This window comes from Pseudomonas viridiflava, assembly GCF_001642795.1.
GTDB classification, from domain to species: domain Bacteria; phylum Pseudomonadota; class Gammaproteobacteria; order Pseudomonadales; family Pseudomonadaceae; genus Aquipseudomonas; species Aquipseudomonas viridiflava.
Genome location: NZ_LKEH01000018.1, coordinates 1 through 224,837 on the forward strand (window position 1 = coordinate 1; position 224,837 = coordinate 224,837).

Annotated in this window: 216 protein-coding genes, 3 pseudogenes and 1 riboswitch (1 of these 220 running past the window's edge); of the genes and pseudogenes, 121 read left to right on the forward strand and 98 right to left on the reverse strand. The window is 59.3% G+C overall.

The annotated features are described in order from the left end of the window. Nucleotides 1-228: 228 nt before the first annotated feature. The 4 genes from AO065_RS03725 to AO065_RS03740 form a co-directional block, all read right to left on the reverse strand. Nucleotides 229-2,061: an ABC transporter ATP-binding protein gene (locus tag AO065_RS03725; RefSeq protein ID WP_004887511.1), complete on the reverse strand. Its 1,833-nt coding sequence runs from the start codon at nt 2,059-2,061 to the stop codon at nt 229-231. Between the two features lie 100 nt (nt 2,062-2,161). Beyond that, nucleotides 2,162-2,725, reverse strand: a complete 564-nt coding sequence (locus tag AO065_RS03730) for a peptidylprolyl isomerase A (protein ID WP_004887512.1) — start codon at nt 2,723-2,725, stop codon at nt 2,162-2,164. 137 nt (nt 2,726-2,862) lie between these two features. Further along, nucleotides 2,863-3,651, reverse strand: coding sequence for an alpha/beta fold hydrolase (locus AO065_RS03735; RefSeq protein ID WP_004887515.1), 789 nt, complete (start codon nt 3,649-3,651; stop codon nt 2,863-2,865). Between the two features lie 14 nt (nt 3,652-3,665). Continuing rightward, nucleotides 3,666-4,589: a LysR family transcriptional regulator gene (locus AO065_RS03740; protein WP_004887517.1), complete on the reverse strand. Its 924-nt coding sequence runs from the start codon at nt 4,587-4,589 to the stop codon at nt 3,666-3,668. 67 nt (nt 4,590-4,656) lie between these two features. Here AO065_RS03740 and AO065_RS03745 point away from each other — a divergent pair, with 67 nt between their 5' ends. Together AO065_RS03745 and AO065_RS03750 are read left to right on the forward strand one after the other, a co-directional pair. Then, a complete protein-coding gene (locus AO065_RS03745; RefSeq protein ID WP_032652377.1) occupies nt 4,657-4,971 on the forward strand; it encodes a hypothetical protein in 315 nt (104 codons plus the stop codon). Nucleotides 4,972-5,111: 140 nt separating this feature from the next. Then, a complete protein-coding gene (locus tag AO065_RS03750) occupies nt 5,112-5,711 on the forward strand; it encodes an FMN-dependent NADH-azoreductase (protein WP_004887521.1) in 600 nt (199 codons plus the stop codon). 27 nt (nt 5,712-5,738) lie between these two features. Here the strand turns inward: AO065_RS03750 and AO065_RS03755 are convergent, their stop codons facing one another. Continuing rightward, on the reverse strand, nt 5,739-6,473 hold the full coding sequence (locus AO065_RS03755; protein ID WP_004887523.1) for an SDR family NAD(P)-dependent oxidoreductase: 735 nt from the start codon (nt 6,471-6,473) through the stop codon (nt 5,739-5,741). Between the two features lie 112 nt (nt 6,474-6,585). Here AO065_RS03755 and AO065_RS03760 point away from each other — a divergent pair, with 112 nt between their 5' ends. Continuing rightward, nucleotides 6,586-7,158: a DUF1349 domain-containing protein gene (locus AO065_RS03760; protein WP_004887525.1), complete on the forward strand. Its 573-nt coding sequence runs from the start codon at nt 6,586-6,588 to the stop codon at nt 7,156-7,158. A 27-nt stretch (nt 7,159-7,185) separates the two neighbouring features. On the opposite strand, the gene AO065_RS03765 is transcribed toward AO065_RS03760, so the two are convergent. After that, on the reverse strand, nt 7,186-7,500 hold the full coding sequence (locus AO065_RS03765) for a hypothetical protein (protein WP_004887527.1): 315 nt from the start codon (nt 7,498-7,500) through the stop codon (nt 7,186-7,188). Between the two features lie 13 nt (nt 7,501-7,513). Further along, nucleotides 7,514-7,753 carry a hypothetical protein gene (locus tag AO065_RS03770; RefSeq protein WP_004887529.1) on the reverse strand — a complete coding sequence of 80 codons (240 nt, stop codon included), beginning with the start codon at nt 7,751-7,753 and terminating at the stop codon, nt 7,514-7,516. A 402-nt stretch (nt 7,754-8,155) separates the two neighbouring features. Here AO065_RS03770 and AO065_RS03775 point away from each other — a divergent pair, with 402 nt between their 5' ends. After that, on the forward strand, nt 8,156-8,575 hold the full coding sequence (locus AO065_RS03775; RefSeq protein WP_004887530.1) for a DUF6088 family protein: 420 nt from the start codon (nt 8,156-8,158) through the stop codon (nt 8,573-8,575). Then, nucleotides 8,544-9,614 (forward strand): nucleotidyl transferase AbiEii/AbiGii toxin family protein, encoded by a 1,071-nt coding sequence (locus AO065_RS03780; RefSeq protein WP_032652386.1) that lies wholly within the window; start codon nt 8,544-8,546, stop codon nt 9,612-9,614. Before AO065_RS03775 ends, AO065_RS03780 begins: the two co-directional genes overlap by 32 nt. Before the next feature lie 82 nt (nt 9,615-9,696). Here the strand turns inward: AO065_RS03780 and AO065_RS03785 are convergent, their stop codons facing one another. Both AO065_RS03785 and AO065_RS03790 read right to left on the reverse strand, forming a co-directional pair. Beyond that, nucleotides 9,697-10,320, reverse strand: a complete 624-nt coding sequence (locus AO065_RS03785) for a 3'-5' exonuclease (RefSeq protein ID WP_004887534.1) — start codon at nt 10,318-10,320, stop codon at nt 9,697-9,699. A 195-nt stretch (nt 10,321-10,515) separates the two neighbouring features. After that, entirely contained in the window at nt 10,516-11,775 is a 1,260-nt protein-coding gene (locus AO065_RS03790; protein ID WP_032652393.1) for a mechanosensitive ion channel family protein, read from the reverse strand. A gap of 163 nt (nt 11,776-11,938) precedes the next feature. Between AO065_RS03790 and AO065_RS03795 the strand changes: the two genes are divergently transcribed. Next, complete coding sequence (locus AO065_RS03795; RefSeq protein ID WP_004887538.1) at nt 11,939-13,057, forward strand: XAC2610-related protein; 1,119 nt, start codon at nt 11,939-11,941, stop codon at nt 13,055-13,057. 4 nt (nt 13,058-13,061) lie between these two features. Here the strand turns inward: AO065_RS03795 and AO065_RS03800 are convergent, their stop codons facing one another. Continuing rightward, nucleotides 13,062-13,955 carry a LysR family transcriptional regulator gene (locus AO065_RS03800; RefSeq protein ID WP_004887539.1) on the reverse strand — a complete coding sequence of 298 codons (894 nt, stop codon included), beginning with the start codon at nt 13,953-13,955 and terminating at the stop codon, nt 13,062-13,064. A 137-nt stretch (nt 13,956-14,092) separates the two neighbouring features. On the opposite strand from AO065_RS03800, the gene AO065_RS03805 reads away from it, so the two are divergent. Both AO065_RS03805 and AO065_RS03810 read left to right on the forward strand, forming a co-directional pair. Then, nucleotides 14,093-15,292, forward strand: coding sequence for an MFS transporter (locus AO065_RS03805; RefSeq protein WP_032652404.1), 1,200 nt, complete (start codon nt 14,093-14,095; stop codon nt 15,290-15,292). 45 nt (nt 15,293-15,337) lie between these two features. Continuing rightward, nucleotides 15,338-16,366, forward strand: coding sequence for an alpha/beta hydrolase (locus AO065_RS03810; RefSeq protein WP_004887542.1), 1,029 nt, complete (start codon nt 15,338-15,340; stop codon nt 16,364-16,366). A gap of 50 nt (nt 16,367-16,416) precedes the next feature. Here AO065_RS03810 and AO065_RS03815 read toward each other — a convergent pair whose 3' ends face one another. Beyond that, nucleotides 16,417-16,905 (reverse strand): cyclophilin-like fold protein, encoded by a 489-nt coding sequence (locus AO065_RS03815; protein ID WP_004887545.1) that lies wholly within the window; start codon nt 16,903-16,905, stop codon nt 16,417-16,419. A 246-nt stretch (nt 16,906-17,151) separates the two neighbouring features. Here AO065_RS03815 and AO065_RS03820 point away from each other — a divergent pair, with 246 nt between their 5' ends. Next, nucleotides 17,152-18,030, forward strand: coding sequence for a carboxylate/amino acid/amine transporter (locus tag AO065_RS03820; RefSeq protein ID WP_032652405.1), 879 nt, complete (start codon nt 17,152-17,154; stop codon nt 18,028-18,030). A gap of 6 nt (nt 18,031-18,036) precedes the next feature. Here AO065_RS03820 and AO065_RS03825 read toward each other — a convergent pair whose 3' ends face one another. The 7 genes from AO065_RS03825 to AO065_RS03855 are packed head-to-tail and all read right to left on the reverse strand — an operon-like array spanning nt 18,037 to nt 24,360. Beyond that, nucleotides 18,037-19,404, reverse strand: a complete 1,368-nt coding sequence (locus AO065_RS03825) for an ATP-binding protein (protein ID WP_004887548.1) — start codon at nt 19,402-19,404, stop codon at nt 18,037-18,039. After that, the gene (locus AO065_RS03830; protein ID WP_004887550.1) at nt 19,401-20,063 is read right to left on the reverse strand and encodes a response regulator; all 663 of its coding nucleotides are present in this window, start codon (nt 20,061-20,063) and stop codon (nt 19,401-19,403) included. Before AO065_RS03830 ends, AO065_RS03825 begins: the two co-directional genes overlap by 4 nt. A 10-nt stretch (nt 20,064-20,073) precedes the next feature. After that, nucleotides 20,074-20,721, reverse strand: a complete 648-nt coding sequence (locus AO065_RS03835; protein ID WP_004887552.1) for a tetratricopeptide repeat protein — start codon at nt 20,719-20,721, stop codon at nt 20,074-20,076. After that, entirely contained in the window at nt 20,718-21,527 is an 810-nt protein-coding gene (locus AO065_RS03840; protein ID WP_004887553.1) for an SDR family oxidoreductase, read from the reverse strand. The genes AO065_RS03835 and AO065_RS03840 overlap by 4 nt, the downstream gene beginning before the upstream one ends. Beyond that, nucleotides 21,514-22,203 (reverse strand): iron-containing redox enzyme family protein, encoded by a 690-nt coding sequence (locus AO065_RS03845; protein ID WP_004887556.1) that lies wholly within the window; start codon nt 22,201-22,203, stop codon nt 21,514-21,516. Before AO065_RS03845 ends, AO065_RS03840 begins: the two co-directional genes overlap by 14 nt. After that, nucleotides 22,200-23,693 carry an AMP-binding protein gene (locus AO065_RS03850; RefSeq protein ID WP_004887557.1) on the reverse strand — a complete coding sequence of 498 codons (1,494 nt, stop codon included), beginning with the start codon at nt 23,691-23,693 and terminating at the stop codon, nt 22,200-22,202. Before AO065_RS03850 ends, AO065_RS03845 begins: the two co-directional genes overlap by 4 nt. Then, entirely contained in the window at nt 23,683-24,360 is a 678-nt protein-coding gene (locus tag AO065_RS03855; RefSeq protein WP_004887558.1) for a thermostable hemolysin, read from the reverse strand. The genes AO065_RS03850 and AO065_RS03855 overlap by 11 nt, the downstream gene beginning before the upstream one ends. Nucleotides 24,361-24,622: 262 nt before the next feature. On the opposite strand from AO065_RS03855, the gene AO065_RS03860 reads away from it, so the two are divergent. After that, nucleotides 24,623-25,960 (forward strand): DEAD/DEAH box helicase, encoded by a 1,338-nt coding sequence (locus tag AO065_RS03860; protein WP_004887560.1) that lies wholly within the window; start codon nt 24,623-24,625, stop codon nt 25,958-25,960. A 298-nt stretch (nt 25,961-26,258) separates the two neighbouring features. Next, nucleotides 26,259-26,633, forward strand: coding sequence for a hypothetical protein (locus AO065_RS03865; RefSeq protein ID WP_004887561.1), 375 nt, complete (start codon nt 26,259-26,261; stop codon nt 26,631-26,633). Between the two features lie 60 nt (nt 26,634-26,693). Here AO065_RS03865 and AO065_RS03870 read toward each other — a convergent pair whose 3' ends face one another. The 4 genes from AO065_RS03870 to AO065_RS03885 form a co-directional block, all read right to left on the reverse strand. Further along, entirely contained in the window at nt 26,694-27,566 is an 873-nt protein-coding gene (locus AO065_RS03870) for a DUF6279 family lipoprotein (protein ID WP_004887562.1), read from the reverse strand. An 83-nt stretch (nt 27,567-27,649) separates the two neighbouring features. Further along, nucleotides 27,650-28,378, reverse strand: coding sequence for a TorF family putative porin (locus tag AO065_RS03875; protein WP_004887564.1), 729 nt, complete (start codon nt 28,376-28,378; stop codon nt 27,650-27,652). 147 nt (nt 28,379-28,525) lie between these two features. After that, nucleotides 28,526-29,038 (reverse strand): hypothetical protein, encoded by a 513-nt coding sequence (locus tag AO065_RS03880; RefSeq protein WP_004887565.1) that lies wholly within the window; start codon nt 29,036-29,038, stop codon nt 28,526-28,528. 169 nt (nt 29,039-29,207) lie between these two features. Beyond that, nucleotides 29,208-29,396 (reverse strand): hypothetical protein, encoded by a 189-nt coding sequence (locus AO065_RS03885; protein ID WP_025994762.1) that lies wholly within the window; start codon nt 29,394-29,396, stop codon nt 29,208-29,210. Nucleotides 29,397-29,736: 340 nt separating this feature from the next. On the opposite strand from AO065_RS03885, the gene AO065_RS03890 reads away from it, so the two are divergent. Then, a complete protein-coding gene (locus tag AO065_RS03890) occupies nt 29,737-30,573 on the forward strand; it encodes a CvfB family protein (protein WP_004887568.1) in 837 nt (278 codons plus the stop codon). A 42-nt stretch (nt 30,574-30,615) separates the two neighbouring features. On the opposite strand, the gene AO065_RS03895 is transcribed toward AO065_RS03890, so the two are convergent. Next, nucleotides 30,616-31,248, reverse strand: a complete 633-nt coding sequence (locus AO065_RS03895) for a DsbA family oxidoreductase (RefSeq protein ID WP_004887571.1) — start codon at nt 31,246-31,248, stop codon at nt 30,616-30,618. Nucleotides 31,249-31,401: 153 nt separating this feature from the next. Between AO065_RS03895 and AO065_RS03900 the strand changes: the two genes are divergently transcribed. After that, nucleotides 31,402-31,803, forward strand: coding sequence for a DUF2177 family protein (locus AO065_RS03900; RefSeq protein ID WP_032652408.1), 402 nt, complete (start codon nt 31,402-31,404; stop codon nt 31,801-31,803). Between the two features lie 408 nt (nt 31,804-32,211). On the opposite strand, the gene AO065_RS03905 is transcribed toward AO065_RS03900, so the two are convergent. Further along, the gene (locus tag AO065_RS03905) at nt 32,212-32,592 is read right to left on the reverse strand and encodes a hypothetical protein (protein WP_004888248.1); all 381 of its coding nucleotides are present in this window, start codon (nt 32,590-32,592) and stop codon (nt 32,212-32,214) included. A gap of 245 nt (nt 32,593-32,837) precedes the next feature. Between AO065_RS03905 and AO065_RS03910 the strand changes: the two genes are divergently transcribed. From AO065_RS03910 to def, 3 genes are all read left to right on the forward strand, one after another. Next, nucleotides 32,838-33,029, forward strand: coding sequence for a CsbD family protein (locus AO065_RS03910; protein WP_004888250.1), 192 nt, complete (start codon nt 32,838-32,840; stop codon nt 33,027-33,029). A gap of 226 nt (nt 33,030-33,255) precedes the next feature. After that, entirely contained in the window at nt 33,256-34,245 is a 990-nt protein-coding gene (locus AO065_RS03915; RefSeq protein ID WP_004888252.1) for a YihY/virulence factor BrkB family protein, read from the forward strand. 27 nt (nt 34,246-34,272) lie between these two features. After that, nucleotides 34,273-34,812, forward strand: coding sequence for a peptide deformylase (gene def, locus AO065_RS03920; RefSeq protein WP_004888257.1), 540 nt, complete (start codon nt 34,273-34,275; stop codon nt 34,810-34,812). 9 nt (nt 34,813-34,821) lie between these two features. On the opposite strand, the gene AO065_RS03925 is transcribed toward def, so the two are convergent. Next, on the reverse strand, nt 34,822-35,232 hold the full coding sequence (locus AO065_RS03925; RefSeq protein WP_032652566.1) for a GNAT family N-acetyltransferase: 411 nt from the start codon (nt 35,230-35,232) through the stop codon (nt 34,822-34,824). 155 nt (nt 35,233-35,387) lie between these two features. On the opposite strand from AO065_RS03925, the gene AO065_RS03930 reads away from it, so the two are divergent. The 9 genes from AO065_RS03930 to AO065_RS03970 all read left to right on the forward strand — a co-directional run bounded on the left by AO065_RS03930 (nt 35,388) and on the right by AO065_RS03970 (nt 43,661). Then, on the forward strand, nt 35,388-36,401 hold the full coding sequence (locus tag AO065_RS03930) for an ABC transporter substrate-binding protein (RefSeq protein WP_004888259.1): 1,014 nt from the start codon (nt 35,388-35,390) through the stop codon (nt 36,399-36,401). 7 nt (nt 36,402-36,408) lie between these two features. Beyond that, nucleotides 36,409-36,936 carry a GNAT family N-acetyltransferase gene (locus AO065_RS03935; protein ID WP_004888260.1) on the forward strand — a complete coding sequence of 176 codons (528 nt, stop codon included), beginning with the start codon at nt 36,409-36,411 and terminating at the stop codon, nt 36,934-36,936. A 99-nt stretch (nt 36,937-37,035) separates the two neighbouring features. Next, nucleotides 37,036-37,536: a hypothetical protein gene (locus tag AO065_RS03940; protein ID WP_004888261.1), complete on the forward strand. Its 501-nt coding sequence runs from the start codon at nt 37,036-37,038 to the stop codon at nt 37,534-37,536. Nucleotides 37,537-37,567: 31 nt separating this feature from the next. Then, nucleotides 37,568-38,005 (forward strand): nucleoside deaminase, encoded by a 438-nt coding sequence (locus tag AO065_RS03945; protein WP_004888262.1) that lies wholly within the window; start codon nt 37,568-37,570, stop codon nt 38,003-38,005. A gap of 513 nt (nt 38,006-38,518) precedes the next feature. Further along, complete coding sequence (locus AO065_RS03950) at nt 38,519-39,340, forward strand: alpha/beta fold hydrolase (protein ID WP_004888263.1); 822 nt, start codon at nt 38,519-38,521, stop codon at nt 39,338-39,340. Next, nucleotides 39,330-40,505: a PAS domain-containing sensor histidine kinase gene (locus AO065_RS03955; RefSeq protein WP_004888266.1), complete on the forward strand. Its 1,176-nt coding sequence runs from the start codon at nt 39,330-39,332 to the stop codon at nt 40,503-40,505. Before AO065_RS03950 ends, AO065_RS03955 begins: the two co-directional genes overlap by 11 nt. 229 nt (nt 40,506-40,734) lie before the next feature. Beyond that, complete coding sequence (locus AO065_RS03960) at nt 40,735-41,946, forward strand: GAF domain-containing sensor histidine kinase (protein WP_004888268.1); 1,212 nt, start codon at nt 40,735-40,737, stop codon at nt 41,944-41,946. 173 nt (nt 41,947-42,119) lie between these two features. Next, nucleotides 42,120-42,440 (forward strand): hypothetical protein, encoded by a 321-nt coding sequence (locus AO065_RS03965; protein ID WP_004888270.1) that lies wholly within the window; start codon nt 42,120-42,122, stop codon nt 42,438-42,440. Between the two features lie 54 nt (nt 42,441-42,494). Next, nucleotides 42,495-43,661 carry a PQQ-dependent sugar dehydrogenase gene (locus AO065_RS03970; protein WP_004888271.1) on the forward strand — a complete coding sequence of 389 codons (1,167 nt, stop codon included), beginning with the start codon at nt 42,495-42,497 and terminating at the stop codon, nt 43,659-43,661. 96 nt (nt 43,662-43,757) lie between these two features. Here AO065_RS03970 and AO065_RS03975 read toward each other — a convergent pair whose 3' ends face one another. Then, the gene (locus tag AO065_RS03975; protein WP_004888273.1) at nt 43,758-44,066 is read right to left on the reverse strand and encodes a PepSY domain-containing protein; all 309 of its coding nucleotides are present in this window, start codon (nt 44,064-44,066) and stop codon (nt 43,758-43,760) included. A 286-nt stretch (nt 44,067-44,352) separates the two neighbouring features. Between AO065_RS03975 and AO065_RS03980 the strand changes: the two genes are divergently transcribed. The 6 genes and pseudogenes from AO065_RS03980 (at nt 44,353) to AO065_RS04000 (ending at nt 51,713) form a co-directional block, all read left to right on the forward strand. Continuing rightward, nucleotides 44,353-46,524, forward strand: coding sequence for a TonB-dependent siderophore receptor (locus tag AO065_RS03980; RefSeq protein ID WP_004888274.1), 2,172 nt, complete (start codon nt 44,353-44,355; stop codon nt 46,522-46,524). Between the two features lie 622 nt (nt 46,525-47,146). Continuing rightward, nucleotides 47,147-48,463, forward strand: coding sequence for an MFS transporter (locus tag AO065_RS03985; RefSeq protein WP_004887372.1), 1,317 nt, complete (start codon nt 47,147-47,149; stop codon nt 48,461-48,463). Nucleotides 48,464-48,872: 409 nt separating this feature from the next. Beyond that, nucleotides 48,873-49,126 (forward strand): annotated as a pseudogene (locus AO065_RS26450) (helix-turn-helix domain-containing protein). A gap of 199 nt (nt 49,127-49,325) precedes the next feature. Beyond that, nucleotides 49,326-50,045, forward strand: a complete 720-nt coding sequence (locus AO065_RS03990; protein ID WP_004887367.1) for a hypothetical protein — start codon at nt 49,326-49,328, stop codon at nt 50,043-50,045. Between the two features lie 68 nt (nt 50,046-50,113). Continuing rightward, nucleotides 50,114-51,007 carry a hypothetical protein gene (locus AO065_RS03995; RefSeq protein ID WP_063921059.1) on the forward strand — a complete coding sequence of 298 codons (894 nt, stop codon included), beginning with the start codon at nt 50,114-50,116 and terminating at the stop codon, nt 51,005-51,007. A gap of 271 nt (nt 51,008-51,278) precedes the next feature. Then, the gene (locus AO065_RS04000) at nt 51,279-51,713 is read left to right on the forward strand and encodes a hypothetical protein (protein WP_004887363.1); all 435 of its coding nucleotides are present in this window, start codon (nt 51,279-51,281) and stop codon (nt 51,711-51,713) included. Nucleotides 51,714-52,640: 927 nt separating this feature from the next. Here AO065_RS04000 and AO065_RS04010 read toward each other — a convergent pair. Continuing rightward, nucleotides 52,641-53,717, reverse strand: a complete 1,077-nt coding sequence (locus tag AO065_RS04010) for a diguanylate cyclase (RefSeq protein WP_004887359.1) — start codon at nt 53,715-53,717, stop codon at nt 52,641-52,643. A gap of 253 nt (nt 53,718-53,970) precedes the next feature. Continuing rightward, nucleotides 53,971-55,185 carry an MFS transporter gene (locus AO065_RS04015; protein ID WP_004887358.1) on the reverse strand — a complete coding sequence of 405 codons (1,215 nt, stop codon included), beginning with the start codon at nt 55,183-55,185 and terminating at the stop codon, nt 53,971-53,973. Between the two features lie 109 nt (nt 55,186-55,294). Here AO065_RS04015 and AO065_RS04020 point away from each other — a divergent pair, with 109 nt between their 5' ends. Continuing rightward, nucleotides 55,295-56,203 (forward strand): LysR family transcriptional regulator, encoded by a 909-nt coding sequence (locus AO065_RS04020; RefSeq protein ID WP_004887356.1) that lies wholly within the window; start codon nt 55,295-55,297, stop codon nt 56,201-56,203. Between the two features lie 12 nt (nt 56,204-56,215). On the opposite strand, the gene AO065_RS04025 is transcribed toward AO065_RS04020, so the two are convergent. Then, nucleotides 56,216-56,806 (reverse strand): DcrB/PsbP domain-containing protein, encoded by a 591-nt coding sequence (locus AO065_RS04025; RefSeq protein WP_004887354.1) that lies wholly within the window; start codon nt 56,804-56,806, stop codon nt 56,216-56,218. Between the two features lie 431 nt (nt 56,807-57,237). After that, nucleotides 57,238-57,609: a topoisomerase DNA-binding C4 zinc finger domain-containing protein gene (locus AO065_RS04030; protein WP_004887352.1), complete on the reverse strand. Its 372-nt coding sequence runs from the start codon at nt 57,607-57,609 to the stop codon at nt 57,238-57,240. Nucleotides 57,610-57,814: 205 nt separating this feature from the next. On the opposite strand from AO065_RS04030, the pseudogene AO065_RS27745 reads away from it, so the two are divergent. Together AO065_RS27745 and AO065_RS04035 are read left to right on the forward strand one after the other, a co-directional pair. Next, nucleotides 57,815-58,096, forward strand: a pseudogene (locus tag AO065_RS27745) (PAS domain-containing protein); the annotation flags it as partial. A gap of 183 nt (nt 58,097-58,279) precedes the next feature. Continuing rightward, complete coding sequence (locus AO065_RS04035) at nt 58,280-59,380, forward strand: methyl-accepting chemotaxis protein (protein WP_476655278.1); 1,101 nt, start codon at nt 58,280-58,282, stop codon at nt 59,378-59,380. A 1,060-nt stretch (nt 59,381-60,440) separates the two neighbouring features. On the opposite strand, the gene AO065_RS04045 is transcribed toward AO065_RS04035, so the two are convergent. Both AO065_RS04045 and AO065_RS04050 read right to left on the reverse strand, forming a co-directional pair. Beyond that, a complete protein-coding gene (locus AO065_RS04045; RefSeq protein WP_004887347.1) occupies nt 60,441-61,163 on the reverse strand; it encodes a DUF4225 domain-containing protein in 723 nt (240 codons plus the stop codon). Continuing rightward, nucleotides 61,160-61,645 (reverse strand): Hcp family type VI secretion system effector, encoded by a 486-nt coding sequence (locus AO065_RS04050; RefSeq protein ID WP_004887344.1) that lies wholly within the window; start codon nt 61,643-61,645, stop codon nt 61,160-61,162. Before AO065_RS04050 ends, AO065_RS04045 begins: the two co-directional genes overlap by 4 nt. Nucleotides 61,646-61,934: 289 nt before the next feature. Here AO065_RS04050 and AO065_RS04055 point away from each other — a divergent pair, with 289 nt between their 5' ends. Continuing rightward, nucleotides 61,935-62,651: a hypothetical protein gene (locus AO065_RS04055; RefSeq protein WP_004887342.1), complete on the forward strand. Its 717-nt coding sequence runs from the start codon at nt 61,935-61,937 to the stop codon at nt 62,649-62,651. A 110-nt stretch (nt 62,652-62,761) separates the two neighbouring features. Here AO065_RS04055 and AO065_RS04060 read toward each other — a convergent pair whose 3' ends face one another. Beyond that, nucleotides 62,762-63,337, reverse strand: coding sequence for a BRO-N domain-containing protein (locus AO065_RS04060; protein ID WP_004887340.1), 576 nt, complete (start codon nt 63,335-63,337; stop codon nt 62,762-62,764). Nucleotides 63,338-63,764: 427 nt separating this feature from the next. Between AO065_RS04060 and AO065_RS27390 the strand changes: the two are divergent. From AO065_RS27390 to AO065_RS04070, 3 genes and pseudogenes are all read left to right on the forward strand, one after another. Next, nucleotides 63,765-63,905 (forward strand): annotated as a pseudogene (locus AO065_RS27390) (McrB family protein); the annotation flags it as partial. A 104-nt stretch (nt 63,906-64,009) separates the two neighbouring features. Beyond that, a complete protein-coding gene (locus AO065_RS04065; RefSeq protein ID WP_004887338.1) occupies nt 64,010-65,146 on the forward strand; it encodes a protein NO VEIN domain-containing protein in 1,137 nt (378 codons plus the stop codon). 664 nt (nt 65,147-65,810) lie between these two features. After that, the gene (locus AO065_RS04070) at nt 65,811-67,730 is read left to right on the forward strand and encodes a hypothetical protein (protein WP_004887336.1); all 1,920 of its coding nucleotides are present in this window, start codon (nt 65,811-65,813) and stop codon (nt 67,728-67,730) included. 302 nt (nt 67,731-68,032) lie between these two features. Here the strand turns inward: AO065_RS04070 and AO065_RS04075 are convergent, their stop codons facing one another. Together AO065_RS04075 and AO065_RS04080 are read right to left on the reverse strand one after the other, a co-directional pair. Continuing rightward, entirely contained in the window at nt 68,033-68,974 is a 942-nt protein-coding gene (locus tag AO065_RS04075) for a 3-hydroxyacyl-CoA dehydrogenase family protein (RefSeq protein WP_004887333.1), read from the reverse strand. Nucleotides 68,975-69,278: 304 nt separating this feature from the next. Then, on the reverse strand, nt 69,279-69,662 hold the full coding sequence (locus tag AO065_RS04080; protein WP_004887331.1) for a winged helix-turn-helix transcriptional regulator: 384 nt from the start codon (nt 69,660-69,662) through the stop codon (nt 69,279-69,281). 103 nt (nt 69,663-69,765) lie between these two features. On the opposite strand from AO065_RS04080, the gene AO065_RS04085 reads away from it, so the two are divergent. Both AO065_RS04085 and AO065_RS04090 read left to right on the forward strand, forming a co-directional pair. Next, nucleotides 69,766-70,884 (forward strand): NADH:flavin oxidoreductase, encoded by a 1,119-nt coding sequence (locus AO065_RS04085; RefSeq protein ID WP_032652325.1) that lies wholly within the window; start codon nt 69,766-69,768, stop codon nt 70,882-70,884. Nucleotides 70,885-71,104: 220 nt separating this feature from the next. Further along, nucleotides 71,105-72,085 carry a ketopantoate reductase family protein gene (locus tag AO065_RS04090; RefSeq protein ID WP_032652334.1) on the forward strand — a complete coding sequence of 327 codons (981 nt, stop codon included), beginning with the start codon at nt 71,105-71,107 and terminating at the stop codon, nt 72,083-72,085. Between the two features lie 147 nt (nt 72,086-72,232). Here AO065_RS04090 and AO065_RS04095 read toward each other — a convergent pair whose 3' ends face one another. From AO065_RS04095 to AO065_RS04105, 4 genes are all read right to left on the reverse strand, one after another. After that, nucleotides 72,233-73,480: a ribonucleotide-diphosphate reductase subunit beta gene (locus tag AO065_RS04095; protein WP_004887325.1), complete on the reverse strand. Its 1,248-nt coding sequence runs from the start codon at nt 73,478-73,480 to the stop codon at nt 72,233-72,235. Between the two features lie 633 nt (nt 73,481-74,113). Then, the gene (locus AO065_RS04100) at nt 74,114-74,719 is read right to left on the reverse strand and encodes a Fic/DOC family protein (protein ID WP_004887323.1); all 606 of its coding nucleotides are present in this window, start codon (nt 74,717-74,719) and stop codon (nt 74,114-74,116) included. Continuing rightward, a complete protein-coding gene (locus tag AO065_RS26990; protein WP_086004541.1) occupies nt 74,719-74,889 on the reverse strand; it encodes a YhfG family protein in 171 nt (56 codons plus the stop codon). The genes AO065_RS04100 and AO065_RS26990 overlap by 1 nt, the downstream gene beginning before the upstream one ends. 255 nt (nt 74,890-75,144) lie before the next feature. Then, a complete protein-coding gene (locus AO065_RS04105; protein ID WP_004887321.1) occupies nt 75,145-78,057 on the reverse strand; it encodes a ribonucleoside-diphosphate reductase subunit alpha in 2,913 nt (970 codons plus the stop codon). 688 nt (nt 78,058-78,745) lie between these two features. Between AO065_RS04105 and AO065_RS04110 the strand changes: the two genes are divergently transcribed. The 3 genes from AO065_RS04110 to fhuF all read left to right on the forward strand — a co-directional run bounded on the left by AO065_RS04110 (nt 78,746) and on the right by fhuF (nt 82,207). Next, nucleotides 78,746-79,483 (forward strand): response regulator, encoded by a 738-nt coding sequence (locus AO065_RS04110; RefSeq protein ID WP_004887319.1) that lies wholly within the window; start codon nt 78,746-78,748, stop codon nt 79,481-79,483. A gap of 6 nt (nt 79,484-79,489) precedes the next feature. Further along, the gene (locus AO065_RS04115; protein WP_004887317.1) at nt 79,490-81,100 is read left to right on the forward strand and encodes an ATP-binding protein; all 1,611 of its coding nucleotides are present in this window, start codon (nt 79,490-79,492) and stop codon (nt 81,098-81,100) included. A 429-nt stretch (nt 81,101-81,529) separates the two neighbouring features. Further along, nucleotides 81,530-82,207 carry a siderophore-iron reductase FhuF gene (gene fhuF, locus AO065_RS04120; protein ID WP_050562207.1) on the forward strand — a complete coding sequence of 226 codons (678 nt, stop codon included), beginning with the start codon at nt 81,530-81,532 and terminating at the stop codon, nt 82,205-82,207. 31 nt (nt 82,208-82,238) lie between these two features. On the opposite strand, the gene AO065_RS04125 is transcribed toward fhuF, so the two are convergent. Both AO065_RS04125 and AO065_RS04130 read right to left on the reverse strand, forming a co-directional pair. Beyond that, on the reverse strand, nt 82,239-82,964 hold the full coding sequence (locus tag AO065_RS04125; RefSeq protein ID WP_198430953.1) for a 4'-phosphopantetheinyl transferase family protein: 726 nt from the start codon (nt 82,962-82,964) through the stop codon (nt 82,239-82,241). A 262-nt stretch (nt 82,965-83,226) separates the two neighbouring features. Further along, the gene (locus AO065_RS04130) at nt 83,227-84,015 is read right to left on the reverse strand and encodes a dienelactone hydrolase family protein (RefSeq protein WP_004887304.1); all 789 of its coding nucleotides are present in this window, start codon (nt 84,013-84,015) and stop codon (nt 83,227-83,229) included. Between the two features lie 160 nt (nt 84,016-84,175). On the opposite strand from AO065_RS04130, the gene AO065_RS04135 reads away from it, so the two are divergent. The 4 genes from AO065_RS04135 to AO065_RS04155 all read left to right on the forward strand — a co-directional run bounded on the left by AO065_RS04135 (nt 84,176) and on the right by AO065_RS04155 (nt 88,747). Beyond that, nucleotides 84,176-84,520, forward strand: a complete 345-nt coding sequence (locus AO065_RS04135) for a hypothetical protein (protein WP_004887302.1) — start codon at nt 84,176-84,178, stop codon at nt 84,518-84,520. Nucleotides 84,521-84,553: 33 nt separating this feature from the next. Continuing rightward, nucleotides 84,554-85,231: a response regulator gene (locus tag AO065_RS04140; protein WP_004887300.1), complete on the forward strand. Its 678-nt coding sequence runs from the start codon at nt 84,554-84,556 to the stop codon at nt 85,229-85,231. Beyond that, nucleotides 85,228-86,574 (forward strand): ATP-binding protein, encoded by a 1,347-nt coding sequence (locus tag AO065_RS04145; protein ID WP_004887298.1) that lies wholly within the window; start codon nt 85,228-85,230, stop codon nt 86,572-86,574. Before AO065_RS04140 ends, AO065_RS04145 begins: the two co-directional genes overlap by 4 nt. Before the next feature lie 820 nt (nt 86,575-87,394). Continuing rightward, nucleotides 87,395-88,747 carry a dicarboxylate/amino acid:cation symporter gene (locus AO065_RS04155; RefSeq protein ID WP_004884198.1) on the forward strand — a complete coding sequence of 451 codons (1,353 nt, stop codon included), beginning with the start codon at nt 87,395-87,397 and terminating at the stop codon, nt 88,745-88,747. A gap of 66 nt (nt 88,748-88,813) precedes the next feature. Here the strand turns inward: AO065_RS04155 and AO065_RS04160 are convergent, their stop codons facing one another. Both AO065_RS04160 and AO065_RS04165 read right to left on the reverse strand, forming a co-directional pair. Continuing rightward, a complete protein-coding gene (locus AO065_RS04160) occupies nt 88,814-89,308 on the reverse strand; it encodes a SprT family zinc-dependent metalloprotease (protein WP_004884196.1) in 495 nt (164 codons plus the stop codon). Between the two features lie 121 nt (nt 89,309-89,429). Further along, entirely contained in the window at nt 89,430-90,029 is a 600-nt protein-coding gene (locus tag AO065_RS04165; RefSeq protein WP_004884193.1) for a Yip1 family protein, read from the reverse strand. Between the two features lie 219 nt (nt 90,030-90,248). On the opposite strand from AO065_RS04165, the gene ttcA reads away from it, so the two are divergent. Further along, nucleotides 90,249-91,073, forward strand: coding sequence for a tRNA 2-thiocytidine(32) synthetase TtcA (gene ttcA, locus AO065_RS04170; RefSeq protein ID WP_004884191.1), 825 nt, complete (start codon nt 90,249-90,251; stop codon nt 91,071-91,073). Nucleotides 91,074-91,079: 6 nt separating this feature from the next. On the opposite strand, the gene AO065_RS04175 is transcribed toward ttcA, so the two are convergent. From AO065_RS04175 to arsC, 4 genes are read right to left on the reverse strand one after another with little or no spacing between them, the layout of a single operon-like run. After that, on the reverse strand, nt 91,080-91,751 hold the full coding sequence (locus AO065_RS04175) for a DNA-3-methyladenine glycosylase I (protein WP_004884189.1): 672 nt from the start codon (nt 91,749-91,751) through the stop codon (nt 91,080-91,082). Between the two features lie 38 nt (nt 91,752-91,789). Next, nucleotides 91,790-92,206, reverse strand: coding sequence for a DUF2069 domain-containing protein (locus AO065_RS04180; protein ID WP_004884187.1), 417 nt, complete (start codon nt 92,204-92,206; stop codon nt 91,790-91,792). Further along, the gene (wrbA, locus tag AO065_RS04185; protein ID WP_004884184.1) at nt 92,199-92,804 is read right to left on the reverse strand and encodes an NAD(P)H:quinone oxidoreductase; all 606 of its coding nucleotides are present in this window, start codon (nt 92,802-92,804) and stop codon (nt 92,199-92,201) included. Before wrbA ends, AO065_RS04180 begins: the two co-directional genes overlap by 8 nt. Next, nucleotides 92,801-93,154, reverse strand: a complete 354-nt coding sequence (arsC, locus tag AO065_RS04190; RefSeq protein WP_004884183.1) for an arsenate reductase (glutaredoxin) — start codon at nt 93,152-93,154, stop codon at nt 92,801-92,803. The genes wrbA and arsC overlap by 4 nt, the downstream gene beginning before the upstream one ends. A 131-nt stretch (nt 93,155-93,285) precedes the next feature. On the opposite strand from arsC, the gene AO065_RS04195 reads away from it, so the two are divergent. Further along, a complete protein-coding gene (locus AO065_RS04195) occupies nt 93,286-93,753 on the forward strand; it encodes a TlpA disulfide reductase family protein (RefSeq protein WP_004884179.1) in 468 nt (155 codons plus the stop codon). A gap of 412 nt (nt 93,754-94,165) precedes the next feature. Here AO065_RS04195 and AO065_RS04200 read toward each other — a convergent pair whose 3' ends face one another. The 4 genes from AO065_RS04200 to AO065_RS04215 all read right to left on the reverse strand — a co-directional run bounded on the left by AO065_RS04200 (nt 94,166) and on the right by AO065_RS04215 (nt 99,157). Further along, nucleotides 94,166-94,573: an META domain-containing protein gene (locus AO065_RS04200; RefSeq protein WP_004884178.1), complete on the reverse strand. Its 408-nt coding sequence runs from the start codon at nt 94,571-94,573 to the stop codon at nt 94,166-94,168. Then, nucleotides 94,570-95,007, reverse strand: a complete 438-nt coding sequence (locus AO065_RS04205; RefSeq protein WP_004884177.1) for a hypothetical protein — start codon at nt 95,005-95,007, stop codon at nt 94,570-94,572. The genes AO065_RS04200 and AO065_RS04205 overlap by 4 nt, the downstream gene beginning before the upstream one ends. Nucleotides 95,008-95,052: 45 nt before the next feature. Further along, on the reverse strand, nt 95,053-96,042 hold the full coding sequence (locus tag AO065_RS04210) for a 2-hydroxyacid dehydrogenase (RefSeq protein ID WP_004884176.1): 990 nt from the start codon (nt 96,040-96,042) through the stop codon (nt 95,053-95,055). Nucleotides 96,043-96,403: 361 nt separating this feature from the next. Further along, nucleotides 96,404-99,157 carry a response regulator gene (locus AO065_RS04215; RefSeq protein ID WP_054540876.1) on the reverse strand — a complete coding sequence of 918 codons (2,754 nt, stop codon included), beginning with the start codon at nt 99,155-99,157 and terminating at the stop codon, nt 96,404-96,406. 247 nt (nt 99,158-99,404) lie between these two features. Here AO065_RS04215 and cysM point away from each other — a divergent pair, with 247 nt between their 5' ends. The 5 genes from cysM (at nt 99,405) to AO065_RS04240 (ending at nt 105,541) form a co-directional block, all read left to right on the forward strand. After that, nucleotides 99,405-100,307 carry a cysteine synthase CysM gene (cysM, locus tag AO065_RS04220; RefSeq protein ID WP_004884175.1) on the forward strand — a complete coding sequence of 301 codons (903 nt, stop codon included), beginning with the start codon at nt 99,405-99,407 and terminating at the stop codon, nt 100,305-100,307. After that, a complete protein-coding gene (rlmD, locus tag AO065_RS04225) occupies nt 100,307-101,662 on the forward strand; it encodes a 23S rRNA (uracil(1939)-C(5))-methyltransferase RlmD (RefSeq protein ID WP_032651656.1) in 1,356 nt (451 codons plus the stop codon). The genes cysM and rlmD overlap by 1 nt, the downstream gene beginning before the upstream one ends. A 157-nt stretch (nt 101,663-101,819) precedes the next feature. Beyond that, nucleotides 101,820-104,063, forward strand: a complete 2,244-nt coding sequence (relA, locus tag AO065_RS04230) for a GTP diphosphokinase (RefSeq protein ID WP_004884173.1) — start codon at nt 101,820-101,822, stop codon at nt 104,061-104,063. Nucleotides 104,064-104,138: 75 nt separating this feature from the next. Next, entirely contained in the window at nt 104,139-104,972 is an 834-nt protein-coding gene (gene mazG, locus AO065_RS04235; RefSeq protein ID WP_004884172.1) for a nucleoside triphosphate pyrophosphohydrolase, read from the forward strand. Nucleotides 104,973-104,998: 26 nt separating this feature from the next. Next, nucleotides 104,999-105,541 (forward strand): DUF2058 domain-containing protein, encoded by a 543-nt coding sequence (locus tag AO065_RS04240; RefSeq protein WP_004884171.1) that lies wholly within the window; start codon nt 104,999-105,001, stop codon nt 105,539-105,541. 68 nt (nt 105,542-105,609) lie between these two features. Here the strand turns inward: AO065_RS04240 and AO065_RS04245 are convergent, their stop codons facing one another. Further along, a complete protein-coding gene (locus AO065_RS04245) occupies nt 105,610-105,789 on the reverse strand; it encodes a hypothetical protein (RefSeq protein WP_004884170.1) in 180 nt (59 codons plus the stop codon). Between the two features lie 650 nt (nt 105,790-106,439). Between AO065_RS04245 and AO065_RS04250 the strand changes: the two genes are divergently transcribed. Continuing rightward, on the forward strand, nt 106,440-107,588 hold the full coding sequence (locus tag AO065_RS04250) for an IS4 family transposase (RefSeq protein ID WP_004884169.1): 1,149 nt from the start codon (nt 106,440-106,442) through the stop codon (nt 107,586-107,588). A gap of 352 nt (nt 107,589-107,940) precedes the next feature. Here AO065_RS04250 and AO065_RS04255 read toward each other — a convergent pair whose 3' ends face one another. The 3 genes from AO065_RS04255 to purM are packed head-to-tail and all read right to left on the reverse strand — an operon-like array spanning nt 107,941 to nt 110,371. Then, the gene (locus AO065_RS04255; protein WP_004884168.1) at nt 107,941-108,654 is read right to left on the reverse strand and encodes a DUF3108 domain-containing protein; all 714 of its coding nucleotides are present in this window, start codon (nt 108,652-108,654) and stop codon (nt 107,941-107,943) included. A gap of 8 nt (nt 108,655-108,662) precedes the next feature. Further along, entirely contained in the window at nt 108,663-109,313 is a 651-nt protein-coding gene (gene purN, locus AO065_RS04260) for a phosphoribosylglycinamide formyltransferase (RefSeq protein WP_004884167.1), read from the reverse strand. Further along, nucleotides 109,313-110,371, reverse strand: coding sequence for a phosphoribosylformylglycinamidine cyclo-ligase (gene purM / locus AO065_RS04265; protein ID WP_004884166.1), 1,059 nt, complete (start codon nt 110,369-110,371; stop codon nt 109,313-109,315). The genes purN and purM overlap by 1 nt, the downstream gene beginning before the upstream one ends. A 356-nt stretch (nt 110,372-110,727) precedes the next feature. On the opposite strand from purM, the gene AO065_RS04270 reads away from it, so the two are divergent. From AO065_RS04270 to AO065_RS04295, 6 genes are all read left to right on the forward strand, one after another. After that, on the forward strand, nt 110,728-111,801 hold the full coding sequence (locus AO065_RS04270) for a DUF2066 domain-containing protein (RefSeq protein WP_004884165.1): 1,074 nt from the start codon (nt 110,728-110,730) through the stop codon (nt 111,799-111,801). 39 nt (nt 111,802-111,840) lie between these two features. Next, a complete protein-coding gene (locus AO065_RS04275; protein ID WP_025993804.1) occupies nt 111,841-112,914 on the forward strand; it encodes an AI-2E family transporter in 1,074 nt (357 codons plus the stop codon). Nucleotides 112,915-113,130: 216 nt separating this feature from the next. Next, nucleotides 113,131-113,835, forward strand: coding sequence for a DnaA regulatory inactivator Hda (gene hda, locus AO065_RS04280; RefSeq protein WP_004884162.1), 705 nt, complete (start codon nt 113,131-113,133; stop codon nt 113,833-113,835). Beyond that, entirely contained in the window at nt 113,829-114,593 is a 765-nt protein-coding gene (locus tag AO065_RS04285; protein WP_004884161.1) for an NAD-dependent deacylase, read from the forward strand. The genes hda and AO065_RS04285 overlap by 7 nt, the downstream gene beginning before the upstream one ends. A 75-nt stretch (nt 114,594-114,668) precedes the next feature. Beyond that, complete coding sequence (locus AO065_RS04290) at nt 114,669-115,391, forward strand: C40 family peptidase (RefSeq protein WP_004884159.1); 723 nt, start codon at nt 114,669-114,671, stop codon at nt 115,389-115,391. A 94-nt stretch (nt 115,392-115,485) separates the two neighbouring features. Then, nucleotides 115,486-116,028, forward strand: a complete 543-nt coding sequence (locus AO065_RS04295; RefSeq protein ID WP_004884158.1) for a C40 family peptidase — start codon at nt 115,486-115,488, stop codon at nt 116,026-116,028. 274 nt (nt 116,029-116,302) lie between these two features. Here the strand turns inward: AO065_RS04295 and AO065_RS04300 are convergent, their stop codons facing one another. Beyond that, the gene (locus tag AO065_RS04300; RefSeq protein ID WP_004884153.1) at nt 116,303-117,631 is read right to left on the reverse strand and encodes a PQQ-dependent sugar dehydrogenase; all 1,329 of its coding nucleotides are present in this window, start codon (nt 117,629-117,631) and stop codon (nt 116,303-116,305) included. Nucleotides 117,632-117,792: 161 nt separating this feature from the next. Next, a riboswitch (cobalamin riboswitch) is annotated at nt 117,793-118,008 on the forward strand. Nucleotides 118,009-118,100: 92 nt separating this feature from the next. On the opposite strand from AO065_RS04300, the gene cobO reads away from it, so the two are divergent. From cobO to AO065_RS04365, 13 genes are all read left to right on the forward strand, one after another. Further along, the gene (gene cobO, locus AO065_RS04305) at nt 118,101-118,712 is read left to right on the forward strand and encodes a cob(I)yrinic acid a,c-diamide adenosyltransferase (protein WP_004884152.1); all 612 of its coding nucleotides are present in this window, start codon (nt 118,101-118,103) and stop codon (nt 118,710-118,712) included. A 25-nt stretch (nt 118,713-118,737) separates the two neighbouring features. Beyond that, on the forward strand, nt 118,738-120,033 hold the full coding sequence (locus AO065_RS04310; RefSeq protein ID WP_004884151.1) for a cobyrinic acid a,c-diamide synthase CobB: 1,296 nt from the start codon (nt 118,738-118,740) through the stop codon (nt 120,031-120,033). Then, nucleotides 120,030-120,680, forward strand: coding sequence for a 5,6-dimethylbenzimidazole synthase (bluB, locus tag AO065_RS04315; protein ID WP_004884150.1), 651 nt, complete (start codon nt 120,030-120,032; stop codon nt 120,678-120,680). The genes AO065_RS04310 and bluB overlap by 4 nt, the downstream gene beginning before the upstream one ends. Next, the gene (cbiB, locus tag AO065_RS04320; protein ID WP_004884149.1) at nt 120,677-121,585 is read left to right on the forward strand and encodes an adenosylcobinamide-phosphate synthase CbiB; all 909 of its coding nucleotides are present in this window, start codon (nt 120,677-120,679) and stop codon (nt 121,583-121,585) included. The genes bluB and cbiB overlap by 4 nt, the downstream gene beginning before the upstream one ends. Beyond that, nucleotides 121,578-122,579 carry a threonine-phosphate decarboxylase CobD gene (gene cobD, locus AO065_RS04325; RefSeq protein ID WP_004884148.1) on the forward strand — a complete coding sequence of 334 codons (1,002 nt, stop codon included), beginning with the start codon at nt 121,578-121,580 and terminating at the stop codon, nt 122,577-122,579. The genes cbiB and cobD overlap by 8 nt, the downstream gene beginning before the upstream one ends. Then, nucleotides 122,579-124,039 (forward strand): cobyric acid synthase, encoded by a 1,461-nt coding sequence (locus AO065_RS04330; RefSeq protein ID WP_004884147.1) that lies wholly within the window; start codon nt 122,579-122,581, stop codon nt 124,037-124,039. The genes cobD and AO065_RS04330 overlap by 1 nt, the downstream gene beginning before the upstream one ends. 1 nt (nt 124,040) lies before the next feature. Further along, a complete protein-coding gene (cobU, locus tag AO065_RS04335) occupies nt 124,041-124,562 on the forward strand; it encodes a bifunctional adenosylcobinamide kinase/adenosylcobinamide-phosphate guanylyltransferase (RefSeq protein WP_004884146.1) in 522 nt (173 codons plus the stop codon). Continuing rightward, nucleotides 124,559-125,611, forward strand: a complete 1,053-nt coding sequence (cobT, locus tag AO065_RS04340) for a nicotinate-nucleotide--dimethylbenzimidazole phosphoribosyltransferase (RefSeq protein ID WP_004884145.1) — start codon at nt 124,559-124,561, stop codon at nt 125,609-125,611. Before cobU ends, cobT begins: the two co-directional genes overlap by 4 nt. After that, nucleotides 125,608-126,180 carry an alpha-ribazole phosphatase family protein gene (gene cobC / locus AO065_RS04345; RefSeq protein ID WP_004884144.1) on the forward strand — a complete coding sequence of 191 codons (573 nt, stop codon included), beginning with the start codon at nt 125,608-125,610 and terminating at the stop codon, nt 126,178-126,180. Before cobT ends, cobC begins: the two co-directional genes overlap by 4 nt. Nucleotide 126,181: 1 nt before the next feature. Beyond that, nucleotides 126,182-126,913 (forward strand): adenosylcobinamide-GDP ribazoletransferase, encoded by a 732-nt coding sequence (locus tag AO065_RS04350; protein ID WP_004884143.1) that lies wholly within the window; start codon nt 126,182-126,184, stop codon nt 126,911-126,913. 104 nt (nt 126,914-127,017) lie between these two features. Continuing rightward, the gene (locus tag AO065_RS04355) at nt 127,018-128,226 is read left to right on the forward strand and encodes an MFS transporter (RefSeq protein WP_004884142.1); all 1,209 of its coding nucleotides are present in this window, start codon (nt 127,018-127,020) and stop codon (nt 128,224-128,226) included. After that, nucleotides 128,223-128,345, forward strand: coding sequence for a hypothetical protein (locus AO065_RS27580; RefSeq protein ID WP_004884141.1), 123 nt, complete (start codon nt 128,223-128,225; stop codon nt 128,343-128,345). Before AO065_RS04355 ends, AO065_RS27580 begins: the two co-directional genes overlap by 4 nt. 61 nt (nt 128,346-128,406) lie before the next feature. Continuing rightward, nucleotides 128,407-128,958, forward strand: a complete 552-nt coding sequence (locus tag AO065_RS04365) for a glutathione peroxidase (RefSeq protein ID WP_004884140.1) — start codon at nt 128,407-128,409, stop codon at nt 128,956-128,958. A gap of 237 nt (nt 128,959-129,195) precedes the next feature. Here AO065_RS04365 and AO065_RS04370 read toward each other — a convergent pair whose 3' ends face one another. The 4 genes from AO065_RS04370 to AO065_RS04390 form a co-directional block, all read right to left on the reverse strand. Beyond that, nucleotides 129,196-130,470, reverse strand: coding sequence for an OmpP1/FadL family transporter (locus AO065_RS04370; protein ID WP_004884139.1), 1,275 nt, complete (start codon nt 130,468-130,470; stop codon nt 129,196-129,198). 159 nt (nt 130,471-130,629) lie between these two features. Continuing rightward, nucleotides 130,630-131,109, reverse strand: coding sequence for a hypothetical protein (locus AO065_RS04375; RefSeq protein WP_004884138.1), 480 nt, complete (start codon nt 131,107-131,109; stop codon nt 130,630-130,632). Between the two features lie 277 nt (nt 131,110-131,386). Then, nucleotides 131,387-131,611 carry a hypothetical protein gene (locus AO065_RS04380; protein WP_004884137.1) on the reverse strand — a complete coding sequence of 75 codons (225 nt, stop codon included), beginning with the start codon at nt 131,609-131,611 and terminating at the stop codon, nt 131,387-131,389. 481 nt (nt 131,612-132,092) lie between these two features. Beyond that, entirely contained in the window at nt 132,093-132,398 is a 306-nt protein-coding gene (locus AO065_RS04390) for a hypothetical protein (protein WP_004884135.1), read from the reverse strand. A gap of 783 nt (nt 132,399-133,181) precedes the next feature. Here AO065_RS04390 and AO065_RS04395 point away from each other — a divergent pair. Further along, on the forward strand, nt 133,182-134,546 hold the full coding sequence (locus AO065_RS04395) for a DNA recombination protein RmuC (RefSeq protein ID WP_163009228.1): 1,365 nt from the start codon (nt 133,182-133,184) through the stop codon (nt 134,544-134,546). 175 nt (nt 134,547-134,721) lie between these two features. Next, complete coding sequence (locus AO065_RS27585; protein ID WP_004884133.1) at nt 134,722-134,844, forward strand: PA1414 family protein; 123 nt, start codon at nt 134,722-134,724, stop codon at nt 134,842-134,844. 83 nt (nt 134,845-134,927) lie between these two features. Here the strand turns inward: AO065_RS27585 and AO065_RS04400 are convergent, their stop codons facing one another. Further along, a complete protein-coding gene (locus tag AO065_RS04400; RefSeq protein WP_004884132.1) occupies nt 134,928-135,248 on the reverse strand; it encodes an acyl carrier protein in 321 nt (106 codons plus the stop codon). A 207-nt stretch (nt 135,249-135,455) separates the two neighbouring features. Here AO065_RS04400 and AO065_RS04405 point away from each other — a divergent pair, with 207 nt between their 5' ends. Both AO065_RS04405 and AO065_RS04410 read left to right on the forward strand, forming a co-directional pair. After that, entirely contained in the window at nt 135,456-136,058 is a 603-nt protein-coding gene (locus tag AO065_RS04405) for a tRNA-uridine aminocarboxypropyltransferase (protein WP_004884131.1), read from the forward strand. A gap of 114 nt (nt 136,059-136,172) precedes the next feature. Continuing rightward, the gene (locus tag AO065_RS04410) at nt 136,173-137,132 is read left to right on the forward strand and encodes a DMT family transporter (RefSeq protein WP_004884130.1); all 960 of its coding nucleotides are present in this window, start codon (nt 136,173-136,175) and stop codon (nt 137,130-137,132) included. Nucleotides 137,133-137,138: 6 nt separating this feature from the next. On the opposite strand, the gene AO065_RS04415 is transcribed toward AO065_RS04410, so the two are convergent. Together AO065_RS04415 and AO065_RS04420 are read right to left on the reverse strand one after the other, a co-directional pair. Further along, entirely contained in the window at nt 137,139-137,753 is a 615-nt protein-coding gene (locus tag AO065_RS04415; RefSeq protein WP_004884129.1) for an NAD(P)H-dependent oxidoreductase, read from the reverse strand. Then, the gene (locus tag AO065_RS04420) at nt 137,746-139,140 is read right to left on the reverse strand and encodes a class II fumarate hydratase (RefSeq protein ID WP_004884128.1); all 1,395 of its coding nucleotides are present in this window, start codon (nt 139,138-139,140) and stop codon (nt 137,746-137,748) included. The genes AO065_RS04415 and AO065_RS04420 overlap by 8 nt, the downstream gene beginning before the upstream one ends. 169 nt (nt 139,141-139,309) lie before the next feature. On the opposite strand from AO065_RS04420, the gene AO065_RS04425 reads away from it, so the two are divergent. The 7 genes from AO065_RS04425 to AO065_RS04455 all read left to right on the forward strand — a co-directional run bounded on the left by AO065_RS04425 (nt 139,310) and on the right by AO065_RS04455 (nt 147,121). Next, nucleotides 139,310-139,837 (forward strand): DUF2059 domain-containing protein, encoded by a 528-nt coding sequence (locus AO065_RS04425; RefSeq protein ID WP_004884127.1) that lies wholly within the window; start codon nt 139,310-139,312, stop codon nt 139,835-139,837. A 12-nt stretch (nt 139,838-139,849) separates the two neighbouring features. Further along, nucleotides 139,850-140,143: a BolA family protein gene (locus tag AO065_RS04430; RefSeq protein WP_004884126.1), complete on the forward strand. Its 294-nt coding sequence runs from the start codon at nt 139,850-139,852 to the stop codon at nt 140,141-140,143. 171 nt (nt 140,144-140,314) lie between these two features. Beyond that, nucleotides 140,315-141,265: an oxygen-dependent tRNA uridine(34) hydroxylase TrhO gene (gene trhO, locus AO065_RS04435; RefSeq protein WP_004884125.1), complete on the forward strand. Its 951-nt coding sequence runs from the start codon at nt 140,315-140,317 to the stop codon at nt 141,263-141,265. A gap of 3 nt (nt 141,266-141,268) precedes the next feature. Next, nucleotides 141,269-141,901 (forward strand): DsbA family protein, encoded by a 633-nt coding sequence (locus AO065_RS04440; protein WP_004884124.1) that lies wholly within the window; start codon nt 141,269-141,271, stop codon nt 141,899-141,901. Between the two features lie 34 nt (nt 141,902-141,935). Then, nucleotides 141,936-143,720: an ABC transporter ATP-binding protein gene (locus tag AO065_RS04445; RefSeq protein WP_162234360.1), complete on the forward strand. Its 1,785-nt coding sequence runs from the start codon at nt 141,936-141,938 to the stop codon at nt 143,718-143,720. Nucleotides 143,721-143,842: 122 nt separating this feature from the next. After that, nucleotides 143,843-146,305 (forward strand): EAL domain-containing protein, encoded by a 2,463-nt coding sequence (locus tag AO065_RS04450; RefSeq protein ID WP_004884121.1) that lies wholly within the window; start codon nt 143,843-143,845, stop codon nt 146,303-146,305. Between the two features lie 30 nt (nt 146,306-146,335). After that, nucleotides 146,336-147,121 carry an iron-containing redox enzyme family protein gene (locus AO065_RS04455; RefSeq protein ID WP_004884120.1) on the forward strand — a complete coding sequence of 262 codons (786 nt, stop codon included), beginning with the start codon at nt 146,336-146,338 and terminating at the stop codon, nt 147,119-147,121. Nucleotides 147,122-147,155: 34 nt separating this feature from the next. Here AO065_RS04455 and AO065_RS04460 read toward each other — a convergent pair whose 3' ends face one another. The 5 genes from AO065_RS04460 to AO065_RS04480 form a co-directional block, all read right to left on the reverse strand. Continuing rightward, on the reverse strand, nt 147,156-148,082 hold the full coding sequence (locus AO065_RS04460) for a GGDEF domain-containing protein (protein WP_004884119.1): 927 nt from the start codon (nt 148,080-148,082) through the stop codon (nt 147,156-147,158). 298 nt (nt 148,083-148,380) lie between these two features. Further along, a complete protein-coding gene (locus AO065_RS04465; protein WP_004884118.1) occupies nt 148,381-149,121 on the reverse strand; it encodes a YciK family oxidoreductase in 741 nt (246 codons plus the stop codon). A 27-nt stretch (nt 149,122-149,148) separates the two neighbouring features. Beyond that, nucleotides 149,149-149,820, reverse strand: a complete 672-nt coding sequence (mupP, locus tag AO065_RS04470) for an N-acetylmuramic acid 6-phosphate phosphatase MupP (RefSeq protein ID WP_004884117.1) — start codon at nt 149,818-149,820, stop codon at nt 149,149-149,151. Between the two features lie 3 nt (nt 149,821-149,823). Beyond that, complete coding sequence (ubiG, locus tag AO065_RS04475; RefSeq protein WP_004884116.1) at nt 149,824-150,522, reverse strand: bifunctional 2-polyprenyl-6-hydroxyphenol methylase/3-demethylubiquinol 3-O-methyltransferase UbiG; 699 nt, start codon at nt 150,520-150,522, stop codon at nt 149,824-149,826. Nucleotides 150,523-150,604: 82 nt separating this feature from the next. Next, nucleotides 150,605-151,957 (reverse strand): TRZ/ATZ family hydrolase, encoded by a 1,353-nt coding sequence (locus AO065_RS04480; protein WP_004884115.1) that lies wholly within the window; start codon nt 151,955-151,957, stop codon nt 150,605-150,607. Between the two features lie 118 nt (nt 151,958-152,075). Between AO065_RS04480 and mtnA the strand changes: the two genes are divergently transcribed. The 14 genes from mtnA (at nt 152,076) to AO065_RS04550 (ending at nt 170,290) form a co-directional block, all read left to right on the forward strand. After that, nucleotides 152,076-153,152 (forward strand): S-methyl-5-thioribose-1-phosphate isomerase, encoded by a 1,077-nt coding sequence (mtnA, locus tag AO065_RS04485; RefSeq protein ID WP_004884114.1) that lies wholly within the window; start codon nt 152,076-152,078, stop codon nt 153,150-153,152. Between the two features lie 304 nt (nt 153,153-153,456). Then, nucleotides 153,457-156,243 carry a DNA gyrase subunit A gene (gene gyrA, locus AO065_RS04490; RefSeq protein ID WP_004884113.1) on the forward strand — a complete coding sequence of 929 codons (2,787 nt, stop codon included), beginning with the start codon at nt 153,457-153,459 and terminating at the stop codon, nt 156,241-156,243. Nucleotides 156,244-156,453: 210 nt separating this feature from the next. Next, a complete protein-coding gene (gene serC / locus AO065_RS04495) occupies nt 156,454-157,539 on the forward strand; it encodes a 3-phosphoserine/phosphohydroxythreonine transaminase (protein ID WP_004884112.1) in 1,086 nt (361 codons plus the stop codon). After that, nucleotides 157,539-158,633: a prephenate dehydratase gene (gene pheA, locus AO065_RS04500; protein WP_004884111.1), complete on the forward strand. Its 1,095-nt coding sequence runs from the start codon at nt 157,539-157,541 to the stop codon at nt 158,631-158,633. Before serC ends, pheA begins: the two co-directional genes overlap by 1 nt. Before the next feature lie 87 nt (nt 158,634-158,720). Next, a complete protein-coding gene (locus tag AO065_RS04505) occupies nt 158,721-160,313 on the forward strand; it encodes a prephenate dehydrogenase/arogenate dehydrogenase family protein (protein ID WP_420803555.1) in 1,593 nt (530 codons plus the stop codon). Beyond that, nucleotides 160,310-160,999 carry a (d)CMP kinase gene (cmk, locus tag AO065_RS04510; RefSeq protein WP_004884109.1) on the forward strand — a complete coding sequence of 230 codons (690 nt, stop codon included), beginning with the start codon at nt 160,310-160,312 and terminating at the stop codon, nt 160,997-160,999. The genes AO065_RS04505 and cmk overlap by 4 nt, the downstream gene beginning before the upstream one ends. 122 nt (nt 161,000-161,121) lie before the next feature. Next, nucleotides 161,122-162,807 (forward strand): 30S ribosomal protein S1, encoded by a 1,686-nt coding sequence (rpsA, locus tag AO065_RS04515; protein WP_004884108.1) that lies wholly within the window; start codon nt 161,122-161,124, stop codon nt 162,805-162,807. Nucleotides 162,808-163,103: 296 nt separating this feature from the next. Then, a complete protein-coding gene (gene ihfB, locus AO065_RS04520; RefSeq protein ID WP_003369729.1) occupies nt 163,104-163,400 on the forward strand; it encodes an integration host factor subunit beta in 297 nt (98 codons plus the stop codon). Between the two features lie 23 nt (nt 163,401-163,423). After that, on the forward strand, nt 163,424-163,675 hold the full coding sequence (locus AO065_RS04525) for a lipopolysaccharide assembly protein LapA domain-containing protein (RefSeq protein ID WP_004884107.1): 252 nt from the start codon (nt 163,424-163,426) through the stop codon (nt 163,673-163,675). Nucleotides 163,676-164,073: 398 nt separating this feature from the next. After that, entirely contained in the window at nt 164,074-165,504 is a 1,431-nt protein-coding gene (locus AO065_RS04530) for an MBL fold metallo-hydrolase RNA specificity domain-containing protein (RefSeq protein ID WP_032651633.1), read from the forward strand. Between the two features lie 214 nt (nt 165,505-165,718). Continuing rightward, nucleotides 165,719-166,696, forward strand: a complete 978-nt coding sequence (locus AO065_RS04535) for a UDP-glucose 4-epimerase family protein (RefSeq protein WP_004884105.1) — start codon at nt 165,719-165,721, stop codon at nt 166,694-166,696. Beyond that, nucleotides 166,689-167,705 (forward strand): MraY family glycosyltransferase, encoded by a 1,017-nt coding sequence (locus AO065_RS04540; RefSeq protein ID WP_004884104.1) that lies wholly within the window; start codon nt 166,689-166,691, stop codon nt 167,703-167,705. The genes AO065_RS04535 and AO065_RS04540 overlap by 8 nt, the downstream gene beginning before the upstream one ends. A 98-nt stretch (nt 167,706-167,803) precedes the next feature. Next, on the forward strand, nt 167,804-169,798 hold the full coding sequence (locus AO065_RS04545; protein WP_004884103.1) for a polysaccharide biosynthesis protein: 1,995 nt from the start codon (nt 167,804-167,806) through the stop codon (nt 169,796-169,798). Nucleotides 169,799-169,957: 159 nt separating this feature from the next. Next, nucleotides 169,958-170,290, forward strand: coding sequence for a ComEA family DNA-binding protein (locus AO065_RS04550; RefSeq protein ID WP_004884102.1), 333 nt, complete (start codon nt 169,958-169,960; stop codon nt 170,288-170,290). A 52-nt stretch (nt 170,291-170,342) separates the two neighbouring features. Here the strand turns inward: AO065_RS04550 and AO065_RS04555 are convergent, their stop codons facing one another. Then, complete coding sequence (locus AO065_RS04555) at nt 170,343-170,963, reverse strand: TetR/AcrR family transcriptional regulator (protein ID WP_004884101.1); 621 nt, start codon at nt 170,961-170,963, stop codon at nt 170,343-170,345. A gap of 316 nt (nt 170,964-171,279) precedes the next feature. Here AO065_RS04555 and AO065_RS04560 point away from each other — a divergent pair, with 316 nt between their 5' ends. Beyond that, complete coding sequence (locus AO065_RS04560; protein WP_004884100.1) at nt 171,280-172,557, forward strand: serine/threonine transporter; 1,278 nt, start codon at nt 171,280-171,282, stop codon at nt 172,555-172,557. A gap of 243 nt (nt 172,558-172,800) precedes the next feature. Here AO065_RS04560 and AO065_RS04565 read toward each other — a convergent pair whose 3' ends face one another. From AO065_RS04565 to AO065_RS04575, 3 genes are all read right to left on the reverse strand, one after another. Beyond that, nucleotides 172,801-173,007, reverse strand: coding sequence for a hypothetical protein (locus AO065_RS04565; protein WP_004884099.1), 207 nt, complete (start codon nt 173,005-173,007; stop codon nt 172,801-172,803). A gap of 115 nt (nt 173,008-173,122) precedes the next feature. Continuing rightward, complete coding sequence (locus tag AO065_RS04570) at nt 173,123-173,605, reverse strand: GreA/GreB family elongation factor (protein ID WP_004884098.1); 483 nt, start codon at nt 173,603-173,605, stop codon at nt 173,123-173,125. 3 nt (nt 173,606-173,608) lie between these two features. Beyond that, nucleotides 173,609-173,995: a hypothetical protein gene (locus AO065_RS04575; protein ID WP_004884097.1), complete on the reverse strand. Its 387-nt coding sequence runs from the start codon at nt 173,993-173,995 to the stop codon at nt 173,609-173,611. 163 nt (nt 173,996-174,158) lie between these two features. Here AO065_RS04575 and earP point away from each other — a divergent pair, with 163 nt between their 5' ends. Further along, the gene (gene earP, locus AO065_RS04580) at nt 174,159-175,292 is read left to right on the forward strand and encodes an elongation factor P maturation arginine rhamnosyltransferase EarP (RefSeq protein ID WP_004884096.1); all 1,134 of its coding nucleotides are present in this window, start codon (nt 174,159-174,161) and stop codon (nt 175,290-175,292) included. Between the two features lie 99 nt (nt 175,293-175,391). After that, entirely contained in the window at nt 175,392-175,961 is a 570-nt protein-coding gene (locus AO065_RS04585; protein ID WP_003373297.1) for an elongation factor P, read from the forward strand. A 78-nt stretch (nt 175,962-176,039) separates the two neighbouring features. Here the strand turns inward: AO065_RS04585 and AO065_RS04590 are convergent, their stop codons facing one another. The 3 genes from AO065_RS04590 to AO065_RS04605 form a co-directional block, all read right to left on the reverse strand. Next, a complete protein-coding gene (locus tag AO065_RS04590) occupies nt 176,040-177,059 on the reverse strand; it encodes an alpha/beta hydrolase (RefSeq protein ID WP_004884095.1) in 1,020 nt (339 codons plus the stop codon). 25 nt (nt 177,060-177,084) lie between these two features. After that, nucleotides 177,085-177,504 carry an organic hydroperoxide resistance protein gene (locus AO065_RS04595; protein ID WP_004884094.1) on the reverse strand — a complete coding sequence of 140 codons (420 nt, stop codon included), beginning with the start codon at nt 177,502-177,504 and terminating at the stop codon, nt 177,085-177,087. A gap of 611 nt (nt 177,505-178,115) precedes the next feature. Then, on the reverse strand, nt 178,116-178,589 hold the full coding sequence (locus AO065_RS04605; RefSeq protein WP_004884213.1) for a MarR family winged helix-turn-helix transcriptional regulator: 474 nt from the start codon (nt 178,587-178,589) through the stop codon (nt 178,116-178,118). Between the two features lie 202 nt (nt 178,590-178,791). Between AO065_RS04605 and AO065_RS04610 the strand changes: the two genes are divergently transcribed. Continuing rightward, complete coding sequence (locus AO065_RS04610; protein WP_004884215.1) at nt 178,792-179,538, forward strand: sulfite exporter TauE/SafE family protein; 747 nt, start codon at nt 178,792-178,794, stop codon at nt 179,536-179,538. Here AO065_RS04610 and AO065_RS04615 read toward each other — a convergent pair. The 3 genes from AO065_RS04615 to AO065_RS04625 all read right to left on the reverse strand — a co-directional run bounded on the left by AO065_RS04615 (nt 179,528) and on the right by AO065_RS04625 (nt 182,629). After that, nucleotides 179,528-180,382, reverse strand: coding sequence for a LysR substrate-binding domain-containing protein (locus AO065_RS04615; protein WP_004884217.1), 855 nt, complete (start codon nt 180,380-180,382; stop codon nt 179,528-179,530). The two genes, AO065_RS04610 and AO065_RS04615, sit on opposite strands and share 11 nt — an antisense overlap. Before the next feature lie 88 nt (nt 180,383-180,470). Next, a complete protein-coding gene (locus AO065_RS04620) occupies nt 180,471-181,502 on the reverse strand; it encodes a glycosyltransferase family 4 protein (protein WP_004884219.1) in 1,032 nt (343 codons plus the stop codon). Continuing rightward, nucleotides 181,499-182,629, reverse strand: a complete 1,131-nt coding sequence (locus AO065_RS04625; RefSeq protein WP_004884221.1) for a hypothetical protein — start codon at nt 182,627-182,629, stop codon at nt 181,499-181,501. Before AO065_RS04625 ends, AO065_RS04620 begins: the two co-directional genes overlap by 4 nt. A 451-nt stretch (nt 182,630-183,080) precedes the next feature. On the opposite strand from AO065_RS04625, the gene AO065_RS04630 reads away from it, so the two are divergent. Both AO065_RS04630 and AO065_RS04635 read left to right on the forward strand, forming a co-directional pair. Next, the gene (locus AO065_RS04630; RefSeq protein WP_004884222.1) at nt 183,081-183,314 is read left to right on the forward strand and encodes a DUF1127 domain-containing protein; all 234 of its coding nucleotides are present in this window, start codon (nt 183,081-183,083) and stop codon (nt 183,312-183,314) included. Between the two features lie 54 nt (nt 183,315-183,368). Beyond that, complete coding sequence (locus AO065_RS04635) at nt 183,369-184,574, forward strand: winged helix-turn-helix domain-containing protein (RefSeq protein WP_004884225.1); 1,206 nt, start codon at nt 183,369-183,371, stop codon at nt 184,572-184,574. Nucleotides 184,575-184,581: 7 nt separating this feature from the next. Here AO065_RS04635 and AO065_RS04640 read toward each other — a convergent pair whose 3' ends face one another. Then, a complete protein-coding gene (locus AO065_RS04640; RefSeq protein WP_004884227.1) occupies nt 184,582-185,928 on the reverse strand; it encodes a class II 3-deoxy-7-phosphoheptulonate synthase in 1,347 nt (448 codons plus the stop codon). A 161-nt stretch (nt 185,929-186,089) separates the two neighbouring features. Between AO065_RS04640 and AO065_RS04645 the strand changes: the two genes are divergently transcribed. Both AO065_RS04645 and AO065_RS04650 read left to right on the forward strand, forming a co-directional pair. After that, entirely contained in the window at nt 186,090-186,851 is a 762-nt protein-coding gene (locus AO065_RS04645; RefSeq protein ID WP_004884228.1) for a spermidine synthase, read from the forward strand. Nucleotides 186,852-187,291: 440 nt separating this feature from the next. After that, the gene (locus tag AO065_RS04650; protein WP_004884230.1) at nt 187,292-188,962 is read left to right on the forward strand and encodes a DEAD/DEAH box helicase; all 1,671 of its coding nucleotides are present in this window, start codon (nt 187,292-187,294) and stop codon (nt 188,960-188,962) included. A gap of 77 nt (nt 188,963-189,039) precedes the next feature. Here AO065_RS04650 and AO065_RS04655 read toward each other — a convergent pair whose 3' ends face one another. Next, nucleotides 189,040-189,807 carry a DODA-type extradiol aromatic ring-opening family dioxygenase gene (locus tag AO065_RS04655; protein ID WP_004884234.1) on the reverse strand — a complete coding sequence of 256 codons (768 nt, stop codon included), beginning with the start codon at nt 189,805-189,807 and terminating at the stop codon, nt 189,040-189,042. Between the two features lie 101 nt (nt 189,808-189,908). Here AO065_RS04655 and AO065_RS04660 point away from each other — a divergent pair, with 101 nt between their 5' ends. Continuing rightward, nucleotides 189,909-190,580: a thiopurine S-methyltransferase gene (locus AO065_RS04660; protein ID WP_004884236.1), complete on the forward strand. Its 672-nt coding sequence runs from the start codon at nt 189,909-189,911 to the stop codon at nt 190,578-190,580. Between the two features lie 121 nt (nt 190,581-190,701). On the opposite strand, the gene htpX is transcribed toward AO065_RS04660, so the two are convergent. Both htpX and AO065_RS04670 read right to left on the reverse strand, forming a co-directional pair. Then, nucleotides 190,702-191,589 carry a protease HtpX gene (htpX, locus tag AO065_RS04665; RefSeq protein ID WP_004884238.1) on the reverse strand — a complete coding sequence of 296 codons (888 nt, stop codon included), beginning with the start codon at nt 191,587-191,589 and terminating at the stop codon, nt 190,702-190,704. A gap of 266 nt (nt 191,590-191,855) precedes the next feature. After that, entirely contained in the window at nt 191,856-193,067 is a 1,212-nt protein-coding gene (locus AO065_RS04670) for a pyridoxal phosphate-dependent aminotransferase (protein WP_004884240.1), read from the reverse strand. 191 nt (nt 193,068-193,258) lie between these two features. Between AO065_RS04670 and msrB the strand changes: the two genes are divergently transcribed. Further along, nucleotides 193,259-193,654, forward strand: coding sequence for a peptide-methionine (R)-S-oxide reductase MsrB (gene msrB / locus AO065_RS04675; RefSeq protein WP_004884242.1), 396 nt, complete (start codon nt 193,259-193,261; stop codon nt 193,652-193,654). A 128-nt stretch (nt 193,655-193,782) separates the two neighbouring features. Continuing rightward, nucleotides 193,783-194,268 carry a glutathione peroxidase gene (locus AO065_RS04680; RefSeq protein ID WP_004884244.1) on the forward strand — a complete coding sequence of 162 codons (486 nt, stop codon included), beginning with the start codon at nt 193,783-193,785 and terminating at the stop codon, nt 194,266-194,268. Here AO065_RS04680 and AO065_RS04685 read toward each other — a convergent pair. Then, entirely contained in the window at nt 194,265-196,628 is a 2,364-nt protein-coding gene (locus AO065_RS04685; protein ID WP_004884246.1) for a hybrid sensor histidine kinase/response regulator, read from the reverse strand. The two genes, AO065_RS04680 and AO065_RS04685, sit on opposite strands and share 4 nt — an antisense overlap. Before the next feature lie 89 nt (nt 196,629-196,717). On the opposite strand from AO065_RS04685, the gene AO065_RS04690 reads away from it, so the two are divergent. Beyond that, nucleotides 196,718-197,608, forward strand: a complete 891-nt coding sequence (locus AO065_RS04690; protein ID WP_004884248.1) for an ATP-binding protein — start codon at nt 196,718-196,720, stop codon at nt 197,606-197,608. Next, a complete protein-coding gene (locus AO065_RS04695) occupies nt 197,605-198,087 on the forward strand; it encodes a GAF domain-containing protein (protein ID WP_004884250.1) in 483 nt (160 codons plus the stop codon). The genes AO065_RS04690 and AO065_RS04695 overlap by 4 nt, the downstream gene beginning before the upstream one ends. A 251-nt stretch (nt 198,088-198,338) precedes the next feature. Here AO065_RS04695 and AO065_RS04700 read toward each other — a convergent pair whose 3' ends face one another. The 3 genes from AO065_RS04700 to AO065_RS04720 all read right to left on the reverse strand — a co-directional run bounded on the left by AO065_RS04700 (nt 198,339) and on the right by AO065_RS04720 (nt 201,042). After that, on the reverse strand, nt 198,339-199,097 hold the full coding sequence (locus tag AO065_RS04700) for a hypothetical protein (RefSeq protein ID WP_080597961.1): 759 nt from the start codon (nt 199,095-199,097) through the stop codon (nt 198,339-198,341). 582 nt (nt 199,098-199,679) lie between these two features. Continuing rightward, entirely contained in the window at nt 199,680-200,105 is a 426-nt protein-coding gene (locus AO065_RS04715) for a cupin domain-containing protein (RefSeq protein WP_004884254.1), read from the reverse strand. Nucleotides 200,106-200,319: 214 nt separating this feature from the next. Continuing rightward, nucleotides 200,320-201,042: a pirin family protein gene (locus tag AO065_RS04720; RefSeq protein ID WP_004884256.1), complete on the reverse strand. Its 723-nt coding sequence runs from the start codon at nt 201,040-201,042 to the stop codon at nt 200,320-200,322. Between the two features lie 253 nt (nt 201,043-201,295). On the opposite strand from AO065_RS04720, the gene AO065_RS04725 reads away from it, so the two are divergent. Together AO065_RS04725 and AO065_RS04730 are read left to right on the forward strand one after the other, a co-directional pair. After that, nucleotides 201,296-202,246, forward strand: coding sequence for a GlxA family transcriptional regulator (locus tag AO065_RS04725; protein ID WP_032651663.1), 951 nt, complete (start codon nt 201,296-201,298; stop codon nt 202,244-202,246). 123 nt (nt 202,247-202,369) lie between these two features. Then, nucleotides 202,370-203,878, forward strand: a complete 1,509-nt coding sequence (locus AO065_RS04730) for an ATP-binding protein (RefSeq protein WP_004884260.1) — start codon at nt 202,370-202,372, stop codon at nt 203,876-203,878. Here AO065_RS04730 and AO065_RS04735 read toward each other — a convergent pair. The 3 genes from AO065_RS04735 to AO065_RS04745 all read right to left on the reverse strand — a co-directional run bounded on the left by AO065_RS04735 (nt 203,858) and on the right by AO065_RS04745 (nt 208,717). Then, a complete protein-coding gene (locus AO065_RS04735; protein WP_004884262.1) occupies nt 203,858-206,629 on the reverse strand; it encodes an ATP-binding protein in 2,772 nt (923 codons plus the stop codon). The two genes, AO065_RS04730 and AO065_RS04735, sit on opposite strands and share 21 nt — an antisense overlap. A gap of 62 nt (nt 206,630-206,691) precedes the next feature. Beyond that, on the reverse strand, nt 206,692-207,129 hold the full coding sequence (locus AO065_RS04740; protein ID WP_004884264.1) for a helix-turn-helix domain-containing protein: 438 nt from the start codon (nt 207,127-207,129) through the stop codon (nt 206,692-206,694). Nucleotides 207,130-207,289: 160 nt separating this feature from the next. Next, a complete protein-coding gene (locus AO065_RS04745; protein ID WP_004884266.1) occupies nt 207,290-208,717 on the reverse strand; it encodes a mechanosensitive ion channel family protein in 1,428 nt (475 codons plus the stop codon). Nucleotides 208,718-208,834: 117 nt separating this feature from the next. On the opposite strand from AO065_RS04745, the gene AO065_RS04750 reads away from it, so the two are divergent. Then, nucleotides 208,835-209,743: a LysR family transcriptional regulator gene (locus AO065_RS04750; protein WP_004884267.1), complete on the forward strand. Its 909-nt coding sequence runs from the start codon at nt 208,835-208,837 to the stop codon at nt 209,741-209,743. Between the two features lie 129 nt (nt 209,744-209,872). Here the strand turns inward: AO065_RS04750 and AO065_RS04755 are convergent, their stop codons facing one another. The 4 genes from AO065_RS04755 to AO065_RS04770 all read right to left on the reverse strand — a co-directional run bounded on the left by AO065_RS04755 (nt 209,873) and on the right by AO065_RS04770 (nt 214,449). Further along, entirely contained in the window at nt 209,873-211,048 is a 1,176-nt protein-coding gene (locus AO065_RS04755) for an acyl-CoA dehydrogenase family protein (protein WP_004884268.1), read from the reverse strand. A 40-nt stretch (nt 211,049-211,088) separates the two neighbouring features. Continuing rightward, complete coding sequence (locus AO065_RS04760; protein ID WP_004884269.1) at nt 211,089-212,078, reverse strand: ABC transporter substrate-binding protein; 990 nt, start codon at nt 212,076-212,078, stop codon at nt 211,089-211,091. Between the two features lie 182 nt (nt 212,079-212,260). Then, nucleotides 212,261-213,844: a rhodanese-related sulfurtransferase gene (locus tag AO065_RS04765; RefSeq protein ID WP_004884270.1), complete on the reverse strand. Its 1,584-nt coding sequence runs from the start codon at nt 213,842-213,844 to the stop codon at nt 212,261-212,263. Beyond that, entirely contained in the window at nt 213,844-214,449 is a 606-nt protein-coding gene (locus AO065_RS04770) for a cysteine dioxygenase family protein (RefSeq protein ID WP_004884271.1), read from the reverse strand. The genes AO065_RS04765 and AO065_RS04770 overlap by 1 nt, the downstream gene beginning before the upstream one ends. 206 nt (nt 214,450-214,655) lie before the next feature. Between AO065_RS04770 and AO065_RS04775 the strand changes: the two genes are divergently transcribed. Then, nucleotides 214,656-215,561 carry a LysR family transcriptional regulator gene (locus tag AO065_RS04775; protein ID WP_004884273.1) on the forward strand — a complete coding sequence of 302 codons (906 nt, stop codon included), beginning with the start codon at nt 214,656-214,658 and terminating at the stop codon, nt 215,559-215,561. 63 nt (nt 215,562-215,624) lie between these two features. Here AO065_RS04775 and AO065_RS04780 read toward each other — a convergent pair whose 3' ends face one another. Next, on the reverse strand, nt 215,625-216,713 hold the full coding sequence (locus tag AO065_RS04780; RefSeq protein ID WP_004884276.1) for an LLM class flavin-dependent oxidoreductase: 1,089 nt from the start codon (nt 216,711-216,713) through the stop codon (nt 215,625-215,627). Nucleotides 216,714-216,972: 259 nt separating this feature from the next. Between AO065_RS04780 and AO065_RS04785 the strand changes: the two genes are divergently transcribed. Genes AO065_RS04785 through AO065_RS04795 form a run of 3 tightly spaced genes read left to right on the forward strand, consistent with a single transcriptional unit; the run spans nt 216,973 to nt 219,017 of the window. Next, entirely contained in the window at nt 216,973-217,827 is an 855-nt protein-coding gene (locus AO065_RS04785; protein WP_004884277.1) for an ABC transporter permease, read from the forward strand. A 2-nt stretch (nt 217,828-217,829) separates the two neighbouring features. After that, complete coding sequence (locus AO065_RS04790; RefSeq protein ID WP_004884280.1) at nt 217,830-218,663, forward strand: ABC transporter ATP-binding protein; 834 nt, start codon at nt 217,830-217,832, stop codon at nt 218,661-218,663. Nucleotides 218,664-218,714: 51 nt separating this feature from the next. After that, the gene (locus tag AO065_RS04795) at nt 218,715-219,017 is read left to right on the forward strand and encodes an Rdx family protein (protein ID WP_004884283.1); all 303 of its coding nucleotides are present in this window, start codon (nt 218,715-218,717) and stop codon (nt 219,015-219,017) included. On the opposite strand, the gene AO065_RS04800 is transcribed toward AO065_RS04795, so the two are convergent. Then, nucleotides 219,011-219,886, reverse strand: coding sequence for a DMT family transporter (locus AO065_RS04800; RefSeq protein ID WP_004884284.1), 876 nt, complete (start codon nt 219,884-219,886; stop codon nt 219,011-219,013). The genes AO065_RS04795 and AO065_RS04800 overlap by 7 nt on opposite strands. A 133-nt stretch (nt 219,887-220,019) precedes the next feature. Here AO065_RS04800 and AO065_RS04805 point away from each other — a divergent pair, with 133 nt between their 5' ends. Continuing rightward, nucleotides 220,020-220,847, forward strand: a complete 828-nt coding sequence (locus AO065_RS04805) for a UDP-2,3-diacylglucosamine diphosphatase (protein WP_004884286.1) — start codon at nt 220,020-220,022, stop codon at nt 220,845-220,847. A 6-nt stretch (nt 220,848-220,853) separates the two neighbouring features. On the opposite strand, the gene AO065_RS04810 is transcribed toward AO065_RS04805, so the two are convergent. Together AO065_RS04810 and AO065_RS04815 are read right to left on the reverse strand one after the other, a co-directional pair. Continuing rightward, on the reverse strand, nt 220,854-221,165 hold the full coding sequence (locus AO065_RS04810; protein WP_004884288.1) for an Mpo1-like protein: 312 nt from the start codon (nt 221,163-221,165) through the stop codon (nt 220,854-220,856). Nucleotides 221,166-221,297: 132 nt separating this feature from the next. Continuing rightward, nucleotides 221,298-222,752: a TrkH family potassium uptake protein gene (locus tag AO065_RS04815; protein ID WP_004884289.1), complete on the reverse strand. Its 1,455-nt coding sequence runs from the start codon at nt 222,750-222,752 to the stop codon at nt 221,298-221,300. A 174-nt stretch (nt 222,753-222,926) separates the two neighbouring features. On the opposite strand from AO065_RS04815, the gene AO065_RS04820 reads away from it, so the two are divergent. Beyond that, on the forward strand, nt 222,927-223,487 hold the full coding sequence (locus AO065_RS04820) for a nitroreductase family protein (RefSeq protein ID WP_004884291.1): 561 nt from the start codon (nt 222,927-222,929) through the stop codon (nt 223,485-223,487). 6 nt (nt 223,488-223,493) lie between these two features. Here the strand turns inward: AO065_RS04820 and AO065_RS04825 are convergent, their stop codons facing one another. Beyond that, nucleotides 223,494-224,837, reverse strand: partial view of a sensor histidine kinase gene (locus AO065_RS04825; protein WP_004884293.1) — the 3' portion only. 12 nt of this gene lie beyond the right edge of the window; the window shows 1,344 of its 1,356 coding nt (coding positions 13-1,356); its start codon lies off the right edge, out of view; the stop codon is at nt 223,494-223,496.

Below are 224,837 nucleotides of genomic sequence, written 5' to 3' on the forward strand. Positions count from 1 at the left end.
TGGCGTCCGTTCAGTCACTGACAGGTCGCTTCAGAAAAAGCATCGCCGGCAAGCCGCCTCCCACAGTCCGTTGTCGCAGCAAGACTCGGGTATAACTCGGAGCATAAGCATGGGCATGATCGGCGTGCTTGAGATCACGCTGATCGTTCCTACGCTCCGCGTGGGAATGCCTCTCAGGACGCTCCGCGNGTCCTCAGTCTGTGCATCCCGCGTCACATTCGGTGCAGATCAATCCACCCCCACAAATCCACCCGTCTGGTGCTGCCACAGGCGTGCATAGAGCCCGCCATGGGCCAGCAGTTCGGCGTGGGTGCCTGTTTCTGCGATCTGGCCTTTTTCCAGCACCACCAGCCGGTCCATGCGTGCGATGGTCGAGAGGCGATGGGCGATGGCGATGACGGTCTTGCCTTCCATCAGGGTTTCCAGGCTTTCCTGAATCGCCGCTTCGACTTCCGAATCCAGCGCCGAGGTGGCTTCGTCCATGATCAGAATCGGCGCGTCCTTGAGCAGCACGCGAGTGATCGCGATGCGCTGGCGCTGACCACCTGAAAGCTTGACCCCACGCTCGCCCACATGAGCGTCAAAACCGGTGCGGCCTTCGGAGTCCGACAGCAGCGGGATGAACTCGTCGGCACGCGCCTTGCGGATGGCTTCCCACAACTGCTCATCCGTCGCACCCGGATTGCCATACAGCAGGTTGTCGCGGATCGAGCGGTGCAGAAGCGACGTATCCTGGGTGATCATGCCGATCTGTGCACGCAGGCTTTCCTGAGTGACATCGGCCACGTCCTGTCCGTCGATCAGGATTTTGCCGCCCTGCACGTCGTACATGCGCAGCAACAGGTTCACCAGCGTTGACTTGCCCGCGCCGGAAGGCCCGATCAGGCCAATCTTCTCACCCGGTCTGATGTCCAGATTCAGGTTATGGATGATCCCGTTGCCATTGCCGTAGTGGAAATCGACGCCATCGAATTTCACGCCGCCATTGGCAATCTTCAGTGGCTGCGCGGTTGGCTTGTCGTTGATCGAGACCGGTTGCGAGATGCTTTCCAGGCCATCCTGCACGGTGCCGATGTTCTCGAAGATGCCGTTGACCACCCACATGATCCAGCCGGACATGTTGACGATACGAATCACCAGGCCGGTGGCCAGCGCGATAGCCCCCACCGAAATCATCGACTGGGTCCACAGCCACAGCGCAAGGCCTGTGGTGGTGACTATCAGAATGCCGTTCATCGTGGTGATGGTGGTGTCCATCGAGGTCACGACGCGACCGGCCAACTGACTTTTCACCGTGTGATCGCGCATGGCCTCGCGAGCGTACTGCTGCTCGAAATTGGTGTGGGCGAACAGCTTGAGGGTGGTGATGTTGGTGTAACCGTCGACGATCCGGCCCATGAGCTTGGAGCGTGCGTCCGACGAGTCCACCGAGCGCTGTTTGACCCTGGGTACGAAGTACATCAGCGCCAGAATGAACGCGAGAATCCAGCTGCCCAGCGGGATCATCAGCCGCCAGTCGGCTTCGGCGAACAGCACCATCGCGCTGATCGCGTAGATCAACACGTGCCAGAGCGCATCCACCGATTGCACCGCCGAGTCACGCAGCGAGTTGCCGGTCTGCATGATGCGCTGGGCGATACGTCCGGCGAAATCGTTCTGGAAGAAGTTAACGCTCTGCTTGAGCACGTAGCTGTGGTTCTGCCAGCGAATCAGGTTGGTCATGCCGGGGCTGATGGTCTGGTGCACCAGCAGGTCGTGCAGGCCGACGAAGATCGGGCGCAGCAGCAGGGTCACCACCACCATCCAGATCAGTTCCGGGCCGTGAAGACTGAAGAAGTCCTTCGGCTCGGTGGTCTGGGCCAGGTCGATGATGCGGCTGAGGTAACTGAACAGCGCCACTTCGATCAACGCGCCGATCAGACCCACCACCAGCAGGGCCGTGAACGTCGGCCAGACCTGACGCAGGTAGTAGATGTAAAACGCGAAAACGGTATTGGGCGGGGCAGCGGTGGGGGCGTCTTTGAAGATATCGATCAGCTTTTCAAAACGACGATAAAGCATTGGCTATCACACCCACTTGGCGTGGGTTCTCCCTTGATAAATAAAAGCGCTCCCTTCCAGACCGCGTGCAGCCCAAGGCTTCACGCGGTGCAGATTCCTGTCAGTCGACGCGCTTGGCGGACTTGATCAGGATCGGGTCGTTTGGCACGTTCTGCATGCCTTTCTGGTTGCCGGTCTGGACGTTGACGATCTGATCGACCACGTCCATGCCTTTGACGACCTTGCCGAACACCGCGTAGCCGTAGTCACGCGTGCCGTTGTCGAGCATGGCATTGTCATTGGTGTTGATGAAGAACTGACTGGTGGCCGAGTTCACATCCGAGGTCCGCGCCATGGCAATGGTGCCACGCACGTTATGCAGCCCGTTCTGGGCTTCGTTCTTGATCGGGTCCTTGGTCGGCTTCTGGACCATCTGCGCGGTGAAGCCGCCGCCCTGAACCATGAAGCCTGGAATTACCCGGTGGAAGATGGTGTTGCTGTAGAAGCCGCTGTCGACGTAGCCCAGGAAGTTCTGGGTGCTGATCGGTGCCTTGGCGTCTGCAAGTTCAATCTCGATGTCGCCGAAACTGGTGTTGAGCACAACGTGAGTCGGCTTGTCCGGCGCTGCCATCAGGTTGGCAGCGAACAGTACGGAGCAGGCGGCAAGAGCGATTTTTTTCAACATAGAGCAACAGGTCCTTCATTCAATGGAGATATCGACTGTGGCTGGCAAGGTAACCACGTTTGGCTTTTTTTGCCCAGCGTGATCGACCCGGAGTGATCGAAAGGATCGTCCGCGTGCGATGACCTGCGTGTGGTTTCTCAGACCTTGCTGGCACCGATGAATTCCAGCAGCGTGCGATTGAACTGTTCGGGCTGGTCCAGCGGAGTGGCGTGGCGCGAATCCCTGATGACCACGAGTCGGGCGTTCGCAATGCGCTTGACGTAGGCTTCCTTGAGCGACACCGGAGTGTAGTCGTGATCGGCGGCAATGATCAGGGTCGGGCAGGTGATGCGCTCCAGCTTGTGCTCCACGCCCCAGCCGACAATGGCATCGAAGCTGGCGAGATAGGCGCGTTTGTCGTTACGGCCCCAGCGTTCGGCCATCTTGCGTCGTAGCTCCGCCTGTTCCGGTTTGGGGAACAACAGCTTGCCCAGTGCCTTGCCCATCGCCTCCATGCTGACCAGACGCGACAGCGTCCAGCGCCGCGCCCATTGCCAGACATCCCCGGGGCTTCTGATCTTGACCTGCGGCGCGCTGTTGACGATACACAGGCTCTTGAGCAGATGCGGATGATCGACTGCCAGCTGGAAACCGATCATCCCACCCATCGACAGCCCGACCACATGCACCGGACCCAGCCGCAGGTGTTCGATCAACGCTTCCACGTCGTCGCTCATGCCCTGGATGCTGTAGCGTTCCTGAGGCTTGTCCGAACGACCATGGCCGCGCATGTCCATGACGATGACGCGGTACTGCGCGGCCAGTGTCGGGATCTGGTATTCCCAGTCCTGACAACTCGAGCCCAGACCGTGCAACAGCAGGACCGGGTCGCCCTGACCGTACTCTTCGTAGTGCAGTGAACAGTCGTCATGCTCGAAGAATGCCATGTGCCTACTCCGTGTCAGGCTTGCAAGGGTGCCGCAAATGCCGCGGTCAGCGGCGCCGTGTCGAACGTGCGAATCAGGTCGATCAGAATCTGTGTCGCCGGGCCCAGCGGTTTGTCTTTGCTGGAGTAAAGATAGAACGAAGGGTTGCGACTGCCACCCCGATCCAGCGGCAATACCTTGAGCACTCCATCCTTGAGCTCGCGTTCGATCAGATGGCGCGGCAGCCAGGCAAAGCCCAGACCACTGCTGACGAAGGTTGCCGCCGTGGCGAGGCTGCTGACCGTCCAGCGCTGTTCCGCGCCCAGCCAGCCGACATCGCGGGGTTGCTGACGGCCCGAGTCACGAATCACCACCTGCAGCTGGCTTTCCAGATCCTGAAACGTCAGCTCGCGGTTGGCCTGATGCAAGGCATGCTCGGGGTGGGCGACGGCGACGAACTCGACGGTGCTCATTTCTGCGCCCAGATAGCCGGGAATGCTCAGACCACTGATGGCCAGGTCTGCCACGCCTTCGAGCAGCACTTCCTCGACACCTGACAGCACTTCTTCACGCAACCGAACCCGGCAGCCTCGGCTTTGCGGGATGAACGCGGTCAGCGCGCGCACCAGCCGTGCCGAAGGGTAGGCGGCGTCGATCACCAAGCGCACCTCGGCCTCCCAGCCCTGTTCCATGTGATGGGCAAGGTCTTCCAGTTGGCTGGCCTGTTTGACCAACTGACGTGAGCGCCGCAACAGCACGCCGCCCGCTTCGGTCAGCACGGCCTTGCGGCCATCGATACGCAGCAGAGGAACGCCCAGTTGATCCTGCATGCGGGCCACGGTGTAGCTGACTGACGATTGCGAGCGATGCAGGGCTTCGGCGGCCTGGGCAAAACCGCCATGATCGACCACTGCCTGCAGGGTGCGCCATTGATCGAGGGTCACGCGGGGCGCTTTCATGCTGTAATTCCTCTTCTCTTTGTTGTCCGTTGTTCTACTCTGACAACCCCGTTCCGGAGACTGCCCAATGAAACGAGTGTGTTGTGTGTTGCTGGCCCTGCTGCCACTGACGGCCCTTGCCTATCCCATTGAAGTGGAAAAGCAGTACCAGGGTGTAAAGATCGATTACGTTACCCATGACGTCGACCAGGACATTGGTTCCATCTCGGTGAGCAACTTCGGCGATGTAGACGCCAAGTGCGCAGTCGTATTCGTCAACGGTCCCGAGGCACCCCGTACGCGACGCGTTCAGGTTGGCGCAGGCAAGCGCGTGGAGGTGACAGCCAAGTTCACGCGCAGCATTATCAAGCTGCGCATCAAGCTCGATTGCCAGCCCGCGTGAGCAGGGTGAGAGTAGAGCGCCGCCGTGCATAAAACAAATTTATAGATGGGTTGAAGCAGTTTTTTGCGCTTTTTCATCGATAAGGTCACCTTTAACCTCGGCTCCGTCGAATACCTATCTTGTTCAATGGAGCTTCAGCCATGTCCCGCCTACTTGTCATCGAAAGCAGCGCCCGCCAGCAGGATTCGGTTTCGCGTCAGTTGACGCAGCAGTTCCTCAGCCAGTGGCAGTCTGCGCACCCGAATGATCAAGTCACGGTCCGCGACCTGGCCGTCAATCCCGTGCCGCATCTGGATGCCACGCTGCTGGGCGGCTGGATGAAGCCCGCCGATCAGCGCAGCGAGACCGAACAGGCCGCGCTGGAACGCTCCAATACCCTGACCGATGAATTGATTGCCGCCGACGTGCTGGTGCTGGGCGCGCCGATGTACAACTTCGCGATCCCCAGCACGCTCAAGGCCTGGTTCGATCATGTGCTGCGCGCCGGTGTGACCTTCAAATACACCGAAACCGGCCCGCAGGGTCTGCTGACCGGCAAGCGCGCTTTCGTCCTCACTGCTCGCGGCGGCATCTACACCGGCAGCAGCCTGGACCATCAGGAACCCTACGTACGCCAGGTGCTGGCGTTCGTGGGTATTCATGACGTCACCTTCATTCATGCCGAGGGTCTGAACATGGGTGGTGACTTTGTGGAGAAAGGGATGAACCAGGCGCTCGCGAAACTGGCTCAGGTGGCGTGATCAGTCATCAGGCTTAGAAAGGCGGGATCAGACGTGCTGCCCGCCATTGACGTGAATCTCCGCGCCGTTCACGTAGGACGCACCACTGGTGCAGAGGAAGTAGATCAGGGACGCGACTTCCTCGGGTTTGCCCAGTCGGTGCATGGGCACCAGACGTTCGACGATTTCGGCCGTACCCGGTGACAGGATCGACGTGTCGATCTCGCCCGGTGCTATCGCGTTGACTCGCACCCCATGCGGCCCGAAGTCATACGCCATCTCTCTCGTCAGGGCCGAGAGCGCGGCTTTGGAGGTCGAATACGCCACGCCCGCAAAGGGATGCACTTTGGAACCCGCGATCGAGGTGACGTTGATAATGCTGCCCTTGGCGGCCTTGAGTTCGTCGAACAGGCCGCGTGCCAGCAGCGCCGTGGAGAACAGGTTGACGTTGAAGACCTTGATCCAGGTGCTGTAATCGGACTCCAGCACACCCATGCGCGCGCCTTCAGGACCTTTTGGCGAAACCCCCGCATTGTTGACCAGCGCATCCAGGCGACCACCCAGCTTTTCCTTGATAGCCGCCATGTTCGCAACGACGCTGTCGATGTCTTCCAGGTCAAGGTGGATATGATTGAGCAGGCCTTCCGCCCACGGGCATTCAGCGACCCAGTTTTGTCGGGAGGCCGTAAACACTTGCCATCCCGCTGCGTTGAAATGCTTGACCGTGGCATGGCCGATACCGCGGCTGGCGCCAGTCAGCAGGAGTGTTTTCTTCTCGCTCATGAACGCGTTCCGCTTCTTGAAGGGTGATGCATCGTCTTTTTAGGCATGCCCGTCTGTCAAGGCTGCTGTTGAACTGTCACATTCCTTATCTCACTTCAGAAAGGAGCCAGTCATGTTCGAGAAGGGGCATTGGTACAACGAGCCGGCACAGTGGCAGGTACGCGATGAAAGACTGAGCGTAACCACTGATCCTGCCACCGACTTCTGGCGGGAAACCCACTACGGCTTTTGTCGCGACAGCGGCCATTTCCTTGGCGTACCCGTCATCGGCGCGTTCACCGCTCAAGTCCACGTGCAGGGCAACTTCAAGACGCTATACGACCAGGCCGGGCTGATGGTCCGAATCGACGAGCGCAACTGGATGAAAACCGGCGTCGAAGTCAGCGACGGCGCGCTCATGCTGGGCAGCGTACTGACCCGTGGCCAGTCGGACTGGGCCACCGGTTCATTCGAAGAATCAGCATCCGGCCTGTGGCTGCGTGTGACGGTGGCCGAAGGCGTGATGCGGATTCAGCACTCCGTGGATGGCGTGCGCTGGCCATTGCTGCGACTGGCACCGTTTCCCGTGGGCGAGTGTCTGGTAGGGCCAATGTGCTGCAGCCCGGAACGAGGCGGGCTGGAAGTGGTGTTTTCCGGGTTTGAAGTGGGGCCTGCGCTGGGGAAGGGGTTGCATGATTTGACGTGAGAGAGCGGTAACTCAACGGCCTGAAGCTCAGGATTTGATCGACCGATACCACTCTGCATAAGGTGTGTTATCCACCTTATGCCTGTTGTAATCCGGTGCGCCATCTTCCCACCAGACCGGTCCGCGTTCCCCCAGCGCCACCTTGGCCGTATCAACATTTGCTCTGGCCTGCTTGAGCTGGGCAGAGTCCTGAGTGACCTTCGCTGATTTCACTGTCCGACGCGCATCCATCAGTTCGTTCACCAAGCGCTGACGTTCCTCTTCGGTAAGTGAGGGATTCGAGCAGCGCCACAGTTGTCCTTTGACGACAAAGTAGCGTCCGTCCGGTGTGGTCGGGTTCATGCGCCAGGTCCGTTCATTGAGCAGGTTGTCGGCTGACACGGATTTGCTTCAGCCCCAGCAGCTCGGCCTTTGCCAGAACCTCATCCGGCGTCGCGTCGGCGTTGGGCATCATCAGGCTGTTTTCGGCGTCGCCGAAGTGCAGCTCAAGAAGGTGGAGCGCCGCTTCGTGGGCCTGGAGTTCAGGCTGGTCGAGTTCCAGCGAGTGGGTGCGGGGTTCGTCTTTGAACTGGTAGTCGATAAGGTAAGCAGGCATGACAGAGGCCTCAGGATTAGAGCGGGTGGCTGATAATCCTGACTTGCAGGTGGGGTTGTAGTTCAGTGCGTTGCTACCCTGCCACTCGTATGACCAACTGCCTGCGACCGCCTGTTCTCCGCCCCCGCCCAGCTTCATAGGGATATTCGGGCGTGGGGGGTAGAGCACAGGCTCGAATGCAGGGTAGGGCCTTGCGGTGCTGACCTGCGGTGTGATCCAGGTACCGGCATGGTCGAGGCGGGGAACCGACGAAAAGCGTCTACGCCTTTCCTTGGTTTGCAGTGAAGTCTCGCGCGTGGATGCGCAGGTTTTGTCGTGTAGACGACTTGCTGGTACTGGTCAATTCTTCGATTGCTGACTATAGTGACCTCAAGGTAAACAGGTTGTCTTGGGAGGTGATCTATGAAGCTCGAAGACCGCATGAGCCGCTCAATCAAGCAGCGTGCAAGCTTAGTCGTGTTGCGCTCAGAGTTTTCCAATATGGGCAGCGATTCGCAGGTTGGCCGTGTGCTGGCCCGGTTTGTGGCGAACGGTTTGCTGGTGCGCGTTAGTAAGGGCGCATTCGCGAAAGCCCGTATCAACCAGTATACGGGGAAGCCAACGCCCGCCGGCACGTTGGAAATGATTGCTGCTGAGCTGTTCAAGAAACTTAACATTTCGATTACACCCAGCACCCTTGTTGCCGAATACAATAGCGGCAAGTCGACCCAGATTCCGATGGGGACAGTGGTCAATACCGGCAGGCGACGTATCTCTCGTAAAGTGACTGTAGGGAACAACACTTTAGTCTATGAAAACTCTCTCAGAACAGCAGCGGGTTAGCATTGTAGATGCGTCTACGGCAGGCATTCTGAAAAGCATGCCAGCCGCTGTCGCAGAGAAAGATCAGCACATCACTGATGCTCTTCATGCGCTTTCGCAGATCCAGATCACCCACAGCGCCAATCAGGTGAACCGGAAAAAGGGTGATTCCAAGCCACAAACAGTCGATGTCGCAACGCGAATGGTGTTTGCGGGCGGTACCTGTCTGTCGAAGGCCTACGGTCTTATCGAAAGGATGTCCGAGGACATTGACATAAAGGTAGTGCTGGAATCACCGCCAGAAGGCTATGCGTTCCCGAATACACTAGGTGAACGTGGCCGTTTGAAGACTCTGCACAAGGCGGTGGAGAATGCTCTGACGGGGCTTGGGTTCCAGTATGTTGTTCGTGAAGATAAGGATAATCCAATCCGCAAGGACGGTAGTCGCTACTACTGTCTGTTGGTGTCTTACAAAGCACATTTTCAAGATACGGCGGGAACCCTGCGCCCGCAGCTAAAGATTGAGCTCATTTGCCGCCCACCTATGATCCCTTCGGAGGTACAAAATTTGGGATACATGCTGGAGCAGCTTGTGGGGAGTGCAAAACCTTTTCTGTTCTCCATGAGCTGCATCACCGTGGCAGAGACCCTCGCGGAAAAAGTACTCTCGTTGCTGCGTCGCTGCGCTTGGAACTGGGGTGGTCGCCAGAGAGGAGATTTCGATACGGCGCTGGTTCGTCATGTTTACGATGTTTGGCGTATCGCAACAAACCATCCCGAAACATTAGAGCGTGCGGCACGAGTATTTTACTCATCAGTGAACAAGGATGTGCTTGAGTTCGGTGGACAGCACCCTGAGTTTGCTGAGGATCCGTTCGCAGTTCTGCGACGCACCCTTGAGGTCGCCGAGACTCATGAGGGATTGAAGGCTAATTTTGAACAACGGCTCAAGCCCTTGCTGTACGCGTCTGAACGGCCTGAATACGGAACCTGCTTCTCAACATTTGCCGATGTTGCGCGGTATTTGCTGGATCACGGCGCGGCAGACGGCGGTGCGTAACGACGTAGCACCATTGTGAGAGACCTACAGGGGCGGGCTGGATAGGTAGGTCGGCGTTGGGCAGTGATGGTTCAGGAGGCGCCTAACGCCCCAGCATATGGATTGCCACGTTTGAAAGGTTGCGGGCGTCATCGATGCCACGGTGGTAGGTACCTTCCCATTCGAGCCCGAGCATCTCTACCGCAGGCTGCAGGCCAAGTGCTTTGCAGTTGAAGACCTTCCAATGCCATTTCTTTAGGTTGGTGTGCAGCATTCCGTCCAGCATCGGCGCGCAGTTCAGGCGTAGGGCATCCTTCTGAAGCTGCTTGTAGTCGTAATCGCCCCACGAACACCAAGCTGAGTTCGGATAGGCTTCTAGAAATGCATCCAGCATCCCGGCAACGTTGACATAGCCAAGGGCACCATCCACGTCACTCTGCTTAATCGTTGTCAGCCTGCGGCAAAAGTCGGTCAATACCGGATGCAAGCTGGGACGGATAAAGCTCTGAAATTGATCAACCAACTGTAGCGATGACAGGTCAACCACCGCCAGGCCGATCTCAATGGTTTCCATATCCTCCCGTGGCACGATCAGATGACGGGGAGGCTCTCCCGGCTTGGCGTCTTCATCACAAGTAGCCTCAAGATCGATGCACAGTAGGTACTGGTAAGGGTGCAGCAGCTCCCTTAGGGCCCCTAAATGCTGGGGCTTACGAACAGGTTCCATGGTCAGCTCTGATCTTTCGATGGGTGAATAATACAAGCCTGGCGTTGAGACTTACAGGCAGCCCGGATGCTTGGTTGCTTGGACGCTTACGCTCAAAATGGTAAACGAAGTATTTTACGCAGGCTCTGTCGTGCGGCCTGACTCGTTCAGTACGTTGCCATCCTGCCACTCGTTTGCCCAACTACCTGCGACCGCCTATTCTCCGCCGCCACCCAACGCCACCCGCATGTCCGCCCCACTAGGCTGCTGATACAAACTCAACCCGAAATCTGGCATCACCGCGATCAAGTAATCAAAGATATCCCCCTGAATCCGCTCGTAATCCACCCACACCGTTGTGCGTGTGAAGCAGTAGATCTCCAGCGGAATACCCTGTGATGTGGCTTCCAGTTGCCGGACCATGCAGGTCATGCCGGGGTTAATCTCGGCGTGGCTTTTCAGATAGGCGAGGGCGTAGGCGCGGAAGGTGCCGATGTTGGTCATGCGGCGGCGGTTGGATGAGAGTTCGGCGACGTTGCCTTGGGCCTGGTTCCAGGCGCGCAGCTCGGCCTGTTTGCGGCCGATGTAGTCGGTCAGCAGGTGGACCTGCATCAGGCGTTGTTCTTCATCGTCGCGCACGAAGCGCACGGCGCTGGCGTCGATGAACAGGCTGCGTTTGATGCGTCGGCCTCCGGACTGCTGCATGCCGCGCCAGTTGCGGAAGGACTCGGACATCAGACGCCAGGTCGGGATGGAGACGATGGTCTTGTCGAAGTTCTGCACCTTGACCGTGTGCAGGGTGATGTCGACCACGTCGCCATCGGCACCGACCTGCGGCATCTCGATCCAGTCGCCGACGCGCAGCATGTCGTTGCTGGTCAGTTGCACGCTGGCCACGAAGGACAACAGGGTGTCCTTATAGACCAACAGAATGACCGCCGACATGGCGCCCAGACCGGACAGCAGCAACAGTGGCGAGCGGTCGATCAGGGTGGCGACGATGATGATGGCGGCGAAGATGTAGAGGATCATTTTCGCCAGTTGCACGTAGCCCTTGATGGAGCGCGTGCGGGCGTGCTCGGTGCGGGCGTAGATGTCCAGCAGGGCGTTGAGCAGTGTGCCGATGGTCAGGGTCATGAACAGGACGGTGAAGGCCAGGGCGATATTGGCGATCACGCCTTTGCCGGTTGCGCTCAGGCCGGGGACAAGGCTCAGGCCGAACTGGATGACCACCGACGGCACGATCTGCGCCAGTCGATGGAAAACCTTGTTGTGGCGGAAGTCGTTGAGCCAGTGCAGAGCAGGCTGTCGGCCCAGCATCTTCATCGCGTAGAGAATCAGAAATCGCGCCACTCGGCCGAGTACCAGCGCGGTGGTCAGCAGCAGGAACAGCGCCAGACCGGTGCGCACCCAGGGATGCTGATCGAGCATGCCCCAGAGTTCCTGGGTTCTGAGCCAGAGCGATTCAATGTCCATACACTTTCAGATCCCGTGAACGAAGAGGGGCCGCGATTAAAGCATTAACGGAGGTCGGGCGGGCAGGGGGCGGCAAATGAAGAAACATCACCCCCGCGATATGACGCTAACCATCAAAAAAATCTCAAGTAGACTCGCGGCATTATCAAACAGGATGCACCTCATGCTGATATCGAAACCTCAACACGCCGGTTCATCGCGTGCGCTGTGGGCGTTGGCGATGTTGTCCGGGCTGATGCTGGCGACGCTGGCCAGCGCTGCCGAGACGCAGAAGACTTATGGCGAGATGGACGCGGCGGCGTTCGACAAGGCTGCCCGCAAGACCTACGCCTTGCAGGACTTTTCCGACCAGTACCGCGCCACGGTGGAGGTTGCGGCCACCGACGAGACCTTTCGGCCCGGTGTGATCAACGTCTACGGTAAGGACAGCGACAAGCCGCTGATCCGCGTGCAGTCCGACGAGCTGGTGCTCGACACCGATGCGAAGACCGACAAGGTGAAAGCCAACGTGCAAGAGCTGCCGTATGGCGAGCAGAGTGTGTTGATCTACAAGGATTTCAACTTCGACGGCATCAAGGATCTTGCGTTGATGGACGGCCAGAACAGCTGCTATCACGGGCCGTCGTTTCAGGTGTTCCTCGGCACGGCGAATGGTTTCAAGCACAGTGACTCGTTCACCCAACTGGCGCAGGAGAACTGCGGCATGTTCGGGATCGATGAGAAGAAACGCGAAATCAGCACCATGACCAAGAGCGGCTGCTGCTGGCACCAGATGGCGACGTACAGCGTACGCAATGGCGAGCCCGTCCTGGAAACAGAGACCGTCATCGATCACAGCGGAAATAGAGGGTTTCTCCCCGAAGAAACGGTGGGTGTTAACAAGAACGGCAAGATGACCTACACGACCCGTATCGTGTGGGAAGATGATGATCAGCGCGAGGTACTGCTCGCGTTCAAGCTCGCGCCTTCGGGCAAGCGCATTGTGTTGTTTCGCCCTTCAGCGTCGGAACCTGTTGCTTACGCTGCCATCGATGCGAAGGACGAGGTCGGACTGGTTTATCCGCAGGCTGAAGGCGAGCGCTTCGATTACGATGCCGCCGGTCATACATTGAGCTTCGTACGCGGCGACACAACCTATCGGATTCTGGCTGATGCGAAGGGGGCACCCCTGAGCATGCAGGTAGTGATTCGCGGCAAGGCCACCGAACTGAAACTTCTGCCTGAACCTGCGCAGGGCTCGCTCGACAAGGTGGCGCAAGCCTTGAAGGACGCTGGCGAGTAACCCTTCAGCCCCGATACCTGATCGCCTCCACAAACGCCGTGAATGCGGGGGATGCCTGGCGGCGATTGGGGTAGTACAGGTGAAAACCTTCGAAGTACGGACTCCAGTCGGCCAGCACTTCCTTGAGGCGTCCGCTGGCCAGATGCGGTTTGGCGAGAAAGTCTGGCACATAGGCCAGACCGACGCCGTCCAGCACGGCGTTCATGACGTGGATCATGCTGTTGGAGGTGAACTGGCCGTTGACCCGCGTGTTCAGCTTGCGACCGTCCTTTTCGAATTCCCACGCATAACAGTTGCCATTCGGTGAGTGGCGGATGTTGATGCACGTGTGTTGCGTCAGGTCCTGAGGGAGCAGCGGCGCGGCGTGTTTTTCGAAATATTCGGGTGTACCGACAACGGACAGACGCCAGTCCGGGCCGAGGCGCACGGCGATCATGTCCTTGCTGATCGATTCGCCCAGACGTATCCCCGCATCGAAGCGCTCGCTGACGATGTTGGTGAAGCCGTAATCGATGCAGACCTCGACCTGGATGTCCGGGTATTGCTCCAGAAAATCCGCCAGCATTGGCCGAATGATGTTTTCGGCAGCGTCGTCGGAGCAGGTCACCCGGATCGTGCCGGCCGGCTTGTCGCGCATCTCACCCAGCACTGCCACTTCCGTTGCGATCTGGTCCAGCAGCGGCCCGATGGTGTTCATCAGTTTTTCGCCCGCTTCGGTCGGCGCTACGTTGCGCGTGGTACGCGCCAGCAAGCGGACGCCCATCCTCTCTTCAAGCCCACGAATGGTGTGACTCAAGGCTGACGCCGTGACGCCAAGCTTTATGGCGGCCTTGGTAAAACTCTGATCCCGCGCGACGGCGAGGAAGGCTTGCAGGTCATTCAGTCTGGGTGTGCTCATTGCTGAGTTTCTCTCACAATCGCATGGAAATTGCGGCGTCTAATCATCCTAATCCCTTTGCCCTAACCTGTGCTTCACATTTTTACAGTCGTCAGGCTCAGCGTCGTGACGGCATCGTTCAGGCAGGTCAGGGGTACATGAAAACATTTGAATCAACGATAGAGCACATAGCGACTGCGGCCCATCCGCCCGCGTGGGGCGCGGTTTTTTCGATGGCGCTGTGCGTGGTCGTGCTGATTGCCTCGGAGTTCATGCCGGTCAGCCTGCTGACGCCCATCGCGCAGGACTTGGGCATCAGCCAAGGGCAGGCGGGCCAGGCCATTTCCATATCCGGTTTCTTCGCGGTGCTGACCAGCCTGCTCAATACGCCGCTGACCGGGCGTTTCGATCGCAAAAAGGTGCTGCTGGGTTTCAGTTTCCTGCTGCTGTTATCGGGCATGACGGTGACGTTTGCGCCCAACGGCGTGGTGTTCATGACCGGGCGTGCCCTGTTGGGTGTTGCCATCGGCGGCTTCTGGTCGATGTCGACCGCCACGGTCATGCGCCTGGTGCCGAAGGATTCGGTGGCCAAGGGGCTGGCGCTGATCAATGGTGGTAATGCGCTGGCCGCAACCGTCGCCGCGCCGCTGGGCAGTTTTCTTGGGCAGTACATCGGCTGGCGTGGCGCGTTCTTTCTGGTGATCCCGCTCGCAGTGCTGGCCTTCGCGTGGCAATGGTTGAGCCTCCCGGCGATGAGCAGCCCGCAGAACACCCGGGCGACCAATCCGTTCAAGCTGCTGCGCAATTCGCAGGTGGCCATCGGCATGCTCGCGATCATGTTGCTGTTCATGGGCCAGTTCGCGGTCTTTACCTACCTGCGGCCGTTTCTGGAAAACATCACCGGCGTGAGCGTGACCACGTTGTCGCTGATGTTGCTGCTGCTGGGCCTCTGCGGTCTGGCCGGGACCTGGATGATCGGAGGACTGCTGCAAAAACGCATTTATGCCTACCTGATCGCAATCCCGCTGGCGATGGCCGTGCTGGCTGCTGTGTTGATTGCGCTGGGGCATTTGCTTGTAGCCGTTGCCGTCGTGCTCGGTGTCTGGGGATTGGTGGCCACGCCTGCGCCGGTGGCCTGGGGCCTGTGGCTCAGCCGCACGCTGCCCGACGACGCCGAAGCCGGCGGCGGGCTAATGGTCGCGACCATTCAGATGGCGATCACTGTGGGTGCCGGCTTGGGCGGTGAGTTGTTCGACCACTTGGGCTGGTGGAGCCCCTTTGTGTTTGGCGCCGTGGTGTTGCTCGGTTCGGCAGTCTTTGCCCATGCCGCGATGCGCCACGCTCGATTCAGTGAATGAAGCAATAAAAAACCTTTGTTGATCACTCGATTCAGGAAGACCGCGATGAAGAGATTTCTATTAATGCTTGGGCTTTTAGTGGGCTCATATTCGGCAGTGGGAGCAGACATGTCCAACGGTGCAGACAACTTCTACAAGAGCGACAAGCTCATTCAGCAGAAGGTCACGTTCAACAACCAGTACAAAATGAGAGTGGCCGGGAACCTGTTCATTCCCAAAGGCTGGGACCCCGACAACAAGGCCCCGGCGATTATCGTCGGCCACCCGATGGGCGCGGTGAAAGAGCAGAGTTCCAATCTGTATGCACAGAAGCTGGCCGAGCAGGGTTTTGTGACGCTGTCTCTGGACCTGTCCTTCTGGGGCGAAAGTGAAGGCCGGCCACGCAACGCCGTATCACCGGACATCTATGCCGAAGACTTCAGCGCGGCAGTGGACTTCCTCGGCACCCAAACCTTCGTCGACAAGAATCGCATCGGCGTTCTGGGCATCTGCGGCAGCGGCAGTTTCGTGATCAGCGCGGCCAAGATAGACCCGCGCATGAAAGCCATCGCCACTGTCAGCATGTATGACATGGGCGCTGCCAACCGTAACGGGCTCAAGCACTCGCAGACGCTGGAGCAGAGAAAGAAAATCATTGCCGAAGCGGCGGCTCAGCGCGACGTGGAATTTGCCGGCGGTGAGACCAGGTACACCAGCGGTACGGTGCACGAGATCACTGAAAAATCGCACCCGATCGAACGCGAGTTCTACGATTTCTATCGCACGCCGCGTGGCCAGTACACCCCCGAAGGCCAGTCGCCCAAGCTGACCACACACCCGACGCTGACCAGCAACGTCAAGTTCATGAACTTCTACCCGTTCAATGACATTGCCTCGATCTCGCCGCGTCCGATGCTGTTCATCGCAGGCTCCGAAGCGCACTCGCTCGAATTCAGCGAAGAAGCGTACAAGCTGGCCGGTGAACCCAAGCAACTGTTGATTGTGCCGGGTGCCGGTCACGTCGATCTGTACGATCGGGTCAAGCTGATCCCGTTCGACAAACTGACCGAGTTTTTCAAGAAGAATCTGAAGTAACAGGCTCGATGCACAGAAAAAGCCCTGCCGAGAAGCAGGGCTTTTTGCGTTCAGTCCTTGATCAGTTCGAACCTGACGTTCAACGGCCCCGGCTGGCGGATCAGGTCCAGATCCGATTCGAGCGTGCCAAGCTTGATCAGCCCTGGCGAATACTTGAAGCCTTTGTGGAAGATCGCGATGTTGCCCCAGGGCGCGTAATAGGCGAAGTCCTTTGCGGCAGGCGTGTAGCCAGACGGTGCGCCATCGGTGGTCAGCTTGCGTGACAGCGTGCTGATCTTCTCGGTCGAGGCGTAGTCCTCAAGCGCCAGATCGAGGGGTAGGAGGGCAACGAAGTCTCTTGTCGTTTGATTGTCTTCAAGCTTGAACGTCAGTGTCTTGCCATTGGCGAGCATTGCAATGCGCATGGGCTGTTCTCGGGTCGCGTTCTGGTTCGTTTCAGCAAGGGCCGAATGCGGCATCAGCGCAGGCAGCGCACTGATACACAACAGGGCAGTCAGCAGTTTTTCATAGCAGCGAGTACGCAGTATTTTTCGGGGCATGGGGTGCAGGCCTGTAACGACTGAAGCGTGAATAACGGGTGGCGCCAAGCATAGGTCACTCGTCGTCGTTCATTACCCGTCTGGCCTTGCATGTGGATATGAGCGTTGCTCAGTAATCGGCCCACGCCCGGCCCTGATCGTTATATAAAAGTCTTACTGCAACTAACGGACTGTGCTGCCGTTCTCCGCTGTGGACAGCCCCGTCCGCAACCGGCTATGGTCGCGCCCTTCAAAAAAGGGGCGAGCATGGGCTATCTACTTTTCGTGACGCTGATCCAGGCGTTTTCCTTCAGCCTGATCGGTGTCTATCTGGCAGGCCATGTCGACAGTTATTTCGCGGTGCTGATCCGCGTCGTGCTGGCGGGGCTGGTATTCATTCCGCTGACCCGCTGGCGTCAGGTCGAACCGGCGTTCATGCGCGGCATGCTGCTCATCGGTGCGCTGCAGTTCGGCATCACGTACGTCTGCCTGTACCTGAGCTTCAAGGTGCTGACGGTGCCGGAAGTGTTGCTGTTCACCATCCTCACGCCGCTGCACGTGACGCTGATCGAAGACGCCTTGAATCGACGATTCAACCCATGGGCCTTGCTGGCCGCGCTGGTTGCTGTGCTGGGTGCTGGCGTCATCCGTTACGACGGCCTGGACGGCAACTTCCTCGGCGGTTTCCTGCTGCTGCAACTGGCCAACTTCACCTACGCCGCCGGACAGGTGCTGTACCGGCGTTTAGTAGCGCGCTACCCCAGCGACCTGCCGCACTATCGCCGCTTCGGCTACTTCTACCTCGGCGCGCTGGCCGTTGTATTGCCTGCGTTCCTGGCGTTCGGCAACCCACAACGTTTGCCCGAAGACCCGACCCAATGGAGCGTGCTGCTGTTCTTGGGCCTGTGTTCGACTGCGCTGGGCATGTACTGGTGGAACAAGGGCGCCTGCATGGTTTCCGGTGCGACGCTGGCGGTGTTCAACGTCTTGCACGTGCCGGTCGGTCTGCTGATCAACCTGCTGATCTGGAACCAGCACGAGCCGTTGAGTCGGTTGTTGATTGGTGGCGTGCTGATTCTTGTGTCGCTGTGGATCAGTCGGTTGGGGTCGCGGCGCGAGTCACTGGCCGTTTCCAGCGGTAAATGAGGCGTCTCAACCCAGCGGCGCTCTCAGACTGGCTCTGAGCCCGCCACCCGTCCGGTTCTGCAGGTTGACGCCGCCATCCAGCAACAGCGCAACCTTCTGCACGATGGCCAGCCCAAGCCCCACGCCCTGATCGCTGCTACGGCTGTAGAAGGGTTCGAACAAGCGCTCACGTTCCTGCTCATCAATGCCGGGACCCTGATCGTCGACCGTCAATTCAAAGTGATGGGCTGTAAACGACAAGCCCACCGTAATCTGCCCGCCTGCGGGCGAGAAGTTGACGGCATTGGTGATGAGGTTGTGCAGAGCGATGTCTAGGGCGGAGAAATCCACGTTCACCTCGCGCGCGGCTTCGCTGCAGTCGAAAGACAATTCCAGACCCTTGTTCAGCACCCACGGGGTCAACTGAACCAGGCTGTCGCGCACCGCACTCACCAGTTCAACGGGAGATCTGCCTGCCCTTGAAGACTCAGGCTCCAGCCGCGCGATGGTCAGCAACTGATTGACCAGCCGCGTGGTGCGATCAACGCCGATGATCAGATAGCCCAGCGATTCTTTGCGCTGTTCTTCGTTGTGCGCTTCCAGCACATTCTGCGCATGCACCCTGAGCACCGCGAGCGGCGTACGCATCTCGTGAGCAGCGTCGGCGATGAAGCGGCGCTCGCGTTTGAGCAGCTCCTGAATTTGCCCCAGCATCCGGTTCAACGCCGCTTGCATGGGCTCCAGTTCACTCGGCAACGGTGCCAGATCAAGGGGTTGCAGCGACCCGGCATGGCGACCTCTGAGCGTACGGGCAAAGTTGGCCAATGGCCGAAGGCCCCAGCCGATGGCAAGCCAGATGGCAAGCACCAGCAGCAGGCTGCCGATCAGATTGGGCAGCACGGTGTGGCGGACGATCCGGTTGACCAGGTCCGAGCGCACGTCGTCACGCTCGCCCACCCAGATGCGCAGACCGTTGTGTGTGTCATTGAGCACGAAGGCTCGCCAGTGGTGCTGGTTCAGGTCGGGAAAGTCGCTGAAACCGGCCCTGTCCGGTGGATGGGTAAAGGTCGGAGCGCTGGCGGTGCGCACCAGTGAGCGGCCGTCTTTGTCCCAGACCTGAAAGGCGATCTTGCTTTCGTAAGGATGGCCATCGACGCGCGGCTCGGCCTGGGCCAGCGCCAGATTGAAGGCTTCGTAGAGCTGGGCGTGCTCCTTGCGCTCAAGCGGCATGCGCATGATGCCTTCCAGCAAGCGTGCGTTTTGCGCCAGTTGCGCGTCGTAGATCTCGGCGATTTCGTGATTGCTGTCATGCACGTTGAACAGCGTCAGGACCAGCAGACCGGCCAGCAGCAGGCCGATGATGAGCGTCAGGGTACGGCGGCGGATCGACTTCAAGAACGTTCCTCCACCAGATAACCGACGCCACGGATTGTGCGGATCAGGTCGCTGGAGAATTTCTTGCGCAGGTGATGGATATGCACTTCAAGGGTGTTGCTCTCGGCCCCTTCGTTCCAGCCGTAAAGCAGCTGCATCAACCGCTCGCGGGTCATGACCCGGCCCGGTGGCGACAGCAGTTCGTACAGCAACTGGTATTCCTTGGGCGTGAGGGCCACCGGTTCGTGGTGATAGCTGACCTGCTGGGTGCCGGGGTCCAGGCTGATGCCAGCATGCTCGATCAGTACCTTGGCGCGTCCGGCACTGCGACGCAGCAGGGCACGCAGGCGGGCCTTGAGTTCCGAGACGTCGAAAGGCTTGACCAGGTAATCGTCAGCGCCGGTGTCCAGCCCTGTGATGCGGTCTTCGGTGGAATCGCGTGCGGTCAGGATCATCACTGGCACAGCAGAGCCGCTGTGACGCAGCCGCCGCAACACCTCGAAACCGTCCAGCCTCGGCAAGCCGAGGTCGAGAATCGCCAGATCAAACGTTTCACTGAGCAGTGCATGCAGCGCGCTGCTGCCGTCACGAATCCAGTCGACGGTATAACCTTCACGGCTCAATGCCTGATGGATACCTTCGCCCAGGGCGGCGTCGTCTTCGATAAGCAGCAGGCGCATGGTCGCTCCGTCAGTCGAGCTTCTTGTTTACATCGACCAACAGGGTCTGGATGTCTTTTCTGCGTGACGCGTCTGCCAGCTCACGTCCGGGGCGGGGTGGCGCTTTCAAAGCTTTGTTCAAGGCATCGCGGGCTTCGGCGTACTTGCCCTGACGGTACTGGTGATCGCCCCAGAAGTAGAGCGGGTCGATGCCGTCCGGGTTGATTTTCAGCGCCTTCTGCAACAATTCGCCGGCCTTGTCCGAATCACCGAAAGCCAGCGGCCAGCCCGGCACGCGATCGTAAAGCACAGCGAGGCTGGTGTAGGCCGAGCCCTGCAGGGCGGTAGGATCAATGCTCAGCGCCTTTTCCAGATCGGCCTTGGCCAGCTTGGCTTTTTCCAGTGCACCCAGCCCCGGACCCTGGGCGCTGGCCCAGCTGCTATTGACGATACCGGACCAGATCCAGGCCTCGGCTGCGGTCGGGCGATCCTTGACGAAGGCGGTGGACTGGGTCGCCAGCTTCTCGAACGCCGCGACACGTTGATCCTTGGGCAGGTCGTACTGAATACGCCGCCAGTCCTGCTGAATGGTGTCAAGGCGTTTCTGGTCAGGTGCATCGAGTGCTGCCCACACGGGCAGGCTGATCAGGCCGACGAAGGCCAACACGATTCTTTTCATAAAGTCTGTTTCTCTTCCGGGTGAGTACTGCTCAGACGACGAATCAAGGGTAGGTGTTTACGCAGGCCGCGGTCGACCAACATGGGCAAAAGGCTGTTGAGACGCACAAAAAAACGCTCCGGCCAGCCCAGGTACAAGTCTCGCCGGTCACCGGCAATGGCATGCACCACCGCTTTCGCCACGTACGCCGGATCATCGACACCGGATTTCAGCGCCTCGTTCAATGCCTGCGCGGCCGGGCTGTTCATCGTGGTACGCGTAGCTCTTGGCGCAACGTACAGCACGCTGACACCTGTGTCTGCCAGCTCGCGGCGCAGCGCTTCTGAGAACCCGCGCAGGGCGAACTTGCTCGCACAATAGGTGGCATAACCGGCGTGGCCGATGGAACCGTAGGTCGAGCCGACATTCACCACCATGGCCTGCCCGGCGCTCCTGAGCAGCGGCAACATCGCGCGGGTCAGCAGAATCGGTGCGTGCAGGTTGATCATCAGCATAGCGTTGATGTCGTCGGTCGAAAGCTGCTCCAGCATCGCAAAGTGATTGGCGCCTGCTGCGTTGATCAGCAGGTTGACGCCCGTCGTCGCCTGCGCCCTTGCCACCACCTGTTTGCGGCCTTCTTCGCTGCACAGATCGGCTTCGACCCAGTGCAGGTTGTCGGGGTACGCGGCAAGGAGCGAGCGCAACGGCTGACCGTTGCGCGATACCGCCAGCACCTGTGCGCCATGGCTGCACAGCGCCTCGGCAATCGCCAGGCCAATTCCGCCACTGGCCCCGGTCAGCACGACGCGGGTTTCAGACAGTTGCATGAGTGCTTTCCTTGTGGTCGTGCGCCAGAACGCCTGGCAGCTCGCGAAACATATCGGTGTAAAGGCGATAGACGATCTTTGAGGTGTGGATTACGGCGGCTTGATCCTGTGGATCGTCGAGGCGGTCCATCAGCGTGCGGAAGGTTTCCATATGGCCGACGTCCAGACTGCCATGAGAGCTCAGGTAGCTGAACGCAGCGGCGGGCAGTTCCAGATGTTCGCGGATGCTGTCGGCGGCATGGGTGGCCAGCGCGATGCTGGTGCCTTCCAGTACGTTGACCATGCCGAACAGGCCGACCGGATTGCCGCGTGCGATCAGGTCGTAAAGATAGGCGACCATCAGCTCAATGGGCGTGGCGGGCGCTCCGTCACGTACCGCTTCTGCATCGCCACCACAGGCGCGCAGGTCGTCGAGGATCCAGCGTTCGTGGCCGTATTCATCCTCGATGTACTCGCACACCGCTGCACGCAGCCATTCCAGTCGGGAAGGCAGTCGGGCACCGCAGGCCATCATCAGCGGCACGGTGTGGCGCACGTGGTAGTAGGCCTGGGACAGAAAGGCCCGGTAGCTCTCCAGGCTGACCTGGCCCTTCAATGCCTGGCGGATGACCGGCAGGTTGAACAGCGTTTCGCGCTCCTGCTGCGTGGCGTCCTGCAGGGTCTGGAAGAAACTCATGATGAAATACCTTCGGCTGGGTTCGACGAAATGAACAGGGAGCGGTAGTGATCGAGAATGGCGTCGCGGCGTGGTCGGCCATTGGCGGTAGCTAGCCCGTTGGCCGGGCTGAACGGTTGCGGGAGGCGGGTCCATTCGCTCACGCGGGCGTAATCGGGCAAGCGTTGATTGGCCTGGGCGACGGCCTCGGCAAGTTGAAGGTCGGTCATCTCGGGGCGTTGCGGCCAGAGCAGTGCATGGTTGTGCGCCATGGCCTCGCCGTAGACGAACGCCTGGGCAATGTGCCCGCTCTGGGTGAGTTCGGCCTCGACCCATTCCGGGTTGACGTTGCGCCCGAAGCTGGTGACGAACTGGTGCTTCTTTCGGCCTTTGAGGTACAGATAGCCCTCGGCATCGAACTCGCCCAGATCGCCCGTCGGCCACCAGACGTCGGCGGGCGGCGTTTCGCCCAGATAACCCAGCATTGGAACGTTGCCGATCAGCACCTCGCCATCATCAGCCAGGCGAACATGAACATGAGGCAGTGGCTTGCCCACGCTGCCGACACGCTGCGCGTCGGGCCGGTTCAGCGCCACCACCGATGCGCACTCCGACAAGCCGTAACCTTCATAGACCGGAATGTTTGCTGCCTGGGCGCGAATCAGCAGTTCCTGACTGACGCGTGCGCCGCCCACTGCCACGAAGCGCAGCATTGAGGCGTCGAACGCAGCCATTTCGCAGGCGGTGACCAGCAACAGCAGCAGTTGCGGGACCAGAATCATGCTGTCGGCGCGTTGCTGATTCAGGCAGGTCAGCAGACGCCGGGGGTCGACGCCGCTGGCGCCTTGGATGCCGAGGGTCTGCTGGCTCGGCAGACTGAGGCTGCCCCCTGCGTACAGCGCCGCATAGCAGCCAATGTTTTCCAGCAGAATCGCCAGCGGCAGCAGGGTCAGGTAGTTCTCCGGTTGCAGCGGGCGACTGGCTTCGTACAACTCGCGGGCAACGGTCAGCACGCTGTCAGCACTCAGGCACACGCCTTTGGGCGTCCCTGTCGTGCCTGAGGTGAACGTGAGCTTGGCTGTGCCCGACGGCATGAGGGAGTGCGTGGTGAATGTGCGACGCCAGAACAGCAAACCGTTTTCCGCGCTGACTTCGTAGTGCGCAGCCTGAAGATGTGCGTGATACGCAGGCTCGGCGATGACCAGATCCGCCAGGCTTTGCTCCAGACAGTGCAATTGCTGGCTGACGCTGAAGAACGGCGGCAGGGTTACGCAACCCAAACCTTCCAACAGAATCGCCAGATCCCACAGCAATGCGTCGGGGCTGTTGTCCAGCATCAGCGCCACCACCCGGGTGTCTGCCTGTCGCAACTGTTGTCGACGCTGGTCGATCTCGACGATCAGCGCCGCGTAACTCACCTCCACACCGTCGCCCTTGAGCGCGATCCGGTGAGGCTGCTCGTAGGCAAAACTCTCCAGTCGCTGCCAGAACTGTTCACGTTCATGCGACATGGCAATGTTCCTCCAGCGCCAATGGCAAGCCAAAGCGTTCGAACACCCCCGTGTTGCTCAAGTGGCGGAAGCCTGCGCCGATGTCGCCCACATGGACGTTGGGCTGAGTCTGGTAGTAATTGCCCCACGCGTGTCGGTCGTCACCCAGACGCAGCGGATCGGCCGGGCCGAGTGTGACCGGGCACAGGCCCAGCCGGTTGAAGCTGTTGACCAGCGCGTTGTTGCCGGTGAACGTCACCCATTCCAGCCCGCACATGGCCAGCAGCCAAGTGACGGTGATGATGCTGAGCCGAGCGCTGCCCAGGTTGCTGGCCGCCAGATTGCCGACCTCGACAATGGCCTGTCGCTCGACCGGACGGCCAGCGGCCCTGTGCACCTGATGCTCGATAGGCTCGTCCAGATACCGCTCCAGAAACAGTGCCCCGGCTGTCGCCAGTCTGGCACCTGCGACGGCGCAGAGCGCTCCGCTTCCATCGCTGAGCCCGAACAGCTCTGGCATGAACTGCTTCACGTCCGCGCCGTGGGCTTTCTGGAAACGGGCCTGAATGAATGCTTCGAACCCGTTGCGCCGAGGGGCGTCGACCGGCGCGTGGCAAAGGGTCAGTGGTGCAGCGTCAGGACTGCCGAAGCTCAGCGGCAGGCAGATGTTCCAGTCGATATCAGGCATTGATGAGGTCCCAGTCAGCGAGTGAGGGGGAGTATCCGAGTGGTTTCTTAACGGAATCTGAAGGTCGCGGGGGAAACTGTGACCCGCGTCCCGAAATCGCCGGAATGCCTTGTGCCGCCAGCGTTTGTTCAGGTTCGACGCCAACGTCTGATGCCCTCGTCGCCAAACAAAATCAGCCGTTGGTGGTAAAGAAACTCGGCCCCGGCGCTCGAAACCGTTACGCTATGCAGCTGTATTTTTGTTTTTCGTCGAGGTAACACCCGTGTTTTCCGAATTCGCCCTGCACGAACGCCTGCTTAAAGCTGTGGCCGAGCTTAAATTTGTCGAGCCTACGCCTGTGCAGGCAGCGGCCATTCCGCTGGCACTGCAAGGGCGCGACCTGCGGGTGACTGCGCAAACCGGTAGCGGCAAGACAGCGGCTTTCGTCCTGCCGATCCTCAATCGCCTGATCGGCCCGGCCAAGGTTCGCGTGGACATCCGCGCCGTGATCCTGCTGCCGACCCGCGAGCTGGCCCAGCAGACCTTGAAGGAAGTTGAACGCTTCTCGCAGTTCACCTTCGTCAAGGCGGGTCTGGTCACGGGTGGTGAAGACTTCAAGGCTCAGGCCGCGATGCTGCGCAAGGTGCCGGACATTCTGATCGGCACGCCGGGCCGTCTGCTGGAACAACTCAACGCGGGCAACCTGGACCTCAAGCACGTTGAAGTGCTGGTGCTGGACGAAGCCGACCGCATGCTGGACATGGGCTTCTCCGAAGACGTCGAGCGTCTGGCCGGTGAATGTGCCGGTCGCGAGCAGACCATGCTGTTCTCCGCCACCACCGGTGGTGCGGGCCTGCGCGAGATGATTGGCAAGGTTCTGAAGGATCCGCAGCATCTGCAATTGAACAACGTCAGCGAACTGGCTTCCGGCACACGTCACCAGATCGTCATGGCTGACCATAACGTGCACAAAGAGCAGGTTCTGAACTGGTTGCTGACCAACGAGACCTATCAGAAGGCAATCATCTTCACCAACACCAAGGCCATGGCTGACCGTCTCTACGGGCGTCTGGTCGCGTTGGAATACAAGGCGTTCGTGCTGCATGGCGACAAGGACCAGAAAGACCGCAAGGCGGCGATCGACCGTCTGAAACAGGGCGGTGCCAAGGTTATGGTCGCAACTGACGTTGCGGCCCGTGGCCTGGACGTTGAAGGCCTGGACATGGTCATCAACTTCGACATGCCACGCAGCGGCGACGACTACGTGCACCGTGTGGGCCGTACCGGTCGTGCCGGCAGCGAAGGCCTGGCGATCTCGCTGATCTGCCATGGCGACTGGAACCTGATGTCGAGCATCGAGCGCTACCTCAAGCAGAGCTTCGAGCGCCGCGTCATCAAGGAAGTCAAAGGCACCTACGGCGGACCGAAGAAGGTCAAGGCGTCGGGCAAGGCTGTTGGCGTGAAGAAGAAAAAGACCGACGCCAAGGGCGACAAGAAAAAAGTCGCCGCCAAAGGCCCGACCAAGCGCAAGACCGCCAACCGTCCCAAGTCCGATCTGGTCAGCCAGGACGGCATGGCACCCCTGAAAAAACGCACCACCCCGGCGCCTGCGGCTGAGTAAGTCCTGAGCGGGTCCCGGCTTGCACACCCGTAAGAGCTGCGTGAGCGATCAGTCAAAGGCTTCAGCCCTCACACTGATCGTTCCTCACGCTCCGCGTGGGAATGCCTCTCAGGACGCTCCGCGTCCAGGCGTACACCCCCGCAAGACCTGCGTGAGCTGATCAGTTCTTGCGCATTCCCTCCTGCCACCCGGCACCCTCGGCTGAACGGCTGCACACCCCGCAGGTCACAACGTTGAGACAGGCGCTTGTGACCGGATGTCACGAGCCGTTCATCCATGCAGGACGGAGGGTTTTACAATGAATTACAACTGGGACCTTATCGAACGTCTGCTTCATGACGTGCAGAACAGCGGCGGTTCGTTTGACTCGCAGGAATACACCACGGCTAAAGCCTCGGAAGGCGAGGCGGTCGCTGACGCTGGAAGCCTTCAGGCCGAAGCCGCACAGCTCAAGGAGCTGTTGACCAACCGTGGCTTTATTCAGTCGCGCCCGCCAGAAGAAGATAATGGGCGTTCGAAGCTCATCCTCACCCCGCGTGGTTCAAGCCTGCTGGCACTGATCGACAGCAGTATCCCCGGCAACGACCATCCGCGTGAGGTCCTGGATAGACAAGAGGACGGGCTGGACCCGGCCACATTCGATGAAGTGGCATCCAAGGCTCAGGTTGCCTGATCCCCGTTGACTGTACGCGCTGCCAGCGTGCAGCGCGTCTTTGCTCCTCGCCCACTACGACTATTGGGCTGCACCCGCCGCTTTCAGGCAGTTCAGATCGGTGAAATCCTTGCGCATGTCGGCGATCCTACTCAGAAGGCGGTCTCGTTGCTCCTGAGTGCTTTGCGCGGTGATGTCGACAATCAGCGAGATCGCCGCCTTCTCGGTCTGGTCGTATGCCTTGCGGTATTCCGGGGTCCAGAACGTCTCACGATCCTGCAACAACGCGGCTATGCGCTGCGGGAAGTCGCTGGACTGGCGCTGCTGCACGGTGGTCAGAAACAGGTTCTGCCAGCGTGTGCGGTTCTCGATCCACGCCTTGTTCTGTTCACCCAATGAAGCGGACCACACCTGAATGCGGTCCTTCTGAGGCTGGTTGAGTTTGCCGATCCACGGTGTCAGGCGCTTTTCCATGCGGTCGGCACGTTCGGCGATCTGGCGTTCCAGAGGCTGATCCAGGTATTTGTTCTCGCGCTTGCGCTGGTCCTTGGCGAAGGCGTTCTGCATTTCCTCGACCTGCTTGTCATCGAAGCGGCTCAGCAGCTCGACGGCCGACGGTGTGATCTCGCGAGAAATCTTGGCGATGGCGTCCTTGGCCTCACGGGTGCGTGCTTCCAGACCCCCGTAGGTGACCTGATCGTTTTTCACCATCTCTTCCAGCTTGTCCAGCCAGGTCAGGTACTCCGGCAGCTGGGTGCTGCAATGCCAGCTCAGGTGCTGCTTGAGGCGCACGTTGAGCCAGTCTTTCTGAGCGGAGTTCATGTCCAGATAGTCGCTGAGCGTCCACGGAATGATCACATCGAGATTGCGATACGCCAGACCTACCTGATTGCACCCGGCAAGCAGCGACACGGCCATCAACATCGTAATGAAGGCTTTGAACAGAGACTGCATGAACGCTCCTCGGGGGCACTGACCTGCATGGATGCTGTGCAGTAGAGGAGTGTAGCGCCAAGGGGTTCAACCGGGATGCGGTATCAGAAAAACGAACGCACGGCCTTGAGGGTGAAGGTGCCGTCGCAACGCGCATTGTGGCCGCTGTACACGCTGCAATCGCCGCCGCTGAGGCTCGACCCGCTGTAGATCAGGTTCATGTCGATGCCCAGCCAGGGACGCGAGAGATTCAGGGACCAGTCATTGAAGCCGCTGATCTGTCCGCCGTCGTCAGAGGTCTGCGGCGTGTCGAACTGATGGTTGGCGTACTGCATGCGAACGCCGATGCCGAGCCGCTCGATGGCACCCAGATCGATGAACACTGTGCTGTCACGCGAGCCCACGTCGTTGCTGAAGGCGGCGCCCACCCGACTGTCGAGCATCCGCAATCCGGCATAGAACTCGTGGCTGTCGATCTGGCTGGTGTCCGGGTAGCTGTAGCGAATCATGCCCAGCTCGTAGCCCAGCGTATTGTCGAAGGGTTTCTTGAAGCCCATGTAGGAATCGACTTCCAGCGCGCTGTCGGGCGTGAACCCCATGTTGGGTGCCCACTGGCCGAAGTAGAAACCGCTGTCGTGACTCAGGTCCATGCCGCCATGAAACGAGCCTGAACCGCCACTGGGCGTAACCAGGCCCTGCGCCATGCTGCGCGTGGGGGTCGTAGCCAGTTTCAGGTCGAAATCACCCAGATCCCGCTCCAGAACCTGGGCAGAAATGGACTGACTGATGAACAGGGCGCTGAAGGTCAACGCATGTAAGCGATGGCTGAGCATGGCTCACTCCTTAGTGTGTCGAGGAGTGTGGTCAGGAATGGCGTATCGAGAAATGGCCCGGAAGCCCGACACAAGCCGCGTGCTAGAGCCTCGCAAGGATACCGTCGAAATCGTGGCGCAGTGCGCCGTTCGTCGATTCGTCGTGTGTCAGTTGGACGCAGTCGCCTGTGCAGAGGGAATGACCAGCCCGCGAATCACCACCAGTGCCTGTTCGAAAGACGGGTAGCCGCTCTTGGCAACATCCAGTTCCGCGTACTCGTTGCGGTAGTGCTCGGAGCGTTTCGGATCGCTGATGCTCAGTTGCTGGGAGAGCAAGGCGATGGCCAGCGGGTGCTTGTGTGCGGCGGCAGTCTGCAGCAGATCGATGATCTGTTTGTGGTCGGCCTGCTGGCGTATCAACAGAACGGCCTGATAGAACTCCGCTTCGCCCGACGCGTCATCCAGCGCGGCACGGCGCAGCATGGCTTCGGCCAGTTCGTAGTTTTCACGGTTGTCTTCGCTGATCAGCAGCTTGGCCTGCAGCATGTCGTTCTGATACAGCAGATGACCGGCCCGGCAGGGGCTGTCGGTGAGCTGACTGTCATTGGGACCGTTCTCGCAGTGATGCGATGCGCAGCCACCCAGGTACAAAAGAGCGCCGAAAAGCATCCAGTTCTTCATTCGAGCATTCCGCAAATGAGACAACTACCCGAGCAGGATCCAGCTCGTGGTCATAGTGATATCAGACAAGAGAGTAGCAGCGTGACAGGAGGAATATCCAGCGAAGGATAGTCAATCTAGCGCCCTGAAGGTCAAGGCGCATAGAGATCGACGAGCAAGGCGGGGGGTGTTACTTCTTGCCGAGGTTGATCTGCTTGGACGGTGTGAAAGTCTGGCCACTCACGCCTTTGGCGATTTGCTGGATTTCGCCGCCGGACTTCAGGAAAGCCGCAATCTGTGCGTTGATCGAGTCGCTCGTTTCAACGGCTGGTGCGGGCTTGGCTTTCGAGTGGGATGCTTTGATACGCATGGCTGCCATTTACCTTCATAAACGTAATACGGCCAGCCATCGTACAGGAAACCCTCGGTCATTGCTTGGCGAATCTGGCAGCCAAAAAGAAGGGATACTCGCGTCAGAACAACTGTTTTCTGTTTATAGAGCCGCCAAGCGACTGTTTTCCCTGATGAAGTTCATAACTTTGTTTGCTGGCTACCCGATATCATGTGCGCCAGATCGGTGCATCCAACTGACGAGTGGAGAGCCACGTTCCCGTCCGGAATCTCATTTACCTGCCCGCAGTGTCGGCGCCCTGCCTCGTAGCGCGAACGTCGGCGTAAAGTCGGGTAGAATGCGCCCCACGTAATGAGGGTATCTGCACATGGCTTTAATCGGGCGCTACAACAGCTTGCAAGTGGTCAAGCACACTAACTTCGGTCTGTACCTGGACGGTGCGCAGGATGGCGAAATCCTTCTGCCCAATCGATACATCCCAAAGGATGTGCCCAGCGAAGATGAAGACTGGCTCAACGTTTTCATCTACCTGGACAGCGAAGACAAGCTGATCGCCACCACTGAAAAGCCCAAGGTTCAGGTGGGCGAGTTCGCCAGCCTCAAGGTGGTCGAAGTCAACAGCATCGGTGTGTTTCTGGACTGGGGCCTGCCAAAGGACCTGCTGCTGCCGTACTCGGAAGAGAAGCGCACGCTGCAGGCTGGCGACTATTGCGTGGTGCACGTCTACCTCGACAAGCACACCCGTCGCATCACCGCCACGGCACGCCTGGATCGCTATCTGGACAAGACGCCTGCCAACTACAGCGTCGGTCAGGAAGTCGACTTGCTGGTGGCCGAAGCCACTGACATGGGCTTCAAGGCGATTATCAACAACAAGCACTGGGGCCTGATTCACAAGAACGAAGTGTTCAAGTTCATGCGCGCCGGCAAGCAGGAAAAGGGTTTCATCAAGGAAATCCGTGCAGACGGCAATATAAGCCTGAGCCTGCAACCGGTGGGTGCCGAAGCGGCGAGCAGTCTGAACTCGAAGATCCTGGCCAAGCTGCGTGACAACAACGGCACCTTGCCGGTCAGCGACAAGAGCGACCCGCAGGTCATCAGCGGTCTGTTCGGCGTCAGCAAAGGCAACTTCAAGAAAGCCATCGGTGCCTTGTACAAGCAGGGTCAGATCGTGATCCACGCCGATCGTATCGATCTGGTCTGACAGTGATCAGGGGCTGACCGCACTGCCTTGATGCAGCGCAGGTCAGGCCCGGTCGGACAGCCGGTCGATTTCCTGCTTCAAGCGATTGAACGGCAGCGTGCCGTTGAACACCCTGGCCTGCTCAAGGGTTTCTTCACTGCGCCGCAGCAATACGACCGGAACCGCCCTCAACCCAAGTTTCTGCGCCAGCGCCTGATCATCGAGCACGATTTTTTCGTACTCGCTGGCGATGAGTGCGTCTTCCAGAGCCTGCCTGTCCAGACCGAGCGTGTGGCCCAACTCCAGCAGTGTCGGCGTCTCGCCAATATCCAGCCCGTCCTCGAAAAACGCCTTGAACGCACCTTTGTGGAAATCGGCAAACCGTCCCGCCGTTCTGGCGAATGCTGCAGCCTGAAGCACCTTGCGGCTGCGGGGTTGAACCGTGGGCATCTTCATCACGACTTGGCGTTTGTCGGCCATGGGCAGCACAGAGCGTGACCAAGTTGCACGCAGGTAGTCGGCATCGGGGTCAAGCATGGCGATCGGATCTGGGCGCAGTTCGAAGGCGTGCCAGTTGAATTCAAGCCGCTCGCCAAAGCTGTGCTGAAGCTGTTCAAGCACCGACAGTTGCAGATAACAGAAGGGACAGACGTAGTCGCTCCATACATCGATTTTAAAAGGACCCGCAGTGTTCATTCGCCAAACTCCATAACGCTAATTAACACTGACTCCCGTAACCCCGTAAAAGTCCTGCCATTCGGAGGATCATTTTTCGACTTGCACAGGTCATACCCTCATACGAGGGCTTTCTGCCGTCGCATTCATCAAGGACGCCCCATGAAAATGCCTTTGAAAACGATCGTCACGGCCTACGTCGGCACGCTGTTGGCGTTTCTGGTGCTGGATGGAATCTGGCTGGGGGTGCTGATGGGCCCTACGTACCGCGAGTGGCTGGGACCATTGATGCTGCAAACCCCGGTGATCGGGCCTGCGGTGGCGTTCTATCTGCTGTATGGCGCGGGTGTGGTGATCTTCGGCGTGATGCCTGCGCTCAAGGAGCAGCGTATGGGGCGGGCAACGCTGTACAGCGGTCTGCTGGGACTGATTGCCTATGGCACCTACGACCTGACCAACTGGGCCACGCTGCAGGGCTGGCCAGCGCAGCTGGCGCTGGTGGATCTGGCGTGGGGCACCGTGGTGTCGGCAGTGGCGGGTACTGCGGGGTATCTGGCGGCGCGTCGGTTTGGCTGACAAGCCGCGCCGACTGCATCGCCGGCGAGCCGCCTCTTATCAAACAACCTGTAACCCGCTGAAGAAACAAATTTTTTGTGGGAGGCGCCACCACGTCTTCGACGTAGCGCTGTCGCGCAGCAAACTCAGTGGGAGCGGACTTGTCCGCNTACATCCGACGAATATTCATCGCCTGAAATACAGCATTCGCGGACAAGTCCGCTCCCACAAAATCGCGTTTCTTCAGTAAGTTACAGGTAGTTTGATAAGAGGCGGCTTGCCGGCGATGAACGATGACGCGATTTTCCTGATATACCGCGTCATCGTTCATCGCGGGCAAGCCCCCTCCCACAGCCCGATGTTTGCTGCGCGACAGCGCTACGTCGAAGACGTGGTGGCGCCTCCCACAGTCCAGCGCTCGCGGCGTGATCAGTCCTGCAAAAAGCCCGCAAAGCTCAGGTTGCTGCCCTTGGGGCGCATGTCCTTGAGCCAGGAATCCTTGTCGGCACTCAGTTCCAGGCTGACGGTGGGCTTGCGCTTGTCGGCGTTGCGCACTTCAAGGCCTTCGATGTGGTCACGCATGAACACAGTGGTCACTTTCAAGTGCAGCAGCTGATCCGTTTCAGGCGTGTACATCAGCAAGTGCAGCCACTCGTATTGGCCAACCTGCAGACGCGGGACGGGCAGGTCGAACCACCAGATATTGCGCTTGTGGTCGAGCACGGCGAAATGGGTGTTGTTGACGCCGAGCACAGCGCCGCCCAGATCCTGGTTCCTGCGTGCGATGGCCAGCTTTTTATCGAGTTTCATAACGTTCCTGTGAATCGGTTTGTTCAGCGCGCCGGACCGTGCCTGGCAACTGTGCGGCGCATTCTCGCACAAACTCTGCCTCGCGCTCGCGGCGAACAGCAGAAATGCAGGTAAACGGGGCGGCAGACGAACGGCCCTCGATGCACTGAAAATACTTGAAACTCTTGGCGAAAACCGCCGGTCAATCCTTATGTCGAGTACGACATCCGATTCCAATGCGGTCTTCAGACCCAGGAGATACACCCATGAGCAGCACTGGCGATAAAATCAAAGGCATGGCCAATGAAGCAGCTGGTAACGTCAAGCAGGCTGTTGGCAAGGCGACTGACAACACCAAGCTGAGGGCTGAAGGCAAGGCGCAGGAAATCAAGGGCGAAGGCCAGCAGGCCAAGGGCGAAGCCAAGGATGCCATCAAGAAGGGCGTCGACAAGGCGTAAGCCGATCTCTTCCGGCTCGCAGTCCGGGAGGAATACGATGCAGATAACGGTCATCCCAGGATGACCGTTATGCATTCTGCTCTGCGCAACTGAAACCTTTTACGACCCGTCAAGTCAATGTGACATCGGTCGCTGCGCATGGTTGTCATTGAATTGGCAGATAATTGCAGCGATGTGCGGTCTTGACGATGTAAGGTGTTCCAGTAAGGGAGCCAGAGGAAACGCCATGATTTTCCCCCATTTGCGCCAACTGTCGGTTGGCAAAGTGCTGGTACGCACCGTCAACGAGTTTCTCGACGACGAGATGTCCACTTACGCGTCGGCACTGGCCTACCAGATGCTGTTTTCTCTGTTCCCGTTCCTGCTTTTCCTGATCGCGCTGATCGGCTTCCTGCATTTGCCGGACTTCTTTTCATGGCTGCGCCTGCAGTCGGAGCTGGTCTTGCCGCCGCAGGCACTGGAGCAGGTCAACCCGGTGATCGACCAACTTCAGCAATCGAAGGGTGGTCTGCTGTCCATCGGTATCTTCATCGCGCTCTGGACCGCTTCGGCGGGCGTGCGTCTGATGATGAGCGCCATGAACGCTGCCTACGATGTGGTCGAGGGGCGCCCGATCTGGAAGCGCTTCCCGCTGTCGATCTTCTACACCGTCGGCATCGCCGGGATGCTGCTCGCCGCGGCTGCGTTCATGGTGCTGGGTCCGCAGGTGATGAACTGGATTGCCGCGCAGATCGGCATGGAAGAGTTCATCGTGACGCTGTGGACCATCCTGCGCTGGCCGGCCATCATTTTGCTGCTGATGGTCGCCGTGGCGCTGATTTATTACGTGATGCCTGACGTCAAACAGGAATTCCGCTTCATCACCCCAGGCTCGGTGCTGGCGGTGGTGGTATGGATCGTCGCTTCGCTGGCGTTCGGTTTCTACGTCAAGACCTTTGCTGACTACAACGCCATGTACGGCAGCATTGGTGCGATCATCGTGCTGTTGCTGTATTTCTACATCTCCGCTGCGGTGCTGCTACTGGGTGCGGAAATGAATGCGGTCATCGAGCACATGTCTGCCGAAGGCAAGGAAGAGGGCGAGAAGGAAGCGGGCGACGGTGGTGGCGAGGGTGTTGGCAAACAGCACGTTTCCGGCCTGGGTCGCGATCATTCCGTGCCGCTGCCCAAGGCAGACGAACCTGATTCGGACAATCGCATGTCCACGCAGCGATAGGGCTGAATCCTTGAAAGGACTGACTTCGTGATTCACAAGATCCTGAAAATGGGCGACGAGCGCCTGCTTCGCATCGCCCCACCCGTGCCGCAGACGATGTTCGGCAGTGACGAACTCAAGACCCTCATCGCCGACATGTTCGAAACCATGGAAAGCGTCGGCGGCGTGGGCCTTGCTGCCCCGCAGATCGGCGTTGACCTGCAGCTGGTGATCTTCGGCTTCGAGCGCAGCGAGCGTTACCCACAGGCCGAGGCGGTTCCGCAGACGATCCTGATCAACCCGGTCATTACCCCGCTGTACCCGGCCGTGGAAGAGGGCTGGGAAGGCTGCCTGTCGGTGCCGGGCCTGCGTGGCATGGTCAATCGCTTTCAGAGCATCCGCTACGAAGGCTTCGACCCGGACGGACAACCGATCCAGCGCGACGCTTTCGGTTTTCACGCACGCGTCGTGCAGCATGAATGCGACCACCTGATCGGCCGTCTTTATCCTTCGCGCATCACCGACTTCAGCAAGTTCGGCTTCATGGATGTGATGTTCCCCGACATGGACCCCAACGCCGACGAGTGACCGTTGCCGTCATGCGTTGCGGCACAGGGCGACCAGCGCCTTGCTGCGGCTGTAACGCATGAAACGCTCTCCCAGCGACTGCGGCAAGCGCTGCGCCTCCTCGAATCCCATTGGCTGATAAAACCCCTGCAAATCCGGATGACAGAACAGCCAGACCGGTCCTGTCAGCGGTTGTACTGCGGCCTCGATCAAACGCTTCGCCACGCTTTGTCCGCGTTCTTCCGGCGCCACAAAGAGGCTTGTCAGCCAATGTCCGTTCTCGACCGGCGTGAGGCACAGTGCGCCGATGATCTCCTGCCGTTTCGCCACCCAGGCCTGACCCTTGCTGGCGGCGCGCATCGAGGACTGATGCTGGCGATAGAACTTGCCCAGCAACGGCCGACACTCATCGGGCAAGGGCATGAAATGGGTTTCAGGCATGAGTAACCGCTCACAGGTGCGCAATCAAAGGGGCGAATCATACAGCTCGGCGGGTAACCTTCCCGCATGCTTGCGCAGACGGCTACAACTAATCGTACCCGGCCGGTGTCGATAGCTTTCAGACATCCAGTTCACACCCGCACCTTGAGGTGATCATGAAATCCATAACAAAACTTCTGGGCGGCTCGCTGCTGGCATTGGGGCTGCTCGGACAGCCTGTGCTGGCGGCCGACAAGGCAGAGCCGATCAAATTCGGCGCGCTGACTTGGGAAAGTGGCAGCCTGATCACCGAGGTGCTGCGCACCGTGGTCGAGAAGGGTTACGGCTACTCGACCGACACGCTGCCCGGCAGTACCGTCAGCCTGGAAACCGCACTGGCCAAAAACGACATTCAGGTCATCGCCGAAGAGTGGACCGGCCGCAGCCCGGTGTGGGTCAAGGCCGAAGCGGACGGCAAGGTGTTCGGGCTGGGCGACATCGTCAAAGGCGCGACCGAAGGCTGGTGGGTGCCTGAGTACGTCATCAAGGGCGAGCCTGCCAAGGGCATCAAACCGCTGGCCCCCGAGCTGAAAACCGTTCAGGACCTGGCCCGCTACAAGGACGTGTTCAAGGACCCTGAGTCGCCGGACAAGGGACGCTTCCTCAACAGCCCAAGCGGCTGGACCTCGGAAATCGTCAACACTCAGAAGCTCAAGGCGTACAAGCTGGATGACAGCTTCGTCAACTTCCGTACCGGCTCCGGGGCCGCACTGGACGCCGAGATCGGCTCGTCCATTCGCCGTGGCAAACCCGTGCTGTTCTACTACTGGTCACCTACGCCATTGCTGGGCAAGTACAAGCTGATCAAGCTGGAAGAGCCGCCGTTCAACGCCGACGCCTGGAAAACCCTGACCGATGCCAGTAACGCCAATCCCCAGGGCTCCGCATCGCTGGCGGCCAAGCTGTCCATCGGCGTGTCAGCACCATTCAACGAGAAACACCCGGAGCTGGTGACGTTCTTCAAGAAGGTGGATCTGCCCATTGATCTGCTCAACAAGACCTTGGCAGACATGAGCGAAAAACGCACCGATCCGAAGGTCGCCGCTCAGGCATTTCTCAAGCAGCACCCTGAAGTCTGGAAGGCGTGGCTGCCCGATGATGTGGCTGCCAAGGTCAGCAGTGCGCTGTAACTGAGCGATGAACACGACGCAGACCGACCGACTGGTGTTGCGCGACTTCGAGGTCGCCGACGTGCCTGCGCTGGCAGGGATACTCGGCGACCCGCAGGTCATGCGCTATTCCGTACGCGGTTTGCTCAGTGAGCGGGCCACGGGCGAATTCGTGCGTAACTGTATGCACGCTTACAGTGCCGATGGCTTTGCTCCGCAGGCTGTCATCGAGGTCGAGACGAACCGGTTGATCGGATTCTGCGGTTTGAACGCCGAGCAGGTCGATAATGTGATGGAGGTAGAGATCGGCTACCGACTCGCGCCGTCACATTGGGGCCGAGGACTGGCCAGCGAGGCAGCGCTTGCGACCTTGCGACACGGATTCGAAACCCTGCAGCTTGCCTCGGTCATTGCGATCGTTCAGCCGCAGAACACTGCGTCGGTCAGGGTTTTGCAGAAAACCGGTTTCAGCGACTACATCCACAGCCAGTACCACCGACTGGGCGTGCGCGTTTACCGCCTCACACTGGCGCAGTGGCGGGCGAGACATTGCTGAGAGCGCCACAGGTGTGCGGTATGCGACGTCGGTTGTGGCAAGGGCGATATGAGCTGTTAACGTCCCACACTGCACTGATTCACGCGTGGGGAGGGACGAATGACTGAGAGCCGGCAGGGATTGCAGGTTGCGCTCAGGACCGGTCTGGCATTACTGGCCTGTCTGTTGCTTGACGTTTCAAGGCAGGTGGCTGCCGATGAGGTTGACGATACCGCTCTGACCTTCGTGCAGGAGCGAAAGCTGGGGGACGGTCTGGCGTGGCTGGGTTATCAGGTCGCATCGCGAACGACGGCCTTTGCCAGCATCGTTGAAGCGGTCGGCAAGACGGAGGCGCAGGAACTTGTGCAGCGCGAGCTGCAGCGCCTGCAGCCGGACTACCAGGCTGAATGGGACCGCCATCTGGCGACCGCGTATGCGCATTCCTTTTCGGCAGAAGAGTTGCGTTCGCTCAGTCAGGGCGATGGCTCGTCATCGGTGGTGAACAAATTCAGGGCCAGAAACACGCAGGTCAGCGCCGAAATGAAAGCCAGCTCATCGGCATTGTTGGAGCGTTACGTCAGCAGGGCACTGGGCAATGCCCAGAATATTTTGAAACAGTGACACTCAACGAAAGCGAGGCAACATCATGGATATGGATCCGTTCATGCAGGCTGCAATAGACGAGGCCATGCAAAGTCTCGAAGAGGGCGGTATTCCTATCGGCTCGGTGATTGTCCACGACGGCAAGATCATTGGTCGCGGCCATAACCGCAGGGTGCAGGACAACAGCGCCATCAAGCATGGCGAAATGGACGCTCTGGAAAATGCCGGACGCCAGCCCGCCAGCGTCTACCGCGAGGCTGTGCTGTACACCACACTTTCACCCTGCGCCATGTGCAGCGGCGCGATTCTGCTGTACGGCATTCGCAAGGTGATCGTCGGCGAAAACCGCACGTTCATGGGCGAAGAAGAACTGCTCCGTTCGCGCGGCGTGGAAATCGAAGTACTCAACGACGAGACCTGCGAACACATGATGCACCGCTTCATCGGCCACAGACCTGAACTGTGGAACGAGGATATCGGCGAGTAAGAAGCTGATGCCCGCGTAACCAAACCTGGAAGTCCCTGCAGAGCTTGGCGTCAGATTCTAGAGCGGACGCGGAGCGTCCTGGGAGGCATTCCCACGCAGAGCGTAGGAACGATCATTGGTTTCAAGCACACCGATTGTGCCCATCGCTCTGCGCTCATCGTTATACACAAATCGACCTGAATGAATGCGGTATCCGAAAGTGGGAGCGGACTTGTCCGCGAATACCATGTTTCAGACGCTGCATCTTCATCGGCGGCACCTGCTTTCGCGGACAAACGGAACGCCGCCCGGTCCGCTCCCACGACCGTTTTCGCCCCTCGACGAATCACGCAGATGAAGCAAAGTGAGCAAACTGCTCCGCTCTGGCCCCGACTTTCTCAGCGCTGTCTTTTCCATCGTTCATCATAAATTCGGTTTGTGCCACTAGATTGCCTGTAACGATGATAATCTCGTCATATCGTATTGGCTGTATGCGCGCCGTGAAGGATGCGCGGCCGTTTTCTGGAGCCCGTTATGTCGGTCCAACAGCGTAACAATGTCAAAGTCATGGGCGAAGGACCGACCACATTGATTTTTGCCCACGGTTTTGGTTGTGATCAGAACATGTGGCGCTTCATGTCGCCTCATTTTGCGGAGCACTACAGGGTCGTGCTCTTCGATCTGGTCGGCAGCGGACAGTCGGACACCTCTGCCTACTACGCGCACAAATACGCAACGCTCAAGGGTTACGCCACGGATCTGCTGGAACTGGTCGATGAATTCGGCGGTTCCGGTCCGATCATTCACGTTGGCCATTCGGTCAGTTGCATGGTCGCCGTGCTTGCCGAGCTCCAGTCGCCTGGCCGTTTTGCGGGCCACGTGATGATCGGCCCGTCTCCGCATTATCTGAACGACGGCGATTACGTCGGCGGCTTCACGCGCACTGATGTGGATTCGCTGTTGGAAACCCTGGAAAGCAATTACCTGGGCTGGTCCAGCACCATGGCACCCACATTGATGGGGGCGTCCGACCGACCGGAGCTGGGCGAAGAACTGGCCAACAGTTTCTGTCGAACCAACGCCGACATCGCCAAGCAGTTTGCCCGCGTGACGTTTCTTTCCGACCATCGCGCCGATGTCGCTCTGTTCAACGCCAAAACGCTCATCCTGCAAAGCAGCGACGATCTGGTCGTGCCGGTTCAGGTCGGCGAATACCTGCATCGCGTGATCGCGGACAGCACCCTGCACATGATCCACAACGTGGGGCATTACCCGCACATGAGCGCGCCGCAGGCGTGTATCGATGCCATGAACCTGTTCCTCGATTCCTTTGGAAGCGCCCCGCATGGTCATTGAAGAAACAGGCCTGCCTGCAACCGAAGCGCTTTACGAACACGCGCCTTGCGGACTTTTGATCACGCAACCCGACGGCACGATCGAGCGGGTCAACCAGACGTTCTGTCTGTGGCTGGGCCTTGAGCGCGAGGCAGTGCTGGGTCGTCGTTTTCAGGACCTGCTGAATATGGCCGGCAGGGTCTTTCTGCAGACCCACTGGGCGCCTCTGCTGCAAACGCAGGGCTCGATTGCCGAAGTCAAAGTCGAGATCACTCACGCCGACGGTCGTTCCATTCCCATGATGCTCAACGCGGTACGCCGCGAGTATCCGGCGGGTGTGTTGCATGAACTGGCGGTGTTTCTCGCTGAGGAACGCAACAAGTACGAACGCGAACTGCTGGCGGCGCGCAAGATGGCCGAGGAGCTGTTGCAGCATCAGATGTCGGTTCAGAGCGAGCTGACCTCGGCCCGCAATCGTCTGCGCCTGGCCCACGCTGAGGCGGAAATTCGCGCGATTTTTGCCGAACAGATGGTGGGTATCGTCAGCCATGATCTGCGCAACCCGCTGGCGGCCATCAAGATGGCGGCCGGCTTGCTGGAGCGCAGTCTGCTGGAGCCTCGCCAGCAGCGTTTCCTCGGCCAGATCCATCATTCCACCGACCGCGCCGAGCGCATGATTGTCGATCTGCTGGACTTCACGCAGGCCCGCGTGGGCCAGGGCATCAATCTCTCGATGCAGCCGATCGATCTGCACGCCACGGTGGCCAGGGGCGTCGAGGAATTGCGACTCACCTTTACCGCAAATACGCTGATCCATCGCATGGAAGGAGAGGGCGCTTGCGTCGCTGACCCGGACCGCCTCCTGCAACTGGTCGGTAACCTGGTCAGCAACGCGGTCACCTATGGCACGCCGGGCAGCGAGATCGTCATCACTTCGGCATTCGAGGCGAACGTGATCAAGGTATCGGTGCACAACCGTGGCGAGCCTATTCCCATGGATAAGGTCGAGAGCCTTTACGAGCCTGCCGTGCGCCTGGTCAGCGACAGCGATGAAACCCGAACCGTCGGACTGGGCCTGTTTATTGTCCGCGAGATTGTGCGGGCGCATCTGGGCGATGTCAGTGTTCGGTCATCCGTTGAAGAGGGCACCACCTTCACGGCGACACTTCCACGTCCCGCAGCTTGAATTTTGTTGTGTGGAGAATATTGCCTACCTCGCTAAAATCCATTCAAATGGATGGATAGCAATATTCATATGAGTTGAATATTTTCATGTGCAGCGCGTCCCGTCTGGAAGAACGGTACAGGCGCGGAACTAAACGTTAAGGTTGCGCAGACAGTGATATACAAAACGGTCTGCGCGTCTAAAATGTTTCGTCATGCACAGCACATCAAAGCTTCGTTACAGGTCTGACATGCGGCAATCCATTGCAAATGATGTAGCCACAATCGGTCGGATCAGCGCTGTTCCCGCCATTCTGCAAGTCGTGACCGAATCGACCGGTCTCGGGTTTGCAGCCGTTGCGCGCGTCACACAAACGTCCTGGACCGCCTGCGCCGTTCTGGACAACCTTGACTTCGGTCTGGAGGCGGGCGGCGAGCTTGAATTGACGAGCACCATCTGCCATGAAATCAGTTCTTCACACCAGCCTGTAGTGATTGATCACGTGGCAGAAGACGCGAAGTTCTGCGCCCACCACACACCGCGCCTGTACAACTTCGAAAGCTACATCTCTGTCCCGATCTTTCTTGCCGACGGCTCGTTCTTCGGCACCATCTGCGCGCTGGACCCCAAGCCCGCCACTCTGACCGGCACACCAATACTGGCCATGATGGAGTCATTCGCCCGGCTGCTGGCGTTGCAGATTGAAGCCGAGGACAACATGCAGCAGGTGCAGGCCGATCTGCTGGCCGAGCGTGAAGTCTCGGAGTTGCGCGAACAGTTTATCGCCGTGCTCGGGCATGACCTGCGCAATCCGCTGTTCGCCATCAACGCCAGTGCCGAGTTGCTGCTGCGCCGCCCGCTGGACGACAAGGCGCAGCAGATCGTCCATCACATCCTGACTTCCGGCAAGCGAGCCTCGCAACTGGTGGACGATGTGCTCGACTTTGCAAGGGGGCGTCTGGGGCACGGCATTCCGCTGAGTATTCATGATGCGCAGGGCCTGGATGCCACACTTGAACATGTGGTTTCCGAGATTCAACGTGTGCACCCCAAAAGACTGATTCGTTCCCGCATCGGCCTGCTGGAACACATCCGCTGCGACCACGAGCGGATTGCGCAGCTGCTGTCCAATCTGGTGTCCAACGCGATCAGCCACGGCGATGCGCAAAGCCCGGTCGATGTCGTGGCGCTGGTCGATGGCGGATCGTTTCTGCTCAGCGTAACCAATCAGGGTGCGCCTATTCCCGAGCCGGTTCTGGCTCAGCTGTTTCAGCCTTACTCACGTCCCGTGACGGACGAACCGCAGGCCGGGCTTGGTCTGGGTCTGTATATCGCCAGCCAGATCGCTCTCGCGCATGGCGGCACGCTTGAGGTGTGTTCGACACGCGAGCGCGGCACGACATTCACGTTCAGCATGCCGCTGGTCTCGGCGTCATCGTCGTCCATGGCGAGCGCCCAATAAGCGCCGCCAGGTCATGTGCGGATACGTTTTCGTGCCGCACTGACCATCCTTGTTACAAACTCCTGCGTTGCTTTACTTGCTCATCACCACGGCCGGGCCGAACCTGAAGCCTTGATTGCCATCAAAGGCCTGAGTCTTCACCGTTCTCGACGCAAACCCATAAGAGGTAAGTGATGAACAGTTTCGTGCGCAAACTGATGTGGGGCGCGCTGTGCGTGTTATCCACAGTAGGCGCTGTACAGGCACAGAACCTGCCCAACAGCACGCTGAACAACGGCGCCAGCAGCAATCCTTACAACAGCCCGATCCACCGCGCCAATCCCAACAGCCGCCAGGGCACCGAATCGAGTGTTCCACCTTCACGTGCGCCCAACATCGCGCCGCCGGTGCGCAAGCCCACGCTGGAAAACGGCGGCATCGGCAATGGCTATCCGAACCGTCAGACACCCCAGCGGCCCTCCACGCAGAATCGTGATTCACAGCGTAATCAGTGACGTCATGTCCGTGCCTTGAGGCAGGACATCCAATCAATGCATAAGGAATCGCCCATGTTCAGAAAAACCCTGTTTGCGACACTGTGTGCCACTGCCGTGTTGAGCCTGCCGCTGTCTGCCGGTGCTGCTCCCACCGAGAATTACAAAAGCGACCTCGGCACTGTGACCGTAACGCCTGTCGCCGAGGGCTTGAACTACCCGTGGGCACTGGCGTTTCTGCCGGACAGGAAAGGCATTCTAGTGACCGAACGCTCGGGCAATCTGCGACTGGTTTCTGCGGACGGCAAGCTGTCCGCGCCGATCTCCGGTGTGCCGCAAGTCTGGGCCAGAAAGCAGGGCGGTCTGCTGGACGTGGTGCTTTCGCCTGACTTTGCCAAGGACCGCATGGTCTACCTGACGTACTCCGAAGGCAGCGGCAAGACAGCCGCCGAAGGTGACACCGCAGGCACTGCCGCAGGGCGCGGGCGGTTGTCGGCGGACATGACCAAACTGGAAGATTTTGAAGTGATTTTCCGTCAGGAGCCCAAGCTGTCGGTCGGCAATCACTTTGGTTCGCGAATGGTGTTTGACCGCGACGGTTATCTGTTCATCGCGCTGGGCGAGAATAACGAACGCGCAACCGCGCAGGACCTGGACAAGTTGCAGGGCAAGATCGTGCGTATCTTCCCTGACGGCAATGTGCCCAAAGACAACCCGTTCGTTGGTCAGGAAAACGTGCGTCCGGAAATCTGGTCCTACGGCCATCGCAATCAGCAGGGTGCTGCGCTGAACCCATGGTCTGGCACCTTGTGGACCAACGAACACGGTCCCAAGGGTGGCGACGAAGTGAACATCATCGAGCGTGGCCAGAACTACGGCTGGCCCATCGCGACGCACGGCATCAACTACTCGGGTGAGCCGATTCCGGAAGCCCAGGGCAAGTTTGTCGAAGGTACCAAAGTGCCGTTTCAGGTCTGGGAAGTTTCACCGGGCCTCAGCGGCATGGCTTTTTACGACGATGGTCGCTTCAAGAAGTGGGACCACAACCTGTTCATCGGCGCGCTGGCCACTGAAGAGTTGATTCGCTTGAAGTTTGAAGGCGACAAGATTGTTCAGGAAGAGCGTCTGTTGAAAGACATGAAACAACGCATTCGCGATGTGCGTCAGGGGCCGGATGGCTACTTGTATCTGCTGACGGATGACAGCAAGGGGCAGTTGCTGAAAGTCGGGTTGGCCGAATAAGCCGCCCTTATATAACGCACAAAAAAATTCCCACGCAGGTGGGAATTTTTTTGATCGGTTATCAGGCGCTGAATGGCTCAGCGTCCGACAGCAGTATTAACGATCCTGTTCGTCACGTACAACGGCGCCGGTCTTGGCGTTCACGTCGTAGTTCCATTCAACGCCCTTGGCGTCCTTGAGTTCGATCTGGTAGATGTAGTTGCCGCCAACATCCTTATCGAGTTCGGTGTCGTGAATCTCAAAGCCTGGGTGCTTGGCTTGCGCTTGCTTGTTGAACTGTTCCAGATCACCGATCGCACCGGATTTCTGCAGGCCGGCAATTTGATCAGGACGAACATCAGCGTGGGCGGCACCGGCAGCAACAGTCAGGGCAGCAGCAGCGAAGAGGGCAGAGATAAGTTTCATAAGAGTATTCCTTCTGATTGATCTGTTGTAATGGATTACTGGCTCGCTGAATCGTTCAGCGGCTTTGTTGAATTCAGATTATCCACGCTGACTTAATTCACGCTTAATAAACCGTTGTGTCCGGTTATTTCGAATCAGCGGGGTGAGTAAAGTGTGCTCACTCGATTCGTCTACAGAATGACGTGCACGCAAGGGTTGAAAAAAACCGGCGGTGAACGTAAAAGGTTGCCCCCTGCCGGAAGGTGCTTCGCGTCTGTCCAGGCGCCTGATCTTCTGGAGTCCGACAATGAGTACGCCCCACCGACCTGCCGCGCGCCTTGCGTCTCGCTTGTTGCCTTTGGGCATGGCCGTCGCTTCGCCGGTGCTGGCGGTCGAGCCGGTCAATCTGGAAGCCGTTAATGTCTCGGGCACCCGCGAAGAAAGTGTCGGCGACTATAAAGCGGCGCGGGCCTACATTGCAGGTTACGACCAGGCGACGTTGCTCGACACGCCCGCATCGGTATCGGTATTCACTGCTGCGCTGATCGAGGATCGCCAGGCCAGACTGCTCAGCGAGGTGCTGCGCAACGATGCCTCTGTCGGCGAAAGCTATGCCCCGGTCGGCTACTACGAGAACTTCGTGGTGCGCGGTTTCTCGCTCAACGCTGCCAACAGCTATCGCATCAATGGCCGCAGCATCACCGGCGAGCAGAATGTGGCGCTGGAAAACAAGCAGCAGGTCGAACTGCTCAAGGGCTTGTCCGGCCTGCAGAGTGGCGTGTCGGAGCCGGGTGGTGTGATCAATTACCAGACCAAGCGCGCGGAGGACGTGCGCTCGGTCACGGTGTCCACCAACGAGCATGGCGAGCGCTACATTGCCACTGATGTGGGCGGCTGGTTTGGCAGCGAGCAACAGTTCGGCCTGCGTGCCAATCTGGCGCATGAAGACATTCGCTCCTACGTCGAGCATGCCGATGGCCAGCGGGATTTCGCGTCCCTGGCGTTCGATTGGAACATCAGCGACCGCGCCTTGCTGCAGCTGGACGTCGAGTACCAGACCAAAGAGCAGCGTTCCGTGCCCGGCTATCAACTGCTGGGCGGTACGACCCTGCCGCACGATGCTTCGCCGCGCAAGCTGCTGGGTTATCAGAGCTGGTCCAATCCCGTCGGGATCGACTCCCTGAACATGAACGGCCGCTTCGAGTATCGCTTCAATGACAGTTGGAAGGGCAGCCTCAGCGCCTCCCGCAGTCGTGTGGTGATCGACGACTACAGCGCGTTCGCCTGGGGCTGCTACGGTTCGGCCAGTTGCGCGGCAGAAGCGGTGCCCAATCATTTCAGTGCCGAAGGCGGGTATGACATCTATGACTTCCGCAGTCCTGACGACACGCGGCGCAACGATGAGGTCGAGGCGGCCATGTCCGGCGTTTTCACTACCGGCTCGCTCGGTCATGAGCTGACCTTCGGCACCAGCGCCTACCGTCGTACGGTCGACACGCGAGGCACCTTCAACGAGTTTGTCGGCTCCGGCAACATCAACGAGGCGCCTGAAGCGGTTTCGCCCTCCGACCTGCCATTGCCGCACACCGAGCGTCGTCTCGACAGCCGCCAGTACGGGCTGTTCGTCACCGACCGCATCAGCTTCAACGAGCAGTGGCAGACGGTGCTGGGCGGACGCCAGGTGCGTCTCGACGAGCAGGCATACGCCGAGGACGGCAGCGATGCGCGCCACACCGAGCGCTGGGTGTTTCTGCCCCAGGCCGCGCTGATTTACAAGCCGGTGGACAACCTGTCGCTCTATACCAGCTACAGCAAGGGACTTTCGCTGGGTGGGACGGCGGCCTGGTTCACCACCAACGCCAGCGAAATTCTCGCCCCGACCGTGTCGCGACAACTGGAGGCCGGAATCAAGTACGACTGGCAGCGCATGAGCTTCACGGCCGCGCTGTTCCAGGCACGTCAGGCCTATCAGTATTCAAGGCCCAACGATGACGGCAGCTTTACCTATGTGCAGCAGGGCGAGCAGAAGAACACCGGCCTTGAGCTGGGTGCCAGCGGCTGGGTGACTGAGCGTCTGCAGATTTCCGCCAGCGCCGCAGCGATTCGGGCGCGCGTCGAAGGCAGCGGCACCGAGGCTTACGAAGGTCATCAGGCGCTCAACGTGCCCAAATACCGTGGCAGCCTGCAGGCCGACTACAGCCTGCCGATTCGCGGCCTGGCATTGCTCGGCGGCGTGCAGTACAGCGCCAGTAAAATGGCCGACCGCGAAGGCTCGGTGCAGGTCAATGACTACGCGCTGTTCAACGTCGGCAGTCGCTACAGCACGAAAATCGGCGGATACGACACCGTCCTGCGCCTGACCGTCGACAACCTGTTCGACAAACGCTACTGGCGCGACGCTGGCGAATACCTGGGCGACGACTACCTGTTCATGGGCGCCCCTAGAACCGCCAGACTCTCGGCTTCAGTCAATTTCTGAGTTGACTGCCGAAGCGGACGCAGAGCGTCCTGAGCGGCATTCCCACGCTGGAGCATGGGAACGATCAGTGATCTGAAAAACCTGTGGGAGGCCCCACCACGTCTTCGACGTAGCGCTGTCGCGCAGCAAACCGGTGGGAGCGAACTTGTCCGCGAATGCAGTATTTCAGCCACTGCATATGCGTCGGATGTACCGGCCTTTTCGCGGACAAGTCCGCTCCCACAAAATCGCGTTTCTTCAGTAAGTTACAGGTTGTTTGATAAGAGGCGGCTTGCCGGCGATGGCGTCAGTTCAGTCGCTGATATGTTGCGTTAGGGAATGCATCGCCGGCAAGCCGCCTCCCACAGTACGTGGTCGCAGCAAGACTCGGGTGTAACGCTGAGCACAAGCATGGGCATGATCGGCGTGCTTGAGATCACGCTGATCGTTCCTACGCTCCGCGTGNGCAATCTGTGCTATTTGTGACGCTCTGCGTCACATTCGAAGGGCAGCGCAGCAGGCAGGGACCAGTCTGCCCGCGATAAGTACACCGTCTCCAAACCCCACAGCCTGATCCAAGCTTTGCTATTCTTCGCGCCCAGCGAGCGCGGGACGCGCTTTTCAGCCATGTATCGGGGGCTTCATGACGGCCATCGTTCGACCACCTCAAGCGCCTTTCAGCCGTGGTGACTACAAGACTCTGGGTCTTGCAGCGCTGGGCGGGGCGCTGGAAATCTACGATTTCATCATCTTCGTATTCTTCGCGCTGACCCTCAGCCAACTGTTCTTCCCGCCTGAAATGCCCGAGTGGCTACGTCTGTTGCAGAGCTTCGGCATCTTCGTGACCGGTTATCTGGCGCGTCCGCTGGGCGGGATTCTGATGGCGCATTTTGCCGACCGTCTGGGACGCAAACGCGTGTTCAGCCTCAGCATCCTGATGATGGCCTTGCCGTGTCTGTTGATCGGCATCATGCCCACCTACGCCCAGATCGGTTACTGGGCACCGTTGGTGCTGCTGGCCTTGCGCATTCTTCAGGGGGCAGCGGTCGGCGGCGAAGTGCCGAGCGCCTGGGTATTCGTCGCAGAGCACGCCCCGAATGGCCATCGCGGTTACGCTCTGGGCGTGCTGCAGGCTGGCCTGACCTTCGGTTACCTGCTGGGCGCGCTGACGGCGACTTGGCTGGCTCGTGTCTACAGCCCGGCAGAGATTCTCGACTGGGCCTGGCGCATTCCGTTTCTGCTTGGCGGGGTGTTCGGCGTGGTGGGCGTCTGGCTGCGTCGCTGGCTGAGCGAAACGCCGGTGTTCATGGCCCTGCATGCTCAGCGCGAAGGGCTGCAAGGCCTGCCGCTGAAACAGGTCCTGAAAGATCACCGTGCTTCGCTGCTGCCCGCCGCCTTGCTGACCTTCGTGCTCACCTCGGCTGTGGTCGTATTGGTGGTCATCACACCAACAGTCATGCAGCAACGTTTCGGTATCTCGGCCAGCCAGACGTTTGCCCTGAGCGCCGCCGGTATCGTGTTTTTGAACATCGGCTGCGTGCTGGCCGGCATGCTGGTCGACCGTATCGGCGCCTGGCGCGGCGTCATGCTTTACAGCCTCTTGCTACCGCTGGGCATCGGCGTGCTGTACGCCAGCCTGATCGAACAGTGGCTGCCGCTCAGCGTCGCCTACGCCATCGCGGGTCTGGCCTGCGGAATCGTCGGCGTGGTGCCTTCGGTCATGGTGGGGCTGTTCCCGGCCAACATCCGCGTGTCGGGCATCTCCTTCACGTACAACATCGCCTATGCGTTCTGGGCCAGTACCACGCCGTTGCTGCTGATCGCGCTGATGCCCTGGAACATCTGGGTCTGCGTTCTTTACGCCGTCGTGATGGGCATGACCGGTCTGCTAACGGCCGTGGTGTTTGGCCTGCGCAGGGGCGTGCAGGTCGATGACGTGGTGATGGGCCGGGCCAGTTAGCAGCCCGGCTGGTATCCATCGGTCGGTTCGAGTTCATCGATAACCTGCCTCCCCCCGCTTGAACGGATGAATTCAGGCAATACATGCTTTCAAGAATGTATTGCCTGACGTGGCTGACTCAGTTGTAAGAATTGATCGTAATTATTAATTCGCAAGTTCATCTCGCGCCTGCTTTTAACCTGATATTAGGTTCGTAGGTGCGTGGTCAATAGTGCTTGTAGTATTTATTTTTTTAATTGTTAAAGCGTTTCCGAGTTCTCTGTAGGAGCTTTCCTGTAATTTCCAATATAAAAAATAACGCTAAACAAAACGGCATCAAAGCCGATTTGCTCTTGAGGTCGTGGATGGCAGTTGTAGGAAGCATCTTACACGTTCATCCGTGGGCACAGTGACAACAAGAGGGAATACCATGTGGGCGACTCTTCGAGAACAGGAAGTCCTGGCGCTTTTGCTTCAAGGATGTACCAACAAGGAAATTGCACAGCAGCTCTGCATCAGCGGCTATACCGTGCGTGACCACGTGTCTTCACTGCTTCGAAAGAATCAGGCCAGAACGCGTGCTGAACTCATGGCGCGCTGTATGTCTTTTCTGCTGACTCCCGGCAAACCCCGCAGCCCCCTACATCTGTCGGATTGTTTGTCGAGATGACTTCGCCAGAATAGGCGTTATCGAGATAAGTGTTTTAACGCGTGTCTGTTCTTGCGGGGCGGCAGGAGCAGGCTTGTGTTCTTACTGCTGGCACTGTGGTCTTGGCTGCCGCGTCAGAGAATACGCCGGGGTCGAGTTTTAGCAAGGGCCGATCAATACGCTGAACATCACTGTTTGGCGCCACTGCACAATAAACAACAAAAGGAGCAACACGTGACTGTTTGTCTTGTTCATCAGGATTCCCTTTCCGATCAGTCATTGCGGCCGGATACGCACCGTACTTATATCAACCCGATGACGGACTTCCAGCAACTGGCCGCGCGCCAGTCGCTCCTTTCACGAGCCGCCCTTGCCCAACAACAGGCCGCGCTGCTCGGGCCTGCGGGCCAGTTTGCCGGACTTTCCCGGCAGGTTCGGGAGCAGGCACGGCAAGCTCCGGTGTTCCAGGACCTGAGGCGCCTGCATGACAGAAAGCGCAAGTCGCTTGCCGAGCAGGCAGTGATGTTCGCGCTTGGCGAGTTCTGCCGTCGTCCACCGTCCGATAACCCGTTCTACCGCAAGCCTCGGGAATATCTGTGTTGTGTCGTGTTCGACGACACCGGGCTTTACACGCTGGTTGAACGCTACGCCGCAGCCGAAGCACTCAAGCAGGGTGACAGCGAGTACTTCGCCAAACTCATCGCCACCACGCGAAACACGGTCGAGCGACGCATTGTCTTTCACGGGCTGCTGGAACATTTCGACCGCCTGCTGCCTATCGAGAAAAGCATTTACCCGCTGGACTACCGCAGTGCTCAACAAGCGCATCTGGATCATGAGGAGTCGCTCTACGGCAAACTGGAACTGGAACAACCGATTAGCGTGATTTTAGAAACCCGTGAACCGCAGTGGCTGCTGGATCATTTGCCTGAACTTCAGCGCGCTGTCAGCTGATGTCGGTTTAACGCGTTGTGTTTTTTATTCGCCCCGCAAGTACCAAGGCGTGAGCAAGGGAGCCATTAATGAGAGTTGTCAGTCAGGATATCGAATCACGAATCGCCATCATGAAACTTGATAAAAGGAACGCTCAAAACAGCCAGTCGGCAGGCGCAGTCATTTCAGCAGGCACTCACGAAAAACCGCCCGTCCAACGTCCAACCGTTTCTATCAGCGGCGAAGCGCTTTTACGGCAAAGATTATTTCATATAACCGACCCGAATCGTGCTTTGCCTGTATTTGTAAAGATGGAACGTGGGGCATTGGGTTGTAGAGTCGATTTCCTAACGGATAACGACAGGCAATTGCTGGGGGACGTGTACGAGTGGGCGCAGGAACAGGGTGCTGATCTGAAGTACGTTGATGACTTGGGGTTTAGACTCGCGTCCTACCGCGAATTAGATGATGGCAGAATAATGGTGCGCGAAAATACGGGGCGCAGCTATGACGGAGAAGGGCATAAGTTTTATCTCAGCTTTACTGATAAGGATGCGGCCTCCGCTAAACGGATCCTTGAAAGTGATGCATTGAAAACGACGCGCCTGGATCACGGCTTCGTTCGCTTTATCACCGACAAGGATTACGGCGCTATGTCCCACAACGATTTTGATTTCATGGAACAGGTCATCAGTCGATTTTCCAATGGAAAAGATGAGCCGCAGCCCTTGACGCCCAGGTTTGCCAAGTACGAGCGCCTTAAAGACAACTATGTAAAAACGCTTTCCAAAGAAAAATACGGCGATGATAAAGAGAACGTCCAAAATGATCAGGGCACTCAGTCGGCCGCGAAGAAAACCACCAAGCCCAAGCCTGTCACCGTCGAATCCCTGCGTGACGACATGCGGGCGGCATTGTTCAAAGCGATGAACGTCACAAGCTTCAANTGCGCTTTTGTTTGGGGGCAAGCGCTGACCCGCTAGGGTTGACGTAGCAGGAGAAGAATCTCGTTTCGGACACCGTTAACTGGATGATTTCCAGTTTGTATACGAAGTGTTTGCTTTTGGTGTGCTGATCGCTTTGCGGTAAATATGTATGGATTTTAATCGCAATGTTTAAGTTAGATTTAGCTGAAGATCTACGGAGGAGGATGCTATCGGTCTTCAGTGATTGATTTTGATTTTTCAGATTGTTGTATTTCTGGTTTTAAAAAAAGCATGCGCGCATGCGTGTGCACTATAAAAAGGAATTTATATGATAAAGGTTTTAAGCTTCGTACTGATTTTCGCTCCGGCGATTGGTATGGCGAAAGATTTTGATGTGACTAAGGTTAGCGCCCCTAGACTAATGCTGAGTCCAAACTATGTGTCTATTAGCATGCACAGTCTGAGATTCTCAGACTATCCGTTCATGGCCGCAACAAGATCTAAGTTGCAAAAGGTGTCTTGGGATTTGACCTCGTTTCCGGCAGCCTTGAACGAGGATGTGCATCTTTGCTATTTATTGGAGGGAAACCTGAAAACCGCGTGTAGAAAGGTTGCTCCTGGTGGGAAGGGCAGCACCGAGGAATTTAACATGCACGGCTTCAACTACTCCACAAGTGTAATGGTTCTGCATCAGGCGGAGGGCGGCGCTTCGGTAATAAGACCGTTGGGCGCTGATAAGGTGACCTTTCATTTGAGCTATTGAAGACAAGCCCCTGATAAATGGTTGTCAGGGGCTTAATTTTTTGGAGCTTTAGATGCAAATATCACGTGACGCCGGTTTCACTGCTGTTGATCGGGCTGATAAATTTACCGCTCGTTCGGGTGAAAAAGCTTTCAGTATGCCAACCAATGAAAAGCCGACACCACCAATGCCAACGGTGTCCATCAGTGGAGAAGCACTTCTGCGGCAACGTCTGTTTCATATAACCGACCCAAATCGTGCTGTCCCTGTACTCGGGAAAGCGGAGTGTGGAACATCGCGGTCAAGAGTCGAGTTCTTAACGCGTGATGACAGACAGTTGTTGGGCGAAGTGTATGAGTGGGCGCGGGAACAGGGTGCCGATTTGGCGTACGTTGATGAGTTAGGGTCCAGACTCGCGTTTTATCGTGAAAAAGACGATGGCAGAATAAGCGCACGTGGCAATACGGGGCTAGATTATAATCGCGAAGGACACAAGGTCTATCACAGCTTTACCGATAAAGATGCTGCCTCTGCCCAACGAATACTGGAAAGTGGTGCGCTGAAAACGACGCGTCTGGACCACGGTTTCATTCGCTTTATAACCGACAAGGATTACGGCGCTATTTACCACAACGATTTTGATTTCATGGAACAGGTCATCAATCGATTTTCCAATGGGAAAGATGAGTCGCAGCCCTTGATGCCCAGGTTTGCCAAGCGCGAGTACCTTAAAAACAACTATGTCAGAACGCTCTCCAAAGAAAAATATGGCGATGATAAAGACAACGTCCAAAATGATCAGGGCACTCAGTCGGCCGCGAAGAAAACCACCAAGCCCAAGCCAGTCACCGTCGAATCCCTGCGTGACGACATGCGGGCGGCATTGTTCAAAGCGATGAACGTCACAAGCTTCAANCGCGCTTTTGTTTGGAGGCAAGCGCTGACTCGTTACGTCTGAACGCTCATGTCCTGACAGTCGGCGCGAATGTCATCCGCAATGACCACACGATTGCGGCCGGTGCTTTTGGCGAGGTAGAGCGCTTTGTCGGCTTCGTGAAGCCAGGCCGATGTGTCATTAAGGCCGTGGTTATAAGCCGCAACGCCGATGCTGAGGCTGACCTTCAAGTCTTCGTGCAGGGAGTAGGTGAGTTCATCGATGGCCAGCCGCAGCTTTTCAAGGACTTTGCGGGCTTGCGCCGTGTTGGCACCCGGCAGGATTACGCAGAACTCATCGCCGCCGCAGCGTCCCGTGACGTCGTTCTTGCGCAGGTTGTCCACCATCGCCTGGCTGATGCTCTGCAGCACCGTGTCGCCTACCAGATGGCCGTAGGTGTCGTTGATCGTCTTGAAGAAATCGATATCGAACAGCGCGACCACGCAGTCCTGATTCAGGCTTCGGCTTTTTGCGAACTCGATATCAAGCAGTTCCTTCCAGGCGCCATGGTTGAGCAGGCCGGTCAGGCTGTCGGTGCGGCTGAGCCTGTGCAGTATGTTCCTGTGTTCACGCAGCTTGAGCGTGACCTGATGGCTCATCCAGCCGATGAAGATCGGGTAGATCACCAGCACCGGAAGGCAGGCGTACATCTGCATCGGGGTGCTTTCGAGATTGATCACCGGATCCAGCACCAGCAGTGAAACCATGATGCCTGCCGCTTGGGCGACGAAGCCCCTGAACATGAGGCGTGGGCCGGCCGCTGCGATGTTGTGCATGGCCATCATCGCGACCACAGTGATCGCGGGCAGCACACTGAACCCCATTGCACCGATCCAGAAGCCGCCGCAGAACGAGTCGGTCAGCAGGTTGCGCCATTCCGCCTGGTAGGGCTGCCTGGATGTTCTGGCCAGGTAGTAGGCAACGTGGGGCCATATCAGCGCATTGAAAAATGCCAATGCCCAAAGCCATGGCGCGGCATTCAGGTGAAACAGGGAGGCTGCGACGGTGAGAAAGCCCACGCTGACGCCGACCGTTCGTGGCGCATAGATTCGCTTGGCGAATGCCAGTCCTTTGCCTTGAAATCGGTTCATAACGCTTACCGGAATCTGATTGAACCGGTCAGAAACCTTCATCCTTGACCGAAAGGGTAGAGTTTGGCGTGTCACAAATGCCATGGGAAGAGCATTTTGCCATTATTCATGGAGAACAACTCGTTACGCTGTCATGAACGGTCGCATCGAAGACGATTTGGATGAAGAGGTGCAGCGAAGGGCTTCAAAAGAATGGCCAGGCCATTGGAGCCGCTTGCCGTCGTGCTCGGCAAGCGGTCCCTTGACGTGTGGGTTATGCAGGAACGGCTGACCCTGAGGTTCGGGCTTTGCGTGCCATCGTCAGCCAGGCAAGCGCGATGGCCAGCATCGCAACAACGGCGGCGACATAGCCGACGGCTTCAAGGCCCAGGTATTCGATGGTGACGCCACCGATGATCGACCCCAGCCCGATGCCCGCATTGGCGGCCGACACGTTCAACGTGCCAGCAAGCGCCTGAGCCTGCGGTGCGGCTTTCATGACCCGGATCTGACAGATGGGGAACAGCGCGGTGTGCGCAATGCCCCATACCGCCAACACCACAGCCAGCAATGGCAGTGATCCTGCGGCCGGCACACTTGCCGTCATGCCCAGCGCCAGTAACAGCGCAAAAGCGATGGTCGCACCCAGCGGGCTGCGATCCACAAAGCGGCCGCCCAGTGCGTTGCCGATCAGGCCGACTGCACCAAAGCCCATCAGCCACCAGCCCACCTGCGCCGACTCGATACCGGCGATCCGCTCCAGCGTGTCAGCCAGGTAGGTGTAAGCGCCGAACATCGCGGTGAACAACAGAATCGACAGCAGCAGGTTGGCAATGAAATGCGGGTCACGCAGGATTCTGGCCTGTTGAGCCAGCCCGACTTTCTCGGTGGGTGCCATTTTTGGCATTGAGAAGGCGAGCAACACGGCCATCAAGACAGACAGTGCCGTCAGTGCCCAGAACGCGCCGCGCCAGCCCACTGCGTCGGCAAACACCGTGCCCAGCGGAATGCCGAACAGCATGGCCGCCGAGATGCCCAGATACACCTGAGCAACGGCCTTGCCTGCCTGTTTGGGGCCTGCCATCAGCCCTGCGGTCTCACTGGCCGTACCCCAGAAAACCGGTAACGCCAACGCCGGAATGAAGCGCGCCAGCGCCAGCACCCAGATGTTGCTCGACACTGCCGCCAGTGCATTGGAGGCGGCGAAGATCAGCAGGATCACGATAAACGTTCGCTTGCGATCCAGGTGCGAGAGCATCGCCGTCAGCGGTGGGCCGAACAGCATGACCGTGAAGGCGAACAGGGTGACCAGCAGCCCGGCGTTGGAGATCGAAATGCCCAGATCCCTGGCCAGTGCGGGCAGCAGACCGATGATGAGAAATTCAGTGGTGACGATCACAAATCCGGCCAAGGCCAGAATGGCGATGGACAGACCGGCCCCGGTCGAGCGTTCGCTCGCGGCGGCGGATGTTGTTTCTTGAGACGACATGACACAAACCCGATAGAAATTAGCGTGCCAGCATATTTCAGAAACCATTTCCTATCTGTGGCGAATTTTCCGTACATTAAGGAATTAAATTCACCAATGGTCTGCATCCATGCTTTCTACGGATCGTCTCAAAGGCATTGAAACGTTTGTAGCGGTTGCCAACGCAGGCAGCTTCACGGCCGCCGCCGAGCGTCTGAGCCTGACCAATTCGGCGGTCAGTAAAAGTGTGGCCCGCCTGGAAAGCCGCTTGGGCATGCGGCTGTTCGAGCGCACCACGCGAAGTCTGGCGCTGACCGAGGAGGGCGCGACCTACCATGCTGTCTGCACGCGCATGCTGGCCGAACTGGAAGAAGCGGAAACCGCACTGGCGGCGCAGTGCTCCGAGCCGGCCGGTCAGTTGCGTATCGACCTGCCCGCCACCTTTGGCCGACTGCACGTACTGCCGCAGATTCTGGCGTTTGCCGAAAGTCATCCCAAACTGCGCCCGCATGTCACTTTCACCGACCGCTTCGTCGACATTCTGGAGGAGGGCATCGACCTTGCGGTGCGCATCGGTGGTCCGTCGATCTGGCCTGCAGGGCTCGCGCATCGCTGCCTGGGGACCGAACGGGTGATTTTCTGCGCCGCGCCTGCTTATCTGCAACGCCACGGCATGCCGCGTACTTTCGAGGATCTGGTCGACCATGCGTGCATCCTGTTTGGTCGGGGCGATGGCTCTGTCAGTCCGTGGCTGTTCGTTGACGCGCAGGGGCAGCCTGAAACACGGGCGGTGGAAGCCCGTATTGTGGTGGGCAACGGGGAAGCTCAGGTCGCTGCCGTGACGTCGGCCTGCGGCATCGCGCAACTGGCGACCTGGCTGATCAAGGACCAGTTGCAGCGTGGCGAACTGGTGGAAATCCTCCCGCATCTGGCCACTGACGGCCTGGCCCTGCACCTGGCCTGGCCGCGCAGCCGTGAATCGCTGCCCAAGGTGCAGGGGCTGGTGGCGTTGCTTTCAGGCGCCTTGCGGGTGGAGTGATGGGGCTGCGGGTTATTGGCCGATGACGGCGTTCACCAGTGCGGCGTGCTGCTTGGGGTCTTTGGCGTTGGAGACCACATTCAGAACCGCCGCACGTTTGCCCGAGGCCGCCATAATCGTTGTGCTCAACACCTTGGTGTCGCTCATGGTCGCCGAGGTGTCCACCTGACGGATGCCGAGACCGTTTTTCTTGACGATCTTTTTCTCGCCCAGTTTTTTGAAGTCCTTATAGCCCGCGCCCTGCTGGGCCATGGTGCCTGCGACCAGACCGTCCAGCACCACGCTGTCGTTGTCACCGACCTCAACGCCCGACGGCAGCGGTGTCTCTGTCGCGATGACCACACGCTTCTCAGCTGCGTTGGTGTACAGCGAGCCTGTCACGCCCTGAGCCTTGGCTTTCTCGTCGATCTCGGGCATGTCGCCCTGCACGAAACCCGCAGGCAGCGTGAACGCCAGTTTGCCGCCGAGCAGCGAAGCCTTCTGAGTTGTCGCCGCTGCTGGCGCAGCAGCCTGAGTCTTGGACGCCGCCTGAGCGTTAACCATCCCCAGCGTGCCGACCAACGCCATGCACACCACAATTGCCTTGAAACTGAACGACGGCATAGGAACTCCCTGATTGCCTGATTTTGGATGGACAGCATTGTGCCTGAGGGATACGAGCAGGCAGACAGGAAAAAGTGCCCTGAGGTGGGAATGGCTGTTGCTGAAACTGGGAGGGCCCAAGTGAGTTCAAGACCGGACGCGGAGCACGCACAGCGTGGGAACGAGCGGTACAAAAGTCGCGATGAGTATCTGGGGCGAGCACTATTTCGGCCGTGGGAGCGGACTCGTCCGCGAAAGCTGGTACATCCGATGAAGATGTAGTGTCTGAAACGCAGTATTCGCGGACAAGTCCGCTCCCACTTTCAGATACCGCATTCCTTCAGGTCGATTTGTGCATAACGATAAGTGTTCTGCGTAGGCATGCAGCTCCGTGAAGCTCTGCGTCATATCGAGATCGCGATGCGGATCCAGGATCGTAGGCGCGCGAATCCTCATTCCTTCCTAAAAATCGGCCGAATCCCGCGGCATTTCGGGTACGCCACACATCCCCAGAAGTCACCGGCGTTCTTTCCGGTGCGCGCCACTTTGATGACCATGGGCTTTTTGCAGTGTGGGCAGTTGGGCGTGGCGGGTCTTGTTTCGGGTTTTGGCGTTGTCGGTTTGGACTTTCGCTTGCGAGGCTTTGCTCTGGTGTTAGAAGGCTGTTCGCTGACGCCGAGTGGCGCAGCCTCCACAACAGACACGTCCCGTTTTTCATTGTCAGCGTCCGGCTTACGGCGACTGATTGTCGCCGCCGCGGCCTTGACCAGCCTGCGTATCGCGCCGATGAAAGCCTGCAGAGGAGGTTGAGTCTTGCGCGCCATGAGGGCCTTCAGTACACGAGTGTCGGTTCAAAGGCGGCATGGTGCAGAGATCGGCACCGCCAAGTAAAGCGTCCCGTCCATTCAAGACCTTGCCCTCCCGGACGATAAAAGGAATCTGGACCATTGGTTGTGCCTTGGCGGGTGTGTGCTACACCTTCAAGGCGTGCCCCAGGATATTTCGCATTTACCAGGGAGTGGATGTTCAATGCGTGTCAACTTGCCCGTTACCCAGACAGAACGGACCTTTCCAGCGTCTGAGCGTCTCATTTCCACGACAGACCTCAACAGCCACATCACCTACTGCAACGATGCGTTTGTGTCGCTCAGCGGTTTCACGCGTGAAGAACTGATCGGGCAGCCGCACAACCTTGTGCGCCACCCCGACATGCCTGCGTCGGTATTTGCCCACATGTGGGAAACCATCAAACAGGGCAAACCCTGGATGGGCGTGGTCAAGAACCGCTCCAAGCAGGGCGACTATTACTGGGTCAGCGCCTACGTCACTGCGGTGTACGAAAACGGCCGCATCGTGGGTTACGAATCTGTCCGCTCCCTGCCGACCCGCGACCAGGTGCGCCGCGCCGAAGCGCTCTATGCGCGCCTGCGGGCTGGCAAGTCGGCAGTCTCCAAAGCCAGCGCTGCGGCTTATCACCTCGTACGCCAATTGCCGATGATTCTCTGCACGCTGGCGTTGATTGCCGGTGTGTACCTGCTAGACGATCAAGCCTCGTTCGTCATGATTCTCGTCGTGCTGCTCGCGTTAGGCAGCTTTCTCGAAATCCGTCACCGCAACAGCTTGCGCAAAACGCTGGAAGAGCACCCCAAGGCGTTCACCAGTGCGCTGGTTGCGCTGACCTACAGCGACAACCGAGGCCCGCAAGGCCAGCTCGATCTGGCAATGCTCAGCGAGGAAGCCCGACTGCAGGCCGCCTTGACTCGCCTTGTCGACACAGGCGAGAGCGTCAGGCAGCACGCCGGGCAATCGGCGCAGTTGTCGGCTCGGCAGGCTGAATCGCTCGACCAGCAACGCAGCGAAGCAGACCAGTCCGCCACCGCGATCAACCAGATGGCAGCGACCATTCAGGAAGTCACCCACAACGTACAGAACACCGCCCACGCCGCCGAAGAAGCCGACAAACTTGCCCAGCACGGGCGTGGACTGGCGGACGAAAGCCTGCTGGCGATCCGTCACATGGCCAACTCTGTAACCGAGATCGGTCAGGCCGTCGGTGACCTTGCCGATGCGACACAGTCCATCGGCAGTGTGGTGGACGTCATCACTTCCATCGCCCAGCAGACCAACCTGCTGGCGCTCAACGCCGCCATCGAGGCAGCACGTGCGGGCGAGCAGGGCCGTGGCTTTGCCGTGGTCGCCGACGAAGTCCGTTCGCTGGCCTCACGCACCCAGTCCTCGACCGAACAGATCCAGCAGATCATCACCACCCTGCGCGACGGCGCCTCCCGCGCCGTGCAGACCGCCAGCAAGGGCGAGCAGATCTCACAGGAAAGCGTCGCCAGCGTCGAAGCCGTGCAAAAAGCGCTCGACGGCATCAGCCAGTCCGTCACCCGCATCACCGGCATGAGCCAGCAAATGGCATCCGCCTCCGAAGAACAAAGCCACGTGGCAGAAAATATCAGCCAGCAAATCACCCGCATCGCTCAACTCTGCGATCAGAGCGCAGGCCAGGCTCAACAAGGTTCGCAGATCAGTAGCGAGCTTGAAGGCATGGCGGAGTACCTGCACAGTCTGGCGGAGCGGTTTAGTCGGTAGCTTGATGGCAAGGACGTGTCTCACCACCTTTCAGGTGGTGACCGCTATTTGTAAACGCGAATTCGGGGGTCGACTTTTCGTTTCAGGAACCACCGGAAGGGTACGTGGGGTACCGGTATACAGAACAGGTGAGCATTGATAATGACTACCGTCAGCCAGCCGGGAACGTAAATTTCCAGCTGACCGTAAAAATATACTGATTGCGTTGCCTGAATATAGGTGTGTATGAAGATAGGTATGATCTTGTAGTAAATAGACAGGGCGAACTTTAAGTCGGAATAGTTAGTGTCCGAAAAAGCACGCTGTATCCAGAGCGTGATCATGAAAAGCGTTGTTGAAAATATGATGAAGGCCGTATACTCGATGAGTTGCGTCATTCAGGAAACTCCGGTGTGGGCGATTTCATTTTGAAAGTCTAATTGTTTAGATTTTTTCTTGAGTACCAAGGTTTGATATCCCGCGTGACAGTGTGGGCGCAGGCATGAGCCAAAACCATTACTAGTGAAAACCATTCCAGAATTGAGCTGTCTTGATATCCGTAAAAAATGATGTCGTCTTTTTCTATGAAGCGCATGTGTACGTAGCCAAAAAATATGTTGTATGTCGTGTTGATCCAATGTTTGACAGGCGTGAAGTTTGGCCCTGACCATGAGTAACGCGTCCATAGTGCAGGTAGGTAAAATGCTATCCCGCACGCCGGGAATATAAGGCATATGGCTGTATCTTCCATTGATGGATATCCGGTGAAAGAGGAGTTTTCTATAAGTTTCGTTGATTTTACGTGTCTGTCTTGATTCGTGGTGTCGGCAACAGCAGAGCGAATGCCAGCGGAATGAACAGCGCCAGCCATCTCAGCACTATACTTTTCAGGGGTATATCAAATGGCAGTGTCCCATAAGTCGCATATTTCAAATACAGATGGCCGCAGAATACGTTGTAGGCCAATGTAAGCAACAATTTAGGTGTCGAGAAGTTTTTAGCTGAGAAAGCACATGTTGCCCACACTGAGGGGGCGAGCAGCAATAGTGTTACGGCGATGAACGCACTTTGGCTCAATAAATCATTTAAGCGCACATTCCACCTGACTTAGAACTGCTCCAAATGTGATCCAGTCGCTCATCCCCTCCAAAGCTAAAACTTTAGCTGGCGTGGTTTTATAGGCCATGACACGGTCCGTTCTCATGTAGTGGAAAAGTTTCCAGGCGTCAGGCTTTACAACAAGTCTGGTCGCGCCATACAAAGACAACCCGAGATCAGCTGTGCCGTAAGCGATATTTCCCGCGCAGGAGTTGAGCCCGCTGGCCTTGGCAATTTCCTGGTAAGCCTTTCTTACCGGCCCTTCGACATCTGAACGTTCCTCAAACAGACCTCTACCATTTTCATAAAGGTTGTTGCCTCCATGAAGCATCAGTGGCGCTCCGAAAACTACGCAAAGTGTCCCAAATGACGCATAACAGATGCCTGCGCCACCCACCAGCTGTAACGCCCCGGCGATGGCACCAACGCTTTTTTGTGATATTTCGGATGACTGCCTTGTGAGCCGATCGTGCGCCGCCTCAATCGCCTCCAGCCCCTCATCAACACTCTTCCTGCCGGCCTCCACATCCCGAACGATCCCTTGCGCGTAATAGGCCACGTCCCGATTGAACTGCAGCCTGAGCGTCCCGTCACGAATGTGTCGGGCAGACACCGTACAAGCCTGTCCGGCGAGATGGCCTGCCGCCTCGCTGACCCGCCACAGGTCGTGGCGTCCGGACGACCGTTTTCTCTCCGGCAGGCTCATTCCTCTGCGATCCACGAGGCGTAGCCGCTGGTGTTTCCCTGGTGATGGGTCCAGATGATGTCCCTGTAGCGGATGGCGACGTGCTCCTGGGGTTCTGCGTCGTTCTGCAGAATGGCGTGGGGCATGTCGAGTGTCAGGTCGGCGATGATGCCTTCCCGGATTTCAACGGTGTAGAACTTCTCCTGAACGCCTGTGGACGAGGTGCGATAGAAGTCGATTGTGCAATCAACCGGCTCCCGATTGGCGAGCGCCTGACCGAGCATTGGGGAGGATTTATCGACGTGTTTGGTGATGACGACCGGTCGGTGAGTGGCGTGCTTGATGTTGTCGATGTTGCTCATGTTATGGGTCAGCGACAGCACCATGATCTCGTCCAGGTGACCCGCCTGACATTTCGCACCCATCGACTCGGGGCTAGAGCATCCTGCAGAAATGAGGCCTTGATCCTTGCCTTTGATGGTCATGTAACCGTGGTTAGCCATTCTGCGATCGTCCTGAAAAAGAGAACGGGCAGTGTATTTTCGGGATCCCGGAACGAATGTAGGACGCGTCTGAAAATGCCTTTGGCGAACAATGCCGACGTCGTGATCCGATCAGACCCAGGAAGCCTTGATTGGCGCTAGTCTTCAACGTCGTAAGAAGCACCCCATAACTTAATCAGATTTGCCTGACATCATCATAAGGCTCCAGTCATTAACGCCCGGATTGCTTTGCGCTCTGATGAACGCCCGAACGCCAGCACACTGCGTTCACAGTCGTTCAAGGAAAGCCATGAGCAACGAAATCGAAAGGTACCTGCACATCAAAGCCCAGATCGAACAAGCCGACAGGCATGTCGTCAATACGCTTCGACAGGAACACAGCACCAGCAGGCGACTGCAGATGAGCACCAAACGCTTCTGGCTCTGCGTGACCGCACCCCTGTTCCTCGCCGTACTGGTTGCACTCGCAGGCCTGATCGAACCCATGCGCTGGATCTACTACACCAGCTGGGGACTGATCGCGGTTTCGTATGGGGCGCTCTTTGCCTACCCGGTTCTGTGCATCGGGCGTTACCGAGACTCGGTGAGAAATGTGCTGGCTGCACCCTTCGCGGGTCTGGCGGGCATCAACATCAGAACCCGCCTGCTTATCGACGAACAATTCCTGCCGCTCCTGACATCGCTTTCCAGTCACACACTGGCACTCGGCGCGCTTGAACTGAAAAACGAGCGCAGCGGCTTTGAAAGGCGCTTGCGTCTGGTCACCGGGGTACTGCAGAGCATCGGCATAGCCCCGGGCTTGCTTGCCCTGTCGGCCGGGCTCGTCAGTCTGTACAAAACCCTGTTCGGCATGGGCTCGTTCGCACTCTACCTGGACTGGGTGTTCACCCTGGCGGCAGTCAATCTCTTCCTGTACCTGCTGTGTGGCTACGCCCAGAACGTACTGACCCGCGACGACCGCATGATCGCCCTGACGGAACTGGCGATGGAGCGCAAGAAGGGTTAGCTCGACGCGGGCTGCAAACGCGCAACATCGACTTCCCCACAGCGCGGCTCAGCGCAACGGCTGAACATCCAAACCAGTGGCCGCCAATCTGGACGGCCACCTCATCACACTCACCCCAGCCGAAACACCGGCAATGCCGAACGCCACCACCGCTTGCTCACCTGTCGCGGCGTCGGCTCCATCTGCATCTGCGGATGAGCCAGCATCAACGGCATGTCCCGCAGCCTGATCCACGGCTCGCTCTGCCAGTGCAACACGCTCACCGACAACCCCGGCCATTGCAGCATGCTCAGGTGCGGCGCGTGATCATAAGACGGCACTTCGGCGTCCCGCAGCATCGGCACCACCTCGTGGGTCAACCACTGTCGCAATCCGCGATTCTCCGCGTGATAGTGATGCACCAACATCGCGTAAGCCCCCGACTCACTCACCATCAACTCCGGCTCAGGGCCGCTGTGCTGCTCAAGCGTCATCATCCGATACTGGTCCGCATCGAGCTTGCGCATCGTGCGCTCGTTCAAAGGCCAGCCTATGAGGCGACCGAGATTGCGGGCACTGAACCAGGGTTGGTGTTCGAAGAGGACGGCTTGGAGAGGGCGGTTGTGGCGGTGGAAGAGGGTGGGTACGTAGGCGGATGTTTCCGCTTGAAGTTGATGAGCCTGTGCTTTGAATCTGTCGTTGAACATGCTGAACCTCTACAAAGGACTTGGAATGGCGCTAAGACCAACGTAGAGCGGGCTTAAGAAATCCCAACGGAGCGGCTCGGCATTTCTGAGTTCACGTTCGAATAGAACGAAAAATTCAGAGCTAATGCTGAAGTCACTGTGTCTACGTTGGGTGTTTCTTAGGCACCGGCGATTAAGATAAACGCGTACGTAACGCTCTGCTATCGGATAGGGGGCGGCACTAATGTCAGATTTTTCCGTTCGTTTGAGTGGCGTTCAGACGACTCAATCTGATCGTTCCAACGCTCCAGCGTGGGAATGCAGCTCGTGACGCTCCGCGTCACATTCTCGCGCCCTCGCACAATCTCCAGAACGATCAACCCTTTGCTTTACCCATGCTGGCAATCTAGATACTGTTGACGGAATTTTCCTACAAGGACGTTCCGCAATGCCCTCGCTTAATCAGATTTTCTTCGGTCCGCCCGGTACGGGGAAAACCTACGCCACAGTCGAAGCGACGTTGCAGATCCTTGATCAACCTTTTCTCGCCAGTAATCCGGATGATCGAACGGCTTGGAAAAAACGGTTTGTATCTGCGTTCAAAGCAGAACGTTTTACGGCTTGGCAGTTTTCTAGCTCGTCGACTCCAATAACGGGGCCTGAAGGTCCATCCCTCGTTTGGGATATCCGATAATGTCTAGAATCTTTCGCCTGCAGAGTCCTGAAGCTGTCCAGGTTGCGATGGATGAGTTCACTGAGATGGGACGTGAGGGATTCCTAAAGCGTTACGGATACGGTCAATCGCGTGATTTCCTTGTTCGCAATCCTAAAAACGGCGACCTATGCGATTCCAAAGCTATCGCTGGCGTTGCCTACGGCAAGCAGTATCTGAATGAGGGAGCGTTAGCTGCTAAAGCTTTTTCGGGCGGAGAGAAAACAGTGGTTCCTACGCTTGAAGCGCTGGGCTATGAAATTGTTCGGATTGGGGCTGATTGGTCTGAGGAAGAGGTAGATGCTGCTGTAGCTGAGTACTTTAGAATGCTGCAGCTGGAAGCAGAGGACGCGCGCTACAATAAAACCGAGCATAATAGCGCCTTAAGAAAGAAGCTTACTAATCGTACTAAAGGCTCGGTAGAGATGAAGCACTCAAATATCAGTGCTGTTTTATCTGATCTCGGCCTTCCGTTTATCAATGGCTACAAGCCTAGAGGGAATACGCAGCTGTTATTGCGTAAAGCGGTCCAGGCATTTTTGAATGGACACGTCTCCACGGTTTCAAAAATTGTCGATGCGCTTGAGGAAGTAAAGTCTCCTGGCGAAAAAAACTACAAAGCAGTGTTGGTTGAACCGCCAAGCTTTCGTCCGTCGTTAAACATGTCTAAGACTGAACGACGAGAAAGGGTTCCTCGGCGCTTCGACTATGCAGCGCGTGATGAAGCTAATCGCTCGTTGGGGCGCGCAGGTGAAGAATGGGTTATGGGGTTTGAAAAGCATCGGTTGACTGAACTTGGTGTTCCCGAGCTTTTTGATCAAGTGGATTGGGTTTCCGATCGGTTGGGGGACGGGGCAGGCTACGACATTCTTTCTTTGGATAAAGATGGTTTGTATCGTTATATTGAGGTGAAAACGACGAACGGAAGTTTTGAAACATCGTTTGTTATCAGCCATAACGAGCTTGAGTTTTCACAAGAGGTGGCTGAGCGTTTTTATTTGTATCGATTGTTCCAGTTTCGGCGTGACCCAAAGCTTTTTATTTTGAATGGCGATATTTCCAAACAGCTTTCTCTTAAGGCGCTAGATTTTAGGGCTAGTTTTCGTGAGCAGTTTTAATCTTAAACGAGAGTGTCACAGGGTTCAGAAGCTGTCCTCGCAATGTCTCCAAGCTTAGGATTTTTCTAAGAGGTTGCGGGTTAAGTAGCTTTTTTTGGTGGTTGCCTTTCTGCAAGCGATGACAGATAACGGAGGCTTTTCATGGCGTTTCTGATCACTCACTAGGGGAGATAAAATAGAGCGAAGTGACCGCGCTGTAGCAAGTGTGAAAAAGATCAATGCATGCATTGCGCTCATCAAGAACGGCAAGATCGACAACGAGACTTAGGAAGCTTGAGTAAATCGTTCATCATTCTTATTCAGGGAAATATGAATTGCCGGAGGCGGGAGATGTGTTTGTTAACGGTGACCGCTCTATGAATCCTACATTCAAAACACTAAGCTAATGCCGAATGCTAGTCTCCCGATTCTTTCAGGAGACCATCAACCATGATGCGACCCGTCATTGAAGCTTCTCAAGGGACTCTAAGCCATTATGAGTAACACAAAAAGCCCAACCCCAGCGGCGCAGCCACATGACAAAAATGCTCACAGCGATAAGGGTTTCAACACGAAACGCTTGGCTGCTAAATGCATACTACTTTCGGTAGCGCTTGGCGGGCTGTCGACAATAAGTTTGGCCGCGTCTCAACCCCTGCCGTGTGAAACACCACCGGGTGGGATAATGTTCGTCACTCAAGACTGCATCGACCCTGAATTTGCTAACCCCGTAATAGATAGCCGGGAAGATTTGAAAAGCCCTGTTCCAACGCACCGCGTTTCCGGGCACTTCGAAGGCACCGATGTTAAATTCAGCTTTTTTTTCCCGCCGAAAGCCCAATGGAAGGGGCGTTTTTTCCACAAGGTATATCCCTTGGGCGATGGTAGCGTTCCGGACCACATAATCAAATTTGGTGCCGACAGCGGTGCCTATACCGTGGACACTGTTTCGCCCTCTGGCTACCGCGCCAACGCAGCAGCTGCAAAGTTCTCGAAAGTGGTCGCTGGCGAATACTATGGATTGCCTGTTTCTCAGATCCACGGCTACATCTACGGTGGAAGCGGTGGCTCTTATCTGACCATCGCTGCAGCCGAGAACTCGTCGGGGGTATGGGACGGGGCCGTCCCGTTCGTCATTGGCGTCCCAACCTCCATTCCAACCAATTTCTTTGTGCGTGCTTTCGCACGTCTTGTACTCGAAGATAAGGCGCCACAGATTTCCGACGCTATGCGACCTGGCGGTAGCGGCGATCCTTTTGCAGGACTTGACGCCACTGAGGCGGCGGTTCTTGCGGAAGTCACGGCAATGGGGGTACCCCTGCGCGGGTGGGATAATTACGCATACATCCTGGGTCTCAATGACCTGCAGGGTTTACTGGGGTTTGCCAGTACGGTCAAAGGTATCGATCCCGGCTATGCAGATGACTTCTGGAATAAACCTGGCTACCTCGGTACCGAGCAATCCCCTCTGGGCGATCTTGTACGAAGGGCGAAGATTGACCGCGTAGTGTCGGTCCAAAAGATAGACCGTGACTCAGCTGGCAAGCCTTTACGCTTGCACTTGGCAGGGCTGCCACACTTCAAAAACAACGCTTGGTTTGACTTTACTCTCGAAGGAGCAGAAGAGGGCAACCGAAAATTGCTTGGGTCGTTAGATGCTGAGCACGGGGTCATTACTCTGTCCGCCCAAAATCAAACCGATACGCTCAACATCCTAAAACAAGGGACCAGGGTTCGTGTCGACAATCGCTGGGCAATTGCGCTGACCTCCTACCATCGGCATCAGGTGCCGGCTTCTGGTGGATTTACTGTGTGGGATCAATTTCGCACTGCAAACGGTTCACCGCGCTACCCGCAACGCCCCCAAGACGTAGGCTCAATAATCAGCGCCGGTGTCAGCGGAGGCGGTAGCTTTACCGGCAAGATAAACAGCAAGATGATAGTCATCGCTAACGCACTTGATGTCGATGCCTACCCTTGGGATGCCGACTGGTATGGCCGACGATTGAAGAGAGGGCTGGGTAATCAGTACGACGCGAAGGTGCGAATCTGGTTAAACGACAACGCCGACCATTTGGATGGCAGTGTTGTTGCCTCGGGCTCGGCTGACAATCAGTTTGTGAGACTCATCAATTACAACGGCATCCTCGAACAAGCCGTCAGGGACGTAAGCGCTTGGGTGGAAAACGGTATAGAGCCGCCTCGCTCCACTCGATACGCAGTCAATAATGGGCAAGTCTCATTACCTGCAGATGCGCCAGCCAGGCAAGGTATCCAGCCTGTCGTAAAACTTACGTCCAAGAGCGGTGAGAGAATCATTGCTAAAGTCGGGCAGCCCATCACGCTTCTCGGTGACATTGCAGTCCCTCCTTCTGCAGGCAAAATCGTGAAAACAGAATGGAGCCAGACGGGGAGTGATGATTTTCAAGACGCGCCGCTTCCTCATCGGCCGTCAGAAACGCTCGCTCTACATAAAACGCTCGTTTACTCGAAACCTGGCACCTATTACCCCGTGCTCCGTGTGACATCCCAGCGTGAAGGGGAAGCCAACACAGAATTTACGCGGGTCGGTAATTTGGCAAGAGTGCGCGTCATAGTGGAGTAGGAATACCAGGGCGGCTACCGTCTCGAATATCAAGTCTTCCAGCGGCGCCAGGCTTGTTCACCCGAACCAGATTGACGCCGCTGGTGCTCACGTAGCCAGTGCGGTTTTGCTATTCAAATTCGTCCCATACCCTTCAAGCGATGCCGGTGAGGTAAAAGACCGCAACCACGACGGCGCCCGCCAGTTGTTGGCTCATTGGCCGTCGATTGCTATTGTTTTTATGCCTAGGCCTTTATGAGCGCGGGCGGTATGCAATGGGTGAAACGGTCCTTGTGTATGAGCGGCGTCCCTGCTCGGCAGCTTCAAGGCTTGAGCGCAAACCGCAACTGGTGCCCGCGGCGACTCAGCAACCGTTCGTGGCGTGCTTCATCCCAGCGATAGAACCCTTGACCGCTGCGCAGGCCGGTATTGCCCGCAGCCACTTTTTCCTTGAGCAGCTCGATGACTTCTGTCCCTTGGGCCAATTGCGGCATCAGGTGAGTGGATATGTCTATGAAAGTATCCAGTCCAGCCATATCGGCCGCCTCCAGCGGGCCCACCATGCCGTAGCGGCGGCCCAGTGAGGCCCGCATCACCCGATCCACTGTATCCGCATCGGCGATTCCACTCTGGACGATATGCAGTGCTTCTCTCAGCAGGGCAAATTGAAGACGATTTCCGATAAAGCCGGGCGCTGCTTTCTCCAGTAGTACGGCTTCCAGATCCATGGCCTCAAGCATCACACGCACTTTTTCGATAAGGTGCGGATCGGTGGCGGTACCGGGCACCAGCTCCACTAACGGAATAAAGTGTGGAGGATTCCAGAAGTGCGCGATGAACAGCCGCTCCGGGTGCTTCAAACCCTCTGCGAGGCTGTCAGGTGGGAAGCCACTGGTATTACTGGCGAACACGCAATCGTGTCTCACGATGCCTTCCAGCTCTCGATAAAGGGACTGTTTCAGCGGCAGACGCTCGGGTACCGCCTCTATCAGCAGATCCACATCTGCCAGTTCAGTCAGGGTGTTTACGGGTATCAAGCGCGACAAGGTCTCGTTGCGGTCAGCCTCGTCGAATTGGTCGGCCGCTATCAATTCGTTGAGAATGACGCCCGCTACCGTCGGAATTTCCGCCAGCCGCTCAAGCTGCGGGTCGTATAACCTGACCTGGCAACCGTGACGTGCAAGGTGCAACGCAATTCCAACCCCCATAAGGCCGGCACCCAAAACTGCTGTGGACGCGAAGGCGGTTTTGGCGGAAGTGTCCATATTATTTATCCTTATTATGCGTCAAGGTTGGTTCAGAACCGGCGTGCGAACAGCCGGCCATTTATCCTCGTCAATGCAGAAAGACGAGTCCATTTCGAGTATGGACTTGACCCATTGATTTGTTAATTTTGTTTTTCTTATGCATTGATTTGTAAAGCTAATAAATGATTTCTTAAAAGGACTCATTCCGAGGTATACGCGATAACCCTGGGCACTCATGCAGTGGTAGTAGGTTCAGAGATACCGCAGATGAATCGAGGAAATAAACCCATCGCAGATGGCAGTGGCGGCGAGTAACTAAAAATTACTCTGTCAGGTTGACTTGTGCGGCCTCGTCAAACTTCAACCGGGCAGCTTCAACATCAGGCAATTTATCAAGCGTCCATTTATGCAGCTCACGAAATGGCTGCTGAAGTGTGCGTCCAAGTTGGGTGATCTCATATTGGACTGCAACGGGCGAGAACGAGATGATGTGGCGCGAGACCAAGCCATTTCGTTCCAGTCTCCGCAGGCACTGTGTGAGTGCCTTCTGGGTGACGCCCTCAAGGCGGCGCTTGATAGCGTTAAATCGGTGTGGCCCGTCATCGAGCACTGCCAGAACCATCATTGACCACTTATCAGCAATCTGGTCGAACAGCGCTCGACTTGGGCAGTCCGACGAAAAGCATTGTGGCTTTAATTCCAACATCGAAGTTTCCTCATGTATACCTAGGCGACTCTAGGTGCCTAATTGACCTTCAGGTCTATAAATTATACTTATGTGGCTTCCTGAAGCAAATGGAGTCCACCCTATGTCAAAACTTGATACCAGCGTTTTATTTCGTCCTCTTTCCATCCGGTCGCTTGAGTTGAAAAATCGGATTGTCATGGCTCCGATGACGAGGCAATTTTCGCCTGATGGTATTCCTGGTGAAGGGAGTGCGGCCTATTACCGGCGCAGGGCCGAGGGTCGAGTCGGGTTGATTTTGTCAGAAGGCACCGTCGTTGATCGGCCCGCTTCACGCAATGGTCCCGGCATTCCTTTTTTTCATGGTGAGGCAGCGCTGGCCGGATGGAAGAACGTGATTGATTCGGTTCACAACGCTGGTGGTCGCATGGGGCCGCAAATCTGGCACACCGGTGCGGTGCGAGAAGCCAGCGGCTGGGAGCCTGATGTATCTGTTGAAAGCCCATCCGGCCTCAATTCGCCAGATGACCCGCGCGGCGTGGTGATGAGCGAAGAGGATATTGCAGACGCAGTTGCTGCGTTCGCAAAGGCAGCGGCGGATGCCAAACGCCTGGGCTTCGACACAGTCGAGATCCATGGGGCTCATGGTTATTTGATTGATCAGTTCTTCTGGGCAGGCACCAATCAGCGCACTGATCGTTACGGGGGACTGACGATCAAAGAGCGCTCCCGATTTGCTGCGGACATCGTATCTGCCGTCCGTCACGCGGTGGGGCCTGAATTCCCCATCATCATGCGTGTCAGCCAATGGAAGCAGCAGGACTTTAGTGTGCGCCTCGCTGAGACGCCTGGTTTGATGGAGCAGTGGCTGTTGCCGTTGGTCGAGGCGGGTGTCGATGTCCTGCATTGCTCGCAGCGACGTTTTTGGGACCCCGAGTTTCCCGAAGTTGATGGTGAGAACGGGCTCAACTGCGCGGGCTGGGCAAAGAAAGTCACTGGGGCTACAACCATCAGTGTCGGTTCAGTAGGGCTGGATAACGACGTGACTCACGCATTCGCCGGTGAAGGATCCACCCCCGCGAGCCTGGACCGGCTTGTTGAGCGCATGGAGCGTGAAGAGTTTGATCTGATCGCAGTAGGACGTGTCTTGCTGACCGACAAGGATTGGGTCGCCAAAGTGGAAAAAGGTGATTACGCAGGCCTCAAGGGCTTCAATCCGGCATCTTTGGCTGAACTGGTATGACGTTGATTGCGGCGTAGAAAGTGTGTGCCACGCAGGCTTCAGTCTTTAATAAAACAGAGGTCTGTGATGGTGCTGCGAACGACGTCAGCCGTTATGAAATTGTTGTGATACTGGCCAATCATGTTGGCCAGCCTGCCTGCATTGATGCAGGATTGAGTTCGGTCGTTTGGCCGAATTCCAGAATTCGTTTTTCCAGGAATTTCGTCCCCTGAGGTATGCCATGCGTGTCGCTGTCGTTGGTGCTGGAGCAATCGGTGGTTTCCTGGCGTGCAAACTGTTTGCCGCTGGCCACGATGTGAGCGTGGTTGCGCGTGGTGCAACGCTTGAAGCGATTCGTGAAAATGGGTTGAAGCTGTACACGGGCGATGATCTTTTGACTGCTCGTCTGCGGGCTACATCCGCCCCCGAAGAGCTTGGCACTCAAGACATGGTGATATTTGCCGTCAAGGCGCCAGCGCTGCCACTGGCTGTGGCAAATGCCGAGGCGCTGATTGGCCCGCAGACGTGCGTCATCCCTGCACTGAACGGCTTGCCTTGGTGGTATTTCCTTAAAACGGCGCAGGCGCTGTCGGGTTTGCGTCTGGAGGCTGTCGACCCAGATGGCGTAATAGAAAAAGCCATTCCTGTTGAAACCGTCATCGGCTGTGTTGTGTTCCCGTCCTGCACAGTGCTGAGTCCGGCGGTGATTAAACACATGTCCGGGAGCAGAATCGTTTTTGGCGAGCCAGGGGGTGGTTATAGCGAACGGACCGAAACCATCGCCAGGATTTTTTGTGATGCCGGTTTTGATGCCCACGCCCACGAAAATGTACGCGAAGAGATATGGCTGAAACTTCTGGGAAACGCGTGCTACAACCCTGTCAGCCTGCTGGTCGGCGCTGCAACCGATGAGCTGATTGATGACCCGTTTCTCCATGCGTTGTTCATTAACATGATGGACGAGTTGCTTGATCTGGGAAGGCGGCTGGGGCTTGCACCGCCGATTGATCCTGAGCAAAGGATCGCAATCACCCGCAAACTCGGCAAGGTGAAAACCTCCATGTTGCAAGACATCGAGGGGAACAGGCCCGTCGAAATCCAGGCCATCCTGGGAGCGCTGGTATCGGTGGCCGATCGGGTAGGGGCTCCACTGCCTCACACGCGTACTGTATATGCCTTGGCTCGTAGGCGGGCGGCCACCCTGGGGCTTCTCCCAGGCTGAGTGCTTGACCCGTAAATGTGTCGTCTCTTGTTCTCTACTCGCGTCAATCGGGGGCGGTAGTGCTTTGACAATTTTGGACTCGCACAAAAAAGCCAGGAAGCTTTCGCGCCCTGGCTTTTTCACTACAACCGGTTCAACCCCAAGCTATCAATCCCAGCTCAGCGCCCCACCCGTCTGATACTCAATAACCCGAGTCTCGAAGAAGTTCTTCTCTTTCTTCAAGTCCATGATCTCGCTCATCCATGGGAACGGGTTGGTGGTACCTGGGTACTCTTCCTTCAGACCGATCTGGCTCAGGCGACGGTTGGCGATGAACTTGAGGTAGTCCTCCATCATCGCTGCGTTCATGCCCAGTACGCCGCGTGGCATGGTGTCACGTGCGTATTCGATTTCCAGCTGAGTGCCCTGCAGGATCATCTGCGTGGCTTCTTCTTTCATCTCGGCATCCCACAGGTGCGGGTTTTCGATCTTGATCTGGTTGATCACGTCGATGCCGAAGTTCAGGTGCATGGATTCGTCGCGCAGGATGTACTGGAACTGCTCGGCGACGCCGGTCATTTTGTTGCGACGGCCCATGGACAGGATCTGGGTGAAGCCGCAGTAGAAGAAGATGCCTTCCAGAACGCAGTAATAGGCGATCAGGTTGCGCAGCAGTTCCTTGTCGGTTTCGACGGTGCCGGTTTCGAACTTCGGATCGGAGATCGAACGGGTGTACTTCAGGCCCCAGGCTGCTTTCTTCGCGACCGATGGAATCTCGTGGTACATGTTGAAGATCTCGCCTTCATCCATGGCCAGCGATTCGATGCAGTACTGGTAGGCGTGGGTGTGGATCGCTTCCTCGAAGGCCTGGCGCAGGATGTACTGGCGGCACTCCGGGTTGGTGATCAGGCGGTACACAGCCAGCACGAGGTTGTTGGCAACCAGCGAGTCGGCGGTGGAGAAGAAGCCCAGGTTGCGCATGACGATGCGGCGTTCGTCGTCGGTCAGGCCTTCCGGGTTTTTCCAGAGGGCGATGTCGGCGGTCATGTTGACTTCTTGCGGCATCCAGTGGTTTGCGCAACCGTCCAGGTACTTCTGCCAGGCCCAGTCGTACTTGAAGGGTACGAGCTGGTTAAGGTCGGCGCGGCAGTTGATCATCATCTTTTCGTCAACGGCAACGCGAGCGCTGGCGCCTTCGAGTTCGGCCAGACCTTCGGCAACGTCCAGTGCATCCAGCGCTTTCTTGGCGCGGATCAGGGCTGCGGAGTCGTTGGCGGTGACGGCACGTGCTTCCTGGGCCGCTGCGCCACCGGCGCTGTCGAGGCGGTCCATGTTGGCTTCGTTGGCGTGACCGGCGTTTGCCGCTTTGGCAACTACTTCGCCGTCTTCTTTATCGAATTCGTCCCAGCTCAGCATGGTGATGAGGCTCCCGCTTGAGGATCGCCGTAGCGACCTTGGTTAGATTTTAAGGTGTGAAGTGCCCACGTCGTCAGCTCGAAAACGCAGGTACTGAAATTGAGGCTGTCTTTGATGCTGCGATTGACCGGTTATGAGCGTGTCGGTCGTCCGTTCGGTTTGCTGCCGTGGCAATGCCCTACAGGCGAGCAAAGCGAGTGATCTGGATTGCTTTGAGGTGATGCAATTTTGCTGATGCAAATTGTCATTCGAGTACCCTGAAGCGAGCGCGGGATTATACAGATTTTGCCCGGCACTTGTTGAACCGAAAGTAGATTTCGGTGGGTGATTCACGCTTTTTTCTCGCAGGCTTCAGCATCGGTTTACGCGTTGCTGAAAGCAGCAGGAAATTCAGCTGAATCCCTTATCTAGTGTTTTTTACATTTCGAAACGCAGCATATAGTGCCTGCCGGTTTTGGGCAACAGGCTGCGTTGTCGCACATAGGTCGGGTTTTCACTGATGCGTAATCGATAGATTTCCTGCGCATCGCGGCTGCCGGGCTTCTTGGCGTGATGAGATGTTTGAGGGGATGATTTGCGGTCTGGTTTGGCGCTGATTTTAACTGCGAATTCATGCTGGATTCGACGAGCGGTTCAGCTCTCAGACGGGATAGGTTTTCCAATGCAGCGCTCGAATACATTGATAAGCGCATCGTATTCACAATCTACGGCATCGATATTCGCTTGCGTCCACTCCTCGGCCTCGACTGCCCACCAGCTAATGTCGTAGCCAACGTTCATGATGAGATGTTCAAACAGGACTCGTTGAGCTCTGCCGTTGCCTTCCCTGAAAGGGTGAATGACATTGAGGTCGCCGAATGCCTCGGCGCTGGCTTTCACAAGCTCCTGCCGTCCCAAATCTTGAAACCAGTTTGCTTTGGCAAGAGATGCAAATAGCTTTTTAGCTTCAGGCTCAATGCGAGTCATCGTGCAAAAACGCGTGTCGCCCTTGGATATGTCTACCATGCGCAGTTCTCCTGCCCAGTCATAGAGATCGGCGAACAGAAGGCGATGGAGATTCCTGAGGTAGAGGAGATTGTAGGGAGGCGCAGCAAACTCGATCAGATTCAAAGCGACTTCAGACAGCGCACGCTCCGCTTCCGCCAATACGTCATCCTGAATCAGGTTCAATCGATTTTTCAAAACCGTTGTGCCGGGATGGCAGTACGGATCCTGGCCAGCACCGTATTTATCGAGCATCAGGCCTGTTTGTTACGGTAGGTTTTTAAAAGCTCTTCTCGCGTCGGGAGAGTACGCTCGGCATCGAGTGGCGTGCTGTCATAGCCTTCCAGGCGCAAGCTGGCTGCGTAATTGGAGCGGCGTACTTTTGCAAAGTGAGCTTTTTTTGCCTGAATTGAGAGCGTCGGCATGATTGAGACTCTGATTTTGTAGAGCCGTCAGTTTAGCCAAAAAAGGAGGCGTGTTGGGGGACAGGTGATCAGAAACCTTTGTAACAGCTAACAAAGGCCAGAGAGGGGGGATTTGGCTTCGGCGATGATCGACAATCTGATAGGGACCTACGACGAGCATTGGCACGATCACATTCAAGCGTAAACGCCACACAACAAAAAGCCCCTGAAAAGGGGCTTTTTGTTTACTGCCGTACGGGGCTCAGACGCTCAGCCTTATTGGCAAGCCTCGCAATCCGGCTCGTCGATGGCGCACGCCTTTGGAACCGGTGCCGGACCTGCCGGTGCGGCTTCGGTCGGGCGCGGGGCGGTGATGGCCGAGTCGTCCGGGCCGTGGCCGCCGCTCGATACTGCGTTGAGCTTGCCGGTGTTGACGGTCGACTTCTCGGTGCTGGTCGCAGCCAGGGCACGGAGGTAGTAGGTGGTTTTCAGACCACGGTACCAGGCCATGCGGTAGGTCACGTCCAGCTTCTTGCCCGATGCGCCAGCGATGTACAGGTTCAGCGACTGAGCCTGATCGATCCACTTCTGACGACGGCTTGCCGCGTCGACGATCCACTTGGTGTCCACTTCGAAGGCAGTCGCGTACAGCTCTTTGAGCTCCTGCGGGATGCGCTCGATCTGTTGCACCGAACCGTCGTAGTACTTCAGGTCGTTGATCATGACCGAGTCCCACAGATCGCGAGCCTTGAGGTCGCGAACCAGGTACGGGTTGATCACGGTGAATTCGCCCGACAGGTTCGATTTCACGTACAGGTTCTGGTAGGTCGGTTCGATCGACTGCGACACGCCGGTGATGTTGGCGATGGTGGCGGTCGGTGCGATGGCCATGATGTTCGAGTTACGGATACCTTTCTGCACACGGGCACGTACCGGTGCCCAGTCCAGGGATTCCTTCAGGTCGACGTCGATGTACTTCTCGCCACGCTGCTCGATCAGGATCTGTTGCGAATCCAGCGGCAGTATGCCCTTGGACCACAGCGAACCCTGGAACGTCTCGTAGGCGCCACGCTCGTCGGCCAGATCGCAGGACGCCTGGATGGCGTAGTAGCTGACCGCTTCCATCGAGGAGTCGGCGAACTGCACGGCAGCATCGGAACCGTACGGGATGTGCTGCAGATACAGCGCGTCCTGGAAGCCCATGATGCCCAGGCCGACCGGACGGTGGCGCAGGTTGGAGTTCTTGGCCTGCGGTACGGAGTAGTAGTTGATGTCGATGACGTTATCGAGCATGCGAACGGCTACGTCGACAGTGCGCTTGAGCTTGTCGGTGTCCAGTTTGCCGTTGACGATGTGGTTCGGCAGGTTGATCGAGCCCAGGTTGCAGACAGCGATCTCGTCCTTGTTGGTGTTGAGGGTGATCTCGGTGCACAGGTTCGAACTGTGAACCACGCCCACGTGCTGCTGCGGGCTGCGCAGGTTGCACGGATCCTTGAAGGTCAGCCATGGGTGGCCGGTTTCAAACAGCATCGAGAGCATCTTGCGCCACAGATCCTTGGCCTGGATGGTCTTGAACAGTTTGATCTTGCCTGGGTATTCGGTCAGCGCTTCGTAGTACTCGTAGCGCTCCTGGAAGGCCTTGCCGGTCAGGTCGTGCAGGTCCGGTACTTCGGATGGCGAGAACAGGGTCCACGGGCCGTCATCGAAGACGCGCTTCATGAACAGGTCAGGGATCCAGTTGGCGGTGTTCATGTCGTGGGTACGACGACGGTCATCACCGGTGTTCTTGCGCAGCTCGATGAACTCTTCGATGTCCATGTGCCAGGTTTCCAGGTAGGCACAGACAGCGCCCTTGCGCTTGCCGCCCTGGTTGACCGCTACAGCGGTGTCGTTGACCACTTTCAGGAACGGCACGACGCCTTGCGATTTGCCGTTGGTGCCCTTGATGTACGAGCCCAGCGCACGAACCGGCGTCCAGTCGTTGCCCAGACCGCCTGCGAATTTGGACAGCATGGCGTTGTCGTGGATCGCGTGGTAGATGCCCGACAGGTCATCCGGCACGGTGGTCAGGTAGCAGCTGGACAGCTGTGGACGCAGGGTACCGGCGTTGAACAGCGTCGGGGTCGACGACATGTAGTCGAAGGACGACAGCAGGTTGTAGAACTCGATGGCGCGGTCTTCACGAGCCTTCTCTTCGATGGCAAGGCCCATGGCCACGCGCATGAAGAAGATCTGCGGCAGTTCGAAACGTACGCCATCCTTGTGGATGAAGTAACGGTCGTACAAGGTCTGCAGGCCCAGGTAGGTGAACTGCTGATCGCGCTCGTGGTTGATCGCCTTGCCCAGCTTCTCGAGGTCGAACTCGGCCAGCACAGGGTTGAGCAGCTCGTACTTGATACCGGCAGCGACGTAGGCAGGCAGTGCCTTGGCGTACAGGTCGGCCATCTCGTGGTGCGTGGCGCTTTCGGCCACTTGCAGGAAGCTCAGGCCTTCGGCACGCAGGGTGTCCATCAGCAGGCGGGCGGTCACGAACGAGTAGTTCGGCTCACGCTCGACCAGCGTACGGGCAGTCATCACCAGCGCGGTGTTGACGTCTTTCAGCGCAACGCCGTCGTACAGGTTCTTCAGGGTTTCGTTCTGGATCAGGTCGGCGTCGACTTCAGCCAGACCTTCGCACGCTTCGGTAACGATGGTGTTCAGGCGGCCCATGTCGAGCGGCGCGAAGCTGCCGTCAGCGCGGGTGATGCGGATCGAAGGGTGAGCCTGGACTTCGTCTTCCGGCGCACGAACGGCACGCTCCTTGGCGCGCGAGTCACGGTAGATGACGTAGTCGCGGGCCACTTTCTGCTCGCCGGCACGCATCAGGGCCAGTTCGACCTGGTCCTGGATTTCTTCGATGTGGATGGTGCCGCCCGAAGGCATGCGACGCTTGAAGGTGGCGGTGACCTGTTCGGTCAGGCGGGCAACGGTGTCGTGGATGCGCGACGAGGCGGCAGCAGCGCCGCCCTCAACTGCAAGAAACGCCTTGGTGATGGCGACGGTGATCTTGTCATCGGTGTAAGCGACGACAGTGCCGTTACGCTTGATCACGCGCAGTTGACCAGGAGCGGTTGCGGACAGGTCCTGCTGGGCCTGGCCTGACAACGGCGCAGTGGTCGGCGAGTTCTCGCGAGTTGTGTCTGTTTGCATGGGTGTCTCCACGTTCTTTAAGTTTGTTCGGGCATCGCTGCCCACCGTTCCGTTTTGTGACAGTGAGTCGCCAACCGGACGACTCAATGACTCCAAAACGGAGGTGGAGGCGGGTTTGGCCGCTTCCGGGTTTTGAAGTCAAAAAGGGACTGGGTCATGTGCCCAATCCCTTGCAGATCTGATGAAGCTTGCGTGTTCTATGTTGCAAGACGTGTACCGGGTCGTCTGGGTATAAGCGCGCGCGGTTTGGTTACTGATTACGTCTTAAAGTTCAACCCCTCAAACGCAAGAAAAATGCTTGAATTTTTCAATTGAGTTGTGCTGGAGTTTTCGCAGAAAACCCTACATGTAGGGTGTGACTGCAGGTCGGGCTACAAGATAATGCGTTTCGGATATCAATTGCAACGTACGACCTGTGGATAAACTTGTGAGTACTTTGTGTATGAATCACCGACATCGCGTGTAGGCCGCATGGCTGCTGCGTTGGACCGTTTGTCACTGATTTTTACAGATGTCCTCGGGCCACAGCGGATTTTTGCGGGCGCGAACCCTATCACGGAAAAGGCAGGCTGCAAGGGGTATCTGGCATGTCGTGTGCTTTGCCGCGCGATTGCTACAATCGCCGGACATCCGCGTTATGCGGCGGTGCCTGAATCCGCTATTCCATAACAACAAAAGGAAGCCCTTCGTGGAGCCACATACCTGGCAGGTGCTCATCGTCGAGGACGATCAGCGATTGGCGCAACTGACCTGCGACTACCTGCAGAACAACGGCCTGAGCGTAAGGATTGAAGGCAATGGCGCGCTGGCGGTAGAGCGCATCATTCAGGAACAGCCGGATCTGGTCATCCTCGACCTGATGCTGCCCGGCGAAGACGGCTTCAGTATTTGCCGCAAGGTGCGCGACCGCTACGACGGGCCGATCCTGATGCTCACCGCCCGCACCGACGACACCGATCACATTCAGGGGCTGGACACCGGCGCTGACGATTTCGTCTGCAAGCCGGTTCACCCGCGCGTGCTATTGGCGCGCATTCACGCCTTGTTGCGCCGTAGTGAGGCGCCACAGGTGCCCGCCGCCGAGCTGCGCAGGCTGGTGTTCGGGCCGCTGGTGGTGGACAACGCACTGCGCGAGGCCTGGTTGCGCGAAGAAAGCATCGAACTGACCGGTGCCGAATTCGACCTGTTGTGGCTGCTGGTGGCCAACGCCGGGCGCACGCTGTCCCGTGAAGAAATCTTCACGGCCCTGCGCGGCGTGGGGTATGACGGGCAGGATCGCTCCATTGATGTGCGCATCTCGCGCATCCGTCCCAAGATTGGCGACGATCCTATCCACCCGCGTCTGATCAAGACCGTGCGCAGCAAGGGCTATCTGTTTGTGCCTGAAGCCGCGCAGGACATGAGCGGCCATGTGTTCAGCGGCTGACCTGTCATGAACTCGATCTTTCTGCGTATCTATGGCGGCATGCTGGGCGTTCTGGTGCTGGTGGCGCTGCTCGGCATGCTCGCGCTGCATGGCCTCAATCAGGCGCGTGGCGAGCAGTACCGTGAGCGTCTGGCCCACGGCACGTTCACGGTCATGGCCGATAACCTGATCGCCCTCAACGATGTGGAGCGTCGCCGTGCGCTGGCGGTCTGGGAGCGTTTGCTGGGTATTCCGCTGAGTCTGCAAAGCCTTGAGCAGGCACAACTGGACAGCAGCGCCCGCAGTCGGCTGGCGCGTGGGCAGGTGGTGGTCGAGCAGATCGGCCCGCATGCGGCGAAGGTCTATCGCCAGTTGAGCGACAAGGAGCCGCTGCTGCTGACGGGCGAGGTGCAGCAGATCACCGAGCAACTGGCGAGGGCGACTATTTACTTGCTGATCGATGAATTGGTGCGCTCCCCGGTCGATGAGCAACCGGCGCGCCTGCAGGCGTTGCGGGTCGACAAGGGGTTCGGTTTCGACATGCACCTGCTGGCGCTGGATCAGGCTGATCTGGATGACGACCAGCGCCGCCGCATCTATGAAGGCGACACGGTCATGGCGCTGGGCAAGGGCGGTGACTCGATCCGTGTGCTGGCCGGAATCGTCGACACCAATTGGGTGCTGGAAATCGGCCCGCTGTACCAGATGAATCCCTATCCGTTGCAATGGCTGGTGCTGATCGCCTTGCTGGGGCTGTGTTTCATCGGGCTGGTGGTGTATTTGCTGGTGCGGCGTCTGGAAAGGCGGGTGCTGGCGCTTGAAGCGGCCGCCACGCTGATTGCCCAGGGCAGTCTGCAGACGCGCGTGCCCACCGAGGGCTCGGATTCGGTCGGCCGGCTGGCAGCGGCTTTCAATAGCATGGCGGAGCATTTGCAGCGCTCGCTGATGATCCAGCGCGAACTGGTGCGCGCGGTGTCCCATGAACTGCGCACGCCGGTGGCACGTTTGCGCTTCGGGCTGGAGATGGTCAGCGACGCGACCACGGCCGAAGCACGCCTCAAGTACATGCGCGGCATGGACAGCGATATTCAGGACCTCGACAAGCTGGTGGATGAAATGCTGACGTACGCCCGGCTTGAACAGGGCGCGCCGACGTTGAATTTCCAGCGTATCGATCTGGAGGCGTTGATCGATCAGGTGATTGCCGAGCTGGCGCCGTTGCGCGCTGATGTGCGGGTTTCACGGGGTGAGTGCATCACCGCGGCTGAAGGTGAAACGGCATGGGTCGAGGCGGAACCGCGGTACATGCACCGGGCGCTGCAGAATCTGGTCAGCAACGCCATGCGCCATGCCGAAACGCAGGTGTCCATCAGCTATCGCCTGGGTGCGCAGCGTTGCCGCATCGACGTGGACGACGACGGCCCCGGTGTTCCGGAAGACGCCTGGGAGCAGATATTCACCCCCTTCATGCGCCTCGACGACAGCCGCACGCGCGCCTCGGGCGGGCACGGGCTGGGACTGTCGATTGTGCGGCGCATCATCAACTGGCACGAAGGTCGAGCGCTGATCGGGCGAAGTGAAAGTCTGGGCGGCGCGTGCTTCAGCCTGTCCTGGCCACGTACGCAGGCGCCGAGGTGAAGGGATGCAGTCATCCATCGAAAGAGCGCTTTTGTGGGAGGCGGCTTGCCGACTATGAACGATGACGCGGTATATCAGGAAAATCGTGTCATCGTTCATCGCGGGCAACCCCCCTCTTATGAAACAACATGTAATCTGCTGAATGAAAACGTTTTTTTGTGGGAGGCGGCTTGCCGGCGATGCAGTCGACGCGGTGTCAGGAAAATCGCGTAATCGTTCATCGCCGGCAAGCCGCCTCCCACGGTCCGGTGTTTGCTGCGCGACAGCGCTACGTCGAAGACGTGGTGGCGCCTCCCACAGTTCGGTGTTTGCCGCGCGACAGCGCTACGTCGAAGGCGTAGTGGCGCCTCCCACAGTTCGGTGTTTGCTGCACAACAGCGCTACGTCGAAGACGTGGTGGTGCTTCCCACCAAAAGTAATCAGTCAATCATGTTTGATGAAAGCCAGCTTGAACTTCGTACACCCGCCAGCGAGGTCGTGGCACTGCCCGACCTGCTGCACCCCGAGCGGCTGGACGCGTTGCTGCTGAATGTCTATGGCGTGACGCTCATGCCCAGCCATTTGCCGGTGCTGGTGTCGCAGTGGGCGAAGTATTACTTCATGCAGATCATCCCGGCGGTCCTGTCGGCCAGTCTTCTGGAAGGACGTCATTACGCGCTGCACCTGGATCAGGTCTCGCTGACGCTGGATGAACGAGGGCTTCCGGTAGGCATCCTGTTCGCAGAAGAGGTCGTCGTATTGGCGCAGGTCGAGACTGATCCGTTTCAGCGCTTTGCCGGTCTGCTCGACGATAATCTGCAGCCTTTCATCACCACGCTAAGCCGTTACGGCGGGCTGGCGAGCAGTGTGTTGTGGAGCAGCGCGGGAGATGCGCTCGAAACCTGTCTGACCGAACTCGCGGCAGGCAGCCATGCATCATTGATGGCAGGGTTCGCCTTGCTGGCTGAGCGCAAACGTCCTGATGGTCGCCTCAATCCGCTGTATCAGACGGTGACCTATATAACGCAGGCCGAAGACGCCGAACCGCGCAGGCAGCGAAAAGCCTGTTGCCTGAGTTATCAGGTGGAGTGGGTCGGTCGGTGCGAGCATTGTCCGCTGCACGATTGATCCCCGAAGACAGCGATCCCGATGGTACTGATCAAGCAGGGATCGAGATGAGGCTCAGCAGATGATCGTCCTGCACGCTGAACTGGCCTTCCAGTTCCTTACCGTGGTGCCATTCGCTGGACAGGTCGATCAGCAGGCGCAGGCGGGCACTGCCGTCCTGCGACCATTCCAGTAGCTCGGCGTGCTCAAAGTAGAAGCGCTGCTGCACGATGGGATAAAGGGCCTTGAACAGCGCTTCCTTGATCGAGAAGGTCAGCGTCACGCGCAACGCGACCTGATCGTCTGGCCCGTTGGCCATGTCGGCCAGCTCATTGGTCGTCAGGATTTCCCCGGCCAGACGCGAGGCACGGTCGTGGCTCAGCAGATGTTCAGTGTCCAGCCCCAGTCCGCGCCATTGCTGTTGGTGCGCCACAATGGCTGCGGCCCAGCCGGTGCTGTGGGTGATCGAGCCACAGATGTCGCCTGGCCAGATGGGCGCACGGTCTTCGCCGATGCCGGGGATGTACTGACGTCCGTCAAGCCTGCGCAGTGCGTCGCGGGCACATAGACGACCGGCGAGAAACTCGGTCTGACGCTTGGCAACCGAGCGCTGGATGCTGGCAGGTTTGTCGACAGCGGTGTGCTGAAAGTCGCCATCGACCAGCTTGAGCGGATCGAAACGGCCACTGACCAGCACCGCACCGGGTACCGCGTAAGGCAACGGCCAGTGCTGGACAAGTTCGGGACAGCAGGCGGGAAGGGCAGGTGATTGAGTCATGAACGGCATTTTGCCGGGGGATCAGGCTTGAGGGAAGGCTTGCGATGATCCTTCCCGCCGCGTCCACTCTTGAATGGGACGCGGAGCGTCCCGGGCTGCATACCCACGCGGAGCATGGGCACGATCAGCACACTGACGGTGATCGTTCCTCACGCTCCGCGTGGGAATGCCTCTCAGGACGCTCCGCGTCCGCTCTCGGATGTGACGTGAAGCGTCACGGTCTGGATGCCCACGCGAAGCATCACGATCAGCGTTCGAGAGATCAACCAAAGATCTTCTTGAAGAACACCTGCATGTCCGACCACGAACTCTGGTCAGCCGCCTTGTCGTAACCGATGTCCGGGCCGCCGTGCTCGCCGTGGCTCAGGCGGTCGGCGTCGGGGTTGGTGAAGCCGTGTTTGGCGCCGTCGATGCTGACGAATTTGTAGTCAGCCTTGGCGTCGTCCATTTCCTTCTTGAAGGCCGCGACGTTTTCAGGCGTCACCATGCTGTCCTTGGCGCCATGTTCGACCAGCATCGGCACCTTGATGCCCGGTTTGGCGGGCGTGTTGGTGACCAGTGCGCCGTGGAAGCTCACCACGCCCACCAGCGGCTCACCGCGACGGGCTGCATCGAGCACGATCTTGCCGCCGAAGCAGTAGCCGATCGCGGCGATCTTCGCAGGGTCGGTCTGCGGCTGTTTTTTCAATTGCTCAAGGCCCGCATCGAAACGCTTGTCGGCGGCGTCGCTGTCCTTGAGGGCGGCCTGCATGAAGGCCATGGCGTCTTTCGGGTGCTCGGTGTTCTTGCCGTCGCCGTACATGTCGATGGCCATGGCGCTGTAACCCAGCGCAGCAAGATCACGGGCGCGACGCTTGGCGTATTCATTCAACCCCCACCACTCATGCACCACCAGCACGCCGGGGCGCGGGCCTTTTATCGCGTCGTCGTAGGCGTAGTAGCCCACCAGCTTGGTGCCGTCGGCACTTTTATAATCGACCTGTTCGGTCTTGATCGCGGCCTGGGCAAGTCCCGCAAGGCCCATCATGATCACTGCCATCCACACGCGCATGTTCAGCTCCTTCTTGAGTGGGGTGTCGCATTGAACGGCAACAATAGCCGATTCGGTGCCATTCAGCGCAGGTTCATGCAGCGTTCAGTCGGGGTTCAGGGCGGCACGCTTACTGTTGAGCCATACCTTGACAGCGTCCCCGAGCGAAAAAGGAGTCCGCATGTTGAACATCAACAAGTTTTTCCTGGCCCTGGCTTTTCTGGGTGGTAGTGCGGCGGCGCAAGCCGGTGATGGCAGAGTCGAGCCGACGCGTATCGAGTTCGGCAAGACCAGCGAACGCCTTGATGATGCCAACGGTTGGAGCCACGAACTGGGCCAGCAGGACCGCAGGAATGTTGCAGTGGGGACGCTTTACTCGCCGCCGGTTTACGGCGTGGTGTCGGGCACCCACAATGGCATGCCCGTCAGCCGTGATATTTTGCTGGGCAGCTATGATGTAACCCGGCATGTGCCTGTGAGCGCTCGGCTGTTGAGTACCGATGCGACGCTGTCGATTCATTCCTGATATTAAGGCTGGGGCTGTGCCTGGGAGGGCTGCATGAAGTTGTTGGTGGTTGAGGATGAAGCGTTATTGCGGCATCACCTGCGGACCCGTCTGACCGAAGCGGGGCATGTGGTCGAAGCGGTGGCCAATGCCGAAGAGGCGCTGTATCAGGTCGGTCAGTTCAATCATGATCTGGCCGTGATCGACCTGGGTCTGCCCGGCATCGGCGGTCTGGACCTGATTCGTCAGTTGCGCACCCTGGGCAAGTCTTTTCCGATCCTGATCCTGACCGCGCGCGGTAACTGGCAGGACAAGGTCGAAGGTCTGGCTGCCGGTGCCGACGACTACGTGGTCAAACCGTTTCAGTTCGAAGAGCTGGATGCGCGGCTCAACGCCTTGCTGCGTCGTTCAAGCGGTTTCATTCAGTCCACCATCACTGCCGGGCCGCTACTGCTGGACCTCAACCGCAAGCAGGCGGCGCTGTCCGAGCAGCCGCTCGCGCTGACGGCCTACGAGTACCGGATTCTTGAGTACCTGATGCTTCATCATCAGCAGGTGGTGCCCAAGGAGCGATTGATGGAACAGCTGTACCCCGACGATGACGAGCGCGATCCGAACGTGATCGAAGTGCTGGTGGGCCGTCTGCGTCGCAAGCTGGACAGCAACATGGCCTTCAAACCCATCGAAACCGTACGCGGCATGGGCTATCTGTTCACTGAGCGCTGTACGTGATTCGTTCGCTTCGCCTGCGCCTGATGCTGGGCGCTGTGACGCTGGCGATCATCTTCATGCTGCTGATGCTGCCTGCGTTGCAGAGCGGCTTCAGCCTGGCGTTGCGCGGTGCGATCGAGCAGCGGCTGGCGTCGGACGTGACCACGATGATTTCTGCGGCGCGTGTCGAGGATGATCATCTGTTGATGCCTTCGGTGCTGCCGGGCGAGCAGTTCAACCTGCCGGGCAGCCGCCTGATGGGCTACATCTATAACCGTCAGGGGCAGATGGTCTGGCGTTCGCTGTCCACCGAAGACCTGGACATCGACTACCACCCCAACTATGACGGGCAGGGCAGTCAGTTCACCAAGATCAAGGAAATCAACGGCGACGAGTATTTCGTCTACGACGTCGAGATTCGCCTGCTGGGTGGCCGCAATGCCGCTTTCAGTATTGTCGCTGTGCAGCCACTGCGCGGGTATCAGGAAACCGTCAACAATTTGCGTCAGAAACTCTATCTGGGGTTCGGCGCTGCCTTGCTGGTATTGCTGGGGTTGTTGTGGGGTGGCCTGACCTGGGGCTTGCGTGCCCTGAGGGGACTGAGTCACGAGCTTGATCAGGTGGAAGCTGGCGAGCGCGACAGCTTGAGCGAAAAACACCCCAGTGAACTGCTGCGTCTGACCGATTCGCTGAACCGCCTGTTGCGCAGCGAACGCGAGCAACGGGCACGCTATCGCGATTCCCTGGGCGATCTGGCCCACAGCCTGAAAACCCCGTTGGCGGTCTTGCAGGGGGTCAGTGAAAACATTGCCAAACGTCCCGAAGATGTCGAGCAGGCCCGCGTGCTGCAATCGCAGATCGAGCGCATGAGCCAGCAGATCGGCTATCAGCTGCAACGCGCCAGCCTGCGCAAGAGCGGGCTGGTGCGTCATCACGTGATGCTGCGGCCGGTGATCGAAAGCCTGTGCAACACGCTGGACAAGGTGTACCGCGACAAGCGGGTCAAGGTCACGCTGGACCTGCCCGAGGATTGTCAGGTGCACATGGAAGAGGGCGCACTGTTGGAAATGCTCGGTAACCTGTTGGAAAACGCCTACCGACTGTGCCTGAGTGAAGTGCGCGTCAGCTTTAGCGCATCGGCGTCCGGCGACGAGCTGTGCATCGAAGACGATGGCCCCGGCGTCCCGCAGTACCAGCGGGCTCGAATCCTCGAGCGCGGCGAACGTCTCGATCGCCAGAACCCGGGGCAGGGCATCGGCCTCGCCGTGGTCAAGGACATCATCGAAAGCTACAGCGCACAACTCACGCTGGATGATTCGCCTCTGGGTGGCGCGGCGTTCAGGATTCACTTCATGGCGGAGTAGGTGTGGGGCTGAATGTGACGCTCTGCGTCACGGGCAGGTGCGCAATACCAACCTGTGGAGGCGCCACTACATTTTCGATGTAGCGCTGTCGCGCAGCAAACACCTGACCGTGGGAGGCGGCTTGCCGGCGATGAACGATGACGCGATTTTCCTGAAATACCGCGTTGACTGCATCGCCGGCAAGCTGCCTCCCACAGTCCGTGGTCGCAGCAAGACTCGGGTATAACGCTGAGCACAGGCATGGGCATGATCGGCGTGCTTGAGATCACGCTGATCGTTCCTACGCTCCGCGTGGGAATGCCGCCCAGGACGCTCCGCGTCCGCTCTTGAATGTGGCGCAGATGCGTGACCAAGCTCCAGCGTTATCCATGTCATGCGCTCGGCTCACTGAATCCGCAATCTGTGCCATTTGTGACGCAGAGCGTCACGGGATGCATGCCCACGCGGAGCGATAGGCACGATCAGTGGTGAGGCGGATTTGTGTATAACGATGAGCGTTCCTGCGTGGTAACGCCGCTCAGGACGCTCCCGTACCCACTGCGAAAGGCGGATACCCGCCACTGAAGCCCGGTTTTCAGCTCAATACGGCGGAAAACCGCCATCTCTTTTTCCGGTTTCCGGCTATCGTTACCCCAGCGCCCTTGTAATACGTGGCGTTGATGTCCTTTTGCCTGCATGGCACGCCTATTGCTATCTAACCTGTAGAGGTCTGCCCCGCGCAGCTCGACAAAACAAATCCCTCCAATGCAGGAGGGTTAGCGCTTTATAGGCTCGCGTGCATCCGGTGAAGATGCCGACGACGCCCTTGAGGATAACTGCAATGACGACTCGTCAGCCCATCTACAAATCTCTCTATTTCCAGGTAATCGTAGCGATTGTCATCGGTATCCTGATCGGCCACTTCTACCCTGACACCGGCAAGGCCCTCAAGCCGCTGGGTGACGGGTTCATCAAGCTGATCAAGATGGTCATCGCCCCGATCATCTTCTGCACCGTTGTCAGCGGCATCGCCGGCATGCAGAACATGAAGTCGGTCGGCAAGACCGGTGGTTACGCACTGCTGTACTTCGAAATCGTTTCGACCATCGCCCTGTTGATCGGCCTGATCGTTGTGAACGTGGTTCAGCCGGGTGCCGGCATGAACATCGACGTCAGCACCCTCGACGCCTCCAAGATTGCTGCTTACGTGACGGCTGGTCAGGACCAGAGCATTGTCGGCTTTATCCTTAACGTCATTCCGAACACCATCGTCGGCGCATTCGCCAACGGCGATATCCTGCAAGTCCTGATGTTCTCGGTGATCTTCGGTTTCGCCTTGCATCGCCTGGGTGCCTACGGCAAGCCGGTGCTGGACTTCATCGATCGCTTCGCTCACGTGATGTTCAACATCATCAACATGATCATGAAGCTGGCGCCAATCGGCGCGTTCGGTGCCATGGCCTTCACCATCGGTGCCTACGGCGTGAGCTCGCTGGTGCAGTTGGGTCAGTTGATGATCTGCTTCTACATCACCTGCGTACTGTTCGTGGTGCTGGTACTGGGCGCCATCTGCCGCGCTCACGGCTTCAGCGTCTTCAAACTGATTCGCTACATCCGTGAAGAACTGCTGATCGTACTGGGTACGTCTTCGTCTGAATCGGCCCTGCCTCGCATGCTGATCAAGATGGAGCGTCTGGGTGCCAAGAAGTCGGTCGTAGGTCTGGTTATCCCGACGGGCTACTCGTTCAACCTGGACGGTACTTCGATCTACCTGACCATGGCGGCCGTGTTCATCGCTCAGGCGACCAACACCCATATGGACATCACGCACCAGATCACCCTGTTGCTGGTCCTGCTGCTGTCCTCCAAGGGTGCTGCTGGCGTGACCGGTAGCGGCTTCATCGTTCTGGCTGCCACCCTGTCGGCTGTCGGCCACCTGCCGGTTGCCGGTCTGGCGCTGATCCTGGGTATCGACCGCTTCATGTCCGAAGCCCGCGCCCTGACCAACCTGGTCGGTAACGCTGTTGCTACCGTTGTGGTTGCCAAGTGGGTGGGCGAGCTGGACACCGACAAGTTGCAGTCCGAGCTGACCTCCGGTGGTTCCGCGATCCTGGAAACCCGTCCTGAAGACGACCTGGGCGTCGCTGAAGGCCCGACTCCAGCCAATGCTGTGAACACCGGCAAAACCGTCTGATCATCCTCAGGCCATGAAAAAACCCATCTTCGGATGGGTTTTTTTATGCCTGCATTTCAGCAGCAGTTACTCGGTTCGGGTCTCGCCGCTGAACACCAGCGTCTGACGGCAGCGTCTGCACAGGTAGCGTCTGCCCTTGCTGACCATGCTGTGGCGCTGGGCGGTGAAGGGGAAGTCGCTGTCGGCGCACGGGCAGCGATAGATATAGCGCGTCACGCTGCGACGTTTGACGGCGTAGGTATGGCAACGGTTGGGCGGCAGTTCGTACACGCCGCGCATGATCAACTGCCACTCTTCGCCGTGCGGCTGGATGCTGCCGCCGAACAGTTGGTGGGCGATCAGGTGCGCGACTTCGTGCGGCACGGTCTGGCGCAGAAAGTCTTCGGCGTTTTCCTGATACAGCTGCGGATTGAAGCGCAGCAGGTTTTCATGCAGATGGGCGACGCCTGCCTTCTGACCGCGCAGCTTGAAGCTGACGACCGGGCGTTTGAACGTACGTTTGAAGAAGGCTTCGGCTTGTTGGTAACAGGTTTCGACGCGGGAATTGAGTTGCTCGGGCATGCTGTGTGGCTCTCCAATGCGCCAAGTATGCCGTAATGTGGAGGCCGGCTGAAAACGCCAGCCGCCCGGTGGTCATTTACATAGACGGGCCTGCACTGCGACAGACCCGCTCAGCTCCTGCTCAATTGGTGTATTCCGGACCTATTCCGATGCCCCACAGCACGACGGTAAAAGCCATGATTGCGACCAGCACCACCAGACCGACCGACAGCACGGAACTGGAGAACATGAACCCCTCTTCCGAGGCTATGTTCATGAAGGTCGGCAGGCCGACGTAAAGCAGATAGACCGTATAACAGACCGCTGCAGTCCCGGCCACCATGCCGAGCCACAGGTGCGGGTAAAGCGCTGCCAGTCCGCCGAAGAACAGCGGCGTTGCCGTGTAGGTAGCGAACGCGATGCACTGCGCGAGGGTGGGCGTGGCGTCGTAGGTGCGTGCCATCCAGTGAATGAAACTGCCCATGACCGCCACACCTGCCAGCATGGAAACGTAAGACATGATCGCCATCCAGATAGCGCTGCCATGGGTGAGCATGACCGGTGGGCGCTCGCCGATCACCCAGCCTACCTGCGTGGTGCCTATGTAGGCGGAAACCACCGGGATCGCCGCCAGAATCAGCGTGTGCGAAAGGTACAGGTGGCCGATGGACTCATCCTCGCTGCGGATCTGCTTCCATTCCTGGTCGGGGTGCGTGAACAGGCCCCAGACGTGATGGATCATGAGCGTACTCCTTGATGTTCGGATTCGGCTTCATGAACCAGTATAGAAACCTGAGCTGTCGATAGAACCCAAGGCTTAGAGCGTTTGGCGATTGTCCGGACTCTGTTAATAGCGTGAGGTGCTGAACATCAGGCACGCGTCCATTGTTTAACCCGCTCACGGTTTTGCGTAAAATGGCCGCCTTTTCTCACTGTCATCGTCAGCGGATACCACCAGTACATGGGCACCCTTTCAGTCAATCAGAACAAACTGCAGAAACGCCTGCGTCGGCTGGCCGGCGAAGCGGTTGCCGACTTCAACATGATTGAAGAGGGTGACAAGGTCATGGTCTGCCTGTCCGGTGGCAAGGACAGCTACACCATGCTCGATGTGCTGATGCATCTGCAGAAAGTCGCGCCGGTGAAGTTCGACATCGTCGCCGTGAACATGGACCAAAAGCAGCCGGGTTTTCCCGAGCATGTGTTGCCGGCCTACCTGAAAGCGCTGGGCGTCGAATACCACATCGTCGAGAAGGACACTTACTCGGTGGTCAAGGAACTGGTGCCGGAAGGCAAGACCACCTGTTCCCTGTGCTCACGTCTGCGTCGCGGCACGCTGTACACCTTCGCCGACGAGATTGGCGCGACCAAGATGGCGCTGGGTCATCATCGTGACGACATCGTCGAGACCTTCTTCCTCAACATGTTCTTCAACGGCTCGCTCAAGGCCATGCCGCCCAAGCTGCGCGCCGACGACGGTCGCAATGTGGTGATACGCCCGCTGGCGTACTGCCACGAGAAAGACATTCAGGCGTATTCGGACCTCAAGGCATTCCCGATCATTCCGTGCAACCTGTGCGGCTCCCAGGAAAACCTGCAGCGTCAGGTGGTCAAGGAGATGCTTCAGGACTGGGAGCGCAAGACGCCCGGACGTACCGAAAGCATCTTCCGCGCCTTGCAGAATGTGCAGCCTTCGCAGCTGGCGGATCGCAATCTGTTCGACTTCACCAACCTGCGCATCGACGAAACCGCCGCCTCGCGGTTCGTCAATGTGGTCAATATCTGAGCGTGATCAGTGGTTGACCGTGAACGCCAGCATGGCTGACAGCTGGCACATCGGTCTGCCGCTTTCGGCGTGCCACTGGTTGAAAGCGTCCTGCACGATGGCCTGATCGCGCTTGCTGGTCGGCACTCGGTCGACGAGGTTCTGTGCGTTCAGCGCCGCGACGACGTCGTAGCTGGGAATGAAGGTGTCCTTGCCGACCATGCGCAGGAAGCGTGGCGCGGACAGTCCGCCCATCTGGTTGCCGTGCTTGGCCAGGTATTGCCAGAGGCCGGTGATGTTATCGACCGGCCATTGGGCGATGAACTGGCCGAAACTGCCGTGTTCCTGCTCGATGTCCAGAATCAGCTGCGCGTTGCGCGGCACGCTCTTGAGCTTGCCCAGATGGCGAATGATGCGCGCGTCCTGCATCAGACGCTCCAGATGGTCGGCCCCCATCAGCACGACTTTTTCCGGATCGAAGCGAAAGAACACCTCTTCGAATGCGGGCCATTTGGAATCCACCAGACTGTGCTTGAGGCCTGCACGAAACACGCGCAGGGCCAGGGTCGACAGGTAGCGGTCGGCGCTGATGGCTTGCAATTGTTTGGGCGTCTTGGGGGTTGGCAGGTGGGCTTCCAGTGCTTTGGCGGAGCCGAAACGGTTCAGGCAGTACTCGTTCAGCCATTTGTAATCGTGCATCGGTTCTCCAAAGGACAGTCAAAAGGCAGGTCGAGGCTTCAGACCTGCGGCGGCGCTGCAAGTTTGCGGTTTAGCTGAAAGCGCCAGCGTACGTAGAGCAGCGTGCTGATGAACACCGCGACGCTGAGCGCCATTTCCAACAGGCCGAACAGCCAGCGATTCGGGTCAAAAGCGGCGAGTGCGCCCTTGATGAAGTACAGGTTGATCACAAAGCAGGTCCACGAATGGCCGCGTGGACTGCCGCTGAGCATGCCCGGCACAAGGATCAGCAAGGGCAGCAATTCGATGGCCAGAATCACGCCCGGTCGTGCGCCGTGCAGATCGGCGAATATCAGGTAATACATCGACAGCAGCGCGATCATGCTCAGGAAACAGATCAGGCTCGCTGCCCGGCTGAAACGCACCCGCGGCTCCAGCCATTCCCTGGCCGGTAGCGCCTTGGGCGTTTTAGCCACGCGGGGTGTCCAGTTGCAGGGCGATTTTCGCCAGGCGCTGGCCCTGTGCGCGACACAGATCGGTTTCGTGGCGGTCCAGCGGACGTTTGCCGTCGGCACCGGCGTGATGGCTTGCGCCGTAAGGCGTACCGCCGCCCGTGGTTTCCAGCAGCGCCGACTCGCTGTATGGCAGGCCCATCACCAGCATGCCGTGGTGCAGCAGCGGCAGCAGCATCGACATCAGCGTGGTTTCCTGACCGCCGTGCAGGCTGGCGGTGGACGTGAACACGCCGGCAGGCTTGCCGACCAGCGCGCCGGTCAGCCACAGGTTGCTGGTGCCGTCGAGGAAGTACTTGAGCGGCGCGGCCATGTTGCCGAAGCGGGTCGGGCTGCCGAGTGCCAGGCCCGAGCAGTGCTTGAGGTCATCGAGGGTCGCATACAGCGCGCCGTTTTCCGGAATGCTCGGCGCGGTCGCTTCGCAGTCGGCGGAGATGGCTGGCACGGTGCGCAGCCGCGCTTCCATGCCGCCCATCTCGATGCCGCGGGCGATCTGGCGGGCCATTTCGCTGGTGGAACCGTTTCGGCTGTAATACAGAACCAGAATGTAGGGTGTGCTCACGGCAATAGCTCCAGAACGTTCTCGGGTGGGCGGCCAATGACGGCCTTGTCGCCAACGACCAGAATCGGCCGTTCGATCAGTTTCGGATGGGCGGCCATGGCGGCGATCAGTTGTTCGTCGCTCAGACTCGCGTCGGCCAGGTTCAACTGCTTGTAGTCATCCTCGCCGGTGCGCAGCAGCTGTCGTGCGCTGATGCCCAGCTTGCCGAGAAGTTCGCGCAGTTGGGCGGCATCCGGTGGGGTTTCCAGGTACAGGACGACGTCGGGACTCAGGCCGCGGGCCTGAAGCAGTTCCAGCGCGCCGCGGGATTTGGTGCAGCGCGGGTTGTGATACAGCGTCAGATCGGTCATTTGCAGGTCGCATCTTGCAGGGAGTGACGCGTATTCTACCCACGCGACGGCACTGTTCGACATATCGGACGGTCAATAGTCGTATTCGGGTCATAAGTAACCGGTCTTCAGAGTCGAGGAAGGAAGCACAGATGGTTAGGCGATTGGCAGCAGCGGTGGCACTTGTCGGCAGTATGCTGCTCAGCGGATGTGGCGCGGATCTGGGCGCGGACCAGAACGGCCAGAAGGTCGCCAGCGACCGGATTGACGGTCATTGGCTGGTGGTGAACTACTGGGCCGAATGGTGTGGTCCGTGCCGCGTGGAAATTCCTGAATTCAATCAGTTGTCCGAGCAATTGAAGGACAAGAAGGTCACGGTGTTGGGCGTCAACTTCGACAACCTGCAGGGCGACGAGCTTAAAAAAGCCGCGAACGCTCTGGGGATCAAATTCACCGTGCTGGCGCAGGACCCGGCCGAGCACTACGACCTGCCACCTTCCGAAGCGCTGCCGGTGACCTACATTATCGACGACAAGGGCAAGATGCGTGAGCAGTTGCTGGGCGAGCAGTCCGCCGCGACCGTGATGCAGAATCTCAAGACGTTGCGCGGAGAGAGGTGATTCTCCACAGTTGATCGTTCCGCACGCTCTGCGTGGGAATGCCTCTTGGGACGCTCCGCGTCCAGCGGTGGTGAGTCAGTAAAACTTCTGGCGCCTGACCCAATGGGGCGCGGAGCGTCCTGGGCTGCATACCCACGCGGAGCATGGGCACGATCAGCGCGCGTGAGATCACTGATCGTTCCGCACGCTCTGCGTGGGAATGCCTCTTGGGACGCTCCGCGTCCAGCTGTGGTGAATCCGTAAGGTTTTTCGCGCCTGCCCCAATGGGACGCGGAGCGTCCCGGGCTGCATGCCCACGCGGAGCATGGGCACGATCAGCGCGGCGGAGATCACTGATCGTTCCGCACGCTCTGCGTGGGAATGCCTCTCGGGACGCTCTGCGTCCAGCGGTGGTGGGGTCGCCGCAGTCTTATCAGCTCTCTTCCAACCAGAACCGCAACGGTTTGCCTTCGGCGGGCCACAGGCGCAGTTGCTGGATCGGCGAGATGTCCCAGCGCTGGACGCTGGACATGGATTTCAGAAAGCGTTCTTCCTGTTCCATCAGCGCCGGTGCGCACATCTTGCGGGTTCTGCCCAGAGCGCCGAAGCTGATGGTGCCGTCGCGCAGGCTGTAGGGTGCGAACCAGTGGTTGCACCCGGCATTGCCGTAGGCGCGGCCGTCGGCACCCAGCGTCATGGTCAGGCGGCTATTGTCGATCAACGGACGTTCGCCGATCCATTCCATCACATAACTCTGATCCTGCCGAATGGCAGGCGCTTGCGTCGAGCAACCTGCCAACAGTGCGCTACCGATCAGGCTTGCCAGCAAAAACTGTTTCATGCCGCCTGCCCCTGGCACTTCCTGCAGAGGTGCTTCTCGCCTTCGGTTTTCCAGCCCAGCTCTGCAATGCGTGCAGTGGCAGCAGGTTTCTGCGCCTTGACGCCCAGCTTGCTCTCGACCATGAATTCGAACTTCAATTCGGCGTTGCAGCTGTCGCAATGGACCTGCCACTCGTGGATCGCCAGTTCGTCGAAGACCGGGCCGTGTGCAACGGCGACCCATTGGCCGGCCGGGTTGATCAGGTGCCGGACTTTTTCGACGGTCAGGCGCATATAAAGGCTTTTGCTGCCCTTGATGGTCACCAGCAACTGGTCGTTGTTGTGGATCGAGCCGCCGTTGCCGGTGACCTGATAACGACCAGGTCCCAGTGTGCGGCACTCGGTCAGGGTGTGTTGCGGGTTGAGCATGCTGTAGCGGAAATCGTGTTCGACCATGGGTCCTCCAAAATTGCGCGCATCCTAACACGCAGCGACGCGAGGTTAACCCTCTACCCGATTCTGTGGCGTGCCTGCCGACCAGGCGACTATGTTGTCCAGCGTGGTGCGGGCGATGGCACCCAGCGCTTCCTTGGTCAGGAATGCCTGATGCGCGGTGACGATCACATTGGGGAAGGTCAGCAGCCGCGCCAGCACGTCATCCTGCAACGGCAGGTCGGAGCGGTCGGCGAAAAACAGCTGGGCTTCCTCTTCGTACACATCCAGCCCCAGATAACCCAGTTGACCGGTCTTTAGGGCATTGATCAGTGCTGGCGTTTCCACCAGTGCGCCACGTCCTGTATTGATCAGCATCGCACCGGGCTGCAGGGTCGCCAGCGACTGTTCGTTGATCAGGTAGCGAGTCTGCTCGGTTAGCGGGCAATGCAGGCTGATGATCTGCGCCTGGGCCAGCAGATCGGGCAGGCTCAGGTATTGCGCGCCCAAGGCTTCAACGTCGGGATTGGGGAAGGGGTCATGGGCGAGCAGTTTGCAGCCGAACCCGGCCATGATTTTCGCGAAGGTCGCGCCGATCTGCCCGGTGCCGACGACCCCGACGGTCTTGCCGACCAGATCGAAGCCGGTCAGGCCATGCAGGCTGAAATCGCCGTCGCGGGTACGATTGCAGGCGCGGTGCAGGTGACGGTTGAGCGACAGAATCAGCGCCACTGCATGTTCGGCCACGGCATGCGGTGAATAGGCCGGAACCCGCACCACGCTCAAGCCCAGGCGCAAGGCAGTTGGCAGGTCCACATGATTGAAACCGGCCGAGCGCAGGGCGATCAGCTGTGTGCCGCCCGCCGCCAGTCGTTCGAGTATCGGGGCGCTCAGGTCGTCATTGATGAACGCACAGACCACCTCATGACCTTCGGCCAGTGCGGCGGTCTCGATGGTCAGGCGAGCGGGCTGGAAGCTCAGTTCCAGTTCGTCCGGCAGGCGCTCGGCGAGGAAACTGGCGCGGTCGTATTCCTGGCTGCTGTAGATGAGTACACGCATTGGAAGGTCCTTTTGCGGAATCAAAACTTGATCGTGCCAATGCTCCACGTTGGCATGCAGCCCGGGACGCGGAGCGTTGGACACACATTTTGCTGCGACTGACGGACTGTGGGAGGCGCCACCAAGCCGCCTCTTATCAAACTACCTGTAACTTACTGAAGAAACGCGATTTTGTGGGAGCGGACCGGGCGGCGTTCCGTTTGTCCGCGAATGCTGTATTTCAGGCGATGAATATTCGTCGGATGTGCTGGCCTTTTCGCGGACAAGTCCGCTCCCACTGAGTTTGCTGCGCGACAGCGCTACGTCGAAGACGTGGTGNGGGATGTGCATTCACTCAGCCCCGCCCGTGTTTAGATTGTAATCAAGCCGTTACCCGCGCTTCGGCCTCGAGGCGGGTGATGGCCTTGTCCAGGTCGTCCAGTGCGTCTTCGGTGTGCGGTGCGTTCTGTTTGAGCAGGGTTTCGGCGCGCTGACAGGCGGTGCGCAGTTGCGGGACACCGCAGTAACGTGTCGCGCCGTGCAGGCGGTGGACGCGTTCGATGAGGCCTTGAATGTCGTCGTTGGCACGCGCCGCCCGAATCGCTTCGCGGTCGGCGTCCAGCGAGGCCAGCAACATGGCCAGCATGTCCGCCGCCAGATCAGGCTTGCCAGCCGCCAGACGCAGCCCTTCTTCGTGATCGAGCACCAAGGGGCCGACGTGGGCGTTGGAGCTTTCGGTCTGGCGTTCCGGTATCGGATTACGCAGCGCCAGCCCGGTCCACTTGAGCACCACCTGCGCCAGTTGCCGTTCGCTGATCGGCTTGGTCAGGTAGTCGTCCATGCCACTTTGCAGCAGCGAGCGTTTTTCATTGGCCATGGCGTGGGCGGTGAGGGCGACAATCGGCAGCGAGGTCTGATTGCGCTCGGTCTCCCACGCGCGAATTGCTTCGGTGGCCTGACAGCCGTCCATGCCCGGCATCTGGACGTCCATCAACACCAGATCGAACGCTTCCTGCTGCACCGCGCTGACCGCCGCGTAACCCCCATCCACCGCCACGACCTCGGCGCCCATGTCTTCGAGCAGGGTCTGCACCAGCAACAGGTTGGCCGGGTTGTCGTCGACGCACAGTACACGCGGTGCGCGGCTCGACAGGGGCAGGGCGACATCGGTGCGAACGGCCCGCGGTGCGACCAGTTCGGATAGCGCCTTCTGCAATTTGCGGTTGCACGCCGGTTTGGCCTGCAACTGGGTGTACACATCGTGGACCGACATCTGGAACAACGCATGCTCGGTGGTCGGGCACAGGACCATCACTTTGCAGTTGAGGTTTTCCAGGTCCCAGATGTGCTGGCGCAGCCGTTCTGGCGAAATCTCCAGCGCCGTCACGCCCAGCACCACCAGGTCGATGGCCTGCGGCGTTTCGTGCGCTGCGGTGACGCCGTTGAGCAGGTTTTCCAGATTGTTGAACACCACGGTCTGCAGTCCGCAGTCTTCCAGTTGATGTTCCAGCGCCTGCCGCGCCAGATCGTGATGTTCCAGCACCGCCGCACGCAGGCCTTCCAGAGCCTGATTGGCGGTTTCTTCCCTGTCCTCGCGCGCCTTGGGCAGGTTGAGGCTGATCCAGAATTCCGAACCCTCGCCCGGCGTGCTGTCGACGCCGATCTCGCCTCCCATCTGTTCGATCAGACGTTTGGAAATCACCAAACCGAGGCCGGTGCCACCCGGTTGCCGGGAAATGGAATTGTCGGCCTGGCTGAATGCCTGAAACAGCGCCCGCACATCCTGGCTCGACAGACCGATGCCAGTGTCCTGCACGCTGATGCGCAGTTGCGCGTGCTCTTCGGTTTCATCTTCAAGCATGGCGCGGGCGACAATCGTGCCCTGACGGGTGAATTTGATCGCGTTGCTGACCAGATTGGTCAGTATCTGCCGCAGTCGCAGCGGGTCGCCCGACAGCGCCAGCGGCGTATCGCGGTAGACCAGACTGACCAGCTCCAGCTGTTTGGCGTGGGCGGCCGGGGCAAGAATGGTCAGGGTATCCTGCAGCAGGTCCCGCAGGTTGAACGGAATATTGTCCAGCACCAGCTTGCCGGCCTCGATCTTCGAGAAGTCGAGGATCTCGTTGATGATGCTCAGCAGGTTGTCGGCGGATTTTTCGATGGTGCCCAGGTAATCGTACTGGCGCGGGGTAAGCTCGCTTTTCTGCAGCAAATGGGTGAAACCCAGGATGCCGTTGAGTGGCGTGCGGATTTCGTGGCTCATGTTGGCCAGAAACTCGGATTTGATCCGGCTGGCTTCGAGCGCTTCCTTGCGGGCCAGATCCAGTTCGATGTTCTGGATTTCGATGGTTTCCAGATTCTGCCTGACATCCTCGGTCGCCTGATCGATGCTCATCTGCAGTTCTTCCTGCGCATTCTGCAGGGTCGCCGCCATGCGGTTGATGCCGGAAGCGAGCTCGTCCAGTTCGCGGCTGCCCAACGGTGGCAGACGCGTCTCCAGGTTGCCATCCTTCAACTGCGACACGGCCTGCTTGATCTGGCTCAGCGGACCGTTGATGGTGCGGCTCATGCGCACCGCCAGAATGGCCGTGAACGCCAGTCCCGTGAAAATCAGCAGCAGGCTGGCGAACAGGCTGCGATAGCCTCGCAACAGCGTGCCGTTGTGGGATATTTCCAGTTCGACCCAGCCCAGCAGTGTGTCGGCTTCGGCCGGGATGATCGGGCTGGTCAGATGGCGCTGATGACCGAACACTGGCAGCAGGTAGCGCGTGGCGTCATTGCCGGACGAGCTGAGCAACTGGGTGCTGCTGCCGATGGGCGAGGGGCTGATCATGGTCGGCCCGGCATGGGCGAGTACGCTGCGGTCGGTGTCCAGGAACGACACGGCGCGTACGTCGGACTGTTCAAGGGTCTGGGTCGCGATGCGGGTCAGCAGGATCTTGTCCTTGCGACCCAGCGCATTGGCCGACAATGGTGCCAGGTCCTGCGCGATCATCTCGCCGCGCTGCAGCAGCTGGCTCTGCAGCTCGTACAGCTGCATCCAGGTGAAGTAACCGCCCAGCACCGCCGCCATCAGGCTGGCGGGCAAAATGGTCAATAGCAGTACGCGGCCTTTTATACCCAGCTTGTTCAGCACGCTCGTTCTCCAGCAACCGGTATCAGTCCGTCGATTTCAGGCAGCAGTCGCCTGGCCCTATCGGCACGAGGGGATGAGTTTAGCCATTTAACGGCAGCATGGGCACATTAGTATTGCGGGCCAGATGCACGCAATTGCACAGGTCTCGTTATGCGTTTCAGTTATAGGTCGCGCACTTTGCGTGATATGGGGTTTGAGCGTTTGCCGTTATGATAGGCGCCCCCGCAGTCTGGATTGCGAATACGCCATGACCCTGCAGTATCAAACCATTGCCGATTGCGTCGGCAACACCCCGCTCGTGCGTCTGCAACGCATGGCGGGTCACACCAGCAATACCCTCTTGTTGAAGCTTGAAGGTAACAATCCGGCCGGCTCGGTGAAAGACCGTCCTGCGCTGTCGATGATCACCCGCGCGGAACTTCGCGGCCAGATCCACGCCGGTGACACCCTGATCGAAGCCACTTCCGGCAATACCGGTATCGCGCTGGCCATGGCTGCCGCGATCAAGGGTTACCGCATGATCCTGATCATGCCGGACAACTCCAGCGCCGAGCGCAAGGCTGCAATGACAGCCTACGGTGCCGAGCTGATTCTGGTCAGTAAGGAAGAAGGCATGGAAGGTGCCCGTGATCTGGCCGAGCGCATGCAGACCGAAGGTCGCGGCAAGGTGCTGGATCAGTTCGCCAACGGTGACAATCCGGAGGCGCATTACACCTCCACCGGTCCGGAAATCTGGCGTCAGACGGGCGGTACGGTCACGCACTTCGTCAGTTCCATGGGCACCACCGGCACCATCATGGGCACGTCGCGCTACCTCAAGGAGCAGAATCCCGAGGTGCAGATCGTCGGTCTGCAGCCGATGGAAGGCGCATCCATTCCTGGCATCCGTCGCTGGCCCTACGAGTACCTGCCGAAGATTTATCAGGCTGATCGCGTCGACCGTATCATCGACATGAGCCAGACCGAAGCCGAAGACACCATGCGCCGACTGGCCCGCGAAGAAGGCATCTTCTGCGGTGTGTCGTCCGGTGGCTCGGTGGCGGGCATGCTGCGTATTTCCCGCGAAGTCGAAAACGCCGTGATCGTGGCAATCATCTGTGACCGAGGCGACCGTTACCTGTCGACTGGCATCTACGACGCGCCTAACTGATGGCCAAGCATGAGAGAGGGTTGCGCTTCCAGCCGACTGGAGGCGTCAAGTCCGTGCAGGTGCCTGTCGGTAAAAAGCAGCGCCTGACCATCGAACGCCTGTCGGATGACGGGCGTGGTATCGCATTTCTGGAAGGCAGAACCTGGTTCGTCGCCGGCAGTCTGGCGGGCGAAGAGGTTGAAGCGCGGGTACTCAATGCACGCGGCAAGGTCGTCGAAGCACGCACCGAGCGTGTGTTCACCGCCAGCGAAATGCGCCGTGCGCCCCTGTGCAAGCACTTCGGGCGTTGCGGGGGCTGCAGCGTGCAACATGTGCCTCATGACGAACAGCTTGCCCTGAAACAGCGCATGCTTGCCGAGCAGCTTCTGCGTGTAGCCAACGTGGCTCCTCAGGAGTGGGCGGCACCGCTGACCGGTTCCGAACTGGCCTACCGCAGACGTGCGCGAGTCGCCGTGCGCTGGGACGTTAAGGCCAAACGGCTGGACGTCGGCTTCCGGGTAACGGCCAGTCAGGACATCGTCGGTATCGAGGAATGTCCGGTGCTGGTACAGGCCTTGCAACCGATCATGACGCAACTGCCGACGATGCTTCGCAGCCTGAGCAAACCTCAGGCGCTGGGGCATGTCGAGTTGTTCAGTGGTTCTGCCACGGCGGTCCTGCTGCGCCATACCGCGCCGCTGGCCGAGGCGGACCTGGTGATTCTCGAGGCATTCTGCGCAGAGCACGGCGCGCAGTTGTGGCTGCACGGTGAGGGCGATCCGCAACCGGCGAACCCGGACGATCAACTGGGCTATCGCCTGACGCCCTGGAACCTGCAACTGGACTGGCGTCCGGGGGATTTCATTCAGGTCAACGCGCAGGTCAATACCGCGATGATCGAGCAGGCGCTGGAGTGGCTGGCACCTGCGGCCGATGAAAGGGTGATGGACCTGTTCTGCGGCCTCGGCAATTTTGCCTTGCCGCTGGCGGGGCAGGCGAAGGAAGTGGTCGCCGTCGAGGGCGTTGCGACTATGGTCGAACGTGCGGCGGCAAACGCGGTGAGTAATGATCTGCACAATGTGACGTTTTTTCAGGCGGATCTTTCGCAGCCGCTGACGAACGCGAGTTGGGCAGCCGAGGGGGTTTCTGCGGTACTCTTGGACCCACCGCGTGACGGTGCATTCGAAGTGGTGCGCCAGATCGGAAAAACAGGCGCCCGGCGGTTGCTCTATGTGTCATGCAACCCGGCAACTTTGGCTCGTGATACGGTCGAATTGGTCAATCAGGGCTACCGTTTAAAACGTGCCGGAATACTCGATATGTTTCCTCAGACGGCGCATGTCGAGGCGATGGCTTTATTTGAAATGAGTAAGTGAGCAGCGGTTCATTGGATCGAATCAGCGGCTGACAGGGAATCTCATTTAATCCGACTGGCCCGCGAATGCCGGTCCTTGCTTGCCCGGCAAGTGGCATTCGCTCAGAAGGCTGGCGACTGATGGCGCTATTCATCGCGCCGTAGGGAAGGTAAGCAGCATGGTACAGGTGAGAGCGCACCAGCCGATAAACACAGACGGCAGCATCAACCTCGACGCATGGCTTGATCATATTGTCAGCGTCGACCTGGTCCTGGACCGGGAAGTCATGAAGAAGGCCTGTGAGTTCGCCCGGCAAGCCGAGCAGAACGACAAGGCACTGAAGAATCACTGGGCAGACGGCACCTCCAGTTTCCAGACCGGTCTGGAAATCGCGGAGATCCTGGCTGACCTCAAGCTGGATCAGGACTCGCTGGTTGCAGCGGTCATTTACCGGGGCGTGCGCGAAGGCGTGATTCCGCTGCCGGATGTCGAGCAGCAGTTTGGTGAAACAGTGGCCAAACTGATCGACGGCGTGCTGCGCATGGCGGCGATCAGTGCCAGTCTCAGTCCGCGTCAGTCGCTGGTGCTGGGCAGTCAGGCCCAGGTCGAGAACCTGCGCAAGATGCTGGTGGCGATGGTCGATGACGTGCGCGTCGCACTGATCAAGCTCGCCGAGCGTACCTGTGCGATTCGGGCGGTGAAGAACGCCGACGACGAAAAGCGCAACCGCGTGGCGCGGGAAGTCTTCGACATCTATGCGCCGCTGGCTCACCGCCTGGGTATCGGGCACATCAAGTGGGAGCTGGAAGACCTGTCTTTCCGCTACCTTGAGCCTGACCAGTACAAGCAGATCGCCAAGCTGTTGCATGAGCGTCGTCTGGACCGCGAGCGGTTCATCAGCGACGTCATGTCCCAATTGGAAAACGAACTGCTGGCCACCGGCGTCACTGCCGATATCAGCGGCCGTGCCAAACACATCTATTCCATCTGGCGCAAAATGCAGCGCAAGGGTCTGGCGTTCAGTCAGATCTACGACGTGCGTGCGGTGCGTGTACTCGTTCCCGAAATGCGCGACTGCTACACCGCGCTGGGCATCGTGCACACCTTGTGGCGGCACATTCCCAAGGAATTCGACGACTACATCGCCAACCCCAAGGAAAACGGCTACCGCTCGCTGCACACTGCGGTCATCGGGCCGGAAGGCAAGGTGCTGGAAGTCCAGATCCGTACGCATTCGATGCACGAAGAAGCCGAGCTGGGCGTCTGCGCGCACTGGCGCTACAAGGGCACGGACGTCAAATCCGGCTCCAACCATTACGAAGAGAAAATCTCCTGGCTGCGTCAGGTGCTGGAATGGCACGAAGAACTGGGCGACATCGGCGGGCTGGCCGATCAGTTGCGGGTCGATATCGAACCGGACCGGGTCTACGTCTTCACGCCTGATGGTCACGCCATTGACCTGCCCAAGGGCGCGACGCCGCTGGACTTCGCCTATCGGGTCCACACCGAGATCGGCCACAACTGCCGTGGTGCGAAGATCAACGGCCGGATCGTGCCGCTCAACTACAGCCTGCAGACCGGTGAGCAGGTCGAGATCATCACCAGCAAGCACGGCACGCCGAGCCGCGACTGGCTGAACTCGAACCTGGGTTACATCACCACGTCGCGGGCGCGGGCGAAGATCGTTCACTGGTTCAAGCTGCAGGCGCGCGACCAGAACGTCGCCGCCGGCAGAACCCTGCTCGAGCGCGAACTGGCGCGTCTGGCACTGCCGCAGGTCGATTTCGACAAGCTCGCCGACAAGGCCAATCACAAGACCGCCGACGACATGTTCGCCGCGCTCGGTGCCGGTGATCTGCGTCTGGCGCAACTGGTCAACCTGGCTCAACAGCAGGTCGAACCGGATCGCATGAACGAGCAGCTGGAGCTGATTCCGCGCAAGGCTACGGGCTACAAGCCGGGCAAGCGTGGCGATATTCAGATCCAGGGCGTGGGCAACCTGATGACCCAGATGGTCGGCTGCTGCCAGCCGCTGCCGGGCGATGCCATCGTCGGTTACATCACGCAAGGGCGCGGGGTGAGCATTCACCGGCAGGATTGCGCCTCGGTGCTGCAGCTGGGCGGGCGCGAACCCGAGCGGATCATCCAGGTCAGTTGGGGGCCGGTGCCGGTGCTCACCTATCCGGTGGACATCATCATCCGCGCCTACGACCGTTCCGGGCTGCTGCGTGACGTGACTCAGGTGCTGCTCAACGAGCGGATCAACGTGCTGGCGGTCAATACCCGCTCGAACAAGGAAGACAACACCGCGCTGATGTCGCTGACCATCGAGATTCCGGGTCTGGACGCGCTGGGGCGGTTGCTGGGGCGTATTTCCCAGTTGCCGAACATCATCGAGACGCGCCGTAACCGGACGCCCTGACTCAAGGCTTCCATAGTTGCCACTGTCCGAAGGCATGCCAGACAGTGGCGACATCGCGGTAACAGAGATTTTGCAATGCACACACTTGAAGACCTTCTGCACCTCATGGCCCGGCTGCGCGATCCGCAGTACGGCTGCCCCTGGGATCTGAAGCAGACCTACGCCACCATCGTCCCGCACACGCTGGAAGAAGCCTACGAAGTGGCCGATGCCATCGAACAGGGTGACTTCGATCAGCTTCAGGGCGAGCTGGGCGACCTGCTGTTTCAGGTGGTGTTCTATGCCCATCTGGCTCGCGAAGAAGGGCGCTTCGAATTCGACGGGGTCGTCGATGGCATCGTCCGCAAGCTGCTGCGCCGTCATCCGCATGTGTTTCCGACCGGCGAGCTGTATGCGCCCATGGAAACCCCACGCCTGACGGACCAAGAGGTTAATCGGCGCTGGGATGAAATCAAGGCCCAGGAGCGTGCAGAAAAGTCGTCCGCGCCCGAGCAGTTGTCCTTGCTCGACGACGTGCCTGTTGCGCTGCCTGCGCTGAGCCGCGCCACCAGGCTGCAGAAACGCGCCGCTCAGGTCGGCTTCGACTGGCCTGCCGCCTTGCCGGTGGTCGACAAGGTGCGCGAAGAACTCGATGAAGTGCTTGAGGCAATGGTCGATAATGACGCTGACGGCATTGCCGAAGAAATCGGCGATCTGCTGTTTGTTGTGGTGAATCTGGCCCGACACCTTAAAGTCGACCCGGAAACTGCGTTACGCTCGGCCAACAGCAAGTTCGACAGACGCTTCCGATTTATTGAACAGGCGTTGCGCCACGCCCAGCGACCCATCGAGGAATGCAGCCTCGAAGACATGGACGCGTTGTGGGGCGAAGCCAAACGTCAGGAAAAAAACGCACCCCGCTGCGGCTGAGTGGTTGTTTAAGAGAGAGAAAAGAGATGGCGGGTATTTCACTTCGCGACCAGTTGCTCAAGGCAGGTCTGGTCAACCAGAAGCAGGCCAAGCAGGTCGGCAAGGAAAAGCAGAAAGAGCAGCGCCTGGTGCACAAGGGCCAGGCTCAGGTCGACGACTCGCAGAAACGTGCGGCTCAGGAAGCGCTGGCCGAGAAGGTCAAGCGCGATCAGGAACTCAATCGTCAGCAGCAGGAGAAGGTCGAGCAGAAGGCCCGTGCCGCTCAGGTCAAGCAACTGATCGAGGCTTCGCGTCTACCCAAGCTGACCACCGAGGATTACTACAACTTCGTCGATGACAAGAAGGTCAAGCGCATCTCGGTCAACACGCTGGTGCGCAACAAGCTCAGCAGCGGCTCGCTGGCCATCGTCCACCACGGTGGTGGTTACGAGATCATTCCGCGCGAAGCAGCGCTGAAGATCCAGGAGCGCGATCCACGCCGCATTGTGTTGCTCAATACTCCGACCGAAGCGCCGGATGCGGACGACCCGTACGCGGCCTATCAGGTGCCTGACGACCTGATGTGGTAAGCCTCTTCGCCAGCATGACAAAACCCGCCTTGAGCGGGTTTTGTCATTTTACGGTTCTGAAATTGCGGTCAATGGTTGCCCTGGCTTTCCAGCGCTTCCAGCTCTTCTTTATACCGGTAGGCTTCGGATTCTATGTGAAACATGCCGACCAGTTGATCCTGTTGATGCACGTCCCAGATCTGAATGCCGTCGGCAACGGCTTCATGAGAGAGGTGGGCGTCGTCGCGTTCAGTAACTCTGACAGTCATAGTGTTAGCTCCTGACTTTGGCAGCCTTGATGGTTAGGCCTCTGGATACTGCGGCGATGTGTCGCAGGACTCTTTTATAGGATCCGTTAGCAGGCTAAGTAAATAGCCCGTTCAGGTTCCGGGTTGGTCGGAAATTAACCGCTGCGCTGCAGCCTTCGAAATACGTGGGCTGCAGCCAAGTGTTGGTTAAATGAAGGATTTTTCATGTGTCCTGGTGGCGCGTACAACTGCCACAAACGGTGTTGTCTGCTGGTGCGGACGCGGAGCGTCCCGAGAGGCATTCCCACGCGGAGCGCTCGGCGTTATACATAAGTTCGCAAGACGCGCAAAACTGGGGCAAAAACGAAAGTGACTGACTGAATGCATACCCCGTGGGAGGCGGCTTGCCGGCGATGGAGTCAGTTCAGTCACTGATAGGTCGCTTCACAAAAAGCATCGCCGGCAAGCCGCCTCCCACAGTCCGTGGTCGCAACAAGACTCGGGTATAACGCTGAGCACAGGCAGGGGCATGATCGACGTGCTTGAGATCACGCTGATCGTTCCTACGCTCTGCGTCACTAGTGTCCGGGGAAAATAGGGAGGGGGCTCCGCCCCCTCTTCTACGACGGGCATCTGCGCCATAATCAGCCCTTTCAGACTTGATTATTGCCATGTTCTCCAATACTCATCTCGGTCAGTTGCTGTCTGCATTTCCCTCGCAGTTTTTCCAGAAAGAAGTTAAAGCCTGCGGAGCCGATCGGTACGCCAAACGGTGTACATCTCGCGATTTGCTGGTGACGCTGGTGTTGGGGCATTTGCAGCAAAGCAGTAGTTTGCGCAGCCTCTCGGCGATGTCTGAAGCCTTCGATGAACATCACCATTTGAATGCCAGGCCGGTGCCTCGCTCTACGCTTTCCGACGCGCTTAACAAGCGCAGTTTCATCCCGTTTCAAAAGGCCTGCGAATCCATGCTGAGCGCTATAAGCGGGCAGCAACGCCGACTGGCCAAACGCATGATCAGCCTTATTGATTCCACCTCAATCACGTTGCGCGGACCCGATTTTGACGAGTGGACCAAGGCCACCAAGACCCGCATAACGCAAGGCCTCAAGGTGCATACCGGCTTTGATCCTGTCCAGTGCGCCCCGGTCTACATCAGCATTACTCCTGCCAACGTCAACGACATGGCTGATGCTTTGAAAGTGCCGATTGAGTCAGGCGTGACTTATGTTTTCGACAAAGGCTATTGCAGCTACAACTGGTGGTATCAGATTCATCAGGCCGAGGCCTTTTTCGTTACACGACTCAAAAAAGACGCCAATGTACAGCTGTCTCATGAGCACTCCTGCCCATCGCCCGATAGCACAGTGCAGGCCGATGACATCGTGGAGTTTGGTAAACGGCATCGTGTTTTCAGGGGTACGCCGGTACGACGTGTGAAGGTCCAGCTCGAAACATGGGAAAACCCGCTCACGCTGGTCACTAATGACCTGACACGCTCTGCTGAAGAGATTGCCGACCTCTACAAGGAGCGTTGGCAGATCGAGCTGTTTTTCAAGTGGATCAAGCAGCATCTAAAACTAAAACGTTTCTACGCGTTCTCCGAAAATGCGGTGAAATTGCAGATTTACAGCGCGATTATTACGTATGTACTGCTGCATATTTTTCAGAAGCGATCGAATTTCCGTGGCTCGCTTTTCGACCTGACACGCTCCTTGGTCTGCGTCTTGTTTGAAAGACCTTTAGCCAAAGAGCATCGAAAAAAACGACGACGAAAGAACGAAGAGATGAAAGTGGCTCAGGGTAGCCTTTTGCTATGACGGCAGCGGACTTTCCCCGGACACTAGTGACGCTCTGCGTGGGAATGCCTCCCAGGACGCTCCGCGTCCGCTCTCGAATGTGGCGCAGATGCGTGGTCAAGCTCCAGCGTTATCCATGTCATGCGCTCGGCTCACTGAATCCGCAATCTGTGCCATGTGTGACGCAGAGCGTCACGGGATGCATGCCCACGCGGAGCGATAGGCACGATCAGTGGTGAGGCGGACTTGTGTATAACGATGAGCGCAGAGCGTGAGGAACGATCAGCGTGAGACAGTACTGATCGGTGCTGAACGACAGGCAATAAAAAGCCCCGCATCAAGCGGGGCTCTGTACTGCGAACAGTCAGGTCGATCAGCTGCCTTTGACAGCCTTGCCGTTGACTGTACCGTCCTGCAGCATGATGTTGTATTCCTTGCCGTCGGTTTCGACCTGTTGCAGGCGGACCAGCAGGTAGTCCCAGTCCTTGGCGAACCACAGCACGGTGATGCGTTTGCTTTGAGTCGGGTCACGCACGCGCTCGACCTTGATGGCGTCGACCTGACCGGCCTTGGTGTCGACCTTCTCCGAACCCAGCACGCGGAAGTCGTAGGTATCGACTTCGTCGCCATCGACCACCTGATAGCTCATGCTTTTCTTGCCCTCGGCCACGTCATGCTGCAGGGCGAGCTGGTAGGTGGACTTGTCGAGGATGCCACGGTTGAGCGGCAGCTTGATCGCGTCGCCGCGGTCGGTGCCGGTGACGAACTTGGTGTTCCAGTCGAAAGCCAGATCGACCTTCTTGGATTTGCCCAGACCGCTACGCTCGAAGCTGTAGGTCTGTGGCAGCAGGGTGTCCTTGTCGACTTTCAGCGTGCTGACTTCGGACAGGCTGGCGATCATCATCGACGCTTTGAAATTCAGGGTCCAGGTGCCGTTCGGCCCGGCTTCCAGGCTGCGTTCAGCCGTGCCGCTCATGGGCAGCTGTTTCCAGTCGGCGGTGTAGCTGGCGGAGAAAGGTTGAAGGTCTGCGGCCTGTACAGCAGGGATGGCAAGCAGAGCGAAAGCGAAGAGCAGAGCGCGACGCATAATATCTCCTAGTGTCGAATCAAATGGCCGGTGGCCGGGAGTGGCTGGCCATCCAGTAACGCGCCTTCTTCGCCCAGGCTCAATCGGCCCTCGGCGAACCAGCGTATTGCCAGCGGGTAGATACGGTGTTCTTCAACATGCACCCGCTGCGCGAGCGTGGCGGGTGTGTCCTGTAACTGTACCGAAATAACTGCCTGTACGACCAGCGGTCCGCCATCGAGTTCCTCGGTGACGAAGTGCACGCTGCACCCATGCTCGGTGTCGCCGGCCTCCAGCGCCCGTTTATGGGTGTGCAAACCTTTGTAGCGCGGCAGCAGGGACGGGTGGATGTTGAGCAGACGGCCCTGATAGTGCCTGACGAAGTCAGCGCTCAGTATGCGCATGAATCCGGCCAGTACCACCAGATCGGGCTGAAAGGTATCGATCAGTTCGACCAGCGCGGCGTCGAAGGCTTCGCGACCTTCGTACCCCTTGTGGTCCAGCACGCAGGCTTCTATGCCTGCGTCTCTGGCACGTTGCAGGCCGAAGGCATCGTCACGGTTGGAGATGACAGCCCGGATGCGGACGGGGCTGGCCCCGTCCTTGAAACTGTCGATCATCGCTTGCAGGTTGCCGCCGGTGCCGGACAGCAGCACCACGACATTGCAGATGGCTGACATCAATGCGCCTTGAGGTTTTTCAGCTCGACTTGTGCAGCACCTTCGGCGGCGGTGGCGATCTGGCCGATCACCCAAGGCTGTTCGCCCGCTTCACGCAGTACGTTCAGAGCGGTCTCGACGTGCTCCTGAGCCACGCAGATCACCATGCCCACGCCGCAGTTCAGCACGCGGTGCATTTCGTTTTCTTCGACGTTGCCTTGCTGCTGCAGCCAGTCGAACACGGCCGGACGCTGCCAGCTGGCGACGTCTACCACGGCCTGGGCGCCCTGTGGCAGAACGCGCGGGATATTGTCCAGCAGACCGCCACCGGTGATGTGGGCCATGGCCTTGACGGCACCGGTTTCCTTGATGAGCTTGAGCAGCGGCTTGACGTAGATGCGGGTCGGCGCCATCAGCAGCTCGGTCAGCGGCTTGCCGTCGAGCTGGATGTTTTCGATGTCGGCACCGGCCACTTCGATGATCTTGCGGATCAGCGAGTAACCGTTGGAGTGTGGGCCGGAGGACGGCAGTGCCAGCAGGGCATCGCCCGCGGCAACCTTGGAACCGTCAATGATTTCAGCTTTCTCGACCACGCCGACGCAGAAGCCAGCCAGGTCGTAGTCTTCGCCTTCGTACATGCCTGGCATTTCAGCGGTTTCGCCGCCGACCAGCGAGCAACCGGCCAGTTCGCAGCCTGCGCCGATGCCTGTCACGACCTGGGTTGCGGTCTCGACGTTCAGCTTGCCGGTGGCGTAGTAGTCCAGGAAGAACAGCGGCTCTGCGCCGCAGACGACCAGGTCGTTGACGCACATGGCCACCAGATCGATGCCGATGCTGTCGTGCTTGTTCAGGTTCAGTGCCAGACGCAGCTTGGTGCCCACGCCATCGGTGCCGGAGACCAGAACCGGTTGCTTGTAACCAGCCGGGATTTCGCAGAGGGCGCCGAAACCTCCCAGGCCGCCCATGACTTCCGGACGCTTGGTGCGCTTGGCGACGCTCTTGATGCGTTCGACCAATGCTTCACCGGCGTCGATGTCTACACCGGCGTCTTTGTAGCTCAGGGAGGGTTGCTTGCTCATAAAAAATCCAGGCCTTTAGGGGGGATTCGGAGGTATCGACCGCTGCGGTGGGACCCGTTCAGCAAAGTGCTGTCGCGCAGTGCTATGTTGGGCCATCGCGATTGCCGGTCTGCGAAGGCGCGCGATTTTATCAGGCTTGCCCTCGTGGGGCCATCCTTGCGCCGACGGTAGGAGGAGGTTCTACTAAATAAACCTCACAGCCTTGCCCGGGTCGACTTCGACCCCAGATGTTTAGGGTGTACTTTAGGCGGGTAGTGAATGATTGGTGGCAAAGCGCTGTCTCAAGCCTGTCCGTCCAATCAATCCACCTCCTGAAACTGCTCTTTCTTTACCTTTTTTCCGTTCGGGAACTGTCCATGCGTTTTTCCAGAATTCTTCTCATCGGCTGTCTGTCCCTGTTCAGCCTGCCGACCCTTGCTGAAACAGTGAACAACCTTTATCAGGTCCGCGAGCCGGTCAACGGCCAGTCGCCTGATGAGCGTACACGCGCCACTCAGGCGGCCGTCGAAACCCTGGTGCTGCGCCTGACCGGCGACACCAAGGCCGCTCAAGGTTCTGCGCTGGCCGCCTTGCGCAAGGACCCACAGCAGATCATCAGCCAGTACGGTTACGAAGCGGGCCCGCCCGAGACGCTGCTGGTGGACTTCGATCCGGCAACCACCGACCGCGCCTTGCGTCAGGCCGGCTTGCCCATCTGGGGCAGCAATCGGCCGTCGATTCTGGGCTGGTGGCTGAATGACTCGGTCGAAGGTTCCAATCTGGTCGGCGACGGTCAGGCGGCTGCAGAACCTTTGCGCCGCGCCGCGCAGCACCGTGGTTTGCCGTTGCGCCTGCCGTTGGCTGACCTGAGCGAGCAGGGCATCGGCACCGCCAAGACCCTTGAAGGCACTGATGCCGCGCCGCTCAAGGAAGCCTCCGAGCGTTATGGCGCCGATGCGATTCTGGCGGTTCATGCCAAAGAGGACGCCGGGCAATGGCAAGGCAAATGGAATCTGTGGCTGGGCGAGCAGCGTGAACAGGGCACCGCTACCGGCGCCACGTCCGACGCCCTGGCTGACGCCGTATTGCTGTCGGTGAGCCAGCGCCTGGCGCCGCGCTTCGTCGCCAAGCCCGGCGCGTCCACCGGCCTGCTCATGCAGGTTCAGGGCATGAACCTTGAGCGTTATGCGCAACTGTTGCAGTTGCTCGATCCGTTCGGTGTTCGTGTGACGCTGGTCGAAGGAGATCGCGTAACCTTCGAAGTCAACGGCAGCGCCGATCAGCTTCGTTCCCAGATGTCACTGGCTAAACTTCAGGAAGTACCGGCGAGCGAGGCTGCAGCGGCGGTGCCGCCGGCACCTGCGGCTCCGGTCGATGCGGCAGCGCCTGTTCCCGCGCCAGCTCCAATGATCGTCCCGGCGTCCGCGCCACAACTGTATTTCCGCTGGTAATGCGGCAAGCGCACTTTTCCCCTGGGTTGAGAGACATTGATGACTGATACGCGACGTTGGTTCTGGATTGGCGGGTTGGCCCTGCTGGTCGCATTCGTGGTGTTGCTGCACACGATCCTCACCCCGTTTCTGGTGGCGCTGCTGCTGGCCTACATGGGCGATCCACTGGTGGATCGTCTGGAGCGGGCGGGCCTGTCCCGGACGTTGAGTGTCGTGGCGGTGTTCGGCCTGTTCACGCTGGTGCTGATGGCGTTGCTGCTGGTGCTGGTGCCGATGCTCGCCAAGCAGCTGTACCGCCTGTACGAGCTGGCGCCACAGATGCTCGACTGGCTGCAGCACTCGGCGTTGCCGTGGGTGCAGGCCAAGTTCGGGCTGTCCGACGGCTTCTGGAAGTTCGACAAGATCAAGGCTGCGTTGTCCGAGCACATGGGGCAGGCGGGCGACATCGTTTCCATCGTGCTGTCGCAGGCCACGGCATCAAGCCTGGCGCTGATCGGCTGGCTGACCAATCTGGTGCTGATCCCGGTGGTGTGCTTCTACCTGCTGCGTGACTGGGACGTGATGATGGGCAAGATTCGCGGCCTGCTGCCTCGCCACCGCGAAGGGCAGATCGTCAAGCTGGCGGGTGAGTGTCATGAAGTGCTGGGTGCGTTCATTCGCGGCCAGTTGCTGGTCATGGTCGGCCTTGGCGTGATCTATGCGAGCGGTCTGATGCTGGTCGGTCTGGAGCTGGGGCTGTTGATCGGCGTGATCGCAGGTCTGGCCGCCATCGTGCCTTATATGGGCTTCGTGATCGGCATCGGCTCGGCGCTGGTGGCGGGCCTGTTCCAGTTCGGCGGCGATCTGTACCCGATGATGGGCATCGTTGCGGTGTTCATGATCGGTCAGGCGCTGGAAGGCATGGTGCTTACGCCTTTGCTGGTGGGTGACCGCATCGGCCTGCACCCGGTGGCGGTAATCTTTGCGATCCTTGCCGGCGGCGAGCTGTTCGGCTTCACTGGCATTCTGCTGGCCTTGCCGGTGGCCGCGGTGATCATGGTGCTGGTGCGCCACGTTCATGATGTCTACAAGGACTCGCAGATCTACGCCGGGGCCGAAGACCCTGATCTGTAAGCTCTTCCAGCCGCTGATCAAGCGACCCTTTCACGGAGGCAGGCCAGGTCCGTGAAAGGGGCGCAGATACCTCAAACGCCTCATCGCTTTACACAGCCTGTCGCAACCCTTTGATTTTGCTTGGGGTCTGTCGCATTGTGCGACCAGCGTCACGGGTATAAACTTTGCGCACTTTACACAGAGGCCCTTGGCGGTTCGCATGAACCGTTCGTCAGCATGAAACCGATTCAGCTGCCCCTGAGTGTGCGTCTGCGTGATGACGCCACTTTCGTCAATTACTATCCAGGCGCCAATGCCGCTGCACTCGGCTATGTCGAGCGGCTGTGCGAAGCCGACGCCGGGTGGACGGAAAGCCTCATCTATCTGTGGGGCAAGGACGGGGTAGGGCGTACGCATCTGTTGCAGGCGGCCTGCCTGCGCTTCGAGCAGATGGGTGAACCTGCGGTCTATCTGCCCTTGGCCGAAGTCATTGATGAAGGTATCGAACTGTTCGACCATCTCGAACAGTACGAGCTGGTGTGTCTGGACGACCTGCAGGCCGTGGTTGGCAAGCCAGAGTGGGAAGAAGCCCTGTTTCACCTATTCAACCGTCTGCGTGACAGCGGGCGGCGGCTGTTGATCGCCGCGTCCAAGTCGCCTCGTGAACTGCCGGTCAAGCTGCCGGACCTCAAGTCCCGCCTGACCATGGCGCTGGTGTTCCAGATGCGCGGCCTGTCCGATGAGGACAAACTGCGCGCCCTGCAATTGCGTGCTTCGCGACGCGGTCTGCACCTCACAGACGAAGTCGGGCATTTCATCCTCACTCGCGGCACCCGCAGCATGAGTGCGCTGTTCGAATTGCTGGAGCGCCTCGATCAGGCGTCCCTGCAGGAGAAGCGCAAGCTGACCATTCCCTTCCTTAAAGAGACGCTGGGGTGGTAGACGACGCACTGGTCATGCAAACGGCGGCTGCACTGCGACACGCCAAGCGAATTCTGATCATTACCGGTGCCGGACTGTCTGCGGATTCGGGATTGCCGACTTACCGAGGTATAGGCGGACTCTATAACGGCCGAACCGATGACGGCCTGCCGATTGAGGTCGCGTTGTCCGGTCCGATGCTGCGACGTGATCCCGAACTGTGCTGGAAATACATCGCTCAACTGGGCAAGGCCTGTCTGGGCGGGCAGCCCAATTCTGCGCATTACGCGATCGCCCAGTTGCAGCGCATCAAGCCCGAGTGCTGGGTGCTGACCCAGAATGTCGATGGTTATCATAGCGCTGCAGGCAGTCCGCCTGAGCGCCTGATCGAGATTCACGGTCAGATGGCGCCACTGTTCTGTCAGTCCTGTGGCGCAGAAGATCCCCAGCTGAGTGAGCATCTGCAGCGACCGATGCCACCTTTGTGCTCAATCTGTAGTGGCGTTTTGCGACCGTCCGTCGTTCTTTTTCAGGAAATGCTCCCGGAACAGGCCCTGGAAACACTGTATGAACAACTGGCTATAGGCTATGACGCGGTGCTGACCATCGGCACCACCGCAAGCTTCCCCTATATTCATGAGCCGGTGATCAGGACCAGGGTTTCCGGGGGTTTCACGGCAGAAATCAATCCTGAGGCGACCGATCACAGCGCGCAAATGGACGTGTTTTTGAAGTGCCGGGCGGCACATGTCATGGAAAAACTCATAAGTCACATTTAGTTCGATTGAATTTGCAAATGACTTGGATAGAAGGCATAGTCTCGCCTTCTTAACAGTTCAGCCACGGTCGTGCCCATGCTAGTTGTTCGCTTCGCACCCCTCGTGCCCCTCGCACTCGTCACATTCCTGTTCGGTTGCTCGGCCAATATGCCGGTTTCTCAGCAAGAACAGGCTCAGCAAGCGCCTCGTTATCAGAACACCGTCACCGCCCAGTCCGCTGCGCGCCGCGCCGATGCCGCCGCCCTGCAGGACGAGATGGCCACTGAAGACGAACTGGCCCAGTTTGCTGACAACCAATCCTACAAACTGCCGGTTCTGGCCGACAGCATCCTTGAACGTGGCAAGGCCCTGATCGGTACCCGTTACCAGTTCGGCGGCACTTCGACCCGTTCGGGTTTCGATTGCAGCGGCTTCATCGGTTTCCTGTTCCGCGAAGAGGCTGGCATGAACCTGCCGCGCTCGACGCGTGAAATGATCAACGTCGATGCACCTCTGGTCTCGCGCAACAACCTCAAGCCGGGTGATCTGCTGTTCTTCAGCACACGCGGCCGTGGCCGCGTCAGCCACGCAGCAATCTACGCCGGTAACGATCAGTTCATCCACTCCAGCAGCCGCCGCAGCGGCGGTGTGCGCATCGACAGTCTCGATGACGCTTACTGGAGCAAGACCTTCATCGAAGCCAAGCGTCCTCTGGCAATGGCACCCGGTGCCGTAGCCGTGAAGACGCCAGCAGTTGCCACGCAGACAACGGCGATGACATCGACTACAGTCAAGACCGCAGTAAAACGCCGTAAGTAAATGAAATATGGAAAACGCAGACAGGCCGATGGCCTGTTTTCGTTTTTGAGCTTCTCGGCAGCGTAAGCCGCATCCGGATCAGGTTGTTGTGGTTATGTCGATTGCTTTGCGCCTGATGGTTATCTCTATTGCCGCGTTGCTTGGCGCCTGCGCCAGCGCACCGCCGCCTCCCCAGCCCCGGATCGTTCAGCGTCCGGTGGTAACTGCTCCTCCCCAGATTCTTTCCCAGGCCGCCGAAGATGTGCTGTTTCGCGCATTGGGGCTGGTCGGCACGCCCTATCGTTGGGGTGGCAACACGCCGGATTCGGGTTTCGATTGCAGTGGCCTGATCGGCTATGTGTACCGCGACGCTGCGGGGATCTCCCTGCCGCGCTCCACGCGGGACATGGTGGTGATGGGCGCGCCGAATGTGCGCCGCGAACAGCTGCAGTCAGGGGATCTGGTGTTCTTCGCCACCTCGGGCGGCTCGCAGGTTTCCCATGCAGGGATCTACGTCGGCGAAGGCCGCTTCGTACATGCCCCAGCGACCGGCGGCACGGTTAAACTCGACAGCCTCGACAAGCCGTATTGGCAGAAAGCCTACCTCAACGCCAAACGCGTGATTCAGCCGTCGGACCTGGCACAGAATCGTCCTTGATCGCTGATGCCGCAAGCTTTGCCGCTGTCGTGCAGATAACAGCGGACTGTGGGAGGCGGCTTGCCGGCGATGCTTTTTCTGAAGCGATCTATCAGTGACTGAACTGACGCCATCGCCGGCAAGCCGCCTCCCACGGGGTATGCATTCAGTCAGTCACTTTCGTTTTGCCCCCCCCCGTTTTGCGCGTCTTGCGGACTTGTGTATAACGATGAGCGCTCCTTCGTGGGAATGCTTCCCAGGACGCTCCGCGTTCGGTTCCAGACGTCAAATAGCTTTATTGAGCCGCCTTTACCGACGTCACGCGCCAGATCTTGTTGCCCACATCATCCGCCACCAGCAATCCGCCGCGATGGTCATTGACCACGCCTACCGGACGGCCCATGGCTTTTTCGTCGCTGTTGAGGAAACCGGTCAGCACGTCGACTGGTGCGCCGTTGGGTTTGCCGCCGCTGAAAGGCACGAACACTACCTTGTAGCCGCTGTGCGGTTTGCGGTTCCACGAACCGTGCTGACCGATGAACATGCCTTCGTTGAACGGTGCTGCCAGCGTCTTGCCGTCGGCGAACACCAGCCCCAGTGATGCCGTGTGCGGGCCGACCGCATAATCGGGGGCGATGGCCTTGGCGACCAGTGCCGGGTTCTGCGGTTTGACGCGCTCGTCCACGTGCTGGCCGTAATAGCTGTAAGGCCAGCCGTAGAAGCCGCCGTCCTGCACCGAGGTCACGTAATCGGGCACCAGATCGCTGCCGATCTCGTCACGCTCGTTGACCGCTGTCCACAGTTTTCCAGTGGTCGGCTCCCAATCCATCCCATTGGGGTTGCGCAGGCCCGAGGCGAAGATGCGGTGGTTGCCGGTGGCAGCGTCCACTTCCCAGATCGCTGCACGACCTTCTTCCTTGTCCATGCCGTTCTCGGCCACGTTGCTGTTGGAACCGACCGTCACGTACAGCTTGCTGCCGTCCTTGCTGGCAATGACGTTCTTGGTCCAGTGGTGATTCAGCGTGCCGCCCGGCAGGTCGACCACTTTGGTCGGCTGGGCGCTGATCGAGGTCTGGCCGTTTTCATACGGGAAGCTGATCAGGCGGTCGGTGTCGGCCACGTACAGCTTGTTGCCCACCAGCGTCATGCCGAACGGCGAGTTGAGATTCTGCAGAAAGACGCTGCGGGTTTCGGCCACGCCGTCGTTGTTGGTGTCGCGCAGCAGGGTAATGCGGTTGGCGCTCGGCACGCCCGCACCGGCGCGGCCCATGACTTTCTCCATGACCCAGCCACGGATGCCTTTGCCGTCATCCGGCTTGGCCGGTGAGTTGGTTTCCGCGACCAGTACGTCGCCGTTGGGCAGCACGTACAGCCAGCGCGGGTGATCCAGATGTTCGGCGAAGGCGCCAACCTGGGTGCCTGGGGCTGATACGGGTTTGGCGTCCTTTTCCCAGCCGATGGCCGGGGCGATGTTGACCGTCGGAATCAGCGTCTTGTTCGGCTCCGGCAGTTTTGGAGAAGGCCCTGTTCCATCCGAGACCTGCAAGGTGGAAGACTCGCCGCACGCCGCGAGGCCGCCTGCGAGCAGAAGCAGTACAGCGTACTGTGGTCTGATTTTGAACATCGTGAATCTCCATCGACAAAGGCTTGGTCCAGTAAGGGATAGAGACACCCTGACCGCCGAGGTTCAATTGCGAGCCACCATCCGGTGGCGTCATGCAAGTGAATGGCCTTTATGCCCTGTGTACTGCGGTGTCGATTGACGCTCCACCCCCAACCCTCTACCCTTCGCGGTTTGTTTCAGGTGCTCTGCAATCCTCCCGATTGGCAGGGTGAAACAGGGAAGCCGGTGAGGGTCTGACGATCCGATTCCGGCGCTGCCCCCGCAACGGTAAATGAGTCAAGGCTGTGCATCGTGCCACTGCGTTTCGACGCGGGAAGGCGTGCAGCCCGGATGACCCGCTCATGAGCCCGGAGACCGGCCTGAAATACTCAATGGCATCACGGAGGGTGATGCTCTGTGCAGGGCGTTGCCGTGCTGTTCAGTGCTGTCCTTCCGTCTGCTTTCGCGACCCCCCGAGCGGAGAGCCGAGATGAACGAATCCCCCGAACGCGACGAACGCCATCTGGCGCGCATGCAGCGCAAGAAAGCCGTGATGGACGAACGTATCGCCAGCTCACCCAATGAATGCGGTCTGTTGCTGGTGTTGTCCGGCAACGGCAAGGGCAAGAGCAGCTCGGCGTTCGGCATGCTTGCGCGTGCCATGGGCCATGGCATGCAGTGCGGCGTGGTGCAGTTCATCAAGGGGCGCAACAGCACAGGCGAGGAAATGTTTTTCCGCCGCTTTCCCGAGCAGGTGCGCTATCACGTGATGGGCGAGGGCTTTACCTGGGAAACCCAGGATCGTCAGCGCGATATCGCGGCCGCCGAGGCTGCCTGGGCCGTGAGCCTGGAAATGCTGCGCGACCCGGCTATCGGTCTGGTCGTGCTCGACGAGCTGAACATTGCCCTCAAGCACGGCTATCTGGATCTTGAACAGGTATTGACCGATCTGCAGGCGCGCCCGCCCATGCAGCATGTGGTGGTGACCGGCCGTGGCGCAAAACCCGAACTGATCGACCTCGCGGATACCGTCTCGGATATCGGCGTAGTCAAACATGCATTCCAGTCCGGCATCCGGGCGCAGAAAGGTATCGAACTGTGAGCCATTCCGTTATGAGCATCCGGTCATGAGAGCCCCCAGGGATTGCCCGGCAGTACTGATCGCTGCACCGGCCTCCGGTCAGGGCAAGACCACCGTCACCGCAGCACTGGCACGCCTGCACCGCAATCAGGGGCGCAAGGTACGGGTCTTCAAATGTGGCCCGGACTTTCTCGATCCGATGATTCTCGAGCGGGCGAGCGGGGCGCCGGTGTTTCAGCTGGACCTGTGGATGGTCGGCGCCGACGAGAGCCGTCGCCTGCTGTGGGAAGCCGCTGAAGACGCGGACCTGATCCTGATCGAAGGCGTGATGGGCTTGTTCGACGGCACGCCGTCCAGTGCTGATCTGGCGCGCCACTTCGGCGTACCGGTGCTCGGCGTGATTGACGGCACGGCGATGGCCCAGACCTTCGGTGCCCTGGCGCTGGGGCTGGCGCGTTATCAGCCTGACCTGCCGTTTGCCGGCGTGCTGGCCAACCGCGTGGGCACCGTGCGTCATGCGCAGTTGCTGGAAAACAGCCTGACCGAGGGCCTTCGCTGGTATGGCGCGCTGTCCCGTGAAACCGGTTTCGAACTGCCCAGTCGCCATCTGGGGCTGGTGCAGGCCGACGAACTCAACGACCTGGACCTGCGTCTGGACATGGCCGCTGCAGCCCTGGCCACCACCTGCGAGGTGGCCTTGCCGCCTGCGGTCACGTTCACTGCGCCAGAACCGGTTCATGTCGAGCGCTGGCTGGACGGGGTGCGGATTGCCGTGGCTCGCGATGGAGCCTTTGCGTTCACCTACGGTGCGAGTCTCGATCTGCTGCGCAACATGGGCGCGGAACTGAGCTTCTTCTCACCGATCCGCGACAGCCATCTGCCTGAAGCAGACAGTCTGTACCTGCCCGGCGGCTATCCCGAGCTGCATCACGTCGAGCTGTCTGCCAACGCCACGATGCTGGCCGATATTCGGGCGCACCATGCGGCAGGCAAGCCTACATTGGCCGAATGCGGCGGCATGCTGTATCTGCTCGAAGCCCTGACCGATGTTGAAGGCGTGCGCGCTGAACTGGTCGGTCTGCTGGCGGGCGAAGCGGCCATGCAGAAACGGCTGGCGGCGCTGGCGTTGCAGGCGGTCGAGATGCCGGAAGGCGAGTTGCGCGGTCACACCTATCACCATTCTCTGACCACCACCGAACTGCAGCCGATTGGCCGAGGCGTCAGCCCCAACGGCGGGCGCGGTGCGGAAGCGGTTTATCGTGAAGGCCGTCTTACCGCGACCTATATCCATTTCTATTTTCCGTCCTGTCCCCAGGCGATTGCGGCCCTGTTCAAGCCATGACCGAACATTCGTTCAATGATGAAGAGCGGGCAGCGGTGTACCGCGCCATTGCCGAGCGCCGCGACATGCGGCACTTCGTCGGTGGCAGCGTGGCGCCCGAACTGCTTGCCCGTTTGCTGGAAGCTGCACACCAGGCACCCAGCGTTGGCCTGATGCAGCCCTGGCGGTTCATTCGGATCAGCGACCCGGCACTGCGCGTCAGGATGCAGGCCCAGGTCGAAGAAGAGCGGGTCCGCACGGCCGAGGCACTGGGCGAGCGCACCGACGAGTTCATGAAGCTAAAGGTCGAAGGCATCAACGACTGCGCCGAAGTGCTGGTTGCTGCGCTGATGGAAGGTCGCGAGCAGCACATCTTTGGCCGTCGCACCCTGCCGGAAATGGACATGGCGTCGTTGTCCTGCGCGATCCAGAACCTGTGGCTGGCTGCGCGCGCCGAAGGGCTGGGCATGGGCTGGGTGTCGTTGTTCGACCCTGACGCACTGGCCGATCTGTTGGCGATGCCGGAAGGCGCCAAGCCGCTGGCGATTCTCTGCCTGGGCCCCGTGAAAGAATTTTACCCAGCACCCATGCTGGTGCTGGAAGGTTGGGCGCAGGCGCGTCCGCTGAGTGAACTGTTGTATGAGAATCAATGGGGAGTGAGTCAATGAGTGTGGCGCTGTTGAGCGTGGCCGGGGTTGCGCTGGACGCGCTGCTCGGCGAGCCGAAACGCTCGCATCCGCTGGTGGCGTTCGGGCGCTTTGCCAATCGTCTGGAGCAGCGCTTCAACAGCGGCGGCCGGGGCTGGCGCAGCCATGGCGTCACGGCCTGGTTCGTGGCGGTGATCCCGCTGACACTGCTGGCCACGCTGCTGAGTTGGGCACCGTTCGTGGGTTGGCTGGTGGAGATTCTGGCGCTGTATTGCGCGCTGGGCATGCGCAGTCTCGGCGAGCATGTGCAGCCGGTGGCTCAGGCACTGCGCAGCGATGATCTGGAAGAGGCGCGTCGTCGCGTCGGCTATCTGGTCAGCCGCCAGACCAGCGAACTGGATGCGACCGAAGTCGCCCGCGCGGCCACCGAGTCGGTGCTGGAAAACGGCAGCGATGCAATATTCGCTGCACTGTTCTGGTTTGTCGTAGCCGGTGTTCCCGGCGTGGTGCTGTATCGCCTGAGCAATACGCTGGATGCCATGTGGGGCTATCGCAACGAGCGTTTCGAGCGTTTCGGCTGGGCGGCGGCGAAGATCGATGACCTGCTCAACTATATTCCTGCGCGCCTGGTGGCGCTGACCTACGCGATACTGGGCAAAACCCGGCTGGCACTGCGTTGCTGGCGCACTCAGGGACCGACCTGGGACAGTCCCAACGCAGGTCCCGTAATGGCGGCCGGTGCTGGCGCGCTGGGCGTCGAATTGGGTGGCGCGGCGATCTATCACGGCGAACTGCATCAGCGTCCGCAACTGGGCGAAGGCGCACCCGCCGATGCCGACTCCATCGACCGCGGCTGGGAGCTTGTGCAGCGCGGCGTCTGGCTGTGGTTGCTGGTGCTGTGCGTCGGGACAGCATTCTATGCTTGAGCACGGCGGGCGACTGCGCGCTGCGGCGCAGCACTATGGTATCAATCAGGCCGACTGGCTGGACCTGTCCACCGGCATCGCGCCGTGGCCCGCGCTGGTACCGGAGATTCCTTTGCGTGCCTGGGCGCGCCTGCCCGAGAACGATGACGGTCTGGAGACCGCTGCCTGCGCCTATTACGGCGTGTCACAGGTGTTGCCTGTTGCGGGTTCGCAGGCGGCGATCCAGGCGCTGCCGCGAGTGCGCAGTGCGGGTCGGGTGGGCGTGCTGTCGCCGTGCTACGCCGAACATGCGCACGCCTGGCGCAAGCAGGGTTATGTGGTGCGTGAGGTCGGCGAGCACGAGGTGGATTACTTCCTCGACAGCCTTGATGTGCTGGTGGTGGTCAACCCCAACAACCCGACCGGTTTGCATCTGAGCGCCGAGCGCCTGCTGGGATGGCATGCGCGGCTGGCAGAGCGGGGCGGCTGGCTGGTGGTGGACGAGGCCTTCATGGATAACACCCCTGAGCTGAGCCTGGCAGCTGAAACCTGGCGTATCGGACTGGTCGTGCTGCGCTCGTTCGGCAAGTTTTTCGGATTGGCCGGGGTCAGGCTTGGCTTCGTGCTGGCCGAACCCGCGCTGCTCAGGTTGCTGGCGCAGGAAATCGGCCCGTGGTCGGTCAGCGGTCCGACGCGGATTCTGGGGCAGGCGTGTCTGAATGACCGCGAATGGCAGGCGCAGCAGCGCGTGCGCACCGATCAGGCGCGTGATCGTCTGGTAACGCTGCTTGAGCTCTACGGCCTTGTACCGCACGGCGGCTGTGCGTTGTTTCAGTGGCTGGTCACGCCTGAAGCCCGGGCCATCCATGAGTTCTGTGCCCGACGCGGGGTGTTGCTGCGTCTGTTCGAAGGGGCGACGCCTGAAGTCTCCAGCCTGCGTTTCGGGCTGCCCTGCGACGAAGCTGACTGGCGTCGTCTGCACACTGTTCTGTTTGAATACCGCAAGGAATCCTGATGGCCACGCTGATGGTACAAGGCACCACGTCCGACGCCGGCAAAAGCACGCTGGTGACCGCGCTGTGCCGCTGGTTGACGCGACAGGGTGTGAAGGTCGTGCCGTTCAAACCGCAGAACATGGCGCTCAACAGTGCCGTGACCGCCGACGGCGGCGAGATCGGTCGTGCGCAGGCAGTGCAGGCTCAGGCGTGTTATCTGCAGCCGCACACCGACATGAACCCGGTGCTGCTCAAGCCCAACAGCGACACCGGCGCGCAGGTGATCATCCATGGCCGCGCAGTCACCACCATGAATGCAGTGGCGTATCACGGCTACAAAGAGATCGCCATGCGCGCGGTGCTGGAGTCTCACGAGCGGCTGGGACACCACTATCCAGTGATCATGGTCGAAGGGGCTGGTTCGCCTGCCGAGATCAACCTGCGGGCCAATGACATTGCCAACATGGGCTTCGCCGAAGCCGTCGATTGCCCGGTGCTGTTGATCGCCGACATCAACCGTGGTGGTGTCTTTGCCCATCTGGTCGGCACTCTGGAGCTCCTGTCGCCCAGCGAGCAGGCGCGGGTCAAAGGTTTCATCATCAACCGTTTTCGCGGCGACATCGCCTTGCTGCAACCGGGCCTGGACTGGCTGGAAGCGCGCACCGGCAAGCCGGTGGTCGGGGTGCTGCCCTATGTGATGGACCTGCATCTTGAGGCCGAAGACGGTCTGGATCAGCGTCAGACCGACAAGGTCGAGCAGGTACTGAATGTGGTGGTGCCGGTCTTGCCGCGCATCAGCAACCACACCGACTTCGACCCGCTGCGCCTGCATCCGCAGGTCAATCTGCAATTCGTCGGCCCCGGTCAGGCGATACCGCCTGCCGACCTGATTATCCTGCCCGGCTCGAAAAGCGTGCGTAGCGACCTGGCGTACCTGCGTGCCAATGGTTGGGAAGACGCCATCCAGAAGCACTTGCGCTACGGCGGCAAGGTGATGGGTATCTGCGGTGGGTTGCAGATGCTCGGCGAGCAGATGCACGACCCACTGGGGCTGGAAGGCGCGGCGGGTTCAAGCCCGGGTCTTGGCCTGCTGGCGATGAGCACGGTGCTGGAGTCCGAGAAACAACTGCGTAACGTACGTGGCCGTCTGACGCTGGAAGATGCCGAGGTCAGCGGTTACGAGATTCATGCCGGTGTCACCACAGGTGCGGCGCTGGAACAGGCTGCCGTCCGGCTGGACGACGGTCGTTGCGATGGTGCGCAGAGCGCCGACGGGCAGATTCTCGGCACGTACCTGCACGGCCTGTTCGAGTCGCCTGCCGCGTGCAGCGCCCTGTTGCGCTGGGCCGGGCTTCGCGATGTGCAGGAGGTCGATTATCACGCCCTGCGCGAGCGGGACATCGAGCGTCTGGCGGATCTGGTGGAAAAGCACCTGGACGGCACATTGCTGCGTCAGCTGTGCGGACTGGAGGCGAACTGAAATGCTGCAACTGATCCTGGGTGGCGCGCGCTCCGGCAAGAGCCGACTGGCCGAAAAACTGGCGGCCGAGTGCGGTCTGAACGTGACCTACATCGCCACCAGCCAGCCACTGGACGGCGAGATGAACCAGCGCGTCGCCAGCCATCGTGCTCGTCGTCCTGAGCGGTGGGGACTGGTGGAAGAACCGGTCGAACTGGCACGCGTGCTGCGAGAAAACGCCGCGCCCGATCATTGTCTGCTGGTCGATTGCCTGACCCTGTGGCTGACCAATCTGCTGATGCTCGACAGCCCCGAACGTCTGGCGCAGGAGCGTGATGCGTTGCTCGACTGCGTGGCGGCGCTTCCAGGCGAAATCATTTTCGTGAGTAACGAAACCGGGCTTGGCGTAGTGCCGCTCGGCGAGCTGACCCGTCGCTATGTCGACGAAGCCGGCCTTCTGCATCAAGCCCTTGCCGAACGTTGCCAGCGCGTAGTGCTGACCGTGGCGGGCTTGCCCCTGACTTTGAAAGGAACTGCGCTATGAGTAACTCCTGGTGGCTCGAACCCGCACAGGCCATCAACGCGCCGATGCGTGAAGCGGCGCTGGCCCGTCAGCAACAACTGACCAAACCGGCCGGCTCGCTGGCGCAACTGGAGCGTCTGGCGGTGCAACTTGCCGGTCTGCAGGGGCGTGAGCGTCCGGCAGCCGATCAGGTGTGGATCGCGATTTTTGCCGGTGATCATGGCGTGGTCGCTGAGGGGGTTTCGGCCTATCCGCAAGCTGTCACTGGCCAGATGCTGCACAACTTCGTCAACGGCGGCGCGGCCATCAGTGTGTTGGCACAGCAGCTTTCGGCGCAGATGGACGTGGTGGATCTGGGCACGGTTCTGCCGGTGGACCTGCCGGGTGTGCGGCATTTGCGCCTCGGCGCAGGCACCGCCAACTTCGCCCAGGGGCCGGCCATGACGGCTGACCAGGGGCTGGCAGCCTTGCAGGCCGGACGTGACAGTGTGCTGCGCGCCAAGGCATCAGGGACCGAGTTGTTCATCGGTGGCGAAATGGGCATCGGTAATACCACCGCTGCCAGTGCGGTTGCCTGCTCCATGCTGGAGTGCGCGGCGCAACTGCTGGTCGGCCCTGGCACCGGGCTGAACGCCGAAGGCATCGAACACAAGACTCGGGTCATCGAGCGTGCCTTGAAGCTGCATGCTGAACACGCAGGTGATCCGCTGCACAGCCTGTTCAGCCTCGGCGGTTTCGAGATTGCCGCGTTGACCGGTGCTTATCTGGCCTGCGCGCAGGAAGGCATCGTCGCGCTGGTGGACGGTTTCATCTGCAGCGTGGCGGCGCTGGTGGCCGTGCGCCTGAACCCGTCATGCCGCAACTGGCTGGTGTTCGGCCATCGTGGCGCTGAAACGGGTCATCGTCATGTGCTGGAGATTCTTCAGGCCGAACCATTGCTCGATCTCGGCCTGCGACTGGGCGAGGGCAGTGGTGCCGCACTGGCCGTCCCGCTGGTGCGCATGGCCTGTGCGCTGCACAACGGCATGTCGACCTTTGCCGAAGCCAGCGTATCGGATCGCCCGGCATGACCCTGCGTCTGGATTTGCTGCGTCACGGTGAGACCGAGCAGGGCGGCGGCCTGCGGGGCAACATTGACGATGCGCTGACTGATCTGGGTTGGCAGCAGATGCGCTCGGCCGTCACTGAAGCCGGGCCTTGGGATCGGATTGTCAGTTCGCCTCTGCAGCGTTGCGCGCGTTTTTCCGAAGAGCTGGCTGCGCGACTGTCCCTGCCCATGGAGCTCGAATCTGGACTGCAGGAGCTGCATTTCGGTGACTGGGAAGGACACAGCCCTGCGCAACTGATGGAGACGGATGCCGAAGGCCTGGGGCTGTTCTGGAACGATCCATATGCCTTCACGCCGCCCAATGGCGAGCGCGTGATCGACTTTTCAGCGCGGGTTCTGGGTGCGGTGCAGCGTCTGCATGACAGGTACGCCGGTGAGCGGGTGCTGCTGGTCAGTCATGGTGGTGTGATGCGTCTGTTGCTGGCCCAGGCGCGTGGCCTGCTGCGTGAGCAACTGCTGCAGGTGGTCGTTGGGCATGGCGCGCTGTTATCGATCAATGTTGCCGCTGAAGGCGTTCTCACGGAGTCCTGACATGCTGCCCTTCTGGATCGCCCTGCAATTTCTCGGCAGCTTTCCGATCCGCCTGCCCGGCATGCCGAAGCCCGAGGAAACCGGACGCTCGCTGTTGTTCTATCCTCTGGTAGGCGTGCTGTTCGGCATCGTATTGATGAGCCTGAATGCATTGCTGGCCGGTGCGCCCTTGATGCTGCACGCTGCCTTGCTGCTCTGCGCCTGGGTGCTGCTGAGTGGGGGACTGCATCTGGATGGACTGGCAGACAGCGCCGATGCCTGGCTGGGCGGTTTCGGTGATCGCGAGCGAACCCTGACCATCATGAAAGACCCGCGCAGCGGGCCGATTGCCGTGGTCACGCTGGTGCTGGTGCTGCTGCTCAAATTCACCGCCATCCTGGCGTTGATTGAAAGTCATCACAGCATCGCGCTGCTGCTGGCACCGCTGATTGGACGCAGCGCCATGCTGGGGCTGTTTCTGAGCACGCCCTATGTGCGTGCCGGTGGTCTGGGGCAGGCGCTGGCGGACCATTTGCCACGTGGCGCGGCGCGTCGAGTGCTGCTGGTCAGTGGTGTGGCCTGCGTGTTGTTCGCAGGTTGGTCGGGACTGGCTGCTGTGGTGGCTTCGATGGCCTGCTTTCTGTGGTTGCGTCAGGTAATGACTCGTCGTCTGGGTGGCACCACCGGGGACACCGCGGGCGCGTTGCTTGAACTGCTCGAGGTGGCGGTACTGCTGGCGATGGTGCTGTTCTGAGCATTCGCTGATATCCGATTGACAGGCTCTTGCACCGAGGCGTAATTTCGCCGTTATTGATTTACGGGCATATCCACGCATTTCCGGTCAGGGAGCTTTAAACAATGACATCAGTCTGGCGTACCAGCGGCTGGATACTGCTCGGGAGTGCGCTGATCCTCGCGCTTTCCCTTGGAACGCGGCACGGTTTCGGTCTGTTTCTCGCGCCCATGAGCGCAGACTTCGGATGGGGGCGTGAGGTCTTTGCGTTCTCCATCGCCCTGCAGAACCTGATGTGGGGGCTGGCGCAGCCTTTTGCCGGAGCGTTGGCAGATCGGTTTGGCGCGGCCCGGGTCGTGTTTGTCGGCGGCGTGCTGTATGCCGTGGGCCTGCTGTGCATGAGCATGGCGGATTCACCCCTGAGCCTGTCCCTGAGTGCGGGCCTGCTGATCGGCATCGGTCTTTCCGGCACCTCGTTTTCCGTGATCCTCGGCGTCGTCGGGCGGGCCTTGCCGGCCGAGAAACGCAGCATGGGCATGGGGATCGCCAGTGCTGCCGGTTCGTTCGGCCAGTTTGCCATGCTGCCCGGTACGCTGGGGCTGATCGGTTGGCTGGGCTGGTCTGGCGCCTTGGTGGTGCTGGGCGTGATGGTGGCGCTGATCCTGCCGCTGGTAGGCATGCTCAAGGATAAACCGACGGAATCCGTGGGTGTTCAGCAAACACTGGGTGAAGCATTGCGTGAGGCCTGCTCGCACTCCGGTTTCTGGCTGCTGGCGCTGGGCTTTTTCGTCTGTGGCTTTCAGGTGGTGTTCATCGGCGTGCATCTGCCTGCCTATCTGGTGGATCAGCATTTGCCCGCCAAGGTCGGCACCACGGTGCTGGCGCTGATTGGCCTGTTCAATATCTTCGGCACCTATACGGCGGGCTGGCTGGGTGGACGCATGTCCAAGCCGCGTCTGCTGACGGCGCTGTACCTGCTGCGCGCTGTTGTGATCGTCTTGTTCCTGTGGATTCCGCTCAGCCAGACCACCGCTTACCTGTTCGGTGTCGCGATGGGGCTGTTGTGGCTGTCCACCGTGCCGCTGACCAACGGTACGGTCGCGACCCTGTTCGGGGTGCGCAATCTGTCGATGCTCGGTGGTATCGTCTTTCTGTTCCACCAGTTGGGTGCGTTTCTCGGCGGCTGGCTGGGTGGGCTGGTGTATGACCGTACCGGGAGTTACGACTTGATCTGGCAAGTGTCGATCCTGCTCAGTCTGTTGGCGGCCGCCCTCAACTGGCCGGTGCGTGAGCGTCCTGTGGCACGGTTGCAGGCGCAGGCGGGTGTCGCGTGAGCCGACACTGGCCTTTGCTGACGGCGCTTGCCGCTGGCGGCGCCGTGCTGGCGCTGGTCTGGTGGGGCTGGCAGCAGGTCGGGCTGGCTGCCTTGCAACTGGGCATGGGCGCTTGCTAGGCAGAAGGCGTCTGTTGGGGTAGCGTGTCGGCAGACAGCCACCAACTCCAGGGACGCCTTGATGAACACTCGCTTTATATCGATTCCCTTCCTGCTGCTGGCCATGAGCGGCACTGCCATGGCCGCCGACTGCCCGGCCCTGTTGCAAGGCGAGCTGCCCAAGCTGCGTTCCAAGGAAAACATCGACCTGTGCCAGCGCTATGCAGGCAAGCCGATGGTGGTCGTCAATACCGCCAGCTTCTGCGGCTTCGCCCCGCAGTTCAAAGGCCTTGAAGAGCTGAGTCAGCGCTACAAGGGGCAGGGCCTTGAAGTGCTGGGTGTGCCGTCCAAAGATTTCAAACAGGAAGCCAAGGACGGCGAAGAGACCGCCAAGGTCTGCTACGTCAATTACGGCGTGACCTTCACCATGACCGAGCCGCAGGCCGTGCGAGGCGACGACGCCACCCACCTGTTCAAGGTGCTGGCCGAACAGAGCAGCGCTCCGCGCTGGAACTTCTACAAGTACGTGGTGGATCGCAAAGGCAACGTGGTCGCCAACTTCTCCAGCATGACCAAGCCGGATGATCCTGACCTGATTGCGGCCATCGAGAAGGCGATTGCGTCGAAGCCTTGAGGCAGGCGGCGTGAGGTGACGCTTTGCGTTGCATTTGAAAGCGGACGCGGAGCGTCCTGAGCGGCGTTACCACGCGGGAGCTTAGGAACGATCATCACAAGTCTGCCTCGACACTAATCGTGCCCATCGCTCTGAAGTGGGCATGCATACCGTGACGCTGAGCATTTACCGAGCGCAAAAAAAGCCCGCACTCCCTGAGGATGTGCGGGCTTTTTTCAGCCGGTTTTCAGTTGTCCATCAGAAGCGATATGTGACCGAAGTACCAACGCCGTGCGCGGTGTTGCGGAAGTCCGCGCTGTACGAGCCTTTGGTGGCGCTGCTGTTGCGGATCTTGGCTTCATCTTCACGCAGGTACGAGTACGCCACGTCGATAGTCAGGTCGTCGGTTGGGCTCCAGCCGGCACCGAAGCTGACGATCTTGCGGTCGCCGGTCGGGATGCGTGGGGAGCGATTGACGTTGTTGGTCGGTGCCTGGTCCACGGAGAAGCCGGTGCGCAGTGTCCACTCCTTGTTGACCTTGTACGAAGCGCCGATGGCGTGAGCCCAAGTGTCGTGCCAGTCCTGCTCTTCGGAGATGGTGCCGATCGGGCCTGCCGAGCCGCCCAGTTGCGGAGGAACGCCGTCGTTGTTGACGGTGATGTCGGTCAGACGGCTCCAGCGGGTCCAGGTGCTGCCTGCGTAGACAGTCCAGTTTTCATCGATCTGCTGGGTGATGGAGAAGTCCACCGACTCCGGCGTGGAGATGTCCAGCGAGGCGTCGTATTTCTGGCCGCCGAACGGACCGAAGCCGGAGCCTTCGATCTTGGTCTTGCCCTTGAGCTTGTAGTCGACCTTGGAGTGGTAGGTCAGGCCCAGGCGGGTGGTGTCAGTGGCCTGTACCAGCACGCCGACGTTGAAGCCCAGCGCGGTGTCGTCACCTTCGATTTTCACCTTGCCATCGTTACGGCCCGGCGTCGCAGCGTTGAGCGTGGAGGAGGTCAGCTCGCCATCGATGCGGTTGATGGTAGGACCGAAACCGATGGACACCTTGTCATTGAAGGCATAGCTGACGGTCGGCTGGAGGGTGACAACCTGTACGTGGCTCTTGTCGCCCCAGTAGCGGCCTGCGAAGCCACTTTCGTAGTCGGTCACCAGGCCGAACGGGGCATACATGCCCAGGCCGAATGCCCAGTGATCATCGATCGGCTTGACGTAGTAGCCCATGGGCACGCCCACGACAGGAACCATGTCGCCGTCGTTGCTGCCGCCAAAGGTCCCACGGCCGTTGTCGATGTTGGTCTTGGCGATCACGGCTGCCGCGCCCAAGCTGATTTCTTCGCGCTTGAGGCGGGACATGCCGGCAGGGTTGCCGAAGACGGTGCTTGCATCATCGGCAGACGAGGAGCGACCGGCAAAACCGGTGCCCATGCCGCTGACGCTTTGTTCGTTGAGTGCGAAACCTGCAGCGAATAGCTGAGAGGAGGCCAGACCGATAGCCAGACCCAGTGTTGTCCTGTTCATTACTTTTGTCATTGTTTTCATTATTAGAACTCCTTGTGATCACCGGGCGGAAATTACCAACATTTTCGACGGCGCGCTATAGCCTGAAGAGCCCGAGTTAGAGCTATTCTTGTAGGACAATCCATCTATCTTGCAGCGAACACTGCCGATCTTCTAATTCCAGTGTTGGGCTCATGCCGGTAAATACAGCGGTGCGACACTGGCATTCCAGCACGCGACAAAATCCCTGAGTCGTCCATGCGGCTGAAAAACGGTTCTCCAGATTCTGGCCATGGCCAGTGGATCGTCTTCGGCTGGAAGAAGCGTATTCGCGGCTTCGATCATCATCAAGGCGATGGCCGTCGAGTAGCGCAGATTGACGGTCAATTCCAGATGCGGACCGCTGAGGAAGGCATGCTGGCTGGCAAGGCCTCTGACCCGGCTGGCAAGGTCGGGATCCAGCGCCAGGTAGTTGTCCCAGAGCTGCTTGTGTCTGAGCTCCGGTATGCGATAGAGGCCATGCCCGCGGCGGCTGTCCAGGGCGGCACCGAACGCTGATTGACTGGCGGCAATGCCCAGCAGTAAGGATTCGGCGCGATAGCTTCGGCGATCCAGATACGTCAGGGTCGGGCGGATGACGTGACGGCATAATTCTATGGCTGCAATACCCATAATACTGTCGGCGCTCGGATGTGAGACTGCTTGCCCCTCTGATGCCTGGCGAAGCGGGTGTTGCGGGGGCTTCCGGAGGCGGCTTCAGGTCGCCCGAGTTGAAGTGTAGTGTCAGATTTACGGTGTAACGGATTGTTTTTAAATTGTTTGCAGCTTTGCCGATAAGCGGCTAGATCCGTTGGCGATTAGTCGAATTCAACCCGACACAAAAAGCTGGCAATAAAAAACCCCGCCAGGTGAGGGCGGGGTTTCGGGCTTGCGGTGCTGCGTTCGTTTATCAGGCAATGAGTGCCTGACGGGTACGCTCGATCACGGCCTGCAGCGGTTCGGCGCTGGCGTATTGATCGGGGTACAGGCGCTCGCTGTGGCGGGCGATGCCGTGCTCGTTGACGATGGTGAAGCTGAAGCAGCCTTTGCGGGCCGCCATGATCAGGCAATTCATTGGCGCGAATGCGTTGGTCAACGTATGAATGGCATGTTGGGTCTGGTTATGGTGAGTCATGTTAGGTGTTTCCTGAATCAACACGGAACAATACCGTGCATAAATAAAGATTCCAGTAAACGCGGGCCGGCAGTAATTGGTAAAGCCTGGCTGGGCGGAGAACCTGACTGGAACAAGACAGTCAATTGAAGCGCGCTTTATCGTATGGCGCTCTGGCTGGCTGGTAGGTACTTAGGAGGGCAGGCAACACAACAGGAGCAAAGGTTCGACGCTCCGGTGAAGATCCTGATCAATTGCAGGCTGGTTGAAGCAGAACATGATAGCCGTAACTGCATTGCCGCCAAGGTGTGGCTCACATATGCGAAAGGGTCATGCCTGGAAACCATCGAGGTGGTCGATCCCTTGTAGCCAGCATTCCCTTTCTTTGGAAAGAGCTAACACTGGGGGACTTGTCGACCGGAATTGATTTTCAGCTTGGTACTAACGGCGGCTATGCTAATCAAGCCTGAAGTGAATTGCAAGTGTGTATATAAATCAACAGCTACCAGTGGTCGGAGATTCGATAGATCAGTACCGTGGCGCAGGCCACCATCGAACAGCCCAGCGCATAGGCTGCCAGGGTCAGGGGCCTGGACGTTCGACGTTCGATGGCACGCATGATGTCGCCGACATTGTTGATGCGCCCCTTGCTCAGATCACTGCAGATGATCAGGGCTACTGCGATGCCCGATAGCAGGATGGTGTAGGCGAAGACGCCACCATCCGGCGGCGGCAGGACGATGCTGGCGCCGACTGCCGTGATGCAGACAGCCATCAACAGCACGAAGAACTTCACTCCTTCTTTCATCGTGTCCCTTCAATAATCGCAAGCATGAATCGTGATGCGGTTTTCTCGGCGCTCGTTTGGACCGCAGCGAACGCCTTTTGTCGCACGTTGGGATTCGCAGGCTCGTTCTGGCTCACGAGCGGCTGATTCGATGAGTGTGTAAAGAGTTCAGAATATGCCCTGCGAGCCGCGGCTTCATTGAGAAAAGGTCGCAATCAGGCGGCTTCTGCAAAGGATTTGAAACGCCCGTAAAATCGGTCGTTTCAGAGTTGTGCACATTAGCGTCACAAGCTGCCACATCACTGTCACATGCGTCGCTAAGGGTTTGATTTCTGATGGTGAATTATTAAGTCAATGAAAAACATCGTTTTTTTAAACTGGTGAAAAAATCGTCAGTTTGAGCGCAGGCCCCATTCTGCCTGCGTTTGAGAGAGTTAAAGGGGTGTTGTCCACTGAGTTATCCACAGCTTCTGTGGATTGTCCCGATCCGAAACGACACAGAATTGGGGGTGTCGTTGACATCAAAAGCGAGTAGAATCTCGTCCCCCGATTTGCCCCTGCGCTGCTTCTGGATGGCTGTCCGAGGCGCTGTCATGGCTGCACTTTTCGTTGTCATTGATGCACTCTCTATTTTTCTGAACGCTTTACGCATAATGCGGCTGGCACTCATTCGGCACGCACGGAGTCGTTATGGCATTTGACTTGAACAGCCTGTTGTTCGGCCTGGGCGCTGCAGCGTTGCCGTTGCTGGCGTGGGTCTGGCAGTTGCAGCGCCATCTGACACGTCGCGATGCCGAGACTGCCTTGCTGGACGAGCGCCTGAGCATGGCGCAAATGGCTCATGACGGTCTCAATGCGCAATTGGACGCCAGCCGTGACGAGATCAGCGACCTGAGCCAGGCCAACGCCGCCAAGCAGGCTGACCTTGCAGCCTTGCGCAGGGAGGTCGAGTTGTTGCGGCAGGAGTCCGATAACGCCCGTGATGTCGCGCAGGAGCTTAATCAGGAGCGCGCCATCAAGGAGGCCGAGTTGCGTCGCCTCGATGCGCAATGCGCGGCGCTCGGTGCCGAACTGCGTGAACAGCAGGACAGTCACCAGCAGCGGCTGAATGACCTTCAGGGTTCCCGCGACGAACTGCGTGCACAGTTCGCGGAACTGGCGGGCAAGATTTTCGATGAGCGCGAGCAGCGCTTCGCCGAAACCAGCCAGCAGCAGTTGGGGCAACTGCTGACGCCCTTGAAAGAGCGTATTCAGTCGTTCGAAAAGCGCGTCGAGGAAAGCTATCAGAATGAAGCCCGTGAGCGATTCTCGCTGGCCAAGGAGCTGGAGCGCCTGCAACAGCTCAATCTGCGTCTGAGCGATGAAGCCACCAACCTGACGCGCGCTCTCAAGGGGCAGAAGACTCAGGGCAACTGGGGTGAGCTGATCCTGGAGCGCGTGCTGGAACACGCAGGGCTCGAGAAGGGGCGCGAGTATCAGACCCAGGTCAGCCTCAAGGGGCCGGATGGCGAGCGCTTTCAGCCTGACGTGCTGATCATGCTGCCGGGTGACAAACAGGTGGTGGTGGATGCCAAGGTCAGTCTGACGGCGTATCAGCAGTACGTGTCGGCGGATGACGAGGTCATCGGGCAGGCCGCACTCAAGCAGCATGTCCTGTCGCTGCGCAATCACGTCAAAGGGCTTTCGGGCAAGGATTACAAGCGTCTTGAAGGGCTGCACAGTCTGGATTTCGTGCTGCTCTTCGTGCCGATCGAAGCGGCTTTTTCCGCCGCGCTGCAGGCCGAGCCGAATCTGTTTCAGGAAGCCTTCGACCGGAACATCGTGATCGTCAGCCCCACGACGCTGCTGGCCACGCTGCGGGTGATCGACAGCCTGTGGAAGCAGGAGCGCCAGAGCCAGAATGCCCGCGAGATCGCCGAGCGTGCCGGCTGGCTGTACGACAAGTTCGTGCTGTTCATTCAGGATCTGGACGAGGTGGGCAGTCGTCTTCAGCAACTGGACAAGGCCTATTCGGCCGCGCGTAACAAGCTGACGGAGGGGCGCGGCAATCTAGTCAGCCGCAGTGAGCAGTTGAAGCTGCTGGGCGCGCGTGCCAGTAAAAGCCTGCCGCCTGATCTGCTTGAGCGGGCCATGACCGACGAAGAGGGGTTGGTCCGTCTGCCTGAGTGAAAAATAGGGGTGTCCGTCCGTCGCAAAGACTAGAAGGAATTCCCCGCAGGTGTCACATTGCCCATATCGGGAAAATTGTTTTCCGTAACGCTCGGCGAACCGAACGGATGCTTCTATGATCTCTATTGAGTGATCAGCACAGGTTGGTTGCCGTGTTTTCCCTGAAGGGGGCTTTATGAACAGCAAACTGCAAGAATGGCTCCATGATGTGGGTGTTGCGCTGGGTCTGATCGAACGACCAAAGCTGCAGCCCATTCCGGTTCGCACCGACGACACACGTCGCCGCCCGCGCCGATAGGTTGTACAGGCACGTGCTGTCGCAAGGACAGCGCAAATACGCCATCGCATCGGGGCGCGCCCGCGTCCCGACATGAATCCACGCTACCGATCATTGTCGCTAAGGGGTCGACGACGCTTTCTCTTATGATTATCTCCCTCTGACGACGACTCCTGCTGCATCAACAGAATCAGGTCCACGACCATTGGCAATGACAGGTGCTCGGGCTTGTTGAGTGCGCGCTTGCGAATGAAGTCGGGAAACTCGAAATTGAATTCGCCTCCCAGTTGAGCGAACAGTTCGTCCACGTCCTCGTCATCCAGCCTCAGGTCCTTGAATGTGGCGTCGTCGCGAATTTCGGCCTTGTCCACGAGGATCACGCCCAACGCATCCAGCACCCTCTGTTTGATCGCCTCGCGACTCATGAGAACCCCTGTTATTGATCGTTATGATCCAAGCAGGGGGACTTCATGTCACCAGCCCTGTGCAATTAGGCTAGCTCAAATCCCAAGCGCAGCCGTTGATAGCCCGGCGCAATGGTGACGAGTTGTTTAAACTGCCACGTTGCGCGACAGACGGCATGCCGGTCCTGTCTTGCTGTCTGCCAGTGTGACCAGCGAGTTGTAAAAACGATGTCCCGAAGCCGATGCGAACGTTGCCTGCGTCCCGATGCTCACTGCCTCTGCGCCTTGATCCCACAACTGGACAGTCGAACCCGGGTGCTGATCCTGCAGCACCCGGACGAAGCGAAGCACGCGTTGAACACTGCACGCTTTGCCGTACTCGGGCTGAGCAATGCCCAGCTCAGGGTCGGCGAAGTGTTTGAAGACCTTGCAGAACTGCTCAATCCGGCCGGTTATCAGCCACTGTTGCTGTTTCCGGGTGACGCCGCGCAGCCGTTGACTGTCGGGCAGGCCGAAGCGCTGCCGACCCTGCTGGTGGTCCCTGACGGCACCTGGCGCAAGGCGCGGAAGTTGTTGCACCTCAATCCGCTGCTGGCTGCGCTGCCGCGTGTCACGCTCGGCAATGTACCGGCCTCACGTTACCGTTTGCGCAAGGCACCCGGACCGGATGCACTGTCAACGCTTGAGGCGATTGTTCATGCCCTGCAGACACTCGAAGCACCAGTTTCCTTCGAGGCGCTGCTCAAGCCGTTCGACGCCTTGATAGAAGGCCAGATTCAAGCCATGGGCAGCGAGACCTACCAGCGCAACCATGGCGAGCCCTCATTGTGAGCGCTAATCGTGAGCAAAACACTTTGCGCCGATAACGCTGCCCAGCTGTAACTGTTGCTTTGCGGATCAGCGCCTAGAATGAAGGCCTTGTCCTGCCTTGTTTCGGAATCTGTGATGCATATTTCTTCTGGCCGCTGGGTGTATGGCCTCTGTCTTGCCCTGTTGACCGCGCTGCTCTGGGGCATCCTGCCCGTCAAACTCAAACAGGTGTTGCAGGCGATGGACCCGGTGACCGTTACCTGGTTCCGGTTGCTGGTGTCCGGCTCTCTGCTGTTTGTCTGGCTGGCTTCGGTCAAGCGTCTGCCCAGCTTCAAGCTGCTGGGTCGCAAGGGCAAGGCACTGGTCGTGCTGGCGGTATTGGGGCTGGTGGGCAACTACATGTTGTATCTGGTCGGGCTGCGCATGCTCAGCCCCGGTACGACGCAGTTGCTGATTCAGATCGGACCGATCCTGTTGCTGATCAGCAGCATCTTTCTGTTCAAGGAACGTTTCAGTCTGGGGCAGGGCATCGGTCTGGCGATCCTGCTGATCGGTTTCGGGTTGTTCTTCAATCAGCGTCTCGTCGAGCTGCTCACCTCGCTGGGCGACTATACCCTGGGTGTGCTGATCGTGATCATGGCGTCAGTGGTCTGGACCTTCTACGGACTGAGCCAGAAGCAACTGCTTACGGTGTGGAACTCGCTGCAGGTCATGATGGTGATCTACCTGTTCTGTGCGTTGCTGATCACGCCATGGGCTCATCCCGCTCAGGCGTTGCAACTGAGCCCGCTGCAGGGCTGGCTGCTGCTGGCCTGCTGTTTGAATACGCTGGTGGCCTATGGCGCTTTTGCCGAAGCGCTGGCGCACTGGGAGGCCTCGCGGGTCAGTGCGACGCTTGCCCTGACGCCTTTGATCACACTGGCTTCGGTGGCGATTGCAGCCTGGCTGTGGCCGACCTATGTTCAGGCCGAAGAGATCAACGCGCTGGGTTACGGCGGCGCGCTGCTGGTGGTGCTGGGGTCGGCGCTCACCGCGCTCGGGCCATCTTTGATCGCGGGGTTGAAAGCGAGAAGGGCGAGGCTGGCCCAGGCCTGATCAGGTTCAGCGCTTGCCCAGTGCCACTGCCTGATGAAGCCATTGCTGCCGCTGCTCTTCGGTCGAGGTGCGCACCGGGGCGAATTCGGTGAGGCGTCTGGTCTTGATGCCACAGAATCCGAGGATGGTGCGAATCATCTGCCGGTGCGCCGGAGCGCCGTAGATCCAGCGGAAGTAGCGGGGCGGGGTGTCCATGGTCACCAGCAGCTCTGCCGTCCGGCCCTTGAGCAGTTCGTTGGAAGGGTGTCTGCGTCCATGCGCCTTGAAGGCGAAACCCGGCGTGAGCACCCTGTCGAAAAAACCGGTCAGCAGCGCAGGCAGGCCGCCCCACCAGACCGGATAGACGAACACCAGATGCTCGGCCCAGTGAATCTGTCGCTGGGCTTCGAGCAGGTCGTGTTCCAGTGTCTGGCTCTGTTCGTAGCCGCTGTGCAGTACCGGATCGAAATCCAGTTCTCCAAGTTTTAACACCCGGACCACATGCCCTTCGCTGCGAGCACCCTGTGTGTAGGCTTCGGCGAGGGCATGGCACAGGCTGATGGTCTTGGGCGTGCCATAGACCATCAGAATGCGTTTGCCGCTGCCTTCCAGCGGCGTGGCGCCACTTTTGGCGTCAGCCATTGCTGCCTGCCTCGAGCATTTTTTCAGGACGCACCCAGGCGTCGAACTCTTCATCCGTCAGGTAACCCAGCGCCAGTGCGGCTTCACGCAGGGTCAGCCCCTCGGTGTAGGCCTTTTTGGCGATCTGCGCGGCCTTGTCGTAGCCGATGTGCGGGTTCAAGGCGGTGACCAGCATCAGGCCGCGCTCCAGGTGCTCGGCCATCTTCTCGGCATCCGGCTCCATGCCGACAATGCAATGTTCGTTGAAATTACTGCAGCCGTCAGCCAGCAGGCGGATCGATTGCAGGATGTTGTGAATGATGACCGGCTTGTACACGTTCAGTTGCAAGTGGCCTTGGCTGGCGGCAAAACCCACCGTCACGTCGTTGCCCATCACCTGGCAGGCCAGCATCGATAGCGCTTCGCACTGAGTCGGGTTGACCTTGCCGGGCATGATCGAGCTGCCGGGTTCGTTGGCTGGCAATCTGACTTCAGCCAGACCTGCGCGTGGCCCTGAACCCAGCAGGCGCAGGTCATTGGCGATTTTCATCAAGGTGCCGGCCAGGGTCTTCAGGGCGCCCGAAAGGGAAGTGAGCGCTTCGTGACCCGCCAGTGCTGCAAATTTATTGGGTGCAGTGACAAATGGCAGGCCCGACAACGCAGCCAGTTCAGCGGCCACGGCTTCGGCAAAGCCTTTCGGCGAATTGAGACCCGTGCCGACAGCAGTGCCGCCCTGCGCCAGTTCGTAGACCGCTGGCAGCGCGGCGCGAATGGCCTTTTCCGAGTAATCCAGTTGCGCCACGAAGCCGGACAGCTCCTGGCCGAAAGTGATCGGTGTCGCGTCCATCATGTGGGTGCGGCCGGTCTTGACCAGCTTCATGTGCCGCGCGGATTGCTCGGCAAGACCTGCAGACAGCTCGGCAATGGCAGGCAGCAGTTTCTCTTTCACCGCCTGTGCCGCAGCGATGTGCATTGCCGTGGGGAAGCAGTCGTTGGAGCTTTGCGAGCGATTGACGTGGTCATTCGGGTGGACTGGCGACTTGCCGCCACGACCCTGGCCTGCCAGTTCGTTCGCGCGTCCGGCGATCACTTCGTTGACGTTCATGTTGCTCTGCGTGCCACTGCCGGTCTGCCAGACCACCAGCGGAAACTGGGCGTCGTGCTGGCCGTCCAGCACCTCGTCGGCGGCCTGTTCGATCAGGCGGGCGATGTCGGCAGGCAGGTCGCCGTTGCGGTTGTTCACGCGCGCGGCGGCCTTCTTGATCAGCGTGAGCGCATGCAATACCGGCAGCGGCATATGCTGATCGCCGATGGCGAAATTGATCAGTGAGCGTTGGGTCTGGGCTCCCCAATAAGCGTCTTCAGGGACTTCGATCGGGCCGATGCTGTCGGTTTCTGTGCGGCTCACTGTGCTTACTCCTTTAAGTGCATTGCAGCGTTAGGTGTCCATATGCGAACAGGGTTCCCGATCATTGCTTTTTAACCGCTCGGCGAACCGGGGGTTGAGCCAAAAGCCTGTATAAGCGCAGAATGGTCGGCCCTGAGGTATTGCCTCGCTTGCTAGATAAGGAAACTCGATGACCCGTCTTCGTGCCATTTGTACCGCGGTAGTTCTGGTCTGCGCCAGTGGCCAGGTCCTCGCCGATACCGCCAGTCACAACGCGAGCGCCGAAACGTTCCTGAAACTTGCCAATGCCGATCGCCTGGGCGCTCCGGTGTACGCACAAGTACAGCAGATGTTTGCCCAGCGCTTCGCCGAAACCAAGGCACCTGCCTCGAAAAAGGCGCTGCTGGAAACCTATCAGGCAAAAGCCAACACCGCGCTGGACCAGGCCATTGGCTGGAACAAGCTGAAGCCTGAAATGGTCAAGCTCTACACCGCCAACTTCACTGAAAGCGAGCTCAAGGACCTGGTTGCGTTCTACCAGTCCCCACTGGGCAAGAAAGTGATGACCAAAATGCCTGAGCTGGCTCAGCAATCGGCTCAGTTGACCCAGGGCAAGCTGGAAAGCGCCGTGCCGGTCGTCAACAAGCTGCTCGCCGACATGACCGCCGAACTGGAACCTGCCAAGGCAGCTGCTCCAGCGCCAGCCAAGAAGCCTTAAGCGAATCCCGTCATGACCATGCAAACACGTATCGAGTCGGCGCTGGCGCTGCTGCAGCCGCATCATCTGCAAGTGCTCGACGAGAGCCATATGCACAGTCGTGGTGAGCAGACGCACTACAAGGCCATTCTGGTCAGTGACCAGTTCGAAGGTCTGAACTCGGTCAAGCGCCACCAGAAGGTGTACGCCACCCTGGGTGCTCTGATGGGCGAGTTTCATGCCCTGGCCTTGCACACCTACACGCCTGAAGAATGGGCGAAGACTGGCGCAGCCCCGGCATCGCCGACCTGCGCCGGCGGTCACTGAGCACTCAGAGACCCGTGCCGTTGGGTCGTTGATTCAAATCAACGACCCGATATGCCTGTCTACCTACGGTTTTTGCTAGAATCCGCACCGCGCCGCAAGGCCGGTGCGTTTTTTTTCGTTCAGATTTTTGTCCGGTAGGCCCTTTGCGAGGGTCGCCACCTGGAGTGATACATGACTCAACAGTCGATCAGTCAGCCGATCGTCGTGGCTGCGCTATACAAATTCGTCACCCTCAGCGATTACGTCGCGTTCCGCGAGCCGCTGTTGCAGGCCATGGTCGACAACGGCATCAAGGGCACGTTGTTGATCGCCGATGAAGGCATCAACGGCACCGTGTCCGGCACCCGCGAGGGCATTGACGGCCTGATGGCCTGGTTGCGCAGCGACCCGCGTCTGGTCGACATCGATCACAAGGAATCGTACTGCGAAGAGCAGCCGTTCTATCGCACCAAAGTCAAGCTCAAGAAAGAGATCGTGACCCTGGGCGTTGAAGGCGTCGATCCCAACAAGGCCGTGGGCACCTACGTCGAGCCCAGTGACTGGAACGACCTGATCGCCGACCCTGAAGTGCTGCTGATCGATACGCGGAACGATTACGAAGTGTCCATCGGCACGTTCGAAGGCGCAATCGACCCCAAAACCACTTCTTTCCGCGAGTTTCCTGACTACATCAAGGCGCACTTCGACCCGGCGGTGCACAAGAAAGTCGCGATGTTCTGCACCGGTGGGATTCGTTGCGAAAAGGCCTCCAGCTACATGCTGGGAGAGGGCTTCGAAGAGGTCTATCACCTCAAGGGCGGCATCCTGAAGTACCTGGAAGAAGTGCCGCAGGAAGAAAGCCAGTGGCGTGGCGACTGTTTTGTCTTCGACAACCGGGTCACCGTGCGCCACGACCTGACTGAAGGTGACTACGACCAGTGCCATGCCTGTCGTACCCCGATCAGTGCCGAAGACCGTGCGAGCGAGCACTACTCGCCAGGTGTAAGCTGTCCGCATTGCTGGGACTCGCTGAGCGAGAAAACCCGTCGCAGCGCCATCGATCGGCAAAAGCAGATCGAACTGGCCAAGGCGCGTAACCAGCCCCACCCGATCGGTCGTAACTACCGTCTGCCCGAGGCCTGAGCCATGTCCGCCCGCCTGATTTATGTCATGGACCCCATGTGTTCGTGGTGCTGGGGCTTTGCTCCAGTCGCCGATGCGCTGGTGCAGCAGGCTCGGGCGGCGGATGTACCGCTGCATCTGGTCATGGGCGGGCTGCGTTCCGAGGCTTCGCCACTGGAAGCCTCCAAACGACGCTACATTCTTGAACATTGGCAGGCGGTCGAGGAGGCCACCGGTCAGCCATTCCTGCGTGAAGGTGCGTTGCCGGAAGGCTTTGTCTACGACACCACGCCGGCCTGCCTCGCGGTCACGGCGGCGCGGTCCCTGGAGCCGGAACGCGCCTGGGAACTGGTCAAGCTGATTCAACAGGCGTTTTATGGCCAGGGTCGTGATGTAACGCGCCCTTCAGTGCTGGCCGAGCTTGCCGAACAGGCCGGCTTTTCCCGCCAGCAGTTTGCCGACGCGTTCGACAGCGCCGAACAGCAGGCGGCCACGGCGGCCGACTTTACGTGGTCGCAGGATCTGGGCATCGCGGGTTTCCCGACCTTGCTGGCCGAGCGCAATGGCCAGCTGGCCCTGCTGACCAATGGCTATCAACCTTTGAGCGAACTGTCGCCGTTGCTCGGCCGATGGCTGGAGCGTGCGGCCAGTGCTTGATGATTCCAAAGGTAATTCGCTGAAACCCGAAGGCGTGCGACATGATGCGTTGAGTTGGGCCGAGATTCGCCGGCTTGCCCTGCGCCACAAGAAGGCCCTGTGGATCGCCAATGGCGTTGCGATACTGGCAACCCTGTGCAGCGTGCCGATCCCGTTACTGTTGCCCTTGCTGGTGGATGAAGTGTTGCTGGGGCGTGGCGACGCGGCGCTCAAGGTCATGGACCATCTGTTGCCCGACAGTCTGCAGAAGGCAGTTGGCTACATCGGTCTGATGCTGTTGCTGACGCTGGTCCTGCGCGCTGGGGCCTTGCTGTTCAACGTGCTGCAGGCAAGGCTGTTCGCCCGACTGGCCAAAGACATCGTCTACCGCATTCGGCTGCGTCTCATCGAGCGGCTCAAACGCATTTCCCTGCGCGAATACGAAAGCCTGGGCAGCGGCATGGTCACCACGCATCTGGTCACCGATCTCGACACGCTGGACAAGTTCGTTGGCGAGACCCTGAGTCGTCTTCTGGTGGCAACCCTGACGCTGGCGGGCACGGCGGGCATCCTGATGTGGATGCACTGGAAGCTGGCGCTGCTGATCATGCTGTTCAACCCGCTGGTGATCTTTGTCACGGTAAAGCTGGGCAAGCGGGTCAAACACCTGAAGAAGCTGGAAAACGACAGCACCTCGCGTTTCACCCAGGCCCTGACCGAAACCCTGGACGCCATTCAGGAAGTGCGAGCAGGTAATCGTCAGGGCTTTTTCCTCGGTCGGCTGGGCCTGAAAGCTCAGGAAGTACGCGATTACGCCATCAACTCGCAATGGAAAAGCGATGCTTCCGGACGCGCCAGTGGGCTGCTGTTCCAGTTTGGTATCGATATCTTCCGTGCCGCCGCCATGCTCACGGTGTTGTTCTCCGACCTGTCCATTGGCCAGATGCTCGCGGTGTTCAGTTACCTGTGGTTCATGATGACGCCTGTCGAGCAGTTGCTGAACCTGCAATATGCCTATTACGCGGCGGGCGGGGCGCTGACACGTATCAACGAACTGCTTGCCCGCGGTGATGAGCCGCAATACGTGGGCAGCGTCGATCCGTTCGAAGGTAAGGAGACCGTCGGTATCGAGGTGCGTGGCGTCAGCTTCGGTTATGGCGAGGATCTGGTGCTGGAACAACTGAACCTGACCATTGCGCCGGGCGAGAAAGTGGCAATCGTGGGGGCCAGTGGCGGTGGCAAAAGCACACTGGTGCAGCTGTTGCTCGGCCTCTACACCGCGCAGACCGGCTCGATCCGCTTCGGCGGCGCCACTCAGCAGGAGATCGGCCTGGAGCGGGTGCGCGAGAACGTGGCGGTTGTTCTGCAGCACCCGGCGCTGTTCAACGATACCGTCCGGGCCAACCTGACCATGGGCCGCGACTGCAGCGACGAGGCCTGCTGGCGGGCGCTGGAAGTCGCGCAGCTGGAACCTGCCATCCGTGAACTCCCCGATGGCCTGGACAGCATCGTGGGGCGGTCCGGGGTGCGGCTTTCCGGCGGCCAGCGGCAGCGTATGGCCATTGCCCGCATGGTGTTGTCCGACCCCAAGGTGGTCATCCTCGATGAAGCCACCTCGGCGCTGGATGCCGCGACCGAATACAACCTGCATCTTGCCCTTGCGCGTTTTCTGCGCAGCCGCACCACACTGATCATCGCGCATCGTCTTTCGGCCGTGAAGCAGGCCGACCGCGTTCTGGTTTTCGACGGCGGACGCATCGCCGAAGACGGAGACCATCAACAATTGATCGCCGATGGTGGCCTTTACGCCAAACTGTACGGTCACCTGCAACAAATCTGAGTCATTACGTCCCGTATTTACGCGAACGTTGTGTCAAATTCGATAAAATCACCTGCCATCATATGCGGTTTTAGCCTAGGCTCTGGTCTGAACGATCTTCAGGCATGTGGTGACGCGAACCCATGAAGCAGACATGGACCTTTCCCAAGCCTCGCCTGACAGCCATTGTCTGGCCCTTCATTGCGGTAGCTTTGTTTCAAGCGCTGTTGGGGTGTGTCAGCCTTTATACGATGTCTGCGGTGCGCAGCTATGTGGTAGGCGAGAGCCTCTGGTCCAAGGGCCAGAAGGACGCCATTCATTACCTCGGCCTTTACGCCAACTGGCACGAGGAAAGTGACTATCTGAAGTACCAGGAAGCCTTTGCGATTCCGCAAGGCGGACATGCCCTGCGCGAAGCGTTGAACAGGCCCGTTCCTTCACTTTCCGACGCCAGGGCCGGGATTCTCCAAGGCGGCAATCACCCGGACGATGCGGCCGGCATCATCTGGATGTACCTCAATTTCCGCGACTTCAGCTTCATGAAAACCGCCATCGAGCATTGGACGGTGGGCGACAGCTATCTGATGCAGCTCGATACGCTGGCCGGCGAGATTCACGACCGAGTCCGCGCAGGCAACGTCACGCCTGCCGAGGTCGAGCAATGGCGCACCCGTATCAAGGCCATCAACGAGGGCGTGGCACCGGCTGCCAAGGCCTTCAGTGATGCGCTGGGCGAAGGCTCGCGCTTCATCCTCAAGCTGTTGGTGGGAATCAACCTGGTGACGGCGTTTGTCCTGATCCTGCTGGCGTTCTGGCGCGTGCGCAAACTCATCGCCCAGCGCCGTCTGTTTGCCGATGCCTGGCAGCTGGAGCGCGAGCGGGCACAAATCACCCTGGAATCGATTGGCGACGGCGTGATCACCACCGACGTCAAGGGCGCTATTGTCTACATGAACCCGGCGGCCGAAGGCTTGACCCACTGGAAAAACGCGCAGGCCAACGGTTTGCCGCTGGCGGCGTTGTTCAATCTGCTGGATGAAAACGATCAGCGTGACAGCTCGACACTGATCGATCACATCCTTGGCGGCAAGCTCAAGGGCGGCAGCGCCAACAGCAAGCTCATTCAACGGCTCGATGGCAGTACGGTATCGGTGGCGCTGGTCGGCTCGCCGATCTACACCGATGGCGTGGTCAGTGGCGCCGTACTGGTCCTGCACGACATGACGCAGGAGCGCCAGTACATCGCCAACCTGTCGTGGCAGGCGGCCCATGACGCGCTGACCGGGCTGGTCAACCGCAGTGAATTCGAATACCGCCTGCAGCAGGTCCTCAACGTCGTCCAGTCGGAGCCCGGCAGCCATTGCCTGATGTTCCTGGACCTCGATCAGTTCAAGCTGGTCAACGACACCAGCGGGCATGCGGCGGGTGACGAGTTGCTGCGTCATATCTGCAAGGCGCTGCCGCAGGGCCTACGCGACGGCGACACCCTGGCGCGGCTGGGCGGAGACGAGTTCGGCGTACTGCTGGCTGACTGCTCCGCGAACAGGGCCCACGAGATTGCTGAAAATTTACGCCAGATCGTGCAGAACCTGCATTTCATGTGGAAGGGCCGCCCGTTCGTGACCACCGTCAGCATTGGCCTGGTGCACCTGGGTGACGCCCCCACGACACTGGAAGCTTCACTCTGTGCCGCCGACATGGCGTGCTACATGGCCAAGGAGAAGGGGCGCAACCGCGTTCAGGTGTACCGCTCCGATGACACTGCGCTGTCGATAAGGTCCGGTGAGATGGCCTGGATCCAGAGATTGCACATTGCGATGGACGAGGATCGCTTCTGTCTGTTTGCGCAGGAGATCGCATCGATCAGACAACCTGGCGATGGCGTCAGGCATATCGAGATTCTGTTGCGCCTGCGTGATGAATCGGGGCGGATGGTTGCGCCCGACAGCTTCATACCCGCTGCTGAGCGCTACGGATTGATGACTACACTTGACCGGTGGGTGGTCCATAACGTTTTTCAGGTCATAGCCAGGTGCCAGAACGAGCAACGGCATCAGGCGCCGCAGGCCATGTGTGCGATCAATCTGTCCGGATCGAGTATTGGTGACGATGCATTTCTCGACTATTTGAAATCGCAATTCAGAATGTTTGGTGTTGCACCCGAAATGATCTGTTTTGAAATCACCGAAACCAGCGCCATTGCCGATCTTGAAAGCGCCATTCGCTTCATCAATGAGCTGAAGTCTCTCGGTTGCCTGTTTTCACTGGATGATTTCTGTTCAGGCATGTCGTCTTTTGCCTACCTCAAACACCTGCCGGTCGACTTTCTGAAAATCGACGGAAGTTTCGTCAAGGACATGCTCGATAACCCGATCAATCGAGCCATGGTCGAAGTCATCAATAATATCGGTCATGTCATGGGCAAGCGCACGATTGCAGAGTTTGTGGAAACACCGCAGATCGAAGCCGCACTTGAGGAAATAGGCGTGGATTTTGCTCAGGGATATCTGATCGGGCGTCCTGAGTTGTTGACCTGTGAAAGTCTTTATATCCATCCCGTGAGACCCGACCCTGTAATGTTCCACTCACCGGGAACGTTCAGTTAAACCGTATAAGCCACTACAAGGAGCTACACAGTGATCGACACTTTCAATAGAACCGGTCCGCTCATGGAAGCCAGCAGTTATCCGGCATGGGCGCAGAAGTTGATCACGGATTGCAGCGCCGCCAAGGCTCGCGTGGTCGAGCACGAGCTTTATCAGAAAATGCGCGACGCCACACTCAGCCCGCGAATCATGCGCCACTACCTGATTGGTGGCTGGCCCGTGGTCGAGCAGTTTGCCGTCTACATGGCCAAGAACCTGACCAAGACCCGCTTTGGCCGTCATCCTGGTGAGGACATGGCGCGTCGCTGGCTGATGCGCAACATCCGTGTGGAACTCAATCACGCCGATTACTGGGTGAACTGGTGTGCCGCGCATGACGTATCGCTGGATGATCTGCATGACCAGCAGGTCTCGCCCGAGTTGCATGCGCTGAGTCACTGGTGCTGGCAGACCAGCTCTTCGGATTCACTGGCAGTCGCGATGGCCGCGACCAATTACGCTATCGAAGGGGCAACGGGGGAGTGGTCGGCTGTGGTCTGTTCCACTGGCGCTTATGCCGAGGCATTCCCTGATGACACCCGCAAGAAAGCCATGAAGTGGCTCAAGATGCATGCTCAGTATGACGACGCGCACCCTTGGGAAGCACTGGAAATCATCTGCACGCTGGTGGGCAATGAGCCCAGTGTGCAGTTGCAGAACGAGTTGCGTCAGGCGGTCACCAAGAGCTACGACTATATGTATCTCTTTCTGGAACGCTGCATGCAGCTCGAGAAGGTCAAGCCGGCACGCGAGCGCGCCATGGCGGAGCAGGCCTGACTCACCGACTGTCGCAGTCGAGGCGCAAGATGCTTCAGCAGGCCATGGCCAGCCGGTTACGGCCCTCGCGCTTTGCGGCATAGAGCGCGTCGTCCGCTCTGCGCAACAGGCTGTCAGCGGTTTCCGCTGACAGCAGTGTCGAACAGCCCAGGCTCACCGTCATCGTCAGTGCCGGTGCGAACTCATTGAAACGCAATTCCCGTACGGCCTGTCGCAGGCGCTCGCCCACCAGTCCGGCGCTAACGCCGTCGGTGTTGGCCAGGATCACAACGAATTCTTCTCCGCCGTAGCGAAAAATCCGGTCTATGTTGCGCAATTGCCCCTTGAGGGTCAGCGCAATGCTTTTGAGCACTTGATCACCGGTGTAATGGCCATAGCTATCGTTCACTTTCTTGAAGTGATCGATGTCCAGCATCAACACCGACAACGGCTGCTTATGGCGGCGTGAGATGTCCACTTCCCGGGCCAGGCTCTGGTCCATTGCCACGCGGTTGCCGGTATTGGTCAGGGCATCACGCAGTGCACTCTGCGTGGCAATGCGATAAAGCAGTGCGTTGAGCAGCGGGTAAAGAAGGCACGCCAGCAGGGTTTCCAGATCATGCAACCGGGCATCATCAATCACTTGAGCGGTCTGCAGCTCCAGCTGGCCGATGTCTTCGCCGTCATGACGCAGATGGAAATCGGTAACGTGAAGCGCGTTTTCACCCAGGCGCAGTTGCAGATCACTCTTTGAATGGCGATATATCAGGCCTTCCAATGGAATGAGCCGTTGAACACCCTGAAAGAACAGTGTGAGTATTCTTTCGGCTTCCAGGCTGGTCTGTAATTGCAGCCCCAACTGTTTGACCAGCTCATCCAGCGTTACAGGCGGCAGTTCGGCATTGGGACGATTGCGAAAACCGAGGCATTGAAGCCTGGCGGTATCGAAATCGATTGCATGGGTCCGGGTAGGAGAACTCATCGGTTCGCTCCTCAGCACGTTGCTGGCTTGGCAGGGTTAGAGCGAAAGTCGTGCCATTCGGTTCATTAACAGCAAGAGATTAAATTAATCAATGACTTAAGTGATTGCGCCACAGGAGCAAGTCGATGAGTGCGGCGATTTATTGACGGTACATAGTTGTGCGGCAAGTGATTGATCTTGGGAAGTAACTTTTTGGGCATGTCATTTTTCAGGCGCTATATCGGTGGACTGAGCCGACACCGAGGCCGGCAAGTCGCATCCAAACTATTTATTCGGTTGATCAATGACGTTCCAAATGTTATTGGGCGTTTAAAGCCTGACCATTGATGCCCTGGCTGTCTGGTCCCATCAGGTACAGATACACCGGCATGATGTCTTCCGGTGCCGGGTTGTTCAGTGGGTTTTCGGCCGGGTAGGCTTGGGCGCGCATGCCGGTCCGGGTTGCGCCAGGGTTGATGCTGTTGGCGCGTACCGCCGTGACACCTTCAAGCTCGTCGGCCAGCGTCTGCATCAGGCCCTCGGTGGCGAATTTGGAGACGCCATAGGCACCCCAGTGCGCGCGCCCCTTGCGGCCGACGCTGCTGGAGGTGAATGCCACTGACGCATCCTCCGAGCGTTTGAGCAGCGGCAGCAGGGCCTGAGTCAGCATGAACGTCGAGTTGACGTTGACGTGCATGACCCGGGTAAATTCCTCGCTGGATAGCTGCTCGAGCGGGGTGCGTGGCCCGATGATCGACGCGTTGTGCAGCAAACCGTCCAGATGGCCGAACTCGGTTTCGATCATCTTGGCCAGTTCGTCGTACTGCTGGGGCACGGCGGTTTCCAGGTCAAACGGGATCACCACCGGCTGAGGCTGTTCAGCGGCTTCGATTTCGTCATAGATCGCGGTGAGGCTGGCTTCGGTCCTGCCCAGCAGCAGGACGGTTGCGCCGTGGGCGGCATAGGTTTTTGCAGCGGCGGCGCCGATACCCCGACCGGCGCCGGTCACCAGAATCACCCGGTCCTTGAGCAGGTCCGGGCGAGCGGAATAATCAAACATGAAAGACCTCGAACGATTGTCTGTGGCTCAGCAACTGCACAGGGCGTTGTCCAGTACCTTGCGCAGTTCCAGCGGGTGATCGACCACAACGTCAGCACCCCAGTGATCAGGATTGTCGTTAGGGTGGATATAACCGTAGCGCACCGCTGCCGTGCGTGTGCCTGCATCGCGCCCGGATTCGATGTCGCGCAGGTCGTCGCCGACGAACAGGACGCTTGCCGGGTCCAGGTCGAGCATCTTGCACGCCAGGATCAGCGGTTCCGGGTGAGGCTTGCTGTGGGTCACATGATCCGGGCAGATCAGCAGTGCCGAGCGTTCGGCCAGACCAAGCTGTTGCATGATCGGCTCGGCGAAGCGCACGGGCTTGTTGGTGACAACGCCCCAGATCAGTCCGGCCTTTTCGATATCGGTCAACAATTCAGCCATGCCGTCGAACAGCTTGCTGTGCACGGCGCAGTCGCGCTGGTAGCGCTCGAGAAACTCCAGGCGCAAGGCCTCGAATTCCGGCTCGTTCGGCGACATCGCGAAGGTCGCTGCGACCATGGCTTTGGCGCCGCCTGATATTTCGTCGCGAATCAGCTTGTCCGATACCGCCGGGAAGCCGCGATCAGCCAGCATCGCCTGGGCAATGGCGATGAAGTCCGGTGCGGTATCGAGGAGCGTGCCGTCCATGTCGAATAAAACCGCTCTCAGGCGCATGCCTCAAGCCTCCCGCAGGGTCTGGATCATGTAGTTGACGTCGACATCCGAGGCCAGCTTGTAATGCTTGGTCAGCGGGTTGTAGGTCAGGCCGGTGATGTCCTTGACCTGCAGGCCAGCCTCACGGCTCCAGGCGCCGAGCTCGGACGGGCGGATGAATTTCTTGAAGTCGTGGGTGCCGCGCGGCAGCAGGCCCAGAATGTACTCGGCACCGACCACAGCGAACAGGTAGGCCTTCGGGTTGCGGTTGATGGTCGAGAAGAATACCTGGCCGCCCGGCTTGACCATGCGATAGCAGGCGCGGATCACCGACGAAGGGTCCGGCACGTGCTCCAGCATCTCCAGGCAGGTCACGACGTCGAACTGTTCGGGCATTTCCTCGGCCATGTCTTCGGCGGTGATCTGCCGATACTCGACGCTGACGCCCGATTCCAGTTGGTGCAATTGGGCAACGGCCAGTGGCGCCTCGCCCATGTCAATGCCGGTCACGGTTGCGCCGCGCAAGGCAATGGCCTCACTGAGGATGCCGCCGCCGCAGCCGACGTCGAGGACCTTCTTGCCAGCCAGATTGACACGCTCGTCGATCCAGTTCACCCGCAGGGGGTTGATATCGTGCAGTGGCTTGAATTCGCTTTCGCGGTCCCACCAGCGATGGGCGAGTGCCTCGAATTTGGCGATTTCTGCGCGGTCGACGTTGCTCATCGGATATACCTCTTGAACTCAAAATTCGTTTTCATCTGTCTGGCTATAGATAACCAGACAGTCTTCTGTTCGGTTTGATCGGTCAGCGCGTCTCTTCGCCGTGCCCGGATGTCTGTCCGGAAATGCGTCGACCCCAGGCCATGGCCGTGTCGCGCAGCGCCTGTTCGTCCATTCGGGTCAGGCGGCGGTCGTCGAGCAGTTGCTTGCCGGCGACCCATACATGGCTCACGCAGTCGCGGCCGGTGGCATATATAAGCTGGGAGACCGGATCGTAGATCGGTTGCTGGGCCAGGCCGGATAGATCGAAGGCGACCATGTCGGCAGCCTTGCCCAATTCCAGCGAGCCGGTGTCGGCCTGGATACCGAGCGCCCGTGCGCCGTTGAGTGTGGCCATGCGCAGCGCTCGGTGCGCGTCGAGCGCCGTCGCCGAACCGGCAACGGCCTTGGCGAGCAGGGCGGCGGTGCGGGTTTCTCCGAGCAGGTCCAGGTCATTGTTGCTGGCAGCGCCGTCAGTGCCCACGGCCACGTTGACACCCGCCTGCCACAGACGCTCGACCGGGCAGAAGCCGCTGGCCAGTTTCAGGTTGGACTCGGGGCAGTGAATGATATGGGTATTGCTCTCGACCAGCAGGGCCAGATCGTCATCGTTGATCTGGGTCATGTGCACGGCCTGGAAGCGCGGGCCGAGCAGGCCCAGACGGTTAAGGCGTGCCAGCGGCCGCTCCTGATGCTGGTTAACGGCCTGCTCGACTTCGAACGCCGTCTCGTGGACATGCATCTGGATATTGGCGTCGAGCTCGTCGGCAATGACCCGGACCTTCTCCAGATTTTCATCACCCACAGTGTAGGGTGCATGCGGACCGAAGGCGATGCGGATACGCGGGTGATGCGCCAGATCGTTGAACAGTTCGATCCCGGCATGCAGGGCTTCGTCGGTGTTGCGGGCACCGGGAATGGGAAAGTCCAGCACCGGCACCGTGATCTGGGCGCGCATGCCGCTGACATGAACACGGTCGGCGGCGACCTTGGGGTAGAAATACATGTCCGAGAAGCAGGTAATGCCGCCCTTGAGCTGTTCGGCAATGGCCAGGTCCGTGCCGTCACGCACGAACTCCTCATCGACCCATTTGCCCTCGGCAGGCCAGATATGGTCCTGCAGCCAGGTCATCAGCGGCAGATCGTCGGCCAGCCCCCGGAACAGGGTCATCGCCGCGTGACCGTGGGCGTTGATCAGGCCGGGGCTGAGGAGCATGCCGGGCAGCTCCCGAACCTGCGCAGCGTTCTGCTTCAGTGCCTCGGCTTTCGGGCCTATGTAAACGATCAGGCCGTCACGAATGCCTATACCGTGTTCCTTGAGGACCACGCCTGCGGGCTCGACCGGTACCAGCCAGGTGGGCAGGAGCAGAAGGTCGAGCGGTGCTGTGGCGTTCGGCATGACAGGGCTTCCAGAGCTTATTACGGTGATGGCGAAGTATACCCGAGCGTCTTGGCGGGCGGCTCGCTATAATCAGCCGCTTTTGATTCTGGCTTTGGATTTCAAGATGGAGTGGGCGATGCGCGATCGACTGTTGGCTGCGGAGAAAGTAAAGGCCATCGATTGGCGGGACGACGCTCTGTACCTGCTGGATCAGCGGGTACTGCCGTTCGAGGAAACCTGGCACGCCTACACCAGTGCTGCGGGCGTGGCTGAGGCCATTCGCTCGATGGTCGTGCGCGGTGCGCCTGCCATCGGCATCAGTGCTGCCTACGGCGTGGTGCTCGGTGCGCGGGCCAGGATCGCGGCCGGTGGCGACTGGCGATCAGCGCTGGAGGATGATTTCGCGCTGCTTGCAGACTCACGTCCTACGGCGGTCAACCTGTTCTGGGCACTGAATCGCATGCGTGACCGCTTGCAGCGTCTGAAGGCGACGGATGATCCGTTGGTGTTTCTGGAGGCTGAAGCGGTGGCCATTCACCTGAGCGACCGCGAAGCCAACCTGACCATGGCCCAGCTTGGTGCCGACCTGATCCGCAAGCATCAGGGCAATCTGCAGACCGTGCTGACCCACTGCAACACCGGGGCGCTGGCCACCGGCGGTTTCGGTACGGCACTGGGTGTGATCCGTGCTGCGCATCTGGAAGGCATGATCGAGCGCGTCTACGCCGATGAAACCCGCCCCTGGCTGCAGGGCTCCCGGTTGACCGCCTGGGAACTGGCCAACGAAGGCATTCCGGTGACCCTGAACGCCGACTCCGCCGCCGCGCACCTGATGCGCACCAAAGGCATCACCTGGGTCATCGTCGGTGCCGACCGCATCACGGCCAATGGTGACGTGGCGAACAAGATCGGCACCTATCAACTGGCGGTCGCTGCCATGCACCATGGCGTGCGCTTCATGGTGGTTGCGCCGAGTTCGACCATCGACATGGACATGGCCAGCGGCGAAGACATCGTCATCGAAGAGCGCGACGGGCGCGAGCTGCTTGAAGTGGGCGGTCAGCGGGTGGGTGCCGACGTCGATGCCTTCAATCCGGTGTTCGATGTGACGCCTGCGGACCTGATTGATGCGATCGTGACCGAAAAGGGCATTGTCGAGCGTCCCGATACCGCCAGAATGGCCCAGTTGATGAGCCGCAAACATCTTCATTGAAGTTTCATCTCTCCATGATCGCCTCGGGCGCAGGGCGGCTGAACGGGCCTGTAAGCGTCTCTCAGCCGTCCTGAGTGGATGTGGCTCGTTTTCAGCGCTTGCAAAGGATGTGAGCGCCTCGGCGATTGTGGTAACATCCGGCGGTTTCCGGGGACGCTATTCGTAGCCTCCCGCACTGTGCAGAACCAAGTCTTAACTCATTGATTTGTCGTAAGTCGTTGCCCGGCACATGCTGGCAGCGGCGAGCTTCGTTTACCCCGAATGGGTTTGCGAGGTTTCACCAGAAAAAGGAATCAGGCTTCTCATGGGCGAACTGGCCAAAGAAATCCTCCCGGTCAATATCGAAGACGAGCTGAAGCAGTCCTACCTCGACTACGCAATGAGCGTTATCGTCGGTCGAGCTCTGCCGGATGCGCGCGATGGCTTGAAGCCCGTGCACCGGCGCGTGCTGTTCGCAATGAGCGAACTGGGCAACGACTGGAACAAGCCATACAAGAAATCCGCCCGTGTGGTTGGTGACGTGATCGGTAAGTACCACCCGCACGGCGACACGGCTGTCTACGACACCATCGTCCGTATGGCTCAGCCGTTCTCGCTGCGTTACCTGCTGGTCGACGGTCAGGGCAACTTCGGTTCGGTCGACGGCGACAACGCTGCAGCGATGCGATACACCGAAGTGCGCATGACCAAGCTGGCTCACGAGCTGCTGGCCGACCTGCACAAGGAAACCGTGGACTGGGTGCCGAACTACGACGGCACCGAAATGATCCCCGCGGTCATGCCGACCCGTATTCCCAACCTGCTGGTCAACGGCTCCAGCGGTATTGCCGTGGGCATGGCGACCAACATTCCGCCGCACAACCTCGGTGAAGTCATCGACGGTTGCCTGGCGCTGATCGACAACCCCGAGTTGACGGTCGACGAATTGATGCAGTACATCCCGGGCCCCGATTTCCCGACGGCCGCGATCATCAACGGTCGCGCCGGCATCATCGAAGCCTATCGCACCGGTCGCGGCCGCATTTATATGCGTGCCCGCTCGATCGTCGAAGACATCGACAAGGTCGGCGGACGTCAGCAGATCGTCATCACCGAACTGCCGTACCAGCTGAACAAGGCGCGTCTGATCGAGAAGATCGCCGAGCTGGTCAAAGAGAAGAAGCTTGAAGGTATCACCGAACTGCGCGACGAGTCCGACAAGGACGGCATGCGCGTGGTTATCGAGCTGCGTCGTGGCGAAGTGCCTGAGGTCATCCTCAACAACCTCTACGCCCAGACCCAGCTGCAAAGCGTGTTCGGCATCAACATCGTTGCGCTGATCGACGGCCGTCCGCGGATCCTGAACCTCAAGGATTTGCTGGAAGCTTTCGTTCGCCACCGCCGCGAAGTCGTCACCCGCCGTACCGTATTCGAACTGCGTAAAGCCCGTGAGCGTGGCCACATCCTTGAAGGTCAGGCGGTTGCGCTGTCCAACATCGATCCGGTCATCGCCCTGATCAAGGCCTCGCCGACTCCTGCCGAAGCCAAGGAAGCGCTGATCAACACGCCTTGGGAATCGAGCGCCGTGGTCGAGATGGTCGAGCGTGCCGGTGCCGATTCGTGCCGCCCGGAAAACCTCGATCCTCAATACGGTCTGCGCGAAGGCAAGTATTTCCTGTCGCCGGAGCAGGCACAGGCCATTCTGGAACTGCGTCTGCACCGTCTGACCGGTCTGGAACACGAAAAGCTGCTGGGTGAGTATCAGGAAATCCTGAACCAGATCGGCGAGCTGATCCGCATCCTCAACAGCGCCACGCGCCTGATGGAAGTGATCCGCGAAGAGCTGGAACTGATTCGCTCCGAATACGGCGATGCCCGCCGCACCGAGATTCTCGATGCGCGTCTGGATCTGACCCTGGGTGATCTGATCACCGAAGAAGAGCGTGTCGTGACCATTTCCCATGGCGGCTATGCCAAGACCCAGCCTCTGGCGGTCTATCAGGCGCAGCGCCGTGGCGGCAAGGGCAAGTCGGCCACCGGCATCAAGGATGAGGATTACATCGCTCACCTGCTGGTTGCCAACAGCCACACCACGCTGCTGATGTTCTCCAGCAAGGGCAAGGTGTACTGGCTCAAGACCTACGAGATTCCGGAAGCGTCCCGCGCCGCCCGTGGTCGTCCGCTGGTCAACCTGCTGCCGCTGAGCGATGGCGAATACATCACCACCATGCTGCCGGTCGACCTGGAAGCCATGCGCAAGCGGGCTGACGAAGAAGGCGAAGCCCTCGAAGGCGAGCTGGTTGATGACGCGGAAAACAGCAACGAGACCGAAGAAGAGCGCAAGGCGCGCGTCAAGGCTGCTGACAAGAAGAAGGCTCCTTTCATCTTCATGTCTACCGCCAACGGTACAGTCAAGAAAACTCCGCTGGTGGCGTTCAGCCGTCAGCGCAGCTCCGGCCTGATCGCACTTGAGCTGGACGAAGGCGACATCCTGATCTCCGCCGCCATCACCGACGGCGAGCAGGAAATCATGCTGTTCTCCGATGGCGGCAAGGTCACACGCTTCAAAGAGTCCGACGTTCGCGCCATGGGCCGTACGGCTCGCGGTGTACGCGGCATGCGTCTGCCGGAAGGTCAGAAACTGATCTCCATGCTGATCCCGGAAGAAGGCAGCCAGATTCTGACGGCCTCCGAGCGCGGTTACGGCAAGCGCACGGCGATCTCCGAGTTCCCTGAGTACAAGCGTGGCGGTCAGGGCGTTATTGCCATGGTCAGCAACGAGCGTAACGGCCGTCTGGTCGGTGCGGTTCAGGTGCTCGACGGTGAGGAAATCATGCTGATTTCCGACCAGGGCACATTGGTTCGTACCCGCGTCGGCGAAGTGTCGAGCTTGGGCCGTAACACTCAGGGCGTCACCCTGATCAAGCTGGCCAGCGACGAGAAACTGGTCGGTCTGGAGCGTGTTCAGGAGCCATCGGAAGTCGAAGGCGAAGAGCTGCTCGAGGGCGAAGAGGGCGTTGATGCGCTGGTCGCTGACGTTTCTGAATCGGACGATGCCGGTGAAGACCTGCAGGTGGACGCCGCATCGGATGACGATGACTCGCAAGGCTGAGCAGTGAAGTAAGTAATACCGTCGAGGGCTGGCTCGTCTGTAAATGCATGTGCATTTCAGGCAAGTCCAGCCCTTGCGCCATTCGGCCTGCTCTACGGGCGAATCGGAATGCCTGCCGAAGCGGGCGGAGACCGAAGCTGCGGTTTCGTCTCTGCCCGGCCTGTGCAGGGAAAGTGCGTACAGACCCAAACGTATTTGACGAGAGTGGATATGAGCAAGCGAGCCTTTAACTTCTGCGCAGGTCCTGCTGCGCTTCCTGAAGCTGTTCTGCTGCGTGCCCAGGCCGAACTCCTGGACTGGCACGGTAAAGGCCTGTCGGTTATGGAAATGAGCCATCGCAGCGATGAGTTCGTCTCAATCGCCACCAAGGCCGAGCAGGATCTGCGTGACCTGCTGTCCATTCCCTCCAATTACAAGGTGCTGTTCCTGCAGGGTGGCGCCAGTCAGCAATTCGCGCAGATCGCGTTGAACCTGCTGCCCGAGAACGGCAAGGCTGATTACATCGATACCGGCATCTGGTCGCAGAAGGCGATTGAAGAAGCCTCACGTTACGGTGCTGTCAATGTCGCGGCCAGCGCCAAACCCTACGATTACTTTGCCATTCCCGGCCAGAACGAGTGGAAGCTGTCCAGGGACGCTGCCTACGTCCACTACGCGCCGAACGAGACCATCGGCGGTCTGGAATTCAACTGGATTCCGGAAACCGGTGACGTGCCGCTGGTCGCTGACATGTCTTCGGACATTCTGTCTCGCCCTGTGGATATCTCCCGGTTCGGCATGATCTACGCCGGTGCGCAGAAGAACATCGGTCCAAGCGGCATCGTGGTGGTGATCATTCGCGAAGACCTGCTGGGACGCGCGCGCTCGCTGTGCCCGACCATGCTCAACTACAAGGTCGCGGCCGATAACGGCTCGATGTACAACACCCCGCCGACGCTGGCCTGGTACCTCTCGGGTCTGGTCTTCGAGTGGCTCAAGGAGCAGGGTGGCGTCGAGGCCATCGGCAAGCTCAACGACATCAAGCAGCGCACGCTGTACGACTTCATTGATGCCAGCGAGCTGTACAGCAACCCGATCAACAAGCCGGACCGCTCGTGGATGAACGTGCCGTTCCGTCTGGCTGACGATCGTCTGGACAAGCCGTTCCTGGCCGGTGCCGACGCTGCGGGTCTGCTTAACCTCAAGGGCCACCGTTCGGTCGGTGGCATGCGCGCGTCCATCTATAACGCAGTGGACATCAATGCGATCAACGCACTGGTGACCTACATGAAAGACTTCGAGAAGGAGCACGGCTGATGTCCGAACAGGAACTCAAGGCGCTGCGCGTCCGTATCGACAGCCTCGACGAAAAGGTTCTGGAGCTGATCAGCGAGCGTGCCCGCTGTGCGCAGGAAGTTGCGCGGGTCAAGATGTCTTCCCTGGCGGAAGGCGAAGCGCCTGTGTTCTATCGTCCTGAGCGTGAAGCGGCAGTGCTCAAACGTGTCATGGAGCGCAACCGCGGCCCGTTGAGCAATGAAGAGATGGCGCGTCTGTTCCGCGAAATCATGTCTTCGTGCCTGGCGCTTGAGCAGCCGTTGAAGGTTGCCTATCTCGGCCCGGAAGGCACGTTCACCCAGGCTGCTGCCATGAAGCACTTCGGTCATGCCGTCATCAGTCTGCCGATGGCAGCCATTGATGAAGTGTTCCGTGAAGTGGTTGCCGGTGCCGTGAACTTTGGCGTCGTACCGGTGGAAAACTCCACCGAAGGTGCGGTCAACCACACCCTCGACAGCTTCCTCGAACACGACATGGTCATTTGTGGCGAAGTCGAGTTGCGCATTCACCACCACTTGCTGGTCGGCGAAAGCACCAAGACCGAAAGCATCTCGCGGATCTACTCTCACGCCCAGTCGCTGGCCCAGTGCCGCAAGTGGCTGGATGCCCATTACCCGAACGTGGAGCGCGTCGCTGTGGCCAGCAATGCCGAAGCGGCCAAGCGGGTGAAGGGTGAGTGGAATTCCGCGGCCATTGCCGGTGACATGGCGGCAGGCCTTTATGGTCTGACGCGTCTGGCCGAGAAGATCGAAGACCGTCCGGACAACTCCACGCGTTTTCTGATCATCGGCAGTCAGGAAGTGCCTCCGACCGGCGACGACAAGACCTCGATCATCGTGTCGATGAGCAACAAGCCGGGTGCGTTGCATGAACTGCTGGTGCCGTTCCATGAGAACGGCCTGGACCTCACGCGCATCGAGACCCGTCCCTCACGCAGTGGCAAGTGGACCTACGTGTTCTTCATCGATTTCGTCGGGCATCACCGGGATCCGCTGGTCAAGGCGGTGCTGGAGCAGATCAGTCATGAAGCCGTTGCCTTGAAGGTGCTGGGTTCCTACCCGAAAGCGGTTCTTTGAGGGGGCGTTACATGAGTCATCTGTTTATCGCCCTCGAGCGTCATGAAAGCCGTCCGGGCTTTCAGGCAGTCGCACGTGGTTGAAGTCATGTCAGAACAAGCGACCGGTCCGGTCATCGGTCGTCTGGTCGTCGTCGGTCTGGGGCTGATCGGTGGTTCGTTCGCCAAAGGTGTTCGTGAAAGCGGTCTTTGCCGGGAGGTGGTCGGCGTCGATCTGGACCCGCAGTCGCGCAAGCTGGCTGTGGAGTTGGGTGTTGTAGACCGCTGTGAAGAGGATCTTGCGGCCGCTTGCTGCGGTGCCGATGTCATTCAGCTCGCAGTCCCTATTCTGGCGATGGAAAAGCTGCTGGCGTTGCTGTCGCCTCTGGATCTGGGCAACGCTGTGTTGACTGATGTCGGCAGCGCCAAGGGCAATGTCGTGCGAGCGGCGCGTCAGGCGTTTGGTCGCATGCCATCGCGCTTCGTGCCGGGGCACCCGATTGCCGGTTCCGAGCAGAGCGGAGTGGAAGCGTCCAATGCCGGACTGTTTCGCAGGCACAAGGTCATTCTGACGCCGTTGGCTGAGACTGATCCTGACGCTGTGACGCTGGTGGATCGCCTGTGGTCGGCTTTGGGCGCTGATGTCGAGCACATGCAGGTCGAGCGCCACGACGAAGTGCTGGCGGCGACCAGTCATTTGCCGCACCTGCTGGCGTTCGGGCTGGTGGATTCGTTGGCCAAGCGTAATGAAAACCTCGAAATATTCAGGTATGCCGCCGGTGGTTTCCGGGATTTCACCCGCATTGCGGGCAGTGATCCGGTCATGTGGCACGACATTTTTCTGGCCAACCGTGACGCAGTCTTGCGCACGCTGGACACCTTTCGCGCCGACCTGGATGTTCTGCGCGATGCCGTGGAGGCCGGTGACGGTCATCAATTGCTGAACGTGTTCACGCGCGCCCGGGCGGCCCGTGAGCATTTCGGCCGGATTCTGACGCTTCGCGCCCGCGGGGAGGCCCGTTCGTCTGGAGTGGCCGGGGTGCAGGGTGCTGCGGTGGGTGCGGCAAGTCACCGTATCGAAGGCCCGGTTGATGCCGCTTCGGCCGCGCTGTTCATGGTGGCAGCCTCCATTCACGAGGCCATTGATCTGTTGCTCGTGGGTGTCAGCATGAACGATGCCTGTATTGGGGTAATCGACATCCTGCGCCTGCTGGGCGCCGATATCGTGCTGCATGATGTCCGTGAGCAGGCGGGTGAAACCGTCGCGGATGTGCATGTGCGCTCCGCGCGGCTCAGGGGGGCGGATATCCCTGAAGCGCTCGTCCTGCTGGCGCTCGACGACTTTCCTGTGCTGTGCATTGCCGCAGCCTGCGCAGAAGGGCGTACCATTCTGCGCAGCGCGCAAGAGCTGCAGGGCGACGAGCTAGAGACGGTACGGCTGATTTCAGAAGGGTTGAGCGTGCTGGGTATCGAGGTTGAGCCTGCACCTGATGGCCTGATTATCGAAGGGGGAGCCATCGGCGGTGGCGAGATCGATGTGCGCGACGATCAGAGTATCGCCATGGCCTTCAGTGTGGCTGCATTGCGGGCCTCGGGGCCTGTACATATTCATGACTGCGCAAATGTCGCTCCATCGTTTCCCAATTTTCTGGCGCTGTGCGCTCAAGTCGGCATGCATGTAGCGCAAGAGGACACAAAGTGAAAATCAAAGCACCTGTTATAACCATCGACGGACCCAGCGGCTCCGGCAAAGGTACGGTGGCCGGGTTACTGGCCAGAAAACTGGGCTGGTGCCTGCTCGATTCGGGCGCCCTGTATCGTCTGCTGGCCTTCGCGGCGCGCAATCACGGCGTCGATCTGACCAATGAAGAAGCCCTCAAGCTGCTGGCTGCCCACCTGGATGTGCAGTTCGAAACCTCGGCCAATGGCCAGGGGCAGCGCATCGTTCTCGAAGGCGAGGACGTCACGCACGCCATTCGCAATGAGCAGATCGGCAGTGGCGCCTCGCAGGTGGCTTCTCTGCCTGCGGTGCGTGATGCGCTGCTGCAGCGTCAGCGTGCCTTTCAGGAAGAGCCGGGTCTTGTGGCAGACGGCCGCGACATGGGCACGGTGGTGTTTCCGGATGCACCGCTGAAGATATTCCTCACGGCCAGTGCCGAGGAGCGTGCGCGCCGTCGTTACTTGCAGTTGAAGGCCAAGGGCGATGATGTTAGTCTGTCGAGTCTGCTAGATGAGATAAGTGCACGCGACGAGCGTGACACCCAGCGAGCGGTAGCCCCGCTCAAGCCGGCGCATGACGCCATACAGCTGGATTCAACCGAATTGTCCATCGAGCAGGTGCTGGAACGCATCCTGAGTGAAGTCGCCCTGCGCGATATCGCCGGATGATCAAGGAGCCATGCAGGAGACCAGACCCCGTCCTGCAGGCTTCCTTTCATATGAACGAAACCCACGTTGTCTGGAGCGTGGCAGATGGGCGTATTCTTCGCCCTTGATCAACAGGAATTAAAATGAGCGAAAGCTTTGCAGAACTTTTTGAAGAAAGCCTAAAGACCCTGAACCTTCAGCCGGGCGCAATCATTACCGGTATCGTTGTCGACATCGACGGCGATTGGGTAACTGTACACGCTGGCCTGAAGTCCGAGGGCGTCATCCCGCTCGAGCAGTTCTACAACGACGCTGGCGAGCTGACCATCAAGGTCGGTGACGAAGTGCACGTTGCGCTGGACGCGGTCGAAGACGGCTTTGGCGAAACCAAGCTGTCCCGCGAAAAAGCCAAGCGCGCCGAGTGCTGGATTGTTCTGGAAGCAGCTTTCGCAGCTGAAGAAGTGGTCAAGGGCGTTATCAACGGTAAGGTTAAAGGCGGCTTCACTGTCGACGTTAACGGCATCCGTGCGTTCCTGCCTGGTTCTCTGGTTGACGTTCGCCCTGTGCGCGACACGACCCACCTGGAAGGCAAAGAGCTCGAGTTCAAGGTCATCAAGCTGGACCAGAAGCGCAACAACGTTGTCGTTTCCCGTCGCAGTGTCCTGGAAGCCGAGAACAGTGCCGAGCGCGAAGCTCTGCTCGAGTCCCTGCAGGAAGGTCAACAAGTCAAAGGTATCGTCAAGAACCTCACCGATTACGGCGCATTCGTCGATCTGGGTGGCGTCGATGGCCTGCTGCACATTACCGACATGGCCTGGAAGCGCATCAAGCATCCATCCGAAATCGTCAACGTTGGCGACGAGATCGATGTGAAGGTCCTGAAGTACGATCGCGAGCGCAATCGTGTTTCCCTGGGTCTGAAGCAACTGGGCGAAGACCCATGGGTTGCTATCAAGGCTCGCTACCCGGAAAGCACCCGCGTTACCGCGCGTGTAACCAACCTGACCGACTACGGCTGCTTCGCAGAGCTGGAAGAAGGCGTGGAAGGCCTGGTACACGTTTCCGAAATGGACTGGACCAACAAGAACATCCACCCATCCAAAGTCGTTCAGGTTGGCGACGAAGTGGAAGTCATGGTTCTGGACATCGACGAAGAGCGTCGTCGTATCTCCCTGGGCATCAAGCAGTGCAAATCTAACCCGTGGGAAGATTTCTCTGGCCAGTTCAACAAGGGCGACAAGATCTCCGGCACCATCAAGTCGATCACCGATTTCGGTATCTTCATTGGTCTGGACGGCGGCATCGACGGTCTGGTTCACCTGTCCGACATCTCCTGGAACGAAGTGGGCGAAGAAGCCGTACGTCGCTTCAAGAAGGGCGACGAGCTCGACACAGTGATCCTGTCTGTTGATCCAGAGCGTGAGCGCATCTCGCTGGGTATCAAGCAGCTGGAAAGCGATCCGTTCTCCGAGTACGTCACTGTCAATGACAAAGGCGCTATCGTTCGCGGTATCGTTAAAGAAGTTGACGCCAAAGGCGCCATCATCACTTTGGCTGACGACATCGAAGCGACCCTCAAAGCCTCCGAAATCAGCCGTGACCGCGTTGAAGACGCACGTAACGTTCTGAAAGAAGGCGAAGAGATCGAAGCCAAGATTATCAGCGTTGACCGCAAGAGCCGCGTAATCAGCTTGTCCATCAAGTCGAAAGACGTTGAAGACGAGAAAGAAGCTATTCAGAGCCTGCGTAGCAAGCCTGAAGCAGCTGAAAGCACTGGTCCTACCACTATTGGTGACCTGCTGCGTGCGCAGATGGAAAAACAGAACTGAGTTCTGCTTGACCATTAAAAAGGGCGACTTCGGTCGCCCTTTTTCATGCCCGTCTTTCGAGTCGTTTCGCCCCTCGATTACGCTTCGCAAATGATGCCTTCGGCCTTCCAGGCCCCGTCTTTCCTGCGTTCCCGCCAAGCCTTCGTTGTGGTCATCATATGGTCACATATCCGTCTTGCTGCAGTAAGTCATTGACAACGCTTCACATAAGTCAAGAGACGGGCTGTTCAAATTCATCCGGCCATGCTAAAACCTTCGGAGCGCTGACCTAGCTGCTTGAAAAAGAAGGGAAAAATATGACGAAGTCGGAGTTGATCGAACGAATTGTCACCCATCAAGGGCTGCTCTCATCCAAGGATGTCGAGTTGGCCATCAAGACCATGCTTGAACAAATGTCCCAGTGCCTCGCGACGGGCGACCGTATCGAGATCCGTGGGTTTGGCAGCTTTTCCCTGCATTACCGCGCACCCCGTGTAGGGCGCAATCCCAAAACGGGCCAGTCGGTCAGCCTTGACGGCAAGTTCGTCCCCCATTTCAAGCCGGGCAAGGAACTGCGTGACCGGGTCAACGAGGACGAAGAAGAAGGCCTCTGAATCGTAAATCGAAGGATCACCCGATGCGTCTTTTCAAACGAGTCATTCTGATCGCCGTTGTGCTGTTCATCGTGTTGGCCACGACGATTTTTGTGCTGGAAAATCGGCAGCCTGTCGATCTGGTTCTTTTCGGTTGGTCGGCACCGCAACTCCCTTTTGCTGTGCCTGTCGTATGTGCCCTGTTGATCGGCATGCTGATAGGTCCGCTTTTCGCCTGGATCGCGAGTCTGCGCAGCAAGCGCTCGTCCTACCCTCGATCAATCAAGGCCGAGTAAATCAGGCATTGCCGGACCCATGTCCGGCAGTCAGAGTTTTTCGCTTCCTTCAGTTTATTTTTTCGGCAGCTACTCATTCTGACCTGAAGCATTATCGGTTGTCGGAGTTGAGTGCCTTCAGTTGGTAATTGTGCTTTTGGTCTTGTAAGAGTTTTCCTGTTTTGTAATGGAATACTCATCATTGTCGTAAGACGTTTTCCGATTATTCTACTGCAGGCCCATTTTACTGGGCCTGCCGGTTGCCTGTTCAATTAGATGTCTGTTTGTTGTCGCTGGGCCATCTTGTGTCAAGGCTTGAATGCCGGATTTTCGGGTGCAGAATAGAGCGGGCTTACAACACGAGTCGCTTGCCAGAAATTACTCGCTATCCGTTCTGGCCTTTACACAAAGGTAGTTGAATGTCTTATCCCAAACTTGTGCATCACGGTGCAATAGAGACCGTGACGGGCTCGTGCCATCAGTTGTGCATGGATGCTGTAAACCATCTGTTGATTGATTGTGGTTCGGTGCAGTCCGCCGAGAACTCTGGCGTGACAGGGTTCGGTTTTTCCCCGGCAAGTATCAGGGCGCTTCTTTTGACCCACGTGCACAACGACCATGTAGGCCGAATCCCGGAGTTGCTGGCGAGCGGTTACAAGGGGCCGATCATCTGCAGTGAGCCCAGTGCTCACCTGTTGCCGCTGGTCATGGAAGATATTCTCGGCATCCAGTTTGGCCGGGATTCTGCGCAGGTAAACCGCCATCTCGATGCTATCGGCAAGCGAATCATTGCGCTGCCCTTTGACAGCTGGTTCGAGCTGATCGCCACCGAATCGCTGCATTGCAGGGTCAGACTGCAGCGTGCGGGTCATATCCTGGGATCAGCCTGCATCGAATGCGATCTCACCTATCCGCTGGAAAACCGTTCGCAGCGTGTGGTGTTCTCCGGTGACCTGGGAGCATCGAATACACCTTTCCTGCCTGCGCCCCGGCCGCCTGAGCGCGCCGATGTACTGGTGCTGGAGTCAACCTATGGTGATCGTCTTCACGAAGATCGAAACACTCGCCAGGGTCGCCTTGAGCAACTGATCGACAAGGCGCTGGAGGATAAAGGTACCGTGCTGATCCCCGCCTTCAGTCTGGGGCGCACTCAGGAGCTTCTGTATGAGCTGGAGGACATTCTCCACAGGAAAGGGCTCTCTGGTGCACTCGCTGTCGATCCTGCAAGCGATGAGGCGTCCATGGTCGACTGGCCGCAGTTGCCCATCATTCTTGATTCGCCGCTGGCCAGCCGCTTTACCAGGGTCTATCAATCCTTCTCCGACTACTGGAGCGAAGACGCCCGCGAGCGCCTGCAGCAGGGCAGGGCGCCGCTGGGCTTCTCCCAGTTGATCACCGTGGACAGCCACGCCAGCCACTTGCAGGTCGTCAACTACCTGACCAGCACCGCTCGCCCGGCTATCGTCATCGCGGGCAACGGGATGTGTGCAGGCGGACGCATCGTCAATTACCTCAAGGCCATGCTGGGCGACAGCCGCCACAACGTACTCTTTGTCGGTTATCAGGCCCGGGGCACGCCGGGTGCTGCCATCCAGATGCATGGTCCGCGTGGAGGGTATGTCGAGCTTGATCGGGAGCGCTTCGATATTCTTGCGGGCGTTTCGACGGTCAACGGGTATTCGGCACACGCCGATCAGGCAGGGCTGGTCGCGTTCGTGACGGGTATGGATGAATGGCCGGCGCAAATACGACTGGTTCACGGCGAGCCGACTGCCAAGAAGTCCCTGGGGCAGGTACTGGAACGCAAGTATTCGCTGCAAAAGCGGGCGGTTGAATTGATTATTCCCTGATTAAGAAAATTTCATCGCGCGCTTAGTCTGTCAGTTGAAGTTTGGAAGTCCGGCCGATGGCAATTGTTTTGAATCTCGGTGTGTTGAAAGCAATGATTCCTGATTGGCGACAATGTCGTCGGCCGGTTCTTGAAAAATGGCATTTACAAGTAATTAAGGTTGCTAAAATGTCTCACGTCAGTAATATTTCCACGCTTTGAAAAGGCGTTGCGATATGAGCGATGAGGCTGCATGGGTTGCGATAACAGGTGCAACAGGCTTCGTTGGCAGCGCGCTCGTTCGTCAGTTGATCGAGAAAACCGATTACCGACTGCGTGTTGCAGTACGCGGTCCCTACGATCATTCCTGCGAGCGTATCCACCCGGTTACCGTCGGCTCCCTTTCGCCGGACAATCAATGGGCTTCCTTCGTAGAAGGCGCAAGTACAGTGATTCATTGCGCGGCGCGTGTTCATGTGTTGAATGATTCGGTCGCGCACCCTGAGGCGGAATATTTTCGCGCCAATGTCGAGGCGACACTCAACCTGGCAGAGCAGGCCGCTGCGGCAGGCGTGCGGCGGTTCATCTTTCTCAGTTCGATCAAGGTCAATGGCGAAAGTACGCCGCCGGGTCAGCCATTCAAAGCTACAGATAAATGCGACCCTGCCGACCCTTACGGCGTGTCCAAGTACAAGGCCGAGCAAGGGCTGCGTGAGGTGTCCTCTCGCACGGGGATGGAAGTGGTGATCATTCGTCCGGTGCTGGTCTACGGGCCGGGGGTCAAGGCCAACTTCCTCAATATGATGCGCTGGCTGGACAGGCGCGTACCCTTGCCGCTGGGTGCTATCAATAATCGTCGCAGCCTGGTGGCTCTGGGTAATCTGGTGGACCTTGTGGCCACCTGCGTTGCTCATCCGGCAGCGGCAGGACAGACATTGCTGGTCAGCGACGGTCACGACCTGTCCACAACTGACTTGTTGAGTGAGATGGGCAGGGCGCTGGGCAAGCCTGCCCGGCTGATCCCTGTTCCGGGCTGGATGTTGCACCGTGCTGCAGCGCTACTTGGAAAGAAAGAGTTTTCCCAGCGACTGTGCGGCTCACTACAGGTCGATATTGCCAGCACATGCGAAGTGCTCGATTGGGCGCCGCCCATACGATTTGAAAACGCGATGGAAGAGACTGCTCGACATTATCTGGACAATAAACATGCTTGAGTGGCTTGCCATCACGACCATTGCGCTGCTCTCCCTGCTCTTGACGGCGCTGCTTCGCAGATATGCGCTGTCCAGAAGCCTGCTGGACGTTCCCAACGCCCGCAGTTCGCATTCCATTCCAACTCCCAGAGGTGGAGGCGTGGCCATCGTTATCGCCTTCCTGCTCGCGACCATCGTAATGGCGGGCGCCGGACAGATTTCTGTGGAGACTTCGATGGCCATCGTCGGTGCAGGCGGTCTGGTCGCGATCATCGGCTTCATGGATGATCATGGGCACATCGCTGCCCGCTGGCGTCTGTTGGGCCATTTCGCGGCGGCTGTGTGGGCACTGGTCTGGTCCGGGGGACTGGCTCCGCTCAGTGTCATGGGCACGACGTTCGATCTGGGTGTGGTGGGTCAGATTTGCGCTGTGTTCTATCTGGTCTGGATGCTGAACCTCTATAACTTCATGGACGGTATCGACGGGATCGCCAGCGTCGAAGCAGTGACGGTGTGCGGCGGCATCAGCCTTGTCTATGCGCTGAGCGGTTTTGATGCTCTGCTCTGGGGCCCCTTGTTTCTGGCGGCCTCGGTTGTCGGATTTCTCTATTGGAATTTCCCGCCAGCGCGCATATTCATGGGCGATGCCGGCAGCGGTTTTCTGGGCGTTGCCTTGGGAATACTTTCTGTTCAGGCAGCCTGGTCCTCACCTCAGCTATTCTGGGCATGGCTGATCCTGTTGGGAGTGTTTATCGTGGACGCGACGGTTACGCTTCTGCGCCGCCTCATACGCCGGGAAAAGGTGTATGAAGCACATCGCAGCCATGCCTACCAGTTTGCGTCACGTCGGCTTGGCGGGCATCTTCCCGTCACGCTGGCCGTTGGCCTGATCAACGTCTGCTGGCTGCTTCCTGTGGCCCTGTGGGTCGTGTTGATGAATGCAGAAGGGATCGTGGGGGTCATTGTCGCCTACGTCCCCCTGGTGATACTTGCATTGCGGTTCGACGCCGGTCAGGCAGAGACGAGTTAACTAAACGTGATATTAAGTGTCCTATCACGTGGAGCGTTGCATCGAGAAGGGTTTTGCGCAGTGAACCGAGACCAAAGCGAAGGAGTACTGACGAATTGATGAGCAAGTTGCGATCTTTTCTACTGGCACTGCCACGCCGGAAAAAGCGGATAATTCAGGTTGCTGCTGACATTATTCTGGTCTGGATCGCCCTGTGGATGTCGTTCGTCGTCCGTCTCGGGATTGATGAGCTGATCAATCCGCTTGAAAAACACACCTGGCTTTTCATCAGTGCGCCGTTGGCTGCCATTCCTCTGTTCATCCGGTTTGGCATGTATCGGGCCGTGATGCGCTATTTCGGAAACGACGCCCTGATCGCAATCATCAAGGCGGTCACGCTTTCCTCTCTGATTCTGGGCTGCATGGTCTATGTCTACAGCAACCATCAGCAGCTGGTACCGCGCTCGGTCATCTTCAACTATTGGTGGTTGAGCATGGTCATGATTGGCGGGCTGCGTCTGGCGATGAGGCAGTATTTTCTGGGAGACTGGTTTACGGCTGCACAGCATGTGCCCTTTGCCAGAAGCGACAACGGTCTTCAGAAAGTCGCCATTTATGGCGCCGGAGCCGCAGGCAACCAGTTGGTTGCGGCCTTGCGGATGGGAAGGGTGATGCACCCGGTCGCGTTCATCGACGATGACGAATCCATTTCGAATCGGGTCATTTCCGGGCTTCAGGTCTACAAGCCCAAACATATTCAACGAATGATCGATGCCACGGGTGCCCAGGAAATCCTGCTGGCCATTCCCTCTTCATCACGAGGCCGCCGCCGCGAGATATTGGGTTATCTCGAAGGTTTCCCGCTGCACGTGCGAAGCGTTCCGGGCTTCATGGATCTCGCGGCAGGGCGTGTGAAAGTGGACGACCTCCAGGAAGTCGACATCGCCGACCTGCTCGGGCGCGACGCTGTGCCAGCTCGTGAGAACCTGCTGGAGCACTGCATCAAGGGTCAGACCGTTCTGGTTACCGGGGCTGGCGGATCCATCGGCTCTGAGCTGTGCAGGCAGATCCTGCTGCTCGGCCCCACCAAGCTGCTGCTGCTTGATCACAGCGAGTTCAACCTCTACAGCATCGTGTCTGAGCTGGAGCAGCGTTCCTCCCGCGAGTCATTGAGCGTGAAGTTGTTGCCTATTTTAGGGTCGGTACGCAACCACCCCAAACTGCTGGCGATCATGAAAGCCTGGAAGGTCGACACGGTCTACCACGCGGCCGCGTACAAGCATGTGCCGATGGTCGAGCACAACATTGCCGAAGGTGTGATCAACAATGTCGTCGGTACTCTCAATACCGCGCAGGCGGCGTTGCAGGCCGGTGTCTCCAACTTTGTCCTGATCTCGACCGACAAGGCTGTCAGGCCGACCAACGTCATGGGCAGTACCAAGCGCCTGGCCGAGCTGATATTGCAGGCGCTCAGTCGTGAAACCGCCCCGGTCATCTTCGGCGACAAGGCCAACGTTTATCAGGTCAACAAGACGCGTTTCACCATGGTGCGTTTCGGCAACGTGCTGGGGTCGTCCGGATCGGTGATACCGCTGTTCCACAAGCAGATACAGACAGGCGGCCCCCTGACCGTCACCCATCCCAAGATCACGCGTTACTTCATGACCATTCCGGAAGCGGCGCAGCTGGTGATCCAGGCAGGTTCCATGGGGCACGGCGGTGACGTGTTCGTCCTCGACATGGGCGAACCCGTGAAAATCATCGAGCTGGCCGAGAAGATGATTCATCTTTCAGGCCTCAGTATCCGCTCCGAGAAAAATCCTCAGGGAGATATCTCTATCGAGTTCACAGGGCTGCGGCCAGGCGAAAAGCTTTATGAAGAACTGCTGATCGGCGATAACGTGGTTGCCACCGAGCACCCGATGATCATGAGTGCCACGGAAGACTACCTGCCCTGGGATGTCTTGAAAGGCCGCCTGTCCAGGTTGCTGGATGCGGTTGATGGTGACGACTATGCCACTGTGCGTCAGTTACTTCGTGAAACAGTCAGTGGTTATACGCCGGAAGGTGAGATTGTCGACTGGATGCATCAGGAACGTCGCAGCGAAACGTGATGTTACTTGATGAACAGTCAGGGCAGTCGCTGTATTTGCTGGGCATCGGTTGTTTGAAATAACTGGCAATGCCAGGCCTTGTTGACATGGAATAACGCTCGCCCTAAGTTTCGAGCGCAGCTTCGGAAAGCTGCCTTAAACTGTTATGGAGCGTTAACTATGCGAACCGCCTTTTTCTCTTCCCTGATGTTTGCCTTGCTCACCAGCGCCTCGGTCGCTGTCAGCGCAGCACCTTCACCCACTCCGGTCATTGCCGAAGCCCCGGTTTCAGTAGCGGTGCAGGAGCAACGCACTGACCTCGTCAACCTCAACAAGGCCGATGCGGAAACCTTCCAAAAGGAACTGGCTGGTATTGGCAAGAACAAGGCAGATGCGATCGTGGCCTATCGTGAAAGCAATGGCGAGTTCACATCGGTCGACGAGTTGATCGAAGTCAAAGGTATCGGAAAGTCCATTCTCGAAAAGAACAGGGATAAACTGACGGTTGAGTAAGCCGCGTTTCGCTAACTGAAAACAGGCCGATATTGCATCGGCCTGTTTTATATCAGGTATTCAGTGGTATTTCGTCAGTCACCGTAGACTGAAGAGGAACTTCAGCGGTGTCCGGTTTACTGATATGAAGTTTCACATGCTCTCGGGTAACTTTCAAAATATGTTCCGACAGCTGTTTGTCATGCACGCTACGTGACAGCATCAGGGCGCCAACCAGACTCGACAGAACCAGCATGCTTTTGGGTTCGGGATTTTCGATTTGCTGAGCTTCGTCGAACGCGTCCAGCAAATGAATGATGATTTCGTCAGTCAGCGGACTGGGCTGATTCAGCTGACCCAGTTCGGCGCACATGTTCGGCAACGGACAGCCGGTGCCTGGTTCGTCACGGTGGGGGCTGGACAGATAGATGTCTATGAACTCGCTCAGCGAGTCCGGGCCGGTGAATGTCTCGCGAGTGCATGCCTTTGCCTCATCGACGGCCAGTTTCAAGGCCTGCTCGACGAGGTCATCCTTGGATTTGAAATGCGCGTAGAAGCCACCGTGTGTCAGCCCCAGCGATTTCATCAAAGGTTGAAGGCCAGTCGCGCCTATGCCATCCCGGCGAAAACGTACGGATGCTTCCTTGACAATCCGCTGGTGGGTTTGAGCTTTACGATCAAGCGCGTAACGCATGCGCCGAGTCTCCAGGAAGTGGCCGGAATGCTACAGAGCCTTTATACATAGGTGAAACGATGCAGCATAGGTTTTGAGTGGCTTTGGCCCGCATTTCAGGGACATCCCCATCACCTTCAGGGAAGGTTTGGCAGCGTCTGGAATCATGTTGGCGTACCTGCTGCAGCGTCGTGCTTACAAAACTGTCGGACAAAAAACGTTGATTTCTCGCTGTAATCCCGGACAATCCGGCCCCTGTTTTCGAGGGAAGCGCTGACTGCCAGGTTTTTTCGATGCGTTTCCCTTTTTGATTAACCGGCCACGGAGAGTCCACCGGATGAATGATCAGGCAAATGGCGTCGTAGAACGTCTGGATGTAAAACCTGCGAGCGTCACTGCGTGGAATCGCAACGACACCACCTGGATGCTTGGCCTGTTCGGGACCGCCATTGGCGCAGGTACGCTGTTCCTGCCGATCAACGCAGGCATTGGCGGGTTCTGGCCCTTGATGGTTCTGGCGGTGCTGGCGTTCCCGATGACGTTCTACGCGCACAGAGGCCTGACGCGGTTTGTACTGTCTGGACGTGAAGGCGCCGACATCACTGAAGTGGTCGAACAGCATTTCGGCAAGGCTGCCGGTGCGCTGATCACTCTGCTGTATTTCTTTGCAATCTTTCCGATCCTGCTGATCTACAGCGTGGCGCTCACCAACACCGTAGGCAGCTTCCTTGAACATCAGCTTCACCTGGAGCCGCCACCGCGTGCCATTCTGGCATTGCTGTTGATCGTCGGCCTGCTGGCCGTGGTGCGCTGCGGGGAGCGATTCATCGTCAAGGCCATGAGCCTGATGGTCTACCCCTTCATCGTTGCGCTGCTGTTCCTCGCCGTGTTCCTGATTCCGCACTGGACCGGCGGCATTCTGAGCACCGCCACCACATTGCCCGAAGCTTCGGCATTCTGGCCCACGCTGTGGCTGGCCATTCCGGTGATGGTGTTCTCCTTCAACCACACCCCGATCATTTCGGCCTTCGCCGTTGACCAGAAACGCCAGTACGGCGAGAACGCGGAAGTCCGCAGTTCGCAGATTCTGGCGCGTGCTCACGGTTTGATGGTGGTGATGGTGCTGTTCTTCGTGTTCAGCTGTGTCCTGACCCTGTCGCCGACCCAACTGGCCGAAGCCAAGGCCCAGAACATTTCGATTCTGTCTTACCTGGCCAATCACTTCAGCAACCCGACCATTGCGTTCGTCGCGCCACTGATTGCCTTCGTGGCAATCTCGAAGTCGTTCCTGGGCCACTACATTGGTGCGAGTGAGGGCTTGAAAGGTCTGATCGTCAAAACGGGTCGTCGTCCTGCGCCCAAGGTGCTGGATCGCGTCACCGCAGCGTTCATGCTGGTGGTGTGCTGGATTGTGGCAACGCTGAACCCAAGCATTCTGGGCATGATCGAGACGCTTGGCGGCCCGATCATCTCGGCGCTGCTGTTCCTGATGCCGATGTATGCCATCCACAAGGTACCCGCCATGCGTCAATACGCGGGCAAGCTGTCCAACGTTTTCGTTGTGGCTGCAGGCGTAGTCGCCATCACCGCATTGGTCTATTCGCTGGTTCAATAGTCATCGGCCCGGACAGGGTGGGCGCAGTCATCTGCGCCCTTCGTCTGATGATGAGCGTAATAACGTATTGATGACGGTCGCAATTAAATAATTCGATAAGGAACGGTCCGGTGTGCGCTCAGACCGGACGTGCAATATGCGTAGTGCCCGGTTTTCGGGGCTCGCAGAGATACTCGGAGCTCCATTGCGGATGCCCCGAGCGCTTCAAATAAATGCTTTTTTCTTCAGTCGCAGGTCATGCGCTCAGTCGACAGACTCCGGATGTAACGGTCTGGACAGGTGCATGATGCTCGCGTAGTCGTACACATACTGACGTCCCGCGTGGCTGGTCGAACGCAACTGGTCGATCAGCAGTCGCTCTTTTTTGTTCAGGTACCTCAACGCCGGATCTTGACTGGACTTCAGGCGATCACGTTCATGGGCGTCAGGGAATGCAATGACGTTCGTCATGAAAAATCTCCTTGGGTGTGAGTCCTTGCTTGCTTTGATGTAGCCCCGAGTACTGCGACAGTGCCACCTTACCCATAAAAACTTGGCGTGATCAACCCTGATCAATCCGGTCGAGTTACAAGGTTCGAGTAATCTCGAAGCAATGCTGGCTACCGTTGATGACAATCTGCACCGCGTCATTCTCGAACTTGCCCAGTAACTGCTGACCCAGCGGCGCATGGGGCGTGATAACGGTGATCAGTTGGTCATCCACCTGAACCTTCAGACCCGCAGCATCAGGCCCCAGAAACAGTTGTTGCACCTGACCTGCACCATTCTCGATCGTCATTAGATCACCAACCTGAATACCACATGATTCATCAAAGCGTTTAAGCGACCAGTCCTCGTAGCGCTTGAGGGATTGACGGATTTCCTCGACTCGCCTGGCCTGTCCGGCAGCCAGGTAAGACGCTTCCAGCCCCAGCGTGTCGTACTTGTTTTCGGCGATGTTTTCTTCGTGTGTCGCAGCTTCATAGGCGGTCTGGGCCGCCCGTTGTGCAATGTCCAGATCGACTTTCAGTTTTTCGGTGATACGTTGCAAAACGTCCTGCTTGTCCATGGGTTATCCGCAGTATTCATTGATGCTGGCGCGGCTTTTTTCGCTCGGCGCGGTACGGTCCTGCTGCATCCAGAAATCGCATTTGGAGCGGCTGAAGTTGCGCTGCTGTTGTTCCTGAACCTGCTCGCGCGCCTGGCGTGCTTCGCTTTCACGCAGGCTCTGCTCGTACTTGCGGAACATGGCCGTTTCCGGCTCCACCTGCGGCGCGGGCGGGGCCGTGAGTTGCGCAGCAGCCTTTTCCAGAGCCACGGTCTGCGCAGGCGGCAGGCTTTTGTAGACCAGCCAGCCGGTCAGGCCCACCGCCATCGCGCCGAGCCAGATGCCCAGAGCGATACAGAGGATCAACTTCACGGAGACAGACAGTTCGCGACGGCGGATGTGGGACGGCATGGCTGAATTCCTGGCGAGAGGGCACAGTGTGATTGTGCCATGCCTGAAGAGTGTGGATGACAATCGTACATCCGGCGAGCCTTCGCAAAGGCTCCCGTCTGGTGCAGACGGGGTGTTCTGAAGGACAATCGCACTTTTTCTTACTTTGCCTCAGGGAGCCAGGATGAAAGCCTCTTGGGACATTTTTTGCAGCGTCGTCGACAACTACGGCGACGTCGGCGTGACATGGCGACTGGCTCGCCAACTGGTCGCCGAGCATGGGCTGAAGATACGTTTGTGGATCGATGATTTGTCGGCATTCGCTCGCCTGTGTCCGCAGGCAGATGCTCAGGTCGCGCAACAATGGCATGAAGGTGTTGAGGTCTGCCTCTGGCCGAAAGAGTGGGTGAGTACCGAGATTCCGGAAGGCGTGATCGAGGCCTTTGCGTGTCGTCTCCCAGCGGCTTATACCGACACGATGCTGCAACGCTCGCCGCGTCCGGTATGGCTGAATCTCGACTACCTCAGCGCCGAAGAGTGGGTCACCGGTTGCCATGGCCTGCCATCCCTGCAGTCCAGCGGTTTGAAGAAGTTCTTTTTCTTTCCCGGTTTTCGTGATGCCACGGGCGGCTTGCTGCGTGAGCGCGGTCTGATCGAACAGCGTCGAGCCTTTCAGCACGACCGCAAAGCGCGACTGGACTTTCTCTCCCTTCTGGGTATCGAGCTGCGGACCGATGCGCGCCTGATCTCGGTGTTTGCCTACGAGAACCCGGCGCTGGGCAGTTGGCTGGATACACTTTCCAGCGATCCACATGCCACGCACCTGCTGGTGCCTGAAGGACGCATTCTGGGCGACCTGCGCCATTGGCTGGGCGTTGATCATTTTCAGGTCGGTGAGGTGCTGCAACGAGGCTCGCTCACTGTCCAGGTGCTGCCGTTCGTCAGGCAGGAAGATTACGACCGAGTGCTGTGGTGCTGCGATTTCAATGTGGTGCGCGGCGAAGATTCATTCGTGCGAGCGCAGTGGGCAGGCCGGCCGATGCTGTGGCACATCTATCAGCAGGAAGGCGACGCTCATCTGCCCAAGCTTGACGCCTTCCTCGAGCTTTATCTGGCGGGGCTTTCGCCTGCGGCCGGTCAGGCGCTCGATGCGTTCTGGCAGGCGTGGAATGCCAATCAGGCACTGAGCGAAAGCTGGCAGTCGCTCTCAAACCACTGGCCCGAAGTCCAAAGGCATGCCGAACAATGGTGTGACGAACAGGCATCCCGGACTGATCTTGCGGCAGCGCTGGTGCAGTTTTATGTAAATTCGCTATGATACGCGGCCTTGATGTAAGGCTCTGTACGAAAAGTGCCTGCGCAGGCCATTTCTCGTACAGAGCCTTTGGTTAATTCAATCCAAATTCGGATATATGCAATGAAAACTGGTAAAGAGCTGAAACCCGGTACTGTGATCCGTCTGGAAAACGATCCTTGGCTGGTTCAGAAAGCTGAATTCACCAAGTCCGGTCGTAACAGCGCGATCATGAAGACCAAGCTGAAAAACCTGCTGACCGGTTACAAGACCGAGATCGTTTACAGCGCTGACGACAAACTGGACGACGTGATCCTCGACCGCAAGGAAGCGACCCTGTCCTTCATCAGCGGCGACACTTACACGTTCATGGACACCACTGACTACACCATGTACGAACTGAACGCCGAAGACATCGAAAGCGTTCTGCCTTTCGTTGAAGAAGGCATGACCGACGTTTGCGAAGCCGTATTCTTCGACGAGCGCCTGGTTTCCGTAGAGCTGCCGACCACCATCGTGCGTCAGGTTGACTACACCGAAGGTTCGGCGCGTGGCGACACTTCCGGCAAGGTCATGAAGCCTGCCAAACTGAAGAACGGCACCGAGCTGAGCGTTGCTGACTTCATCGAAATCGGCGACATGATCGAGATCGATACCCGTGAAGGTGGTTCCTACAAAGGCCGTGCAAAGTAAGCATGGTTTTGTAACCCCGTTACGCAAGAAACCCGCAGCGATGCGGGTTTCTTTTTGCCTGCGATTTGACCGCGGCGGTTACTTCAAGTGTGTTTTCAGTTCTTCGGACGCCTGCAGCATCGCAGAGCGAACAGCCGGAACCTGACTGACAACGTTGAGCAGACCGTAGTCGTGGATCATGCCGTTGTAGCGAACGGCAGTCACCGGCACACCAGCCTGATCCAGTTTGCGAGCATAGGCTTCGCCTTCGTCGCGCAGTACATCGGCACTGGCTGTCTGAACCAGTGCAGGTGGCAGGCCTTTCAACTGTTCGGTCGTGGCGCGCAGAGGCGATGCGTAGATCTCGTTACGCTGCGCCGCGTCGGTCGTGTAGTTGTCCCAGAACCACTTCATCATGTTGCGGGTCAGGAAGTGGCCTTCAGCATACTGGTCGTAGGACGCAGTGTTGAAGTTGGCGTCGGTGACCGGCCACAGCAGCACTTGGTAACGCAATGCTGGCGTACCTTTCTCTTTGGCCATCAGCGCCACGACTGCCGCCATGTTGCCGCCGACACTGTTGCCGGCCACGGCCAGACGCTTGCCGTCGACATTGATTTCCTTGCCGTGCTCGGCCACCCAGCGAGTGGCGGCGTAGGCCTGATTGATTGCGGTCGGGTAGTGCGCTTCAGGAGACGGCGTGTAATTGACGAACACCGCCACTGCGCCAGAGCCTGCAACCAGATCCCGAACCAGTCGTTCGTGAGTCTGAAAATCACCCAGTACCCAACCGCCGCCGTGGAAGAACATGAAGACCGGCAAGGTCCCTTTGACACCTGCAGGGCGCACGATATTCAGGCTGATGGACTGCCCGTCGACCTTGATGGTCTTCTCGCTGACGTCGGCCTTTGGCAGGGTCAGTTTCACGCCGGACTGAGCACCGACCAATACCGCACGGGCGTCCTTGGGCGACAGCTGCTCGATAGGCTTGCCAGTGCCCGAGTTCAGGGCATCCAGGAAGGCCTGGGTGTTGTGTTCCACGCCTGAATCGCCTGCGGCAAATGCACTGCTGACAGACAGGGCGAGCAGGGTACCGGTCAAGACTTTGCTGAAGGTTTTCATGTTCGATTCCTGTGGCAGTAAGGGTTTAGACGGTTACGTGCAGGCGCACATCGACGTTGCCACGGGTGGCGTTGGAGTAAGGGCAGACCTGGTGTGCGGCATCAACCAGTTGCTGAGCGTCGGCCTGTTCCAGGCCTGGCAGGCTGATGTGCAGGTCGATGTCCAGACCGAAACCGCCGGGGATCTGGCCGATGCCGACATGGGCTGTGATCGAGGCATCGGCCGGGATGCTGCGCTTGCTCTGACCGGCGACGAACTTCAGTGCGCCGATGAAGCAGGCCGAGTAACCGGCGGCAAACAGCTGCTCAGGATTGGTGGCTTCGCCGCCCGCGCCGCCGAGTTCTTTCGGGGTTGCAAGCTTGACGTCGAGAACCTTGTCGCTGGAAACAGCGCGGCCATCACGGCCACCGGTGGCGGTTGCAACTGCGGTGTAGAGAGTGTTCATGGGTATTGGTCCTCAAAAGGTTAAAATTCTGCGCTAAATACTTGCGCGCTAACTAATCGCGAATTGAATGTATCCCGACGATACTTTGCGCGCAAGTTAATTTTTGAAAAGAATGAGGATGTGAGCAGAAAGGGCGAGAGGAGGTATGCGAACAGATGGGGCTTGAAGCACTTTTTATGGATGAATGATCACCCCCAACAGGGTCCGTGGTTGCAGCAGGATTTGGGTATAGGGCTGAGCGCAAGCATGGGCATGATCGGCGTGCTTGAGATCATGCTGATCGTTCCTACGCTCCGCGTGGGAATGCCGCTCNTGCGTCCGCTCTTGAATGTGGCGCAGATGCGCGGCCAAGCTCCAGTGTTATCCACCTCGTGCGCTCGGCTCACTGAATCCGCAATCTGTACCATTTGTGACGCGGAGCGTCACGGGCGGCATGCCCACGCGGAGCGATGGGCACGATCAGTGTCGAGGCAGGCTTGTGTATAACGCTGAGCGCGGTGCGACGGGCTCGGCCGGGATGAAATGCCGACGCTCCCGCAGGGTGATGGTCGGGCTCATCGGGTCGACGGGTCGGCGGGTTCAAATGTTGTCATGTTTCGGGCGGATGCCCTTCACAGACTGTCGTGCAAATGCCCGCGCAAGCCCAGCAGCTTGCCTTGCAACTCGCGCAGCTGATCCATATTCAGGCCACTGGCAGACAGAATGCATCCCGGCACGGTCGTCGCTTTTTGCTGCAAGGCACTGCCCTGCTCGGTCAAGTGCAGCAGCACTACGCGCTCGTCTTCCTTGCTGCGCGTGCGGCTGATAAAGCCTTCACCTTCGAGACGCTTGAGCAGTGGCGTCAGCGACCCCGGATCTGTCAGCAGACGCGTGCTCACATCGCCGACAGTCAGGCCGTCCTGCTCCCACAGCACCATCATCGCCAGGTATTGCGGATAGGTCAGCCCCAGCGCCTGAAGCAAGGGCTTGTACACCTTGGTCATCATCAGCGAGGTGGAATACAGGGCGAAACACAACTGGTTATCGAGCAGCAGCGAGTCGCAATCGGCGGAGGCGTCGGGAGTAGTACTGGCATCGGCGTCCATGGGAATTCCTCATGCGTTGTGAAGGAGCGCTTAATTTAGTGTTGCGATCTTTAATGCGCCAGATAATTCCACTGATGTGGTCTTGAGACCTGCGCATGCAATGGCTTGCAGGATCAGAAAAAAGTCGCGTTACCCGTTTTCGTTGTTTGCGTCACGTTCAAGACTGCGTAGCATTTGGCCATTGACTGGTTGGGGATGTGGCGTGATCGACGTTGTAATGTTTGTGCTGTTGGGAGCGGCAATGGGCACGCTGGGCGGGCTCTTTGGAATCGGCGGTGGTCTGGTGGCGATTCCTGCGCTGGGCGTGCTGTTCGGACTGGATCAGCAACTGGCGCAGGGCACCGCGTTGTTGATGGTCTTGCCCAATGTGTTGCTCGCATTGTGGCGCTACAACCAGCGCAACCGGATTCTGCTGCGCAACGCCCTGATGCTGATCATTCCCAGTTTCATTTTTGCCTGGCTGACCTCGCTGTTGGCGGTTCGCCTTGATCCTCAAGGCATGCGGCTGGGGTTCATCGGCTTTCTGGTCGTCCTGACCGGGTTCAACGTTGCACAGATGTTCTGGCGCAAGGGGCAGGCGAACACGCAACTGCGTCACGAGAACAGACTGTGGATGCTGGGGGTCGGTTCCGGCGTCACGGGAGGCCTGTTCGGGGTGGGCGGCGGGGTCATCGCGACACCGATTCTGACCAGCGCCTTTGGCGCCACTCAAGTCGTGGCGCAGGGTCTGGCGCTGTCTCTGGCGGCGCCCAGCACGGGCATAACGCTGGTGACCTACGCGTTGCATGACCATGTGAACTGGTCGATAGGCCTGCCGCTGGCTATCGGCGGACTGGCCAGTATCAGTTGGGGCGTGAAGCTGGCGCATTCGCTGCCGGAGCGGACCCTGCGCCTGATGTTCTGCGTGTTTCTGGTGCTGTGCGCGGTGATCCTCGCACTCAAAGTCTGAAGCCCTCGGCAATGTAGTCGGCCATGCATTCGGTGATGGGCGAAGGGTTTTTTGTGTTGCGCAACAGCACCACGCTGGCGACCGGCAGTTGCGGCAGGTTTTCCGCTTCGCCAAGCACGCGCAGATCCGGCGTGATCAGGCTCTGCAACTGTGCCGTGACGGCCAGGCCGGCACCGACCACTGCCATGATCGCCGACATGCTGGCGCTGCTGTAGGCGATCCGGTATTCACGCTCGACAGTGTCCAGCGCGTTGCAGGCCCATTCCCTGCAGAAACAGTGCGTGTTGAACATCGCCAACGGCATGGGCGTCTGGTCGTGAGGCGCATGCCCATCGGCCTCGACCCATACCAGATGCTCGCGGCGCAGCAACTGGCCGATCTCGTTTCCGGGCTGACGCGTCACGATGGTCAGGTCCAGGTCATGGCGTTGCAGCAGCATGTCCGATGGCTCGCAGTGCACTTCGACCTGGACCAGTGGATATGCCTGCGCGAACTGCGACAGGATGCCGGGCAGGAAGCGCATCACGTAATCATCGGGCGAGCCTATCTTCACCACGCCCACCATGTGCGGCTCGCGCAACGTATTGAACACTTCGCTGTGCAGCTTGAGGATGCGCCGTGCATAGCCGAGCAGCACCTGGCCCTCGGCGGTCAGGCTCAAGGTGCGGCCGTCCTTGCGAAACAGCGAGCGCTGGACGATGTCCTCTTCCAGCCGCTTCATCTGCATGCTGACCGCTGACTGGGTGCGATTGACCGCGTCGCCTGCCTTGGTGAAACCGCCATGGTCAGCGATGGCGACAAAGGTGCGCAGCAGCTCTGTGTCGATGCTTGGGTAATTGGCCAATGCATCAATCTCCCGGATGGATCGATGAGGAAACATTCTTCAGGCTGATCTTAAGCCTGAACGCTGTATTCCGCCATTACCCTTCATCTCACCGAGACCGCTCAATCAGCGACTGGTAAGCAAGCACATATTTTTCGGCCATGCGCCGTGCAGTGAAGCGCTTGTAGAACTGCTCTCTGATCCGCAGGGCAGACAACTGGTCAACCTTATGAACGGCTCCTACAGCCTGCGCTTCATTCTCCACAATGAAACCGGTTACTCCGTCTTCTACCACTTCACGGACTGAACCGAAGGGGAAGGCGATCACCGGTGTGCCGCACGCCATGGCTTCTATCATCACGAGCCCGAAAGGTTCCGGCCAGTCAATGGGAAACAGCAATGCCAGGGCGCCGGACAGGAAGGCAGTCTTTTCGTGCTCGTCGATTTCACCGACGTAGTCAACAAGAGGTGAATCAAACAAGGGACGTATGTGGTGTTCAAAGTAGGCCCTGTCGATGGCATCAATCTTGGCGGCGATTTTGATGGGAATGTTGCACTGTTGAGCAATACGAATGGCTGCATCCACTCTCTTCACGGCCGTGATGCGCCCCAGAAAAGCCAGGTAGGTTCTTTCCATTTGCAGGGGTACATGGAGTTGCTCAGGCAGGCCGTGGTGAACCGTGCCCACCCAGTTGGCGGATGGCAGATCATTGCGTTGAGCGTCAGAGATCGCAATGAAGGGCATGGCAGCAAACGCGCCGAAGACAGGTTGCAGTTCCGGCGTATCCACGCGGCCATGCAGGGTGGTCACGTATGGCGTGGGTTGGCGGCTGAACAGGGAGAAAGGGTAAAAATCCAGATGGAAGTGAAGGATATCGAACTGATGGGCACGACGTCTTACCCGCTCCAGCATGACCAGATGCGGGCCGAGAGCGTCATGGTTTCCATAGTCGAGCCGTAGCGCGGAGGGCCAGACCGCGTCCAGCTCGGCAGATGTTATCGAGTCACCGCTGGCAAACAGCGTCACCTCATGACCTGATGTAACAAGTGCCTCACTGAGGTAGGACACTACACGCTCCGTACCGCCGTAATATTGGGGAGGGACGGCCTCGAACAAGGGGGCGATCTGGGCGATTTTCACTGGCAATCTCCTTGGCCGGATGTCTCTATCCATTCCTTGATTTTTTGGGCGGCGACCGCGTCACCGCCGCTGCCGAAGCGCTTGATCAGTGGAAAAGTCCTGCCTTTTTTGCACGTGCCGATACAGGTCACTGCGTCTGCCATTTCTTTATCCAGTGCGGCACGCCGCTCCGGGCTTCCCAGCGTTGAAATCGCATCAGCAATGCTATCCAGGCAGGTTTGCAGAGGGGCTGTGTAGTCGATGGGGATGCCCAGCATTTCCCAGCTCAGCTCCGCGTCAATCAGGCCCGCGTTGCGCAGGTGGGCCAACTGCAGGCCTTGTGTATCGTTGACCGGAGGGAGCCATATGACCGGTGTCTGCGCGGCTGCCGATTCATAGATATTGCCCAGCCCCGGTGTGCAGACTGCGAACGTGCAGTCTCGCAACATCCGGGACGCGTCTTCGGGAGAGCAAGGGGCGGCGTCCTTTGATTCGAGTGCGTTTGCAATCGTTTCGCTGGTGGCAATGTGAAGTTTCATCCCACGCCCAATAGCCTGACGCAGGGCGAAGGTGATCGCGCGCGCAAAGTCGATAAGCAGCGCGTCATCTGTATAAGGGTTCTTCAGTCCGCCGAGATTGAGCAGAATAAAATTTGAGCTGCTTTTTCGCGGGCAGTCATTCACCGGGTGGGTCATGGGAGGGACGATTGAATAGTGGCTCGGCTCTATGTCTTCCAGGCGTTCGCGTACACCTATGAAGTCTTGGGCAATATAGAGTGCGCGAGGATGATGGATCAGCGCTTCAATGCCGGGCCATTGTGTTTCGGCATGCCAATGCCAGGTCAGTGCGTCGTAAAACACGACTCGCTTGCCCATCGATAAAGATCGGTTTGCGATATCAAGGTCCATGGCGGTTATAACAATATCAAAACCGGAGATCGTGTCGTCCCAGTCTTCGAGGCCGTGACCGGTCATATTGAAAATGGTCCGATAGGGAAGGTGCTTCTGCAAATCCAGCGAGTGCTGTTCACCTGCGTAGGCGTGGGTGCCGCTTCCCAGGAAGTACGGTGCAATCGCTGCGATTGCTGCGGAAGGACCGAACCCGAACGGTTCTGCGTTGAACAGAATTCTAGTGGCGTCAATGCCCATGTGTTTCTCCTGAAAGGCTCCGTGTTACGGGGTGCTTATAGAATCCTCCATTGAACAGGTCCGCGTGATAGAGGTGGTTTAACGTGATTTCGACAGGTCGGTGTGCCTGGAATCAAACGATTCGTGCGATGTGCGCAAGGGCGTTAAGTTTCATGAATAAGCCTCTTTAATAGTAGAAGTCGAGAAGTGACTGTCAACGGAAGCGTTATTCGGTTTTGCGATGATCGGGCCGGGATGAGATTTAAAGGATGTGTGTTGTTATGGCGAAGGGTTTAATGAGTTTAAAGGACAGGTCTGGCAGTTATAACAGTGCGGTAAGGGGCGAGTGTTCACAATAGAGAGCTTGTCAGTATCGATGCATCAACCCTGCGAATGCCTCACATAAGAAACATTCGTTGGATTGATCTCAGGCCCGGCGCGAGACTTCAGTCATCCCCACATGGAGGGCGAGATGATGAAAGGTCAAAAGGGTTATGTACTGGTCGCCAGATCGTCGCTGCTGTCGCCGCTTGGCAAGGCGCTGCAGTCGATGAGAAATCACATCGCACGCTGGCACGAGTTGCACCGCCAACGTCGCCTTCTGGCACAGATGAGTGATGGCGCGCTGAAGGATCTGGGTCTGAGCCGGGCCGATATTCAACATGAGGTGGAGCGTCCGTTCTGGGACGATCCCTTGAGCCGCTGACAAGACAGCTCGGAATCGGCTAGCGTGAAGGTTCCAACTGGGAGCGCTAAGCCTATGGAGTTGTCCCTTAAACAAGCACGTCGTCTGGCACTGGCTGCTCAGGGTTTCAACGGGCGCCAGCCGCCAGCTACGATCAAGGCCAGCCACGTCACACAGTTGATCAGCCGACTCGGCGTGTTGCAGATCGATTCGGTCAATGCGCTCGTACGTTCTCATTACTTGCCGCTGTTTTCGCGGTTGGGCCACTATTCACCGACACTGCTGGATCAGGCCGCGTGGAGCCAGGGACGGCATCGACGTCTGTTCGAATACTGGGGGCACGAAGCGTCGCTGCTGCCGGTCGAACTCTACCCGTTGATGCGCTGGCGGATGCGCCGTGCGGCTCAGGGCGCAGGCATTTATCAGGGACTGGCCAGGTTCGGTCGCGAACAGCAACCTGCAATCGAGCGTGTGCTGCAAGCCGTCCGCGAACGGGGTGCGCTGGGTGCGGGTAGTTTGAGCACTCGGCAGGAAAAAGCCGGACCCTGGTGGGACTGGAGCGTGGAAAAGCAGGCGCTGGAATGGCTGTTCGCAGCGGGGGAGGTAACGGTGGCCGGGCGTCGTGGCTTCGAGCGGCTGTACGACCTGCCCGAACGTGTCTTGCCGATGGATATTCTCGATCAGCCCGAAATCGCCGAAGCCGATGCCCAGCGTGCGCTGTTGTTGCACGCGGTCAGCGCTTTGGGCGTCGGCACCGAGAAGGACCTGCGCGATTATTTCCGCCAGGATCCACAGCCCAGCCGGACCCTGCTGGCTGAACTGGTTGAAGACGGGGCGCTCGATGTTGCTCAGGTTCAAGGCTGGACACACAGGGCGTTCTGTCTGCCGGACAGCAAGGTGCCGCGCAAGGTCAACGCCAGCGCGCTGCTGTCGCCGTTCGACTCACTGGTCTGGGAGCGGGCGCGCACCGAGCGGCTGTTCGATTTTCGCTATCGGCTGGAGATTTATACGCCGCAGCACAAACGTGTGTACGGCTATTACGTGCTGCCGTTTCTGCACAACGAACGTATCGCCGCGCGGATCGATCTGCGTTCCGAGCGTGCAGCCGATCGTCTGGCGGTGCATGTCGTGCATGAAGAGCCGAACGGTCTGGACGAGGAGGGCATGCAGGCCCTGGCGGACAATCTGCGCGAACTCGCCGGTTGGCTGGGGTTGGCGCAGATTCAGATCAATTGCCAGCGCGACAGCGGGGTGCGTCTGGCAAAGGTGTTGGAGAGCTGACGATTACTTAGCGGCGCACCTGCTTCAGTGTCTCGGCAATCAGGAACGCCAGCTCCAGCGACTGGTCGGCGTTCATCCGTGGGTCGCAATGGGTGTGGTAACGATCCGACAAGCCATCCTCGGTGATAGGCCGGGCACCGCCGATGCACTCGGTGACGTTCTGTCCGGTCATCTCGATGTGGATGCCGCCTGCATAGGTACCCTCTGCCTGATGCACCTGGAAGAACTGTTTGACCTCGCCCAGAATTTGCGCGAAATCGCGAGTCTTGTAACCGCTGCTGGCCTTGATGGTGTTGCCATGCATCGGGTCCGAACTCCACAGCACCTTGCGGCCTTCACGCTCGACGGCGCGAATCAGCTGCGGCAGATGATCGCCGACCTTGTTCGCACCCATGCGCGCAATCAGGTTCAAGCGGCCCGGATCGTTGTCCGGGTTGAGAGTGTCGATCAGTCGGATCAGGTCATCAGTTTTCATGCTCGGTCCGACCTTGACGCCGATCGGGTTGTTCACGCCGCGCAGAAACTCGACATGCGCGCCGTCCAGTTGCCGGGTACGGTCGCCGATCCACAGCATGTGCGCGGAGCAGTCGTAGTAATCGTTGGTCAGGCTGTCACGGCGGACAAAGGCTTCTTCGTAGTTGAGCAGCAGGGCCTCGTGGGCCGTGAAGAAGCTGGTTTCGCGCAATTGCGGCGAAGTGTCCATGCCGCAGGCGCGCATGAAAGCGAGCGTTTCGTCGATACGGTCGGCGAGCTGGCTGTACTTTTCGCCCAGCGCCGAATTGGCGATGAAGTCCAGGTTCCATTGATGCACCTGATGCAGGTCGGCGAAGCCGCCCTGGGCGAAGGCGCGCAGCAGGTTGAGCGTGGCGGTGGACTGGTTGTAGGCCTGCACCAGTCGATCCGGGTCGGGAACGCGGCTCTTCTCGTCGAAGCCGATACCGTTGACGATATCGCCACGGTAGGCCGGAAGCGTGACGCCATCGATGGTTTCATCGTTGGCCGAGCGCGGCTTGGCGAACTGGCCAGCCATGCGTCCGACCTTGACCACCGGACAGCCTGCGGCAAAGGTCATGACCACTGCCATCTGCAGTAGCACCTTGAAGGTGTCGCGAATCTTGCCTGCGGAAAACTCCATGAAGCTTTCGGCGCAGTCGCCGCCTTGCAGCAGAAACGCGCGGCCCTGGGTCACTTCGGCAAACTGGCGACGCAACTCTCGGGCCTCGCCGGCAAACACCAGCGGCGGGTAACTGGCCAGGCTTTGTTCGACCCTGGATAGATGCTCGGCGTCCGGGTAGTGAGGTTGCTGTTGAATTGGCAGTGCCCGCCAGCTGTCGGGGCTCCAGGGTTGGCTCATTATTGGCTCTAGGGTTGTGCAATCGGATCGGCATGTTAGCAGTTCGCCGTGCTGCTGCCAGCGCGACGCGGATAACCGGGCTTCCGTTGTCCTCCTGAACATGTGACAAAGTACGTGGCATGGCCGACAATTCGCGTTTTGCGGGCCAATCGGGAACGGTAATGACGGAAGAGCGTGAACGCGTAGAACGGATTCTGGCGGAAGTCCACGACGATTACGGCATGATCCGCGTGCTGGAAGTCGACGATTATCGCTTTCTGGAATTTGGCGACGCCATCGAGCAGAGCTGCACCTTCACGGCCGATCCCAGCTGGCTGGAGTACGACTACACCCGCGCCATGCTGATTGGTGCGCTGTGCCATGAGGCACCGGAAAGCGCGCTGTTCCTGGGGCTGGGTGCCGGGACGCTGACTCAGGCGTGCATGAAGTTCCTGCCGCTGGAAGACGTGGAAGTCATCGAGCTGCGCCCCGACGTTCCGCGGCTGGCAATGGAGTACATGGGCCTGGACGATGATCCGCGCCTTTATATACGCATCGGCGACGCGCTGGATCTGCTCGACAGCACCGAGCCTGCCGATCTGATCTTCGTCGACCTGTATACCGATGTCGGTCCCGGTGTCGGGCATCTGGCCTGGAATTTTCTGCACGGCTGTCAGCAGCGTCTGAATCCCGGTGGCTGGCTGATCATCAACCAGTGGGCGACCGACGATGGCAAACCCTTGGGGGCCGCCCTGTTGCGCGGCCTTTATCATCGCCACTACTGGGAGCTGCCGGTGAAGGAGGGCAACGTCATCCTTATCGTGCCCTCGGATCTGGATCAGGCGCTGGACCTCGAAGCACTCGCCCGGCGCGCCGAAGCGCTGACGTCCCGGTTGGGTTACTCGCTGGACTCATTGATCAAGTCAGTGCGGCCTGCAACCTGAGCCAGAGAAAACGTGAATTGAATGTGGGACAATTCGCCGCACGTCGAAAGTCCTGACCCTGATCATTTGCAGGAATCAGTGAAACGTTTAAGCTGCCGTCCCCGCAATCGCGGGGCCGTACGGTGCCGGGCAGGAAGCTCAGGGTTTGAAACACCTGATTTTTCTCGCCTGGCCGGCAACGTTTCGCAAAAAAAAGACTCACTTTCGTGCGCAATTCCGGTATAGTGCGCGCCGGCCTTAACGAGGCCCTCGTCGTGATATAGCAGTTCTCCGAAGCCCGCTTCGGTCGCGCGTTCGCACTGCGAACTATCATTGACGATCCATTCATCAAACGTTTTCGCAAATCCCCGCCGACAAAGCAGCCAGGGTGACCTCAAGGTCGTACACGGCACGCGCAGCTTTGAAGCATGGGTCTTTGCGGATGCACTAGAGGCAGACCCATGACCCAGGAAATCGGCGGCTTCGCCGCTCTCGAACTTCATCCCAATATCGTTGCAGCTGTCGTCGCCACTGGCTACGAAGAGCCTTCGGCCATTCAGCAGCAATCGATCCCGATTATTCTCGCCGGTCACGACATGATTGGTCAGGCGCAAACCGGTACGGGTAAAACCGCCGCGTTCGCACTGCCTATCCTGCATCGCATCGACCCGAGCAAGCGCGAGCCGCAAGCACTGATCCTGGCCCCGACCCGCGAGCTGGCACTTCAAGTTGCCACCGCGTTCGAGACCTACGCAAAACAAATGCCGGGCGTGACCGTTGTAGCGGTCTACGGCGGCGCGCCTATGGGCCCTCAGCTCAAGGCCATCCGCAACGGCGCTCAAATCGTCGTCGCCACCCCAGGCCGTCTGTGCGATCACCTTCGCCGTGACGAAAAGGTCCTGGCGACCGTGAACCACCTGGTTCTCGACGAAGCGGACGAAATGCTGAAGCTGGGCTTCATGGACGACCTGGAAGTGATCTTCAAGGCCATGCCTGAGACCCGCCAGACCGTTCTGTTCTCGGCCACGCTGCCACAGTCGATCCGTGCCATCGCCGAGCGCCACCTGCGCGACCCGAAGCACGTCAAGATCCAGACCAAGACCCAGACCGTTACCGCGATCGAGCAGGCCCACCTGCTGGTTCACGCTGACCAGAAGACCTCGGCTGTTCTGAGCCTGCTGGAAGTCGAAGACTTCGACGCCCTGATCATGTTCGTCCGCACCAAGCAGGCGACCCTGGATCTGGCCAGCGCGCTGGAAGCCAAAGGCTACAAGGCCGCAGCATTGAACGGCGACATCGCCCAGAACCAGCGTGAGCGCGTCATCGACTCCCTCAAGGATGGCCGTTTGGACATCGTTGTAGCGACCGACGTTGCTGCCCGTGGTCTCGACGTTCCGCGTATCACCCACGTATTCAACGTGGACATGCCTTACGATCCTGAGTCCTACGTTCACCGTATCGGTCGTACCGGTCGTGCCGGTCGCGAAGGTCGCGCACTGCTGCTGGTGACGCCGCGTGAGCGCCGCATGCTGCAGGTTATCGAGCGTGTGACTGGCCAGAAGGTTGCGGAAGTCCGCCTGCCGGATGCCCAGGCTGTGCTGGATGCGCGCATCAAGAAGCTGACCAACAGCCTTTCGCCACTGGTTGCCGACGCCGAGTCGACCCACGGTGATCTGCTGGATCGTCTGACTGCCGACATCGGTTGCTCGCCACGTGCACTGGCCGCCGCTCTGCTGCGCAAGGCTACCAACGGTCAGGCCCTAACCCTGGCTGCCATCGAGCGCGAGCGCCCACTGGTTCCGAACAACGCCCCGCGTGGCGATCGTCCGGACCGTGGTGATCGTGGCGATCGTCCAGAGCGCGAGCGTCGTGCGCCGGTTCCATTGGCTGAAGGTCGCGCCCGTTGCCGTACCGCGCTGGGTGCGCGTGATGGTATCGCTGCCAAGAACCTGCTGGGCGCCATCCTCAACGAAGGCGGCCTGGCCCGCGAAGCCATCGGCCGTATCCAGGTCCGTGACAGCTTCAGCCTGGTCGAGCTGCCGGAGGATGGCCTTGAGCGTCTGCTGACCAAGCTCAAGGACACCCGCGTTGCCGGCAAGCAGTTGAAGCTGCGTCGCTATCGCGAGGATTGATCCGCTCTTGAGCTGATCGTCCAATAAAAAATCCCCGACTGGTTCGGGGATTTTTTTTGCCTCGAATTTTTAAGGCGTCAGCCGAACCGATAGATGTCCATGCCCAGCGCGCCCATGGTGAAACCCTGATGCGCGATGCTGAATTCACCGCCTGCGCCTCTGGCGAAGTACAGCGGCAAGAGATGCTCGTCGCTCGGGTGGGCGCGGACAGCATGCGGCGCGAGGCTGCGGTACTGATGCAGCGCGCTTTCGTCATCGCTGGCCAGCTTGTCGATCATCCAGTCCCTGAATGCTTGTGCCCACGGCTCTACGCGTGCCGAATCACCGTTCCAGTTCAATTCGCCCAGATTATGGGTGATGCTGCCGGAGCCGATGATCAATACGCCCTCAGCGCGCAAACCGGCAAGCGCCTTGCCGACACGGGTCTGCAGCTCGGGGCCTTGTCGGCTGGGCAGGGAAATCTGCACCACGGGAATATCGGCCTGTGGATACATCAGCGACAGCGGCACCCAGACGCCATGATCGAACGGACGTCTGCTGTCGATACGTGCGGGCAGGTCGCTGGCGGCCAGAAGCTCGACCACTTCGCGGGTCAAATCAGGCAGGCCGGGGGCGGGGTACTGCACAGCGAACAATTCTGCAGCGAAGCCGCCGAAGTCGTGCCAGGTTTCCGGTTGTGGATTGCCGTTGACCAGCAGCTCGTGGCTTTCCCAATGGGCCGATACCATCACGATGGCGCGCGGTCTTGGCATTTCGGCTGCAAGACGTGCCAGCGCAGGACCGCTCTCGCCGGGCTGCAGCGCCAGCATGGGCGAGCCGTGCGAGATAAACAGGCTGGGGAACATGTGGACTCCATGAAAATAGTGATGACACATCTTCCGCCAGGGCTGGGATCCAAATCTAATATAAGTTTTGATGCGGTTTGATCGGATTATCGGGAGGGTTTGTGGACGCAGAATTTTGGCGGCAGCGCTGGACGGCGGGGCAGATCGGCTTTCATCAGGCCGACGTGAATCAGGACCTGCGTAAGCTCTGGCCCGAATTGGAACTGGAGAAGGGCGCCCGCGTGCTGGTGCCCTTGTGCGGCAAGAGCCATGACATGAGCTGGCTGGTCGAGCAGGGCTTTCAGGTGGTCGGCGTCGAGCTGTCGCAGACGGCGGTGGAGGGCTATTTTGCGGAGCACCGGCTTGAGCCGCAGGTGACGCAACGTGGAGGCTTCACTCTCTACTCGGCACCTGGTATCGACATCTGGTGTGGTGATTTCTTTGCGCTGACGGCTGAAGACATCGGTGTGTGCGCAGCATTTTATGACCGGGCCGCGATGATTGCGCTGCCGTCCGACATGAGGGAGCGTTACGTCCGACAGCTTGAGCAGTTGATGCCGCCAGTGTGCAGGGGATTGTTGATCACGCTGGATTACGATCAGGCCGAGCTGGACGGCCCGCCGTTCTCCGTGTCTCACGAGTGGCTGCAGGCTCATGTGTCTGCCCACTGGAATGTGACGCGGGTCAGTGAGCGCGATGCGCTCCAGAGCAGTCCCAGAGCGCTTGGCGTAGGTGTAAGGCGTATGGATGAGTGTGTTTACTGGATGGAGCGTCTGGTATTGGCCGACGCTTGATCATGCGGACACCCGAACATCATGGGTATCTCATCTGACTGTGGGAGGCGTCTGTGTGCAGTGAGTAGAGATAAAAAAAGGGCGACTCACGTCGCCCTTTTATCAATGACTGCCCGATCAATCAACCGCGACGGCGCAGCGCCTCGATGCGGACTTCCAACGGCGGGTGGCTCATGAACAGGCCAGCGATGCCATGTTTCAGGCTGGCGTTGATGCCGAACGCTGTCAGGCTGTCAGGCATGTTCACCGGCACGCCCTGTTCGGAGCGCAGGCGCTGCAAGGCACTGATCATCGACTGAGTACCGGCCAGACGTGCACCGGCATCGTCAGCACGGAACTCACGCTTGCGCGAGAACCACATCACGATCGCGCTGGCCAGGAAACCCAGGACCAGTTCAGCGAAAATCGTCGTGATGTAATAGGCGATACCCTGACCGTTTTCGGTCTTGAAAATCACCTTGTCGACGAAGTTGCCGATGATGCGGGCGAAGAACATCACAAAGGTGTTCACCACGCCCTGCACCAGCGCCAGCGTCACCATGTCGCCGTTCGATACGTGACCGATTTCGTGGGCCAGCACCGCTTTCACCTCGTCGGGTGAAAAACGCTCCAGCAGGCCCTGGCTGACGGCAACCAGTGCATCGTTCTTGTTCCAGCCCGTCGCAAATGCGTTGGCCTCATAGGCCGGGAAGATACCGACTTCCGGCATCTTGATGCCTGCATCGCGGGACAGTTGTTCCACGGTCTGCAGCAACCATTGCTCATGGCGGGTACGCGGCTGGGTAATGATCTGAGTGCCGGTGCTCATCTTTGCCATCCATTTGGAAATGAACAGCGAAAACAGAGAGCCCGCGAAGCCGAACACAGCGCAGAAAACCAGCAGCTGATTGAGGTTCAGATCAACCCCGTTGGCCGCCATGAACCCATTGAAGCCAAAAAGGCTCAGGGTAATGCTGGCTATCAGCACGACCGCAAGGTTAGTGGCCAAAAACAGCAAAATGCGCATCATGGTCGAAACGTTCTCCTTAGGACAAAATGTAACTGGATGCCGGGTATATAAGGTGATGCCTGCCGCTATTCAACAGAGGGACTATTTCAAACTGTGTCCTCTGGTCTGATTCGATGGTAATCCCGGGAACCTGAACGGCGGCTGAGCCATAGCCCCCGACCTCGCAGCGGATGAACGCTGAAAAACGAGCGGGTCAATCCGGCGCATAAATAAAATGCCCCGAACAGGTCGGGGCACGGTGCGAAGGCATCACATACAGTGATGGCCTATTGGCGATAACCCTTCAGGAAGTTGCCGATGCGGCCAATGGCCTGCTCCAGCTCGTCCACGCGAGGCAGGGTCACCACGCGGAAGTGATCCGGCCACGGCCAGTTGAAGGCGGTGCCCTGCACAACCAGCAGTTTTTCCGACAGCAGCAGGTCCAGCACGAATTTCTCATCGTTATGGATCGGGCAGATCTTCGGGTCGATGCGTGGGAAGGCGTATAGCGCCCCCATAGGCTTCACGCAGCTGACGCCGGGAATGTCGTTGAGCAATTCCCAGGTCCGGTTGCGCTGCTCCAGCAGGCGGCCCGGCGGGAGGATAAGGTCGTTGATGCTCTGGTAGCCGCCCAGTGCGGTCTGGATGGCGTGCTGGCTCGGCACGTTGGCGCACAGACGCATGTTGGCCAGAATGTCGATGCCTTCAATGTAGCTCTGTGCGTTGTGCTTGGGACCGGAAATCGCGATCCAGCCGGAGCGGAAGCCTGCGACGCGGTAAGACTTGGACAGGCCGTTGAAGGTCAGGCACAGCAGGTCCGGTGCCAGTGAAGCGGTGCATACATGCACGGCATCGTCGTAAAGGATCTTGTCGTAGATCTCGTCGGAGAAGACCACCAGATTGTGCTGGCGAGCCAGTTCCAGCATGCCCAGCAGCACTTCTTTCGAGTACACCGCACCCGTCGGGTTATTCGGGTTGATGATCACCATGGCCTTGGTATTGGGCGTGATCTTGGCCTTGATGTCGGCCAGATCCGGCCACCAGTTGGCCTGCTCGTCGCACAGGTAGTGCACCGGGTTGCCGCCGGACAATGCGACGGCAGCGGTCCACAATGGATAATCAGGCGCCGGGACCAGCACCTCATCGCCGTTGTTGAGCAGCGCCTGCATCGACATCACGATCAGTTCCGACACGCCGTTGCCCAGGTAGATGTCTTCGATGCCGACACCTTCGACCTGCTTCTGCTGGTAGTACTGCATCACGGCCTTGCGGGCGCTGAACAGGCCTTTGGAGTCGCTGTAGCCCTGGGCGGTCGGCAGGTTGCGGATCACGTCCTGCAGGATTTCATCCGGCGCCTCGAAACCAAACGGTGCCGGGTTGCCGATATTCAGCTTGAGGATGCGATGACCTTCCTCTTCCAGGCGTTTGGCGTGCTTGAGCACCGGCCCGCGAATGTCGTAGCAGACGTTAGCGAGCTTGTTCGATTTGCTGAACTGCATGGTGATGATCCCGAAAATGGACGAGCTGTTGCTGACTTGCAATTGAAGGTCGCTGCACGAAACACGATGAATTGGATTTGTGTGCGACAAACGCGGGTGCCAGACTGACGCCTGACCTGGCGCAATCATACGTGCCACCTGATCTGCGGAAAAGATACAGATCAGGCTTTTTCAGCATTGGAGGTGTACCCGTGGAAAAGTTTGAGAAGACGCTCGAAGAGTGGAGGGCGATGCTTGACCCCGAGCAGTACAACGTCTGTCGCCTGAAAGCAACCGAACGTCCTTTCAGCGGCAAGTACAACGAGACCAAGACCGATGGCGTCTACCGTTGTGTGTGCTGCAACGAAGCGCTGTTCGACTCTGCAACCAAGTTCGATTCAGGCTGCGGCTGGCCGAGCTTCTACGCGCCCATCGAAGACAGTGCAGTAGTGGATGTGCGCGACGTCAGCCACGGCATGATCCGCACCGAGGTGGTCTGCGCCAAGTGTGACGCGCATCTGGGGCACGTATTTCCGGATGGCCCACCGCCGACCGGTCTGCGTTATTGCATCAATTCGGTGTGTCTGAACCTGGAGCCGCGTGCATAGCGACAGTCCGCCGGGCTGCCGCTGCGCTTATCGGGTTTGATCAGCGTCGGAAATTGAAGTGCGCGCCGCTCGTTTGCACGCTAACGTCATGGGTCATATCGCGATCCCTATTAGCCTGAGGCACTGTCATGAGCGAAAACCTGCTGAGCATCCCGTGCACCACCATCAAGGGTGAGCAGAAAACCCTCGCTGATTTTGCCGGCAAGGCCGTGCTGGTGGTCAATACCGCCAGCAAATGCGGTTTCACGCCGCAGTACAAAGGCCTGGAAAAGCTCTGGCACGATTACAAGGATCAGGGTCTGGTCGTGCTCGGTTTTCCCTGCAATCAGTTCGGCAAGCAGGAGCCGGGAGACGAGGGCGCCATTTCCGGATTCTGCGAACTCAACTACGGCGTTAGCTTCCCGCTGTTCAAAAAGATCGACGTCAATGGCGATCAGGCGCATCCGCTGTTCGTGCAGCTCAAGAAGCAGGCGCCGGGACTGCTGGGATCGGAGCGCATCAAGTGGAACTTCACCAAGTTTCTGATCGGCAAGGACGGCAAGCTGGTCAAACGTTTTGCGCCGCTGACCAAGCCTGAAGAGCTGACCGGCGAAATCGAAGCGCTGTTGCGCTAAACGTTCTGATCAGCCTGTTCGGTGATCGGAATCCACTGGTCCAGAATGCTCACCAGCTCGGCGCGTCTGAAGGGCTTGGCCAGATAATCGCTCATCCCGGCGGCCTTGCAGCGCTCGCGTTCGTCGGGCATGGCGTTGGCGGTGAGGGCGACGATGGGTAGGTTGGGCCAGCGACCGCTGGCTCGTATCTGCCGACTGGCCTCATAGCCGTTCATGACCGGCATGTTGCAATCCATCAGCACCAGATCGAAATCGTTGTGCTCCAGTTCCTCCAGCGCCTCGCCGCCGTGACTGCTGACCACCACGTGGCAGCCCAGTTTGGCGAGTATCCCCTTGGCCACCAGTTGATTCACCGGATTGTCTTCCACGAGCAGGATGCGCGCCGGACGTTGTGTGGTCGGCTCCAGCAGTGCATTGGTTTTCACGCTGTTTTCTTCATGAGCCAGCACGCGGCGTAGCGTGTGGTAGAGCGCATTTCTGGCCAGTGGCCGGGCCTGTTGCTGAAGGGGTGCCAAGGCGCTCACCTGTTCGCCGGGCATGAAATTGCCGTAAGCGGTCACCAGCAAAATGGGTGCGGGCGTCGCAGGTCGAATGGCGAACAGGCATTCAGGGCAGTCGGTGATCACCAGATCGGGGCGGGTATCAAGTTCCAGTGGCTGGGCGCGGTCATCAATGCTGCGTCGCTCCACGTCCACGCCCCAGGTCGGCAGCAGATTGCCTAGCAGCTCCACCAGACCGCTACCTGCGGAACTGATCACCATCACCCGGCCCTTGAGCCGGGCGGGGGATATGGCCTCGATGTGCACGGGCAGCGGCAGCTCTGCGCAGAACTGGCTGCCAAAGCCCGACCTGGACTGAAAGGTCAGGGTGCCGTTCATGGCCTGACACAGGCTGTGGGCGAGCGACAGTCCGAGCCCGGTGCCGCCATATTGCCGGGTGATGGCGGCCTCTGCCTGGGTGAACGGCTGAAAGATTCGCGTCTGGGCTTCCTGCGCGATGCCGATCCCCGTGTCGCGTACCTCGATCTTTACCCGGTTCTCCCGGGTCTGCGGATCGATGGAATGGCTGAGTCGCACATCGACTCGCCCGAAGCGGGTGAACTTGAGCGCGTTGGACAGCAGGTTGCTGACGATTTGCCTGACTCTGGTCGGGTCGCCGGAAACCATGGCCGGGAAATCCGGCCCAATCAGGCACGTCAGTTCGACGCTGGGCGCTGCGTTCTGAGACAGCAGGTTGGCGGTGTCCTCGACCAGCAGGCCCAGGTCGAACGGGATGCGTTCAATCTCCAGATGCCCGGCATTGAATTTGGACATGTCGAGAATATCGTTGAGCAGTTCCACCAGCGCCTTGCCCGAGTCGTGGGCAATCAACAGTTGCTGACGCTGCTCGGCCGTCAGCGGGCCGTCCAGCGACAGTGCGAGCATGCCGAGCAGGCCGTTGAGTGGCGTGCGGATTTCATGGCTCATGTGCGCCAGAAATGCCGAGCGCGCATGCGCCATATCGAGCGCGGTGCTGCGTGCAATCTGCAGTTCCTCGTTGGACTGGCGCAGGCGGATGTTGCTGGTGCGCAACTCGTTGGTACGGGCCGAGACGATGCTTTCCAGTTGGTTCAGGTGGTCGGTGAGACGATCCTCGGCTTCGCGGCGCCGGGCGAACTCGCTGCTCACGGTCTCGATCTGGCGGTTGAAGGTTTCAACCAGTACGCCGATCTCATCCTGCTCATGATTCGGCGGGCAGGTGATCTTTGAGCGCTGCGGACTGCGCGGGTCATGACTGCTCAGCTCGCGGATCAATCCGACCAGGGGTTTGGTGAGTGTGGCGTAGAACAGAATCGTCAGAATGGCGGCCAGCGCCAGGCTGCGTACAAAGCCGTTGAGCAGGGTGATTTCGGCGCGTTGCATGAAGTGACTGCCGAAGGCAAAGGTATCGACGGTCAGGTACAGCGTGCCGATGGTTTCATTCGGCAGGTGGTCCAGTTTCAGCTTTTCCTCGAACAGGCGGCTCTCGCCGAACATCCAGTCACTGAGGACCCGATAGCGACCGGTCGCCATCGGGCGTTCGACGCTGGACAGCACCATATTATTGTTGTCGGTCAGTCTGGCGCTGACCACGGCGGGCGAACGCAGCAGGCCCAGGGTCAGTTCCTGGGCCAGTTCGGCATCGATGTTGTAAGCGATGCGCGAGGCAGGGTTCTGGATGATTTCCAGTAAGGAGTTGATTTCGCGATCGATGGAAGCGTCTTCGCTGGCATAATCGATTGCGATCTGAAACAGGCTGAGCAAGGTTCCCAGCGCAAAGCCGATCAGTACGGCAAGACGCGCCTGCTTGAATGAAAGCCTGTTGTTGAGCCTTATATCCATGAATACTAACTGCCACTTCGGGTGCCCGTTGCCGGGCAAGCATAGCTGATCGGGGCAGGTGATCAGTCAGTTAAATATGAGGAGAAACCGTGGATTCGCGGATGAATGCATTTCTTGAGCGCGCAGACGCAGTGCTTGCGCGTCTGGAGCCTCTGTTGCCAGCGCTGCGCGAGCCGGTCGACTGGACGCAGGCGCTGGCCGCACGCTGGGTGCGTGAAGGGCGTAGCGGCTACCTGATGCCGCTTGAAGTCAGCCTCGACATGCGCCTGTCCGACTTGATCGGCGTGGATTTGCAGCGTGACCAACTGGGCCGCAACACCCGTCAGTTCATCGACGGGCTGCCGGCCAATCATGCGCTGTTATGGGGTTCACGCGGCACGGGCAAGTCTTCGCTGATTCGCGCGCTGCTGGCCGAATATGCAGCGTTGGGCCTGCGTCTGATCGAGATCGAGCGCGATCACCTGGGTGACTTGCCTCGTGTCGTGGAGCAGCTGCAGAAGTTGCCACAGCGCTTCGTGTTGTTCTGTGATGATCTGTCGTTCGAGTCGGGCGAGGGTGATTATCGGGTGCTCAAGAGTGTGCTCGACGGGTCGCTGGAGCAGGCACCGGACAACGTACTGCTCTACGCCACCTCGAACCGTCGCCACCTCGTGCCTGAAAAGGAGAGCGACAATGCCAACTGGCAACAGGTGGACGGCGAGCTTCATCCGAGCGAGGCGGTGGAGGACAAGATTGCCCTGTCCGACCGTTTCGGGCTGTGGTTGTCGTTCTATCCCTTCACGCAGGATCATTACCTGAATGTCGTCGAACACTGGATCACTCAACTGGCGCTGAAATCCGGCCTGAGCTGGCAGCGCGATGAGGATCTGGACAAGGCCGCGGTCCGCTGGGCGACCGGACGCGGTAATCGAAATGGTCGCTGTGCCTACCAGTTCGCACGTTACTGGGTGGGCCTTCAATTGCTGGAGCAATCTACATGATCAATCTGCACGACACGGGCGCAGGCCTGGACGGTTACAACCTGCTGGCTGCGCAACTGGAAGCCCTGCTGGCGGACGAGCGCGACTTCATCGCCAACGCCGCGCAGTTTTCCGCTTTTCTGTACACCCAGATCGACGACCTGAACTGGGCGGGCTTTTACCTCAATCGCAACGAAGAGCTGGTTCTCGGGCCGTTTCAGGGGCAGGTCGCCTGCGTGCGAATTCCCTTTGGACGTGGTGTGTGCGGCGCAGCGGCGCAGAGCAGGCAGACTCAGCGGGTCGAGGATGTGCACAGTTTCGCGGGTCATATCGCCTGCGACAGCGCCTCGAACAGCGAACTGGTCGTGCCGTTGATCAAGGAGGGAAAACTGGTGGGTGTGCTGGACCTGGACAGCCCGAGCGTGGGGCGTTTCAGCGAGGTGGATCAGGCGGGTATCGAACGTCTGGCGGCGATCTTTCTGGCGGCGACCGACTGCTGAGTGGGTTGCGGTAGACGCTGCCTTACCAAGCAACTTGTCACTGCCGGAAGAACGCTCACCCTCGTGGGAGGCGGCTTGCCGGCGATTCGGCTTCCCAGGCGACCTGTCAGCGACTGACAGGACGCCATCGCCGGCAAGCCGCCTCCCACAGTCCGTGTTTGATGCGCGACAGCGCTACGTCGAATTCGTGGTGGGGCCTCCCGCAGCCTGCAGGTGCATCTGGCTGTGTCAGGGGCAGAGGTGCCAAGTCATCAATCGTAGATGACTTTCTTCTTCCATTCCGACTCGGTGTCGTCAGCCTTCAGGCCTTCGGTCAGTGCGTTGTCATCGTCGGCAGACGGGGCAGTATTGGTCAGGACCATGGAGTTGGCGCGGGCCAGTTGTTTTTCCATCGCCAGCAACTGCTGCTGATACGTAACCGGGTCCGGCTGGTTGCGCAGGTACTGCACGCCACGTTCGAATGCCAGACGCGCCTGGCCTGGCTGGTCCTGGGAAAGCGCCATCTGACCGAGATTATTGAAGAACTCGATATGCAGGTTCACCAGAATCGTACGGATTTCACGGATCCAGTGCTTGGCTTCGCTGGTCTGCAGGAAACCATCGTGGGCAGCGCGGGTCACCTGACCATGCAGTGCTTCAAGCAGGAAGCGCACGTCCTTGGCCTTGGCTTCGGTCTGGATCGGCGTGACAGGGTTGGTCACTTCGATGCGGTCGCCCTTGGCAACCTGCTCTTCAAGTTCGGCAACGCGGCTCTTGAGTTGAGCGTTGCCCTTTTCCAGCGCCAGCATGCGCTGCACGACGTTCAGCTCCAGGCGGGTCAGCAGCAGCTTGAGTGCCGGAGACATCAGTTGGCCCGGAAACACTTCGGTGATCTCGCCGCATCGACGCAGGCGATCGTTCAGCTCTACCTTGGTCCGTGCCTTGTCCAGTTTGCTGTTCTCAGCGACATGGTTCAAATAGCCGATCGCGATCAGCACAGCGATACCGGCTATTACCATCAGCGTGATCATGAGTGGAGTCACTGCGCAAACCTCAATTGTTCAAGTAATTTTGCAGGGAGTGTAGTGGCTAAGCACTACTGCGCATAGATGTGCCCGTCGGACTTTGTCACAACGCTTCTATTATAGGTGCGCATTTGCAAACCGTCGGTCGGTGCCCTGAACAGGGTCGAAGTCGTTGATTTCAATAAATTTTCAGAATGGGGTTGACGCCCCCTCAAACCATCCATAGAATGCGCGCCACTTACAGCGTAAAGCACACAGCGAAGCGCAATAAGTAGTGAATGTTGTACGTGTGTCCCCTTCGTCTAGTGGCCTAGGACACCGCCCTTTCACGGCGGTAACAGGGGTTCGAGTCCCCTAGGGNTTTTTAAGCAGCCTTGCTTTACGGCAGGGTTGAGTGAAACCAGAACCTTCTTCGGATGAGTTCTGGAACTGGAACATACACCATGATGTTTCAGGCAGTGTCCCCTTCGTCTAGTGGCCTAGGACACCGCCCTTTCACGGCGGTAACAGGGGTTCGAGTCCCCTAGGGNTTCACAAAAACGCCGCTCAACAGAGCGGCGTTTTTGTATGCGCGTTTTAAGCCCGGTCTCAAGCCTGTCGTTCAGCCAGCAATGCATCCAGCTCTGGCATCAGGGTCACGCTTTCCTGTTCGTTGGGATCGGTGCGGGCGATGAGCGCGGTGGCTTCATGTTCCTTGCTCAGGTTGTACGGCACATGCGGCATGCCTGCGGGAATGTAGAAAAAGTCGCCTTCCTCCACCGTCGCGTGTTTCTCGAGCGCTTCGCCGTACCAGCAACCTGTTCCGCCTTTCAAGGCATAGATGGCGGTCTCATGCTCCTGATGTTTGTGCGCCTTGCCTTTGCCGCCGGGCGGGATGGTCAGCAGTTGCATGTGGATATGTCGTGCGCCAGCGCTTTCGGCTGATATCCCGACCTGATAATCGAGGCCCTGCTTGCCCTGGTAGGTCGCAGCGGGTTTCAACAGCACGCAATCCTGTTGATGGTCATGAGGCATGGTCAGTCCTCTGGCTGATAGTAGAAAATTGACAGCGGTACGGGGCGCAACGCCAACACGCTTTGTGCGGAGCGTGAATCAGGCGTGGAAGGGCATCAAGTGAAACAAAGTAACAAGTATCCCCAGGCTCTGTGTGCCTGAAGTGTGGTGCATACAGAAACGCCGTCCAGTGAGACGGCGTTCTGCAGGTTTCGTGAGGAAGGGCTTTCAGCCATCAAGGCATCTGCGGCAGTTCATTGGGCCGCAGGTCGAACACCAGCACCTCGGCATCCACCCCTTGAGTCAGGGTAATGACCTGCTCATCACGCAGACGCACACCATCGCCTTCGCCAAGCGCCTGGCCGTTGAGGACCACGCTGCCGCGTGCAACGTGCACATAGGCATAACGGTTGGCGGCCAGTTCAAGCGTGGCGGTTTCGCTGCCATCGAACAGACCGGCATACACGCGAGCATCCTGACGCACGTTCAGCGCGCCGTTTTCGCCGTCGGGCGAAATGATCAACTGCAGGCGACCGCGTTTCTGCTCGGGGGTGAAGTGCTCTTGCTGATACTTGGGAGTGGCACCGCTGACATTCGGTACGATCCAGATCTGCAGAAAGTGCACGCCCTCGGTTTGCGAGTGGTTGAACTCACTGTGCGCCACGCCGCTGCCGGCACTCATCAGTTGCACGTCACCGGGACGAATCACCGAGCCGGTACCGAGGGTGTCCTTGTGTTCCAGCGCGCCTTCAAGCACATAGGAGAAAATCTCCATGTCGCGGTGCGGGTGCTGTCCGAAGCCTTTGCCAGCGGTCACACGGTCGTCGTTGATCACCAGCAGGTCGGAGAAACCCTGTTCGTTCGGGTTGCGATAACTGGCAAACGAGAAGGTATGAAAGGATTTGAGCCAGCCGTGATCAGCTGCGCCACGGTTGGAAGCTTTGCGAAGAGTCAGCATGATAGTTTCTCCATCCAGATGTCGACGCTGCAGATTCAGGTATCGACCAAGTGAGACGAAGGTTACTGGTTATCTGCCGGTGCAATAAGTAGCTGAAAGACGAATGACTGTCTCGCTGTGGTTGACAGTTATTCAGGCGTATACCCGCGCGCCTGTATCACCCGGGTCTGATCCCGACGCATAATCCCCACCGCCTGCGATCTTCGCCATAATGCGCCCCTGACCTTTACTCTTTTCAAGTGACGTCTCATTCATGAAAACCGTAGCAATGGTCCTGTTCCCGGAATTTCTTCTGCTCGACATGGCAGGCCCCATGGAGGTGTTTTCCATCGCCAATCGCTATCTGGCTCTGGAAAAGCACTACCAGATAAGCACCGTCGGCACGCAACACGGAGCCATCCGGGCATCCAATGGTGTGCGGGTGATGGCCGATGCTCATCTGGAGCAGGTTACTGGCAGTCATGATCTGCTGCTGGTACCCGGCGGGCCGGGAGCCTATGACGATAAACATCAGCCGCTGGTGGACTGGCTATTGAGCGCCAGGGAGCAGGCGGGTTGTATCGGCTCGATCTGCACGGGCGCGTTCATTCTCGGCGAGGCAGGTCTGCTGGATGGCCACCGGGTGACGACTCACTGGCATTACACCGAACGTCTGATCAAGCGTTTTCCCAAGGCCATTGTCGAGACCGATCAGATCTACATCAATGACCGTAACCTGCTGACCTCCGGCGGTGTAACAGCCGGTATCGACCTGGCGCTGGCAGTCGTTGCCAAGGATCACGGCAAGAAAGTCGCGCAGGACGTCGCCAAGGTATTGCTGGTACTGATGAAGCGCCAGGGTGGTCAGGCGCAATTCAGTCCGTTGATGGGCGCTGTCGCGACCAACGAGACGGCCGTTACTCGGGTGCAGAATTACGTGCTGGAGCACTTGGACGAGTCATTCAGCGTCGAGCGCATGGCCAATATGGCCAACATGAGCGCCCGGCATTTCGCCCGGCTGTTCTCCCGCGAAGTGCAGATGACGCCCATGGAGTTTCTGCAGAACGCCCGTATCGATCGCGCCAGAAGCCTGCTGGAAGTCAGTGACCTGCCGCTCAAGACGGTGGCTTACCGAAGCGGCTTTGGCAGCGTGCGGCACATGCGCTTTCTGTTCGGTGAAAAGCTTGGGCTGACACCCAGCCAATACCGCGAGCAGTTCAGTTAGTTTCGGCCCAAACGCCCGGGTGTCCGTATCCGGCATCGCATTGACCGTGTGACTCCCCCCGGAAAACTTGTTCCGTCTTCATTGCCTGCCAAGATGAATAGGATCTATTCAGAAGGTGATGCAATGGACTGCCAGCCCAGGCGTTTCAGCCAGCCAGACACATCGAATCACGCCCAAACGGCTCACGCGGACGACGTTCTGCGGTTCGGCCCCTACGTATTTCATGTCCGACAGCGCCAGATCCTGCGCGACGGTGAACCGTTGCGCCTGGGTGGGCGTGCACTGGATATCCTGCTGGTTCTGATCGGGCACGCCGGTGAAGTGATCGACAAGGAAGCGTTGATCGCACAGGTCTGGCCCGACTCCTTCGTTGAAGAGATCAACCTGCGGGTGCAGATTGCAGCCTTGCGCCGCGCGCTCGATGACGGGCAGCGTTATATCGAAACGTTACCGCAGCGCGGGTATCGTTTCGTGGCACAGGTTCATAAGACTTCGACGTTTGAAAAACCCGAGCCCGTCCATGTCCCCAACAACCTGCCGGTACGCCTCACCCATGTCATGGGGCGCGATGATGTGGTGGGCAGGCTGGTTCGACAATTGTCTGCGAAACGCTTCATCACGCTGACGGGGTCAGGCGGCATCGGCAAATCGACCGTGGCCTGCCGCGTAGCCGAACGTCTAGTGTCGCGCTATCAGGATGGCGTGTGTGTCATCGATTTCTCGGTGGTGGACAGTGAGCAGATGCTGGCTGGCTGTCTGGCCGAACTCTTGAAGCGGGACGGCGAACCTTGCCTGTCGAGCCTGTCCAGCGAACTGGCACAGGGGCGTCGTCTGTTGATTGCCGACAACTGCGAAGCCCTCGACGAAGGCTGTCGGCAGTGGCTCGGCACGCTGTTGGCGCAGTCCGATGAGCTGGCCATTCTCGCCACCAGCCGACGACCGCTGGACCTGCGCGATGAATCGCTGTTCCCACTGGAGCCGTTGGCCGTTCCGCCTTCATCTGCGCAACTCAGTGTCGAGCAGGGCCTGGCTTATCCGGCGGTGCAGTTGTTCGTCAGTCGCGCCCAGGCCTGCCAGCAGGGTCTGGTCTTGCGGGACTGTGACATGAACGTCATCGGTGATCTCTGTCGCAAGCTCGATGGCATCCCTTTGGCGCTGGAGCTGGCGGCTGCGCAGGTCAATACCTTTGCATTGGCGGGTCTGCAGGCTCGTCTGGATCAATGCATTCAATGGCTGACGCAGGGACGACGCACGGCCGTGGCCCGTCATCAGTCGCTCAGGGCTTCGCTTGACTGGAGTCATCAGCGCCTGAGTCAGCGCGAACAGGCGGCACTGCGTCGTCTGGCAACCTTCGATAAAGCTTTCACGAGCGAATCCGCAGTGGATGTCATCGGGTGTGACGGGCTGGAGGCACAGTCGGTTCGGGATGCGCTCGTGCAACTGGAGCGTCATTCGGTGCTATGGAACGTGCCCGGCGCTGGGGTTTTGCGTTACCGGCTGGCGCACACCACGCGGCTGTATGCGCTGGAAAAGCTTGAGGACGCTGGCGAACTCCAGACGTTCACGGCGCGCCACGCCCGTCACGTCAACTTGCAGCGTTTGCTGGCAAAGTCAGTACAGCTGGTCGAGTAGCGCGCGTGCCGCCAGCAGGTCCGGCGTGGCAAATCCTTCACTGAAGCGGGCATGAACCGGTGCCAGCAGGATCCGGGCCTGCTGCTCCTTGCCCTGGCCCTGCCACAGGCGCGCCAGTGATGTCGCACTGCGCAATTCCCACGCCAGCGCGTGCTGGGAGCGTGCCACCTCCACAGCCTGGAGCAACAGCGTTTGCGCACCGCCCTCATCATGCGCCTGCAACGTTTCGGCCCGGCACCGCAGCATCTCTGCCGTGCACCAGCCTGCCAGCCCTGCCTGAGCCCGCTCCGTCAACGCCAGGTCCACCAGGCCGGGGCGCAGCGTGACCATGATGTCCCGAATCAGGCCTGAGCCCTGAGGCTGATCGTCTGACATGGCTGACTCGCTCAACAATTGCTCGTACAAGCCCGCCCAGCGATAGAACAGCAGCACCGAGTGCTTTTGCGCCTGTTCCTGCAGCAGTTTCACTCGCTCGCCTGCCACCTGGATATCGCCGTTGTAGAGCGCGATGGCGCAACCGGCCACAGCCAGGGTGTAGCAGATGGACGCGCCGTGATTGATCTGTAACGCAATTTCCAATGCCTGAGTGGCCGTGCGTGCCGCCTGCTCAGGCTGACCCTGCATCCACAGAATGCGCGCCAGCAAGGTCAGGGACGCAACGCTCAGGTCGTACTGAATGCCGAAGCCTTGCGTAAAGCGATTCAAATGACCGTTGTGGGCCATGTGCTGGATGACCTGCTCGGCGTCTCGCCTGGCCTGCCGCTGGTCACCGTTGTAATGCAGCGCCAGTGCGCGCAGACGTTGTGCGCTCAGACGCAGCGCTTCGTTGGTGTCGAATCCCAGACGGTTGAACTGGCGGCTCTGCTCGATCGTTTGCGGGTAATGACCGCTGCACAGGTTGACAGCCACCAGACCTGAAATCGCCTGCAACTGACCCGCCAGATCGCCTGCCTGCTCCGCCAGCACCTGCGCCGTGCTGAACGCTTCCACCGTTTCCGGCGTGCTGCCAACGGTGTGGTAAGAGAAATTGCCCTGCGCCAGCTTCAGGATCATTTTCAGGTCCAGGCAGGGCAGGGGATTAGCGTCCAGCAGCATCAGCGCCCTGCGCACGTAATGACCGTGCTCCTTGAGCAGTGACAGCTCCTGCCAGAGCGGTGCCGATTGGGCCACGAGGCGAATGGCGATAATCTGCGGGACGTCGGCGTCCAGCCCCCAGGCCAGCGCCGAGCGGATGTCTTCGAGGATACGGCTGTAGCGGTCGATCCACTGCGCGGTGGAGACCTTTTCCCAGTCCTGCCGCGCCTGTTCCATAATGGCCAGACAACGTCGCGCATGTCGTTCCTGCGTGGCAGGCAGCTCATGGTGAACGCGCAGTTTTTCCAGCGCGTAACGACGCGTGGTGTCGAGCAGGTGATAGAACACCTCGTCATCACCGACTTCAACGTTCAGCAGGGATTTGGCCACCAGTTGCGTGATGGCGTTGAACACTTCGTACGTTGCCACTGGCTGATCGGTAATCACCGCGGCGGCCGACTCCAGCGAGAAGCGGCCCTTGAAGATCCCCAGTCGTTGCAGACAGTTCTGCTCGCACGCGCTGAGCATCTGGTAGCTCCAGTCCAGCGTGGTGCGCAGCGTCTGATGCCGGGTCATTGCATCGGACGGGTCGTCGCTGTGTTCCCGACAACTCTGCTGCAGATGCTCCAGCACACCGCTCAGGCGCAGGTTGCCGACTTGCGCGGCGGCAAGCTCGATGGCCAATGGGATGCCGTCCAGTCGCTGACAAAGCTCGATGGCCAGCGGCAGGTTTTCATCGGTCAGCTCGAACTGCTCATGACTGGCCATGGCCCGTTCGACGAACAGTTGCAGGGCCGCAAAGCCCATGGCGGACGTGCGGTCGCTGTCCGAGGGCGGGCAATCCAGCGCATCCACCCGTTGCACGAACTCGCCTTCAGCCCTCAGAGACTCGCGGCTGGTGGTCAGGATATGCACGTGCGGCGCGCTGCGCAGGATGCGCTCACTGAGCTGCGCGATGGCATCGATCATGTGCTCGCAGTTGTCGATCACCAGCAGCATGTGTCGCTCACGCAGATACGCGGCCATGTGATTGACGGGCTGGTCGTCGGGCAGCGACAGCTCCAGCATTGAGGCCAGATGCGGGACGATCACCGCAGGGTCGGTCAGCGGCGCCAGATCGAGCAGGCGGATGCCATCGCGATAACGGTCGATCAACTGTTCGGCAACGCGCAGGGCGGTGGTGGTCTTGCCGATGCCGCCGGGGCCGACCAGGGAAATGAATCGGTGCTGCTGCAACTGACTGATCAGGCGTTCGACCAGTGCTTCCCGGCCCAGCATGCGCGCGCGCCGCATGGGCAGGTTGTGATGGGGCGGGGTATTCATCCAGGCATCCGGCGCGTTTTCGCTATGTTCCAGGGTAAACGGTGCGACAAAGCTGTATCCGCGTTGCGCGACTGTCACGATGTAGCGTTGTCCGGCCTGACCATCGCCCAGCGCTTTGCGCAAGGCAGCCATGTGCACACGCAGGTTGCCGTCTTCGACCACGGTTCTGGGCCAGACCCGGTTTATCAGGTGCTGCTTGCTGACCACGTTTCCGGCGTTTTCCAGCAGCACCAGCAGGATGTCCACGGCGCGCCGGCCCAGCCGCAACGGTCTGTCGGCTTCAAGCACCAGACGCTGTTGCGGATAGATGCGATAAGGGCCGAAACGCATGGCCTGCTCGGTGAGAACGGTCAACGGTCTTTTCCAGTTCGGAGGGATGAGGAAGTCTGCGTGCAGCGTAGCTTAACGGCTGACGGTCACGACGCGGACATCCCTTCACCCTGGCCTGCATTTCTCGCATGTCCGCGCCACGTGAAGGGGTTGATGCCCTCGGCGCGGGAGAAGATATGCGAAAAATGCGATTGATCACAGAAGCCGCACTCCTGACTGATCTGGGTCAGGCTCATGGCAGTGTGCTGGATCAGACATTTGGCTCGGGCCAGACGCTGCTCGCGGATCCACTCCTGCGGCGACAGCCCGGTGCTGCACTTGAAGGCGCGGGAGAAGTAACTGCGCGACAGGGCACAGGCCCGTGCCAGCTCGGCCACTTCGATGTTCTCACTCAGGTTGTCACGAATCAGCTGCTTGGCCAGACGTTCTCGCCAGGGGGACAGTCCACCGCTGTTGCGGAGAGGTTTCTCGCTGTTCAGCACGTCAGGGCAAAGCTTGCAGGCATAACTTGAATAGTGGGTCATGGCAAATGTCCGTGGTGGGGTGAGCTTTCCATGGGCAAGAATTTGCGCAGAGGCCACTATTCTTGATTTCCGCGAGCCGTACTGACGAGTTAATCGTTGTTAATTCCAGTCTGTCCGAGTGGTGGCTAACTGATTGCGCGACAGCTCTGCCACGGGCATCTCAACGGCTTTGCAGCCAGCCGAGGAAGCCGCCTTTTCTGACCTGCGGCGGACGGGCCAGCAGGATCGAATGGCTGTTCTTCTGACGTACCGCCTGCAGTTTGTGCAGAGCCGTATTCACCTGGGTGGATTGCGTCATGCAGGCGCGGGCGATGTCCTTGTCGATGCGATAGACGATGCTGGAAGTCAGCGCGGTGAAGCAGGCTTCGGACGGCGTGTCGTCCAGCAGACCCTGTTCGCCCAACACTTCGCTCGGCCCCATGCGACCGGCCTCGACGCGTTGCTCGCCATTGACCACGGCCGCACTGATCACGCCGGTGGCGATCACGAACAGGCCGTCGGGCACCTCGTTCAGGTCCAGCACCACCTGACCTGCGGCGTACTGCTGGGCAGTCATGTGCTGGGCCAGTTGATCCCGCTCTTCCTCGCTGAGCGAACGGAACACTTTCACTTCTTCCAGCAGCGCACGGGCCCGCGAGGCTGGCTCGACGACCGCGTCGGGCTGACGAACGATTCCGGCCGCTTCCAAGTGGCGGTGGGCGAGGTCGAACAACTGGTTGCGCACTTCGCCTTTTTTGCTCAGGTCGGCGATGAAACCACTGGCCACGTACTCCGACATGCTGTCTCCCGACGCATGCAGCACGGCCTTCGGCGCAGGACTCAGCAACAGGCTGCTACTGCCCTGCAGGGTGCGCTCCAGGGCGTCGAGCACCCGGCGTGGTCGAATGTGGGTCGGCACCTGAATGCTGATCGAAACGCCGTGCATGTTGGTCGGGCGACTGAGGTTGACGATCTTGGCCTTGGCCGCCACCGAATTGGGCACCACGGCGGTGCTGCCAGCGTGGGTCAGCAAGTGCGTGGCGCGCCAATCGATGTCGAGTACCTTGCCCTCGACGCCGTCGATCGACACCAGGTCGTCCACTTGATAGGGCTTGGTGGTGTTGAGCACAATCCCGGAAAAAACGTCGCTGAGTGTGCTTTGCAGCGCCAGACCGACGATGATCGCCATCGCGCCGGACGTTGCCAGCAGGCCCTTGACCGGCAGCTCCAGTACATAACCAGCGGCCGCCACCACGGCAATCAGGAACACCAGCGCGCCGATCACGTCCTGCAACAGGCGTCCGCTGTGTCCGATGCGGTGCATCAACGCCAGACCGATCAACACGGTCAGCACCCGCGCGGCGTAGACCCACCAGAGAATCGCCAGTGCCGTCGCGCCCAGCTGGATCACGCTGTCATCCGGCCAGGACGGGGCCTGCAACGGGCTGATCCCGGCATTGATGATGATCGTGCTGAACGCCAGAAATAGCGCCAGACGGATACTGACCTGCGCCACTCTCTGACGCACCGGGGCCAGGTGCCAGATCAGTACATCGGCCAACAGCAGCAGGGCGCTCCAGAGCAGGGGGTGGCTCAATGACTGATACATGGGATGACTCCACAGAACGTTGGGAATGGGCTGTTCACCCTGTGGACACAGACTAATCAGGTGATGAAATGCGAAAAAGCGGCTATAAAGCGTTTAACTGTCAACCAGGTCGTGACAATGAACCCTTTTGAAGACATGCGTATCTTTTGCCAGGTGATGGAGTCGGGCAGCTTCACGGCGGCCTCCGACAAGCTGGGGTTGTCCAAGCAGTTCGTCAGCAGACGGCTGATGCAACTGGAAGAACGGCTGGGCGTGCGCCTGCTGAACCGCTCGACACGGCGGCTGGACGTCACCCCGCTGGGCCAGAGCTACTACGAATCGGCCTTGCGTCTGCTGGCCGAAGTCGAGCAGGTGGAGCAGGGCATCACGGGTCAGAACAGCGAGCCGCGCGGCACCTTGCGCCTGAGCGCGCCGCTGTCGTTTGCCGTGGCGCATCTGGGCTGCCTGTTACCGCTGTTCCTGCAGCGCTACCGCGACGTATCGGTGGAAGTGGACCTGAGCGACCGCCCGGTGGACCTGCTCAGCGAAGGCTACGATCTGGTGCTGCGCATCGGCGTGCTGGAAGACTCCAGCCTGATCGCCCGGCGAATCGCGACCATCGACCGGGTCTACTGCGCCAGTCCTGGTTATCTGGCCGAGCGCGGCACGCCGGAAAAACCCGAGGATCTGCACGCCCACGACTGCCTGCCGTACGGCCATGGTCGTCAGGTGCAATGGCGCTTTCAGGGTGCAGGCAAACCTTTTAGCCTGAGCGTCAGCGGGCGGATGCGCGTCAACAATGGCGAGTTGTTGCGCGATGCGGCGGTAGCGGGGTTGGGCGTTACCTACCTGCCGACCTTCATTGTCGGCGCGGCGCTGCGTGACGGCAGCCTGGTGCGTGTACTGGACGATCTGCGCCCCGAGCCGCTGACCCTGTCAGCGGTGTATCCACAGCATCGCCAGGCTTCCCGGCCGGTACAGGCCTTCATCGAGTTCCTGCGCGAGCGGCTGGACTCGGGCATCGATCTGGATGATCGTCAGGGGTAGTCAGCATACTGATCGTTCCGCACGCTCTGAAATGAGCGGTAGAGCTTGGGCATGCATTGCACGACACTCTGCGCCACGCTCGAGAGCGTCCCGGGCGGCATGCACACGCGGAGCGACGGGCACGTACGATCAGTGTGCGGCGTTGCGTGCTGCGAAAGCGGCCTTGCCGACGCCGATCAGCACGGCATCGTTCTGCGGCGTGTGAACCCGGCCGCACAGTACGTTGCGGTAGTGGCGCTGCAACGGGTTGCTGCGCGACAGGCCGGGATTGCCGGATGCTTCGATGGCCAGCTCCACGGCGCGTATCGCATTGCCGGTCACCAGGTATTTGAGCTGACCCGCGTGCTGAGTCGGCGTCAGGCCTTGGGCCGCTGCGTCCAGCAGGCTTCGGTTGGCGAACAGCAGGGTGTCGATGTGGCCAACGGTCTCCTGAAAGCGCGGCAGGGTCGAAAGCGCTGCGCCAAGGTTGGAGGGCTTGCGCTGCTCCAGCCAGTCCACCAGCCAGTCGCGTGCGGACTGCGCAATGCCGTCGTAGACGGAAGACAGCAGCACCGACATCCACAGCATGCCCGCAGGGTCCAGATCCGACTTCGGCGCGCTCCACGGACTGACACTCACTGCATGCTCCAGTGGCACCAGAACATTGTCGAAACGAATCTCGTGGCTGTTGGTGGCGCGCATGCCCAGATGGTCCCAGTCCTCGATGATCTGAATGCCGGGCGTGTCCTTGTGCACCAGCCAGGTGCCCACCAGCGGGTCGTCGTCATCGCTGCGTCCCCACACGGCAAACCAGGTCAGGCCATGGCTGCCGGTGGAATAGATCTTGGTGCCGCTGATGCGCCAGCCTTCGGCGGTACGACGGGCGATGGTGCCCGGCAAACCGCCACGTGCGGGCGTGCCCAGATCAGGCTCCACCCGCAGGGCATTGATCAGCGCACCTTCACGGACCGCTTCCTCGCCGACCCGCACGCGCAGGTCCCGGGGCCAATTGACGTTGTCCTGCAGGCGGGCGTGTTGCAGGTACTGCATCACCAGAATCAGCGCCGTGGAAGGCTCGCCTCTAGCGACCGCACTGATCACCTGCTGTGCCTTTACCAGATTCGCGCCGCCACCGCCCAGTTCGGTCGGTACGACGAGACCCAACAGGCCATGCTCGTGCAGCAGACTGAAATTGGCGTGCGGAAAGTGCGCAGTGGTGTCGTAGAGCTCAGCCGTTTCGGCGAGTATCGCAGTCAGGCTGTTCAGTCGAGCTTCAAACGTTGCGACCGATTCGGGCAGTGGCCGACGGAGGGGAGAAGGGCTCATGCGGGATCCTTTCGCGATGGGACGGGATTGAAGGTGCTGATCATTGGCTGGCCGCCTGTGCGACCTGGGGCCGCGCCGCGTTGAAACGCTTGTCGAAGCCTGTCGAAACGTCGATCGGCTTGCCGAGAATGCCTTCGGCCAGATACGTGTCAGCCGTGGCTTGCAGGCCTTGAATGATCCTGTCGTCAATCAGCGTGCGTTGCATTTGTGTCGCCTTGGCCACCGACAGGTGCACCTCAAGCGGCAGACCGGTGACCCTGGCCTGTGCGGCGGCATATTCCTCGGGGTGCGCATTGGTCCAGTTGAAGGCACGTTCGACCCGTGCGACAAAGTCTTCAAGCTGCGGACGCTTACCCTCGATGGCCTTGCTGGTCGCAGCCAGGTACAGGTGATTGCTCAGCAACTCGCTGCCGCTCACCAGCACCCGTGCATCGCTCTGGCTGATGGAAATAGTGGTGTAAGGATCCCAGGTCGCCCAGGCGTCGGCCTCGCCGCTGTCAAGCAGCAGCCGCGATTCGCTCGGCAACAGGTTGATGAAGGTGACGTCGCTGGTTTTCAGCCCGGCCTCATGCAAGGCGCGGATCGCCAGATAGTGGCCGATGGAACCGCGCCCGGTCACGATGCGCTTGCCCTTGAGGTCGGCGACGGTCTTGATCGGCGAATTCTTTGACACCAGCAGGGCGGTGGTGAAACGGCCCTGTGCGTGGGTGATGCTGACCACTTTCAGTGGCGCGCCCGCGCCCAGTGCAAACACGTAAGGCGCATCGCCCAAGGCGCCAATGTCCACCGCACCGGCATTCAGCGCCTCGCCCAGCGGCGCAGCGGACGGGAACTCGGAAAACTGGATGTCATAGGGCACGTCCTTGAGTTCGCCGGACACCTGCAGCAGGATTTTGAGCAATGACTTCTGGTTGGCGACCCGCAATGGCGCAAGGTCTGCCGCCAGTGCCTGCTGACTGGCGAGCAGGCTCAGCAATGTGACAAGCACCAGGCTTTTAAGGGAAGAGGCTGATTTGAAGAAAGGCAGCATGGAAGAAGGAACTCCGTCATCAGTAAGATGGATGCATCAATCAACTTCACACTGATCGTTCCCTACGCTCTGCGTGGGAATGCCTCTCGGGACGCACTGCGTCCAGGCGTACCCACGGGATATCTACGATCAGTGTCGAGGCAGGCTTGTATGAGCGCAGGCGCGATCAGGTGTTTAACGTCTCAGATCACGTGAAACCCATGCGTCCCATCGCGCCCCAGTTGTTCGACCAGACCGAACTCCCAGTCCAGATACGCCTGCATCGCGGCCTTGGGTGCGTCGGTGCCTTCATACGGGCGGCGGTAACGGTCGATGCGCGCTGAGGCCAGGCGGGTTTCGCCGTGTTCCAGCGCAAACCCGGCCTTGCCCCAACTGGCCGTGCCGCCTTCAAGCACGAACACTGGCCTGTTCGTCAGGGCCTCGACGTCGGCGGCCGCGAAGCGCGCCAGACGGCTGCTGCCACAGGTCAGCACATAGCGCTCGGCGGCGGGCACCTTTGCCAGTGCCTGTTCGAGATCAGCGCGCAGGCTCCACCAGGCGCCGGGGATGTGCTGCTTCACGTAGTTGGCGCTGGTGGTGAAGTCCAGCACCGCCACACCGCCGTGGGTCTGCCAGTCGGCGAGGGTTTCGGCACTGATGAACTCCACCTGTGCAGGCGCCGGGAAGGGCGCGTCCCAGTCGCCCTGCTCGGAAAAGTCCTGCGCCTGCAGGCCGTCGATCACCGACACCTCCCAGCCCAGTTGTGCCAGCCAGGAAGCCGACATGTTGGCGCGCACGCCGTCGTCGTCCACCAATACGATTCGTGCACCACGCACGCTGGCGTAATGATCGGTTTCCTGCACCAGTTGCCCGCCGGGTGTCGAGCGCGCGCCGGGCAGATGCCCCTTGGCAAATTCTTCGGGCGTACGCACATCGAACAGGTAGGTGGTGCGCGACGTCTCCTTCTGCCAGCCGTGCAGATCGGTCAGGCTGGCGCGCTTTACGCCTGCGCGGTCGGCCACGTTGCGGGCGTTGGCGCTGGCCGTGTTACGGGTCTTGTCGCTCACATCGGCAAAGCGCCGGTTCTGACCATGATCCAGCGTCTGATCGGCGAGCAGCCAGCCGATGGTGCCGTTGCGCAGCGCATGGACCTGATTGGGCAACCCTGCATTGATCAGCGATTGGGTGCCGATGATGCTGCGGGTACGGCCTGCGCAGTTGACGACGATCCGGGTGTTCGGGTCCGGCGCCAGTTCACGGGCGCGCAGCACCAGTTCCGCGCCCGGCACGCTGATGCCGCTCGGGATGCTCATGGTCTGGTATTCGTCATAGCGCCGCGCATCGAGCACCACCACATCGGCCTGGCTGTCGAGCAGCGCCTTGACCTCTTCAGCGGCCAGCGACGGCGTGGCACGCTGATGTTCCACCAGTTCGCCAAACGCCTTGCTCGGTACATTGACATCGATAAACAGCTCGCCACCGGCCTCGCGCCAGCCCTGCAAACCGCCTTCCAGCTGCTTCACGTCGCTGTAGCCCAGGGCCTGCAAGCGTTGCTGTGCAATGTCGGCCAGGCCTTCGCCATCGTCATACAGCGTCACGGCGGTGTCGCGACGCGGGATGCGTGAGAACACCTCCAGCTCCAGCTTCGACAATGGAATGTTGGCTGCGAACAACGGATGCGCCTGCGCGAAGGGCGCTTCTTCGCGCACATCCACCAGCGCCAGTTCACGACGGTCCAGCAAGGCCTGGCGAACCTCGGCAAAGGATCGGGTTGCGTGTGTGCTCATCAGGCGTGACTCCCTGTCGGTTGTGCTTGAGATGGGGGTGGGGCGGGATTGGAATAGCCGGAAATGAACAGTTTTTCGGTGCCGTCCAGCTCGTAGACTGCGCGCTTCACCTGACCGATGTCGGCGCCGTACACATGGATGCTGATCGAAACCTGATCGCTGAAGGCGTTGCTGACCTGATGGACATCGTTGCGCTGCGGCGACAACGCTTCAACCTGGCCCGGCACCAGACGCACGCTCGGACCCTGCCGCTCAAGACGCCCGTCATGGCCGCGCACGTAACCCTGAGCGTCTTCCGCGCCGCGCAGCATGCCGATCAGTCCCCAGACGCGATGGTCATGAATTGGCGTGCGCTGGCCCGGGCCCCAGACAAAACTCACTACCGAGAAGCGCTGCTGTGCATCGGCGTGCAGCAGAAATTGCTGGTAGCGAGTCGGGTCGGGAACAGCGAACTCGTCAGGCAGCCAGTCGTCATGGCTGACCAGTTGCGCAAGCAATCTGCTGCCACGGTTCAGGAGGTCGGTTTCGTGGGTGTCGCTGCCGATCAACTCGGTCAGCGCGTCGATGAAGGCCCCGAGTCGTTCGGGGCGGCGGTTCTGAGTCATGTCCATTCCAGATCAGCGTCAGGTATGGGTCGATATAAGCATAATGCGATTGTTTAATATGCTATTTTTTTATGATTAGGATATAACGAAAACGTCTTTCACTGGCCAGGGTTCGGGCTTATGTTGCAGGCGTGGACTATCCATGAACGCCCATTGGCACTATGCTTTTTGCCTATGTTCCTCTTATATTTTTATGTGCGGTCCGAATGAAAATTGATGATATCGATGCGTTCGTTGCAGTGATTCGCTGCCAGTCGATCAGCCATGCGGCTGAATCGCTGGACCTGACCCAGCCGGCCATCACGCGCCGCGTGCAGAATTTCGAGCAGGCACTGGGCGTTGAATTGTTCGATCGCAACACCAAACCGCTCAAGCCCACGGCCATGGGTATTCAGGTCTATCAGAAATGCCTGGCGATTCTGCGTGAAATGGATGCGCTGCGTGAGCTGGTGGCCAGCGATACGCCGCCCAGCGGTCTGCTGAGACTGGGTGTGCCGCAGACCATCGGTGACGTGGTGCTGCTGGATGCGCTGAAGCAACTGCGGGGCGAGTTTCCCGATTTGCGCGCACAGGTGAGCACCGGCTGGGGCAGCTATCTGATTGGCAAGATCGAGAACGGCGAGCTGGATGCGGCCGCCGCGCTGTTCCCGGCCGGCAAGATTTTCCCCGAGAACATCGTGGCGCAGTCCATTGGCCGAATGGAATTGGTTGTGGTTGCGGCCAAAGACACGGTGCCGAAAAAGCCCGGCAAGCTGGCTGACTGTTACCAGCAGGGCTGGGTGCTGAATCCCGACGGCTGCGGATTTAGGGCAGGCCTGCAACGCACGCTGTCCGATCAGGGCCTGAGCATGAAGGTCAATCTGGAAACCTTCGGCACCGAGCTGCAACTGGGCCTGGTCGCCGACGGCATGGGGCTGGGTCTGGTGCCGCGTCCTTTGCTTGCGCGCAGCATTCATCGCGATCAACTGGCCGTCGTGCCGTTGAAAGACTTCAAACCGGTGATGGACCTGTGGCTGTTCTACCCACGTTTCCTCGGTAACCTGCAAGGGCCGGTGGATGCGTTCGGCGCGCTGGTGGCGCAGTCGCTGGAACAGGTTTCGGCGGCTGCGTGACGGGCATCACCGGCAGGCATGACTGCCGGCCGGTGTTAGCTGCTCGTAGTGTCTACCCGCAGTTCAGGCAACCTGCTCACGGGCTTCGCGCTCGCGCCGGGCGACCAGTTCGCGGGTCAGTGGAATAAGCTTTTTGCCGTAGTCGATGGCGTCATCCAGCGGGTCGAACCCGCGAATCAGAAAGGTGGTAATCCCCAGGTCGTAGTAATCGAGCAGCGCTTCAGCGACCTGTTCGGGTGTGCCCACCAGCGAGGTCGAGTTGCCTTGCGCACCCAGCAGTTCAGCGATACCTGTCCACAGGCGCTTGTCCAGACGCGAACCTTGCGCGGCGGCGGCCAGCAGGCGACGTGAACCTTCGTTCGGCGGCTCTCGACGGATAAACCCGTTGCGTTCGGCCAGTGCCCTGGCTTTTTCCAGAATGCTGTCGGCACGTGCCCAGGCCTGTTCTTCGGTGTCGGCCAGAATCGGTCGCAGCGACAGGCTGAAACGAATGGTGCGGCCATGTTTGGCGGCCTCGGCGCGCACCTGTTTGACCACGTCGCGTACCTGCTCGTACGTCTCGCCCCACAACGCGTAAACGTCGGCGTGCTTGCCCGCGACCGCAATCGCAGCAGCTGACGAGCCGCCGAAATACAGGGGAATGTGCGGCTGTTGCGGGGATTTGACCAGAGAGTGCGCGCCCTCGAACTGGTAATACCTGCCCTGGTGATCGAAGGGTTTGTCGCTGGTCCATTCCTGGCGCACCACGCTCAGGTATTCGTCGCTGCGCGCGTAACGCTCGTCCTTGCCGATATGGCTGCCGTCGGCACGCAATTCCTTGTCATCGCCTCCGGTGATGATGTGCACCGCTGTCCGCCCGCCGTTGAACACGTCCAGCGTCGCGAACTGACGGGCCGCGACGGTCGGCGAGATGAAACCGGGACGATGGGCAATCAGGAATTTCAGGGTGTGGGTCACGCTGGCAGCGTGCGCAGCCACCAGTGTGCTGTCCGGACTGTTGGAGTGATAGGCGATGAGCGCACGGTCGAAACCCGAGTCTTCATGGGCCTTGGCGACTTTCTGCACATAGTCGGGCTGGATGGTCGCGCCACTGCGTGGATGGATTTCCGAACCGGGCTGCGTCGCGATGTAGCCAATGAATTCGATGCTCATGAATGACTCCTGCCAATGGTTGAGGTCCGTTCGACCTTGTCGACTGGCACCTTAATGGGCGAAGGCAGAGGCTGTGAAATTCGATTTTGGTCTAAGTTAATTATAAAAAATATGCATTATATCAATTCATGATAATCAAATGTTTTAACGATTAGCTTAGATCCAAATAGAATTTCACTCAGGGTTCTTATGCACCTAGCATGATGCCTATCCAGTGAGTCGGGTGCGTTTGCCCGATCCGTTCAGCAAGGATGCCTTCATGTCTGAAACAACCCTCAACTCCATCGATGCCGGATTTCTGGTCGTCAACAAGCCCGAGCGACAGACCGCTGCGCAGTCCGGCCGCCAGTGGCGCGTGCCGGGGTTCGTGCTGCGTCTGCTCAGCCCGCTCGCGTTGTTACTGCTCTGGGAACTGGCTTCACAGACCGGCCTGCTGCCGGTGCGGGTCATTGCTGCGCCGTCGCAGATTGGCGGCACGCTCTGGTCGATGATTCTGTCGGGCGAACTGGGCCGGCACCTGTGGGTGTCGCTGCAGCGTGCGCTGCTGGGCCTGAGTATCGGCGTCAGCATCGGTGTCGTGGCTGCGCTGATCACCGGCCTGTCCAAACGAGGTGAAATTGCCCTCGATTCTCCGATGCAAATGCTGCGCACCATTCCGTCGCTGGCGCTGGTGCCGCTGTTCATCCTCTGGTTCGGCATCGGTGAGTTCACCAAAGTGGCGTTGATCGTCATGGGCACCACCTTTCCGGTGTACCTGAACCTGTTTTCCGGGATCCGCAACATCGACCCCAAACTGATCGAGGCCGCCAACACGCTCGGTCTGAGCCGTCGCGAACTGATCTGGCACGTGATCCTGCCGGGCTCGCTGCCCTCGTTCTTCGTGGGCCTGCGCTATTCGCTGGGCATCTCCTGGCTGGCGCTGGTGTTCGTCGAGCAGATCAACACCACGGCAGGCATCGGCTATCTGGCCAGTGACGCCCGCGACTTCATGCGCACCGACGTGATTGTCATCTGCCTGCTGATCTACAGCGTTCTCGGCCTGGTGATCGACGGCATTATTCGCACGCTGGAACGCTACGCCCTGGCCTGGCGCCCGACTTTTGTGAGGAACTGAACATGACAGCTTTCGACACGCGTAACCCACAGACGACCCTGCATCGTGCACCGGAAAAAGCCGAGCAGGCCCCGGTTCAGCTGCGCAATGTAGTCCGGCAGTTCGGCCAGCAGCGGGTGATCGACGGGCTGGACCTGGACATCGCGCCGGGTGAATTCGTCGCGCTGCTCGGTGCCAGTGGTTCCGGCAAGACCACCTTGCTGCGTACCCTCGCCGGACTGGACAGCATCGACAGCGGCGAGCTGCGCGTGCCGGTGGCGCGGGCGGCGGTGTTTCAGGAACCCCGCCTGATGCCGTGGAAAAGCGCCTGGAAGAACGTGGTGCTCGGTCTGCACATCGACAACGCCAAGGCGCGAGCCGAAGCCGCGTTGGGCGAAGTCGGCCTGTCACATCGGGTCAATGCGTTTCCGGCCACCTTGTCGGGCGGTGAAGCGCAGCGCGTTGCCTTGGCCCGTGGTCTGGTGCGTGAACCGAAGCTGTTGCTGCTGGACGAACCCTTCGCCGCGCTCGACGCCCTGACGCGCATTCGCATGCATCAACTGATCATCGACCTGTGGCGCAAGCACACCCCCGCAGTGTTGCTGGTGACCCACGATGTGGATGAAGCGATTCTGCTCGCCGACCGGGTCATCGTGCTGGCCGATGGCAGGATTGCCGACCAGATCCGTATCGAACTGCCGCGCCAGCGCGACAGCGGACAGGCCGGGTTTCAGGCGATACGCGGTCGTCTGCTCGGGCTGCTGGGCGTCAAAGGGCATGAGCAGGACGCCGAACCGGACGATGTTGCGCACAACCCGACGCTCAGCGACCTTCGACGCGTCGCCAACGCTCGTTGAGCGGGCAAACGGTGCGTATCATGAGCGCTCTTTGATGCGGAGCACGCGTTCATGTCTGCCGGAAAACCCGAAGTCATCATCACCTACTGCACCCAGTGCCAATGGTTGCTGCGTGCCGCCTGGCTGGCGCAGGAACTGCTGAGTACGTTCTGCGACGATCTGGGCAAGGTCTCGCTCGAGCCGGCCACGGGTGGTACCTTTCGCATTACCTGTGACGGCGTGCAGATCTGGGAGCGCAAGGCCGACGGTGGATTCCCGGAGGCCAAGGTGCTCAAGCAGCGGGTGCGGGATCAGATCGACCCGGCTCGCGATCTGGGCCACAACGACCGGCATCGCGCAGCGGACCCTCAATGAGATCCGGTTTTTGCACCTCGGTTGCCCATCAGGCCTGAGATCAGAATGGCGACAATGATCAGCGCCCCGCCCAGCAGCATCCGCAGGGTGGGCGTTTCGGCGAAGATCAGCCAGGCGAAGGCGATGCCGTAAAGCGGCTCCATGGCAAACACCACAGCGGCTATCCGCGCCTTGATCACGGCCAGACTGGCGACGAACAGACTGTGCGCCAGTCCGGTACAGAGCACGCCGAGCAAGGCAATCCACAGCCAGTCACGGGTCGAAACGTCAGGCAATGAAGAGGCTGCCCACGGCAGCAGGCAGACGGCGACGATCAGGTTCTGACACAGGGCGGCCTGTACCGCAGGCACATGCAGCGCGCTGGCACGGTTGACCAGCGACAGCAGGGCGAAGGTGAAGCCCGAAACAATCGCCCACAACAGGCCGCCCGTCGCTTCGCTGCCCAGATCGAACCCTGGTGTCACCAGTATCAGCCCCACGGTAACCAGCACGACCAGCAGCATCTCGATGCGCCGGATCCGCTCGCGAAAGACCAGACCCTCAAGTATCACGGTGAACGCCGGAAAGCTCGCGAAGCCCAGCGTCGCCACAGCCACGCCTGCCACTTTTACCGCAATGAAAAACGACACCCAGTGCAGGCTAAGCAGCACGCCACTGAGGACCAAACGTGCACCGCTGGCTCGGCTCAATGGCTTCCAGCGCGTGCTGCCGACAAAACGCGCGAACACGGCGAGGGCTGCGGCAGCGAACGCAGCGCGGCCGAAAACGATCACGGAGGGCGAAGCATGTGCAAGTTTGCCCAGCACGCCGGACAGGCCGAACAGCAGGGCGCCGACGTGCAGAGCGAGCAGGGCGGAACGCGGAGTCATGACAATCCTTTGTGGGCGCGGCGACAGGCAAGTCTACCTTGAAGATGCCATTGTCATGACATCGCCATGTGCGTGTCACATTCAATTAACCGGCATGCCGCACTCTTTTGGAAAACCCGCCGGAGGTCGTCCCATGAGCAGTGCTCAGCTCGCCAAACCCAGCCGCAAGCAACGCGTGCGGACCTTGTGGATTTCCGATGTGCATCTGGGCACGCGCGATTGCCAGGCCGAACATCTGTCGGCGTTTCTCAAGCGCTATCAGGCTGACCGGATCTATCTGGTGGGCGATATCATCGACGGCTGGAAGCTGCGCGGCGGCATGTACTGGCCGCAAGCGCACACCAACGTGATCCGACGTCTGCTGACGATGAGCAAGCGCGGCACCGAAGTCATCTACGTCACGGGCAATCATGACGAGTTTCTGCGCCGTTACTCGAAGCTGATTCTGGGCAATATTCAGTTGGTAGACGAGGCCGAACACGTGACGGCTGATGGTCGCCGCCTGCTGGTAATTCATGGTGATCAATTCGATGTGATCACCCGATACCACCGCTGGCTGGCGTTTCTCGGCGACTCGGCCTACGAATTCACCCTGACCCTCAACCGCTGGCTGAACCACTGGCGGGCGAAATACGGCTATGGCTACTGGTCGCTGTCGGCGTACCTGAAGCACAAGGTCAAAAGTGCGGTGAATTTCATCAGTGATTTCGAAGAAGCCATCGCCCATGAATGCGTGAAGCGCGATCTGGACGGCGTGGTGTGCGGGCACATTCACCACGCGGAAATCCGTCAGGTAGGCGGGGTGGAATACATGAACTGTGGTGACTGGGTCGAGTCCTGTACGGCGCTGATCGAGCACCTGGATGGCCACATTGAACTGTTCCGGCTGGCCGATGCACATTTGAAAGCCAGCCCTGAGGTCGAGCAGCAGGAAGTGCCGGTCAGCGAGCCGGTTGCCTGATTTCCTCTAGAACGGCACCCGGCCCAACAGCATGTCGCGGTACATGACGAAATCCCCGAGCAGGCTATAGAAAGGGTGCTTGAAGGTGGCGGGGCGGTTCTTCTCGAAGAAGAAATGACCGGCCCAGGCAAAGCCATAACCGGCAACCGGTAACAGCGCCAACAGCCACCAGCGTCCACTGCCGATACCAAAAGCCAGCAGAAAGATCACCAGCGTGGTGCCAATGAAATGCAGGCGCCGGCTGGTGCTGCTGCGGTGTTCGTCGAGGTAGTAAGTGTAGAAGTCGGCAAAGCGGGTGAACGGCTTGGCGGTATCCATGTACAGACCCTCGGGTTGGCTTGGGGTGAGTCTAGCCTGACACGGTGCGATTTGGCAGTACGCTGTGTCGTGGCAAAAACGTGTTCATTCAGCAGATTACGTGTTGTTTGATAAGAGGCGGCTTTCCGCGAATCAATGCCGCCAGAACGCAGGCACGCACAGCACCAGCACGGTGATGATCTCCAGACGTCCCAGCAGCATCCCGCCGGACAGAATCCACTTTGCCGCGTCCGGCAGGGTGGAGAAGTTGCCCGCTGGCCCGATGACTTCGCCCAGCCCAGGTCCGACGCCTGACACCGTGCTGGCTGCCCCGGTGAGTGCTGTCATCCAGTCCAGACCCAGCAGCGACAGCATCAGCGCGATCAGGCAGATGGTGATGGTGAAGAAAAACGAGAACGTCAGAATCGAACGCACGATCTCGTCGTCCAGCCGGTGGCCGTTGTATTTCTGCTTCATCACAGCACGTGGATGGATCAACTGGTTGAGGTTGGTCTTGAGCAGGATATAGGCAACCTGGAAGCGGAAAATCTTCACGCCACCCGCCGTCGAGCCGGAACAGCCGCCGATGAAACCCAGATAAAAGAACAGCATCAACGAGAAATTGCCCCACAGGCTGTAGTCGCCCAGTGCAAAGCCTGTGGTCGTGACCACCGACGTGACGTTCAGCGCTACGTGACGCAACGCCTCGGTCCATGGCAAGTCAGTGGTGTTCGCGTACCAGACGGTCATCACCAGCCAGGTGATCAGCAACAGACCGATCAGCCCTTGCACCTGCTCGTCCCGGAACAACGCACCCCGGTTGCCGCGCAGCGTGGCGACGTACAAGGTGAAGGGCAGGCTGCCGAGGATCATCACCACGATGGCGACCCAGTGCACCGCAGGCTGTGGCCATTTCGCCAGGGACATGTCAGACGTCGAGAAACCCCCGGTGGAAATCGCCGACATCGCATGATTGATCGCGTCGAACAGGCTCATGCCCGCCATCCAGAACGCCAGGCTGCCCAGTGCGGTGAAGCTCACATAAGCCAGCACGATGAACTTGGCCACCATGTGCGAACGGGGCATGACCTTTTCGGAGCGGTCGGACGATTCGGTCTGGAACAGCCGCATGCCACCGATCCGCAGCAGAGGAAGAATCGCCACGGCCATACCGATGAAGCCGATGCCGCCCAGCCAGTGCAGCATCGAGCGCCAGATCAGAATGCCCGGAGACATGCTGTCCAGGTTGCTGAGCACGGTAGAGCCGGTCGCGGTGATGCCGGACATGCTTTCGAAGAAGGAGTCGGTGTAACTGATGTGCTGGGTCAGCAGAAACGGCAGCGCCGCGAAGATGCACACCACGATCCAGCTGGAGACCGTGAGCATGTACATGTCCCGTGGACGCAACTGAACGTGCTCCGGCCGACCCGGCACCACCATCGCAAGCCCGGCGATGAAGGTGATGGCGCTGGCCCACAGAAACGAGCGCAGGTCTTCGAAGCGGTCGTAGATGACCAGCGTGGCCATGGGCACAATCATGGCGACAGCCAGCGTGATCAGGAAGATGCCGATGATGAAACCGATGATGCGAAGGGTCGGCAACGACATGAAGGGCTCTGACTGCAATGAAGAAAGGCGCCATTCTACCCGCGCGCGTGGTCATGTAAACCAGCATGGCCGGGCCTTGCGTTCGACATTGCCTGTAAGTAATTGCCCGTCGTGCTCGTTATTGAACCTGTACAGGCTCTAGAATGCCCGATCAACTTTGAAAGGAGACAGCCCATGCAGGCGCTCGACGCTTTGCTCAACCGCGTATCGGTTCCACGTCTGGTCGATCCGGCCCCGGATGCCGCACAGCGCGAAATCATGTTCGGCGCAGCCTTGCGCTCGCCTGATCACGGCCAGTTGCGTCCGTACCGTTTCCTGACCGTCGAAGGTACGGCGCGCGAGCGGATGGGCGCCTTGCTGGCCGAGGCGCTGGAGCAGGGCGGTGGCGAAATCACGCCGCAGGCGCTGGACAAGGCTCGCCTGGGACCGTTGCGGGCGCCATTGGTGGTCGTGGTGATTGCGCGGTTGCAGGATCACTTCAAAGTGCCGCGCAAGGAACAGCTGATTACGGCCGGGTGTGCGGCGCATGGCGTATTGCTGGCAGCTTACGCGCTGGGCGTTGGCGCAGTCTGGCGCACAGGCGAGCTGTCGTATTCGCCGCACGTGGCCAAAGGGCTGGGGCTTGACGCTGGCGAGGAAGTGGTCGGTTTTCTGTACCTGGGCACGCCGCTGAACCCGCCCCGCGAAGCACCGAAAGTGGACGTGGGCGGGTTTGTCAGCGAATGGCAGGGCTGATCGGCGTCAGACCGATGAGGGATTGACCGGCTCTGGCGGCAAATCCAGTGTGGCGATAAAACCGCCCTCGGGATGATTGCCCAGGGTCAGGCTGCCGCCATGACGCTCGGCAGCGCGTCGGGCGATGGCCAGTCCCAGGCCGTGACCCGGCGCGGTCTGGCCGGGCGCGCGATAGAACGGCTCGCCCAGTTGCGCCAGATGTTCCTCGGCAACGCCCGGACCATGGTCGCGCACGCTCAGACGTATGCGGTTGTCCACCCGAGTCGCCTGCAAGTCGATGCTCTGGCCCGGCGGGTTGAAGCGCAGGGCATTGCGCAGCAGGTTGTCCAACGCACGCTCGATCATGTCGGGCCAGCCTTGCAACTGCAGGTCGCTTTGTACCTGGACCCGAATAGCCTGCTCGGCACCGTCGAGTTGCGTGTCGTTCTTCAACCGGTGCAACAGCCCGTCAAGATCCACCGGCTCGGCGCTGCCAAAGTCGGCGTCCAGACGCGCCAGGGCCAGAATCTCGCTGATCAGTGCTTCCAGCCGATCACATTCGCGGCCCAGACGCGGCCACAGCTTTTCACGCTCGGCAGGTTCGGCGCGCTCGGCCAACGCCAGTGCGATGCGCAGGCGCGCCAGCGGCGAGCGCAATTCATGGGATACATCACGCAGCAACTGACGCTGACTGCCGATCAGGCTTTGCAGGCGTGCGCCCATCCGGTTGAAATCGGTGGCCAGCACGCCGAACTCGTCACGCCGATTGGCCAGTTGCGCCAGGCTGTGCTGTTGATAACTGGTCTGCCCCAGATCGTGCACGGCGCCGCGCAAACGGCTCAGCGGTCGGGTGATCGACAGCGTTACGAACAGACTGAACAGGGTCAGCACGACCAGCGCGATGCCCAGCGCACTCAGCGGCCACATCAGGCTCTGGCGATGCCATTGATCAAGTTCAGGGTGCGGAATCCGGTAGATGAACAGGTACGTTTCGCCGGTCTTGGGGCTGGTGTATTCGGTGGCCAGACGACGCCATGGCAGTTTTCTGCCCTCATCGTCGTCATCGCCTTGCTGCTGACGCGCTTCGAGGGCGGCTGCGCGCGGCGGAAAGGTGCCGCGCACGACCGGTTCTCCGCTGTCGTTCAGTACTTGAACGTCGATACGGCTCCGGCGTTTGAGGGTTTGCAGGTAATCCTGAGACGCGTCGGCGCCTTGCTCTTCGAACCGCTGTGTCCAGTTTTCCGGCAGCTCGTTGAGCACCGGATGGCGGCTGAGGATCCAGGCGTCCTGATTGAGCATGTGCCCGAGCAGAATCGACAGGCCTGCAACCAGAGCAATGGCCAGCCAGAAACTGGCCAGGATTCGCCAGAA

Bases quoted from the DNA above. Each gene is read 5' to 3' on its own strand.
- AO065_RS03725 (WP_004887511.1), bottom strand. From the start codon at position 2,061: ATGCTTTATCGTCGTTTTGAAAAGCTGATCGATATCTTCAAAGACGCC.
- AO065_RS03730 (WP_004887512.1), bottom strand. From the start codon at position 2,725: ATGTTGAAAAAAATCGCTCTTGCCGCCTGCTCCGTACTGTTCGCTGCC.
- AO065_RS03735 (WP_004887515.1), bottom strand. From the start codon at position 3,651: ATGGCATTCTTCGAGCATGACGACTGTTCACTGCACTACGAAGAGTAC.
- AO065_RS03740 (WP_004887517.1), bottom strand. From the start codon at position 4,589: ATGAAAGCGCCCCGCGTGACCCTCGATCAATGGCGCACCCTGCAGGCA.
- AO065_RS03745 (WP_032652377.1), top strand. From the start codon at position 4,657: ATGAAACGAGTGTGTTGTGTGTTGCTGGCCCTGCTGCCACTGACGGCC.
- AO065_RS03750 (WP_004887521.1), top strand. From the start codon at position 5,112: ATGTCCCGCCTACTTGTCATCGAAAGCAGCGCCCGCCAGCAGGATTCG.
- AO065_RS03755 (WP_004887523.1), bottom strand. From the start codon at position 6,473: ATGAGCGAGAAGAAAACACTCCTGCTGACTGGCGCCAGCCGCGGTATC.
- AO065_RS03760 (WP_004887525.1), top strand. From the start codon at position 6,586: ATGTTCGAGAAGGGGCATTGGTACAACGAGCCGGCACAGTGGCAGGTA.
- AO065_RS03765 (WP_004887527.1), bottom strand. From the start codon at position 7,500: ATGAACCCGACCACACCGGACGGACGCTACTTTGTCGTCAAAGGACAA.
- AO065_RS03770 (WP_004887529.1), bottom strand. From the start codon at position 7,753: ATGCCTGCTTACCTTATCGACTACCAGTTCAAAGACGAACCCCGCACC.
- AO065_RS03775 (WP_004887530.1), top strand. From the start codon at position 8,156: ATGAAGCTCGAAGACCGCATGAGCCGCTCAATCAAGCAGCGTGCAAGC.
- AO065_RS03780 (WP_032652386.1), top strand. From the start codon at position 8,544: ATGAAAACTCTCTCAGAACAGCAGCGGGTTAGCATTGTAGATGCGTCT.
- AO065_RS03785 (WP_004887534.1), bottom strand. From the start codon at position 10,320: ATGGAACCTGTTCGTAAGCCCCAGCATTTAGGGGCCCTAAGGGAGCTG.
- AO065_RS03790 (WP_032652393.1), bottom strand. From the start codon at position 11,775: ATGGACATTGAATCGCTCTGGCTCAGAACCCAGGAACTCTGGGGCATG.
- AO065_RS03795 (WP_004887538.1), top strand. From the start codon at position 11,939: ATGCTGATATCGAAACCTCAACACGCCGGTTCATCGCGTGCGCTGTGG.
- AO065_RS03800 (WP_004887539.1), bottom strand. From the start codon at position 13,955: ATGAGCACACCCAGACTGAATGACCTGCAAGCCTTCCTCGCCGTCGCG.
- AO065_RS03805 (WP_032652404.1), top strand. From the start codon at position 14,093: ATGAAAACATTTGAATCAACGATAGAGCACATAGCGACTGCGGCCCAT.
- AO065_RS03810 (WP_004887542.1), top strand. From the start codon at position 15,338: ATGAAGAGATTTCTATTAATGCTTGGGCTTTTAGTGGGCTCATATTCG.
- AO065_RS03815 (WP_004887545.1), bottom strand. From the start codon at position 16,905: ATGCCCCGAAAAATACTGCGTACTCGCTGCTATGAAAAACTGCTGACT.
- AO065_RS03820 (WP_032652405.1), top strand. From the start codon at position 17,152: ATGGGCTATCTACTTTTCGTGACGCTGATCCAGGCGTTTTCCTTCAGC.
- AO065_RS03830 (WP_004887550.1), bottom strand. From the start codon at position 20,063: ATGCGCCTGCTGCTTATCGAAGACGACGCCGCCCTGGGCGAAGGTATC.
- AO065_RS03835 (WP_004887552.1), bottom strand. From the start codon at position 20,721: ATGAAAAGAATCGTGTTGGCCTTCGTCGGCCTGATCAGCCTGCCCGTG.
- AO065_RS03840 (WP_004887553.1), bottom strand. From the start codon at position 21,527: ATGCAACTGTCTGAAACCCGCGTCGTGCTGACCGGGGCCAGTGGCGGA.
- AO065_RS03845 (WP_004887556.1), bottom strand. From the start codon at position 22,203: ATGAGTTTCTTCCAGACCCTGCAGGACGCCACGCAGCAGGAGCGCGAA.
- AO065_RS03850 (WP_004887557.1), bottom strand. From the start codon at position 23,693: ATGTCGCATGAACGTGAACAGTTCTGGCAGCGACTGGAGAGTTTTGCC.
- AO065_RS03855 (WP_004887558.1), bottom strand. From the start codon at position 24,360: ATGCCTGATATCGACTGGAACATCTGCCTGCCGCTGAGCTTCGGCAGT.
- AO065_RS03865 (WP_004887561.1), top strand. From the start codon at position 26,259: ATGAATTACAACTGGGACCTTATCGAACGTCTGCTTCATGACGTGCAG.
- AO065_RS03870 (WP_004887562.1), bottom strand. From the start codon at position 27,566: ATGCAGTCTCTGTTCAAAGCCTTCATTACGATGTTGATGGCCGTGTCG.
- AO065_RS03875 (WP_004887564.1), bottom strand. From the start codon at position 28,378: ATGCTCAGCCATCGCTTACATGCGTTGACCTTCAGCGCCCTGTTCATC.
- AO065_RS03880 (WP_004887565.1), bottom strand. From the start codon at position 29,038: ATGAAGAACTGGATGCTTTTCGGCGCTCTTTTGTACCTGGGTGGCTGC.
- AO065_RS03885 (WP_025994762.1), bottom strand. From the start codon at position 29,396: ATGGCAGCCATGCGTATCAAAGCATCCCACTCGAAAGCCAAGCCCGCA.
- AO065_RS03890 (WP_004887568.1), top strand. From the start codon at position 29,737: ATGGCTTTAATCGGGCGCTACAACAGCTTGCAAGTGGTCAAGCACACT.
- AO065_RS03895 (WP_004887571.1), bottom strand. From the start codon at position 31,248: ATGAACACTGCGGGTCCTTTTAAAATCGATGTATGGAGCGACTACGTC.
- AO065_RS03905 (WP_004888248.1), bottom strand. From the start codon at position 32,592: ATGAAACTCGATAAAAAGCTGGCCATCGCACGCAGGAACCAGGATCTG.
- AO065_RS03910 (WP_004888250.1), top strand. From the start codon at position 32,838: ATGAGCAGCACTGGCGATAAAATCAAAGGCATGGCCAATGAAGCAGCT.
- AO065_RS03915 (WP_004888252.1), top strand. From the start codon at position 33,256: ATGATTTTCCCCCATTTGCGCCAACTGTCGGTTGGCAAAGTGCTGGTA.
- AO065_RS03925 (WP_032652566.1), bottom strand. From the start codon at position 35,232: ATGCCTGAAACCCATTTCATGCCCTTGCCCGATGAGTGTCGGCCGTTG.
- AO065_RS03930 (WP_004888259.1), top strand. From the start codon at position 35,388: ATGAAATCCATAACAAAACTTCTGGGCGGCTCGCTGCTGGCATTGGGG.
- AO065_RS03935 (WP_004888260.1), top strand. From the start codon at position 36,409: ATGAACACGACGCAGACCGACCGACTGGTGTTGCGCGACTTCGAGGTC.
- AO065_RS03940 (WP_004888261.1), top strand. From the start codon at position 37,036: ATGACTGAGAGCCGGCAGGGATTGCAGGTTGCGCTCAGGACCGGTCTG.
- AO065_RS03945 (WP_004888262.1), top strand. From the start codon at position 37,568: ATGGATCCGTTCATGCAGGCTGCAATAGACGAGGCCATGCAAAGTCTC.
- AO065_RS03950 (WP_004888263.1), top strand. From the start codon at position 38,519: ATGTCGGTCCAACAGCGTAACAATGTCAAAGTCATGGGCGAAGGACCG.
- AO065_RS03955 (WP_004888266.1), top strand. From the start codon at position 39,330: ATGGTCATTGAAGAAACAGGCCTGCCTGCAACCGAAGCGCTTTACGAA.
- AO065_RS03960 (WP_004888268.1), top strand. From the start codon at position 40,735: ATGCGGCAATCCATTGCAAATGATGTAGCCACAATCGGTCGGATCAGC.
- AO065_RS03965 (WP_004888270.1), top strand. From the start codon at position 42,120: ATGAACAGTTTCGTGCGCAAACTGATGTGGGGCGCGCTGTGCGTGTTA.
- AO065_RS03970 (WP_004888271.1), top strand. From the start codon at position 42,495: ATGTTCAGAAAAACCCTGTTTGCGACACTGTGTGCCACTGCCGTGTTG.
- AO065_RS03975 (WP_004888273.1), bottom strand. From the start codon at position 44,066: ATGAAACTTATCTCTGCCCTCTTCGCTGCTGCTGCCCTGACTGTTGCT.
- AO065_RS03980 (WP_004888274.1), top strand. From the start codon at position 44,353: ATGAGTACGCCCCACCGACCTGCCGCGCGCCTTGCGTCTCGCTTGTTG.
- AO065_RS03985 (WP_004887372.1), top strand. From the start codon at position 47,147: ATGACGGCCATCGTTCGACCACCTCAAGCGCCTTTCAGCCGTGGTGAC.
- AO065_RS04000 (WP_004887363.1), top strand. From the start codon at position 51,279: ATGATAAAGGTTTTAAGCTTCGTACTGATTTTCGCTCCGGCGATTGGT.
- AO065_RS04010 (WP_004887359.1), bottom strand. From the start codon at position 53,717: ATGAACCGATTTCAAGGCAAAGGACTGGCATTCGCCAAGCGAATCTAT.
- AO065_RS04015 (WP_004887358.1), bottom strand. From the start codon at position 55,185: ATGTCGTCTCAAGAAACAACATCCGCCGCCGCGAGCGAACGCTCGACC.
- AO065_RS04020 (WP_004887356.1), top strand. From the start codon at position 55,295: ATGCTTTCTACGGATCGTCTCAAAGGCATTGAAACGTTTGTAGCGGTT.
- AO065_RS04025 (WP_004887354.1), bottom strand. From the start codon at position 56,806: ATGCCGTCGTTCAGTTTCAAGGCAATTGTGGTGTGCATGGCGTTGGTC.
- AO065_RS04030 (WP_004887352.1), bottom strand. From the start codon at position 57,609: ATGGCGCGCAAGACTCAACCTCCTCTGCAGGCTTTCATCGGCGCGATA.
- AO065_RS04035 (WP_476655278.1), top strand. From the start codon at position 58,280: ATGATTCTCTGCACGCTGGCGTTGATTGCCGGTGTGTACCTGCTAGAC.
- AO065_RS04045 (WP_004887347.1), bottom strand. From the start codon at position 61,163: ATGAGCCTGCCGGAGAGAAAACGGTCGTCCGGACGCCACGACCTGTGG.
- AO065_RS04050 (WP_004887344.1), bottom strand. From the start codon at position 61,645: ATGGCTAACCACGGTTACATGACCATCAAAGGCAAGGATCAAGGCCTC.
- AO065_RS04055 (WP_004887342.1), top strand. From the start codon at position 61,935: ATGAGCAACGAAATCGAAAGGTACCTGCACATCAAAGCCCAGATCGAA.
- AO065_RS04060 (WP_004887340.1), bottom strand. From the start codon at position 63,337: ATGTTCAACGACAGATTCAAAGCACAGGCTCATCAACTTCAAGCGGAA.
- AO065_RS04065 (WP_004887338.1), top strand. From the start codon at position 64,010: ATGTCTAGAATCTTTCGCCTGCAGAGTCCTGAAGCTGTCCAGGTTGCG.
- AO065_RS04070 (WP_004887336.1), top strand. From the start codon at position 65,811: ATGTTCGTCACTCAAGACTGCATCGACCCTGAATTTGCTAACCCCGTA.
- AO065_RS04075 (WP_004887333.1), bottom strand. From the start codon at position 68,974: ATGGACACTTCCGCCAAAACCGCCTTCGCGTCCACAGCAGTTTTGGGT.
- AO065_RS04080 (WP_004887331.1), bottom strand. From the start codon at position 69,662: ATGTTGGAATTAAAGCCACAATGCTTTTCGTCGGACTGCCCAAGTCGA.
- AO065_RS04085 (WP_032652325.1), top strand. From the start codon at position 69,766: ATGTCAAAACTTGATACCAGCGTTTTATTTCGTCCTCTTTCCATCCGG.
- AO065_RS04090 (WP_032652334.1), top strand. From the start codon at position 71,105: ATGCGTGTCGCTGTCGTTGGTGCTGGAGCAATCGGTGGTTTCCTGGCG.
- AO065_RS04095 (WP_004887325.1), bottom strand. From the start codon at position 73,480: ATGCTGAGCTGGGACGAATTCGATAAAGAAGACGGCGAAGTAGTTGCC.
- AO065_RS04100 (WP_004887323.1), bottom strand. From the start codon at position 74,719: ATGCTCGATAAATACGGTGCTGGCCAGGATCCGTACTGCCATCCCGGC.
- AO065_RS26990 (WP_086004541.1), bottom strand. From the start codon at position 74,889: ATGCCGACGCTCTCAATTCAGGCAAAAAAAGCTCACTTTGCAAAAGTA.
- AO065_RS04105 (WP_004887321.1), bottom strand. From the start codon at position 78,057: ATGCAAACAGACACAACTCGCGAGAACTCGCCGACCACTGCGCCGTTG.
- AO065_RS04115 (WP_004887317.1), top strand. From the start codon at position 79,490: ATGAACTCGATCTTTCTGCGTATCTATGGCGGCATGCTGGGCGTTCTG.
- fhuF (WP_050562207.1), top strand. From the start codon at position 81,530: ATGTTTGATGAAAGCCAGCTTGAACTTCGTACACCCGCCAGCGAGGTC.
- AO065_RS04125 (WP_198430953.1), bottom strand. From the start codon at position 82,964: ATGACTCAATCACCTGCCCTTCCCGCCTGCTGTCCCGAACTTGTCCAG.
- AO065_RS04130 (WP_004887304.1), bottom strand. From the start codon at position 84,015: ATGCGCGTGTGGATGGCAGTGATCATGATGGGCCTTGCGGGACTTGCC.
- AO065_RS04135 (WP_004887302.1), top strand. From the start codon at position 84,176: ATGTTGAACATCAACAAGTTTTTCCTGGCCCTGGCTTTTCTGGGTGGT.
- AO065_RS04140 (WP_004887300.1), top strand. From the start codon at position 84,554: ATGAAGTTGTTGGTGGTTGAGGATGAAGCGTTATTGCGGCATCACCTG.
- AO065_RS04155 (WP_004884198.1), top strand. From the start codon at position 87,395: ATGACGACTCGTCAGCCCATCTACAAATCTCTCTATTTCCAGGTAATC.
- AO065_RS04160 (WP_004884196.1), bottom strand. From the start codon at position 89,308: ATGCCCGAGCAACTCAATTCCCGCGTCGAAACCTGTTACCAACAAGCC.
- AO065_RS04165 (WP_004884193.1), bottom strand. From the start codon at position 90,029: ATGATCCATCACGTCTGGGGCCTGTTCACGCACCCCGACCAGGAATGG.
- ttcA (WP_004884191.1), top strand. From the start codon at position 90,249: ATGGGCACCCTTTCAGTCAATCAGAACAAACTGCAGAAACGCCTGCGT.
- AO065_RS04175 (WP_004884189.1), bottom strand. From the start codon at position 91,751: ATGCACGATTACAAATGGCTGAACGAGTACTGCCTGAACCGTTTCGGC.
- arsC (WP_004884183.1), bottom strand. From the start codon at position 93,154: ATGACCGATCTGACGCTGTATCACAACCCGCGCTGCACCAAATCCCGC.
- AO065_RS04195 (WP_004884179.1), top strand. From the start codon at position 93,286: ATGGTTAGGCGATTGGCAGCAGCGGTGGCACTTGTCGGCAGTATGCTG.
- AO065_RS04200 (WP_004884178.1), bottom strand. From the start codon at position 94,573: ATGAAACAGTTTTTGCTGGCAAGCCTGATCGGTAGCGCACTGTTGGCA.
- AO065_RS04205 (WP_004884177.1), bottom strand. From the start codon at position 95,007: ATGGTCGAACACGATTTCCGCTACAGCATGCTCAACCCGCAACACACC.
- AO065_RS04210 (WP_004884176.1), bottom strand. From the start codon at position 96,042: ATGCGTGTACTCATCTACAGCAGCCAGGAATACGACCGCGCCAGTTTC.
- cysM (WP_004884175.1), top strand. From the start codon at position 99,405: ATGACCCTGCAGTATCAAACCATTGCCGATTGCGTCGGCAACACCCCG.
- rlmD (WP_032651656.1), top strand. From the start codon at position 100,307: ATGGCCAAGCATGAGAGAGGGTTGCGCTTCCAGCCGACTGGAGGCGTC.
- relA (WP_004884173.1), top strand. From the start codon at position 101,820: ATGGTACAGGTGAGAGCGCACCAGCCGATAAACACAGACGGCAGCATC.
- mazG (WP_004884172.1), top strand. From the start codon at position 104,139: ATGCACACACTTGAAGACCTTCTGCACCTCATGGCCCGGCTGCGCGAT.
- AO065_RS04240 (WP_004884171.1), top strand. From the start codon at position 104,999: ATGGCGGGTATTTCACTTCGCGACCAGTTGCTCAAGGCAGGTCTGGTC.
- AO065_RS04245 (WP_004884170.1), bottom strand. From the start codon at position 105,789: ATGACTGTCAGAGTTACTGAACGCGACGACGCCCACCTCTCTCATGAA.
- AO065_RS04250 (WP_004884169.1), top strand. From the start codon at position 106,440: ATGTTCTCCAATACTCATCTCGGTCAGTTGCTGTCTGCATTTCCCTCG.
- AO065_RS04255 (WP_004884168.1), bottom strand. From the start codon at position 108,654: ATGCGTCGCGCTCTGCTCTTCGCTTTCGCTCTGCTTGCCATCCCTGCT.
- purN (WP_004884167.1), bottom strand. From the start codon at position 109,313: ATGTCAGCCATCTGCAATGTCGTGGTGCTGCTGTCCGGCACCGGCGGC.
- purM (WP_004884166.1), bottom strand. From the start codon at position 110,371: ATGAGCAAGCAACCCTCCCTGAGCTACAAAGACGCCGGTGTAGACATC.
- AO065_RS04270 (WP_004884165.1), top strand. From the start codon at position 110,728: ATGCGTTTTTCCAGAATTCTTCTCATCGGCTGTCTGTCCCTGTTCAGC.
- AO065_RS04275 (WP_025993804.1), top strand. From the start codon at position 111,841: ATGACTGATACGCGACGTTGGTTCTGGATTGGCGGGTTGGCCCTGCTG.
- hda (WP_004884162.1), top strand. From the start codon at position 113,131: ATGAAACCGATTCAGCTGCCCCTGAGTGTGCGTCTGCGTGATGACGCC.
- AO065_RS04290 (WP_004884159.1), top strand. From the start codon at position 114,669: ATGCTAGTTGTTCGCTTCGCACCCCTCGTGCCCCTCGCACTCGTCACA.
- AO065_RS04295 (WP_004884158.1), top strand. From the start codon at position 115,486: ATGTCGATTGCTTTGCGCCTGATGGTTATCTCTATTGCCGCGTTGCTT.
- AO065_RS04300 (WP_004884153.1), bottom strand. From the start codon at position 117,631: ATGTTCAAAATCAGACCACAGTACGCTGTACTGCTTCTGCTCGCAGGC.
- cobO (WP_004884152.1), top strand. From the start codon at position 118,101: ATGAACGAATCCCCCGAACGCGACGAACGCCATCTGGCGCGCATGCAG.
- AO065_RS04310 (WP_004884151.1), top strand. From the start codon at position 118,738: ATGAGAGCCCCCAGGGATTGCCCGGCAGTACTGATCGCTGCACCGGCC.
- bluB (WP_004884150.1), top strand. From the start codon at position 120,030: ATGACCGAACATTCGTTCAATGATGAAGAGCGGGCAGCGGTGTACCGC.
- cbiB (WP_004884149.1), top strand. From the start codon at position 120,677: ATGAGTGTGGCGCTGTTGAGCGTGGCCGGGGTTGCGCTGGACGCGCTG.
- cobD (WP_004884148.1), top strand. From the start codon at position 121,578: ATGCTTGAGCACGGCGGGCGACTGCGCGCTGCGGCGCAGCACTATGGT.
- AO065_RS04330 (WP_004884147.1), top strand. From the start codon at position 122,579: ATGGCCACGCTGATGGTACAAGGCACCACGTCCGACGCCGGCAAAAGC.
- cobU (WP_004884146.1), top strand. From the start codon at position 124,041: ATGCTGCAACTGATCCTGGGTGGCGCGCGCTCCGGCAAGAGCCGACTG.
- cobT (WP_004884145.1), top strand. From the start codon at position 124,559: ATGAGTAACTCCTGGTGGCTCGAACCCGCACAGGCCATCAACGCGCCG.
- cobC (WP_004884144.1), top strand. From the start codon at position 125,608: ATGACCCTGCGTCTGGATTTGCTGCGTCACGGTGAGACCGAGCAGGGC.
- AO065_RS04350 (WP_004884143.1), top strand. From the start codon at position 126,182: ATGCTGCCCTTCTGGATCGCCCTGCAATTTCTCGGCAGCTTTCCGATC.
- AO065_RS04355 (WP_004884142.1), top strand. From the start codon at position 127,018: ATGACATCAGTCTGGCGTACCAGCGGCTGGATACTGCTCGGGAGTGCG.
- AO065_RS04365 (WP_004884140.1), top strand. From the start codon at position 128,407: ATGAACACTCGCTTTATATCGATTCCCTTCCTGCTGCTGGCCATGAGC.
- AO065_RS04370 (WP_004884139.1), bottom strand. From the start codon at position 130,470: ATGACAAAAGTAATGAACAGGACAACACTGGGTCTGGCTATCGGTCTG.
- AO065_RS04375 (WP_004884138.1), bottom strand. From the start codon at position 131,109: ATGGGTATTGCAGCCATAGAATTATGCCGTCACGTCATCCGCCCGACC.
- AO065_RS04380 (WP_004884137.1), bottom strand. From the start codon at position 131,611: ATGACTCACCATAACCAGACCCAACATGCCATTCATACGTTGACCAAC.
- AO065_RS04390 (WP_004884135.1), bottom strand. From the start codon at position 132,398: ATGAAAGAAGGAGTGAAGTTCTTCGTGCTGTTGATGGCTGTCTGCATC.
- AO065_RS27585 (WP_004884133.1), top strand. From the start codon at position 134,722: ATGAACAGCAAACTGCAAGAATGGCTCCATGATGTGGGTGTTGCGCTG.
- AO065_RS04400 (WP_004884132.1), bottom strand. From the start codon at position 135,248: ATGAGTCGCGAGGCGATCAAACAGAGGGTGCTGGATGCGTTGGGCGTG.
- AO065_RS04405 (WP_004884131.1), top strand. From the start codon at position 135,456: ATGTCCCGAAGCCGATGCGAACGTTGCCTGCGTCCCGATGCTCACTGC.
- AO065_RS04410 (WP_004884130.1), top strand. From the start codon at position 136,173: ATGCATATTTCTTCTGGCCGCTGGGTGTATGGCCTCTGTCTTGCCCTG.
- AO065_RS04415 (WP_004884129.1), bottom strand. From the start codon at position 137,753: ATGGCTGACGCCAAAAGTGGCGCCACGCCGCTGGAAGGCAGCGGCAAA.
- AO065_RS04425 (WP_004884127.1), top strand. From the start codon at position 139,310: ATGACCCGTCTTCGTGCCATTTGTACCGCGGTAGTTCTGGTCTGCGCC.
- AO065_RS04430 (WP_004884126.1), top strand. From the start codon at position 139,850: ATGACCATGCAAACACGTATCGAGTCGGCGCTGGCGCTGCTGCAGCCG.
- trhO (WP_004884125.1), top strand. From the start codon at position 140,315: ATGACTCAACAGTCGATCAGTCAGCCGATCGTCGTGGCTGCGCTATAC.
- AO065_RS04440 (WP_004884124.1), top strand. From the start codon at position 141,269: ATGTCCGCCCGCCTGATTTATGTCATGGACCCCATGTGTTCGTGGTGC.
- AO065_RS04450 (WP_004884121.1), top strand. From the start codon at position 143,843: ATGAAGCAGACATGGACCTTTCCCAAGCCTCGCCTGACAGCCATTGTC.
- AO065_RS04460 (WP_004884119.1), bottom strand. From the start codon at position 148,082: ATGAGTTCTCCTACCCGGACCCATGCAATCGATTTCGATACCGCCAGG.
- AO065_RS04465 (WP_004884118.1), bottom strand. From the start codon at position 149,121: ATGTTTGATTATTCCGCTCGCCCGGACCTGCTCAAGGACCGGGTGATT.
- mupP (WP_004884117.1), bottom strand. From the start codon at position 149,820: ATGCGCCTGAGAGCGGTTTTATTCGACATGGACGGCACGCTCCTCGAT.
- ubiG (WP_004884116.1), bottom strand. From the start codon at position 150,522: ATGAGCAACGTCGACCGCGCAGAAATCGCCAAATTCGAGGCACTCGCC.
- AO065_RS04480 (WP_004884115.1), bottom strand. From the start codon at position 151,957: ATGCCGAACGCCACAGCACCGCTCGACCTTCTGCTCCTGCCCACCTGG.
- mtnA (WP_004884114.1), top strand. From the start codon at position 152,076: ATGCGCGATCGACTGTTGGCTGCGGAGAAAGTAAAGGCCATCGATTGG.
- gyrA (WP_004884113.1), top strand. From the start codon at position 153,457: ATGGGCGAACTGGCCAAAGAAATCCTCCCGGTCAATATCGAAGACGAG.
- serC (WP_004884112.1), top strand. From the start codon at position 156,454: ATGAGCAAGCGAGCCTTTAACTTCTGCGCAGGTCCTGCTGCGCTTCCT.
- pheA (WP_004884111.1), top strand. From the start codon at position 157,539: ATGTCCGAACAGGAACTCAAGGCGCTGCGCGTCCGTATCGACAGCCTC.
- AO065_RS04505 (WP_420803555.1), top strand. From the start codon at position 158,721: ATGTCAGAACAAGCGACCGGTCCGGTCATCGGTCGTCTGGTCGTCGTC.
- rpsA (WP_004884108.1), top strand. From the start codon at position 161,122: ATGAGCGAAAGCTTTGCAGAACTTTTTGAAGAAAGCCTAAAGACCCTG.
- ihfB (WP_003369729.1), top strand. From the start codon at position 163,104: ATGACGAAGTCGGAGTTGATCGAACGAATTGTCACCCATCAAGGGCTG.
- AO065_RS04525 (WP_004884107.1), top strand. From the start codon at position 163,424: ATGCGTCTTTTCAAACGAGTCATTCTGATCGCCGTTGTGCTGTTCATC.
- AO065_RS04530 (WP_032651633.1), top strand. From the start codon at position 164,074: ATGTCTTATCCCAAACTTGTGCATCACGGTGCAATAGAGACCGTGACG.
- AO065_RS04535 (WP_004884105.1), top strand. From the start codon at position 165,719: ATGAGCGATGAGGCTGCATGGGTTGCGATAACAGGTGCAACAGGCTTC.
- AO065_RS04540 (WP_004884104.1), top strand. From the start codon at position 166,689: ATGCTTGAGTGGCTTGCCATCACGACCATTGCGCTGCTCTCCCTGCTC.
- AO065_RS04545 (WP_004884103.1), top strand. From the start codon at position 167,804: ATGAGCAAGTTGCGATCTTTTCTACTGGCACTGCCACGCCGGAAAAAG.
- AO065_RS04550 (WP_004884102.1), top strand. From the start codon at position 169,958: ATGCGAACCGCCTTTTTCTCTTCCCTGATGTTTGCCTTGCTCACCAGC.
- AO065_RS04555 (WP_004884101.1), bottom strand. From the start codon at position 170,963: ATGCGTTACGCGCTTGATCGTAAAGCTCAAACCCACCAGCGGATTGTC.
- AO065_RS04560 (WP_004884100.1), top strand. From the start codon at position 171,280: ATGAATGATCAGGCAAATGGCGTCGTAGAACGTCTGGATGTAAAACCT.
- AO065_RS04565 (WP_004884099.1), bottom strand. From the start codon at position 173,007: ATGACGAACGTCATTGCATTCCCTGACGCCCATGAACGTGATCGCCTG.
- AO065_RS04570 (WP_004884098.1), bottom strand. From the start codon at position 173,605: ATGGACAAGCAGGACGTTTTGCAACGTATCACCGAAAAACTGAAAGTC.
- AO065_RS04575 (WP_004884097.1), bottom strand. From the start codon at position 173,995: ATGCCGTCCCACATCCGCCGTCGCGAACTGTCTGTCTCCGTGAAGTTG.
- earP (WP_004884096.1), top strand. From the start codon at position 174,159: ATGAAAGCCTCTTGGGACATTTTTTGCAGCGTCGTCGACAACTACGGC.
- AO065_RS04585 (WP_003373297.1), top strand. From the start codon at position 175,392: ATGAAAACTGGTAAAGAGCTGAAACCCGGTACTGTGATCCGTCTGGAA.
- AO065_RS04590 (WP_004884095.1), bottom strand. From the start codon at position 177,059: ATGAAAACCTTCAGCAAAGTCTTGACCGGTACCCTGCTCGCCCTGTCT.
- AO065_RS04595 (WP_004884094.1), bottom strand. From the start codon at position 177,504: ATGAACACTCTCTACACCGCAGTTGCAACCGCCACCGGTGGCCGTGAT.
- AO065_RS04605 (WP_004884213.1), bottom strand. From the start codon at position 178,589: ATGGACGCCGATGCCAGTACTACTCCCGACGCCTCCGCCGATTGCGAC.
- AO065_RS04625 (WP_004884221.1), bottom strand. From the start codon at position 182,629: ATGGGCATTGACGCCACTAGAATTCTGTTCAACGCAGAACCGTTCGGG.
- AO065_RS04630 (WP_004884222.1), top strand. From the start codon at position 183,081: ATGATGAAAGGTCAAAAGGGTTATGTACTGGTCGCCAGATCGTCGCTG.
- AO065_RS04635 (WP_004884225.1), top strand. From the start codon at position 183,369: ATGGAGTTGTCCCTTAAACAAGCACGTCGTCTGGCACTGGCTGCTCAG.
- AO065_RS04640 (WP_004884227.1), bottom strand. From the start codon at position 185,928: ATGAGCCAACCCTGGAGCCCCGACAGCTGGCGGGCACTGCCAATTCAA.
- AO065_RS04645 (WP_004884228.1), top strand. From the start codon at position 186,090: ATGACGGAAGAGCGTGAACGCGTAGAACGGATTCTGGCGGAAGTCCAC.
- AO065_RS04650 (WP_004884230.1), top strand. From the start codon at position 187,292: ATGACCCAGGAAATCGGCGGCTTCGCCGCTCTCGAACTTCATCCCAAT.
- AO065_RS04655 (WP_004884234.1), bottom strand. From the start codon at position 189,807: ATGTTCCCCAGCCTGTTTATCTCGCACGGCTCGCCCATGCTGGCGCTG.
- htpX (WP_004884238.1), bottom strand. From the start codon at position 191,589: ATGATGCGCATTTTGCTGTTTTTGGCCACTAACCTTGCGGTCGTGCTG.
- AO065_RS04670 (WP_004884240.1), bottom strand. From the start codon at position 193,067: ATGCAGTTCAGCAAATCGAACAAGCTCGCTAACGTCTGCTACGACATT.
- AO065_RS04680 (WP_004884244.1), top strand. From the start codon at position 193,783: ATGAGCGAAAACCTGCTGAGCATCCCGTGCACCACCATCAAGGGTGAG.
- AO065_RS04685 (WP_004884246.1), bottom strand. From the start codon at position 196,628: ATGGATATAAGGCTCAACAACAGGCTTTCATTCAAGCAGGCGCGTCTT.
- AO065_RS04695 (WP_004884250.1), top strand. From the start codon at position 197,605: ATGATCAATCTGCACGACACGGGCGCAGGCCTGGACGGTTACAACCTG.
- AO065_RS04700 (WP_080597961.1), bottom strand. From the start codon at position 199,097: ATGATCACGCTGATGGTAATAGCCGGTATCGCTGTGCTGATCGCGATC.
- AO065_RS04715 (WP_004884254.1), bottom strand. From the start codon at position 200,105: ATGCCTCATGACCATCAACAGGATTGCGTGCTGTTGAAACCCGCTGCG.
- AO065_RS04720 (WP_004884256.1), bottom strand. From the start codon at position 201,042: ATGCTGACTCTTCGCAAAGCTTCCAACCGTGGCGCAGCTGATCACGGC.
- AO065_RS04725 (WP_032651663.1), top strand. From the start codon at position 201,296: ATGAAAACCGTAGCAATGGTCCTGTTCCCGGAATTTCTTCTGCTCGAC.
- AO065_RS04730 (WP_004884260.1), top strand. From the start codon at position 202,370: ATGGACTGCCAGCCCAGGCGTTTCAGCCAGCCAGACACATCGAATCAC.
- AO065_RS04740 (WP_004884264.1), bottom strand. From the start codon at position 207,129: ATGACCCACTATTCAAGTTATGCCTGCAAGCTTTGCCCTGACGTGCTG.
- AO065_RS04745 (WP_004884266.1), bottom strand. From the start codon at position 208,717: ATGTATCAGTCATTGAGCCACCCCCTGCTCTGGAGCGCCCTGCTGCTG.
- AO065_RS04750 (WP_004884267.1), top strand. From the start codon at position 208,835: ATGAACCCTTTTGAAGACATGCGTATCTTTTGCCAGGTGATGGAGTCG.
- AO065_RS04755 (WP_004884268.1), bottom strand. From the start codon at position 211,048: ATGAGCCCTTCTCCCCTCCGTCGGCCACTGCCCGAATCGGTCGCAACG.
- AO065_RS04760 (WP_004884269.1), bottom strand. From the start codon at position 212,078: ATGCTGCCTTTCTTCAAATCAGCCTCTTCCCTTAAAAGCCTGGTGCTT.
- AO065_RS04765 (WP_004884270.1), bottom strand. From the start codon at position 213,844: ATGAGCACACACGCAACCCGATCCTTTGCCGAGGTTCGCCAGGCCTTG.
- AO065_RS04770 (WP_004884271.1), bottom strand. From the start codon at position 214,449: ATGACTCAGAACCGCCGCCCCGAACGACTCGGGGCCTTCATCGACGCG.
- AO065_RS04775 (WP_004884273.1), top strand. From the start codon at position 214,656: ATGAAAATTGATGATATCGATGCGTTCGTTGCAGTGATTCGCTGCCAG.
- AO065_RS04780 (WP_004884276.1), bottom strand. From the start codon at position 216,713: ATGAGCATCGAATTCATTGGCTACATCGCGACGCAGCCCGGTTCGGAA.
- AO065_RS04785 (WP_004884277.1), top strand. From the start codon at position 216,973: ATGTCTGAAACAACCCTCAACTCCATCGATGCCGGATTTCTGGTCGTC.
- AO065_RS04790 (WP_004884280.1), top strand. From the start codon at position 217,830: ATGACAGCTTTCGACACGCGTAACCCACAGACGACCCTGCATCGTGCA.
- AO065_RS04795 (WP_004884283.1), top strand. From the start codon at position 218,715: ATGTCTGCCGGAAAACCCGAAGTCATCATCACCTACTGCACCCAGTGC.
- AO065_RS04800 (WP_004884284.1), bottom strand. From the start codon at position 219,886: ATGACTCCGCGTTCCGCCCTGCTCGCTCTGCACGTCGGCGCCCTGCTG.
- AO065_RS04805 (WP_004884286.1), top strand. From the start codon at position 220,020: ATGAGCAGTGCTCAGCTCGCCAAACCCAGCCGCAAGCAACGCGTGCGG.
- AO065_RS04810 (WP_004884288.1), bottom strand. From the start codon at position 221,165: ATGGATACCGCCAAGCCGTTCACCCGCTTTGCCGACTTCTACACTTAC.
- AO065_RS04815 (WP_004884289.1), bottom strand. From the start codon at position 222,752: ATGTCGTTGCCGACCCTTCGCATCATCGGTTTCATCATCGGCATCTTC.
- AO065_RS04820 (WP_004884291.1), top strand. From the start codon at position 222,927: ATGCAGGCGCTCGACGCTTTGCTCAACCGCGTATCGGTTCCACGTCTG.